Annotated in this window: 200 protein-coding genes, 10 tRNA genes, 3 rRNA genes, 1 other RNA gene, 3 pseudogenes and 2 riboswitches (2 of these 219 running past the window's edge); of the genes and pseudogenes, 113 read left to right on the top strand and 104 right to left on the bottom strand. The window is 71.2% G+C overall.

From position 1 onward, the window contains the following. Positions 1–413: the 3' portion of a DUF461 domain-containing protein gene (locus AC0VY3_RS01810; RefSeq protein WP_103511805.1), read on the top strand. The gene continues 283 nt to the left of window position 1, outside the view; the window shows 413 of its 696 coding nt (coding positions 284–696); its start codon lies off the left edge, out of view; it ends in the stop codon at positions 411–413. A gap of 115 nt (positions 414–528) precedes the next feature. On the opposite strand, the gene phoP is transcribed toward AC0VY3_RS01810, so the two are convergent. Both phoP and phoR read right to left on the bottom strand, forming a co-directional pair. After that, complete coding sequence (gene phoP, locus AC0VY3_RS01805; protein ID WP_007446453.1) at positions 529–1,200, bottom strand: two-component system response regulator PhoP; 672 nt, start codon at positions 1,198–1,200, stop codon at positions 529–531. Positions 1,201–1,205: 5 nt separating this feature from the next. After that, positions 1,206–2,468: a two-component system sensor histidine kinase PhoR gene (gene phoR, locus AC0VY3_RS01800; RefSeq protein WP_103511806.1), complete on the bottom strand. Its 1,263-nt coding sequence runs from the start codon at positions 2,466–2,468 to the stop codon at positions 1,206–1,208. A 198-nt stretch (positions 2,469–2,666) separates the two neighbouring features. Here phoR and phoU point away from each other — a divergent pair, with 198 nt between their 5' ends. Then, entirely contained in the window at positions 2,667–3,344 is a 678-nt protein-coding gene (gene phoU, locus AC0VY3_RS01795; protein ID WP_006125649.1) for a phosphate signaling complex protein PhoU, read from the top strand. Between the two features lie 183 nt (positions 3,345–3,527). After that, the gene (locus AC0VY3_RS01790) at positions 3,528–3,677 is read left to right on the top strand and encodes a hypothetical protein (protein ID WP_170994697.1); all 150 of its coding nucleotides are present in this window, start codon (positions 3,528–3,530) and stop codon (positions 3,675–3,677) included. A 110-nt stretch (positions 3,678–3,787) separates the two neighbouring features. Here the strand turns inward: AC0VY3_RS01790 and AC0VY3_RS01785 are convergent, their stop codons facing one another. Further along, entirely contained in the window at positions 3,788–5,074 is a 1,287-nt protein-coding gene (locus tag AC0VY3_RS01785; protein WP_103511807.1) for an MDR family MFS transporter, read from the bottom strand. Between the two features lie 205 nt (positions 5,075–5,279). Between AC0VY3_RS01785 and AC0VY3_RS01780 the strand changes: the two genes are divergently transcribed. Then, entirely contained in the window at positions 5,280–6,041 is a 762-nt protein-coding gene (locus tag AC0VY3_RS01780) for a phosphoglyceromutase (RefSeq protein WP_030078295.1), read from the top strand. 78 nt (positions 6,042–6,119) lie between these two features. Here AC0VY3_RS01780 and AC0VY3_RS01775 read toward each other — a convergent pair whose 3' ends face one another. The 6 genes from AC0VY3_RS01775 to AC0VY3_RS01750 form a co-directional block, all read right to left on the bottom strand. Next, positions 6,120–7,355 carry a tyrosine-type recombinase/integrase gene (locus tag AC0VY3_RS01775; protein ID WP_475548739.1) on the bottom strand — a complete coding sequence of 412 codons (1,236 nt, stop codon included), beginning with the start codon at positions 7,353–7,355 and terminating at the stop codon, positions 6,120–6,122. Between the two features lie 539 nt (positions 7,356–7,894). Next, positions 7,895–8,116 (bottom strand): helix-turn-helix transcriptional regulator, encoded by a 222-nt coding sequence (locus AC0VY3_RS01770; protein WP_097867535.1) that lies wholly within the window; start codon positions 8,114–8,116, stop codon positions 7,895–7,897. Positions 8,117–8,367: 251 nt separating this feature from the next. After that, positions 8,368–10,044 (bottom strand): ATP-binding protein, encoded by a 1,677-nt coding sequence (locus AC0VY3_RS01765; RefSeq protein ID WP_475548738.1) that lies wholly within the window; start codon positions 10,042–10,044, stop codon positions 8,368–8,370. Beyond that, on the bottom strand, positions 10,041–10,622 hold the full coding sequence (locus AC0VY3_RS01760; protein WP_475548737.1) for an HNH endonuclease: 582 nt from the start codon (positions 10,620–10,622) through the stop codon (positions 10,041–10,043). The genes AC0VY3_RS01765 and AC0VY3_RS01760 overlap by 4 nt, the downstream gene beginning before the upstream one ends. Then, on the bottom strand, positions 10,619–11,020 hold the full coding sequence (locus AC0VY3_RS01755) for an XRE family transcriptional regulator (RefSeq protein WP_475548736.1): 402 nt from the start codon (positions 11,018–11,020) through the stop codon (positions 10,619–10,621). The genes AC0VY3_RS01760 and AC0VY3_RS01755 overlap by 4 nt, the downstream gene beginning before the upstream one ends. Then, a complete protein-coding gene (locus tag AC0VY3_RS01750) occupies positions 11,017–11,535 on the bottom strand; it encodes a hypothetical protein (RefSeq protein WP_475548735.1) in 519 nt (172 codons plus the stop codon). Before AC0VY3_RS01750 ends, AC0VY3_RS01755 begins: the two co-directional genes overlap by 4 nt. A gap of 273 nt (positions 11,536–11,808) precedes the next feature. On the opposite strand from AC0VY3_RS01750, the gene AC0VY3_RS01745 reads away from it, so the two are divergent. Then, positions 11,809–12,567, top strand: coding sequence for a GntR family transcriptional regulator (locus tag AC0VY3_RS01745; RefSeq protein ID WP_205086329.1), 759 nt, complete (start codon positions 11,809–11,811; stop codon positions 12,565–12,567). Then, entirely contained in the window at positions 12,564–13,124 is a 561-nt protein-coding gene (locus AC0VY3_RS01740) for a P-loop nucleotide/nucleoside kinase family protein (RefSeq protein WP_475548734.1), read from the top strand. Before AC0VY3_RS01745 ends, AC0VY3_RS01740 begins: the two co-directional genes overlap by 4 nt. A gap of 2,056 nt (positions 13,125–15,180) precedes the next feature. On the opposite strand, the gene AC0VY3_RS01735 is transcribed toward AC0VY3_RS01740, so the two are convergent. Beyond that, positions 15,181–15,402, bottom strand: coding sequence for a YozE family protein (locus tag AC0VY3_RS01735; protein ID WP_475548733.1), 222 nt, complete (start codon positions 15,400–15,402; stop codon positions 15,181–15,183). A gap of 469 nt (positions 15,403–15,871) precedes the next feature. On the opposite strand from AC0VY3_RS01735, the gene AC0VY3_RS01730 reads away from it, so the two are divergent. Beyond that, positions 15,872–16,294, top strand: coding sequence for a hypothetical protein (locus AC0VY3_RS01730; protein WP_103510929.1), 423 nt, complete (start codon positions 15,872–15,874; stop codon positions 16,292–16,294). A gap of 31 nt (positions 16,295–16,325) precedes the next feature. Here the strand turns inward: AC0VY3_RS01730 and AC0VY3_RS01725 are convergent, their stop codons facing one another. After that, positions 16,326–17,069 (bottom strand): class I SAM-dependent DNA methyltransferase, encoded by a 744-nt coding sequence (locus tag AC0VY3_RS01725; RefSeq protein WP_103510930.1) that lies wholly within the window; start codon positions 17,067–17,069, stop codon positions 16,326–16,328. Between the two features lie 369 nt (positions 17,070–17,438). On the opposite strand from AC0VY3_RS01725, the gene AC0VY3_RS01720 reads away from it, so the two are divergent. The 3 genes from AC0VY3_RS01720 to AC0VY3_RS01710 all read left to right on the top strand — a co-directional run bounded on the left by AC0VY3_RS01720 (position 17,439) and on the right by AC0VY3_RS01710 (position 18,460). Further along, a complete protein-coding gene (locus tag AC0VY3_RS01720; protein ID WP_103510931.1) occupies positions 17,439–17,825 on the top strand; it encodes a YunG family protein in 387 nt (128 codons plus the stop codon). A gap of 147 nt (positions 17,826–17,972) precedes the next feature. After that, the gene (locus tag AC0VY3_RS01715; RefSeq protein WP_103510932.1) at positions 17,973–18,221 is read left to right on the top strand and encodes a hypothetical protein; all 249 of its coding nucleotides are present in this window, start codon (positions 17,973–17,975) and stop codon (positions 18,219–18,221) included. Next, positions 18,218–18,460: a hypothetical protein gene (locus AC0VY3_RS01710; protein ID WP_475548732.1), complete on the top strand. Its 243-nt coding sequence runs from the start codon at positions 18,218–18,220 to the stop codon at positions 18,458–18,460. Before AC0VY3_RS01715 ends, AC0VY3_RS01710 begins: the two co-directional genes overlap by 4 nt. Positions 18,461–18,506: 46 nt before the next feature. On the opposite strand, the gene AC0VY3_RS01705 is transcribed toward AC0VY3_RS01710, so the two are convergent. After that, the gene (locus AC0VY3_RS01705; protein ID WP_103510933.1) at positions 18,507–19,316 is read right to left on the bottom strand and encodes a hypothetical protein; all 810 of its coding nucleotides are present in this window, start codon (positions 19,314–19,316) and stop codon (positions 18,507–18,509) included. A gap of 175 nt (positions 19,317–19,491) precedes the next feature. Here AC0VY3_RS01705 and AC0VY3_RS01700 point away from each other — a divergent pair, with 175 nt between their 5' ends. After that, positions 19,492–19,851 carry a hypothetical protein gene (locus AC0VY3_RS01700; protein ID WP_475548731.1) on the top strand — a complete coding sequence of 120 codons (360 nt, stop codon included), beginning with the start codon at positions 19,492–19,494 and terminating at the stop codon, positions 19,849–19,851. On the opposite strand, the gene AC0VY3_RS01695 is transcribed toward AC0VY3_RS01700, so the two are convergent. From AC0VY3_RS01695 to mshA, 3 genes are all read right to left on the bottom strand, one after another. Further along, positions 19,811–21,604: a glycosyl hydrolase family 28-related protein gene (locus tag AC0VY3_RS01695; protein ID WP_475548730.1), complete on the bottom strand. Its 1,794-nt coding sequence runs from the start codon at positions 21,602–21,604 to the stop codon at positions 19,811–19,813. The two genes, AC0VY3_RS01700 and AC0VY3_RS01695, sit on opposite strands and share 41 nt — an antisense overlap. Positions 21,605–21,748: 144 nt before the next feature. After that, positions 21,749–22,261: a type III secretion system chaperone family protein gene (locus AC0VY3_RS01690; RefSeq protein WP_475548729.1), complete on the bottom strand. Its 513-nt coding sequence runs from the start codon at positions 22,259–22,261 to the stop codon at positions 21,749–21,751. 43 nt (positions 22,262–22,304) lie between these two features. Then, positions 22,305–23,657, bottom strand: coding sequence for a D-inositol-3-phosphate glycosyltransferase (mshA, locus tag AC0VY3_RS01685; protein WP_242738672.1), 1,353 nt, complete (start codon positions 23,655–23,657; stop codon positions 22,305–22,307). 246 nt (positions 23,658–23,903) lie between these two features. On the opposite strand from mshA, the gene AC0VY3_RS01680 reads away from it, so the two are divergent. The 3 genes from AC0VY3_RS01680 to AC0VY3_RS01670 all read left to right on the top strand — a co-directional run bounded on the left by AC0VY3_RS01680 (position 23,904) and on the right by AC0VY3_RS01670 (position 27,700). Then, positions 23,904–24,689, top strand: a complete 786-nt coding sequence (locus AC0VY3_RS01680; protein ID WP_475548728.1) for a class I SAM-dependent methyltransferase — start codon at positions 23,904–23,906, stop codon at positions 24,687–24,689. A 277-nt stretch (positions 24,690–24,966) separates the two neighbouring features. Beyond that, on the top strand, positions 24,967–26,055 hold the full coding sequence (locus AC0VY3_RS01675; RefSeq protein ID WP_103510938.1) for a C40 family peptidase: 1,089 nt from the start codon (positions 24,967–24,969) through the stop codon (positions 26,053–26,055). Between the two features lie 277 nt (positions 26,056–26,332). Further along, a complete protein-coding gene (locus AC0VY3_RS01670) occupies positions 26,333–27,700 on the top strand; it encodes a PP2C family protein-serine/threonine phosphatase (RefSeq protein WP_475548727.1) in 1,368 nt (455 codons plus the stop codon). Here AC0VY3_RS01670 and AC0VY3_RS01665 read toward each other — a convergent pair. From AC0VY3_RS01665 to AC0VY3_RS01650, 4 genes are all read right to left on the bottom strand, one after another. Then, the gene (locus AC0VY3_RS01665; protein ID WP_030078320.1) at positions 27,682–28,020 is read right to left on the bottom strand and encodes a DUF2516 family protein; all 339 of its coding nucleotides are present in this window, start codon (positions 28,018–28,020) and stop codon (positions 27,682–27,684) included. The two genes, AC0VY3_RS01670 and AC0VY3_RS01665, sit on opposite strands and share 19 nt — an antisense overlap. A gap of 139 nt (positions 28,021–28,159) precedes the next feature. Then, positions 28,160–28,831 (bottom strand): hypothetical protein, encoded by a 672-nt coding sequence (locus AC0VY3_RS01660; protein WP_475548726.1) that lies wholly within the window; start codon positions 28,829–28,831, stop codon positions 28,160–28,162. A gap of 34 nt (positions 28,832–28,865) precedes the next feature. Next, entirely contained in the window at positions 28,866–29,351 is a 486-nt protein-coding gene (locus tag AC0VY3_RS01655; RefSeq protein ID WP_475548725.1) for a helix-turn-helix domain-containing protein, read from the bottom strand. 349 nt (positions 29,352–29,700) lie between these two features. Continuing rightward, positions 29,701–30,258 (bottom strand): TetR/AcrR family transcriptional regulator, encoded by a 558-nt coding sequence (locus AC0VY3_RS01650; RefSeq protein WP_475548724.1) that lies wholly within the window; start codon positions 30,256–30,258, stop codon positions 29,701–29,703. A gap of 131 nt (positions 30,259–30,389) precedes the next feature. Between AC0VY3_RS01650 and AC0VY3_RS01645 the strand changes: the two genes are divergently transcribed. Further along, complete coding sequence (locus AC0VY3_RS01645) at positions 30,390–31,076, top strand: SDR family oxidoreductase (protein WP_475548723.1); 687 nt, start codon at positions 30,390–30,392, stop codon at positions 31,074–31,076. Positions 31,077–31,554: 478 nt separating this feature from the next. Here AC0VY3_RS01645 and AC0VY3_RS01640 read toward each other — a convergent pair whose 3' ends face one another. Then, on the bottom strand, positions 31,555–32,292 hold the full coding sequence (locus AC0VY3_RS01640) for a VOC family protein (RefSeq protein ID WP_103510943.1): 738 nt from the start codon (positions 32,290–32,292) through the stop codon (positions 31,555–31,557). A gap of 176 nt (positions 32,293–32,468) precedes the next feature. Here AC0VY3_RS01640 and AC0VY3_RS01635 point away from each other — a divergent pair, with 176 nt between their 5' ends. From AC0VY3_RS01635 to AC0VY3_RS01615, 5 genes and pseudogenes are all read left to right on the top strand, one after another. After that, positions 32,469–33,323: an alpha/beta fold hydrolase gene (locus AC0VY3_RS01635; protein ID WP_103510944.1), complete on the top strand. Its 855-nt coding sequence runs from the start codon at positions 32,469–32,471 to the stop codon at positions 33,321–33,323. A 10-nt stretch (positions 33,324–33,333) separates the two neighbouring features. Further along, positions 33,334–33,915 (top strand): annotated as a pseudogene (locus AC0VY3_RS01630) (MFS transporter); the annotation flags it as partial. A gap of 111 nt (positions 33,916–34,026) precedes the next feature. Continuing rightward, a complete protein-coding gene (locus AC0VY3_RS01625) occupies positions 34,027–35,061 on the top strand; it encodes a peptidoglycan-binding protein (RefSeq protein WP_374935511.1) in 1,035 nt (344 codons plus the stop codon). 189 nt (positions 35,062–35,250) lie between these two features. Beyond that, positions 35,251–35,931 carry an HAD-IA family hydrolase gene (locus AC0VY3_RS01620; RefSeq protein ID WP_475548722.1) on the top strand — a complete coding sequence of 227 codons (681 nt, stop codon included), beginning with the start codon at positions 35,251–35,253 and terminating at the stop codon, positions 35,929–35,931. A 37-nt stretch (positions 35,932–35,968) separates the two neighbouring features. Then, on the top strand, positions 35,969–36,727 hold the full coding sequence (locus tag AC0VY3_RS01615; protein WP_475551621.1) for a phosphotransferase: 759 nt from the start codon (positions 35,969–35,971) through the stop codon (positions 36,725–36,727). 41 nt (positions 36,728–36,768) lie between these two features. On the opposite strand, the gene AC0VY3_RS01610 is transcribed toward AC0VY3_RS01615, so the two are convergent. Both AC0VY3_RS01610 and AC0VY3_RS01605 read right to left on the bottom strand, forming a co-directional pair. After that, positions 36,769–37,518 carry a TetR/AcrR family transcriptional regulator gene (locus AC0VY3_RS01610; RefSeq protein WP_181010993.1) on the bottom strand — a complete coding sequence of 250 codons (750 nt, stop codon included), beginning with the start codon at positions 37,516–37,518 and terminating at the stop codon, positions 36,769–36,771. 19 nt (positions 37,519–37,537) lie between these two features. After that, complete coding sequence (locus AC0VY3_RS01605; protein WP_103510988.1) at positions 37,538–38,341, bottom strand: TetR/AcrR family transcriptional regulator; 804 nt, start codon at positions 38,339–38,341, stop codon at positions 37,538–37,540. A 141-nt stretch (positions 38,342–38,482) separates the two neighbouring features. On the opposite strand from AC0VY3_RS01605, the gene AC0VY3_RS01600 reads away from it, so the two are divergent. Together AC0VY3_RS01600 and AC0VY3_RS01595 are read left to right on the top strand one after the other, a co-directional pair. Next, on the top strand, positions 38,483–39,541 hold the full coding sequence (locus AC0VY3_RS01600; protein WP_475548721.1) for an ATP-binding cassette domain-containing protein: 1,059 nt from the start codon (positions 38,483–38,485) through the stop codon (positions 39,539–39,541). Next, positions 39,534–40,370: an ABC transporter permease gene (locus tag AC0VY3_RS01595; protein ID WP_103510946.1), complete on the top strand. Its 837-nt coding sequence runs from the start codon at positions 39,534–39,536 to the stop codon at positions 40,368–40,370. The genes AC0VY3_RS01600 and AC0VY3_RS01595 overlap by 8 nt, the downstream gene beginning before the upstream one ends. A 69-nt stretch (positions 40,371–40,439) precedes the next feature. On the opposite strand, the gene AC0VY3_RS01590 is transcribed toward AC0VY3_RS01595, so the two are convergent. From AC0VY3_RS01590 to AC0VY3_RS01580, 3 genes are read right to left on the bottom strand one after another with little or no spacing between them, the layout of a single operon-like run. After that, on the bottom strand, positions 40,440–41,696 hold the full coding sequence (locus AC0VY3_RS01590) for a GNAT family N-acetyltransferase (RefSeq protein WP_475548720.1): 1,257 nt from the start codon (positions 41,694–41,696) through the stop codon (positions 40,440–40,442). A gap of 24 nt (positions 41,697–41,720) precedes the next feature. After that, complete coding sequence (locus tag AC0VY3_RS01585) at positions 41,721–42,707, bottom strand: asparaginase (RefSeq protein WP_475548719.1); 987 nt, start codon at positions 42,705–42,707, stop codon at positions 41,721–41,723. Between the two features lie 50 nt (positions 42,708–42,757). Then, positions 42,758–43,426, bottom strand: coding sequence for an RsiG family protein (locus AC0VY3_RS01580; RefSeq protein WP_258047288.1), 669 nt, complete (start codon positions 43,424–43,426; stop codon positions 42,758–42,760). A 115-nt stretch (positions 43,427–43,541) separates the two neighbouring features. Here AC0VY3_RS01580 and dtd point away from each other — a divergent pair, with 115 nt between their 5' ends. Continuing rightward, positions 43,542–43,991, top strand: coding sequence for a D-aminoacyl-tRNA deacylase (dtd, locus tag AC0VY3_RS01575; RefSeq protein ID WP_137234858.1), 450 nt, complete (start codon positions 43,542–43,544; stop codon positions 43,989–43,991). A 15-nt stretch (positions 43,992–44,006) separates the two neighbouring features. Here the strand turns inward: dtd and ygfZ are convergent, their stop codons facing one another. The 6 genes from ygfZ to AC0VY3_RS01545 form a co-directional block, all read right to left on the bottom strand. Further along, complete coding sequence (gene ygfZ, locus AC0VY3_RS01570) at positions 44,007–44,972, bottom strand: CAF17-like 4Fe-4S cluster assembly/insertion protein YgfZ (RefSeq protein WP_103510950.1); 966 nt, start codon at positions 44,970–44,972, stop codon at positions 44,007–44,009. A gap of 9 nt (positions 44,973–44,981) precedes the next feature. Continuing rightward, positions 44,982–45,434 (bottom strand): Fur family transcriptional regulator, encoded by a 453-nt coding sequence (locus AC0VY3_RS01565; RefSeq protein WP_103510951.1) that lies wholly within the window; start codon positions 45,432–45,434, stop codon positions 44,982–44,984. Between the two features lie 75 nt (positions 45,435–45,509). Then, positions 45,510–46,082: a heme-binding beta-barrel domain-containing protein gene (locus tag AC0VY3_RS01560; RefSeq protein ID WP_103510952.1), complete on the bottom strand. Its 573-nt coding sequence runs from the start codon at positions 46,080–46,082 to the stop codon at positions 45,510–45,512. Between the two features lie 278 nt (positions 46,083–46,360). After that, positions 46,361–47,296, bottom strand: coding sequence for a hypothetical protein (locus AC0VY3_RS01555; RefSeq protein ID WP_181010994.1), 936 nt, complete (start codon positions 47,294–47,296; stop codon positions 46,361–46,363). Then, positions 47,293–48,111: a hypothetical protein gene (locus AC0VY3_RS01550; protein WP_475548718.1), complete on the bottom strand. Its 819-nt coding sequence runs from the start codon at positions 48,109–48,111 to the stop codon at positions 47,293–47,295. The genes AC0VY3_RS01555 and AC0VY3_RS01550 overlap by 4 nt, the downstream gene beginning before the upstream one ends. Next, positions 48,108–48,905, bottom strand: coding sequence for a hypothetical protein (locus AC0VY3_RS01545; RefSeq protein WP_242738714.1), 798 nt, complete (start codon positions 48,903–48,905; stop codon positions 48,108–48,110). The genes AC0VY3_RS01550 and AC0VY3_RS01545 overlap by 4 nt, the downstream gene beginning before the upstream one ends. Positions 48,906–49,059: 154 nt before the next feature. Between AC0VY3_RS01545 and AC0VY3_RS01540 the strand changes: the two genes are divergently transcribed. Further along, the gene (locus AC0VY3_RS01540) at positions 49,060–49,422 is read left to right on the top strand and encodes a DsrE family protein (RefSeq protein WP_032766303.1); all 363 of its coding nucleotides are present in this window, start codon (positions 49,060–49,062) and stop codon (positions 49,420–49,422) included. A gap of 4 nt (positions 49,423–49,426) precedes the next feature. Here the strand turns inward: AC0VY3_RS01540 and AC0VY3_RS01535 are convergent, their stop codons facing one another. The 8 genes and pseudogenes from AC0VY3_RS01535 to AC0VY3_RS01500 all read right to left on the bottom strand — a co-directional run bounded on the left by AC0VY3_RS01535 (position 49,427) and on the right by AC0VY3_RS01500 (position 54,872). Continuing rightward, on the bottom strand, positions 49,427–49,684 hold the full coding sequence (locus tag AC0VY3_RS01535; protein ID WP_030078377.1) for a DUF3099 domain-containing protein: 258 nt from the start codon (positions 49,682–49,684) through the stop codon (positions 49,427–49,429). A gap of 138 nt (positions 49,685–49,822) precedes the next feature. Continuing rightward, positions 49,823–50,110 (bottom strand): DUF1416 domain-containing protein, encoded by a 288-nt coding sequence (locus AC0VY3_RS01530; protein WP_003968135.1) that lies wholly within the window; start codon positions 50,108–50,110, stop codon positions 49,823–49,825. Positions 50,111–50,149: 39 nt separating this feature from the next. Then, on the bottom strand, positions 50,150–50,989 hold the full coding sequence (locus AC0VY3_RS01525) for a sulfurtransferase (protein ID WP_103510954.1): 840 nt from the start codon (positions 50,987–50,989) through the stop codon (positions 50,150–50,152). A gap of 165 nt (positions 50,990–51,154) precedes the next feature. Beyond that, a complete protein-coding gene (locus AC0VY3_RS01520; RefSeq protein ID WP_350310325.1) occupies positions 51,155–51,235 on the bottom strand; it encodes a putative leader peptide in 81 nt (26 codons plus the stop codon). 197 nt (positions 51,236–51,432) lie between these two features. Continuing rightward, positions 51,433–52,122: an LmeA family phospholipid-binding protein gene (locus AC0VY3_RS01515; RefSeq protein WP_242738716.1), complete on the bottom strand. Its 690-nt coding sequence runs from the start codon at positions 52,120–52,122 to the stop codon at positions 51,433–51,435. Between the two features lie 140 nt (positions 52,123–52,262). Then, positions 52,263–53,669 (bottom strand): hypothetical protein, encoded by a 1,407-nt coding sequence (locus AC0VY3_RS01510; RefSeq protein ID WP_475548717.1) that lies wholly within the window; start codon positions 53,667–53,669, stop codon positions 52,263–52,265. 10 nt (positions 53,670–53,679) lie between these two features. Next, positions 53,680–53,934, bottom strand: a complete 255-nt coding sequence (locus tag AC0VY3_RS01505) for a MoaD/ThiS family protein (protein WP_103510957.1) — start codon at positions 53,932–53,934, stop codon at positions 53,680–53,682. Between the two features lie 58 nt (positions 53,935–53,992). Continuing rightward, positions 53,993–54,872, bottom strand: a pseudogene (locus tag AC0VY3_RS01500) (alpha/beta hydrolase). A gap of 269 nt (positions 54,873–55,141) precedes the next feature. Here AC0VY3_RS01500 and AC0VY3_RS01495 point away from each other — a divergent pair. From AC0VY3_RS01495 to AC0VY3_RS01475, 5 genes are all read left to right on the top strand, one after another. Then, entirely contained in the window at positions 55,142–55,948 is an 807-nt protein-coding gene (locus AC0VY3_RS01495; RefSeq protein ID WP_103510959.1) for a response regulator transcription factor, read from the top strand. A 189-nt stretch (positions 55,949–56,137) separates the two neighbouring features. Beyond that, positions 56,138–57,178, top strand: a complete 1,041-nt coding sequence (locus tag AC0VY3_RS01490; RefSeq protein WP_103510960.1) for a LacI family DNA-binding transcriptional regulator — start codon at positions 56,138–56,140, stop codon at positions 57,176–57,178. An 89-nt stretch (positions 57,179–57,267) separates the two neighbouring features. Beyond that, a complete protein-coding gene (locus AC0VY3_RS01485) occupies positions 57,268–58,362 on the top strand; it encodes a S1C family serine protease (protein WP_475548716.1) in 1,095 nt (364 codons plus the stop codon). A gap of 69 nt (positions 58,363–58,431) precedes the next feature. Then, positions 58,432–59,169 (top strand): response regulator transcription factor, encoded by a 738-nt coding sequence (locus AC0VY3_RS01480; protein WP_103510962.1) that lies wholly within the window; start codon positions 58,432–58,434, stop codon positions 59,167–59,169. Positions 59,170–59,261: 92 nt separating this feature from the next. Further along, positions 59,262–60,635 (top strand): sensor histidine kinase, encoded by a 1,374-nt coding sequence (locus AC0VY3_RS01475; protein ID WP_242738801.1) that lies wholly within the window; start codon positions 59,262–59,264, stop codon positions 60,633–60,635. Between the two features lie 12 nt (positions 60,636–60,647). Here the strand turns inward: AC0VY3_RS01475 and AC0VY3_RS01470 are convergent, their stop codons facing one another. Next, a complete protein-coding gene (locus tag AC0VY3_RS01470) occupies positions 60,648–61,598 on the bottom strand; it encodes a phosphatidylinositol-specific phospholipase C (RefSeq protein ID WP_475548715.1) in 951 nt (316 codons plus the stop codon). 434 nt (positions 61,599–62,032) lie between these two features. Between AC0VY3_RS01470 and AC0VY3_RS01465 the strand changes: the two genes are divergently transcribed. Next, positions 62,033–62,713 carry a fascin domain-containing protein gene (locus AC0VY3_RS01465; RefSeq protein WP_475548714.1) on the top strand — a complete coding sequence of 227 codons (681 nt, stop codon included), beginning with the start codon at positions 62,033–62,035 and terminating at the stop codon, positions 62,711–62,713. Positions 62,714–62,812: 99 nt separating this feature from the next. Here the strand turns inward: AC0VY3_RS01465 and AC0VY3_RS01460 are convergent, their stop codons facing one another. Next, positions 62,813–63,418: a maleylpyruvate isomerase family mycothiol-dependent enzyme gene (locus AC0VY3_RS01460; RefSeq protein WP_475551620.1), complete on the bottom strand. Its 606-nt coding sequence runs from the start codon at positions 63,416–63,418 to the stop codon at positions 62,813–62,815. Between the two features lie 311 nt (positions 63,419–63,729). On the opposite strand from AC0VY3_RS01460, the gene AC0VY3_RS01455 reads away from it, so the two are divergent. Then, on the top strand, positions 63,730–64,182 hold the full coding sequence (locus AC0VY3_RS01455; protein ID WP_475548713.1) for a spore-associated protein A: 453 nt from the start codon (positions 63,730–63,732) through the stop codon (positions 64,180–64,182). 111 nt (positions 64,183–64,293) lie between these two features. On the opposite strand, the gene AC0VY3_RS01450 is transcribed toward AC0VY3_RS01455, so the two are convergent. Beyond that, positions 64,294–64,677 carry a cupin domain-containing protein gene (locus AC0VY3_RS01450; RefSeq protein ID WP_475548712.1) on the bottom strand — a complete coding sequence of 128 codons (384 nt, stop codon included), beginning with the start codon at positions 64,675–64,677 and terminating at the stop codon, positions 64,294–64,296. 71 nt (positions 64,678–64,748) lie between these two features. Between AC0VY3_RS01450 and AC0VY3_RS01445 the strand changes: the two genes are divergently transcribed. Then, complete coding sequence (locus AC0VY3_RS01445) at positions 64,749–65,738, top strand: GlxA family transcriptional regulator (RefSeq protein WP_475548711.1); 990 nt, start codon at positions 64,749–64,751, stop codon at positions 65,736–65,738. Between the two features lie 477 nt (positions 65,739–66,215). Then, positions 66,216–67,532 carry an LAETG motif-containing sortase-dependent surface protein gene (locus AC0VY3_RS01440; protein WP_103510969.1) on the top strand — a complete coding sequence of 439 codons (1,317 nt, stop codon included), beginning with the start codon at positions 66,216–66,218 and terminating at the stop codon, positions 67,530–67,532. 82 nt (positions 67,533–67,614) lie between these two features. Here the strand turns inward: AC0VY3_RS01440 and AC0VY3_RS01435 are convergent, their stop codons facing one another. Beyond that, complete coding sequence (locus AC0VY3_RS01435; protein ID WP_103510970.1) at positions 67,615–68,628, bottom strand: GlxA family transcriptional regulator; 1,014 nt, start codon at positions 68,626–68,628, stop codon at positions 67,615–67,617. A 164-nt stretch (positions 68,629–68,792) separates the two neighbouring features. Here AC0VY3_RS01435 and AC0VY3_RS01430 point away from each other — a divergent pair, with 164 nt between their 5' ends. The 9 genes from AC0VY3_RS01430 (at position 68,793) to AC0VY3_RS01390 (ending at position 77,164) form a co-directional block, all read left to right on the top strand. Continuing rightward, entirely contained in the window at positions 68,793–69,380 is a 588-nt protein-coding gene (locus tag AC0VY3_RS01430) for a cysteine hydrolase family protein (protein ID WP_475548710.1), read from the top strand. Then, the gene (locus AC0VY3_RS01425; protein ID WP_475548709.1) at positions 69,377–70,111 is read left to right on the top strand and encodes an isochorismatase family protein; all 735 of its coding nucleotides are present in this window, start codon (positions 69,377–69,379) and stop codon (positions 70,109–70,111) included. Before AC0VY3_RS01430 ends, AC0VY3_RS01425 begins: the two co-directional genes overlap by 4 nt. A gap of 265 nt (positions 70,112–70,376) precedes the next feature. Beyond that, positions 70,377–71,507, top strand: a complete 1,131-nt coding sequence (locus AC0VY3_RS01420) for a hypothetical protein (protein ID WP_475548708.1) — start codon at positions 70,377–70,379, stop codon at positions 71,505–71,507. 120 nt (positions 71,508–71,627) lie between these two features. After that, positions 71,628–73,391 (top strand): immunity 49 family protein, encoded by a 1,764-nt coding sequence (locus AC0VY3_RS01415; protein ID WP_103510973.1) that lies wholly within the window; start codon positions 71,628–71,630, stop codon positions 73,389–73,391. Positions 73,392–73,757: 366 nt separating this feature from the next. Beyond that, a complete protein-coding gene (locus AC0VY3_RS01410; protein WP_103510974.1) occupies positions 73,758–74,276 on the top strand; it encodes a SigE family RNA polymerase sigma factor in 519 nt (172 codons plus the stop codon). A 10-nt stretch (positions 74,277–74,286) separates the two neighbouring features. Beyond that, the gene (locus AC0VY3_RS01405; protein ID WP_475548707.1) at positions 74,287–74,865 is read left to right on the top strand and encodes a hypothetical protein; all 579 of its coding nucleotides are present in this window, start codon (positions 74,287–74,289) and stop codon (positions 74,863–74,865) included. A gap of 143 nt (positions 74,866–75,008) precedes the next feature. Beyond that, positions 75,009–75,533 carry a hypothetical protein gene (locus tag AC0VY3_RS01400; protein WP_103510976.1) on the top strand — a complete coding sequence of 175 codons (525 nt, stop codon included), beginning with the start codon at positions 75,009–75,011 and terminating at the stop codon, positions 75,531–75,533. A 45-nt stretch (positions 75,534–75,578) separates the two neighbouring features. Next, positions 75,579–76,175: a hypothetical protein gene (locus AC0VY3_RS01395; RefSeq protein ID WP_103510977.1), complete on the top strand. Its 597-nt coding sequence runs from the start codon at positions 75,579–75,581 to the stop codon at positions 76,173–76,175. A 263-nt stretch (positions 76,176–76,438) separates the two neighbouring features. After that, entirely contained in the window at positions 76,439–77,164 is a 726-nt protein-coding gene (locus AC0VY3_RS01390; RefSeq protein WP_103510978.1) for a hypothetical protein, read from the top strand. Positions 77,165–77,370: 206 nt separating this feature from the next. On the opposite strand, the gene AC0VY3_RS01385 is transcribed toward AC0VY3_RS01390, so the two are convergent. The 3 genes from AC0VY3_RS01385 to AC0VY3_RS01375 all read right to left on the bottom strand — a co-directional run bounded on the left by AC0VY3_RS01385 (position 77,371) and on the right by AC0VY3_RS01375 (position 80,525). Continuing rightward, positions 77,371–77,769 (bottom strand): MFS transporter, encoded by a 399-nt coding sequence (locus tag AC0VY3_RS01385; RefSeq protein WP_258047290.1) that lies wholly within the window; start codon positions 77,767–77,769, stop codon positions 77,371–77,373. 78 nt (positions 77,770–77,847) lie between these two features. Further along, positions 77,848–78,525: a hypothetical protein gene (locus AC0VY3_RS01380; protein WP_475548706.1), complete on the bottom strand. Its 678-nt coding sequence runs from the start codon at positions 78,523–78,525 to the stop codon at positions 77,848–77,850. 188 nt (positions 78,526–78,713) lie between these two features. After that, entirely contained in the window at positions 78,714–80,525 is a 1,812-nt protein-coding gene (locus AC0VY3_RS01375) for a bifunctional metallophosphatase/5'-nucleotidase (protein WP_103510979.1), read from the bottom strand. Positions 80,526–80,756: 231 nt separating this feature from the next. On the opposite strand from AC0VY3_RS01375, the gene mshD reads away from it, so the two are divergent. The 12 genes from mshD to pstB all read left to right on the top strand — a co-directional run bounded on the left by mshD (position 80,757) and on the right by pstB (position 93,629). Continuing rightward, positions 80,757–81,680 carry a mycothiol synthase gene (mshD, locus tag AC0VY3_RS01370; RefSeq protein WP_103510980.1) on the top strand — a complete coding sequence of 308 codons (924 nt, stop codon included), beginning with the start codon at positions 80,757–80,759 and terminating at the stop codon, positions 81,678–81,680. A gap of 621 nt (positions 81,681–82,301) precedes the next feature. Beyond that, on the top strand, positions 82,302–82,640 hold the full coding sequence (locus AC0VY3_RS01365) for a MerR family transcriptional regulator (RefSeq protein WP_242738758.1): 339 nt from the start codon (positions 82,302–82,304) through the stop codon (positions 82,638–82,640). Between the two features lie 100 nt (positions 82,641–82,740). Further along, positions 82,741–83,160 carry a GntR family transcriptional regulator gene (locus AC0VY3_RS01360; RefSeq protein ID WP_103510997.1) on the top strand — a complete coding sequence of 140 codons (420 nt, stop codon included), beginning with the start codon at positions 82,741–82,743 and terminating at the stop codon, positions 83,158–83,160. Next, positions 83,157–84,065: an ABC transporter ATP-binding protein gene (locus AC0VY3_RS01355; RefSeq protein ID WP_103510982.1), complete on the top strand. Its 909-nt coding sequence runs from the start codon at positions 83,157–83,159 to the stop codon at positions 84,063–84,065. Before AC0VY3_RS01360 ends, AC0VY3_RS01355 begins: the two co-directional genes overlap by 4 nt. Next, positions 84,062–85,069, top strand: a complete 1,008-nt coding sequence (locus AC0VY3_RS01350; protein WP_475548705.1) for an ABC transporter permease — start codon at positions 84,062–84,064, stop codon at positions 85,067–85,069. Before AC0VY3_RS01355 ends, AC0VY3_RS01350 begins: the two co-directional genes overlap by 4 nt. A 385-nt stretch (positions 85,070–85,454) precedes the next feature. Continuing rightward, the gene (locus AC0VY3_RS01345; RefSeq protein WP_103510984.1) at positions 85,455–87,704 is read left to right on the top strand and encodes an RNA degradosome polyphosphate kinase; all 2,250 of its coding nucleotides are present in this window, start codon (positions 85,455–85,457) and stop codon (positions 87,702–87,704) included. Beyond that, positions 87,691–88,821, top strand: a complete 1,131-nt coding sequence (locus tag AC0VY3_RS01340) for a CHAD domain-containing protein (protein ID WP_475548704.1) — start codon at positions 87,691–87,693, stop codon at positions 88,819–88,821. The genes AC0VY3_RS01345 and AC0VY3_RS01340 overlap by 14 nt, the downstream gene beginning before the upstream one ends. Then, positions 88,818–89,279: an NUDIX hydrolase gene (locus AC0VY3_RS01335; protein WP_475548703.1), complete on the top strand. Its 462-nt coding sequence runs from the start codon at positions 88,818–88,820 to the stop codon at positions 89,277–89,279. The genes AC0VY3_RS01340 and AC0VY3_RS01335 overlap by 4 nt, the downstream gene beginning before the upstream one ends. A 232-nt stretch (positions 89,280–89,511) precedes the next feature. After that, a complete protein-coding gene (pstS, locus tag AC0VY3_RS01330; RefSeq protein WP_103512616.1) occupies positions 89,512–90,654 on the top strand; it encodes a phosphate ABC transporter substrate-binding protein PstS in 1,143 nt (380 codons plus the stop codon). 96 nt (positions 90,655–90,750) lie between these two features. Beyond that, on the top strand, positions 90,751–91,743 hold the full coding sequence (gene pstC, locus AC0VY3_RS01325) for a phosphate ABC transporter permease subunit PstC (protein ID WP_475548702.1): 993 nt from the start codon (positions 90,751–90,753) through the stop codon (positions 91,741–91,743). Beyond that, positions 91,740–92,813, top strand: coding sequence for a phosphate ABC transporter permease PstA (gene pstA, locus AC0VY3_RS01320; protein WP_103512614.1), 1,074 nt, complete (start codon positions 91,740–91,742; stop codon positions 92,811–92,813). Before pstC ends, pstA begins: the two co-directional genes overlap by 4 nt. Positions 92,814–92,852: 39 nt before the next feature. Next, positions 92,853–93,629: a phosphate ABC transporter ATP-binding protein PstB gene (pstB, locus tag AC0VY3_RS01315; protein WP_103512613.1), complete on the top strand. Its 777-nt coding sequence runs from the start codon at positions 92,853–92,855 to the stop codon at positions 93,627–93,629. 151 nt (positions 93,630–93,780) lie between these two features. On the opposite strand, the gene AC0VY3_RS01310 is transcribed toward pstB, so the two are convergent. Next, positions 93,781–94,779, bottom strand: coding sequence for an inorganic phosphate transporter (locus AC0VY3_RS01310; protein WP_475548701.1), 999 nt, complete (start codon positions 94,777–94,779; stop codon positions 93,781–93,783). 5 nt (positions 94,780–94,784) lie between these two features. Beyond that, complete coding sequence (locus AC0VY3_RS01305; RefSeq protein ID WP_007449359.1) at positions 94,785–95,405, bottom strand: DUF47 domain-containing protein; 621 nt, start codon at positions 95,403–95,405, stop codon at positions 94,785–94,787. A 222-nt stretch (positions 95,406–95,627) separates the two neighbouring features. Between AC0VY3_RS01305 and AC0VY3_RS01300 the strand changes: the two genes are divergently transcribed. Further along, positions 95,628–96,011: a metal-sensitive transcriptional regulator gene (locus tag AC0VY3_RS01300; protein WP_030088765.1), complete on the top strand. Its 384-nt coding sequence runs from the start codon at positions 95,628–95,630 to the stop codon at positions 96,009–96,011. A 45-nt stretch (positions 96,012–96,056) separates the two neighbouring features. Here the strand turns inward: AC0VY3_RS01300 and AC0VY3_RS01295 are convergent, their stop codons facing one another. Both AC0VY3_RS01295 and AC0VY3_RS01290 read right to left on the bottom strand, forming a co-directional pair. After that, positions 96,057–96,260, bottom strand: a complete 204-nt coding sequence (locus AC0VY3_RS01295; RefSeq protein WP_030088763.1) for a hypothetical protein — start codon at positions 96,258–96,260, stop codon at positions 96,057–96,059. 205 nt (positions 96,261–96,465) lie between these two features. Continuing rightward, positions 96,466–97,347 (bottom strand): SCO4651 family lipoprotein, encoded by an 882-nt coding sequence (locus AC0VY3_RS01290; RefSeq protein WP_475548700.1) that lies wholly within the window; start codon positions 97,345–97,347, stop codon positions 96,466–96,468. A gap of 113 nt (positions 97,348–97,460) precedes the next feature. Here AC0VY3_RS01290 and AC0VY3_RS01285 point away from each other — a divergent pair, with 113 nt between their 5' ends. Beyond that, the gene (locus AC0VY3_RS01285; protein WP_242738772.1) at positions 97,461–97,709 is read left to right on the top strand and encodes a hypothetical protein; all 249 of its coding nucleotides are present in this window, start codon (positions 97,461–97,463) and stop codon (positions 97,707–97,709) included. 99 nt (positions 97,710–97,808) lie between these two features. Here AC0VY3_RS01285 and AC0VY3_RS01280 read toward each other — a convergent pair whose 3' ends face one another. From AC0VY3_RS01280 to AC0VY3_RS01250, 7 genes are all read right to left on the bottom strand, one after another. Then, positions 97,809–98,540 (bottom strand): phosphatase PAP2 family protein, encoded by a 732-nt coding sequence (locus AC0VY3_RS01280; protein ID WP_242738774.1) that lies wholly within the window; start codon positions 98,538–98,540, stop codon positions 97,809–97,811. A 394-nt stretch (positions 98,541–98,934) separates the two neighbouring features. Then, on the bottom strand, positions 98,935–99,930 hold the full coding sequence (locus tag AC0VY3_RS01275) for a C40 family peptidase (RefSeq protein ID WP_103512608.1): 996 nt from the start codon (positions 99,928–99,930) through the stop codon (positions 98,935–98,937). Positions 99,931–100,081: 151 nt separating this feature from the next. Further along, positions 100,082–100,672, bottom strand: coding sequence for a hypothetical protein (locus AC0VY3_RS01270; protein ID WP_475548699.1), 591 nt, complete (start codon positions 100,670–100,672; stop codon positions 100,082–100,084). Continuing rightward, positions 100,669–103,113, bottom strand: a complete 2,445-nt coding sequence (locus AC0VY3_RS01265; protein ID WP_475548698.1) for an alpha/beta hydrolase — start codon at positions 103,111–103,113, stop codon at positions 100,669–100,671. Before AC0VY3_RS01265 ends, AC0VY3_RS01270 begins: the two co-directional genes overlap by 4 nt. 233 nt (positions 103,114–103,346) lie before the next feature. Continuing rightward, complete coding sequence (locus AC0VY3_RS01260; RefSeq protein ID WP_475548697.1) at positions 103,347–103,826, bottom strand: hypothetical protein; 480 nt, start codon at positions 103,824–103,826, stop codon at positions 103,347–103,349. 80 nt (positions 103,827–103,906) lie between these two features. Further along, positions 103,907–105,727, bottom strand: coding sequence for an alpha/beta hydrolase (locus AC0VY3_RS01255; RefSeq protein WP_475548696.1), 1,821 nt, complete (start codon positions 105,725–105,727; stop codon positions 103,907–103,909). After that, positions 105,724–106,149, bottom strand: coding sequence for a hypothetical protein (locus AC0VY3_RS01250; protein ID WP_258047419.1), 426 nt, complete (start codon positions 106,147–106,149; stop codon positions 105,724–105,726). The genes AC0VY3_RS01255 and AC0VY3_RS01250 overlap by 4 nt, the downstream gene beginning before the upstream one ends. A 354-nt stretch (positions 106,150–106,503) precedes the next feature. On the opposite strand from AC0VY3_RS01250, the gene AC0VY3_RS01245 reads away from it, so the two are divergent. From AC0VY3_RS01245 to AC0VY3_RS01215, 7 genes are all read left to right on the top strand, one after another. After that, positions 106,504–107,049, top strand: a complete 546-nt coding sequence (locus AC0VY3_RS01245) for a hypothetical protein (protein ID WP_103512603.1) — start codon at positions 106,504–106,506, stop codon at positions 107,047–107,049. A 332-nt stretch (positions 107,050–107,381) separates the two neighbouring features. Further along, positions 107,382–107,690: a hypothetical protein gene (locus AC0VY3_RS01240; RefSeq protein ID WP_003968086.1), complete on the top strand. Its 309-nt coding sequence runs from the start codon at positions 107,382–107,384 to the stop codon at positions 107,688–107,690. Positions 107,691–107,871: 181 nt separating this feature from the next. After that, a complete protein-coding gene (locus AC0VY3_RS01235; RefSeq protein ID WP_475548695.1) occupies positions 107,872–108,741 on the top strand; it encodes a DUF8175 domain-containg protein in 870 nt (289 codons plus the stop codon). Further along, on the top strand, positions 108,731–110,101 hold the full coding sequence (locus AC0VY3_RS01230) for a hypothetical protein (RefSeq protein ID WP_475548694.1): 1,371 nt from the start codon (positions 108,731–108,733) through the stop codon (positions 110,099–110,101). The genes AC0VY3_RS01235 and AC0VY3_RS01230 overlap by 11 nt, the downstream gene beginning before the upstream one ends. Further along, positions 110,098–111,648, top strand: a complete 1,551-nt coding sequence (locus tag AC0VY3_RS01225; protein WP_103512600.1) for an SCO6880 family protein — start codon at positions 110,098–110,100, stop codon at positions 111,646–111,648. Before AC0VY3_RS01230 ends, AC0VY3_RS01225 begins: the two co-directional genes overlap by 4 nt. Before the next feature lie 76 nt (positions 111,649–111,724). Beyond that, a complete protein-coding gene (locus AC0VY3_RS01220) occupies positions 111,725–113,143 on the top strand; it encodes an ATP-binding protein (protein ID WP_103512599.1) in 1,419 nt (472 codons plus the stop codon). A 1-nt stretch (position 113,144) separates the two neighbouring features. Further along, positions 113,145–114,686 (top strand): type IV secretory system conjugative DNA transfer family protein, encoded by a 1,542-nt coding sequence (locus AC0VY3_RS01215; protein ID WP_103512598.1) that lies wholly within the window; start codon positions 113,145–113,147, stop codon positions 114,684–114,686. Positions 114,687–114,777: 91 nt separating this feature from the next. Here AC0VY3_RS01215 and AC0VY3_RS01210 read toward each other — a convergent pair whose 3' ends face one another. Beyond that, positions 114,778–115,338 (bottom strand): GNAT family N-acetyltransferase, encoded by a 561-nt coding sequence (locus AC0VY3_RS01210; protein ID WP_475548693.1) that lies wholly within the window; start codon positions 115,336–115,338, stop codon positions 114,778–114,780. Between the two features lie 142 nt (positions 115,339–115,480). On the opposite strand from AC0VY3_RS01210, the gene AC0VY3_RS01205 reads away from it, so the two are divergent. From AC0VY3_RS01205 to AC0VY3_RS01190, 4 genes are read left to right on the top strand one after another with little or no spacing between them, the layout of a single operon-like run. After that, positions 115,481–116,428 (top strand): ABC transporter ATP-binding protein, encoded by a 948-nt coding sequence (locus AC0VY3_RS01205; RefSeq protein ID WP_475548692.1) that lies wholly within the window; start codon positions 115,481–115,483, stop codon positions 116,426–116,428. Further along, on the top strand, positions 116,425–117,231 hold the full coding sequence (locus AC0VY3_RS01200; RefSeq protein WP_475548691.1) for an ABC transporter permease: 807 nt from the start codon (positions 116,425–116,427) through the stop codon (positions 117,229–117,231). Before AC0VY3_RS01205 ends, AC0VY3_RS01200 begins: the two co-directional genes overlap by 4 nt. 21 nt (positions 117,232–117,252) lie before the next feature. Beyond that, positions 117,253–118,539, top strand: coding sequence for a sensor histidine kinase (locus tag AC0VY3_RS01195; protein ID WP_475548690.1), 1,287 nt, complete (start codon positions 117,253–117,255; stop codon positions 118,537–118,539). Then, entirely contained in the window at positions 118,536–119,201 is a 666-nt protein-coding gene (locus AC0VY3_RS01190) for a response regulator (protein ID WP_103512593.1), read from the top strand. Before AC0VY3_RS01195 ends, AC0VY3_RS01190 begins: the two co-directional genes overlap by 4 nt. Positions 119,202–119,270: 69 nt before the next feature. On the opposite strand, the gene rrf is transcribed toward AC0VY3_RS01190, so the two are convergent. The 4 genes from rrf to AC0VY3_RS01170 all read right to left on the bottom strand — a co-directional run bounded on the left by rrf (position 119,271) and on the right by AC0VY3_RS01170 (position 125,657). Further along, a 5S ribosomal RNA gene (gene rrf / locus AC0VY3_RS01185) occupies positions 119,271–119,387 on the bottom strand. Between the two features lie 78 nt (positions 119,388–119,465). Continuing rightward, positions 119,466–122,590 (bottom strand): 23S ribosomal RNA (locus AC0VY3_RS01180). Positions 122,591–122,892: 302 nt separating this feature from the next. Further along, a 16S ribosomal RNA gene (locus tag AC0VY3_RS01175) occupies positions 122,893–124,418 on the bottom strand. Together the 16S, 23S and 5S rRNA genes form the textbook arrangement of a ribosomal RNA operon. Positions 124,419–125,099: 681 nt before the next feature. Further along, the gene (locus tag AC0VY3_RS01170) at positions 125,100–125,657 is read right to left on the bottom strand and encodes a MarR family winged helix-turn-helix transcriptional regulator (protein WP_103511785.1); all 558 of its coding nucleotides are present in this window, start codon (positions 125,655–125,657) and stop codon (positions 125,100–125,102) included. A gap of 132 nt (positions 125,658–125,789) precedes the next feature. Between AC0VY3_RS01170 and AC0VY3_RS01165 the strand changes: the two genes are divergently transcribed. After that, positions 125,790–127,124, top strand: a complete 1,335-nt coding sequence (locus AC0VY3_RS01165; RefSeq protein ID WP_475551619.1) for an MFS transporter — start codon at positions 125,790–125,792, stop codon at positions 127,122–127,124. A gap of 38 nt (positions 127,125–127,162) precedes the next feature. Here the strand turns inward: AC0VY3_RS01165 and AC0VY3_RS01160 are convergent, their stop codons facing one another. Next, positions 127,163–128,896: an ATP-binding SpoIIE family protein phosphatase gene (locus tag AC0VY3_RS01160; RefSeq protein ID WP_103511783.1), complete on the bottom strand. Its 1,734-nt coding sequence runs from the start codon at positions 128,894–128,896 to the stop codon at positions 127,163–127,165. A 276-nt stretch (positions 128,897–129,172) separates the two neighbouring features. Continuing rightward, positions 129,173–130,621: an NAD(P)/FAD-dependent oxidoreductase gene (locus AC0VY3_RS01155; RefSeq protein WP_258047359.1), complete on the bottom strand. Its 1,449-nt coding sequence runs from the start codon at positions 130,619–130,621 to the stop codon at positions 129,173–129,175. Positions 130,622–130,964: 343 nt separating this feature from the next. Here AC0VY3_RS01155 and AC0VY3_RS01150 point away from each other — a divergent pair, with 343 nt between their 5' ends. Next, the gene (locus AC0VY3_RS01150) at positions 130,965–131,900 is read left to right on the top strand and encodes a TetR/AcrR family transcriptional regulator (protein ID WP_103511781.1); all 936 of its coding nucleotides are present in this window, start codon (positions 130,965–130,967) and stop codon (positions 131,898–131,900) included. Between the two features lie 236 nt (positions 131,901–132,136). Next, positions 132,137–134,110 (top strand): sigma-70 family RNA polymerase sigma factor, encoded by a 1,974-nt coding sequence (locus AC0VY3_RS01145; RefSeq protein ID WP_475548689.1) that lies wholly within the window; start codon positions 132,137–132,139, stop codon positions 134,108–134,110. Between the two features lie 78 nt (positions 134,111–134,188). On the opposite strand, the gene AC0VY3_RS01140 is transcribed toward AC0VY3_RS01145, so the two are convergent. Continuing rightward, on the bottom strand, positions 134,189–136,300 hold the full coding sequence (locus AC0VY3_RS01140; RefSeq protein ID WP_107500166.1) for an asparagine synthase-related protein: 2,112 nt from the start codon (positions 136,298–136,300) through the stop codon (positions 134,189–134,191). An 852-nt stretch (positions 136,301–137,152) separates the two neighbouring features. Between AC0VY3_RS01140 and AC0VY3_RS01135 the strand changes: the two genes are divergently transcribed. The 4 genes from AC0VY3_RS01135 (at position 137,153) to AC0VY3_RS01120 (ending at position 142,525) form a co-directional block, all read left to right on the top strand. Then, complete coding sequence (locus AC0VY3_RS01135; RefSeq protein ID WP_475548688.1) at positions 137,153–138,721, top strand: sporulation protein; 1,569 nt, start codon at positions 137,153–137,155, stop codon at positions 138,719–138,721. A 123-nt stretch (positions 138,722–138,844) separates the two neighbouring features. Continuing rightward, positions 138,845–140,101, top strand: coding sequence for an L-2-hydroxyglutarate oxidase (gene lhgO, locus AC0VY3_RS01130; RefSeq protein ID WP_103510117.1), 1,257 nt, complete (start codon positions 138,845–138,847; stop codon positions 140,099–140,101). Further along, positions 140,094–140,993: a tRNA (guanosine(46)-N7)-methyltransferase TrmB gene (gene trmB, locus AC0VY3_RS01125; protein ID WP_103510116.1), complete on the top strand. Its 900-nt coding sequence runs from the start codon at positions 140,094–140,096 to the stop codon at positions 140,991–140,993. Before lhgO ends, trmB begins: the two co-directional genes overlap by 8 nt. Before the next feature lie 86 nt (positions 140,994–141,079). After that, entirely contained in the window at positions 141,080–142,525 is a 1,446-nt protein-coding gene (locus AC0VY3_RS01120; RefSeq protein ID WP_103510115.1) for a PrsW family intramembrane metalloprotease, read from the top strand. A gap of 8 nt (positions 142,526–142,533) precedes the next feature. Here AC0VY3_RS01120 and AC0VY3_RS01115 read toward each other — a convergent pair whose 3' ends face one another. From AC0VY3_RS01115 to AC0VY3_RS01095, 5 genes are all read right to left on the bottom strand, one after another. Continuing rightward, complete coding sequence (locus AC0VY3_RS01115; RefSeq protein WP_475548687.1) at positions 142,534–143,478, bottom strand: aldo/keto reductase; 945 nt, start codon at positions 143,476–143,478, stop codon at positions 142,534–142,536. A gap of 253 nt (positions 143,479–143,731) precedes the next feature. Next, positions 143,732–144,766 carry a M23 family metallopeptidase gene (locus AC0VY3_RS01110; protein ID WP_242735207.1) on the bottom strand — a complete coding sequence of 345 codons (1,035 nt, stop codon included), beginning with the start codon at positions 144,764–144,766 and terminating at the stop codon, positions 143,732–143,734. 11 nt (positions 144,767–144,777) lie between these two features. Further along, a riboswitch (cyclic di-AMP (ydaO/yuaA leader) is annotated at positions 144,778–144,930 on the bottom strand. A gap of 210 nt (positions 144,931–145,140) precedes the next feature. Next, positions 145,141–146,364, bottom strand: a complete 1,224-nt coding sequence (locus tag AC0VY3_RS01105) for a PP2C family protein-serine/threonine phosphatase (protein WP_103510112.1) — start codon at positions 146,362–146,364, stop codon at positions 145,141–145,143. Positions 146,365–146,505: 141 nt separating this feature from the next. Continuing rightward, positions 146,506–147,252, bottom strand: coding sequence for a MerR family transcriptional regulator (locus tag AC0VY3_RS01100; RefSeq protein ID WP_475548686.1), 747 nt, complete (start codon positions 147,250–147,252; stop codon positions 146,506–146,508). Positions 147,253–147,359: 107 nt separating this feature from the next. Continuing rightward, positions 147,360–147,433, bottom strand: a tRNA-Met gene (locus tag AC0VY3_RS01095). 176 nt (positions 147,434–147,609) lie between these two features. Here AC0VY3_RS01095 and AC0VY3_RS01090 point away from each other — a divergent pair. The 3 genes from AC0VY3_RS01090 to AC0VY3_RS01080 are packed head-to-tail and all read left to right on the top strand — an operon-like array spanning position 147,610 to position 148,266. Further along, complete coding sequence (locus tag AC0VY3_RS01090; protein WP_103510110.1) at positions 147,610–147,819, top strand: hypothetical protein; 210 nt, start codon at positions 147,610–147,612, stop codon at positions 147,817–147,819. Between the two features lie 39 nt (positions 147,820–147,858). Continuing rightward, the gene (locus tag AC0VY3_RS01085) at positions 147,859–148,071 is read left to right on the top strand and encodes a hypothetical protein (RefSeq protein WP_103510109.1); all 213 of its coding nucleotides are present in this window, start codon (positions 147,859–147,861) and stop codon (positions 148,069–148,071) included. 18 nt (positions 148,072–148,089) lie between these two features. Then, on the top strand, positions 148,090–148,266 hold the full coding sequence (locus tag AC0VY3_RS01080; RefSeq protein WP_181010936.1) for a hypothetical protein: 177 nt from the start codon (positions 148,090–148,092) through the stop codon (positions 148,264–148,266). A gap of 94 nt (positions 148,267–148,360) precedes the next feature. Here AC0VY3_RS01080 and AC0VY3_RS01075 read toward each other — a convergent pair. The 4 genes from AC0VY3_RS01075 to AC0VY3_RS01060 all read right to left on the bottom strand — a co-directional run bounded on the left by AC0VY3_RS01075 (position 148,361) and on the right by AC0VY3_RS01060 (position 152,316). Further along, a tRNA-Lys gene (locus tag AC0VY3_RS01075) sits at positions 148,361–148,434 on the bottom strand. A gap of 207 nt (positions 148,435–148,641) precedes the next feature. Beyond that, positions 148,642–150,927, bottom strand: coding sequence for a DEAD/DEAH box helicase (locus AC0VY3_RS01070; protein ID WP_103510108.1), 2,286 nt, complete (start codon positions 150,925–150,927; stop codon positions 148,642–148,644). A 239-nt stretch (positions 150,928–151,166) separates the two neighbouring features. Beyond that, positions 151,167–151,742, bottom strand: coding sequence for a hypothetical protein (locus AC0VY3_RS01065; RefSeq protein ID WP_103510107.1), 576 nt, complete (start codon positions 151,740–151,742; stop codon positions 151,167–151,169). A gap of 223 nt (positions 151,743–151,965) precedes the next feature. Continuing rightward, entirely contained in the window at positions 151,966–152,316 is a 351-nt protein-coding gene (locus AC0VY3_RS01060; RefSeq protein WP_181010935.1) for a metallopeptidase family protein, read from the bottom strand. A 112-nt stretch (positions 152,317–152,428) separates the two neighbouring features. Between AC0VY3_RS01060 and AC0VY3_RS01055 the strand changes: the two genes are divergently transcribed. From AC0VY3_RS01055 to AC0VY3_RS01040, 4 genes are all read left to right on the top strand, one after another. Next, positions 152,429–154,096: a metallophosphoesterase family protein gene (locus tag AC0VY3_RS01055; RefSeq protein WP_103510106.1), complete on the top strand. Its 1,668-nt coding sequence runs from the start codon at positions 152,429–152,431 to the stop codon at positions 154,094–154,096. A gap of 80 nt (positions 154,097–154,176) precedes the next feature. After that, a tRNA-Glu gene (locus AC0VY3_RS01050) sits at positions 154,177–154,249 on the top strand. Between the two features lie 38 nt (positions 154,250–154,287). Next, positions 154,288–154,362 (top strand) — tRNA-Asp (locus AC0VY3_RS01045). Between the two features lie 27 nt (positions 154,363–154,389). Then, positions 154,390–154,466 (top strand) — tRNA-Phe (locus AC0VY3_RS01040). 38 nt (positions 154,467–154,504) lie between these two features. Here the strand turns inward: AC0VY3_RS01040 and AC0VY3_RS01035 are convergent. The 3 genes from AC0VY3_RS01035 to AC0VY3_RS01025 form a co-directional block, all read right to left on the bottom strand. Further along, on the bottom strand, positions 154,505–155,374 hold the full coding sequence (locus AC0VY3_RS01035; RefSeq protein WP_475548685.1) for a cytochrome c biogenesis CcdA family protein: 870 nt from the start codon (positions 155,372–155,374) through the stop codon (positions 154,505–154,507). Further along, the gene (locus AC0VY3_RS01030) at positions 155,371–156,183 is read right to left on the bottom strand and encodes a DsbA family protein (RefSeq protein WP_103510104.1); all 813 of its coding nucleotides are present in this window, start codon (positions 156,181–156,183) and stop codon (positions 155,371–155,373) included. The genes AC0VY3_RS01035 and AC0VY3_RS01030 overlap by 4 nt, the downstream gene beginning before the upstream one ends. Before the next feature lie 62 nt (positions 156,184–156,245). Beyond that, on the bottom strand, positions 156,246–156,707 hold the full coding sequence (locus tag AC0VY3_RS01025; RefSeq protein WP_475548684.1) for a hypothetical protein: 462 nt from the start codon (positions 156,705–156,707) through the stop codon (positions 156,246–156,248). A gap of 130 nt (positions 156,708–156,837) precedes the next feature. Here AC0VY3_RS01025 and hrpA point away from each other — a divergent pair, with 130 nt between their 5' ends. The 3 genes from hrpA (at position 156,838) to AC0VY3_RS01010 (ending at position 161,469) form a co-directional block, all read left to right on the top strand. After that, positions 156,838–160,785 carry an ATP-dependent RNA helicase HrpA gene (hrpA, locus tag AC0VY3_RS01020; RefSeq protein WP_475548683.1) on the top strand — a complete coding sequence of 1,316 codons (3,948 nt, stop codon included), beginning with the start codon at positions 156,838–156,840 and terminating at the stop codon, positions 160,783–160,785. Between the two features lie 127 nt (positions 160,786–160,912). Beyond that, positions 160,913–160,987, top strand: a tRNA-Asp gene (locus AC0VY3_RS01015). Positions 160,988–161,205: 218 nt separating this feature from the next. Next, positions 161,206–161,469: a DUF6274 family protein gene (locus AC0VY3_RS01010; protein ID WP_475548682.1), complete on the top strand. Its 264-nt coding sequence runs from the start codon at positions 161,206–161,208 to the stop codon at positions 161,467–161,469. 598 nt (positions 161,470–162,067) lie between these two features. Here the strand turns inward: AC0VY3_RS01010 and bldC are convergent. Further along, on the bottom strand, positions 162,068–162,274 hold the full coding sequence (bldC, locus tag AC0VY3_RS01005; protein ID WP_003949541.1) for a developmental transcriptional regulator BldC: 207 nt from the start codon (positions 162,272–162,274) through the stop codon (positions 162,068–162,070). Positions 162,275–162,910: 636 nt separating this feature from the next. After that, a complete protein-coding gene (locus AC0VY3_RS01000; RefSeq protein ID WP_475548681.1) occupies positions 162,911–163,756 on the bottom strand; it encodes a DUF8083 family protein in 846 nt (281 codons plus the stop codon). Between the two features lie 254 nt (positions 163,757–164,010). Between AC0VY3_RS01000 and AC0VY3_RS00995 the strand changes: the two genes are divergently transcribed. Continuing rightward, positions 164,011–165,102 carry a Leu/Phe/Val dehydrogenase gene (locus tag AC0VY3_RS00995; protein WP_103508880.1) on the top strand — a complete coding sequence of 364 codons (1,092 nt, stop codon included), beginning with the start codon at positions 164,011–164,013 and terminating at the stop codon, positions 165,100–165,102. A gap of 282 nt (positions 165,103–165,384) precedes the next feature. Beyond that, positions 165,385–165,642: a DUF3073 domain-containing protein gene (locus AC0VY3_RS00990; protein ID WP_007447468.1), complete on the top strand. Its 258-nt coding sequence runs from the start codon at positions 165,385–165,387 to the stop codon at positions 165,640–165,642. A 142-nt stretch (positions 165,643–165,784) separates the two neighbouring features. Here the strand turns inward: AC0VY3_RS00990 and purM are convergent, their stop codons facing one another. The 9 genes from purM to purS form a co-directional block, all read right to left on the bottom strand. Continuing rightward, positions 165,785–166,858 (bottom strand): phosphoribosylformylglycinamidine cyclo-ligase, encoded by a 1,074-nt coding sequence (gene purM, locus AC0VY3_RS00985; RefSeq protein WP_030633463.1) that lies wholly within the window; start codon positions 166,856–166,858, stop codon positions 165,785–165,787. A gap of 60 nt (positions 166,859–166,918) precedes the next feature. Continuing rightward, entirely contained in the window at positions 166,919–168,445 is a 1,527-nt protein-coding gene (gene purF, locus AC0VY3_RS00980; protein WP_030806758.1) for an amidophosphoribosyltransferase, read from the bottom strand. A 331-nt stretch (positions 168,446–168,776) separates the two neighbouring features. Then, positions 168,777–169,631 (bottom strand): META domain-containing protein, encoded by an 855-nt coding sequence (locus AC0VY3_RS00975; protein WP_103508879.1) that lies wholly within the window; start codon positions 169,629–169,631, stop codon positions 168,777–168,779. A gap of 96 nt (positions 169,632–169,727) precedes the next feature. Next, positions 169,728–170,525: a maleylpyruvate isomerase family mycothiol-dependent enzyme gene (locus AC0VY3_RS00970; RefSeq protein WP_475548680.1), complete on the bottom strand. Its 798-nt coding sequence runs from the start codon at positions 170,523–170,525 to the stop codon at positions 169,728–169,730. Between the two features lie 37 nt (positions 170,526–170,562). Beyond that, complete coding sequence (locus tag AC0VY3_RS00965; RefSeq protein WP_103508877.1) at positions 170,563–171,411, bottom strand: M23 family metallopeptidase; 849 nt, start codon at positions 171,409–171,411, stop codon at positions 170,563–170,565. A gap of 38 nt (positions 171,412–171,449) precedes the next feature. Next, on the bottom strand, positions 171,450–171,956 hold the full coding sequence (locus AC0VY3_RS00960; RefSeq protein ID WP_103508876.1) for an ArsR/SmtB family transcription factor: 507 nt from the start codon (positions 171,954–171,956) through the stop codon (positions 171,450–171,452). A gap of 126 nt (positions 171,957–172,082) precedes the next feature. Then, the gene (purL, locus tag AC0VY3_RS00955) at positions 172,083–174,332 is read right to left on the bottom strand and encodes a phosphoribosylformylglycinamidine synthase subunit PurL (RefSeq protein WP_103508875.1); all 2,250 of its coding nucleotides are present in this window, start codon (positions 174,330–174,332) and stop codon (positions 172,083–172,085) included. Then, positions 174,329–175,009, bottom strand: coding sequence for a phosphoribosylformylglycinamidine synthase subunit PurQ (gene purQ / locus AC0VY3_RS00950; RefSeq protein ID WP_097868702.1), 681 nt, complete (start codon positions 175,007–175,009; stop codon positions 174,329–174,331). Before purQ ends, purL begins: the two co-directional genes overlap by 4 nt. Beyond that, positions 175,006–175,257 (bottom strand): phosphoribosylformylglycinamidine synthase subunit PurS, encoded by a 252-nt coding sequence (purS, locus tag AC0VY3_RS00945; RefSeq protein WP_030076812.1) that lies wholly within the window; start codon positions 175,255–175,257, stop codon positions 175,006–175,008. Before purS ends, purQ begins: the two co-directional genes overlap by 4 nt. A 419-nt stretch (positions 175,258–175,676) precedes the next feature. Here purS and AC0VY3_RS00940 point away from each other — a divergent pair, with 419 nt between their 5' ends. From AC0VY3_RS00940 to AC0VY3_RS00905, 8 genes are all read left to right on the top strand, one after another. Next, entirely contained in the window at positions 175,677–176,012 is a 336-nt protein-coding gene (locus AC0VY3_RS00940; RefSeq protein WP_030633450.1) for a histone-like nucleoid-structuring protein Lsr2, read from the top strand. A 214-nt stretch (positions 176,013–176,226) separates the two neighbouring features. Next, positions 176,227–176,298: transfer RNA gene (locus tag AC0VY3_RS00935), tRNA-Gly, on the top strand. A 79-nt stretch (positions 176,299–176,377) separates the two neighbouring features. Continuing rightward, positions 176,378–176,450 (top strand) — tRNA-Gly (locus AC0VY3_RS00930). Between the two features lie 129 nt (positions 176,451–176,579). Continuing rightward, complete coding sequence (locus AC0VY3_RS00925; protein ID WP_103508873.1) at positions 176,580–177,659, top strand: ABC transporter ATP-binding protein; 1,080 nt, start codon at positions 176,580–176,582, stop codon at positions 177,657–177,659. Next, positions 177,656–178,486, top strand: coding sequence for an ABC transporter permease (locus tag AC0VY3_RS00920; RefSeq protein WP_103508872.1), 831 nt, complete (start codon positions 177,656–177,658; stop codon positions 178,484–178,486). Before AC0VY3_RS00925 ends, AC0VY3_RS00920 begins: the two co-directional genes overlap by 4 nt. A gap of 1 nt (position 178,487) precedes the next feature. Then, a complete protein-coding gene (locus tag AC0VY3_RS00915) occupies positions 178,488–179,858 on the top strand; it encodes a sensor histidine kinase (protein WP_475548679.1) in 1,371 nt (456 codons plus the stop codon). Continuing rightward, positions 179,855–180,475, top strand: coding sequence for a response regulator transcription factor (locus AC0VY3_RS00910; RefSeq protein ID WP_003968028.1), 621 nt, complete (start codon positions 179,855–179,857; stop codon positions 180,473–180,475). Before AC0VY3_RS00915 ends, AC0VY3_RS00910 begins: the two co-directional genes overlap by 4 nt. A gap of 23 nt (positions 180,476–180,498) precedes the next feature. Then, positions 180,499–180,571, top strand: a tRNA-Gly gene (locus tag AC0VY3_RS00905). Between the two features lie 57 nt (positions 180,572–180,628). On the opposite strand, the gene AC0VY3_RS00900 is transcribed toward AC0VY3_RS00905, so the two are convergent. The 6 genes from AC0VY3_RS00900 to ffs form a co-directional block, all read right to left on the bottom strand. Continuing rightward, positions 180,629–181,543, bottom strand: coding sequence for a phosphoribosylaminoimidazolesuccinocarboxamide synthase (locus tag AC0VY3_RS00900; protein WP_103508870.1), 915 nt, complete (start codon positions 181,541–181,543; stop codon positions 180,629–180,631). A gap of 97 nt (positions 181,544–181,640) precedes the next feature. Beyond that, entirely contained in the window at positions 181,641–183,095 is a 1,455-nt protein-coding gene (locus AC0VY3_RS00895; RefSeq protein WP_103508869.1) for a N,N-dimethylformamidase beta subunit family domain-containing protein, read from the bottom strand. 226 nt (positions 183,096–183,321) lie between these two features. Then, positions 183,322–185,025 (bottom strand): hypothetical protein, encoded by a 1,704-nt coding sequence (locus AC0VY3_RS00890; RefSeq protein WP_475548678.1) that lies wholly within the window; start codon positions 185,023–185,025, stop codon positions 183,322–183,324. A 324-nt stretch (positions 185,026–185,349) separates the two neighbouring features. Continuing rightward, on the bottom strand, positions 185,350–186,600 hold the full coding sequence (gene purD, locus AC0VY3_RS00885; protein ID WP_103508867.1) for a phosphoribosylamine--glycine ligase: 1,251 nt from the start codon (positions 186,598–186,600) through the stop codon (positions 185,350–185,352). Between the two features lie 108 nt (positions 186,601–186,708). After that, positions 186,709–188,979 (bottom strand): DNA polymerase III subunit gamma and tau, encoded by a 2,271-nt coding sequence (locus AC0VY3_RS00880; RefSeq protein ID WP_475548677.1) that lies wholly within the window; start codon positions 188,977–188,979, stop codon positions 186,709–186,711. A gap of 79 nt (positions 188,980–189,058) precedes the next feature. Next, an RNA gene (ffs, locus tag AC0VY3_RS00875) (signal recognition particle sRNA small type) lies at positions 189,059–189,153 on the bottom strand. Positions 189,154–189,286: 133 nt separating this feature from the next. Here ffs and AC0VY3_RS00870 point away from each other — a divergent pair. The 5 genes from AC0VY3_RS00870 to AC0VY3_RS00850 all read left to right on the top strand — a co-directional run bounded on the left by AC0VY3_RS00870 (position 189,287) and on the right by AC0VY3_RS00850 (position 193,858). Then, positions 189,287–189,374 (top strand) — tRNA-Ser (locus AC0VY3_RS00870). Positions 189,375–189,652: 278 nt separating this feature from the next. Next, entirely contained in the window at positions 189,653–192,103 is a 2,451-nt protein-coding gene (locus AC0VY3_RS00865) for a helicase-associated domain-containing protein (protein WP_475551618.1), read from the top strand. Positions 192,104–192,197: 94 nt separating this feature from the next. Continuing rightward, positions 192,198–193,091: a phosphorothioated DNA-binding restriction endonuclease gene (locus tag AC0VY3_RS00860; protein WP_475548676.1), complete on the top strand. Its 894-nt coding sequence runs from the start codon at positions 192,198–192,200 to the stop codon at positions 193,089–193,091. A gap of 66 nt (positions 193,092–193,157) precedes the next feature. Next, positions 193,158–193,436 (top strand): replication initiation and membrane attachment family protein, encoded by a 279-nt coding sequence (locus AC0VY3_RS00855; protein ID WP_147960661.1) that lies wholly within the window; start codon positions 193,158–193,160, stop codon positions 193,434–193,436. Continuing rightward, positions 193,433–193,858: a PIN domain-containing protein gene (locus AC0VY3_RS00850; protein WP_475548675.1), complete on the top strand. Its 426-nt coding sequence runs from the start codon at positions 193,433–193,435 to the stop codon at positions 193,856–193,858. Before AC0VY3_RS00855 ends, AC0VY3_RS00850 begins: the two co-directional genes overlap by 4 nt. A gap of 732 nt (positions 193,859–194,590) precedes the next feature. Here AC0VY3_RS00850 and AC0VY3_RS00845 read toward each other — a convergent pair. From AC0VY3_RS00845 to AC0VY3_RS00835, 3 genes are all read right to left on the bottom strand, one after another. After that, complete coding sequence (locus tag AC0VY3_RS00845; RefSeq protein WP_242736242.1) at positions 194,591–195,124, bottom strand: hypothetical protein; 534 nt, start codon at positions 195,122–195,124, stop codon at positions 194,591–194,593. A 1,063-nt stretch (positions 195,125–196,187) separates the two neighbouring features. Beyond that, entirely contained in the window at positions 196,188–197,354 is a 1,167-nt protein-coding gene (locus AC0VY3_RS00840; protein ID WP_475548674.1) for a serine hydrolase domain-containing protein, read from the bottom strand. 52 nt (positions 197,355–197,406) lie between these two features. Continuing rightward, complete coding sequence (locus tag AC0VY3_RS00835; RefSeq protein WP_475548673.1) at positions 197,407–198,597, bottom strand: serine hydrolase domain-containing protein; 1,191 nt, start codon at positions 198,595–198,597, stop codon at positions 197,407–197,409. A gap of 140 nt (positions 198,598–198,737) precedes the next feature. On the opposite strand from AC0VY3_RS00835, the gene AC0VY3_RS00830 reads away from it, so the two are divergent. From AC0VY3_RS00830 to AC0VY3_RS00820, 3 genes are all read left to right on the top strand, one after another. Next, the gene (locus AC0VY3_RS00830) at positions 198,738–199,979 is read left to right on the top strand and encodes a sensor histidine kinase (protein WP_475548672.1); all 1,242 of its coding nucleotides are present in this window, start codon (positions 198,738–198,740) and stop codon (positions 199,977–199,979) included. A 23-nt stretch (positions 199,980–200,002) separates the two neighbouring features. Continuing rightward, on the top strand, positions 200,003–200,680 hold the full coding sequence (locus tag AC0VY3_RS00825; RefSeq protein WP_475548671.1) for a response regulator transcription factor: 678 nt from the start codon (positions 200,003–200,005) through the stop codon (positions 200,678–200,680). A gap of 660 nt (positions 200,681–201,340) precedes the next feature. Beyond that, the gene (locus tag AC0VY3_RS00820; protein ID WP_475548670.1) at positions 201,341–203,260 is read left to right on the top strand and encodes a lysyl oxidase family protein; all 1,920 of its coding nucleotides are present in this window, start codon (positions 201,341–201,343) and stop codon (positions 203,258–203,260) included. Between the two features lie 112 nt (positions 203,261–203,372). Here the strand turns inward: AC0VY3_RS00820 and AC0VY3_RS00815 are convergent. Both AC0VY3_RS00815 and cobN read right to left on the bottom strand, forming a co-directional pair. Next, positions 203,373–203,654: pseudogene (locus AC0VY3_RS00815) on the bottom strand (DUF4037 domain-containing protein); the annotation flags it as partial. Between the two features lie 69 nt (positions 203,655–203,723). Further along, positions 203,724–207,329, bottom strand: a complete 3,606-nt coding sequence (gene cobN / locus AC0VY3_RS00810; protein ID WP_103513295.1) for a cobaltochelatase subunit CobN — start codon at positions 207,327–207,329, stop codon at positions 203,724–203,726. 117 nt (positions 207,330–207,446) lie between these two features. Beyond that, positions 207,447–207,526, bottom strand: a riboswitch (cobalamin riboswitch). Between the two features lie 338 nt (positions 207,527–207,864). Between cobN and AC0VY3_RS00805 the strand changes: the two genes are divergently transcribed. The 3 genes from AC0VY3_RS00805 to AC0VY3_RS00795 are packed head-to-tail and all read left to right on the top strand — an operon-like array spanning position 207,865 to position 211,374. Further along, entirely contained in the window at positions 207,865–209,175 is a 1,311-nt protein-coding gene (locus AC0VY3_RS00805; protein ID WP_475548669.1) for a cobalamin biosynthesis protein CobG, read from the top strand. A gap of 46 nt (positions 209,176–209,221) precedes the next feature. Beyond that, on the top strand, positions 209,222–209,848 hold the full coding sequence (locus AC0VY3_RS00800; RefSeq protein WP_010056569.1) for a precorrin-8X methylmutase: 627 nt from the start codon (positions 209,222–209,224) through the stop codon (positions 209,846–209,848). A gap of 14 nt (positions 209,849–209,862) precedes the next feature. Next, positions 209,863–211,374, top strand: coding sequence for a precorrin-2 C(20)-methyltransferase (locus tag AC0VY3_RS00795; protein ID WP_242743319.1), 1,512 nt, complete (start codon positions 209,863–209,865; stop codon positions 211,372–211,374). Here the strand turns inward: AC0VY3_RS00795 and AC0VY3_RS00790 are convergent. Next, complete coding sequence (locus tag AC0VY3_RS00790) at positions 211,359–212,126, bottom strand: cobalt-precorrin-6A reductase (protein WP_475548668.1); 768 nt, start codon at positions 212,124–212,126, stop codon at positions 211,359–211,361. The two genes, AC0VY3_RS00795 and AC0VY3_RS00790, sit on opposite strands and share 16 nt — an antisense overlap. Positions 212,127–212,143: 17 nt before the next feature. Between AC0VY3_RS00790 and AC0VY3_RS00785 the strand changes: the two genes are divergently transcribed. After that, complete coding sequence (locus AC0VY3_RS00785) at positions 212,144–213,256, top strand: cobalt-precorrin-5B (C(1))-methyltransferase (RefSeq protein WP_475548667.1); 1,113 nt, start codon at positions 212,144–212,146, stop codon at positions 213,254–213,256. Positions 213,257–213,460: 204 nt separating this feature from the next. On the opposite strand, the gene AC0VY3_RS00780 is transcribed toward AC0VY3_RS00785, so the two are convergent. Both AC0VY3_RS00780 and AC0VY3_RS00775 read right to left on the bottom strand, forming a co-directional pair. Beyond that, entirely contained in the window at positions 213,461–213,940 is a 480-nt protein-coding gene (locus tag AC0VY3_RS00780; RefSeq protein ID WP_103513300.1) for a hypothetical protein, read from the bottom strand. 206 nt (positions 213,941–214,146) lie between these two features. Next, positions 214,147–214,791, bottom strand: coding sequence for a dihydrofolate reductase family protein (locus AC0VY3_RS00775; RefSeq protein WP_242743176.1), 645 nt, complete (start codon positions 214,789–214,791; stop codon positions 214,147–214,149). A 168-nt stretch (positions 214,792–214,959) separates the two neighbouring features. Between AC0VY3_RS00775 and AC0VY3_RS00770 the strand changes: the two genes are divergently transcribed. From AC0VY3_RS00770 to AC0VY3_RS00760, 3 genes are all read left to right on the top strand, one after another. Further along, entirely contained in the window at positions 214,960–215,502 is a 543-nt protein-coding gene (locus tag AC0VY3_RS00770; RefSeq protein ID WP_242743177.1) for a flavoprotein, read from the top strand. 140 nt (positions 215,503–215,642) lie between these two features. Next, a complete protein-coding gene (locus AC0VY3_RS00765; RefSeq protein WP_073768394.1) occupies positions 215,643–216,113 on the top strand; it encodes a cation:proton antiporter regulatory subunit in 471 nt (156 codons plus the stop codon). Positions 216,114–216,115: 2 nt separating this feature from the next. Continuing rightward, a complete protein-coding gene (locus tag AC0VY3_RS00760; RefSeq protein ID WP_103513303.1) occupies positions 216,116–217,390 on the top strand; it encodes a cation:proton antiporter in 1,275 nt (424 codons plus the stop codon). Positions 217,391–217,487: 97 nt separating this feature from the next. Here the strand turns inward: AC0VY3_RS00760 and hemC are convergent, their stop codons facing one another. Next, positions 217,488–218,420, bottom strand: coding sequence for a hydroxymethylbilane synthase (hemC, locus tag AC0VY3_RS00755; RefSeq protein WP_103513320.1), 933 nt, complete (start codon positions 218,418–218,420; stop codon positions 217,488–217,490). Positions 218,421–218,635: 215 nt separating this feature from the next. Between hemC and AC0VY3_RS00750 the strand changes: the two genes are divergently transcribed. Beyond that, positions 218,636–219,091, top strand: coding sequence for a tellurite resistance TerB family protein (locus AC0VY3_RS00750; RefSeq protein WP_475548666.1), 456 nt, complete (start codon positions 218,636–218,638; stop codon positions 219,089–219,091). 30 nt (positions 219,092–219,121) lie between these two features. On the opposite strand, the gene AC0VY3_RS00745 is transcribed toward AC0VY3_RS00750, so the two are convergent. Continuing rightward, a complete protein-coding gene (locus AC0VY3_RS00745; RefSeq protein ID WP_475548665.1) occupies positions 219,122–220,195 on the bottom strand; it encodes a PucR family transcriptional regulator in 1,074 nt (357 codons plus the stop codon). A 430-nt stretch (positions 220,196–220,625) separates the two neighbouring features. On the opposite strand from AC0VY3_RS00745, the gene AC0VY3_RS00740 reads away from it, so the two are divergent. The 3 genes from AC0VY3_RS00740 to AC0VY3_RS00730 all read left to right on the top strand — a co-directional run. Then, the gene (locus AC0VY3_RS00740; RefSeq protein WP_475548664.1) at positions 220,626–221,300 is read left to right on the top strand and encodes a hypothetical protein; all 675 of its coding nucleotides are present in this window, start codon (positions 220,626–220,628) and stop codon (positions 221,298–221,300) included. A 183-nt stretch (positions 221,301–221,483) separates the two neighbouring features. Next, complete coding sequence (locus AC0VY3_RS00735) at positions 221,484–223,595, top strand: hypothetical protein (RefSeq protein ID WP_103513307.1); 2,112 nt, start codon at positions 221,484–221,486, stop codon at positions 223,593–223,595. 464 nt (positions 223,596–224,059) lie between these two features. Next, a protein-coding gene (locus AC0VY3_RS00730) for a DNA repair ATPase (protein WP_475548663.1) crosses the window boundary here: on the top strand, positions 224,060–224,750 show its 5' end (the start). Its footprint extends 4,391 nt past the window's final position; the window shows 691 of its 5,082 coding nt (coding positions 1–691); it begins with the start codon at positions 224,060–224,062; its stop codon lies off the right edge, out of view.

Genomic DNA, 224,750 nt, shown 5'->3' with positions numbered 1-224,750 from the left:
TGAAACTCCAGGCCGCCAAGGGCAAGGGCCCCATCGTGGTCCCGGCCGGCGGCCAGGTCATCATCGGCGGCAAGGGCAACGCCGCCGCCGTGATCGAGAACAGCGGCGAGGCCGCGCGCAACGGCGACGTCCAGCAGGTCGTCTTCAAGCTCAGCCGGACCGGCGACGTCGGCCTCGGAGCCAGCGTCTTCCCGGCCGAGGGCTTCTTCAAGGACTTCGGCCCCAGCCCGAAGGCGGAGGCCCCCGCGCCGAAGCCGAGCCCGACGCCCTCGGGCGACGCGACCGGCAACGGCGAGACCCCCGCCGCGACCGAGGGCGCGACGGGCGGTACGCCGGCGAACGGCGCCGACACCGAGGGCGCGCAGGGCGACGCGGCCGCGCAGGGCACGGGCGACGTACCCGCGGCCAACTGACACGGCGGCTCCGGCCCCGTAACGCGGACCGCGCGGCAGCAGCACACACCACGCACGTCGAGGGGGCGCTTCCCGGCCGGGAAGCGCCCCCTCGACGTGTACGGGCCCCCGCGGTTTACGGCTCGAACTTGTAGCCCAGGCCGCGCACGGTGACGAGGTAGCGCGGCGCGCCCGGGTCGGGCTCGATCTTGGCGCGCAGACGCTTCACGTGGACGTCGAGGGTCTTGGTGTCGCCGACGTAGTCCGCGCCCCAGACCCGGTCGATGAGCTGCATCCGGGTCAGCACCCGGCCCGCGTTGCGCAGGAGCATCTCCAGCAGGTCGAACTCCTTGAGCGGGAGATCGACCTTGCCGCCGGAGACGGTGACCACGTGCCGGTCCACGTCCATCCGGACCGGGCCCGCCTCCAGGGCCGCCGGGGTGACCTCCTCCGGCTCGCCGCGGCGGCGCAGGACGGCCCGGATGCGGGCGACGAGCTCACGGGAGGAGAAGGGCTTGGTGACGTAGTCGTCGGCTCCTATTTCCAGCCCGACGACCTTGTCGATCTCGCTGTCCTTGGCGGTGACCATGATCACCGGCACGTTGGAGCGACTGCGGAGCTGGCGGCACACCTCGGTGCCGGGCAGGCCGGGCAGCATCAGGTCGAGCAGGACCAGGTCGGCGCCGTTGCGCTCGAACTCGTCCAGCCCGTCGGGGCCGGTCGCCGCGATGGCGACCTCGAAACCTTCCTTGCGCAGCATGTAGGACAGGGCGTCGCTGAAGGATTCCTCATCCTCGACGACAAGCACTCGGGTCACGGAAGAGCCTCCGGGGCAGGGAAGGGGTCAAAGGTGTCGGTCTCGTACGGCCCCTCGTCGTCGCCGTTGACGATAAGCGGTCCGCCGGTGGTGCGCTCCCTCGTGACGCCCGATTCGGGCAGCCGGAGGGTGAAGGTGGAGCCCTGTCCCTCGGAGCTCCAGACGGCGACCTCCCCGCCGTGCGAGGCGGCCACGTGCTTGACGATGGCGAGGCCGAGACCGGTGCCACCGGTGGCCCGGGAGCGGGCCGGATCGACGCGGTAGAACCGCTCGAAGACCCGTTCGCGGTCCTTCTCGGAGATGCCGATCCCCTGGTCGGTGACGGCTATCTCGATGAGGTCCCCGCCGGGCGACGCCATCCGGCGTGCGGCGATGCCGACGCGGGTGTGGGCGGGGCTGTAGTTGACGGCGTTCTCGACGAGATTGCCGAGCGCGCCGACGAGCTGGCCGCGGTTGCCCCAGACCGTGAGGCCCTCGGCTCCCGCGGAGGCCATGGTGATCTGCTTGGAGCCGGCCTGCTGGCGGCAGCGGTCGATCGCCTCGGCGACCAGCGTCTCCACCTTGACCGGCTCGGCGTCCTCCAGCGGGTCGTCGTTCTGCACCCGGGAGAGGTCGATGAGCTCCTGGACGAGGTTGGTCAGCCGGGTCGCCTCGATCTGCATCCGCCCGGCGAACCGCTCCACCGCCTCCGGGTCGTCGGAGGCGTCCATCACCGCCTCGGAGAGCAGCGAGAGCGCTCCGGTCGGCGTCTTGAGCTCATGGCTGACGTTGGCGACGAAGTCGCGCCGTACCGCTTCTATCCGGCGGGCCTCGGTGAGGTCCTCCACGAGCAGCAGCACCAGCCGCGAGCCCAGCGGGGCGACCCGGGCGGAGACGGCGAGGGTGTCGCCCCGGCCCGTGCCGCGCCGGGGCAGATCCAGCTCGACCTGTCGTATCTCCCCGTCCCGCCGGGTGTCCCGCGCCATGTTGAGCATGGGCTCGACGGCCAGCCGGCCGCCTCTGACCAGGCCCAGGGCGTACGCCGCCGAGCTGGCCTTGACCACGCCGTCGCTCTCGTCGAGGACGACGGCGGAGGAGCTGAGTACGGAGAGGACGGTGTCCACTCCGGGGGGAAGAGCTGCGTTGCTGTCCGGCCGCAGCGACGTACGCGTGGGCCGTTTCAGGTCGCGCTCGCTCCAGCGGAACGCCAGCATGGCGATCACACCGGTCAGGAGACCGGCAATCGCCGCAGCTGCGGCGACTGCCGCGTTCACGTCCATGCTTCAAGGTTATGCGGGTGCGACGACTCCCTCCCAGCCGTCCGAGTGCCATCTCGAACACTCGTCGCCCAGAGTTCACCGAGGGGTAGGAGCCGGTTCACTTAGGGGGTCGGATCCGGACGCGTTGTGCCCCCACCGTGTAACCGTGGGGGTCGGTCCGAGACCCCGGCCTCAGTTTGGAACTGGAGAGGGACTTCCATGCGCGACGCTTACCACGAGGAACTCGATTCGATCGGAGAAGGCCTGGTCGAGATGGCCCGGCTGGTCGGCTCGGCGATCGGGCGGGCGACCACGTCCATGCTCGACGCCGACCTGACGCTGGCGGAGAACGTGATCGCCGGCGACCAGAAGGTCGACGACCTCCAGCACGACCTGGAGGCCCGCGCCATCGCGCTCCTGGCCCGCCAGCAGCCGGTGGCGACCGACCTGCGCATCGTGGTGACCTCGCTGCGGATGAGCGCCGACCTGGAGCGCTCGGGCGACCTCGCCCAGCACGTGGCGAAGCTGGCCCGGCTGCGCTTCCCGCAGTCGGCGGTCCCGCACGACCTGCACGCCACCATCCTGGAGATGGGCCAGCTCGCCCAGCGCCTGATGGCCAAGGCGGCCGAGGTCATCATCACCAAGGACGTCGATCTGGCGCTCCAGCTGGAGCAGGACGACGACGAGATGGACCTGCTGCACCGCACGCTGTTCCAGCACCTGATGGACGACCGCTGGAAGCACGGCATCGAGACGGCCGTCGACGTGACGCTGCTGGGCCGCTACTACGAGCGCTTCGCCGACCACGCGGTGTCGGTCGCCAAGCGCGTGGTCTACCTGGTGACGGGCGAGCACGCGGACGAGATCCAGGCGGCGGCCCCGGTCGAGGGCGCGTAGCGGCCGCTCCGGTACGGCGGGGCGGCGCGTCGTCGTACCGGAGCTCCACCGGCGTACACGAGTCGCACATACGTTCCTGCGCGTGTGCGCCGTTGATGCGCCTGCCGGGATGGGCATGCAATGGGGCGGGGGCGGTGCACCATGCCGACGGCCGCCCCAGCCGTACGCCCCCGAGGAGGGACCATGGCCGATTCCCCCATGACCGACCCCCAGCAGGAGACCCCGACCGAAGTGGTGCACCGAGGCGTGCTCGGCGCCTGCGGCTGCGGCTCGGGCTGCGGGTGCGGCTGCCAGTCCGGCGCCCCGTGCCAGTGCGGCGGCTGCTCCGGCTGAGCCGCGCAGTACGCGTACGAGACGGACGGCGCCCGCCCGGATCATCCTCCGGGCGGGCGCCTTCCGCGTACGGGTTCCGGACCCCGGGCGGGCAGCCGTACGCGTACCGCTCAGCAGGCCCGCTCCACCGCCTCGGCCGGCACGGGCGCGGGCTCCGGCAGGGCCTCCACCGCGACCTGCTCCTCGCGCGGCAGGTTGCGCATCAGCAGCCAGTAGCCGAAGCCGGCGACGGTGCCGATCACGGCGCAGAGGGCCCAGAGCCAGGACGCGCCGTAGTGGTCGATCACGAAGCCGGACATCAGCGGCGCGACGAGCGCGGCCACCGACCAGGACATGGTGTACATGCCCTGGTAGCGGCCCCGGCCCCGGGCGGGCGACAGCTGCACGACCAGGCCCGTCTGGGTGGGCGCGTTCACGATCTCGGCCAGCGTCCAGACGCACACCGTCAGGGCGTACGCGGCGACCGACCCGGCGAAGGCGGTGAGCCCGTAGCCGTACCCGGCGAGCAGCGAGGAGAGGATCAGCAGCCGGCGCGGGTCGCGGTGCTGGATGAAGCGGGTGACGGGGATCTGGAGGACCACGATCAGCACGCCGTTGACGGCGATGGCGGTGCCGAAGTCGGAGCTGGACAGCCCGTCCGTGCCCATCGCCACCGGCAACGCCACGTAACCCTGCTGGAAGATCAGCGCCACCAGGAACGACAATCCCACGACGCCCATGAAGCGCCCGTCGCGCAGGACGGTGGTCAGCCGCACCTCGTCCTCGGGCCGCTTGCCGTCGGCGGTCTTCGCGCGTGCTTCCGCGGGACGTGACTCCGGCACCTTCAGGAACACGAGGACGGCGCAGACGAGCGTCATCAGGGCCTCGCCGAGGAAGCCGGCGAGGTAGCTGTACTCGGCGATGAACCCGGCGGCGGTGGCGGAGATCGCGAAGCCGAGGTTGATGGCCCAGTAGTTGAGCGAGAAGGCCCGGATCCGGTCCTTCGGGGGCACGATGTCCGCCATCATCGCCTGCACGGCGGGGCGTGAGGCGTTGCTCGCCATGCCGACGAGGAACGCCACGGCGGCGATGGCGAACGGGTGCTGCATGAAGCCGAGCACCGCCACCGACACGGCGGTGGACGTCTGGGCGATCAGCATGGTGGGCCGCCGCCCGAGCCGGTCGGTCATCACGCCCGCGCCGAGCGAGGAGATGACCCCGCCCAGCCCGTGGAGGGCGGCGACGAGCCCGGCGTACGAGGCGGAGTAGCCCCGGTCCAGGGTCAGATACAGGGCCATGAAGGTGGCGACGAACGCGCCGAGACGGTTGACCAGGGTGCTGGTCCACAGCCACCAGAACTCGCGGGGCATCCCCGAGACGGTCTCGCGGGCAGCTGTTCGCAGACCTGCGACGGACATAAGGGTTCCCCCCACGGGACGTACGGAACAAGGCCTCGGGTAATACCCCCGACGACGATGGAGACATTACGAAGCCCGGCTCCCCGACCGCCACCGGATTGACGCCCGCCGTCAATCCACCGGCCGGCGGGCCCGTCCGGCCCGCCCCTGTCCGCGTTCCGGGCGGGCGCGCGGAGGCCGCACGGGTTCGATTACGCTCGGACTCATGGCCGACGCACCGTACAAGCTGATCCTCCTCCGCCACGGCGAGAGCGAATGGAACGCGAAGAACCTGTTCACCGGTTGGGTGGACGTCAACCTCACCGAAAAGGGCGAGAAGGAAGCAGTCCGTGGCGGTGAGCTGCTCAAGGACGCCGGTCTGCTCCCCGACGTCCTGCACACCTCCCTCCAGCGCCGCGCGATCCGGACCGCCCAGCTGGCCCTGGAGTCCGCCGACCGCCTCTGGATCCCGGTCCGCCGCTCCTGGCGCCTGAACGAGCGCCACTACGGCGCGCTCCAGGGCAAGGACAAGGCGCAGACGCTCGCCGAGTTCGGCGAGGAGCAGTTCATGCTGTGGCGCCGCTCGTACGACACCCCGCCGCCGCCGCTGGCCCGCGACGACGAGTACAGCCAGTTCGACGACCCGCGCTACGCGACCCTCCCCCCGGAGCTGCGCCCGGACACGGAGTGCCTGAAGGACGTCGTCGTCCGCATGCTCCCGTACTGGTTCGACAGCATCGTCCCGGACCTCCTCACGGGCCGCACGGTCCTGGTCGCCGCGCACGGCAACAGCCTCCGCGGCCTGGTGAAGCACCTGGACGGCATCTCGGACGAGGACATCTCGGGCCTCAACATCCCGACCGGCATCCCGCTCTCGTACGAGCTGGACGCCGACTTCAAGCCGCTGAAGCCGGGCGGCACGTACCTCGACCCGGACGCGGCGAAGGCGGCCATCGAGGCTGTGAAGAACCAGGGCAAGAAGAAGTAGCGAAAGCGATCAGGCCCCTCACCTGCGTTTTTCGGGCAGGTGAGGGGCCGTTTCATTTCCCGGGCCGTCCGTGGGCCGTCAGCACGGAGGCTCGGGCGGCTGGAGCGCCGCGCTGATCGCCTTCCGCGCTCGGTCTCGGCTGCTCGGCATGAGGTGGGCGTACACCTTCAGCGTGAGGCCCGGGTCCGAGTGCCCCAAGTACTCGCTGACGGCCTTGATGCTCTCCCCCGCGTCCAGCAGCACCGACGCGTAGAAGTGCCGTAGAGCGTGCATCCCGTGCTCTCGGGCTGCGGCATGCTCCCGGCTCTTCGCCTTCGGGATGACGCCCACGGCTGCAAGAGCGGGCTTCCAGTGGTCCTCATTCAGCGACGTGCGCCAGACGTGCCCGCCAAGAGGGCCGGTGAAGATCAGACGCTTCGTCACGGGCGGTCCGCCGGCGCGCATCCACGGCAGCGTGATCTCAACCGGCGGGAAGTGCTTCATGTGCCGCTTGAGCGCGTCGGCCACGGGGGCGGGCAGGGGCACGTCCCGCAGCTTGCCCCCCTTGGGCGGTGCGAAGACGGGCTGACTCAAGCTCAGCTTGAGCTGCTGGACAACGTGAAGCGTCTCGTTGTCGAAGTCCAGTCCCTCCACCGAGAGGCCGAGAATCTCACCCTGCCTCAGTCCGCACCCGGCCCCTGCGTCGACCATGGGACGGAAGCGCTCGTTCAGGGCCTCCCGTACAGCGAAAACCCGCCCGGGCAGCCAGGGGACGACCCGTCGGGCCCCCATCTCCGGAAGCGACACCGTGCGCGAATGGCAGGGGTTCCGCGAGAGGTACCCGTCCTCGACAGCCGCACTCAGGATCGCCCGCACGTTGGAGAAGATGACGCGGGCGTACGAGCCGGACATGCTCGACGCTTCGAGCTGGGTGACGAACTCCCGGATATGGCTCGGCTGGAACGCTCCCAGAGGCCGCGACCCGATGCGCGGGAAGGCGTGCAGCTTGAGCTGGGAGCCGATGGAGGCCCGCGTGTTTGGATCCCCGCTCTGGCTGGCCAACCACTTCTCCCCGAACTCCTGGAACGTCATACGGGCCGCGCGCGGGTCGATGTACTGGCCGCGCGACATGTCGGCTTCGATGCCGGTCAGCCAGTGCTCGGCCTTGCGCTTCTGTCCGTCAGGGAAGGACTTTGACTTCTCCGTTCCGTCGGGGCTGATGTAGCGGGCGCGGTAGCGCATGCCGGTGCCGTGGCGGTCGGTCTTGAGGCGTGCGGGCTTGCCGGTGGGGCCGGGCTCGGTCTTGTACCAGCGGTCTTGGATGTGGCCAGCCATGGGGGCTGACTCCTCTCGGTGTGGTGGTTCAGGGAGAGAGACAGGGGGTGGCGGGAGCCGTGGTTTCCGGGGGTTTCCGGGGTGTTCGGGGGGTGCCTCCCTGCCTCCCTGAGTGGTGTTGTTGCAGGTCAGGTTGGGGAGGTTGGGTCAGGGAGGCGGGTAGGGAGTTCTCCCTGCCTCCCTGACCCGGCGGGGTGCGCCTCCCTGGCCTGTGCGGGGTGGCGGGGAGGCCGGGGCAGGGGGTCCGGGGTGGCTGCTGAGGCAGGTTTCGGGGTGGGTTCCGGCGGTGCCTCCCCGCCTCCCCGACCGGTGAGGGTCCGCCTCCCCCGGCTCGGCGGAGGGTGCCGGGCGGGGCACTGGCCCCCTCTACCGTCCTTACCTCGCAGGTGGGACGCCCTTACCTGCCCCTCTACCGAGGTAGAGGGCCCCCGGCTACCGTCGGGCCCCGGTGAAGGGGCCCAACGGCGGCCGGTCCACGGGCGCTCACGCATCCCGGGTAGAGCGGGAGGGCTCTACCTCCCTCTCGTGCGGGTGGCGGGTCAGGCTGCGTCGCGGGCGGCTTGTTCGGTGATCCAGTCGCGGACAGCTGCGGGGTCGTAGCGGATGTGCCGGCCGATGCGGAAGCCGGGCGGTCCGGTGCGGCGCTTGCGCCAGTGGTAGACGGTCTCGATCGGGACGGACAGCAGTGCGGCCAGGTCTTCGGGGGTGAGGTAGCGGTCGGGGAGTCCGGCGCGGAGGGTGGCGCGGGGGTCGGTGGGCATGGTGGTGGTGACTCCTCGTGTCCGGGGTGCGGTGCGCGGAGGGTGTAGCGGGGTACCGTCCTAGAGAGTTGGTGTAAGCCAGCGTCCAGAGCGATCCAGCGTCCGCACTCTCGGGTTTGCGCAGGTCAGTTGAGGTGAGATGGGCGGACGCTGGGGCGGACGCTGCGGACACTGGACGGCTTCAGCGTCCGCAGCGGATGACACGTCCGGGCCGCTGTGGGGCGGCCCGGCCCGGAAGGGTTCCGGTCGTGTCAGTGCAGGTCGGGCGGGAAGTCGTCCGGGTCCGGCAGGGGTTCCTCCGGCCAGAAAGAACCTTGGTCGGGCTCGGAGGGTGTGGACGCTGACGTGTCCTCCGGCGCGGTCCGGGTGAGGATCAGGAGGCGACGCCGGTCCGGGTCCTTACTACGCTGCGTGTCGTCCACGGTGATCCCGATGGACCGCAGGAGCGGGGCCAGCCGCTTGACCCTCCCTGAGGTCCGGGTCGGGTCCTTGGGCCAGTCAGGAGGCCGTACTCCGTTGGCGGGTTGGAGCTGTTCGAGGAGCTGGGCGGCGGTTCCAGTCCACGTCCCGGCCCGTGTCACCAGAGCGGCGAGAGCAGTGCCGAACAGGTCGCCTTCCAACGCGTCGCTGGCGACGTTCGAGGACGCGGCCAGGTAGTCGGGGAGGGTCTGCCAGCCGGTGACCTGGTCGACGGCGGCCAGGACGCGGGCGAAGTCCGCCATACGCGGCATCGTGTCGAGCCGAACCGAGGGCAGCACTTCCAGGACCCCGGCCAGCAGGTCCAGCAGCGCACCGAGTACCGCGGGGCGGGCTTCCGCGAACGCCGCGTCCAACTCCTCCTCCGAGCGGCGGCGGGCTCCGTCGATGAGTTGCAGTTCCACCATCAGGATCCGCTCGGCCAGGTCTCCGGCCAGGGCTCCGGCGTCGATGGTCGTCATGGCGAGCACGCGGCGGTAGGAGAGAACGACCACGTCGTCATCGGTGAACAGGGCCCGGTCGACGACACCGTCTCCGGTGACGGCCTTGCACAGGGTGTCCGACAGCCACCGGGGGATCGTGCTGATGTTGTCCAGGCACAACGCCCACGAGGTGAACGCCTGCCGGGACCATGCCTTCTCGTCGCGCGGCTGGCTGCGCCTGGCGGCCGGGGACGGGTCGATGAGGTTGATAGCCATCTGAGCCGTCATGGACTTGCCGGTGCCCTGCTCGCCCTTGCACGTCAGGATCGGGTGGGGGATGTCGGGCAGCCAGGCCGCCGCCATCCACGCGGCCATCTGACGGAACGCGCTCTCGTCCATGTTCAGCATGGAGTGGAACCGGTCCAGGCCGTCCGGGGTGCGGACGGGCACGGGCATGGGCGCCATCGCCCCGGAGCGGCGGAAGAGAACCGGAGCCCGGTCGACGACTTCCCAGTGGCCGGCCGACACCACGACCGCGCGGCCGTCGGCGGTGCCGAGATCGACCACAATCCGCCCCTCAGGGGTGGAGCCGACCCGCAGATGCACGGGGAGGGGGTCGTTGTCCTCCGCGATCCCTTCCAGCACCGTCATGGCGTCCGCAAGGGCCGACTGCGAGGCGACGTCACCGTCGAACGTGTCGGCGTACAGGCGGGCCAGACGCTGCCGAACTCCGGTCTTGCCCCGCAGGGGGAGCGCGAGGTTCGGGCCGTCGATGGCGACCGCGTAGGGGCGGGCGTCGGTCGACATGACGAACGTGTACCGCTCCCGCGCCAACGCGACCAGGCGGGTTGCGGCCGACGGCTTCTTGCCCCCGTCCTCCCCCGACTTCCCACCCGACCGGCGGACGTTCACGGTCGGGCGGCCGGTGTTCACGCCGGACCGATCGATGTTCACGGGCGGCGGCCCGGTCGGGTTGGCGGGGTCGATCGGTCGGGGGTGACCGTTCACGTGCTGGACATCGGTGTTCATGCGCTCACCCCTCGATCGGTCGGCTGTTCACAGGTGTTCAGTCGGGCGGTCCGCCGGGGGTGCGCGAGTCGGCCGACCCGCACCGCACGACGATCCTGTTTGCGGTGTTTTGCCTGGTCAGGAGTCGACCGTTCACGGGCCGTGCGGGCGTGAACGAGTCGGGCCAGCAGCAGCCAGTTCACTTCCCCCGGACCGAGCATGGTCGGGGCCGGTCGGGTCGATCGGTCGGACGCGGTGAACACCGACTCGTCGGTCGTGAACACGTTGCCCGGGTCGGTGTGACGGGGGGTGTGACGCGGGTCGTCACGCTGGTCGGGGCGGTGGGCCCAGACCAGCAGCAGGGCGATGGAGAGCGGGAAGCGATCGGCCTTGGCGTGGTTGCAGGGGCGGCAGGCGAGCACGAGCGCACCGGCCGACCACGTCCGCAGCAGCGACACCGGCACGACGTGATCGAGGGTCGCTTCCCTCAGTGAGACGAACGGCACGGCGCAGTAGGCGCACCGCTGGCCGTCGCGGACGGCGAGCTGGTGCTTGCGCGCGCGTCGGCGGGTGGAGTTGAGCGGGTGGCCGTTCCTCATGCCGACACCCCGTGCACAGCTCCCGCACCCGCCAGGTGCTCAACCAGGCGCTCCAGGTCGTTGATCCGCTCCCGGAGGGTCTTCACGGTCGCGGACCGGTCACCCAGGTCGAACCCCAACTCCTCCGCCGTGGCCCGGTAGACCGCGCACAGCAGGAAACGGTAGGTCTCGTTCGGTCGCCTCCGGCCATGCTCCCAGCCGGAGAGCTGGACCTTCAGCGACGGTTCCGAAGCCACCTGCCACCCCCGGGACCGGGCCAGCAGGACCAGGGCGCGGACCGCCTTCTCCTGCGACCAGCCCCGGGCGACCCGGGCCCGTCCCAGCGGGGTGTCCGCAGCCTGAAGCTGATAGGGCTGCTCCGGCCCGGCAGCGGTCGCGGTGTCGAGAGTGGTCGTCACGCCCGGCCCCCCGGGAGCTCCTGCCGGTTGCCCTCACGCTGGGCCCGGATCGACGCCTGAGCGTGGACCGGACACAGCATGGCGAGCTGGTCCTGACCCTCTCCGTAGACGGCCCGGATCTGCCGGGTGCCACGGCACGGGCAATCACCGTCGACCACAGCGGTCAGGTTGCGCCGCCGCGTCTGCTCGCTCATCCCGAACCACAGGACGTTGTTCGCGGACTGCTGATCGGCAACGGCCAGACGGCGCGCGGCGGGGAACCGCTGCTCGTGCCGCTGAGCGATCTGCGCCGTGACGAGACCGCTCATCTCCAGCAGCCGGTAGCCGTAGCGGAACGCGGCCCGACGGCCGATCTCCTCCAGCCCCAGCCGCTCAACGCCCTGCACGATCCAGTCCCGAACCTGCTCGGGCGACTGGCGGCGACGGTTGGCAGGCATGTCCGACGCGTACAGGGCCACGGCCCGCTCCGCGCCGGTCAGGTCCTGCACCCACACCGCACCGGACTGAACCGGCACACGGGGAAGCGGCGTCGCTAAGGTTCCAGGCATCATGGTCTTACCCCTTCGAGGGTCGGGGAGCGGCGTTCTGCTTGGCGGTAGGGAGCCGCTCCCTGTGAGAGCCCTGGCCCTTTGGCCAGGGCTTTCTTTCGGTCAGCACCAGGCGCACAGCGCTGCCGTGCCTCCCCGACCAGAGCGACCGGTGGGCACACCCCTAAGGTTCCCTAGGGCACCCTAGGGTGTCAAGCGGTACGCTAGGGAACGCATCAACAGAGAGAAGGAGCTGACGAAATGCCGGACCAGGTCGGGCAGCGGGCGCCGTACGCACGAATCGCCGCTCACTACACGGAGCTGATCACCTCAGGGCAGCTTCGGCCGGGCGAACTTCTGCCCAGCATCAAGACCCTGGCACAGGAGTGGGGTGTCAGTACCGCCACGGCTGAGAAGGCGTTGCGGCAGCTTCGCGGCGAAGGGCTCGTGCGAGGCATTCACGGCATCGGTACCGAGGTGATCGACCGCCCCACGCCGATGTCCTCAGGCTCCCAGCGGCAGGACCGGGGCCACCGCAGCGGTTCAAGCTGGGGAGCGGGTGAGCGGTCCGACTCACATGAGGCATCGGTGGTCTCAGCGCCGGCCGATGTGGCAGCGGCTTTGGACATCACGCCGGACTCGGACGTCATCCGCCGACGCCGGGTATACCGCGATCGCCTTGGCATCGTCGCGCACTCAACCTCGTGGATCCCCGCTGAGTACGGACATCTGGTGCCCCAACTCGCCAAGAGTGCGCGCCTCACCGGTGGCACGTCGTTGCAGCTCATCGCCCAGGCCACCGGACGGCCGATCACTCGCCGGATCGACACCGCTTCAGCCCGCTCGCTGAGGCCCGCAGACGCGAAGCTTCTAGAGCTAGACCCGTCGAACCTCCCGATGGAGCCGGTGGTCGTCATGACCGCGAAGTTCATCGACAGCTCGGGCCAGGTCGTGGAGTACGGCGTGGACCTCGGCGGTCCGGGCCGGACATGGCTCACAGAGTCGGAGGTAGCGCAGTGACGGCGGCTTCGGCTTCAGAGCCGTTCTGCGTCCTGATGGCGGGGCTTCCCGGGTCTGGTAAGACGACGCTCTCGCGCGCTCTCACGGCCCGTGGATTCGTCCGTCTATGCCCGGACGAAGAGATGTTCCGTCGCCACGGCGTGTATGGAGTCGACTTCCCACGAGGCATCTTCCCGAAGCTGGAACGCCCGGTGCTGGAGGAGACCGCCGTGGACCTTGGCGAGCAGCTTCGGGCAGGACACAACGTCGTGGTGGATCACGGGTTCTGGACTCCAGAAGACCGCACGCACTGGAGTGCGGTGGTCGCTAACGCCGGAGGCCGGTCAGTGCTCGTCTACTTGGAGGCAAGCCACGAGGAACTTTGGACGCGGGTCAGCGAGCGAAACGCTCGGCACCAGGCCGACGCAAACTCAATCTTCTTCTCGGAAAGCGACCTGGCCAGGTATCGGACGAGATTCATCCCGCCTCAGCCCGATGAGCCCCACATCGTCTACGGCGGTGACCCGGATTCCGTGCTGAAAGCGCTCGAAACAGCAGGGCTCAAACTTGGGCGCTAGGTGCTAGTTCGCAGCTCAGAAGCGCTTTCGGGTGCTAGCGCCCCTGCTAGACCTAGCAAGGGTCCTTGCTAGGTCTAGCAGGGGCGCTCACTCTGCCCACGGGCCAATAGGCCCGGAGGCGTCTGGCTCGACACGGCCTCCCCGCGCGGACGCGTGCACGCGGAGTAGCGGAGTTTCCGGTTTCCTGGTTTCCGACAGGGGCCCCCACGCGTGCGCGCGCGAGACGGGAAACTTCCGTCACCCAGCGTCGCTACGGGGGCTTTGGCGGCCGAACGGGGTTCGGGGGTCTCCGACCTACCCGGAAGGGGGTCCAGCGCGCCCGTGGGGCGCTGGTGGGCTTGGCCTACCGGTTCCGGAGAAGGGATAGAGCGAGCGGCAAGCCGCACGACCCTGGGCAGCTCGCTCCGCGAGCGCGCACCCCGCCGGCCAACTCGGGCAGCTTGACGAGGTGCGGGCCCGGCAGTACGGGACCTGTCCGAGGGCCGGAGTTCTGCGTCACCGCGTCATCAACGTCACCCGAACCCCCTGATCTGCGGTTTTAGGGTGACGCAGGCATCCGGGAGTGCGTCATCGGTGACGCAGGGCCGCGTCATCGGGTGACGCAGGTGACGCACGATGACGCAGGATTCTGGCTCTGCGTCACCCCCTCTTTCCGCAGGTCAAAGCCCCCTTTGCCCTGCCGTGGTGACGCGGTGACGCAGACCTTTCCTACTTAGGAAAAAAAGAGGGGAGGTTTTTGTAGTGCTACAAGGGGTGGTGACTGTGCCAGCAAGAGGAGCACCCCGCGCCACTCCGCCAGGGGTGCTCCTCTCGCTTGTGAGCGGGAAGCGGAATCCTCACGGCCGGAGAGCGCCCCGCGCCGGAGGAGAGGTCAGCGTCCGCAGCGTCCGCACCCCTCCACCTTAAGAGCCGTCTTGACCTGCGGTGATGCTCTTAAGAGGAGCGAGGGGTGCGGACGCTGCGGACGCTAGCGGACGCTAAACAGTTTGTTTAGCGTCCGCGCCATTCCCGCAGGTCAGACCCGCTTCCCGACCCCTTGCGGACGCTGCGGACGCTGTCTTACACCAAATCTCTAGGATGGGTTAAAGGGAGAGGGAACCGGCACCGCTCTTCCGGATGCCGCGCAAGCCGGGGAGGGAGGCAGACCCACCCCCGGAAAACCGCTTCTCCAGGGGCTCCGGAGAGGTCACCTCCCCTGCCTCCCCATCCTCCCTAAAAGCCGATCTGTGCAGGTCAGCCCCGGGGAGGCACGTCGGGGAAGCGGTTGGGGAGAACTCCCCGCCTCCCCGACGCCTCCCCTATCGCCTCCCCAGCGCGCGCCCCTCCTGAAGAGCCTTCCAAGGACGCCACGCAGGAGGGGGCCCCGGCTAGTTGCGGCATCAGCAGCGGTTGAACCCTGCAACCGCGCCTGACCTGCGAAGTTGAGAGTTGACCCGCTGAGGGGGAGAGGGCCCCTACGCGCACGCGCGCGTAGGGCGGCCAAGAATTAGGCCGTGCAACCCTCTGGCGGGCCCCCGAGGGGCCTCCCAGCCACCCGGAGGGCAAACCCCCTTCCGCAAGGAGCGCAGACGCTCCACGGGGCACCACTGCCCCTCGCCCCAGAAATGGCCACTCAGGGAAGAGGCCCGGGAGCTCTCACCCCCCCTGCGTAGCCTCTTGGAAGGCTCTTCAGTGACAGTTGCCCGCGTCTGACGGAAGAGACCACGCCCCAGGCCCCTGGGTGGTCTCTTCACCCCCCGGACCCGCACCGCGCCACGCCGCGCCAGTCGGCCGGCGGAGTGCGCGCGCTCGCGGAGCGAGCTGCCAAGAGGTTGCGCGGCTCGCCGCTCGCTCTATCCCCTCCCTCACAACGCCGCTGGGGCCGCAACCAGTGGCGGCCTCAGCTTGTCGCTTGTCTTGTCGCTTGTCGCCTCCTGTCAGCCGCACCCACCGCAGACCGCAGACACCCATCTGACCTGCACCACGACAAGTGACAAGACAAGCGACAACCCGCTCCCCCGGCCTTACGTCGGATTTCGCGTGGGAAGAGACCTTGGCCCTGCGTCTGGCGGTCTCCTCATCGCTCCTGCTGGGCCTCATAGAGTTCCCATGCACGTTCCAGAGTCGCCACCGCCGCAGGGATCGCCCCCCGCTCTTCCAGGTACTCCCGCTGGCCGCTGAGCTGACGCCGACTCGGCCAGTCGGGATCCGCGGCGACATCACGGGCCAGGTCTCCGATGGCGTTCTGGTCCTTCTTGTGAGTCTTCAACCATGCTGTGAAACTCGGGTTCTGGGCCATCTGTTCATCGTGCCATCGCCTTCCTCGCGCCGTACGGGAATCGCGGGCAGGCCACCTGTCGCGCGACCAAGGTGCATCGACCAGCCGGGCCGTCTGTGGGCCGTCAGACACCAGCCAACGATGACCAACAACAACCAACGACCACCGCTCGACCGCAGGTCAGCGGCCATGCGTGGGCCCCTGAGCAGGGGTCAAAACCGGGCCGGTCAGACCCAGGGCAAGAAGAAGTAGCAGAGAACGCGATCGGGCCCCTCACCTGCGTTGTTCGGGCAGGTGAGGGGCCTTCGCGTTTCCCGGGCCGCCTACGGGCCCGGGTGGGCGCAGGTCGCCGGGTGCGACGGGCCGATGACCTCGGAGGTAATTGATGCCCTCCGTGGGGGCCGCCTACCTTCGGCACGGTTCGGCGGCCCCGCGGAGGAGCCGCTTCCGTACCCGGGCGACTCCCCGGTGCACGAGAGGAACGACGACCATGGCATCGACGCAGTACGACGGTGTCGCCTCAGACGCGGGGGCGACGGGATCCGACGGTTTCGCGAGGCTGGCGCTCAAGCTGGACGCGGTGGCCACCGGCCTCAACGGCATCGCGTACCTGGCGCTCGCCACGGTCCTCGACTCCTTCTTCGGCGTCACGACGGCAGTCCAGTACCCGGTCGGGGCGTTCCTGCTGCTCTACTCGGTGGGCGTGCTGGTCATCGGGACGCGGAAGGAGATCGACCGCACGGGACTGACGGCGGTCATCGTGGCGAACCTGCTGTGGGTTGTGCTCAGCCTGGTGGCAGTGGTCTCCGGTGTGCTGTCTCCGACCGGCGTCGGTGCGGTCTGGATCGTGCTGCAGAGCCTGACGGTCGGCGGCTTCGCAGCCCTCCAGTACGTCGGGCTCAAGCGGATGTGAGCTCGTCCGGGTCGGGTCGGGGCGGGTGACCTCAGGCCACCGGCTTGCGCCACACCGAGATGTGCTTGCCGGAGTCATCGGTGAACGGCGACCCGTCCCAGTCCGCGACCCGGCGTTCCGGCTCCAGCCCCGCGATGCGGGCCATCAGGTCCAGCTCGGCCGGCCAGGCGTAGCGCTGGCGGCAGGTTCCTCGGCGGTAGCGGCCGTCGTCGCCGTCGCGGGTGAAGTGGTGCGAGACGAGGGTCTGCTCGACCAGGTCGAAGGTGTCGAAGCCGATGTGCCGCTCGGACACGTCGAACGGCACCGCGGTCTGGCCGGGCGGCAGGAACCGCAGCGGCGGCACGACCAGTTCGATGACGAACCGGCCGCCGGGTGCCAGATGGCGGGCCGCGTTCTCGAAGCACGCGACCTGGTCGTCCTGGGTGAGCAAGTTCCCGATGGTGTTGTAGACGAGGTAGACCAGGGTGAACTCGCCGGGGACGGCCGTCGTGGCCATGTCCCCGATGACCACCGGGAGCGTCTCCTCGTCGGCCTTGCGGCGGAGCACCGCCGCCATCGGCTCGGAGAGTTCGATGCCCGTCACCGGTACGCCGCGTTGCCGCAGCGGCACGCCCACGCGGCCGGTGCCGATGGCGAACTCCAGGACCCGGCCGTCACCGGCGAGTTCGGCCAGGAAGTCGAGGGTCGGTCCGAGGACGGCGGGCGAGGAGTTCTCCGCCTCCTCGGCGTCGTAGCGGTCGGCGGTCTCTCGGGTCCACAGTTCGCTGCTGGTCACGGGCGACCACTCTGCCGGGCGGCGGCGACGTCTGTCGACGCAATTCCCGGGGGCCATGGGGGCCATGGGCGCCGCTGGACAGCAGGATGAAGGAGCGGGGTGGACAGTGGCCGAGATGCGGTCGTGTCCGAACACACCGGGCTACTCGGCGTTCCTGGCCGTCGTGGCGTTCTGGCGGCGGCGAGCTCCGGAAGCCCGCTCTGCGTAGAGGTGTTGGCCGGTATCTCACCGGCCTTCACGGCAGTGCACCTTGCCGTCCTCCTGGTCAGGCGGCGGCACGACCGCCGTACGGTCGCCGACGACAGCTGATACGCCACGGCGGACGACGGCGCGGGCGCGTTGTCAGTGCCCCCTGCCACGATCGTCACCATGACCGTCCACCTGCTCTCCGCCATCGAGCAGGCCCTCCGCGACAGTTGGAGCGCCGAGACCTGCACCCCGGAGTACCGCGACCGCTGGACTCCGGACAATCCGGCGCGCGATCAGTGCGGGGTCACCGCCATGGTGCTCAACGACCTGCTCGGCGGGGAGCTGGTCCGGGGCGAGGTGCGTGTCGGCGGGGTGCGCACCGACTTCCACTGGTGGAACCGGCTGGGCCTGGGCGTCGAGGTCGATCTGACCCGGGAGCAGTTCGGGCCCGAGGAGGTCGTCGTGGGCGGTGAGGTCATGGCCCGGCCGCCCGGTGAGCTGCCGCGGCTCCAGGAGGAGTACGCGCTTCTGCGCGACCGGGTCGTGGCGAAGCTCGGGCGGAGCTGAGCGGGAAGTGCCGCGTCCCATCTGATCCGTGGCTGATCCGTGGCCGATCCGTGCCCGCCCGGGTCGGCCGAAATGCCCCTCGCACGCACTACGGTGGGCCCGGACCGTCCGTCTGCTTCCAGGGCAAGGAGATCGAGGAGAGCGATCATGGGTGAGTCTCTGAAGACCTTCGTCGGCGGTACCGAGGTCGACGTGCCCAACAGCATCCCGGACATCCGGGCCGCGCTGCCCGAGGAGAGACGCGAGGAGTTCGATCTCGCGATCAACGAGGCCGGGGTGCACGAGATCCAGGCCGTCATGCGGCACTGGATGCTGGAGGCCGTGCCCGATCCCGAGGCCGAGAAGATCCTGGACCGGCTCGCGCAGGACGAGGCCGAGAGGCGGAGCGTCGCTTGAGCTTCCGCATCTCCTACGCACCGCCCGCCGACGACACCCTGGCCAAGATGCGCGGCGGCGAGTCCTTCCGGGACGAGATGACCCGCACCCTCGGTGAGGAGCCGTACGGCCATGCCTCGACCGCCGTCAAGAGCGAACGGGACCGGCGTGAGGCGACCGTCTCCGGGGCCATCGTCCTCTACTACGTCTCCCGGTCCGTGCTGACCGTCACCGTCGTCCGGCTCGTGCCCCTGCCCTGAGCGAGCGGCGCAGGGCCGCACAGGGCAGGGGCATCACGTCCGTACGTCAGGCGAGCTTCTTGTCCTGCGCCGCCACGACCTCCGCCGGCACCTCGAACTTCACGCCGCCGCCCGCCGCCGCCAGGTTGAAGGCGAAGAACGTCGCCACGGAGCCCTCCTTGCGCAGCGCCACCAGCTTGAACGGGGCCTGGTCGCCGCCGTCGTCGGAGGTGACCGTCCAGGCCGCGGACTCGTCGCCGCCGGTGACCTTCTCCTCGGTGACCGAGGCGAACTTCGTCGTCGTGCCGGCGACCGTGGCGGTGAAGCCGCCCGCGCAGTCCGCCGCGGCCTTCTTCAGCGCGGCGAAGGCGTCCGGGCCAGCCGTCCCCTCGTACGAGTTCAGCGCGACGAACGTGGACGTCAGGTTGAAGGCGTCCTTGAACGCGTCCTCCGCCCCGCCGTCCTTCAGGTCCTCCAGCGACTTCTTGCCGCCGGCCTTCGGCTCGTCGATCACCTTGCGCTTCGTGGTGGCCACCGAACCCTTCTGCGCCACGCCGTACATGGCGTGGGCGACCGGCAGGCACTCCTTCTTGTCGACGGTCACACCGTCGGCCGGAACCTCGTCGTCCGGACCCGCCTCGGTGACCTTGCGGCCCTCCACATCGCCCTGGGCGAGCGTGGCCTTCTCCAGCTCGGCGGCGGTGAGCGCCTTGGCCGGGGTCTTCGGGGCCGAGCTGCCGCCGCCCGCGGTGCCCTTGTCGCCCTTCCCGCCCTTGGCATCGGCGTCCGACGAGCCGCCGCCGCAGGCGGTGACCAGCAGGGCGAGAGCGGCCGCGGAGGCGGCGAGGGCGGTACGGCGTACGGCAGTGGCGCGCATGGTTCTTCTCTCCGGTTCGGGGAGCGACCGCCCTTCCCCCGCGCGGCACTTCGACGCCGTCTGGGACGGACCGTCGCAGTGATCCACACTTTACGATCGAACCTGTGAGCGATGAGCGGTCCGGCGACCCCCTCCCGCGATCGTGATTCTGCTGTGATCATCCTGTGAACGCACTGTGGGGAACCGCTGTACAACCCTCCGGTCCGCCCCCGTCGAACCCGGATTCGGACCCGGGCCCGGGTTCGGCGGGTCCGCCCCCGTCGAACCTGAATTCGGACCCGGCCCCGGGTTCGGCTGTCCCGCCGAGCCGTTCGGGCCGCTCGCCCTCACCTGGCGTACCGCGTTCACCGCGATGACCGGGGCCGTGCTCGCCGACGCCGAGACCTTCCGGGCCCGGCTGCCGTACCCCGTCGGCCACATCCGTGCCGACGAGACCCGGGAGTTGGTCGCTCCTCACCTCGTCGACGCCCTGGACGTGGCCTCCCGGAAGAACCTCAGCACCGGCGCACGGCCCGCTGGGCCTCGTACAGGTTGACCGGGCGGACCGCCTCCGGGCTCCCGTACGCCTCCAGGCGGGTGTGCAGGTCGCCGGTGAAGTCGGGGACGTCGATCTGGCCGAACTCCCGTACCTCGTTGATGCCCACGGTCGCGCTGTACGGGGCGAGGCCGTCGATCCTCATCAGCCCGGCCCGTTCGTTGGTGACCCGGATGTTCCAGTGCGTGAAGCGCGCCCCGAAGAGCGGGCCCGCGCTCGCGTCGCCGCCGTGGACGCCGTTGTTGTTCACCGTGATGTCGGTGCGCACATTGGCGAACGGCATCCCCCGGTGCGAGTCGAACGTGCCCATCTCCATCCGGCCGCGCGACCAGACGTTGTAGCTGGACAGGCCCTCGACGTTGATGCCGTGGAGCTGGGTGCCGGAGGGCGCGGGGGTGGTGCGCGCCGCGATGGTGAAGTCCTCGATCAGATTGTCGTGCGAGCCCTCGCGGCAGTAGTACGGGTGGTGCGCGCCGCGCCCCTCCACCTTCGTACGGCGCAGGGTGCAGGCGGACGCGCCGATCAGACCGAAGCCGTTGTCGACGTGCCGCACGGTGACGTCGTCGGCCCAGCAGTCGTACGCGCACTGGAACGCGAGGCCGTTGTACCCCTGGTCCAGCAGATGCGGGGCCTGCGGCTTCTCGACCGCCTCCAGGGTGAGGCCCTCGACGCCGGACCCGGTGAGCGGAGTGACGAGGGTCGTCAGCCGGGGGTCCCACTCGGGGCGCACATCGAGCGGAAGCGGGCGTTCCAGGGTGATCCGGCGGCCCTGGACTGCGGTGACGCGGACCGGCCATTCGTAGGGCACGTACGAGGTCAGCTTGGTCCTGTCGGCCCAGGCGTACGCCCGCGCGCCCTCGCCGTCGCCCGCCATGTGCTGGAGCAGCGTGTGTCCGGGGTCGTCGGCGAGGCGGAGCAGGACGAGCTGTCCGGGCCGCAGATTCCGGGCGTCGGCGGCGGGGACGGTGATCGTGCGGTCGCCCCGGCGGGCGGGGGCCGGGGTGGCGAGGGTGCGCCAGGCGTCGCGGCGGTTGCCGGTCCAGCCCTCGAAGGGCCAGTCCCGGGCGCGGACCGCGTCGGTCAGCGAGGCCCAACGGTCCTTCGGGCAGAGCCAGATCAGCCCACCCGCCCAGGACCAGCTGGACTTGTCGCCGCCGTAGCGGCTGCCGTACGCGCCGATCAACTCGGTGAGGCTGCGGGTCGCGTACAGCGTCGTCGCACCGCTGCCGGCGCCACGCACCACGACGTCGCTGTGGCCGATGCGGATGATGTCGTCGATGCGGTACGTACCGGCCGGGACGGTCACCGTGCCGCCGCCGCGCTCTCCGGCGGCGGCGATGGCGCGGTTGATCGCGGGCGCGGCGTCGGCCGATCCGTCGGGGCGGGCCCCGTGGTCGCGTACGACGTCGATGACGAGGCCGCGGGGGCGCTCGCCGGCGGAGCGGCGGCGCGGAAGAGGGGACCCGGCGCGGTAGCCCGCGCGGCCGACGAAGGGGATCTGGGGGTGGGTGAAGGGGGCGGCGGCGAACTCCCTCCAGAGGGCGGCATCACGGGCCGGGCGGGAGGCCACGGGCGCTCGGGCCGCCCGGACCGCCGATGCCCGGGCCGTCCCCGTGGCGGCGGCTGTTCCGGTCGCGGTTCCGGTCACGGCGGCCGCCGCGACGGCCACGGCGCTGCCGAGGACCGCGCGTCTGCCGACGACGCCCCGGCCGCCGCTCTCCCGCACCTGCCCACTCCCCCGATGCGTCGCCATACCCGAGCCGCCTTTCATGTATGTGAATGACGTTCATGTGTGCGTTGGCGGCGAGCATGGCACGACTCGGCGGCACAGGGAAAGACCCCTGCGCCGCCGAGAGAAAACCGAAGGGAAACCGGGAGAGAGCCGGGGAGGCGAGCGTCAGTCGTCGGACGCGCGCCGGGTCAGGTGGCTGAACGCGTCCAGGTTCCGGGTGGATTCGCCGCGCGACACCCGCCACGCGTACTCCTTGCGGATCGAGCTCGCGAAACCGAGCTCCAGGAGGGTGTTGAACGCCCCGTCGGCCGCTTCGAGCACCACGCCGAACAGCCGGTCCAGTTCCTCGGCGGTGACCACCGACAGCGGCAGCTTGCCGACCAGATAGACGTCGCCGAGCGAGTCGATCGCGTAACTCACCCCGAACAGGCGGAGGTTGCGCTCCAGCAGCCAGCGGTGCACCTCTGCGTCGTTCTCGTCGGGGTGCCGGACGACGAACGCGTTGAGGGAGAGCGAGTGTTTGCCGACGATCAGCGAACACGTCGTCGACAGCTTGCGGGTGCCGGGCAGCGTCACGACGTAGTTGCCGGGCCCCGGGCTCTCCCATACGAGCCCGGCGTCGTTCAGCGTCGCCTCGATGACCTGGGCCGCTGCTGTCTCGTCGGGTACGTCAGCCATGCAGCGAGCGTACGACAGCCCGGTGCGGGCGGCAGGAGCGGCCTCAGCCGTGGTGCGCCGTGGCCCGGCGGCGGTGGTCGGCGAGCGCGGCGGTGTACACGTCGGCGGTCGCCGACGCGGCCGTGTCCCAGCCGAAGGACTGGGCGTGCGCCGCGGCGGCCGCCCCCATCCGCTCGACCAGCTCCGGCGTGTCCGCGAACCGCCCGAGCGCGCGGGCGTACGCCTCCGGCTCGTGCCCCTGCACGAGGAAGCCGCCGGCCCCGTCGCGCACCGCCACCGGCAGCCCGCCCACGGCCGCCGCGACCACCGGCGTACCGGTGGCCTGGGCCTCTATGGCGACCAGGCCGAAGGACTCGCTGTACGACGGCATGACCAGCACCGACGCGGCCCGGAACCAGTCGGCGAGCCGGTCCTGGCCCACCGGCGGACAGAACCGGACGACGTCGGCGATGCCGAGGCGGGCGGCCAGCTTCTGCAGACCCTCCGGCTTGGCGAGCCCGCTGCCGCTCGGGCCGCCGACCACCGGCACGACGATGCGGGACCGCAGCGACGGATCCCGCTCCAGGAGCACGGCCACCGCGCGCAGCAGCACGTCAGGGGCCTTCAGCGGCTGGATGCGGCCCGCGAAGAGCGGGATCAGCGCGTCCTGCGGCAGACCGAGCCGGGCCCGTGCGGCGGCGCGGCCGTCGGCGGGGCGGAAGCGGTCCAGATTGACGCCGGGGTGCACGACGGCGACGGCCGAGGGATCGGCGTCGTAGAAGCGGACGAGTTCGTCGGCCTCCTCGGCGGTGTTGGCGATCAGCCGGTCGGAGGCGTTCACGATCTGGGTCTCGCCGATGACGCGGGCGGCCGGCTCCGGGGTGTCGCCATCGGCGAGCGCGGCGTTCTTGACCTTGGCCATGGTGTGCATGGCGTGCACGAGCGGAACGCCCCAGCGCTGGGCGGCGAGCCAGCCGACCTGGCCGGAGAGCCAGTAGTGGGAGTGCACGAGGTCGTAGTAGCCGGGGCGCTGACCGGCCCAGGCCTGCATCACGCCGTGCGTGAACGCGCAGAGCTGGGCGGGCAGGTCCTCCTTGGCCAGCCCCTCGTACGGACCGGCGTCGACGTGCCGGACCAGGACGCCGGGGGCCAGCTCGACCTCGGGAGGCAGGGAGCCGGTGGTCGCCCGGGTGAAGATCTCGACCTCGATGTCGATCGCGGCGAGTCGCTTGGCCAGTTCGACGATGTAGACGTTCATCCCGCCCGCGTCGCCCGTGCCGGGCTGGTGGAGCGGGGACGTGTGCACGGAGAGCATCGCGATGCGGCGCGGCTTGCGGGAAACCCCGGAGAAGCCTCCGGGGAACCTGAGGCGCGCGGCCGTCCGGGTGGAGCCGAGCCGGGAGACGTACTGGCTCACCTGGTCGGTCCTCCTCGCTCGGGGCATGCCGTGGAGAGGGCACGCTGACCCTCCGTTGGGCGAGAACAGCGGAATCCCACCTTTCATTTCCGGCTTTGCCAAATCATTACGTTGCCCGGCGGCGCGCCGTCACGTTGCCGGGCGGCGCGTCGTCCGGCACGGGCCGGACCGCCACCCCGGACCTCCACGTAGGGACCGGACCGCCGCCCCGGACCCCGTACCGCCCCCGTCGCATACGCTCGACCCATGCGCCAGCGCCCCATCGGCACCGCCACCCGCGGGACCACCAACCCGAACCGGCTGCGCCGCATGGACCGCTGGATCGCCGACGCGCACGGCCCCGCCCTGCGCCGCGCCGGGACGCCCGTGGCCGTCGATCTCGGGTACGGGGCGGCCCCCTGGACCGCCGTCGAGCTGCTGGACCGGCTGCGCACCGCCGAGCCGCGCACCGTGGTGGCGGGCATCGAGATCGACCCGGAGCGGGTCGCGGCGGCGAAACCGTACGAGCGCGAGGGCCTCACCTTCGTGCACGGCGGCTTCGAGGTCCCGCTGGAGGTGCGGCCCCTGCTCATCCGGGCGGCGAACGTGCTGCGCCAGTACGACGAGGACCGGGTCGCCGAGGTCTGGGCGCGGCTGTGTTCCCGCCTCGCCCCGGACGGACTCCTGGTCGAGGGCACCTGCGACGAGATCGGCCGCCGGCACGTCTGGGTGGCCCTGGGGCCCGAGGGTCCGCGCACGGTCACCTTCGCGACCCGGCTCGGCTCGCTGGAGCGCCCCTCCGACCTCGCGGAACGGCTGCCGAAGGCGCTGATCCACCGCAATGTGCCGGGCGAGCCGGTCCACGCGTTCCTGCGGGACTTCGACCGGGCCTGGGCGACGGCCTCCCCGTACGCCTCGCTCGGCGCACGGCAGCGCTGGATCGCGGCCGTGCGGGCGGTGGCGGCCGACTGGCCGGTGACGGACGGGGTACGGCGGTGGCGCCAGGGCGAGATCACCGTGGAGTGGGACGCCCTGCGGCCCAACAGTCGCTGAACAACTGCCCGGAAGGGCAGAGTTCGCCCGCCCCGGGAACATCGAGGAACATCCTGGACCGTCCGGGAACGTCACGGGGGCATCATTCGTCCCAGTGAGGGGGACCTCGCGGGACGTCGTGCGAGCCGGGGCTGACGGCGAAGTGGCCCCGCACGGGCGATATGTGACGTGTCAGGTGCCGTCTGCCTCTGTTGCTTTGGAGGGCGGCATGGCACGATCGCGACGTCACCCAGAAGTTACTGACGGTAAGTCAGGTACGTGCCCGGAGGGGGAGCCCGTGAACCGACGCCACTGCGCCACTGCCGCCATCACGCTGGTCTGTGCGCTGGCCCTGCTGACGTCCACGGGCCAGGCGATGGCCGCCCCCGTCCCGGACCCCTCGCCCTCCCCTTCCGCTTCCTCCTCCGCCGGCTCGACGCCCCGCTACTCCAACGCGGAACTCGAAAAGGTCCGCGAGCAGATCGAGACGCTGTACCGGAAGGCGGGCGCGGCGACGGACGCGTACAACCTCGCCGAGGAGCAGACGAAGAAGCAGTCCGGCGAGATCGTGAAGCTGGCCAAGGCGATCGTCGACGGCCAGGCGCGGATCGCCGCGCTGAAGGACCGGGCCGGCGCCCAGGCCCGCGAGCAGTACCGCAACGGCGGTCTGCCGCCCGGCGCGCAGCTGGCCCTGAGCAACGACCCGAAGCTCTTCCTGGACGGGATCAACAAGGTCCGCCAGAGCCAGCAGGCCTCCAAGTCGCTCCTGACGGACCTGAACCAGACGCAGCAGGACCTGGAGACGTACACCCAGGACGCCAGCGCCAACTGGGAGAAGCTGGAGACCAACCGGGTCAAGCAGGCCAAGGCCAAGAAGAAGATCAACGCCCAGATCAAGGCGGCGGAGAAGCTCGAATCGCAGCTGGAGAAGAAGGAGCGCGACCGGCTCCTGCAGCTGGAGCGGGACGCCGCGGACAAGGCGCAGACGGCCTGGCTCTCCTCCGGCGCGGTCAAGGACGTCAGCGGCGAGGCGAGCGAGGCCGGGGCGGCGGCGGTGGCCTTCGCGACGTCCCAGATCGGCAAGCCGTACGTCTGGGGAGCGGAGGGGCCGGGTTCGTACGACTGCTCCGGTCTGACCTCCCAGGCCTGGCTGGCGGCGAAGCGGCCGATCCCGCGCACCTCGCAGGAGCAGTGGCGGCTGCTGCCGCGCATCGACATCCAGGACATGCGCCCCGGCGACCTGATCATCTACCACGCCGACGCCAGCCATGTCGGGATGTACGTCGGCGACGGCGCGATCGTCCACGCCCCGCGCCCCGGCCGCAACGTCACGCTGGCGGGCGCGGGCTCGATGAAGATCCTCGGCGTGGTCCGCCCGGACAAGTAGGAGCACCGGCAGGAGTTCCGGAGGCGCGGCGCCATGTGAGCGGGGCCACGCCGCCGTTCGTGGGCGCGTGATGTTTGTCATGGGCGCTTCCCCGCCCGTACGGCGGCCCATCGCGCCGGATCCGTGTCGGGACGCGGCTTATGACGGCGCATATGACAGGGGCCGGTTCCCGTGCGCCATTCCGTTCCCCCACCGCGTACCGCTATCGTCCCCGACTGGCGGATCGTCGATCGTCGACCCGCCGCGCCCTCGGGGGGAGGGAAGGAAACTCGAACCGATGCCCGTACCCGTACCGCAGCAGCGATCCGTTCCCGCTGCGGAGACCTCGCACGGCGACCTCACCCTGCTGGTGATCGAGGACGACCCGGCGGGCACCACCATCACCGTCCCCGAGCTCTCGGCAGCGGCCGGCACCCGGGTCCGTATCCGTACCGCCCGCAACCTCACCGAGGCCGCCCGGCTGCTCACCGACGACGTCGACTGCATCCTGCTGGACCTCGCACTGCCGGTCACCGGCTCCGGGGCCGAGCCGGCCGAGCCCGGCTCCGAGCGGGCCGAGCCGCTCTCCGAGCGCGCCGACGAGCTGGCGGCCCTCACCCACGTACTGCGCATCGCACCGCTGCACGCGGTCCTCGCGCTGACCGCCGAGGACGACACGGAGCTGGCGGCCGAGGCGGTACGCGTCGGGGCGCAGGACTACCTCTTCCGGGGCGAGCTGGACGCGCGCGTCCTGAGCCGCGCCATCCGCTACGCCGTGGAGCGCAAGCGCGCCGACATCGCCCAGCACCAGCTCACCGAGTCCCGGCTGCGCGCCCAGGAGAACGCCCGCCTGGAACGCGGCCTGCTGCCCACCCCGCTGCTGGACGGCTCCGACCTGAGCTTCGCCGCCCGCTACCGCCCCGGCCGCAGCCGCGCCCTGCTCGGCGGCGACTTCTACGACGTCGTCCGCACCCCGGACGGCACGGTGCACGCGATGATCGGCGATGTCTGCGGTCACGGCCCGGACGAGGCGGCGCTCGGCGTCGAGCTGCGGATCGCCTGGCGGGCGCTGACCCTGGCCGGGCTGTGCGGGGACGACCTGCTCTCCACGCTCCAGCAGGTGCTGGAGCACGAACGGCAGAGCGAGGAGATCTTCGCGACGCTCTGCACCGTCGACATCACGCCCGACGGGCGACGCGCCGGACTCTGCCTGGCCGGCCACCCCGCACCACTGCTCGCCCGCCACGGCCGGCCGGCCCGGCTGCTCCCGTACGAGGACGGCGGCCCGGCGCTGGGGCTGCTGCCGCGGGCCCGCTGGCCGCGCCGGCAGGTGGAGCTGGGCGGCGCGTGGAGCCTGATGATGTACACCGACGGGCTCATCGAGGGGCGCGTGGGGACCGGCGGCAGCGAGCGGCTCGGCCAGGACGGCATGGTCGCGATGGTCAACGGCCGGCTGGAGCAGGGCCTGGCGGGCGAGGAGCTGCTGGAGGCGGCCGTCGCCGAGGTGCGGGAGCTGAACGGCGGCGAGCTGACCGACGATGTGGCGGTCCTGCTGCTGGGCCGCGATCCGGAGCGGATACGACGATGGGGTGGCAGCGCACCGCGCTCCCACCCCGCGTCATCCGTGGCCGGACGCCCCCTGGGCGTTCAGCGCCCGCCGTTGTAGGGACCGTACGGGCCGTCGCTGCTGGAGCCGCCCCTGCGGCCACCGCCGCCACCGGAGACCTCCTTGAGCGCGGGGCGCACGTCGACCATGAACACGATCGACGCGACGACACCCGCGAGCTGCAGGAAGAGCATCGGGATGAGCAGGTTCACCGCTACGGCGATGCCGAGGATGATCAGCCAGAACGACTTCTTCTTCTTGTCGGCGGCACGGTAGGCGTCCTCACGGGCGGTCGCCGCGAAGACGAACGCGACCACGGCCAGCACCAGCATCGCCAGATAGAGCAGCTGGAGAATCGTGCCGAATCCTGAGAGCAACATGCTGTGTACCGCCTAGTGAGTGGATGAGCGCCCTGCGGCCGGGAGGGCCAAGGTACCGGGACAACGAACCGGCCACCCGTAAAGGTGCCCGCCCCGCGTCCCGGTCACGCGTACCGCGTCGGGGAAGGACCCGTGAGGGTCACTTGCCGTCAGCCGGCGGGGTCTTCCTGGCCGCGGGCTTGCGCGGTGCGGGCGTCTTCTTGGCCGGCGCGGCCTTGGCCTCGGCGGACTTCACCGGGGCGGCGGGCGCGGCCTTCGTCGCGGCGGGCTCGGCCGGAGCGACGGGCGATGCCTTCGTGGCGGCGGGCTTGGCGGCGGGCGCGGCCTTGGGGCTCGCCTTCGGCCGGCTCTTCGGCTCGGCCTCGACGACGGCGGCGATCTCGACGATCTCCTCCGCGGTCTCCCCGCGCCAGGTCCGTACGGTCTGCTCGCCGTGCTCGGCGACCTTCTCGTACGTCTCCCGGGCCTTGATCGCGTACTCGGCGGCCACGCCCACACTGCGCAGCGCCAGGTCCTGAGCGCTCTCGCCCAGCTTCTTCAGGTCGGCGGCGTCGAACGAACCGAACACCTCGGTGACCTTCGCCTGCACGGTGGCCTGGGCCTCCTTGGCCTGCGTGCTCACCTTCTCCTGCACGGCCTTGGGGTCGGTGTTGCGCACGGCGTCGATCCGCTCGGGCGCCTCGGCCCGCAGCTGCTCGATCAGCGCCGGGACCTTGCGCGCCTGCTGCACGGCCAGGTCGGCCGTACCGGCGGCGAAGTAGAGGGGCGTGGGGTCGGTGAGGGTCTTGCGCAGGTCATCGGTGATGGCCATGACTGTGGTCCTCCCGGATCATCAGGTCCAGCTGCTAGCTGTGAGGGTCTTGGTCTTTGGTGACGTCCGTACCGGCGTCGTCGCCGTTACGGGTCCCGGCATCGCCGTCCGCGTCGCTGTCGGTGTCCGCTTTCACGCCATCGGCGGAGTCGACGTCCTCGTCGGGCCCGGGCGCGAATCCGTTCTCGCGGCGGAAGGAGTCGTAGATCTGCAGCAGAACGTTCTTCTGCCGCTCGTTGATCGACGGATCGGCCAGAATGACCGCCCGCGTCTCCAGCTCCTCCCGCTCCCGCTCGTCGAGGATCCCCGCACGGACGTACAGGGTCTCGGCCGAGATCCGCAGCGCCTTGGCGACCTGCTGGAGCACGTCCGCGCTGGGCTTGCGCAGACCTCGCTCGATCTGGCTGAGATACGGGTTCGACACCCCGGTGGCATCGGCGAGCTGCCGCAGCGAGAGCTGCGCTGCACGGCGCTGTTCCCGCAGGTACTCACCGAGATTGCCGACGTTGAGTGATGCCATGGCTCGATAGTGCATCACTCTTGCTAACTTTTGCAAGCACATGCTTGCAAAAGTGTCGCGCGCCACGGCCGCCCTCGTGAGCGACCGGGCGCGGACACCGACGGCGCCCTCCGCGTGGCCACCAGCAGCCGCATGCCTCCCGGCGCCCGGCCGACCCGGTGGGCCGCGAGACGCCGGCCGGAAGGTTCCCTGGTCCGCGCCGCGGGAGCGGACGGCATCCTCGTACGTTCCGGTCGCGCACCTCTTCGCCGCGTCGACGGACCGGGGGCGTGGCGGCGTACCGGGTCATAGCCCCTGCCGCCGCGCCGGCAGAGGTCAGCGCGCCGGCGGGAGGCAGCAGGGCGGCCGGTCAGCCGGCCGTCACGGCCCGGTGCGCGGCGGCGAGGATCTCCTCGGAGACCGGGGAGCCCGCAGTGGCCCGGGACAGGACGAGCGCACCGAACAGGGTGCAGAGGCGGGCGATGCCGTCCTGGTCGTCGGTGGCGAGGAAACCGGCGAAGTCGGCCACCCCCTCGGTGTAGACGCGACGAGCCTCCTGCCCCCCGCCTTCGCGCGCGATATCGGTGGCGAGCGCGGCAACCGGGCAGCCGTCCGCCGGGTCGTCGCGGTGCCCGACGGAGAGATAGGCGTCGATCAGGGTCCGCTGGGCGGCATCGCGCTGCCCGTCGGAGCTTTCGAGACCGGCCGAACGGCGCTGGGCGAGCTCGGCGAAGGCGTGGGCGACGGCCTCGTCGACGAGCGCCTCCTTGGAGGCGAACTGCTTGTAGAAGGCGCCGTGGGTCAGCCCGGCCGCCTTCATCAGGTCGGCGACGCTCACCTGCGTGCCCTGCTCCCGGAACAGCCGCGAGGCGTTCTCCACCACCCTGCGGCGGTTCTCCTCCGCCTGCGCCTGCGATACGCGGCCCATGGCCACCTCCTCCGTGAACCCCATTTGGATGTCGACTGGCATCTATCGTAGACCCGTGTTTAGATTGGCTGCGTAATCTAATTTGTGCGGGTGGCCTGCGGCGCCCGCCAGGACCGAAAGCAGAGGCGGACATGGAGCTCAAGAACACGGTCGCGGTCGTCACCGGCGCCAATCGAGGGCTCGGGCGGCACCTGGCAGCCCAGCTCGTCGAGCAGGGCGCCAAGGTCTACGCGGCGGCCCGCCGCCCGGAGACGGTCGATCTGCCGGGCGTGACCCCGCTGCGGCTCGACGTCACGGACCAGGAGTCGATCCAGGAGGCCGCCCGCATCGCCTCGGACGCGACACTCCTCATCAACAACGCGGGCGTATCCACCGGCGCGACGCTGGTCGGAGGCGACCTGGGCCAGGTGCGCCGGGAGATGGAGACCAACTTCTTCGGCCCGCTTCTCACGACCCGGGCCTTCGCCCCCGTCATCGAGGGCAACGGCGGCGGCGGCGTCCTCAACGTCCTGTCCGCCCTGTCCTGGTTCCATCCGGCAGGACTCGGCTCCTACGCCGCCGCCAAGGCTGCCGCCTGGGCACTGAGCGACGCGACCCGAGAGGAACTGGCCCCCCGCGGCATCGCCGTCTCCGCGCTGCACGTCGGCTACATGGACACCGACATGGCCGTGGCCGTACCCGCCGACCAGAAGGCCGACCCCGTAGAGGTCGCGGCTCAAGCCCTGCGCGCGATCGAGGAGGGCCTGCCCGAGGTCCTCGCCGACGAGACCAGCCGACTGGTCAAGGCGTCGCTGTCGGGCACGCCGGCGGCGGCCTGAGCCGCACTCGCCTTCCGGCCCATCGCCCACGTCGAAGGACATCGCATGCCGCTCTGTGGCTGACTCCGGAGGACGTCGAGCGCATGCGGTCCGAGATCTTCGAGGTGATCCACCGCCATCGGCACAGTGAGGCCGAAGCGCCGCAAGGGGCCTCCCCCGTATCACTGCAGGTACAGGCACTTCCCGTGCCGGGCACCGTGGATCTCGGCTCCGGTGACGCATGATCTCGTACGACATAGCGGCGCCCGGGCCGCCCGCGTACCGGGACATCGACGTCCTGCGCCGGGCTTGCCGCTCACACCGCCTCGGTGACCGGCGACGTGGTGCACTTCCTCGCCTTCTCCTGGTCCACCACGCGTACGGCGGGCCGTCGCAGGTCGGCTCCAGGAGCCCGAACCCGCGCCGTCGCCGGAGCAGTGACCGAACTCCGTACACCGCCTGCCGATGTCGCGACGGGCCTCGTGCCGACCGGTCGGGTTCAGCGAGGCGCGAGGAGGCAGAACTCGTTGCCTTCCGGGTCGGCCAGGATCGTCCAGGAGATCGCGGACGCATCGAAATCGGGGTCGGTGGCGCCCAGCGCGCGCAGTCGGTCCGCTTCCGCGGCCAGGTCGTCACCCGGGTAGGGGCGGACGTCGAGGTGGACGCGGTTCCACCCGCTCTTGGTGTCGGGGGTACGGACGAACTCCAGGTAGGGCCCGACGCCCTTGGCGGAGCGCAGGGTCGCAAGGTCGTCGGTGACCGCGTGCAGCGTCCAGTCCATCGCCTCGCCCCAGAACCGGGCCATCTCCCGTGGGTCGGCGCAGTCCACCACCACCGCGGCGATCGGCCCGGTGTCCCGGTAGACGGGACGGGGCTCCAGGACACAGAACTCGTTGCCTTCCGGGTCCGCCATGACCGTCCAGGGGACGTCGCCCTGTCCCACATCGGCGAGCGTCGCGCCGAGTCCCTTCAGGCGCTCGACCAACTCCGCCTGATGGGCCGCCGAGGTGGTGGCCAGATCGAGGTGCACGCGGTTCTTGACCGTCTTGGGTTCCGGGCGGGCGATGAGGTCGATGCAGACGGCCGTCGGGCCGGGGTAGGTGAAGCCCACGGGTTCGAGGTTGGTCACGCCGGGGCCCTCGCTGTCGACACCCCAGCCGAGCGCCTCCGCCCAGAACCGGCCGAGCGCGGAGTCGTCATGGGCCTTCATGTTGATCTGCACGAGTCGCGTTGCCATGCCGCAGATCCTAGAAGCCGCGCCGGCTGCTCAGGCCGATGGGGACCGGCGGTCGCGCTCGTGCTCGTGCCCGGCCCTCCCCGAGCCGAGAACCTCGACTCCCGGGCCTCCCCGACCCGAGAACCTCGTCTCCCGGGCCTTGCCTTCGAAGATCATTCCGTTGGAGCCTGGGAGGCATGCCTACTCTTCCGACCTTCGTCCTCGTCCACGGAGCCTTCGCGAACTCGTTCTCCTACGCGCCGCTCCAAGCCGAACTCGGCCTGCTCGGGCATCGTTCGGTCGCGGTCGACCTTCCGGGGCACGGGTTCGGGGCCACGTACCCCGCCGCCTACCAGACGCCCCAGGATCTCGGTGCGCTGGCCGCGGAACCGGGGGCCATCAAGGGCGTCACCCACGCGGACAACGTGGCCCACGTGATCGAGGTCCTGGAACGGGCCAAGCGGAACGGGCCCACCGTCCTCGTCGCCCACAGCCGGGGCGGCGCCACGGCCACCGCCGTCGCCAACGCCCGGCCGGACCTGATCGACCGGATCGTCTACGTCTCCGCCTGGTGCCCCGTCGATCTGGACGTGAACGACTACTACGCCCAGCCGGAGATGGCCGATGTCGACGCGGGAGCCCTGGCCCTCGCGGTCGTCGGGAACCCGGCCGAACTCGGGCTGCTGCGGGTCAACTTCCGTACGGCCGACCCGACGGCGCTCGCCGCGTTCAAGCAGGCGTTCGCCGCCGACCTCACCGATGACGAGTTCCGGACCTTCCTCAACACCTTCCAGCCCGACGAGAACCTCGACGTCGGTACGTCGGCCGACCGGGCCCAGGCCGCGACCTGGGGCCGGGTGCCCCGGACCTATGTGCGCCTGGCCGCCGACACCAGCCTTCCGCCCGCCGTTCAGGACCGCATGATCCGCGAGGCCGACGCGCTGACGCCCGACAACCTCTTCGACGTCCGGACCCTCGAAGGCAGCCATCTGCGCTGGCTCGTCCACCCGAAGCCGGCCGCCGAGCTGCTCGCCGGACTCGCCGCGCTCTGACGCCCGTTCGGGGCGGCCGGCGACCGGCCTCGCCATGCTGCCGGCCGCCGTGGCCATCGGAGCCGTCTCGCTGGGCCTTTCGGCCCGGCTCGCCGCCCGGTTCGGCGAGCGGGCCGTCCTGCTGACCGGGATCGGGCTGCTGATCACCGCCCTCGGACTGCTCGCCAGGCTGCCGGTGCGCGCGGACTACGTCACCGATCCGCTGCCCGTGATGCTCCTCGCGGCCGGGTTCGGGCTCGCGTTCCCGGCGCTGACCTAGCTCGGCATGTCGGGCGCGGGCGACGACGACGCCGGGCTCGCCCCGGGCCTCTTCACCACGACCCAGCAGATCGGCATGGCCCTCGGCGTGGCCGTCCTGTCCGCCTGGCCGCCGGCCGGACCGAGGCGCTCGGCGCCGCCGGACTCTCCTCGGCCGAGGCCCTGACCCGGGGGCTGCCGGCTGGCGTTCACCGTCGGTGCGGGGCTGCTCGCGGCGGTCTTGGCCGTCGCGGACCTGATGCTCCGGCCGGGGCGCACCGGCGGAGCACCCGAGAGCCCAACACCGAGTATCGGTAACGGCGTTGGGCCCCGGCGTGGGCCCGTGGGCCCCTGACAGGACGGCCGGCCGACCCTACCGTCCATGCGAGTGGACCCTCGTACCCCCGCTCGTGCCCCGCTCGCCCCACGCGCCCTGCCGCCGCCCGACCGCTTCGAGGGAGACCTGATGTGCCGATCCTGCGCAACCACCGCCGCACCGGCCGATACGTCCGTGAACGCTCAGGCTCCGGTCCACGGGGCGTCCCGGCGGGGGCTGCTGGCCGGCCTGGGCCTGGGCGCGCTCGCCGTGAACCTGAGCCTGTCGGCCGGGGCGTCCACGGCGGTGGCGGCGGAAGCGGAAGCGGCGGCCGCGGCTGCGACGGAAGCAGCGGCAGCGGCGGCCGCGAAGAACGGGGCGTGGGCCAATCCCGCCCCGGGCCGGTTCCCGTCCGGCGGCCACTACGGCGCACCCAGAGGCGGCGCGTCCCACGCCGGCCAGGACGTCAGCAACTCCACGGGCACCGCCGTCCACGCGGCCGCGGCCGGCAGGGTCGTCCGCCGGTCGTGGGGCGGAGGCCTGCCCGGCCGGACCGGTAACGCCCTGGTCATCGCGCACGGCGGCAACCAGTACACGTACTACGGGCACCTCAGCGCCTACCGGGTCGCCCTCAACGCCACGGTCAGCGCCGGACAGCGGATCGCCGACATGGGGGCGACCGGCAATGTGACCGGGCCGCACCTCCACTTCGAGACGCACGCCGGAAGCCTCGGCAGCACGGTGAACCCGGTCGGATTCCTGGCCGCCCGGGGCGTGGACCTGTCCGGCGGCTGGTCGAGGATCGACCCGGGCGCGAGCGGCGCGACGGTCGTCGTGATCCAGCGCCTGATGACCCGGCGCGGCCACACGTTGGTGGCCGACGGGCAGTACGGTTCCGTGTCGGTCGCCGCCGTCAAGCGGTTCCAGAGCTCCAAGGGGCTGGTGGCCGACGGCCAGGTCGGTCCGGCCACCTGGCCCGTGCTCGTGTACACGCTGCGGCAGGGCAGCAGCGGGGACCACGTCCGGGCCCTGCAGACCGCGCTGAACAAGCGCAGCGCCCGGCTGACCGTCGACGGCGGGTTCGGCTCCGTCACCACGAGCGCCGTCCGCGCCTACCAGAGCGCCAACCGCCTGGTGGCCGACGGCGAGGCGGGCCCGGTGACCTGGCGGGCGCTGACCGGCTGACCCGCCGCCGAGTGTGGGGCACACGGTGACGCGTGCTGTCCCGCAGGCCGCCCGGCAGGGCGGCCGTGGTCGGCCATGAACGGTCCGGCGGCCGGTTATGGTCGACCACACAGACCACTGCACCAACGCACGCCACCGCACCACCACTTCACCTCCCCACCGCGCCGAAGGCCACGCAGGAGACCCGGCATGAGCACGCGATACGCCCCGGGCGACGACCGCACCGCGCTCGCGGTCCCCGCCTTCGACGCCGTGCTCTGCGACCTCGACAACGTCGTCCGCTTCTACGACACCGCCCCGCTCGCCGCCCTGGAGCGGGCCGCCGGACTGCCGGAGGGCGCGACGGCCGAGGTCGCCTACGCGCCCGAGGTCGATCTCCCGCTGCTCCTGGGCCGGATCACCCCGGCCGCCTGGGTGGAGGCCATCGCCGCAGGGCTCACGGAGCGGGTGGGCGCGGACCGGGCCCGCGAACTGGGCCGGGCCCTCGCGGACGCGCCCTTCCGGGCCGACGAGGAAGTGGTGGCGCTGCTGCGGCGGGCCAGGACCCACGTCCCGCTGGTGCTCGTCACCAACGCCACCCTTCAACTGGACGACGAACTGGCCCTGTTGGGCCTGACCGACCTGGCCGACGCGGTCGTGAGCAGTGCGGTGGAGCAGGTGGCCAAGCCCGACCCGGCCATCTACCGCATCGCGGCCGAGCGGGCGGGCGTACCGGCGGCTCGGTGCCTGTTCGTGGACGACCGGCGGGAGAACGTCGACGCGGCCGTCGCCCTCGGCATGACCGGCGTCCTCCACCGCGAACCGGCTGACCTGCGCGCCGCGTTGGGGCCGTACGCGGAGCGGGCTCCGCGGCCCGGCCGGGAGCGGTGACCCCGTGGACCGCGAGCCGGAAGTGCTGTCCGGTGGGATGGCCAGCGCCGGAGCCGTCCTCCGCCGCGGTGACGCAGTCGAACGTCCCGCCCCACCGCACGTGGCCGTCCTGCACGCCCACCTCCGGGCGCTGCGCGGGCAGGGTTTCGACGGTGCGCCCGTGCCCCTGGGCGTCTCCGCCTCCGGCCTCCGCGAGCGACTCTCGTACCTGCCCGGCGAGGTCGCCGTCGCCCCGTACCCTGCCTGGGCCTGGACGGACGAGGCCCTGCGCTCCGTGGGGGCACTGCTCCGGCGGATGCACGACGCGGCGGAGGCCGTACCGTTCGACCGCGCTGCGGACTGGCCCGCCGAGCTGGCCGACCCCCTGGGGGCGGCCGCTCCCGGCGCGGTGATCTGCCACAACGACGGGTGTCTGGAGAACGTCGTGTTCCGGGGCGGTGGCGCGGCCGCCCTCATCGACTTCGACCTGGCCGCGCCGGGCCGCCCGGTGTGGGACGTGGCCATGGCGGCGCGTTACTGGGCGCCGATGCGGGGGCGCGCCGGTCTCGACCCGGCGCACCGGCTGCGGGTGCTGGCCGACGGCTACGGGCTGGGGCGCGCGGACCGGGCGGCCCTGCCCGGGGTGATCGAGCAGGCCACCGCCGTGTGCCGGGCGTTCGTCGAGTCGCGGGTGGCGCGGGGGGACGCGGCGTACGTGGCGGCGTACGCGGAGAGCGGCCGGGCGGCGTGGGACCGGCACCAGAGCCGGCTGGCGGGCCGTCGCCGGGAGCTGGCCGCCGCCCTGCTCGCCGACTGACCAGCGCCTGGCGCAGCCATGCGACTTCGGCCCCGCAGCCGTCAGCCGCGCGGCCTCGGCTCCAGGCCCGTCCGCAGCTGGACGAACGCGTCCTCGGCCGCCTGCACCGCGCCCGCGTAGACCCGGTCCGCGCTCTCCCCCGCGTCGATCCGCCGCCAGTTGTCCAGGGCCAGGATGCGCAGGACGGCGACGATCTGCCCGGCCGCGAGCCGTTCGGACACCCCGCCGCCCAGCGCCCGGGCGAGGGCTGCCTCGGAGCGGCCCTGGTAGGCGTGCATCCGGGCCACCAGCGACGGCGTCCCGTACAACAGGCGGTGGAACGCCAGCACTTCGGGTACGTCGCACAGGCCGGTCACCGGGTCGCGCCGGTCGAGGCCGTCGAGGAAGTGCCGGCGCAGGGCGTCCAGCGGGCTGTCGCCGGAGGTCCGTCCGGCGACCACCCGGGCGGCCTCGTCCTCGTGGTCGGCGAACCGGTGCAGCACCAGGTCCTCCTTGGCGGGGAAGTACCGGAACAGCGTCGGCTTGGAGATGTCCGCCGCTGCCGCCACCTCCGCCACCGACACCTTGTCGAAACCGCGCTCCAGGAACATCGCGATGGCGGCGTCGGAGACCGCCTGGTACGTCAGCTGCTTCTTGCGCTCCCGCAGACCGAGCGGCGCAGGGGGCCGCCGCCGCGCGTGGCCGGACCCGCGGGCGGACCCGCTTCCGGGCTCGTTCCCGGGTCCGCCTCCGGGCTGGTTCCCCGGCCCGCCCACGGGTTCGTTCCCGGCGTTCTCTCCGCTCATGACCATGAAGCGTACGCCCTTGATCTCAAGCGGACTTGACGTCGCCGCCCGGGGCCCGGGAGCCCTCGGCCGTCCTGCGGACCAGCGCCTCCACCCCGTCCAGCAGGCGTTCCATGCCGAAGGTGAACTCGTAGTCCGCCTCGTCCGGCTCGCTCATCACCCCGGTCTCCAGCTGCCGGGTGATCCCGGGGTGCCGCTCGGGGTCGACGAGCCGCTTGAGGGTGCGTTCGTAGGAGGCCATCAGTTCCTCGGGCGTGATCCCGCGCGTGGCGACGGCGGCCGCCAGGTCGCTCACCATCAGCGCCTCGCTGCGGACGAAGTTGGAGATCAGCAGGATCACCGAGGTCTTGTCGCCCTCGGCGAGGCCGGTGCCTCCCAGCGCCTGGAGCCCCTGCTCCCACCACGCGATCGAGTTCGGCGTCGCGGGCGGGCCGCCGATGGGGATCCGGAGCGCCCAGAGGTTCGCGCGGTAGCGGTCGCGCTGCGCCGACGCCCATTCGGTGAGCGCCGCCCGCCAGCCCGCGCCCGTCTCCAGGGCGGTCAGGGGCTCCGGCGGGCCGACGGCCGCCTCCTGCATCAGGACGTACAGCTCGTCCTTGGCGGAGACGTACCGGTACAGGGACATCGTGGACGCGCCGAGTTCCTGGGCGACCCGGCCCATCGACACGGCCCCGAGCCCGTCGGCCGCCGCGACACCCACCGCCGCGGCCACGATCCGCTCCAGGCTCAGGCCGGGCTTCGGGCCCTTGGCCGGGCGGTCCCGCAGCCCCCAGGCCGCCTCCAGGCTGGCCGGCAGGTCGCCGCCGTCGCCGCCGCTCTTCTCCGTCACCGCATCCCCTTCGCCCGGCGTCTCGTCCACGCCGCCGCCGCGTCCCGCGCCCCCGTACGCCTTGACCCCATCCTAGGGATGCGTAATGCTTACGCAATAACGCGTATGTCATACGCAGAAAAATGCGGAAGAGGTCCCGACATGACCGGCCCGAACGACCCGAACCCTCCAGCCGACACCCGTACAGCCACCGGCATCAGCACCGGCGAAGCCCCCACCATCGAGGCGTACGGCCTCACCAAGTCCTACGGAAAGCCCGCCGTCCGGGTCCTCGACGGCATCGACCTCCAGGTCGGGCGCGGCACCGTCTTCGCCCTGCTCGGGCCGAACGGGGCCGGCAAGACCACCACCGTCCGGATCCTCGCGACGCTGACCGAGGCCGACTCCGGCACCGCCCGTGTCGCGGGGTACGACGTCGTCGCCGACCGGAGCGCGGTGCGCCGCTCCATCAGCCTCACCGGCCAGTTCGCCGCCGTGGACGAGACCCAGACCGGCGAGGAGAACCTGCGGATGATGGCCCGGCTCACCGGGCAGTCCCGGGCAGCCGCCCGGCGCCGGGCGGCGGAGCTGCTGGAGCGCTTCGACCTCACCGCGGCGGCCCGCCGCCCCGTCCGCACGTACTCCGGAGGCATGCGCCGCCGCCTCGACCTGGCCGCCGGGCTGGTGGGCTCACCGGAGCCCGGGGTGTTCTTCCTGGACGAGCCGACCACCGGCCTCGACCCACGCAGCCGCCAGGAGCTCTGGGAGGTCGTCCGGGGACTGGCCGCGCGCGGGGCGACCGTCCTGCTCACCACCCAGTACCTGGAGGAGGCCGACCGCCTCGCCGACCGGATCGCCCTGCTGAACCGGGGCCGCATCGCTGCCGAGGGCACTGCCGCCGACCTCAAGTCCCGGGTCGGCGGGCACCGCCTCGATCTGGTCCTCACCAGCCGCGAGGCCTATCTCCACCTGGCCGCCCGGGCCGTCCACCACTCCCCCGAGACCCTCACGCTCGGCCTCCCCACCGACGGCTCGGCGGCCCAGGTGCGCGCCCTGCTCGACGAGATCGATCCGACCGGCAGCACGATCGAGAGCTTCCGTCTGCACAGCGCGACCCTCGACGACGTCTTCCTGGCCCTGACCTCGAACGCGCCCACGGCCCCGAACGCGCCGACTCCCCCGAGCACGCCCACGATCCCGGAGGCATCCAGCCGTGTCTGACACCGCCGTTCAGCAGAGAAGCCCCGCCCGGCACACGGACGCGGCCGTACCGGACCCCGGCCGCGGGCCCGGCCCGCTCACCCACACCGTCGTCATGGCCGCCCGCGCCCTGCGCATCAGCAGCCGCAACATCGACGCGCTGATCACGTCCCTGGCCCTGCCGATCATGCTGATGCTGATCTTCGTCTACTTCTTCGGCGGCGCGATCGACACCGGCACGGACTACGACTCGTACGTCATGTACGTCGTCCCGGGCGTCCTGCTCCTGTCCGCCGGGTTCGGCGCCGCGACCACCGCCACCGCCGTCAGCGAGGACATGAAGGGCGGCATCATCGACCGCTTCCGCTCCCTGGACGTGGGCGGTACGCCGGTGCTCGCCGGGCACGTGGCGGCCAGCACCGTCCGCAATCTCTGCGCCACCACCCTGGTCTTCGGCGTCGCGCTGCTGATCGGCTTCCGCCCGGCCGCCACCTGGAGCGGCTGGCTCCTGGTGGCCGTCGTGCTGGTGGCCTACATCGTGGCCCTGTCCTGGATCTCGGCGGCGATCGGCCTGCTGGCCCGGACCCCGGAGGCGGCGAGCGGCTTCACGTTCTTCATGTCGTTCCTGCCCTACCCGAGCAGCGCGTTCGTCCCGACCGAGAACATGCCGGACTGGCTGCACGGCTTCGCCGACCACCAGCCGATCACCCCGGCGATCGAGTCGCTGCGCGGGCTGCTGCACGGCCAGGACGTGGGCAGCACCCCCTGGATCGCGCTCGCCTGGGCCGCCGGAATGCTCGTCGTGGCGATCAGCGCCTCCGGGACGCTGTTCCGGATCCGGACGCGCTGACCCGCCGGCCCTTCAGCGACCCGCCGGCCGTTCAGCACACGCCGAACGGCTCAGCACACGCCGAACGGCTCAGAACACATCCGGGCACCACGGCCGCCGGCCCGCACGGAACACCGCGTCCGCCGTCGTCGCCGCGCCCGCCCGCAGCTCCTCGGCCCGGCCCAGGTCCACCAGCCGCCGCACGGACTCGTCGCCCAGATACAGCGTGGACAACTCCCCCACTCCCAGGGCCAGATCGGCGCTCCGGGTGGTCGGGGTGCAGCGCGCGCCGGAGGGCGATGCGTCCAGCAGGAAGCGGCCGCCGGCCAGGCCCGCCTCGTCCAGCACCTCCAGGACGAGCGACGCCTCGGTGCCGTAGATCCGGGCCTCCAGGGCACGCGGCACGTCCAGCATCCGCAGCCACAGCCAGTCCGTGGTGGTGACGATCCGGGCCGCGCGCGGGTCGGGGAGGAGCAGCGGGAGCAGGTCGTCGGGTGCGCGGTAGCCCGAGCGGACGGTGGTGATCCAGTCGACCGAGCAGAGGTAGTGCCACAGGGCCCGCTCCGCCGCCGGGTTCGCCGCGATCAGGTCCCGTACGGAGGCGGTGTTCAGCGGCTGCTTGGAGTCGCCCCACTTGTCGTCCACGCCGTACACCAGCAGGCCGTCGACCGTGCCGTCGGCGGCGCGGTGCACCACGTAGAACGGCTCGGTCCAGGTCTCGTGCGCCGCGCGGGGCGCGACGCCCGTACGGGTCCGCCACCACCGCTCGTCGCGGCCGACGACGCCGGGCTGCCGGGCCGCCAGCGCCGCGTGCACCTCGGGGCCGGTCTTGCGGATCTCCGCGCCGTCGACCATCTCGATCCGGCCGCCGCCCGCCGGCTGCCCGGAGCGGCGCGGGTCGAGCCCGGCGCGGGGCACGGAGACCTCCCACTCGGCGGCCCAGGCGGCGGGGCCGAAGCCGTACCGCCCGTAGATCGGGTACTCCGCGGCGATCAGCGAGGCGACCGCCTCGCCGCGCTCCTTGGCCGCCGCCAGGTCCGTCGCCATCATCCGGCTGAGCAGCCCGCGCCGGCGGTGCGTGGGCGTCACCGTCACACCGGTGATCGCGTCGGCCGTCACGGTGGCCCCGCCGACCACGGTCAGCTGCTGGGCGAACGAGCGGAAGGTCGCCACACAGCGCCCGGCGTCGAAAACGCCCTGCATACGGGAGAGGTCCGTATCGCCGAACCGGTCGGCGACCAGCTCCTCGCCCGGCTTCTCGGCGGCGGGGGTCAGAAAGCCGGTGCCCACCGCCTTCATCCAGTCGGCGATCTCGGAAGGGGTGACGGGGCGGACATCGAGGCTCATCCTCCCACGCTAGGCAGGCGCGCCTCAGAATGTCGCGCGAATTTCCCCGACCTCCGCCGCCCCGCCGAGCAGCGGCGAGCGCCCGATCCGGGCGACCACCGGGGCGTCCACGTCCAGCAGTTCCAGGGCCCGGGCCAGCACCGGGCCCAGCGCCCGGGTGGCGCCGTCGTCGATCTTGAAGGCGAGGGCCCGGCCGTCGGCCAGGGCCACTGCCTGGACCGCCTCGGCGCCCATCTTGGAGAGCGTCCCCGGCACCTCGCCCATCAGCCAGGTGTCCGGCCGCCGGGTGCCCGCGACGTACTCCGGATGGGCGCGCATCGCGTCCGCGACCCGGCGCTCGGCGCTGCCGGGCTCCGCCAGCACGAAGGACCGGAAGGCGCGGGCCAGCCCGGTCAGCCCGATCGCCATCAGCGGGGCCCCGCAGCCGTCCGTGCCGACCGCCGCGACGGGCTCGCCCGCCGCATCGGCGACGACCTGGCCCACGAGCTGCTGGAGCGGGTGGGCGGGGTCGAGGTAGGTAGCGGTGTCCCAGCCGTTGCGGACGCAGACAGCGAGCATGGCCGCGTGCTTGCCGGAGCAGTTCATGGTGATCCGCTCGCGTACGTTGCCGCCCGCGAGGTAGGTCTCCGCCTCCACCGGGCCCAGCGGCAGGTCCGGCGGGGTCTGCAGGTCGGCGGTGGTCAGCCCGTGCTCGGCGAGCATCTTCCGTACGAGGTCGAGGTGGAAGGGCTCCCCGGAGTGGCTCGCGGCGGCCAGCGCCAGCCGTTCGCCCGACAGGTCGAGACCGGCCCGCAGGATCGCGGCGGCCTGCATCGGCTTGTTGGAGGACCGAGGGAAGACCGGCGCCGTCGGATCGCCGATCGCCCGCTCCACGCTTCCGTCGGCGGCCAGCAGGACCAGCGACCCCCGGTGGTGGCCCTCCGTGAACCCGGAGCGCACGACCTCGGCCAGGACGGGCGGGGCGGGGGCCGGGGCGGGGGATATGGCGGACGGGGCGTCGGTCGACGTCATGGTGGCCTTCCGGGGACGGGGGTGCGGGACCCGCGCCCGGAAGGATCGCTTCAGGCGAGCAGGTCGTCTACTTGTGCTTCACCGTCACGGTACCTGCGGGCGATCTCCGCGCTGCAATCGTCGGCGGTGCGCTGGAGCTCGTGACGGCGGCGCGAGACCTGCTGTTCGTAGCGGACGAGCCGCCCCATCGCCGTGTGCAGTTCCTCGTCCGTCCGGGCGTCCAGATCGGACAGCTCGACCTCGGCGAGGGTCTCGGCGGCCAGCCGCCGGAACTCGTCGCCGCGCGGCGTCGTCAGCGTGACGTGCCGGGCGGAGGAGCGGTGCCGGGACGGGGTGTCGGCCAGGATCTCCGAGAGCCGGCTCACCACCGCCGCGTCCTCCACCGGCGCCTCCGGGTCCCGGCGGCGGGCCAGTTCGGCGCGCAGGATGTCGATCCGCCCCTGCACGAGCCGGCGTACGTAACCGATGTCGGCCTCGTCGCGCTGGGCGTCCCGGCGCAGCGTCCGCAGCTCCGGCAGCCGCAGCCCGCCGAAGCCCGCGTCGCCGCCGGACTGCTCGGGCACGGTGGCGGGCCCGGACACGGGTGCCTGGGCGGTCGGCGGCAGCGGCACGGGGCCCTGCCCTGGCAGACTGCGCTGTACGGGTGACCGCAGGGTGCTGGTGCGGTGACGTGCGCCCGGTACGGCACCGGGAGATTGTCCGGTTCCATATGTACTCATGCTGTTCCGTCCCCTCGACCGGTGCGTCGGCACACCGACATCGTGCATCGTGCCACTCCGCACGGTGCCGATGCAGGCGCTCTGTACCCGTTCAGCCCAAGATAGGTTGGTCTGTATGCGTGCAGTGGTACAGAGAGTGGACGGCGCGAGCGTCTCCGTCGCCGGTGCGGCGGACGACCCCTCGGCCCGTGGAATCGTCGGGGAGATCGTCGGCGAGGGCCTGTGCGTGCTGGTCGGGGTGACCCATGACGACACCCCCGAGAAGGCGGCGCAGCTGGCCCGCAAGCTCTGGTCGGTGCGCATCCTGGAGGGCGAGAAGTCCTGTTCCGATGTGCATGCGCCCCTCCTGGTGATTTCTCAGTTCACTCTCTACGGGGACGCCCGAAAGGGCCGCCGCCCCACCTGGAACGCCGCCGCGCCCGGCGAGGTCGCCGAGCCGCTGGTGGACGAGGTGGTGGCGCAGCTGCGGGCGCTGGGGGCGCAGGTGGAGACGGGCCGGTTCGGAGCGGACATGCGGGTCTCGCTCACGAACCACGGCCCGTTCACGGTGATCATCGAGGTGTAGCCGTACAGGGAGTGCCTACGGCTCGACGACCGTCTCCTGGGCGGCCGCCGTGTCCCCGGCGATCAGCTCCGCGTCGACGGCCACGTTCCGCTTGACCAGGGCCAGGGCGATCGGACCCAGCTCGTGGTGGCGGGCCGAGGTGGTGATGAAGCCGAGCTGGCGGCCCTCCTGGCCCTCCGCGGCCAGCCGCACCGGCGTCCCGTGTCCGGGCAGGTGCACCTCGCTGCCGTCCAGGTGCAGGAAGACCAGCCGGCGCGGCGGCTTCCCCAGGTTGTGGACGCGGGCCACGGTCTCCTGGCCCCGGTAGCAGCCCTTCTGGAGGTGGACGGCGGTGCCGATCCAGCCCAGCTCGTGCGGAATGGTCCGGTGGTCGGTCTCGAAGCCGACGCGCGGCCGGTGCCCCTCGACGCGCAGCGCCTCGTACGCCAGGATCCCGGCGGCGGGGCCGTGGGCGGCGGCGTACGCCTCCAGCCCCTCACGCGGCAGGAACAGGTCGCGGCCCTGCGGGGTCTCCCGTACGGCCACCGAGTCCGGGACCTCCGCGATGGAACCGGCCGGGAGGTGGACGACCGCGTGGTCGGCGGTGCGGTCGGCGACCTCGACCCGGTAGAAGAACTTCATCGACTCCAGGTAGGCGATCAGGTCGGCCTGGGTGTCGGGTTCGACGTGCATCCACACCGTCGTACCGTCGTCCACCAGATACATCGCGTGCTCGATGTGCCCGTTGGCGGAGAGGATGAGCGCTTCGGTCGCCTGGTGCGGGGCGAGGTCGCTGACGTGCTGGGTGAGCAGCAGGTGCAGCCAGCTCAGCCGGTCGTCGCCGGTGACGGTGACGACGCCCCGGTGGGAGAGGTCGACGAAGCCGTTGCCGTCGGCGAGGGCGCGTTGCTCGCGGAACAGGTCGCCGTAGTGCGCGGCGACACCTTCGTCGCGGCCTTCGGCGGGGACGGCGCCGGGCAGGGACAGCAGGGGGCTCTTCATGCGCCCAGCCTACGACTTGGCGGAGGCTTCCTCCGCTGCCTCCCTGGCGGCCGTGCACGAGGCGCAGCGGCCGAAGATCGCGAAGTGCTTCATATCGGTCTCGAAGCCGAAGTCGCCGCGGAGCTTCTCGGTGAAGTCGGCGACGACGGAGAGATCCGCCTCGATGACGTCCTGGCAGTCCCGGCAGACCAGGTGGATGTGGTGGTGGCGGTCGGCCAGGTGGTACGTGGGGGCGCCGTGCCCCAGATGGGCGTGGCTGACGAGCCCGAGCTCCTCCAGGAGCTCCAGGGTCCGGTACACCGTGGAGATGTTCACGCCGGACGCGGTCCTGCGCACCTCGCACAGGATGTCGTCCGGCGTCGCGTGCTCCAGGGCGTCGACCGCCTCCAGGACGAGCTGACGCTGGGGCGTCAGCCGGTAGCCGCGCTGCCGAAGATCGGTCTTCCAGTCGGTGCTCACCACACGCCCAGTCTAGGCGTGCGGTCAAACACCCGCGGCGGCTCTGTCCAGGCGTGCGGTCGAACACCCGCGGCGGCTCTACTTGAAGAACGCGATGCCGTCGTCCGGCATGTCCTCAAGATTCCGGGCCATCTCGGCGACCTCTTCGGGGGTGACGACCTTCTTCAGGTGCGCCGACATGTACGGGCGCAGCTCGACCTCGGGCGTCGCCTTCTCGCCGACCCACATCAGATCGCTCTTGACGTACCCGTAGAGCCGCTTGCCGCCGCTGTACGGGCCGGAGGCCGCCGTACGGGCCACCGCGTCGGTGACCAGGTCGATCTGCGGCTTCTGGTCGGCCAGCTCGCCGTACCAGATCTCGATGACGCCCTGGTCGCGGACCATGACGACCTCGACCTTGCGGTCCTTGTCGATGCGCCAGTAGCCGGTCTCCGTCTCCAGCGGCCGGACCTGCTTGCCCTCTTCGTCCAGGACCCAGGTGCGGGAGACGTACTCCAGGAAGTCACGGCCGTCGTGGCTGAAGGTGACTTCCTGGCCGAAGTTGCACTTCTCGGCGCCGGGGAAGTCGGACACACCCGCGCCCGCCCAGTTGCCGAGGAGGAAGGCCAGCGGGACGAGGTCCGGGTGGAGGTCGGACGGAATCTCGATCATGAGCGGCTCAGACGATCTGTGAGGGTACGAGGGGTGGGCGGAAACCGTGGGACGGCGAGGATCAGCGCTGGCCCTGGTACAGCTTCTTCACGGTGATCGCGGCGAAGGCGGTGACGCCGACGCAGACCAGGATCAGCAGGGCGGTGAAGAATGCCTCAAGCACAGGGAGCTCCTCGTGACGAGCGGGTGGCGGCGGTGACAGGGCCGGGCCCCCAGCCTAATGGGTGGGGGCCCGGCCTTCTCGTTCAGGTGTCGGCCGCGGGCGCGCGGCACGGGTCTCAGCCGAGCAGCTGATTCTGCAGGATCAGCGTCTGCTGGAAGGGGATGCGGCCCGTCTCCCGCTTTCCGGCACGCTCGTGCACGACGAGGGCGACCGTGTCGCCCGCCAGGGTGTACGCCTGCCGGACGTGCTCGGCGCCGAAGGGCGCCTGCTCGGCGAAGACGTACGTGGAGAGGTTCTCGACGTTGTTGGCCGAGCTCCAGGTGCCGTCGATCTCGGTGGTGTCCGTACGCTCCAGCGGTGTACCGGCCGAAGCGCCCACGTGCAGATCGTCGAGCAGCCGGCTCGCGAACGCCGTGGAGTTGAACCGCACCAGATAGATCCGGGACGTGGTGCCGTCCGGCATGGTCCAGCCGCGGGCCGCGATGTGGCGCGGCGCGGCGTCCTGGAGGAGCTGGGCCACCGACGTCCGGTCCTGCTGCCGGTAGGCGTCGAGGAACGTCTCCGTGGAGATCCAGCCGCCGGTCAGCTTCTTGTCCGGCACCGCTCCGGCGGGGGCCGGCAGCAGCAGGTCCCGCAGGTCGGCGTGGTGGATCTCGGCCGGGTTGCCGGCCGCGAACGGCCGGGGCGAACCGGCCGGGAGCGCGGGCAGCGACAGCTCCGGGTAGTCCCAGCGGCCGTCGCCCTCGGTGGCGAGCCCGGGTACGTCGGTCCGCTCCAGGGAGGCGATCCCGAAGGCCGTACCGGTGCCGAGCACCCCGAACGCCAGCGCGGCGGCCGTCCACCGCGCGACGGCCCGCAGCACCCGCCGGGGCGGCTTCGGCGACGCGTCGGGGCCGGGCGGGGCCTCGGGCGCCAGGGGCGGGGCCTCGGGCATCGCGGGGACCGCGACCGGTGCGGGCGCCTCTGCTGCCTCGGGGGTCACCGCCGTCCCGGGGGTCACCGTGGTCTCGGGGGTCACCGTGGTCTCGGGGGTCACCGTCTGGTCGCTCATATGTACTCCCCCGGGGAGGTGATGTGGTCGAGCTGGTCCTTCACCAGGTCCCGGACGGCGGACGGGCTGAACGGCTTGCTGCCGTTGGCCTCGACGCTCACCGAGACCTCACCGTCGTAGGCGATGCAGCTGACGCCGTCGAGGGTGTTCTTGTCGCCCTTCGGCAGCCGGTAGCAGGTCACCTTCTTGTGGCCGTCGATCGTCGGGCCCTTGCGGAAGTCACCGAAGGAGTCCAGCAGTTTCTTGCGGTCCAGGTACGTCTGGCGCACGGCCCGCTTGTCCCGCATCTTCACGATCTGGACGTTCACGACGAGGTCGTTCTCGGCCGAGGTGTACGAGCGCTGCGCCACGCCCTGGATGCGGAGCCGCTCGACCAGCTTGTTCAGCTCGCGGCGGTCCTTGCCGGCCAGCCCGCGCCCCATCTCCTTCATCGCGGCGGTGGCCTTCGCACCGCTCGTCTCGCTGTCGTTGCCGATCTCGCCGATGTCCGGGCCGAGCCGGTACCCCTGGGGGACCGGCAGCAGAAGCCGGGTCAGCTCGGTGTCGTGGCGGCCCCGGGACGGGTCGCCCGCCGGGTCCTTGCCGGTGGGCGCGTGGTCGTCGTCCCAGACGGCCGTGGTGACCTTGCGGTCGGCGGCGTTCACGGTGGCGTCGGTGTACACGGCCGCGCCGCCGATCGCCGCGAGCACCAGGCCGACCGGCAGCGCGGTCAGCAGCACCCGGCGCACCCGGCGGCCGGGGGCTGGGGCGGGAGCGGTGTCGGGGACGGCGGCCGGGACGGCGGGGTCGGGGGCAGGGTTCTTCTCGTCGTTCACAGCCGCTCCAGCTGTCGCTCGGCCAGCGTCCGGATGTCCTTCTTGCTGATCGGGACGGTGTCGAAGATGTTGATGTCGAGCGTGATGTCACCGCGCACGGCCAGGGCCCTGGCCCGGTAGGAGGGGAGGTAGCCCGCCTCGCGCTCGACCGGGTAGAGGAAGTAGCGGCCCTCGCGGCTGCCCTTGATCGGGTCCCCCACGTCGTCCGCGCCGCCCATGTCGCCGGGCATGTACATCATCTGTTCGCTGAAGTGGTCCGCCGCGCCGAGCGTGTCCCCGGACCGGAACTGGATCAGCTCGACCGTGGTCTCCCGGTACTTCCCCTGCGTCCACGAGGCCGAGGCCACCCGGCGCAGATCCGCCGCGGCCAGCGTCTCGAACATGTAGTGCGGGTCGTCGTAGTAGTTCTCCACGTACTGGTCGATCGGCTCCCAGCCGTCGTCGAGACCCAGCCCGTCGGTGAAGGCCTTCTTCGCGCCCTTGGGCCGGTCGACGAGCAGCTTGCGCAGGTCGCCGTCCGTCCTGACCCGCCGGTCCTGGGCCGCGGGCAGCGGGGCCCGGTCGGCGGCCGCCGGCTTCGCCGGATAGCCGATACCGGGCTGCGACAGGGCGGTCAGCGGCGTCGGCTCCCGCTCCGCCTGGACGCCGTAGCCCACGGCGACTCCGGCGGAGATCCCGAGCAGCGCCGCCGCCGCGATGATCAGCGTCGTACGGCCGCGCGGCCGGCGTCGTACGGGCACGTCGGCCGGGACGGCCGGGGCCGGCGGCTCGGCCTGCGCGGGCGGGGCCGGCACGGGTGCGGGCCCTTCCGGCGCGGCAGGAATGGTGTCGTTCGGTTCCAAAAGGGTCCCCCCAAAAGACCTGAGGCGCGGGTTTCCCTTACCTGCGCGCACAAGTGACCCCCAGGTCAGCGAGGAGGTTGCCTTCCGGACGATTACAGTTCGGCATATGCCGAAGAAGCTTGTGATCAAGGTGACCGCCGGGCCCGAGGCCGCCGAGCGCTGCTCGCAGGCCTTCACCGTGGCGGCCGTGGGCGTCGCCAGCGGTGTCGAGGTCTCGCTCTGGCTGACCGGGGAGTCCTCGTGGTTCGCGCTGCCGGGCCGGGCCGCGGAGTTCGAACTGCCGCACGCCGCCCCGCTGCCCGACCTGCTGGACTCGATCCTGGCGGGCGGCCGGATCACCCTGTGCACCCAATGCGCGGCCCGGCGCGACATCACGGAGAAGGACGTGCTGGAGGGCGTACGCATCGCGGGCGCGCAGGTCTTCGTGCAGGAGGCCATGGCCGACGACGCCCAGGCGCTCGTCTACTGACGGCTCAGCGGCGCTTCTTGCCGTCCAGCTCGTCCCACCACTCGTCGGACTTCGGGTCCCCGGAGGGGTCGTCCCACCAACGGTCCTCCGGACCCCGCCGGTTGGCGATCATCGCGGCGACCGGCGGGATCACCATGGCGACCACGCACATGCCGATGGCGACCGGCATGGACCACAGGCGCACCACGGCCCAGGCGGACACGAAGAGCGCGATGCATCCGCCCATCATGAGGAAGTAGTTCCGCCTGCGTCGGGCGTACATGCTCCCAGCGTAGGACTCCGCGGGCGGGACGGCACGAAGGGCCGCACCCCGCGTCAGGTGGCGTCCAACCCCCTGGGGTGCGGCCCTTCGGCCGTTCTGGGTGCCGTGGAAACGGCGTACCGCGGATCCCGCGAAGGATCAGACGGCGATGGCGACCTCGGAGAGACCGCCGGTCTGCGCGACGACCGTGCGGTCGGCGCTGCCGCCCGGAACCAGGGCGCGGAGCGTCCAGGTGCCCTCGGCCGCGTAGAACCGGAACTGTCCGGTCGCCGAGGTCGGGACCTCGGCGGTGAACTCACCGGTCGAGTCCAGCAGCCGCACGTAACCGGTGACGGGCTCGCCGTCGCGGGTCACGCTGCCCTGGATGGTGGTCTCGCCGGGCTTGATCGTCGAAGCGTCGGGGCCACCGGCCTGTGCTCCACACATGGTTCTGTCCTTCTGGTCGGGTCGTGCGGGTCGGTCGGGTTACTTGGCGGGGCCGAGCTCGATCGGCACGCCGACGAGGGAGCCGTACTCGGTCCAGGAACCGTCGTAGTTCTTGACGTTCTCCTGGCCGAGCAGCTCGTGGAGCACGAACCAGGTGAGCGCGGAGCGCTCACCGATGCGGCAGTAGGCGATGGTGTCCTTCGCCAGGTCGACCTGCTCGTCCTCGTAGAGGGCCTTGAGCTCGTCGTCCGACTTGAAGGTGCCGTCGTCGTTGGCGTTCTTCGACCACGGGATGTTGCGGGCGCTCGGCACGTGGCCGGGGCGCTGCGACTGCTCCTGCGGGAGGTGCGCCGGGGCGAGCAGCTTGCCGCTGAACTCGTCGGGCGAGCGCACGTCGACCAGGTTCTGGCTGCCGATGGCCTTGACGACGTCGTCGCGGTAGGCGCGGATCGACTCGTCCTGCGGCTTGGCCGTGTACTGGGTGGCCGGGCGGGTGGGAACGACGTCGGTCAGGTCGCGGGAGTCGAGCTCCCACTTCTTGCGGCCGCCGTCGAGGAGCTTGACGTTCTCGTGGCCGTACAGCTTGAAGTACCAGTACGCGTAGGAGGCGAACCAGTTGTTGTTGCCGCCGTAGAGGACGACCAGCGTGTCGTTGCCGATGCCCTTCTCGCTGAGCAGCTTCTCGAAGCCGGCCTGGTCGACGAAGTCACGGCGGACCGGGTCCTGGAGGTCCTTGGTCCAGTCGATCCGGATCGCGTTCTTGATGTGGTTCTTCTCGTACGCCGAGGTGTCCTCGTCCACCTCGACGATGGCGACCTGCGGGTCGTCGATGTGGGCCTCGACCCAGTCGGCGTCTACCAGGACGTCGCTGCGGCTCATGTTGTTCTCCTCCGGGGCAGTCTGCGGCGGGGTGGTGCGAAACGCGGAGTTGCGAGGTGCGGGTGTACGCGCGGAGGCACGGAACGCGGCGCGTACGGGGCACGGCGTCGGCCCTGACTACGGTCGAAGGGCCGGGGAGAAGCGGGACGGGTGCGAACGCCCCGCTCAGAAGGTGCGACAGAGCATGGCGGCGACGCGGCACAGGTCTACTGCCCGCCGCTTCGTGAGATCCGCCTGTCGCTTCATGGGTCCGATCGTAGGGAGGTACGGACGGAGATGTCACCGTCGTGTCGCATGATGAGACACGATCATCCGTGATGTGAGACGAAGAAGGGGTCGGCGGACCCTCCGCCCCGCGCCGGGCCCCTCCGAGCCTTCCCCGCATCTGCGGACCGGACGCGGTTGTCTCACCATCCGGATCGATCGGTCAGCCGGTCAGCCGGTCAGCCGGTCAGGGCAACGTCCGAGCCGGTCACCGAGATCTCCAGGCCCTTCTCCGTCACCTTGACCTGGTGGAGCTCCAGGCCCTTCGGCAGCCCGTCGACGTCACCCTCGAAGTCGGTCTTCTTGCGGATCAGTTCCTCGACGCCGGGAAGCCCTTCCCCCGGCACCTTGTCCGCGCGCATTTTGATCGTGTGACCGTCGACGCGGGCCACGGTGGACAGCACGCTGCGCGAGATCGGGCGGCCCAGGACCTCGACCGTGCCGGTGACCTTCGCCTTGCCGTTGCCGCCGTACTCCACGACGACGCCGTCGCTGGCCGCCGCCGTCAGATCCTCGTAACTGACGAGCGCGGTGCCGGTGGCGCGGGCGGCCGTGGCGCTCCGGTAGCCGGACCCGAGCTTCACGTCGTGCAGCTCGGCCCGGACCTCGCTGACCCGCATCGCACGGCCTGCGGCGCTGGTCTCCATGCCGGTGAGGCTGACGTCGACCCGGTCGAGCTGCGAACCGGCGAGCTGGGTGAGGAAGGGGAAGCCCTTGATCGAGATCTCCGTCGTGGCGGGGCCGCCCCCGCTGATCGTGACCCGGTCCTCCGCCTCGGACTCGGCGAACCAGACGGCGGCGCGGTCGACGGCGATGAAGAGGCCGCCGACCACCACCACCAGGACCAGCAGTATTCGCAGTGCGCGCATGTGTCGTTCCCCCACCCTGTGCCGATCGGTCCCCCTGGCGCCCGTGAGCCTACTGCCGCAGGAACAGGAGCGGGCACCCTGGATGATCGACGAGCGACGGCCCCCCATCGGTTCCCGAGGGGCCGTCGCAGGACGGCGCGTCAGAGGACAGCACGGCCGACCAGGTGGACGACCGGGGCCGCCACGGTCAGCGGCAGCGCCACCCCGGCGGTCATGTGCACGAACCGGGACGGGTAGTCGTAGCTCGCCACCCGCAGTCCGATGAGCGCGGCGCCGCCCGCCGCGAGACCGAGCAGCGCGCCCTTCGCGCCGAAGTCCGTCAGCGCGCCGACCGCGATGCCCGCGCCCGCACCCGCGAGCAGGGCCACCACGACGGAGGCCGCGCCGGGCAGCGGGAGGGCCCGGGCGAGCGTGGCCGCCGCGACGGCCACCCCGCCGACCGCCACCGCGTCCGGGAGCGCCGCGAGATGTCCGCCGGCGAGCACCGCGAGGGACGCGGAGACGACGGTGGCCATCAGCCCGTACATCCGCTCGTCGGCCCCCGCGTGGCTGCGGAGCTGGAGCACCACGGTGAGCAGCACCCAGACGCCCAGGGTGCCCAGCAGCGCGGCGGGACCGTGCTCCCGGCCCGCCGCGAGCAGGGCGACATCGGCGACGAGCCCTCCGGCGAAGGCGAGCGCGATGCCCTGGCGGGCCGGCCACATGCCGTTGAGCCGGAACCATCCGGCGGCCGTCACCGCCTGGAGGAGCACCACCGGGACGAGCAGGGCGTACGTCCCGATCGCCGCGCCCCCCGCGAGCAGCAGGCCCAGTACGGCGGTGAGCGCCGCGGGCTGCATCCCCGGCGCGATGATCGGCGAGCGGCCCTCGGCGCGGGCCCGCTGGGCGTCGGTGATCCGGGCGTTGCCCAGCGTCGTGGGCGCGCTGTAGCCCGTGTCACCGGGCCCCGGCTGCCCGGTCGCGCGCTCCGGTGCGGAGGGCGAGCCGGGCGCCGCGGCCGGTGCGGCGGGCGGGACGGGCGGGGCCGGGACCTCGGGCGGCAGCGGGAAGGAGCCCGAGGCGGTCTGAGGCGGCAGATAAGCGGTGTCGGCCGCCGCGGGCCGGTAGGGGGGCTGCTGGTGCTGCTGCCCCTGATGCTGCGGTTCCTGGTACCGGGGTTCCTGGTGCTGCGGTTCCTGGTACCGGGATTCCTGGTACTGCTGCTGGTACGGAGCGTGCGGCTGCGGCTGCGGCTGCGGCGTCCCGTACGTGCCGGGCTGCTGTTGTGCGTACGGATCCGGCTGCGGCGCCCCGTACGCCTCCGGCTGCCCGTAACCCTGCCCCTGCGCCCGGTGCGGTTCGTCCGGGCGGATCGTCGGCTGGTACTGCGTGTCCCAGGTCGGCGCCTGCCACGTCTGCGTCGCGCCCTGGTCGAAGGCGGCCGGATCCTGCGGCGCGGCGGGCCCGCCCGCCGTCCCGTCGGGCCAGTGCGGCGACGACGGCTGCGGCTGCTGCCGCTCGGGGTCGTACGGAGACGGGTACGGGTACTGCTGATCGCTGCTGCTCATGGCCTGCGGTTCACCCTCCTGCGAACGGCGGGAGCACCTCGACCGTGCCGCCCTCGGCAAGGCGTACGGTCTCATGCCCGCGGCTCCCGACGGGGTTCCCGTCGATGAGGAACGAGCACCGCCGCAGCACCTGGCTCAGCTCGCCGGGGTGCCTCTCGCGCACCGCGTCGAGCGCCTCGGCGAGGGTCGCCGCCGCGTACGGTTCCTCCGCGGTGCCCGCGGCGGCCTTCGCCGCAGCCCAGTAGCGGATCGTCCCCGCTGCCATGGCGCCACTCCTTCGGTCGGTTCGTCGGACGCCTCGTGCGTCAGCTCTCCATGATGGGTCACGCGGGCAGTGCGGCCGTCGCCCAGTCGGCGATACGGGCCAGGAGGGCGTCGTCCGCCGCGTTCTCCGCGTGGCCCATCCCCCGCTCCAGCCACAGCTCCGCACCGCCGGGCCCGGCGGCCTCCGCCAGCATCCTCGGGTGGTCCAGCGGGAAGTACGGGTCGCGGTCGCCGTGCACCAGGAGCAGCGGGGCCGGGGCGATGAGCGGGACCGCGGCGACCGGGGAGAGCGGGACGGGGTTCCACTCCTCGGTGGCGATGCGGGTACGGAATCCGTAGCGGCCGACGAGGCGGCCGGTGGGGCGGGTGACCACCCAGTGCAGCCGGCGCGCGCTGCGTGCGCCCCTCGCGCTCCGGTACGCGAACGGGCGTATCCGCGTCCGAAGAATCGTCCAGGGAATCGCCCGTGGGTCCCGCCGTATACAAAGCCCCGTGCCGGAGCACCACGGAGCCGCCCATCGAGAACCCGACCGTAACGATCCGGGTGTGCCCGAGCTCCCGCGCCCAGGCCACAGCGGCGGCCAGGTCCAGCACCTCGCGGTCGCCCACGGTGGAGCGCCCGCCGGACCGTCCGTGGCCCCGGAACGAGAACGTGATCACGGCCGCACGCTGGGCGAACGCCCGCGCGGCCCGACGTACGGCCGGGCGGTCGGCCGAGCCGGTGAAGCCGTGCGCGACGACGATCGCGGGGGTCGTCGCGGGGTGCGCCGCGGAGGTCGCGGCCACCCCGTCGCGCGCCGCCGCGGAACCCGCCGTACACGGTTCGTACACCGCCTCGACCCGTACGCCGTCATCGGTCAGCAAGGTGGCGCAACGGGGCGGAGGCGTGAGCAAGGGAACAGAAGAACTCAGGAATCGACCCTCGGACACGGAACTCATGTGGGCTATTCTGCTGCGAAGAGGATCCGGGCAATGCAGCCCCCGGGTCCTTTTGTGCTTTACCGGCGTTGTTACGACGACGTTTCCACAAGCTCAGCGGTCCCAGGGCGCGGGACCGCACCGTAGAACCCGCATGACGTACGAAGCAGTGCCGCATACTCCCCCGGGTCCGACCCGGGAGTGCCCCTCTCGCAGGGAACGAGGAGGACCGACGTAATGGGCGAGCGAACCGTGCAACACGATCGACCGAACCAGGCAGGTGGGCGGCGATGAGTTCACTGCTGCTTCTCACGAACGCACTCCAGCCGTCGACGGAGGTGCTCCCCGCCCTCGGTCTTCTGCTCCACAGTGTGCGGGTGGCCCCCGCCGAGGGCCCGGCTCTCGTGGACACCCCGGGCGCCGACGCGATCCTCGTCGACGGGCGCCGCGACCTCCCGCAGGTCCGCTCGCTCTGTCAGCTGCTGCGGTCCACCGGACCCGGCTGTCCGCTGATCCTCGTCGTCACCGAGGGCGGTCTCGCGGCCGTCACCGCCGACTGGGGCGTGGACGACGTCCTGCTGGACACGGCGGGACCGGCGGAGGTCGAGGCCCGGCTGCGGCTGGCCATGGGCCGCCAGCAGATCACCTCCGACGACTCCCCGATGGAGATCCGCAACGGCGATCTCTCCGTCGACGAGGCGACGTACAGCGCCAAACTCAAGGGCCGGGTCCTGGACCTGACCTTCAAGGAATTCGAACTGCTGAAATACCTCGCCCAGCACCCGGGCCGGGTGTTCACCCGCGCCCAGCTCCTCCAGGAGGTCTGGGGCTACGACTACTTCGGCGGTACGCGGACGGTCGACGTCCACGTACGGCGGCTGCGCGCCAAGCTCGGCCCCGAGCACGAGTCGCTGATCGGCACCGTGCGCAACGTCGGCTACCGCTTCGTCACGCCGGAGAAGGTCGAGCGCGCGGCGGAGGAGGCGAAGGAGCGCGCGGGCGGGCGGCCGAAGGCCGACGGACCCGTCGCCCGTTCGGAGCAGTCCACTTCGGCCACGGCGGAGGAAGAAGCCCCGGTAGAGGCTGCCAAGAGGTAGGGGGTGCCCGGTGGGTCAGGGCCGGACAGAGCGCGGCGTCCGGTGCGGTGCGTCGCAAGGCGCCGGAGCGTCCTCATCGCGGAGCGATTCGGACGTTTCGGCAACGCCGCGAGGTGCCGTGCCAGACGCCGTGACCCCGGTCCTGATCCACCGGACACCCCCTGGTTCCATCCGCGTAGACTGCGGCGCGTGGCCAAGGTGACGCGGGACGATGTGGCGAGACTGGCGGGGACGTCGACCGCGGTCGTCAGCTACGTCATCAACAACGGACCCCGGCCGGTCGCCCCGGCCACGCGCGAGCGGGTGCTCGCCGCGATCAAGGAGCTGGGTTACCGCCCCGACCGGGTCGCCCAGGCCATGGCCTCGCGCCGCACGGACCTCATAGGAATGATCGTTCCGGACGCCCGGCAGCCGTTCTTCGCGGAGATGGCGCACGCGGTCGAACAGGCCGCGGCCGAGCGCGGCAAGATGGTGCTCGTCGGCAATTCCGACTACCGCGACGAGCGCGAGGTCCACTATCTGCGGGCCTTCCTCGGGATGCGGGTCTCCGGGCTGATCCTGGTCAGCCAGGGCCCCAGCGAGCGCGCCGCCGCCGAGATCGAGGCCTGGGACGCCCGGGTCGTCCTGCTGCACGAGCGCCCCGAGGCGATCGACGACGTCGCCGTCGTCACCGACGACGTGGGCGGCGCCCAGCTCGCCACCCGGCATCTGCTGGAGCACGGCAACGCGTACGTGGCCTGCCTCGGCGGCACGGAGGAAACCCCGTCGGTCGGCGACCCGGTCGCCGACCACGTCGAGGGCTGGCGCCGGGCGATGCACGAGTCGGGCCGCTCCACGGAGGGCCGGCTCTTCCAGGCCCCGTACAACCGTTACGACGCCTATCAGGTGGCCCTCGGGCTGCTGGCAGGACCGGACCGGCCGCCGGCGATCTTCTGCGCCACCGACGACCAGGCCATCGGCGTGCTGCGCGCCGCCCGTGAGCTGCGCATCGACGTGCCGGGCGAGCTGGCGGTGGCCGGCTTCGACGACGTGAAGGAAGCGGGCCTCACCGATCCGCCGCTGACCACGGTCTACTCCGACCGGCCGGCGATGGCGCGGGCGGCGGTGGACCTGGTGCTGGACGACTCGCTCCGGGTCTCCGGATCGCGGCGCGAGCGGCTGAAGCAGTTCCCCTCCGCGCTGGTGGTCCGGCGCTCGTGCGGCTGCGGAGAGCCCTCCGCGTCCGCCTGATCCGCTTCGGCCTTTACAGCGGGCATACGCGGTTCTTCCGGGCTTCTCAGGACGCACTCAGGCCCTTCTCATGTTCGCCGACCAGCCTGATGCACATGACGGAGAACCTTCGCCCGAGCGGCGCGCACTCGACGGACCAGGACCCGACCGCGTACCCGTACGCCTCCTCCTACGGCACGGCGCACGACGGCGCGGCGTACAGCGGCACGGCACAGGGCGGTACGGCGTACGCCGGCGCCGCGGGCGGTTACCCGCCGCCGCCCCCGTACGCCCCCACCAACCGGCGCCGGGCCAAGCGGCCGGTCGCGCTGCTGGCGGCGGTGGCGATCGCGGCGGGCGTGATCGGCGGCGGCACCGCCACCCTGATCGGCCAGCTGAACGGCCAGAACTCCGCCGCCACCGGCTCCGGCGGCGCGGTCAACGGCACCACCGTCTCGCAGAGCAGCAAGGGCACCGTCGCGGGCGTCGCGGAGGCGGTCTCGCCCGCGATCGTGGAGATCGGCGCGACCTCGTCGGCGGGCAAGTCCACCGGGTCGGGCGTGGTGATCACCGAGGACGGCGAGATCGTCACCAACAACCACGTCATCTCGGGCGCGCAGCAGATCCAGGTCACCCTCTCCACCGGAAAGACGTACACCGCCGACGTCGTGGGCACCGACCCCGACAAGGACCTCGCTCTCATCAAGCTCCAGGGCGCGAGCGGGCTGAAGACGGCCACGCTCGGCGACTCCTCGCAGGTCAAGGTGGGTGACGAGGTCGTGGCGATCGGTTCGCCCGAGGGGCTGACCGGCACCGTCACCAGCGGCATCGTCTCCGCGCTCGACCGGGACGTCACCGTCGCCAAGGACGACTCCGGCAGCTCCGGGCAGGACCAGGGCCGGCAGGGCGGCGGCCGGCAGTGGCCGTTCGAGTTCGGCGGCCGGCAGTTCAACGGCGACACGGGCGAGGAGACGACCACGTACAAGGCGCTCCAGACCGACGCCTCGCTCAACCCCGGCAACTCCGGCGGTGCGCTGATCAACATGGACGGGGAGATCATCGGCATCAACTCCGCGATGTACGCGCCCAGTTCCTCGGCCTCGGGCAGCGGTTCCCCGGCGGGCAGCGTGGGCCTCGGCTTCGCGATCCCGGTGAACACGCTCAAGGCCGACCTGGACACCCTGCGCGCCGGGAACGGCTCCTGACCGTGCGAGGCTGAGACCGCCCGCGCAGGGCGACGGACCAGGTCGAGACGAGAAGAGGACGAGACAGCGATGAGCCCCGCCGAAGACGATCCCCAGCGCATCCTGATCGTCGACGACGAACCGGCCGTGCGCGAGGCGCTGCAGCGCAGCCTCGCCTTCGAGGGATACGGGACGCGGGTCGCGGTCGACGGGTACGACGCCCTGGCGATGACCGAGGCCTACGCCCCCGACCTCATCGTCCTGGACATCCAGATGCCCCGGATGGACGGCCTCACCGCCGCCCGCCGCATCCGGGCCACCGGCTCGACCACGCCCATCCTCATGCTCACCGCCCGCGACACCGTCGGCGACCGGGTCACCGGCCTCGACGCGGGCGCGGACGACTATCTGGTCAAGCCGTTCGAGCTGGACGAGCTGTTCGCCCGGATCCGGGCCCTGCTGCGCCGCAGCTCGTACGCGGCGTCGGCGGCGGGCGCGGACGCACCGGACGACGACGTCCTCTCCTTCGCCGATCTGCGCATGGACCTGGCCACCCGCGAGGTCACCCGGGGCGAGCGCCGGGTGGAGCTGACCCGTACCGAGTTCACGCTCCTGGAGATGTTCCTGTCCCACCCGCGCCAGGTGCTGACCCGGGAGCAGATCCTCAAGGCCGTCTGGGGCTTCGACTTCGAGCCGAGCTCCAACTCCCTGGACGTGTACGTGATGTACCTGCGCCGCAAGACGGAGGCGGGCGGCGAGCCGCGCCTCGTCCACACCGTGCGCGGGGTGGGCTACGCACTGCGTACGGGCGGGAGCGGGGAGGCGTGAGCGGTCCGGCGCCCACGACGGGCGGGCGGGAGCGGGGCGGCAGGGGCCCGGTGCGCCGCTTCCGGTCGCTGCCGTTGCGCTCCCGGCTCGCGATGCTGGTGGCCACGGCGGTGGCGGTGGCGGTGGCCGCGGTGGCGGTGGCGTGCTGGTTCGTGACCCGGGAGCAGTTGGAGGACCAGCTCGACGACTCGCTGCGCAACGCGAAGATGGACAACGCGCCGATGCGCGATCTGCTGTCCTCGTGCCTGAGCGGCGGGCAGCTGCCCGCCCAGGAGTTCCCGGGCCAGTACACCGTGCAGATCGTCGCGGCGAACGGCGACTACTGCACGGCCCCGAACACGACGCCCGTCCCCGCCCAGCCCAGCGACATCGCGGTGGCGGCGGGCCGGGAGGCAGACGCCCTGCACACGACGGAGAACGACGCCGGACAGGACATGCGGGTCTACACCCGCAAGCTGCCGCCGGTGGGCATCTCCGGCCAGGCCAACAACGAACTCGCGGTCTCGGTGGCCCGCCCGCTCAGCGAGATCGACGCGCCGCTGTCCACGCTCGCCTGGGTGCTGGCCCTGGTCGGCGGCATCGGCGTCGTCGGCGCGGGCGCGGCCGGGCTGTGGGTGGCGCGGGCCGGGCTGCGGCCGGTGGACGAACTCACCGAGGCGGTCGAGCACGTGGCGCGCACGGAGGACCTGACCGTGCGCATCCCGGTGGACGGCGAGGACGAGATCGCCCGGCTGTCGAACTCCTTCAACTCGATGACGGCCCAGCTCGCCTCCTCCCGCGACCGCCAGGCCCAGCTGATCGCGGACGCGGGCCATGAGCTGCGCACCCCGCTGACCTCGCTGCGGACGAACGTGGAGCTGCTGGCCCGCAGCGACGAGACGGGCCGGGTGATCCCGCCGGAGGACCGCAAGGCGCTGATGGCCTCGGTGAAGGCCCAGATGACGGAGCTGGCCGCGCTGATCGGCGACCTCCAGGAGCTGGCCCGCCCCGACGCGGCCGAGCCCGGCCCGCTCCAGGTGGTGGCCCTGCACGACATCACCCGCACCGCCCTGCAGCGCGCCCGGCTGCGCGGCCCGGAGCTGACGATCACCGACGACCTGGCCCCGTGGTACGTCCGCGCGGAACCGGCCGCCCTGGAGCGGGCGATCGTCAACGTCCTGGACAACGCGGTGAAGTTCAGCCCGCCCGGCGCCACCATCGACGTACGGCTGCACCGGGGCGAGCTGACCGTACGGGACCGGGGCCCCGGCATCCCCGCCGAGGAACTCCCGCACGTCTTCGAACGCTTCTGGCGCTCCCCGTCCGCCCGCCAGCTCCCCGGCTCCGGTCTGGGCCTGTCCATCGTGGCCCGTACGGTGCACCAGGCGGGCGGCGGTATCGCGCTGCGCCCGGCCCCGGACGGCGGCCCCGGGACCGTGGCGGCGCTGACGCTGCCGGGGGCGCCGACGCCGCCGCCGGGGATGTGAGGACGACCGGGCTCAGCCCGTCGGGTTGTGCCGGATCAGCGACTCCACCAGCCCGGACCGCTGGTTCGGGTAGTCCAGCGGCACGATGCCGAGCCCCGTCCACCCGGCGGTCTCGGAGCGCTCCAGGAAGGAGTGCACCTGCGGGTTGAGCCGGTCGGCGTTCCAACGGGGCGGCATCAGGGCGGCGGTGGAGACGTAGTTCATGTAGAGCTTGCCGGGCTGCTGGGCCGCCTTGCGGAACTGGGCCTCGATCTTCGGGTACTTGGCGAACGGCTCCGCCATGTAGTCGTCCTGGATGTCGAAGAGCGCCGGGTCCGCGTACCGCACCCCGGGCAGCCCGCCGTTGTCCGCGAGCAGCACCACCTTGCCCCGGGCCCCGCCGAGGTCAGGAAGGGTGGAGTCGAGGCGGAACAGGGACCGCCAGCCCCGTACGTCCAGGTAGTCGTCGAAGACGGCCCGGAACGCGGCGTCGCTCTCGGAGGAGTACTCCTGCTTGACCCGCATCAGCACGGTCTCGGTCGGCCGCGCGGCCAGGAATTTCCGGCAGAAGACCAGGACGTCGCCGAACATCATGTTCTGGAACGAGGCCCCGTGATGGATCGCGAACGAGCCGTCGGTGATCCGGCACCGTACGTCGAGGAAGCGGATGCCGCTCTCCAGCTGCTGCCCGATCGTGGTGTTCTGGCACTCCGACCAGGGGCCGCCGAACCGGGCCCCCGAGTCGTGCGTGCCCGGGATCGTGAGCCGCTGGAGCGCGGTGGAGTCGGGCAGGGCGGCCATCCAGTCCTGGGTGCCCCGGACCGCCCGGGCGCCCTCGCGGGTGGCGGCGACGGCGGGTGCGGCGCCGACGACGGCGGCGGCGGAGACGGCGAGCGCCCCGGCCAGGAATCCCCTGCGGGTGGGCAAGGAGCCTCTACGGGTGGGCGCGGAGGGGGAGTTGGGCGTGCGCGCGGGATGAGACATGCGGGGCGCCTCCAAGGGCCGTGGGGGGCTGGGCCCTTGGATTCTGTCGGGCACACGTCACCTCCGGAAGAGGGCACACGGCGTTCGGCGTCGGCGCGCTCCACCCGCTTCGGACTCACCGGCAGCGACGGGTTCATGATCAGCGCGCCGCCGCCGACCGCGCCCACCGCCGCACCCTTCACCACCCCGCCGGACGTGGCCGGGACGGAAACGAGGCGAGTCTTCTTTCTTAACGGAAAACCGCGGAAGAATATATTCATCGCGACCGTCGCCGGAATTCAAGGAATGCCGGAAAAGCTTTTGCCGGAGATCGTGAACTGCCCATACCCTGGGGCCCATTCATGGGCGGCAAACGCCCAGCGCATTCATTCCGGACCTGGAGTCCGGACCCTGGAATCCGCCGCGACGAAACGTGAGGAATACCCGTGCGACGCATGACCTCCACCCTCCTTTCCCTGGCCGCCGTGCTGACCGCCTCCGCCCTGGCCGCACCGGCTGCCGGCGCCGCCCCGCGGAACGACCGGCCGGCCCCGGCAGCCGGTATACCGGCAGGCTGGGAGAAGCTGGGCGGGGACGACCTGGCGCACCTCACCGGCGCCACCGGCAGACGGTCAACGCCGTCCGCGGCCGCCTCCGGCGAAGACGCCACGGCCCGGGCGGACGAGACCTCGAACCTGGCCCTCAAGTCGGTGCGCAACGGGAGGTTCACCGCCACCGAGATCAATTACGCCGCGCCGAACACCGGTGTACTGCGGGCCCGTTCAGCCCAAGCCACCGGCGCATGGGAGGGCTTCGCGTTCGAGTGGGACGAGGCCACCCAGACGTTCGCCATGAAGTCCCTCGCGAACAACCGCTACGTGGCGGTCGAGAAGAATTTCACCGGCAACACGAAGAACGCACTGCGGGCCCGCTCGACGACGGCGGGCGGCTGGGAGCGGTTCGAGCTCTACCAGAACGAGGAACTGAACCTGTACGCGCTCCGGTCCACCCTGAACAACCTCTTCGTGGCGATGGAGAACAGCTATACGGGCTCGCTCCAGTACACACTGCGCGCCCGCTCCGCCGAAGTCACCGGCTCCTGGGAGCAGTTCGACCTGTACGGCATCGACGGCTGACCGCACCCCGGCCTCCTCCGGCATCGGACGGAGGAGGCCGGAGGCGCCGTCTGCGCCGGGCGGCCGTCTCCGAGGACGGTCACGGTCACGGCCACGGCCTCAGCCGTTCGCCGCGAGCAGGGTGAGCCCCGGCCCGTCCAGCTCCCCGGCCGCCACCCGCCGCCCGGACACCGCGAGCAGCAGGGACAGCGCGGGTCCGGTCACCTTCGGGCCCGCCCCGATCGACAGGCCGGCGTCCGTGGCCGACAGCCGTACGCGGGCCGTCAGTTCCTTCGCTCCGCCGAAGGACTCCGGTGTACGCGCCTGCAACCGCAGCGCCCGGACCACGGCCTCCCGCGGATAGGAACGAACCAGGCCAACGGCGCGGCGGATGTCCTCACCGTGGACGACCTCCTCGACCAGCCGGGTGTCGAGCGGGGCGGGAGGCCCGGTCCGCCGCGTCGCCACCCGGCGCAGCCGCTCCAGCGTCTCCTGCGGCGTGGCCCCGCGCTCGCGCTCCACACCGCGGGCGTTCTGGCGGTCGAAGTCGAACCGCGCCCGTACGAGGCCGGCCACGAAGCCGATACGCGTCGTCCGGGCGGTGTCCACCAGATGGGCGGCCACATCGTGCACCGTCCACCCCGCACAGAGCGACGGTGTGTCCCATTGCCCGGGATCCAGTCGCGCGAGGTCGTCGGCCAGTGCGGCCCGCTCGGCGTGCACCATCCGCCAGACCCCGCGCTTCACATCGCCCTTAGCATCGCCTCTCACGGCTGCCTCCACTCGACCGGTGACCACGTCCACCGGATGAGACCCCGGACGCCACCGAAACTCATCGCACCCCCGGCCACCGGACATGGATCAGGAAAAGCGATCTTGTCCGACTGTGTCATGACTTCGTGACAGGGATCCCGGAGCACAACTCCACCGCGTCACAGCCTGTCCGACAGAGTCTGACCCACGCCACGTGGACGGGCGGGGATCCGGGCGCCCGACCAGGCGTCGCGCAGTGACCGACCGAGAAACCGGGGAACGACATGACCGACATCCGACGTGCGTCAGCCATCGGCGCCGCTGTCACCGCCACCGCCTGCGCCGCGGTCGCCCTCGCGCCGGCCGCCGTCGCGGCGGAGCCGGAGGCCGCCGCGGCCGCGAAGTACAACGGCGCCTGTGGCGGCGGCTACTCCGTGGTGAACTCCGCGCAGATCGGCGCGCAGGGCACGGTTTTCCTCACCTACAACTCCGCCACCGGCAAGAACTGCGTGGTGACCGTCCGCGCCAAGCCCGGAAAGGCCGTGCACATGACGGCCTCGCTCGGCTTCGCCTCGCCCACCACGACGCTCACGGACACGGGGTACTACACCACGTACGCGGGACCGGCCCACCTCGACGCACGCGGCCTGTGCGTGACGTGGCGCGGCGAGATCGCCGGCGAGGTGGCCGGCAAGAACGGCACCAACTGCGGTTCCCTGGCCGCCGTCCGGCACTGACCCCGCACCGATCCGGAAGCGGCCCGCTGTGTGGTGTGCGCACAGCGGGCCTCGGGCCGCCCGCCCGGTCCCCTGTTCCGGGCGGGCAGCCGAAACGCATCGGCCTCGGCCTCAGGCGGTCATCAGCGAGATGCCGAGCATCCGCGCCCCCGTCTCCGTACGCGGCCGGTGTTCGCTGCCCGGCGCGAACACGACGTACACCCCCGGACCGTGGCGTTCGCCGCCGTCGATGACCTCACCACTCAGCACGAAGTACCGCTCCTCCGTCCGGTGTTCGTCGACCTCGGGCCACTCCGCGCCCGCCGCGAAGTCGATCAGCCAGCCCCGGGCGTACGCCGTGGCCAGCAGCCTGCGGCGCCGGATCCCGGGGGCGACCTCGTGCGCCTCGACGTCGTCGACCTGGACGACGGTCTTCAGAGGGTCCGCGGCATCGGTCCGTGCCGTCACCGTGTCGGTTCGCGTCGTCGCCGCGTCTGTTCGCGTGTCCTCGCTCATGTCTCCACCGTGACGTGGGCCGATCACCCGGGGCGAGTGTCCGGGATGACATCCTCGGGTACTTTCCTGCCATGCCCGTATCCGGAGCCCCGCATCATGTGGTGGCGCTGCTCAACGAGCCGCAGTCGCCCTTCGAACTCGCCTGTGCCGCCGAGGTCTTCGGTGCCGACCGCCCGGATCTGTCCGCGCACTACACCTTCGAGGTCTGCACCCGGCGGCCCGGCCCGCTGCTCACCACCGTCGGGCACGCGCTGCTCGTCGAGAGCGGCCTCGACGCCCTGCGGAGGGCGGACACCGTGATCGTGCCGGGCTGGCAGCCGCCCGGCGGGCCGGTGCCGGACGAGGTCCTGGAGGCCCTGCGGGCGGCGCATCGGCGCGGGGCGCGCATCGTGTCGATCTGCACGGGCACTTTCGTCCTCGCCCGGGCCGGGCTGCTGGCGGGGCGCCGCGCGACCACGCACTGGCGGCGGAGCGAGCTGCTGGCCGACGCCTTCCCCGAGGTGACCGTCGTCGGTGACGTGCTCTACGTCGACCACGGTGATGTGGCGACCAGCGCGGGCAGCGGCGCGGGCATCGACCTCTGCCTCCATCTCGTACGGTCCGACCTGGGCGCCTTCTACGCCGCGCAGGTGGCCCGGAGCATGGTGCTGCCGCCGCACCGGGACGGCAGCCAGCTCCAGTACGCGGCCCCGCCCGCCCCCGCGGGCACGGACGACTCCCTGGCCCCGGTGCTGGAGTGGGCGCTGACCAGGCTGGAGTCGGACCTCTCCGTCGACCGGCTGGCCGCGTACGCCGGACTCTCCCCGCGCACCTTCGCCCGCCGGTTCGTCCGCCAGGTCGGCGTCAGCCCCGGGCAGTGGCTGCTCCAGCAGCGCATCGACGCGGCCCGGTCGCTGCTGGAGCGGACCGATCTGCCCGTCGAGACGGTCGCCGTCCGGGCCGGGCTGTCCTCGGCGGTCAACCTGCGGCGGCGGTTCCGTGCCGCCCTCGGGACGACGCCGGGTGCGTACCGTCGCCTCTTCGGCGAAGCAGCAACAGCAAAGCGCCGGGGCGACCTCTGAGCGAGCGGCCACCATGGGAACGGCCCGTGCCGGCGGCTGCCCCCAGCACACCACCGCCTGGTCGTCCCCTGGACCTCGGTGAAGACCGCCCCCGGCAGCACCTTCGAGGGCTTCGCCGCGGGCTCCTTCGCCCTTCCGTCCGGCACGGTGAAGAGGCCCAAGGCCTCGCACTCCTGACGGAACGATCCGCTCCGCCCGGAGGCGAACCGGACGGCTGCGGGCGGGGCGCATCAGCGCGTGGAGCACGGCCGCATGGCCTTCGTCACACCGAAAAGGCAGAAACCGAGGGCAACTGCGCGCTTTGGCGAAGTCTGTCCGCTCCGCAGGACACCGCCCCGTCCCGGGCCCCGGGATTATTCGGCCGGCTCCTCACAGAATCCTCATACGATCGGCACAGGCCGCCCGCGTGATCCATTCCGCTGCGGCAGCCGACCCTCAGCGTTCATCTGCCGTTCCGGACCCGACCCAAGGGATCATGTGAAGATTCGCCGCGTACTCGCCACGGCTGTCGCCCTCGCCGTGACCACCCCCGCCGTGCTGCTCTCCGTCACGCCCGCGGTCGCCGACACCAAGCCGGCCGCCCCGTCACAGACGCAGAGCAAGCAGAGCAAGCCGAGCATCGAGGAGCTGGAGAAGGCGGCCGCCGAGGCGCAGAAGGCGTACGACAAGGCCGTCAAGGCGAAGGCCGACGCGGAGGCGAAGCTGGAGGAGACCCTGGAGGCCCTCGACAGCACCCACCCGCTCGCGGTCGCCGCCAAGGCCGCCGGGCAGGCCGCGAAGGACGCCGCCACCGCGAAGGCCACCGCCGACCAGGCCGTGACCGATGCGAAGGCCGCCGTCGACGCACTGCCCGAGACGGCCACGGAGGAGGAGCGGACCGCCGCGGCGAACGCGCTCTCCGAGGCCGAGGCGACCGCGAAGACGGCCGCCGCCGCCAAGAGCGCCGCCGACACCAAGTCCGCCGAGGCCACCGAGGCGGTGGACGACGCGCGGGTGGAGGCTTTCCGCGCCTACAACGTGGTCGCCAAGGCCCTCACGGACGCGCTCGCCGCGAAGACCGCCGCCGACCAGGCGCTGGCCAAGGCGATCAAGGAGGCGGAGGAGGGCCAGGCGTGCGAGCCCGAGCTCGACCTCACCGCCGATGTCACCGGCCTGCCGTCCACGCTCGTCGCCGGGACGACCACCGCCTTCTCCATCCGGGTGACCAACGGCAGCGACCGGCACATGGACGAGATCATCACGTACGCCGGTGTCCACGCGACCGACAGGTCCGGGCTCAAGGACACGGGCAAGTTCTTCCAGCTCCAGTGGTCCACCACGTCCTCGCCGAAGTGGCAGAACATCAACAAGTACAACTACATCGACGCGATCGGCGCGTTGAAGCCCGGTGCGCACGCCGACGTCAAGCTGCGGCTGACCGTCGACAAGGCCGCACCGGCCGGCAACGGTGTCGCGTTCATCGCGGCCGAATTCTTCAACGAGGACGGCTCCTGCGGCGGTGCGCCCGGCGCCGACATGTACGAGTTCGACGTCAAGGCCGCCGGCGGCAAGCCCGGCAAGCCCGCGGACGCGAAGCCGGTCAAGACCGAGAAGCCCGGCAAGAGCGATACCGGTCTCAAGCCGCAGGGCACGACGTCGAGCACCCCGGTGAAGACCGACGCCAACGGCAACCTGGCCGCCACGGGTTCGTCCTCCGCCACCACCTCGATCGCTCTCGCGGGCGGTGCGGCCGTGGTGCTCGGCGCGGCGGCGATGTTCGTCGTACGCCGCCGGAAGGCCGGTTCCGACGCCTGACGGTGACGGCGTGAACCTGGAAGCCGCGAAGGCATGAAGGGGTGAGGGGGCGGGGCCTGTCCGGGCCCCGCCCCCTCACTGCTCAGATGGCCACAGGGGACCGGAACCGCTGCCGGTACTCCGTGGGCGTCGTGTTCAGCCGCCGCCGGAACGCCCGTACCAGGGTGTCCGTCGTGCCGAACCCGCAGACGGACGCGATGCGTTCGAGGGTGGCGTCGGAGGACTCCAGCTCGTTGCGGGCCTTCTCGACCCGTACGGACTCGATGTAGGCGTGCGGGGTCATGCCCAGCTCGGTCTTGAAGATCCGGGTCAGGTGGCGGTCGCTGACATGGGCGTACGCGGCCAGGTCCACGACGGTGAGCCGGCGGCCGATGTTGCGCAGGATGTGGTGGCGGAGGTCCTCGATGCGCCGCGTCGTGGAGATCTGCTCCAGCGGAACGCTGAACTGGCTCTGTCCGCTCTGCCGCTTGAGATACATCACGAGCTGCCGGGCGACGCGCAGCGCGATCGCCTCGCCGAGGTCGTCGGCGATCAGGGCCAGCGACAGGTCGAGGCAGGCGCTGATCCCGGCTCCGGTCCAGACGTCGCCCTCGCGGATGAAGATCGGATCGGCGTCGACCTCGATCTCCGGGTGATCGGCGGCGAGTTGCTGCGCGGTCGACCAGTGGGTGGTGGCGCGCTTGCCGTCGAGCAGTCCGGCGGCGGCCAGCAGGTGCGCCCCGACGCACACGGAGGTGACCCGCCGGGTCCGTGCGGCGAGTTCCTTCACCCGTTCCACCAGCTCGGGGTCGACCAGCGCGTGCACCCGCCGCTCGCTGTCGATCTCCACCGAGCCGGGCACGATGAGGGTGTCGATGCTCCGCCCGGCGGCCTGCCCGAAGGTGAGGTCGGGGAGGATGCGGACCCCGGCGCCGGTGGTGACGGGCTCCAAGGAGGCGGCGGCCAGCACGACCTCGTACCCGGCCGCGTCGTCGGTCTCGCGCCGGGCGAGCGAGAACACCTCCGGCGGTCCGGTGACGTCGAGCAGGTCGACGCCCTCGAAGAGAACGATGACGACGAGCCGCGCGACCGCGCCCGTTCGTCCGGCGGTGTCCATGGACGAGCCTCCTGACGTGACACCGACAGCCCGCGCGCATGTCGGTATCTGCATGCTAGACGTCATTGTGGACATCGACACCGGGCCCTAGCGTCTGAGACAGCTCGCCACCCGAGCCGAGCTCACCCTCACCCCGACGCACGACCCCCCGAGGCGGTACACCCATGTCCCGAACCACCCTGCGCGAACTCAACGGCTTCGACGCGGCCCCGGCCACGCTGACCGGCTCGACGCTGATCCTGATCGACCTCCAGAACACCTACACCCGGGGCGTGATGGAACTCGACGGCTGGCAGGCTTCGTTGGACGCCGCCGCGCAGCTGCTGGAGCGGGCCCGCGAGGCGGGCACGAAGGTCGTCCACGTCATCAACGACGGCGGCGAGGGAACTCCGTACGACATCCGGGCCGAGATCGGACGGATCCACCCGGCCGTCGCCCCGGCCGCCGGAGAGACCGTCGTCGTCAAGCAGGTCCCGAACGCCTTCCACGGCACGGACCTCGGCGAGCACGTTCCCGAAGGCCAGGACGTGATCATCGCGGGCTGGATGACCCACATGTGCGTGGCGTTCACCGCGCAGGGCGCGTTCCTGCGCGGCAACCGGCCCACCGTCGTCGCCGACGCCTGCGCGACCCGGTCGCTGCCGGTCGCCGGGACCGACCTCGACGCCTGCCAGGTGCACTACAGCGCCCTGGCCACCATCGGCGACCTGTACGGGGTCGTCGTCGCATCCCAGAAGGAGATCGCCCGATGAAGCTGCTCCGTACCGCCACCGCGATCGGCGTCGCCGCCGTCCTCGCCACCACCGCCACCGCGTGCGGCGGGAGTTCCGAGGCCGCGACCGGCAAGGACGAAGCTCCGAGCGCGCCGGCCCCGTCGAGCCCGCCCGCGAAGAACGTCGCCGAGGACACGACGACCCTGCGGGAACTCAACAAGCTCGACGAGACCCCCGCCACGCTCGCCGACGCGACGCTGATCCTCGTCGACTACCAGAACACCTACACCGAGGGCGTGATGGAACTCGACGGCTGGAAGCCCGCCGTGGAGAACACCGCGGCCCTCCTCAAGCGCGCCCGCGCGGCGAAGACGCCGGTCATCCACATCGTCGACAAGGGCTACGACCTCTCGTCGGAGGCCGGACAGATCGTCCCGGCGCTGAAGCCCGCCAAGGGCGAACCGGTCGTCGAGAAGAGCGTCCCGAACGGCTTCCACGACACGAACCTCGCCGAGGAGGTCAAGAAGGCCGGGCGCGAGAACGTCATCATCGCCGGGTTCATGACCAACATGTGCACGCTGTTCACCACGCAGGGCGCGTTCCTCAACGGCAACCACCCGACCGTCGTCGCCGACGCCTCCGCGACCCGTCCGCTGCCGCTGAACGGCAACCCGAACGGCATCCCGTCCGAGCAGCTGCACGCCTCGGCGCTCGCCACGGTCCAGGACCTCTACGGGGTCGTGGTCCCCACGCAGAAGTCCCTGAAGTAGGGGACCACTTCAGCCCGACCGCCCCTCCGGTGGTGGCCGCGGGAAGCGCGCTCAACAGCGCCCTGCGCCACCACCCCCGTGCCTCGCAAAGCCCATCGAGCCCCACCGGCCCCCAAGCCCGGCTCCCCCACGCACACCCCCACAGCCCCCCACTCCCCCCAACGGAAGTGAACCCCATGAGCACTTTCCCCTCCACCCTCCAGACCCTCCGACTCCCCCCACTCCGCCAGAGATCGCACCACCATCACCTACGGAGAAGACGAAGATGGCTACCCGCAGAGGTTTCATAACCGGCGCTTCCGGCATCGGCACCGCGGCCCTCCTGGGCTACGCGGCGACCCCGCAGGCAGCGGCGGCGACCGCCGACGGCATGACGAGCGCGGCGAAGGTCCCGCCGCAGCAGGCGAAGGACTCGCTCCTCGCCGTCAACGCCGGCATGCGCACCAACTACGCCGTACTCAAAGCAGAACTGGTCAAGCACCTCTCGCCGGTGATCGTCGTGCAGAACGACGCCAAGGGCGGCCGGTTCACCCTGGTGACGGAGAACGGCCAGGAGAGCGCCAACCCCGTCTCGGAGACGTTCGAGCTGGCGAAGTCCATCGCCCACGTACCGCTGGGGATCTTCTCGGTGATCGCCTCCTACCTGGCGGACCACATCCCCAACCTCCCGAACGCCGACCGCATCGACCCGCACGACCTGCTGATGGTGGCGTTCGACGACCACACCTCCACCGCGTGGATCCCGCCCCTCCAGGCCTACGCCGCCACGCTCACGACCGCCCGCCGGAACCTGCCCGACGCCGGGCTTCCGGCCGCGCTGACGACGTCGTGCGGCAACATCCTGGACGCCGCGCTCCGGTTCATCGACGCCTCTGTCACGGCGCGGTCGTTCGACATGAAGACCTTCGAGGACTTCTCCGGCGGCGTCTACCCCGACATCCGCACCAACATGGAGCACGCGGCGCAGGCCCAGATCAAGGGCGTGCAGGACCAGATGAAGACCTGGCGCACGAAGGTCGGCGAGGCCGGCTGGGCCGACCTGTACTGCGTGGTGATCTCGCAGTGGACGACGAGCGTGCTGAACCAGAACACGATCATCATCAAGGACTGCATGAACCCGGCGAAGGTCGCCACGCACCTGATCGACCTGCCCGGCCTGGAGAACCCGGTCGACCCGGTGTTCACCGCCCTCGACAACCTCGCCCGGATCGTGCAGGACAACGTGGCGGCGGAGCTGGTGTTCCCCAAGGACACGAAGGTCGCGGACGCCCTGAAGGGCAAGGAGGACCTGCTCTCCGACGAGATCCTCGTCCAGCTCGGCACCGGCCGCGAGGTGACGAAGTCCGCACCGACGTACAACATGGCGGCGGGCGCGGTGTGCCCGGTCAAGAAGTGACCGGGGTCTGCTTCGCCCGGCAGGCGGCAGTTTGACGACAGGTCCTGGTCCGCGCGCCCTTCTCCCGGAGCCGGCGGCCGCCCGCTCCGGGAGAGGGAGCCCCTCAGTAGGGTTTCCGGGGTGACCCAGGACAACAACAGCAGCAACAGCGGCACCGAAGCCGACACCCATCTGCCCGCGCTGACCGCCGGCCGGGCCGACCACCTGCGCCGCCTGGTGGCCGACGACCTGAGCGCACGGGACGGAGCCCGCCCCCAGGTGGACGGGGCGACGGCCGTACGCGAACGCTCCACGCACGACATCACCGTGCTGGCGCAGCGCTGCGGGGCGGCGGCCCCGGAGGACTGGCCCGCGCTGATAGCCCAGCACTTCACCACCCTCGACACCGTGGCGCAGGGGGGCGAGAGCGCGGAGGAACTGCTGCGCCGGGCCGTCCTGCGCCTGCTGCCCACCGAAGCGCTGCCGGCCGGCGACGGGGCCGGCCACCGCTACGCCTGGCCGGCGGCCGACGGCCTGATGACGGCGCTCGCCCTGGACACCCCCGACGCCGTACGGATGCTGACCGACGCGGACGTCGAACGCGCGGGCCTCGACGCGCTGAAGGCGGCGGGCCGGACGAACCTGCTGGCCGAGCCGGTGGAGCACGAGGAGATCCGTACGCCCTCGGGCGCGCTCCTGCACTCGGTGTACGGCGACTCCCACTTCGTGGCGAGCAAGGCACTCGTCCTGGGCGACCTGGCCCGCACCCTGACGGGCCACGACCTGCCGGAGGCCGGGGCGCTCGTCGTCGTACCGACCCGGCACCTGCTGGCGTTCCACCCGATCGTCGACGCCTCGGTGGTGGACGCGGTCAACGACCTGGGGATGTACGCCATGGGCGCGTACGAGGACGGGCCAGGCCCGATCAACCCGCTGCTGTACTGGTGGCGTCGGGACGGCCTGGTCCGCCTCACCGCCTTCGACGAGCAGACCCGCGCGATGCAGGTCGTGCCGCCGCCGGAGCTGATGGACCTGATGAGGAGCCTGCACGCGAAGGGCCGGCCCGAGCAGGAGCCGCCCACCACCGCGAGCACCACCCCCGGCACCACCCAACCGGCCGCGTCCCCAGCCTCGTTGACATCCAGCCTCGCCCAGGACCCGGCCGCACTCCCCGAGGCCTTCCGGGCGGCGACGGCGCACGCACTCGCCGCCTGCGCCGAGGACCCGGACAGCGGGAAACTGGAGACCTGGGAGGCCTGGGTCACCGCGATGCAGTTGGGCGACGCCCTGTTCGCGACCACGCTGTCGGACGAGGGCTCGGCGGAGTACCGCATCGGCGACCGCATGGTCACCCTGCCCGCCACCGGCCCGTCCCCGCAGGCGAACGGCCGCGCCTGGCTGGACGCCTTCTGGTTCGCCCTCGTCTGCCGCGAGCGGGACCGCCTGTCCCGGCTCGCGCGGGTCCCGCTGGAGGACCTGCGCCGCGCCGATCCGTTGCAGGACGCCTATCTGTTCCACTGGATCGACACGCTCCAGACCTACTGGCGCGGCGCGCCCCTGGACGACATCGCCCAGAAGCTCATCGCGACGATGGAGACCTCCGACCCCAAGGTCGCGACCGGCACCTCACCGGCGCTGCTGAACCAGATCGACTACCAGCCGGCCGCCCTCTTCCACCGCCTCATCACCGGGAACCACGAGGCCTTCGCGGAGACCCTCACCGAGGCCGTGGCCCACCACGACCACTACTGGACCGGCTCGCCGGCCCCCCGCAGCCACGTGGCCCTCGGCCCGCTCGCCCTGGCCTGCCTCGCCCACGACGGCGACTTCCCCGTGGACACGGCGCTGCCGCGCCTGCCCAAGCACCTGATCGGCCGGGAGTGGTGCGGGGAGTTCCCGACCTGACGGGCGGGCAGAACGCGCGCATCCCGCCCTGACTCCGTGAAGACGCGAGTGCGTGAGTACGGCTCCTCATGGGGCGGGGTCCGGCGGAGGCGTCGTTCAGGGTGCCGGCAGATCAGCCACCGCACCGGGCGTACCGGCATTCCAGGAGATCCGGCAAGGACAAGGCCTCTCGTTCGCCGCCCCAGGCCCTCCGCGCAGGACTGCCGGAAGACGTCGCAGGCTGCGAGCGGGCCCTCGGGGGGCCGAACGTGTCGGTACCGGTGACACACTCGATCCTTGCGTCGCACGCGTGCCGGGTGGCAGTGTTCGCACGTCCGAATATGTGTGCCGCCTCAAGTATGTGCGACCTCCGAAGACCGGGTGGGGATGGACGAGCAGGCGTTCGACGCCTTTTACGCCGGAAGCGTGGGGCGGCTCATCGGTCAGCTGTACGCCATGATCGGTGACCGTGCCGAGGCGCAGGACGTCGTCCAGGAAGCCTTCGTACGGGCCTGGGAGCGCCGGGCCGCACTGGACAAGGACGGTGCGCCGGAGGCGTGGGTGCGTACCGTGGCCTACCGGTTGGCGGTCAGCCGGTGGCGTCGGGTGCGCACCTCCCTCACCTTCGCGAAGCGGCAGGGACCGCCCCCGGACGTGCCTCCGCCGGACGACCACCATGTGCTGCTGGTGGCGGCGTTGAAGCAGATCCCCGCAGCGCAGCGCCGCGCCATCGTGCTCCACCACCTGTGCGATCTCGAGGTGAAGCAGGTCGCCGAGGAGACCGGCTCTCCCGTCGGTACGGTCAAGGCGCAGCTGAGCCGGGGCCGTACCGCACTGGCACGCTTGCTGGCCGATACTGAGCTGGATCCGCGCGCGGGCCGGGTTTCGGAGGTGGAACGTGGTTGAGGAGACCGGCTTGGACGAGCGGCTCGCCGGCCTGGCCGCCGACGGGCGGCAGGGTGCCGTGCCGCTGGCCGCCGAGCAGATCCGGGCGCGCGGGGACCGGCGTCGACGGCGCAAGCGGGCGGCTCGGGCCTCGGGCGGCGTGATGCTGGCCGCTGCCGTGGTCGTGGGAGGGCTGTCGTTGGTCCGCCCCGGGCCGGAGCCGGCACCGACCGCCACCGGTCCCGGCCCGTCCGCGAGCGCTCCCCTGTTCGTGGCCCCGACGCCCGCACCGGGGCAGGAGTACGCGGTCGAACTCGGCTATGTGTACGACGCGGTGGCGCTCGACGGGGACCGGGTCCGGGCCACCGTCCAGCAGCTTCGTGACGAGAAGGGCACGGCTGTGCCCACCGGCGTGGTGCACGTGCTGACCCTGCCGGCGGTGACCCCGGTCGAGGTGCGGGACCTGGCCGGGGGGAAGCCGGGAGACATGCGGCTGGGTGATGTCGTGGACCGGCTGCGGGCCGGGCCGCGGTGGGCGTTCGCGCTCGACTACGACGGCGAGGGCCGGGTTCAGTCGCTGCGCGAAGCGCACTGGCTGACCCTGGAATGACCTCCGGGACGTGACGTCCCGGTCGGCCGGGCGGCGTTCGGCCCGGGCCGGAAATTCGTTCCGGCCGGATGCAACCCGGCAGGTGGTGTGGTGCGTAGAGACGGTGTAACCCGACCGCACCGATATCCAGGAGACCGTTGACCATGCACGCCGCACGCCGCCGGGCCACGTTGCGCCTGCTCACCGTTGCCGCCTTCGGCGCCCTTGCCCTCACCGGCTGCGGCGGGACGACCGGGGGCAGCGCAGCGGCTCCCTCACCGGTAGGGGCGCCGGCCACGGCGACCGCATCGGCCTCCGAGAAGCCGTTCGCCGGTACCAAGCAGTTCGTGACGGCCGACAAGGCCTGGACGGAGGGCGGACTGACCAAGCTGTCGGTGCGGTCCGCCGAGAAGAAGGAGAACACCCAGTTCGACACCTGGGAGATCGTCCCCGGCACGGGGAAATACGTCACGGTGACGCTGACGAAGGACGCCCGGGTACTGCTGACCGTGCCGATCCGCGACGACGCCCCGGGGACCAGCGGCGGCGAACCCGTACCTGCCTCGCAGGCCGAATTCGTCACGCTCCTGGCGCAGTTGGACCCCCGGACCCGCGAAGGAGCCGGGTTCGATCTGAGCTTCGACGGAGAAGGGCAGGTCACCAAGGTGCAGTCGCTGTACACGCCGTGATCCGGGCACGCCTGGATCTCCCGAGAACCACAGCGGAGGTGGGACATGGCCGATGGGACCGGCCTGGAGAGCCGGCTCGCCGACCTTGCCGCCTCGGGCCGGCGGCACGCCGTACCGCTGGCCTCGGAGCAGGTCCGAGCGCGCGGGGACAGGCGTCGGCGGCGCAAGCGGGCGGCTCGGGCCTCGGGCGGCGTGGTGACGGCGGCGGCCCTGACGCTGGGGGTCCTGTCGGTGGTCCGGACCGGGCCGGTGCCGGCACCGCCCGCGGCGCTGCCGACGGCAGCGGCGAGCGTCTCTCCGTTCATGATCCCGACGCCGGCACGGGGAGAAGAATACGCCGCCGAACTCGGCTTCGTTTACGACGCGGTGGCACTGGAAGGAAATATGGTTCAGGTCACCGTGGCGCAGGTGCACACCGGAAAGGGTGCCGTCGTTCGCACCGGAGTAGTGCACGAATTGACCCTGAAGCGGGAAACCCCGGTCGAAGTGAAGCATGTGGTCGGCGGCAGCGCGAAGGACGTGCGAGCAAGCGAATTGGTGGAAATCCTGAGCGGAGGTCCGCAGTGGGTATTCGCCGTCGACTATGACGGCGAGGGCCGTGTGCAGTCACTCCGGGAAGCCCACTGGCTGACCGTCGAGTGATCCCCTGAACTGGAAGAACCGACTCCTCCACGGAATATCGACAGAAACCGGAAAGCCCCCGGAACACGCTCGCTCGGGGGCGAATTTCGCGTTCCCGCAGGCCTGCCCCGATCGGCCGGTATCTTCCTGGCTTCTGCGGCAGGACGACCGAAGGAGCCGGAAAAAGAATTCCTGATTCGGGTGCAACCCGGGGGGCGGTGCGGGGCGTAGAGAGTATGTATCCCAACCGCACTGAAACGCATTCACCATAGGAGCAGTTGACGATGAACGCTTTCCGCCGCCACTCCGCCAAAGGCTGGCTCACCGCTGTCGCTCTCGGCGCCCTCGTCCTGACCGGCTGCGGCCAGGAGCCCTCGCATCGCCTGGAGCCCGCCGCGGCCGCAGGAGCGGCCCCGTCCCCCACGGCCGGCGACGCGACGGACGACGGCCGGCCCCACGACGGCAGGAAGTCCGCCGATACCGCCGAGGGAGGCAAGAAGGCCTCTCCTCCCGCTCCTTCCGAGCGGGACGACCGTAGGGGCCTCCGGACGGACACCGACAGGAAGCCCGCCGTCTCCGCCCCGGAAAGCAGAGCGGCCACCCCGACAGCCCCCGAGGACACCTCGGCGTCGACCGGCAACGCCCCCTTCGCCGGCACCGAGCAGTTCGTGACCATCAGCAAGGCATGGGCCGACAACGGCCGCACCTACCTGTCCGTGCGGTCCGCCCAGAAGAAGATCAACACCCGGTTCGACACCTGGGAGATCACCCCGGGCACGGGGCCCTTCACCACGGTGTCCATGGCCGACAACGGCCGGGTGCTGCTGGCGGTCCCGGTCCGCGACGAAGTGGCCGGCACGAGCCGCGCCGAACTGCTCGCATACTCCCCGGACCGGCTCGTCACGCTGATCGCCCGGCTGGACCCCACCCTCTCCGGCGGCATCGGGTACGACCTGGTCTTCGACGGCACGGGCCGGGTGACCGGCCTGACGTCGCTGTACCGGCCCTGAGTACAGCGACGGCCCGGCAGGAAAGGCCGATCGCGAAAGGGCTGCCGCCTTCAGCCTCGATGACCGGGGCACCCCTACGCGATTCGTCTTTCACCGCCGTCCGGCCGGGTCGTGCGCCGGTACGTGCCCGTACCCCGGCCGGATCGCCCGCCACGCCACCCGGTGAGACGCGTCGCCGCCGCCCTGCGCGAGCCGGAAGCCTTCGGCTACCCGCAACGCGTCCGCGACCGGCTGCCCCCGGCGGCGTCCTGCCAAGGCGGGTTCCCCACCCGGTCCTGCTCCCGCACCCGCCGCCTCATGCGTGCGCCGGGGATCGCGAGGGCCAGCAGGACCGGGACCCCGGCGGCGATGCCGACCCAGAGGACGAGTGCGAGATAGCCGTAGGCCGCGTTGCGCGTGTCCTGGTCCGCCCGGACAAGGAAGACGATGCTCACCACGAGCGCCACCGCCATGAGGGCGCCCTGGACGAACGCGGCCCGGGTGAGGATGCTCGCCCGGCGCCGGTATCCGGGGGTGATCTCCCGGTCCTGTGGCTGCACGAACCACTTGGGCGCACCGGGCGTACGGGGCCGGTGCGGGGGTGGTGGCGGCGGCTGGTCGGACATGGGCCCAATTCTCCTGTGCGCCGCCCCGGAACACCACCCTCACCGGGAACGAGGAGGCGGCGACGACGCGGCGCGCCGTCACTTCTTCAGGGCGTCCCAGTGGTGCGAGCCGAAGCTGCGCACCAGCGAGACCAGCGCCGCCCCGAGCCGCCAGTCCAGGCCCGGTGCGTGCAGATGCAGTTTGTCGCCGCCGGACCGGAACTCCAGCGGCATCTGGCCGCCCGCCCGCCACCTGATCCGCCGGGGAGCGCGCGCGGCGCCGCCCACGCCGGGTGAGCTGTCGAAGATGGAGAGGATGAGGAGCAGCACCATCACGGGCAGGCACAGCCACCACACGAACCACCACAGGATCCGGCCCTTGTACCCCACCGCTTCGGCCCCGCCGGCCGGGGTCACCGTCCATCGGGTGCGCAGCCCCCTCCCCCGGAACGCCTTCTCGCGCACGATCGTGCCGATGAGCTCCCCGTGCACGCCGAGCACGTGAAACGTCGAGACACCGCCGGTGGCCGACAGGGTCACCACCGTCGCCACCCGGTCCCGGCGGTGCGCGTCGGTCCACAGGGCGAAGGTACGGGCGCCACTCTTCCGGGCGGCGAGGTAGGCGGGAATGCCGCCGGGCGGCAGTTCGCGCTCCACGTACCCGATGACCTCGGGCAGTCCCGATCCGTCGAGGAGATAGACCAGGTTCTGGACCGAATCCGGCGTGTGGTCCGGAAGCCTTCGCCGGATGCCGTCCATGGTCATGACCTTGCTCACCCGGCATGCTCCTTGGGACTGGGAAGCGGTGCGTCCGACGGTCGGCCGTCGACAGGCTGCCTACTTTAAGGGTCAACAAGGCCTGGCCAGAAGCGTCGGCGAGAAGCACCGGCAAGACACAGGGACAGGACGCGAGAAGGGGCGGCGGGCCCGCAGGCCCACCGCCCCGACTTCACCTCATATGGCGCCTACTGGATGACCGTGATCCGGTCCGTCGCCGGCGGGGCCAGCGGGGCGGCGGCCGTCGAGTGGGCCGCCAGGTAGGCGTTGAACAGGTCCAGGTCGGACGCGCCGACCAGCTTGTTCGTGCCCTCGCCGAGGGCCGCGAAGCCGTCGCCGCCGCCCGCGAGGAACTCGTTCATCGCGACCCGGTAGGTGCGCTCCGGGTCGATCGCCTCGCCGTTCAGCTTGATGGTGTCGGCGACCACGCGGTCCGCGCCGCTCTTCGTCAGGTCGAGCGTGTAGGTGAGGCCCTTGGAGACCTGGAGGATCTTCGGGCTGGCCTCGTTGCCGCCGCTGACCTGCTGCTGGAGGGCGGTGACCAGCTGGGCGCCGGTCAGGTCGACGACGTTCATCATGTTGGTGAACGGCTGCACGGTGAACGCCTCGCCGTACGTGACGACGCCGTCGCCCTCACTGCCGGACGCCTTGTGGACGAGGTCCGAGCGGATGCCGCCCGGGTTCATGAACGCGACTTCCGCGCCGCCCTTGTCGGCCGGGGCGAGCCCTTCGAGCTGGGCGTCGGCGATGACGTTGCCGAGCGGCTTCTCGGGCGCCGTGGAGCCGCGGCCGTTGATGTCGGCGCTGATCCAGCCCTGCGGCTTGTCGGCGATCGGGGCGGCGAGCTTGTTCCAGCGGTCGATCAGGCGCGTCATGTCGGCGGCCTTGGGCTGGTCCCGGGTCACGACGTGGTTCGCGGACTTCACCGACGTACGGACGATGTCGTTGGTGCGACGGTCGTAGGTGAGCGTGGTGTCCGTGTACAGCTTGCCGAACGACGAGGCCGAGGTGACCATGCGCGGCTTGCCGGACGGGTCCGGGACGGTGCACACGTACGCCTGGTGGGTGTGGCCCGTGACCAGGGCGTCCACCTTCGGCGTGATGCCCTTGGCGATGTCGACGATCGGGCCGGAGATGCCGTCGCCCGCGCCGGGGCTGTCGCAGTCGTAGTTGTACGAGGTGGAGGCCGGGGCCCCGCCCTCGTGGATCAGGGCCACGATGGACTTGACGCCCTTGCGGTCCAGCTCCTTGGCGTACTTGTTGATCGTCTCGACCTCGTCGTGGAACTTGAGGCCCTTGACGCCGTTCGCGGTGACGATGTCCGGCGTGCCCTCCAGGGTCACCCCGATGAAGCCGATCTTGACGCCGTTCTTCTTCCAGACCGTGTACGGCTTCAGCAGCGGCTTGCCGGTCTTCTCCTTGGTCACGTTGGCCGCGAGGTAGGGGAAGTCCGCTCCCTTGAACTTCTTGCCCTTCTCGTAGCAGCCCTCGACCGGGTGACAGCCGCCGTTCTGGAGGCGGGCCAGCTCGGTCGCGCCCTCGTCGAACTCGTGGTTGCCGACCGCCGTGACGTCCAGGTCGAGCTTGTTCAGCGCCTCGATCGTCGGCTCGTCGTGGAAGAGACCCGACAGCAGCGGGCTCGCGCCGACCATGTCGCCGCCGGCCGCGGTGACGGAGTACGGGTTCCCCTTGCGCGCGGTGCGCAGCGAGGTCGCCAGGTACTCGACGCCACCGGCCGGGATCGCCTCGACCGTGCCGTCCGCGTGCGTCTTGGTGACCGTACCGGCGGATCCGGCCGGCGGCTCCAGGTTGCCGTGCAGGTCGTTGAACGACAGCAACTGCACGTCGACGGTACGGGGCTTGTGGCCGTGGCCGTGCCCGTGGCCACGGTCATGGGCGTCGGCCGGCATCGCGGCGACGAGCGCGCCCACGGTGGCCAGACCGGCTGCGGCGGCGAGCACCCGCCGTGTCGCACGGTTCTTCTGCGGAGTCGCTGACATCGGTCCCCTTGTGAGTCAGTGCTGTCGGTGGTGTCGGTGCTGTCGGTGGTTCTGTGGTGCCACGACGGGAATGCTGCGTGCCGCAGCCTAGAGTCAACGCGCGTAGCGCAACAGGTGTTCGGGGTTACGGACTGGTTGCCATCCGGCCAAATGGCCCGTCGAAGACACCCGCGCCGCCTACCGAGGACGCATGCCCCCGCCCCTCCTCCCGCTCGCCGTACGCTCGGAGGCATGACGACTGACGCACCCCTCCCCGCTCCCGGACGCGAGATTCAGGCCCTCGACGCACTCGACTCCGAGCAGGCCGACACCGTCCTCGCCCTGCTCGCCGACGCCGCCCGGTCCGACGGCCGGCAGGCGGTGTCCGAGCAGGGCAGACTCCGGATCCGGGGCGGACACCGCGACGGCGTACGGCACTTCCTCCTCACCGTCGACGGAACACTGGCCGGCTACGCCCAGTTGGAGGACACCGACCCGGTCGAGGCCCCGGCCGCCGAGCTGGTCGTCCACCCCGACCTGCGCGGCAGCGGGCACGGCCGGGCGCTCGGCGCGGCCCTCCTCGCCGCGACCGGCAAGCGGCTGCGGGTCTGGGCGCACGGCGGCAGCTCCGCGGCCCGCCACCTGGCCCAGGTCCTCGGCCTCTCCCTCTTCCGCGAGCTGCGCCAGCTGCGGCGGAGCCTGATCCCGCTCGACCTCGCGGAGCCGGCGCTGCCCGAGGGCGTCACCGTACGGACCTTCGAGCCGGGCCGTGACGACGCCGCCTGGCTCGCCGTGAACCGCGCCGCCTTTGCTCACCACCCCGAGCAGGGGTCGCTGACCCAGCAGGACCTGGACGACCGCAAGGCGGAGCCCTGGTTCGACCCGAAGGGCTTCTTCCTGGCCGAGCAGGACGGGGAGATCGTCGGCTTCCACTGGACGAAGGTGCACGCCGAGGAGCAGCTCGGTGAGGTGTACGTGGTCGGCGTCCTGCCCGAGTCCCAGGGCGGCGGCCTCGGCAAGGCGCTGACCTCGATCGGCCTGCACCATCTGGCGGCCCAGGCGCTGCCCACCGCGATGCTCTACGTGGACGCGGACAACACGGCGGCCGTGACGGTGTACGAGCGGATGGGCTTCACCACGCACGAGGTGGATCTGATGTACCGCACGGAGTCCTGAGGCCGGGCGTCCGCCGTTCGACCGGCTGTCCGCCGGTCGCTACAGCTTACGGAGTTTCGGCGTCGCAGAAGTACCGCACCTGACTCCGAAGAAAATCTATCGTGGCGGCGGTAGACATCCGGTGCCCGGTGGGGTTAGCGTTTTCCTCGTAGCCGGAAGACAAGAGGGCACGGCAGACACGAACTGCCGTGCATGCAGGTCAGAGCAGTACAGAGCAGTGAGCGGAACGGCAGTGGAGCGAGGGAGCCGGAAACGGTGGGTTCCCCCACTGACTGCCGGGCCGGGCGGCCCCAGGGGCCGCGTGCAACACCGCAGTACCGCAGTGGCAGTTCCAGCAGTACCCGCAGTACCCGCAGTACCGAAACACTGAACCGCACGAGGTAAGGAGCAGACGCCATCAGGATCGCCTGAGCGAGGAAGTATCCGCTCGGGTACCGCAGGCCCCGGAACGGAAGGTGGTCCCCGGTCAAGAATCCGCGATCCCCGCTTGCCCGCCCTACCGGGCGGACCGGCGGAACAGATGGGCCGGCACAGTCGGCCGGCAGATGGTGTTGAAAGCTCGGGGCCCGAGCGCCGCAAGGCGCTCGGGCCCCCCGACGTGTCCCCGAAAGAAGAGGTGCTATGCCCCCTAGCAGTACCCGCCCCACCAACAAGCTCGACGACGACGACTATCCCGCCTACACCATGGGCCGGGCGGCCGAGATGCTCGGCACCTCCCCCGCCTTCCTCCGCGCGCTCGGCGAGAACCGCCTGATCACCCCGCTGCGCTCCGACGGAGGCCACCGCCGTTACTCCCGCTACCAGCTGCGCATCGCCGCCCGCGCCCGAGAACTGGTCGACCAGGGCACGAAGATCGAGGATGCCTGCCGCATCGTCATCCTCGAGGACCAGCTGGAAGAGGCACAGCGCATCAACGAGGAGCTGCGCGCCGACCGCGCGCCGACTCCGCCGAACACCTGATCGCACCACCCGAACTCCCCCGTGGGGCGGCGTCGTTTGACGCCGCCCCATTTTTGCACCACCCTTTCACTACTCAATTAGTGAAAGGGTGGTGCAGCGCATGACGGCCGAGTCCGCAGCTGTCGAGTTCCGCATCGACCGGCGCAGCGGTGTCGCCACCTACCTCCAGATCGTCCAGCAGACGAAGCAGGCGCTGCGCCTGGGCGTTCTCGAACCGGGCGACCGGCTGCCGACCGCCCGCGAGGTCGTGGAGGCCACCGCGATCAACCCGAACACGGTCCTCAAGGCGTACCGGGAGCTGGAGCGCGAAGGCCTCGTCGAGGCCCGCCGCGGGCTCGGCACCTTCGTCCGCCGGACGCTGGGCGGCGCGTCCGAGGCAACCGCCGCCGACGCGCCGCTGCGCACCGAACTCGCCGACTGGGCCCGCCGGGCCCGGGCGGCCGGGCTGGAGAAGGACGACGTCAGCGCGCTCTTCACGGCCGTACTGGACAGCACGTACAAGGGGGACGAGGAACGATGACCGGCGTCGCGATCGAGGCACACGGCCTCGGAAGGACCTACGGACGCAGGGGCGGCGGCCATCGCGCCCTCCATGACTGCTCGTTCCGGCTGCCCGTAGGACGCGTGTGCGCCCTGGTCGGGCCCAACGGCGCGGGCAAGTCGACCCTGCTGAACCTGGCGGCCGGGCTGGACCGGCCCAGCGCCGGGTCGCTCACCGTTCTCGGCTCCAGCGCCCCCGGCGACGTACGCGACCGCATCGCCTTCGTCTCCCAGGACAAGCCGCTGTACCCGCAGCTCACCGTCGCCGACACGCTGTGGGCCGGGGCCGAGCTGAACCCCGGGCGCTGGGACCGCGCCACCGCCGGTCGGATCGCCGGACCGCTGGAGCGCGGGGCCCGCGTCCGTGCCCTCTCCGGCGGGCAGCGCACCCGGCTCGCGCTGGCGCTCGCGCTCGGCAAGCGGCCCGAACTGATGCTGCTGGACGAGCCGATGGCCGACCTCGACCCGCTCGCCCGGCACGAGCTGATGGGCGTCCTGATGGCGGAGACCGCCGAGCACGGCACCACCATCGTGATGTCCTCGCACATCCTCACCGAGCTGGAGGGCGCCTGCGACTACCTCCTGCTCGTCGACGGCGGGCGCATCCGGCTCGGCGGCGAGGCCGAGGACATCGTCTCCGCCCATGCCCTGCTCACCGGCCGGGCCCAGGACCTTTCCCCGCACACCGTCGTCGAATCCCGTACGACAGGACGTCAGCTCACCGCGCTCGTACGGAAGGAGGGCCCGGTGGACACCGCCGCCTGGTCCGTCACGGAACCGTCCCTGGAGGAGCTGCTCCTCGCCCACCTCCGCGCCCCGGACGCCCCACCGCTGCTGACGCCGAGCGCCTCGGCCGGAACGCGTGCGGAGGTGGTGTCCGCATGAGCACGCTGACGCCCCAGAAGCCCGACGCGGTCACGACCGCACCCGCGCGCGCCACCCTGCGGGGGCCTGTGCGGGTGGTGCTGCGGGTGCACCGCAAGGCCATCTGGGCGGGAGCCGCCCTGTTGGTCCTCGGCATCGGCGTCGTCGTCGCGCTCCGCGTCTGGATGGCCTCCTCGAAGGTGCTGTGCGCCGACGGCGACACGACTCCGTGCGGCGACGACGTCTTCGTCTCCAGCTACGCCCATACGTCCACCGAGGTATTCCTGGCCGACGGCGGCACGGTCATGCTCTTCCTGGCCGCGCTCGTCGGGGCCTTCGTGGCAGGCCCGCTGATCGCCCGCGAACTGGAGAGCGGCACCTTCCGGCTGGCCTGGGCGCAGTCGGTCTCCCCCACCCACTGGCTCGCCGCCCGGCTGGCCGTGCCCGCCGCGCTGACGGTCACCGGCCTGACGGTCCTGGTCGTCGTCTTCCGCTGGGGGCTGTGGTCCCTGCGGGCCGGTCCGAACAGCCCGGGGCTCGGATGGCACGCCAACGGCGTGTTTCCCGGCACCGGGCCCGCGATCCTCGGCTACGCGCTGCTGGCCGTCGCGGTCGGGGCGTTGTGCGCGGTGCTCGTCCGCCGCACCGTGCTGTCCATGTCCCTGAGCGCACTCGTGCTCGCGGCCGTGGGCATCGGCCTCGGCACACGGCGGTACCTGCTGTGGCCGGCCGTCCTCCGTCAGGGGGAGGGCCCCAAGCTGCTGCGTGACAGCGACTGGCACCTGGAAGGCGGCATGCTCACGGCGTCCGGCAGCAAGGTGTACTGGCGGGACTGCTACCACGCCGGCTCGGTGGAGGGCTACGACGCCTGTATGCGCGACCGGGGCGGGGTGACCCCGTTCGCCGAGGTGCACCCCGCCTCCCACTACTGGCCCCTCCAGCTCGTCGAGACCGGCATCCTCCTCGCCCTCGCCGCGCTCGCCGTGTTCGCCGCCTTCCGGCTCCTGCGCCGCCTGCACGGCTGACCGCCCACCCGGCAGAGACCCGTCGTCCGGGCCCCACGAGGGGTGGGCCCGGACGACGAACACGTACGTCGCGCACCCGTGGGCGACCCGGGCGCGACGACCACGCACAGTGACCGCGAGGCCCACCCGCAGGCACACCGCTTCCTGTACGTCATGTCGCCGTTACCGGCCATTCAGACACCCTTGCGACCCTCACGGGATGCAGCCAGCTGTGCCCGCCCCCCGCCGTAACGGGAGAGCCCGGGGAAACGCCTCCACGGGCTCTCCGGGCTCCCCGGGTTCCCCCGCCGGCTCCCCCCGTCGTGACCCGGGGTTTCCCGGGCCTTCCGCGATCTTTCCCGGCTCCGACGCGCCCGCGGAGCCCTCCACGCGGAACAATGGGCCCATGAGCCAGCAGCCCAGCTCCGAGGTCCCGGTCCAGCCCGCCGCCCAGCCGTCCGTCGGCTCGCTCGCCGCGCACCGGCCGCACGCCACCTCCGCCTCGCGCGGGGTCGGCTTCTCCACCGCGGCCGATCTGAATCCCGACCTCGACGCCGACGCGGACGCCTACGAGCCCGACCGGGACGGCGACGAGCTGCCCCAGGGCCGCTTCCTGGACCGCGAGCGCAGCTGGCTCGCGTTCAACGAACGCGTGCTGGAACTGGCCGAGGACCCGGCCACCCCCGTCCTGGAGCGGGCCAATTTCCTCGCCATCTTCGCCTCGAACCTCGACGAGTTCTTCATGGTCCGGGTGGCCGGTCTCAAGCGCCGTATCGCCACCGGTGTCGCCACCCGATCCGCCTCCGGCCTCCAGCCCCGCGAGGTCCTGGACCTCATCTGGACCCGCTCGCGCGAGCTCATGGCCCGGCACGCCGCCTGCTTCCAGCAGGACATCGCCCCGGACCTGTCCGACGAGGGCATCCAGCTGATCCGCTGGCCGGACCTGACCGAGAAGGAGCAGGCCCGCCTGTTCACCTTCTTCCGGCAGCGCGTCTTCCCGGTCCTGACCCCGCTGGCCGTCGACCCCGCGCACCCCTTCCCGTACATCTCCGGGCTCTCGCTCAACCTCGCCGTCGTCGTCCGCAACCCGGTCAGCGGCCACCGCCACTTCGCCCGGGTCAAGGTGCCGCCGCTGCTGACCCGCTTCCTGGAGGCCTCGCCCCAGCGGTACGTCCCCATCGAGGACGTCATCGCGGCCCACCTGGAGGAGCTGTTCCCGGGCATGGAGGTGCTGGCGCACCACATGTTCCGGGTCACCAGGAACGAGGACCTGGAGGTCGAGGAGGACGACGCGGAGAACCTCCTCCAGGCGCTGGAGAAGGAGCTCATGCGGCGCCGCTTCGGTCCGCCGGTGCGGCTGGAGGTCGAGGAGTCCATCGACCCGTACGTGCTGGACCTGCTGGTCCGCGAGCTGAAGGTGTCCGACGCGGAGGTCTACCCGCTGCCCGGCCCCCTCGACCTGACCGGTCTTTTCGCGATCGCCTCGCTGGACCGGCCGGAGCTGAAGTTCCCGAAGTTCATCGCGGGCACCCACCGGGACCTGGCCGAGGTGGAGTCCGCCTCCGCGCCCGACATCTTCGCCGCCCTGCGCGAACGCGACGTGCTGCTCCACCACCCGTACGACTCGTTCTCCACCTCCGTCCAGGCGTTCCTGGAGCAGGCGGCGGGCGATCCGGACGTGCTGGCCATCAAGCAGACGCTGTACCGCACCTCCGGCGACTCCCCCATAGTGGACGCCCTGATCGACGCGGCCGAGTCCGGCAAACAGGTCCTCGTCCTCGTCGAGATCAAGGCCCGCTTCGACGAGCAGGCCAACATCAAGTGGGCCCGCAAGCTGGAGGAGGCGGGCTGCCATGTGGTGTACGGCCTCGTCGGGCTGAAGACCCACTGCAAGCTCTCGCTGGTCGTCCGCCAGGAGGGCGACACCCTGCGCCGCTACTCCCACGTCGGCACCGGCAACTACCACCCCAAGACGGCCCGGCTGTACGAGGACCTCGGCCTGCTCACGGCGGACCCGCAGGTCGGGGCGGACCTCTCCGACCTGTTCAACCGGCTCTCCGGCTACTCCCGCCGCGAGACCTACCGCCGCCTCCTGGTCGCCCCGAAGTCCCTGCGCGACGGGCTGATCGCCCGGATCAACAAGGAGATCGCGCACCACCGCGCGGGCCGCCCCGCCTATGTCCGGTTCAAGGTCAACTCGATGGTCGACGAAGCGATCATCGACGCCTGCTACCGGGCCGCCCAGGCGGGCGTGCCCGTCGACATCTGGGTGCGCGGGATCTGCGCGATCCGCCCCGGGGTCGCCGGGCTCTCCGAGAACATCCGGGTCCGCTCCATACTCGGCCGCTTCCTCGAACACTCCCGGGTCTTCTCCTTCGGCAACGGCGGCGAGCCCGAGGTGTGGTTCGGCAGCGCCGACATGATGCACCGCAACCTCGACCGCCGGATCGAAGCCCTGGTCCGGGTCACCGACCCCGCCCACCGCGCCGCACTCAGCCGACTCCTGGAGACCGGTATGGCCGACACCACCTCCTCCTGGCACCTGGGCCCCGACGGGGACTGGACCCGGCACGCCACGGACGCGGACGGCCAGCCGCTGCGGCACGTCCAGGAAATGCTCATCGACGCCCGGAGGCGCAGGCGTGCGACGCCCTGACCAGCAGACGACGACCCGGCCGACCACGGGTCCCGCCCCGGAGACCGGCGCCGACGCCACGGTGGACCCGCCGGACGGGGGTGCCGAGGGCCACCCCGCCGGACCCGGGCCTTCCGGAACCGGACCCTCCGCCGCCCGCCCCGCCGGGGACCTGACCACGGAGGCGGTCCTCGCGCCCTACCTCCGCGCACAGGCCGCGGACTTCCTGCGCAGCCTGCGCCTGCACCACGAGCACAGCGCCCCCGCCGAATCCGGCGGCCAGGACGCCGCGGCCGCCACCCGCGCCCTGCGCCGCGCGGCCCGCCGGATCAGCGGCTCCCTGCACACCTTCCGGGCCGCGCTCGACCCGCTCTGGGCCGACCAGCTCCGCACCGAGCTGACCTGGCTCTCCGGCATCCTCGCCCGCGAACACGCCTACGCGAACCGCCTCACCCGGCTCGTCGAGGCCCTCCACCAGCTCTCCGGCCCGGCCCTCCCCGCCGCCCGGGGGGCCAGGGCCGCCGGGGAGGCCGCGGCCTCCGACGCCCAGGGCCGCGCCGCCCTCGGGGTCGGCGCCGCACGGGCCGGGGCGCTGCTGGAACGCCGCCTCACCCTCGCCCGGACCCGGTCGCACTCCGCGGCCCTCCAGGCGCTCGGCTCCTCCCGCTTCCACGCGGTCGCCGACGCCGTCGCGCTCCTGGCCTCCGACGTCCCGCTGGCCCCCGGCCCGGCGGGCCTGACCGCCGAGGCCCTCCTGGAGCCCGCCGAACGCGCCGAGCAACGCCTCCTCGCCGCGGTGGCCGCCCTCCCGCCCGAGGACTCCGAGCCGTACAACGAGGCGCAGGACGCGGCGTGGCACCAGGCCCGTCTGCTGCTGCGGCTGCACCGGTACGCCCACGAGGTCGTCCTCGGCGCCGCCGACCCGGCCCTGGCCGCCCCGGGACACGCCCTGGACCTGCACCGGGACGCCGTGGAGGCGGCCGGGGCAGCGGCCGCGGCCGCCCGCACCCCCCGGATCGCCCCGGCCACGGCGTACGCGCTGGGCGTGCTCCACGCGGACCAGCGCCACGAGGTGGAGGCGGCGCGGGCGGTGTTCCGGGAGAGCTGGCCGTACGCCACGGTCCTGAGCGCCCCATGAGCGGGAAGCCCCCGGGCGGCGGGCCCGCGAAGCAGCGCACCGGGACCGGCCCGGTCCTGGCGGCGGGCTGCGTGCTGTGGCGGCGCGCCCCGGGCGGGGACGGGAACGGGGTGGAGGTCTGTCTGGTCCACCGGCCCCGCTACGACGACTGGTCCTTCCCGAAGGGCAAGCTGAAGCGCGGCGAGGACCCGCTGGCCGCCGCCGTACGGGAGGTGCTGGAGGAGACCGGCCACCACTGCGCCCCCGGGGACCGGCTGCCGACCTCCCGCTACCCGGTGGACGGCCGGCCCAAGGAGGTCGCCTACTGGGCGGCCGAGGCGACGGGCGGCTCGTTCACCGCCAACGACGAGGTGGACCGCATCCTGTGGCTGGCCCCCGACGCCGCCCGCGTACGCCTCACCCAGCCCCGCGACGTCCAGCAGCTGACCGCGCTCCTGGACGTCCTCGCCGCGCCCTGAACCGCGTTCCGGTCCGCGCCCTGATCCGCGCCCAGGCCAGCGCACCGGGCCGGCCCGCACCCGCCTGCCGGACACGGTTCACCTGCCGTTCACCCTCCCCCGTAGGCGGCTTCACCTGTTCTGCCTAATTTCGGACGTACAAGGTGCGCGGCGGCAAGCCACAGCACCCCTCCTCATCGCACGCCGTCGTAGAACGAACTGACACGGCGGCTCCTGGAAGGAACACCCGAAAGTGAAGCTTCAGCGCAAGAACCGGCTTCGTGCCACCGCGCTCGGTGCCCTCGCCGTCTCCGGCGCCCTGGTCCTCACGGCGTGCGGTTCGGACGACAACACCGGCGGCGGAACGGCCGGCGCAGGGGAGAAGACGACCGCCGCGTCGGACGTCAAGTGCGACGACGCCAAGGGCCAGATCCTGGCCGCCGGCTCCAGCGCGCAGAAGAACGCCATGGACATCTGGGTCAAGGAGTTCCAGGCCGCCTGCGCCGGCGTGGAGATCAACTACCAGCCCATCGGCTCGGGCGGCGGCATCACCAAGTTCACCCAGGGCCAGGTCGCCTTCGCGGGCTCCGACTCCGCTCTGAAGCCCGAGGAGGTCGCCGCCTCCCAGAAGATCTGCACGGACGGCGGCAAGGGCATCAACCTGCCGATGGTCGGCGGTCCGGTGGCCATCGGATTCAAGCTCGACGGTGTCGACGAACTCGTTCTCGACGCCCCGACCCTCGCCAAGATCTTCGACACGAAGATCACCAAGTGGAACGACAAGGCGATCGCCGACCTCAACCCGGACGCGAAGCTGCCGGACACCGCGATCCAGGCCTTCCACCGCTCCGACGAGTCGGGCACGACCCAGAACCTGAACAAGTACCTCAGCGTCGCCGCCCCCGACGACTGGAAGTACGACGCCTCCTCGAAGTCCTGGGAGGCCAAGGGCGGCCAGGCGGCCAGCGGCTCGGCCGGCGTCGCCTCCGGTGTCAAGGACATCAACGGCGCCATCGGCTACTTCGAACTCTCCTACGCCGCGGCCAGCGACATGACCACCGTCAAGATCGACACCGGTGCCGGCGCCCCGGTCGAGGCCACCTCGGAGAACGCCTCCAAGGCCATCGCCGCCGCCAAGGTCAAGGGCACCGGCAACGACATGGCCCTGGAGCTCGACTACTCGACCAAGGCCGAGGGCGCCTACCCGATCATCCTGGTGACGTACGAGATCGCCTGCGACAAGGGCAACAAGGCCGAGACCCTGCCCTCCGTCAAGGCGTTCCTGAACTACGCGATCAGCGACGAGGGCCAGAAGGTCCTGACCGACGCGCACTACGCGCCGATGCCCGCCGAGATCGCGGCCAAGGTCCGCGAGATCGTCCCCACCCTGTCCTGACCCGGCCGCGGCCGGCCCTCCGACCAGGGCCGGCCGCGCCTTCCGGTGCACCGCCGCCAGGAGCCGTACGTACGGCTCCGCAGACCGGAGAATCAGATGGAAACAGCAACCGCACCCACGCAAGCACCGCCACCGGAGCAGCCGACCGGCGCTCCCCGCGGCAAGGCCCGCCCCGGCGACCGGATCTTCCTCGGTCTGTCCAAAGGGTCCGGCATCACCCTCCTGGTGATCATGGCCGCCATCGCGGCCTTCCTCAGCTACCGCACCGTCCTCGCGATCTCCAAGGACGAGGCGAACTTCCTCACGACCTTCGAGTGGAACCCGGCCGGCGACCCGCCCGTCTTCGGCATCGCGGTCCTCGCCTTCGGCACCGTCGTGAGCTCCGTCATCGCGATGGTGCTGGCCGTGCCGGTCGCCATCGGCATCGCGCTGTTCATCTCGCACTTCGCGCCGCGCCGGCTGGCCGGCCCGATAGCGTATGTGGTGGACCTGCTCGCCGCGGTCCCCAGCATCATCTACGGCCTCTGGGGCGTGGTCTTCCTCGTCCCCTACCTCGACGGCCTGAACAAGTGGCTGGACGAGTACCTCGGCTGGACCTACATCTTCGAGCGGACCAGCGAGGGCGCCGCCCGGAACCTCTTCACCGTCGGCATCCTGCTGGCGATCATGATCCTGCCGATCATCACCAACGTCACCCGTGAGGTCTTCCTCCAGTCGCCGAAGATGCACGAGGAAGCCGCTCTGGCCCTCGGTGCCACCCGCTGGGAAGTCATCCGGATGGCAGTCCTCCCCTTCGGCCGCTCCGGCATCATCAGCGCCTCGATGCTGGGACTGGGCCGTGCGCTCGGCGAGACGATGGCCGTCGCCGTCGTGCTGTCCCCGAACTTCCTGCTCTCCGGACACCTGCTGGATCCGGGCGGCGGCACCTTCGCCCAGAACATCGCCGCGAAGTTCAACGAGGCGGACGAATTCGGCCGTGACGCCCTGATCGCCTCCGGCCTGGTCCTCTTCGTCATCACCCTGCTGGTCAACGGCGCGGCCCGCGCGATCATCGCCCGCCGCAAGGAGTACTCGGGGGCCAACGCATGAGCCACACCGTCCAGGAAAAGCGCCCCGTCGCCGCCCCGTCGAACGTCACTCTCGCCCACGCCAGGATGCCCCGCTGGGCCCCGGCTGCCATCGCCGTCGGCTCGGTGGCCACCGGCTGCCTGATCGGTTTCGTGGCCGGGCTGGAGAGCCGGATCCAGTGGGGCATGATCTCCGCGCTGGTCTTCGTGGCCGCCACGTATCTCATCACCGCGAAGGTGGAAGGCAGCCGACAGGGCAAGAACCGTGTCGCCACGAGCCTGGTCTGGGTCTGTTTCACCCTGGCCATCGTGCCGCTGCTCTCCCTCGCGTGGATCACCGTCACCAAGGGCGTCACCGTCCTCGACGGCTACTTCCTCACGCACTCGATGAGCGGTCTCCTCGACACCGAAGAGGGCGGCGGCGTCTACCACGCCCTGCTCGGCACCATCGAGCAGGTGGCCATCGCCGCGCTCATCGCCACCCCGATCGGCCTGCTGACCGCCGTCTATCTGGTCGAGTACGGGCGGGGAAGGCTGGCCCGGGCCGTCACCTTCTTCGTCGACGTCATGACGGGCATCCCGTCGATCGTGGCCGGGCTCTTCGTCCTCGCCACATGGAACCTCATGCTCGGCTTCGGCCCGTCCGGCTTCGCGGGCTCCCTGGCCCTCGCGATCCTGATGATGCCGGTGATCGTCCGCTCCACCGAGGAGATGCTCAAGCTCGTCCCGAACGAGCTCCGCGAGGCGTCCCTCGCCCTGGGAGTCCCCCAATGGCGCACCATCCTGAAGGTGGTCCTGCCGACATCGATCGGCGGCATCACGACGGGTGTGATGCTGGCAGTGGCACGCATCACCGGCGAGACCGCCCCCGTCCTGCTGCTCGTCTTCGGCACGAAGCTGATCAATCCGAATCCCTTCGAGGGAGCGCAGTCGTCACTGCCGCTGTACGTGTACGAGCAGTACTCCGTCGGCACCACGGCCTCGGTCGACCGGGCCTGGGCAGGCGCCCTGGTCCTGATCGCCTTCGTCATGATCCTCAACCTGGTGGCCCGCGGCATCGCCCGCTGGAAGGCCCCGAAGACCGGTCGCTGACGCGGCCATCAGCGACCTCCCGAAAGTGAAGTGATCCCCATGGCCAAGCGCATCGATGTCAGCGGGCTGACCGCCTTCTACGGCACGCACCGTGCGATCGACGACATCTCGATGACCGTCGAGCCCCGCTCCGTGACAGCCTTCATCGGCCCGTCCGGCTGCGGAAAGTCCACCTTCCTGCGCACCCTGAACCGCATGCACGAGGTGACCCCCGGCGGTCGCGTCGAGGGCAAGGTGCTGCTGGACGACGAGAACCTCTACGCCAGAGACGTCGACCCGGTCGCCGTACGCCGCACCGTCGGCATGGTCTTCCAGCGCCCCAACCCCTTCCCGACCATGTCGATCTTCGACAACGTCGCGGCGGGCCTGCGCCTGAACGGCACGTACCGGAAGAGCGAGCTCGCGGACGTCGTGGAGAAGTCCCTCAAGGGCGCCAACCTCTGGAACGAGGTCAAGGACCGGCTCAACAAGCCCGGATCCGGCCTCTCCGGCGGCCAGCAGCAGCGGCTGTGCATCGCCCGCGCCATCGCGGTCGAGCCGCAGGTCCTGCTGATGGACGAGCCGTGCTCGGCGCTCGACCCGATCTCGACCCTCGCCATCGAGGACCTGATCGGCGAGCTGAAGGAGCGCTTCACGATCGTCATCGTCACGCACAACATGCAGCAGGCGGCCCGCGTCTCGGACCGTACGGCGTTCTTCAACCTGGCGGCCGTGGGTCAGCCCGGCAAGCTTGTCGAGATCGACGAGACCGAGCGCATATTCGCCAACCCGTCGGTCCAGGCCACGGAGGACTACATCTCCGGCCGCTTCGGCTGAGCCACCCCGGCTCCACGCCCCCGATACGGCCTTGCGGTGCTGCATGGCGGTGCCACCACAAGGCGAAAGGGTCCGCCCCCGTCCTCGGTACGAGGACGGGGGCGGACCCACACGTGTAACCAACCGGGCTTCCGCTCGGCCCGGCCGAGGCTCAGCCGAAGAGCAGCAGAACCGCTCCGTAGCTCAGCGCGGCGACCAGCGCCGCGGCCGGCATGGTGATGAACCAGCCCAGGATGATGTTCTTCGCGACGCCCCAGCGCACCGCGTTCACCCGCTTGGTGGCGCCGACGCCCATGATCGCGGAGGTGATGACATGCGTCGTCGAGATCGGGGCGTGGAACAGGAACGCCGACCCGAACATGATCGAGGCGCCGGTCGTCTCCGCCGCGAAGCCCTGCGGCGGGTCCAGCTCGATGATCTTGCGGCCGAGGGTCCGCATGATGCGCCAGCCACCCGCGTACGTACCCAGCGAGAGCATCAGCGCACAGGCGACCTTGACCCAGACGGGGATCTCGTCGTTGGGGCCCTCGATGTCCGCGATGACCAGGGCCATCACGACGATGCCCATCGTCTTCTGCGCGTCCTGGAGGCCGTGGCCGAGCGCCATGCCCGCCGCCGAGACCGTCTGCGCGATCCGGAAGCCGCGCTTGGCCTTGTGCGGGTTGGCGTTCCGGAACATCCACATGATGCCGACCATCACCAGATAGCCGACGATCAGGCCGACGAACGGGGAGATGAACATCGGGATGACGATCTTCTCCAGCACGCCGGACCAGATGACGTCCGTGCCGCCGGCCAGCGCCGCCCCGACCATGCCGCCGAACAGGGCGTGCGAGGACGAGGACGGGAGGCCGTAGTACCAGGTGATGAGGTTCCAGATGATCGCGCCGACCAGCGCCGCGAACAGGATCCCCATCCCCTTCTGTCCCACGGGGGTGGCGATGAGGCCTTCGCTGACGGTCTTGGCGACCCCCTGGCCCAGGAAGGCGCCGGCGAGGTTCATCACCGCCGCCATCGCCAGAGCCGCACGCGGGGTCAGCGCCCGGGTGGAGACCGAGGTGGCGATGGCGTTCGCCGAGTCGTGGAAGCCGTTCGTATACGTGAAGCCGAGCGCGACGCCGATGGTCACGATCAGCGCAAAGGTGTCCACGAGGTTCAGGACTCCTTGACCGCGATGGTCTCCACGGTGTTCGCGACGTGCTCGAACGCGTCAGCCGCCTCTTCCAGCACGTCCACGATCTGCTTGAGCTTGAGCACCTCCATGGCGTCGTACTTGCCGTTGAAGAGCTGTGCCAGCAGCTTGCGGTGGATCTGGTCGGCCTGGTTCTCCAGACGGTTGACCTCGATCCAGTACTCGGTGAGGTTGTCCATGGTCCGCAGCCCCGGCATGGCCTCGGCGGTCAGTTCCGCCGCCCGGGCCAGCACCTCGATCTGCTGCTCGACGCCCTTGGGGAGCTCCTGGACCTGGTAGAGGACGACCAGGTCGACGGCCTCCTCCATGAAGTCCATGATGTCGTCGAGCGAGGACGCCAGTTTGTAGATGTCCTCGCGGTCGAACGGCGTGATGAAGGAGGAGTTCAGCTGGTGGAAGATCGCGTGGGTGGCATCGTCCCCCGCGTGCTCCGCTGCCCGCATACGCTCCGCGATCTCGACTCGGGAGGCAGAATCCGCCCCGAGCAGTTCCATCAGGAGTTTCGAGCCCGTGACAATGTTGTCCGCGGACGCGGAGAACATGTCGTAGAAGCTCGTCTCCCTGGGGGTCAGACGAAAGCGCACGTGGGGTCCTCGGGATGCTTTGGATTCGGTCAGGCTGATGCTAGGCGCATCATCCGGCCACGGCTAACCGGCGTTCTTCAGTGTCGCCCATCGGACAAGGCGATCAGCACGGACCCCCGGTCACGTTTCGGCGGGATTCGTTACGATATACCCGGCAGGGGTATAAGAACGGCACAGTGCGGCGTTGCACAGAGCACATCGAGGACAAGCGGGAGGACGCGGATGACCACGACCGGGACCACAGGAGCGGAATCGGCGGGCGTGGCGGCCCCCGGCACGGAGGCGGCGGCCCCGGTGGAGATCGTCACCGACCACGACCGCGGCATCCACGGTTACCACCACCAGAAGGACGAGCACCTCAAACGGCTGCGCCGGATCGAGGGCCAGATCCGCGGCCTCCAGCGCATGGTCGACGAGGACGTCTACTGCATCGACATACTCACCCAGGTGTCGGCGTCCACCAAGGCGCTGCAGTCCTTCGCCCTCCAGCTGCTGGAGGAGCACCTGCGCCACTGCGTCGCCGACGCGGCCGTCAAGGGCGGCGAGGAGATCGACGCGAAGGTCGAGGAGGCCACGAAGGCCATCGCCCGCCTGCTCCGTACCTGAGGCGCGGCCCCGTGAGCGGCGGCGGTACGGGCGGGCGCCCGGGCGTCACCCCCGGCGAGCGGCCTGCCGGGGGACCGTCGCCCAGGACTCCGCGCCCCGGACGTCGAGCACTTCGTCGATACGGTCGGGGCTGAGGCGCTCCTCGCCCGCGGCCGACGCGGCGATCATCAGCTCGCCGCAGAGCTCGATCTCGGCGAGGGCCACAGAGTCCTGAGCGTTCGGAGCACTGAGCGTCACCACCTGCGTCACCTCTCTCTGCCGTCTCCCGGCCGTCACCGGCCTCCGGTCACAACCGGCCCCGGCACACCGACTCCCCAGCCTAGGGAGCGCGACACCTGCCGCGCATGGCACGGACGGACCATTTGAGCCCCCTCCCAACCGGCCCCACCGCCCGGCCCGTCCCGGCGGGCGCCCCTCACCCCGGGGTCACGACCGGCCGCCACCCCCAGCATGCTCAGCCCTGCCGGATCTCGCCGGTGTAGATGGCGGCCTCGTCCGGCAGGGTCACCGTGACCGGCAGCCCGAACCCGTACAGCAGCAGCGTCGAGACCACCGACACCTCCGGGGCCCGGGAGTCGGCGGAGAAGGTGAACCGGTGCCGGACCTTCCGCAGCCGCCCCTCCTCGTCGAGGTAGGCGTCGAACGGCACGGCGTCCTTGCTGAACCCTTTCGCCGCCGCGCTCAGCGCCCCGCGCGACTGCGGTGACGCGGCCCGGGCCGCCCGGCCGAGGTCCGCGACCCCCCGGTAGTGATGCACCGTCACCCCGGCCAGCTCGGACGTGCCCGCATACGTCACATCGTCGGCCCCGCGCAGCAGTTCGGCGGCGGCCATCGGGTCGGTGACCCCGCCGGTGAGGAGGTTGCCGTCCTTCAGCGTGGTCGTGTCGATCCTGACCCATTTGTCGTCGGGCACTCCGGCGCCCCGGTTCTTCATGTACAGCGCCCCGGGGGCCAGCAGCTCGGTGATCGGCCGGTGGTCGTCCGCGCCCGCAGCGTCCTTGCCCGCCGCGTCCTGGGGCAGCACCACCTTGAGCCGCCCCATCTGCGTACGGAAGTCGTACGTGCCCTGCCCCCGGATCGTCACCCGTGTCCCGCCGGCCGACGTCTCCATCGACGTACGGGTCTCCGCGCCGCCCGCCTCCACGAGGACGTCCGCCGCCTGTCCGAGTGCGCCGAGCGGGCGGCCGGCGGCCACGGAGTGCTGCCCGGAACCGTCGCCGGCGCCGCTGTCCGCCTCCCCGCCCACGCACCCGGCGGTGACCGCGATCACCCCGGCCACGGCGAGGGCGCGGGCAGCACGGGCCCCGCCTCCGTCCCTGTACTGCTGCACCACCATCGCCTGCCAACCCCCAACGACTACCGCCCGGCCGAGCCCTCACCCGCCTCGCATAACGACCGCCGCCGCCCCCCGTCACGCCACCGGGGCGCCGCGGCCAGTACCGTGGACGGGTGCATGAGGATCCCCCCGCCGCGGCCCGCACCACCGCCGCCCCGCGCACCCCCGTCCGGACCTCCCCCACCCTCCCGGAACCGATGCCGGAGGCTCCCCCTCCCGGCCCGCCGGCCGGGCACAGCGCCACGACGATCGAACGCGGCTCGTTCTGCCTGGCCCGCTGCACCTGCGGCTGGTGGGGACCGGCCCGCAGATCCCGGGACCGGGCCCGTACCGACGCCGCCGAGCACCTCGCAACCCCCTGACCCACGACCGCCCCCTGTACAGCACGAACCCCCAGGCGCCGGGAGCACCTGGGGGTTCGGTCGGTCCGGTCGGTCCGGATGCCCGGAAGCCCGGGGTCGTCAGGCGGCGAGGTCCTTCTCGCCCAGGTCGCCCCGCCCGGCGCCGGGCCGCGGCTCGGGAATGCCCCGCGCCGCGCTCTGCTCGTCCGCGGCCACGACGTCCGCGTTCCTCGACCGGACGAACCAGCCGACGCGCGGTGAGCGGGCGATCGCCGCCATCAGCGGGGTCAGCAGCGCCATGGCGAGCGGGGCCAGCAGCAGGGTGACGGCCGTGCCGAGGGCGAACCCGCCGATCACATCGGTCGGATAGTGGACGCCCATGTAGATCCGGCTGAACCCGGCGAAGAGCGCGAGGCCGATCGCGACGAAGCCGAACTTCCGGTTCGCCACGAAGATGCCGACGGCGATGCCCATCGCCAGCGTGGAGTGGTCGCTGACGAACGAGAAGTCCGTCTTGCCGTGGATCAGGACCTCAAGGCCGTCGTGGTCGTTGAACGGGCGCGGCCGCTCCACGAAGCCCCGGATCGGGACGTTGATGAGGATCGCGATGGCGGCGGCGAGCGGCGCCCAGACGATGGCGGCGGCAGCCGTCACCGAATCCTCGGCCGTCCCGCGCTTGCGCATGCTCCACCAGCACCACAGCCCCACCAGGACCAGGCCGAACATGATCCCGTACTCGCCGACGAACTCCATGACCCGGTCGAACCACGTCGGAGCGGCTTTCGCGAGCCCGTTGATGTCGTAGAGCAGACTGACGTCCGGGTTCGACCCGTCGAGTTCGAGTCCAGCCATCTGCTGCGGCCCCTTGCCTTGTCTGCTTCATCTGCCGCGACGCGCGTCCTTGCCCGCCGCCCTGGTCGAACCCCCGTGTCGGTGCGATCCGTTTCCGTACTGCACCGCACCGCATCGCATCACCGTGCCGCGTACCGCCTCACTGCGGTACTGCCTCACCGCGGTACTGCCTTCTGCGACGCGTGGTCAGTGCGCATGCCGTTCCCGTACCACGTCCAGGGAACGGCCCGGCCGTCGTGTGCGTTCCGCTCTCCACCGAATGATCACCATGACGTTATCGAAGAGTGATGGGTCGTCGCAGCTCAGGGCCCAGGCTTCACGGAGAGTTCCGACCGCGGCCGACTGCCCGTCAGCACCCGCCACCGCTCCGGAAACCCCGCACGGGAGACATCCGTCACCCCGTGGGCAGATCCGTCGGCAGGGCGGCGGCGCCGTCCTTGGTGACCCGTGTCGCACCGAAGTAGTCCGGCGTATCGATCTTGTCGAACCGGATGACCGCCCCGGTGAACGGCGCATTGATCATATAGCCGCCGCCGACGTACAACCCGACGTGCCGGATCGCGCGCGAGTTGGTCAGGTCGTCGGAGAAGAACACCAGATCCCCCGGGAGCAGCTCGTCCCGCGAGGGGTGCGGGCCCGCGTTGTACTGGTCGTTGGCGACCCGGGGCAGCTCGATGCCCACCGTCCGGTACGCGGCCTGGGTCAGCCCGGAACAGTCGAACCGCCCCTGCTGCTCGGGCGTACCGTTGCCGCCCCACAGATACGGCGTGCCGAGCTTCTTCTGGGCGAAGTAGATGGCCCCGGCGGCCTGCCGGGAGGGCGCGACCCGGCCGACGGGCCGGGCGAAGCTCTTCTCCAGCGAGCGGATGATCCTGACGTAGTTCTGCGTCTCCTTGTACGGCGGGACGCCGCCGTATCTGATCACAGCGTCGGGTCCGGCGTTGTACGCGGCCAACATGTTGCTCGTCGCATCGCCCGGCACCGTCTTCACATACCCGGCGAGCTCGCAGTCGTACGAGGCGGCCGAGGGGATCGCGTCGGCGGGGTCCCACACGTCCCGCTTGCCGTCGCCGTTGCCGTCGATGCCGTGCGTGGCCCAGGTGCCGGGGATGAACTGGGCGATGCCCTGCGCGGCGGCATGGCTCTGCGCGCTCGGGTTCCAGCCGCTCTCCTGGTACAACTGCGCGGCCAGCAGGGCCGGGTTGATGGCGGGGCAGAGGTTGCCCCACTTCTGCACCAGCGGCTGGAAGCGCGCCGGGACCGCCCCTTTGGCCAGCGCGACGGCACCGCCGCCCCCCGGCCCGGCGAGCCCGGCGGCGGCCGAGTACGTACCGACGACGAGCAGGGCCAGGAAACACATGACCATGCCGACGCCGATGCCACCGAACACCCAGAATTTCCGCACCCCTCAACCATCCCCCATCGGGGCGCGCTTCAGAGGTGTTTTCGACGGTGTGTACGAGTCATCCGCGGCACACCACCGGCGCACCCGAAGCACACGGGGGCGCCGACGGCTCACCACGCACAGCCCTGACGCGGCCTCAGCTGTCCTGATTCGCCAGCCCCGACCAGAAGTCGGAGCGGACGTTGGGCCGGGGCAGCGGATAGACGTCCTTGTACGCGGGCCCGTTCGGCTCGGCGGTCGGGTCGGCGACCTTCGACTCCTTCACGCACGGGCTGTCGGCCTCGAAGAAGGCCTGCCCCTTCCCGCGGAAGGAGACGCTGACACCGAAACCCTTCTTCGTGACCGCGTAGACCGCCGGGAACTTCTCGTCCTTGTTGACCGCCTTGATCCGGTAGTCGTTCTTCCGCCAGAACGTCTCCGCCCGGTCCAGGAAGGTCTGCCGGCGGTCGGCGGAGACGACGGTCATGACGACCCGCCGACGGGTCACCCCGCAGGACCGGGTGGTGGTCGGCCCGTGGGCCCACTGCACATCGGGGTCGATGCCCTTCAGGACGGCGTCCAGCATCGCGTCGGACCGCTCGGCGGCCTCCTGCATATCCATCCGGCTCTCCTTCCCCCTCTCTTCCCCGCTGCCGCCCGTCCCGCTCTCGCTGCCGCACCCGGACACCGCGACCCCCACGGCCAGGATCACCGCGACGAAGGGCAGGGCCCGCTTCGCTCGCCTCACTTCGGTTCCTCCATCTTGAGCCGGTCGGCGTTGCCCGACACGATCAGGGCGATGCTGTCCGCGGACACCGCGTCGCGTTCCGGACTGAAGTAGTTCGAGTGCGAGTCCAGGCTGATACCGCTGCCGCTGACGAGCGGAGGACCGTCGGCCACCGGGAAGCGCCGGGCCCCGAACGCCTTGCTCGCCGGATCCTTCCCGAACCACAGGTCGTCGTCACCCGGATCGGCCAGATCGCCGGCGATGTACGCCCCGCCCGGCCCTCCCAGGGCCAGCCCGATCCCGCCCACCACGACCTGGGTCTTGGAGGGCAGCTTGGTCACCGGGTCATTGGCGGCGGCCCCCACGAAGACATGCTCGCTGCCGACACCGAGGTCCACGGCGTGGTCGACGCCGACCCCCGGACTGCCGACCAGGATGATGTCGTCGACTCCGGGAATCCCACCGGGCTCGGCCGCCGCGGCGCCCACGGTGCGGGAACCGTAGGAGTGCCCGATGGCCGTGAGGTGCGGATCCTTGTTCTGGTTGGTGACGGAGATGCCGTCCATGAAGCCGCGGTAGGCCTCCCCGCCCTTCTCGGCGCGCCCCGTGCCCATGACGGCGAAGTAGCCCGCCACCCCGTCCTTGTCCGGCAGCTGCGGCGCGTCGTACCCGAGCCAGACGATGGACGCCGTGGACTCGTCGTACCCCTGCGCCCCGATCGCGGTGTCCCTGGCCCGCCCGAGGTCGTTCTTGGCGAACTCCTCGTCGAGCGAGGTGTTGAGCCCCGGCACGTAGGCCGACACATGCTGGGACGCGTCCGGATTCCCGAAGGAGACGATGGCCCTCCCGTTGCCCTCGTCCCCGATCCCGATGAGATACATGGGCGGCTTCCCGTTCTCGTTCAACTGCCGCTCGATCTCCCGCAGTCCGGCCAGCTGGTCGCGGGCCTTGTCGGTGTCGACCCCCTCCAGCCTGTCGATCAGCGCCGGAAGATTACGGCGGTTGGCGGCGTCGCGCGCGAGGACCGGGATGCCGTCGAGGTTGCCGATCCGCTCCGGGACCAGCTCGATGTACCGTTCCCGCTCCTCCGGCGAGAGCCCGTCCCACCAGGCCTTGCGCTCGGCGGGCGCGGCGTTCTGCGGGATCCGCTCGCTCAGGTGCGCGCGCTCGGCGTCCCGCACCTCGGCGTCGACCCGCGCCCCGGACCCGGGTATCGCCAGCCCGGCGCCCGCACCGCCGACGGCCTTGTTCCAGTCCCAGGCCGCACCGATGTAGTCGCCCCGCGCCCATTTCTCCCCCGCGCCACGGGTGTCGCGCCCCCACTGGTCGACGATGCGCCGCCCACTGTCACCCGGCCGCAGAACGGCATCGACGACCCCTTGGACGTCGCCCCCCAGCCCGTCCCCGAGAAACCCGCCGAGGAACCCGCCGCCATTGGGCCCCGCGGGTCTACCCGCGTCGACCGGCACGATGACGTCGCCCGGGGGGAAGGCGTCGCCGCCTTGGGGGGAGGGGGAGGAGGTGTTGCCCTGGGGGCGGGTGGTGTCGCCGGGGACGCCGTCGGAGCCGCTGCTTCCGGAGGTACTGCCGGTGGATCCGCTGGTACCGGTGGATCCGGACGTACCGCCGGTGGATCCGCTGGTACCGGTGGATCCGGACGTACCGCCGGCGGATCCGGTGGCCGCGGCTCCTCCGGTGTCACTGCTGGTACCGGTGCTGCCGGTACCACCGGTGAGGCTGGACTCGCCGCCACCGTCTCCGACACCAGAGGCATCACCGCCACCACTACCGCCGGCGCTACCGCTCCCACCGCTACCGCTACTGCCACTGCCACTGCCACTGCCACTGCCGTCGGCGCTCCCGCCACCGGCAACGAGGTCACGCCCCGGCGCCGGGCACGAACTGCCGGTCAGTTCGCAGATCGCGCTACGGATCTCCGCGGTGAGCTGCCTGCCGGTTCCGGTGGCCATCAGCCCGCCGACGAGAGCGACCACCACCAGGACGAGGCCCAGGTACTCCAACGCGGTCTGCCCGCCGTCGCGGCGCAGCTTCATCATCCGGGCGAAGCTGAAAAGCCGTTGCTCGGACCGTTGCTCCAGCTCGCTCCGGAACCATCGACGGCTCTCCGGCCGGCACAGCAGAACGATGACGGCCACCGGTATCACCAGGCGCGCGACACCTTGGACCCCGGACCCGCCGCTCAGCTCGGCGAGGGCGCCGAGGACGATCCACGCCTGCACGGCGAGGAGCCCGTACCGGACCCGGACACCGCCATGACGGACGTACAGCGACAGCACAAAGGCGCCGACACCGGGTAACGACGCGTAGAGCAGCAGCCCGAGGAGATACCCGTCGACCGCGTCCACCGAGGACGCCGTCGAGAGGGCCCGGATCGCGCCCACCAGGGTGGCGACGAAAAGAACGTGAAGGAGGATCAGAACCGCCTGCAACGGCCGGGGCATCAGCCTCCCGCCCGAGCCCGCTACGGCAGCGCTTACATCGACGCCGACAGGAACCGCGCTTCTTCGTATGCCGGACAAGAGCAGTCCCCTACCTCGTGAGTGGGCGGAACGGGCAACAGGTCAGTCACTCCGCGTATGCGACCACACGGGCAGGGGACACGACATGGGCCCCAGGACCCAATGGCGGGCTCAAAATCCTTACGAGCCCGCCGAGTTGAGCCACCTTGCCCCGATCACGACCTGCTTGCCGCCGCCGCACCGGGGGAGTCAGCCGACCAGAAGTCGGAGTGGATGTTGGGGCGGGGGATGGACTGCGCCTCGGGGGCGAGGAACGCGGTGGCCCGACTGGTGGAATCGGCAACCACGGAGTGGCGGACGCAGGGGCTGTCCACGGTGAAGTGCGCCTGCCCCTTGTCGGCAACCGTCAAGCTCATTTGAAACCCGTCCTGAGTTCTCACGAAAATTGCAGGGGCGTCGACATGACTGTTGATCGCAGTGACGCGATAGCCGCTCTTCCGCCAGAACCGGTCCACCAAGCCCAGGAAGCTTCCCCTCCGTTGGGAGGAGACGATGGTCATCACAGTCCGCCGCCGTGTAACCGTGCAGCTTCCCGTCGTGGTCGGGCCATGAACCCAACGCACACGTGGTTCGATCCCCGCAAGAACACTGTCGAGCATCTCATCGGCGTGTTCAGCAGCATCCTGCATATCCATGGTTCCACCCCGCGCCCCAGCGCACCCCGTCAGCAAAGTCCCCACAAGAAGGGCCACGAGCATCTCTCGAAATCGATCCATCAACGCGGCTCTTCCCTTTTGATCCTGTCTGCATGACCCGCGGTGATCAATGCCATGTTCTCGACCGATGTCCTATCGATCTCAGGATCGAAGTACTCCGAATGTGCATCGATGTTGAGCTTTCCCTTCCCGATCAAAGGCGGCCCATCCCCCACCTCGAACCGCCGAGCCCCGAACGCTTCGCTGGCTGGGTCACTGCCGAACCAGACGTCATCGTCTCCTCGGTCGGCCAGATCTCCGAAGAGATACGCAGCCGCAGGCCCGCCGTACAGCATCTCCACCGCCCCGACAGCCGACTCCTTCTTGGAAGGTACTTTTGTCACAACGTCGTTGGCGGCCGCTCCGACGAAAACATGGTCTCGGCCTACACCCAAGTCGTCAGCACTATCAACGCCCACTCCAGGGCTTCCGACGAAGACAATCTCATCGGCACCCGGAATTCCGCCCGACTGCTGCGTGGCAGACCCCACAGTCCGAGAACCATAGGAATGGCCGATGGCCGTAAGGTGCGGGTCCTCGTGGTCATTGGCCGCTTCGATTCCGCCCATGAACTCGCCGAAGGCCAGACCACCTTTCTCCGCTCTGCCGCCCCACGCAACAGCTAGGGTCCCGAGCCCGTCCGGCGACTGCGGCGCGTCATACCCCAGCCAGGTGATGGCAGCAGAGGGCTCCCCGTACTGATTCGCGGCAATAGACAGATCACGCGCCCGCTTCAGATCCCCCTGCGCAAACTCCTCATCCAACGACGTGTTCAACCCCGGCACATAAGCCGCCACATTCCGCGAGGTATCCGGGTTCCCGTACGAAACGATCGCCCGGCCGTTCCCCTGATCGCCGATCCCGAGCAAATACATCGGCGGCTCCCCCGGCTTCGGCACCGCCCGCAGCTGCCGGTCGATCTCCCGCAACGCCGCAAGCTTCGTCGCCGATTCGTCGTCGTCCCGCCCCTCCAGCTTCCCCATCAACAGCTGGAGGTTGTCCCGGTTCGCCGCGTCACGGACCAGGGCCGGAATCCCGTCCAGGTTGCCGATCTGGTCCGGGTACACCGCGAGGTACTCCTCGCGCTGTTCGTCCGTCAGGCCGGCCCACCACTCCTTGCGCTCGGCGGGACTCGCGTCGTGCGGGATCGCGTCCTTCAGGTAGTTGTGCGCCGCCTGCCGCACCGCCGCCGCATCGGCCGCGGCGTCCGTCCACGTCGCGGCCGGAACGGCCAACCCCTCGTGTGCCTTCAGCGACCGCAGGATCCTGGCATACCGCCAGTCCGCATCGGCCGCCGTCCGCACCGCCTGCGCCACGCGGTCCGCGATGTCCTGGGCCTTGCCCGCGTTCGGGTTGGGCGCGACGAGCCCCGAGGGGGTGACCATGCCCGGGTTCGGGACCCCGGACGCCGTCCCGCCCGCCAGCGGCTTCCCGTCGACCAGGCCCTCGCCCGCCGCCGGATACGTCACCGAACCGTCCGCGTGCACCGTGAACTTCAGCGCCTCCGCATCGTCCAGCGCCCCCTGCAACACCCGCTGCTGGGCCTTGATCTCATGGGCCAGGCTGTTCAGCGCGGTCCGCAGCAGCCCGCACTCGGTATAGATGTACTGGAAGTTCACCCCCAGCCGGCGCAGCCGCCCCTCGGCCGCCCCCACCGCCTCCCCCTTCTGCGTATCGCGCAGGCCGGGCAGCATCCGGCCCTCGATACGGTCCCGGGCCGCTTCGGCACGGTTGCTCACCCGGCCCCAGCCGTCCGCGGCCTCCTCCAGCTCGGCGCACTTCACGTCACGTAAGGCGGACCAGGTCAGCACGGAACCCGCCCCGCCGCTCCGTCCGCTCACCGGGCGCCGCCACCGCTCTGCGCCTTCACCCTGTCGAAGTCGTTTCTCACCCCCTCGTTCGTCCGTGTCTGCGCCTGGACGACTCCTCGGAGACTCCCGGCGAGGCTCCCGCACTCGCGGCGCGCCGCTTCGATCCGGCGCTCCCACGAGGCCCGCACGGTGCTCAGCTCGGCCAAGGCGGACAGTGCTCCGGCCCCGGCGATCAAGCCCTGGTGCGCCGCCGCCAGTTCGCTCTTCACCGGGCCGAGGTGTGTGACCAGGTGGTCGGCCCCACCGGCGGCCCGCTGCCATGGACCGCCGCTGTGCAGGAGATCCCCGTCCCCGGCCGCCCCCACCGTTGCCGCAGATCCGACCGGCACCCCCAGCCGCTCCCAGCCGTCGTCCGGCTGCCCGACCACGGTTACTCCGCCCACACCGCTCACCCCGTTCACACAGTTCTCCTGATCGTGGAGCGGCACTGTGCCAAATCCGCGGTGCGCGACATGCCGCCCGTCAACGCACCGGCGCCCCGGCTCCGTACCCACCCGTCCCCGTGATTCCCGGCCGGGCGAAGCGGGGCCCGCCGATCCCGTGGGGCCCTGCGGTTCACCCGAACGAAGGGGAGCCGAGCGCGAGCACAGAAGCAGACAAGGCACAACCACAGGCACAGGCACACCACGGTCGTGCCCTCCTCCGCCGCGCGGCGGAGGCCCAGCCCCCCGGCCTCGTACCGCAGAACAGCGCATGCCGGATCAGAAGCTGACGCCACGCCACACCCTCCGGACCACGATGGACGTATGACGCGATCCCGACAGGAACGCCCCACCGCCGGCACCGACCACTCCGCCCCCACGCCTCCCCCGCCCGCACCCCCCTGGGCGGTCCGCTGCGCGCAGCTGATCACGCTGATCGTGCTGCCGACCGGACTGTGGCGGCTGGCGATGGTCTTCGGGTTCCCGTCCGGGTACACCGCGGCGGGCTTCGTACCGTTCGACACCCCGGGAGCCAAGCTGTGGATGCTGACGCTGAGCGTCGTCTGCGAGCTGCTCGCCCTGCTGTCCCTCGGCCTGGTGCGCCCGTGGGGCGAAACGGTGCCCCGCTGGATACCTCTTGTCGGCGGCCGCCCCGTCCGCCCCCTGGCCGCCGTCGTACCGGCCGCCGCCGGGGCTCTCGCGCTGACCGCGATCTGGGCCGCCATGCCGCTGTGGTGGACGTACCCCCACACGGACATGACCCCCACCGGCCGGCTCCTGGTCGGCGTCATCTACCAGCCGCTCGTCCTCTGGGGTCCGCTCCTCGGCGCCGTCACCGTCTCCTACTACCGCCGCACCAGGCCGGCCTGACGAAACATCGAACATGGTGCCGACCGGCGCACCGACGGCTCTCGAACGGCGCATACGAACACGCCGTGCCCCGCGAACGCTGCAACCGCTTCAGAACCCATGGCCACCGTCGTTGCTCCTGGTCACACCCCGTGATACACAGAGTAACCAGGCATATGCATGGGGAGCCGGACGAGCCGCAGGTCAGGGCGGCCGCCCCGGTCAAACGTGCGAGATCCGGGTAAAGAGACCCGGGAAGGCGTCGTGCGAGCGCGGTTTCATCAGCGAAGATAGAAGGCGACCCGTGCCGCACGGCACGGGCAGCGAACTACCCAACAGGGGCGGTGACTTACATGATCCTGGCAGCAGAGAAGGGCGACATCACCACCATCATCGGCGGAATCGCTCCGGACTGGGGGCCGTTCGGGACGCTGGGCAACGAGGCGCGCATCATGATCGAGGTGGTGATGGCCATCGCCATCCTGCTCTGCCTCGGCATCGCGATCTGGGGCGCGGCGAAGCAGCGCATCGGAGCGACGGCACTGCGCGACACGTTCAGCGCCGAGCAGGGCAAGGGCCTGATCGTGGCAGGGCTGACCGGGGTCTTCATCATCGGCTCCTTGGGCACCCTGTTCACCATCGTGTACGGAATGGCCGTCTGACCCACCGCCGGCCACACCCGTCCGGGCCGTCCCAGCCCGCTCCCCACCATCCGCCCGTCGTGCCCACCGGCTGAGGTTGCGTTTCCCTGATGTCGAGTCACCACACCGCGCTCAAGCGGCAACCAGCACAGCTACCGTCGTCCTGCGCGGATCTGCACACGACCGAGGGAGCGAACGCGGCATGAGTCCCGGTGACGAGCACGACTACCGCGGCAAGGACCAGGGGAGCCGCTCGGACGACCCGTACAGCACCCTCGGCGGCACCCGTCAGACCCGTACCCGTCTCCCCGACGGCGACCCGGGCCACCCCCACGCGCGCCGCCCCGTCCGCAACTCCCGCTCGCTCGTGACGATCACCGCCGTCGTGGTCCTCCTCGTCGCCGCCATCGCCATCGCGAACCGCGGCGGCGGCAGCGGCGATGCCGCGTCCCCGGGCGCCAAGAGCCGTGGAACCGCGGGCAGCGCCCCCACGGCACCCACCGGCACCAAGCCCGTCCAGGGCAAGAACGGCACGATCGCCTCCGGCTTCGCCCACGACGAGCAGGGGGCGCAGAGCGCGGCGGCGAACTATGCGGTGGCGCTGGGGTCGGCGGAGATGTTCACGAAGGAAAGCCGCGACCGGATCCTCGACACCGTCTACTCGCCTGCCACGGCGGACAAGATCAGAGCACCCCAGGACCAGGCCTACTCGACCGAGTTCCTCGCACACCTCGGTCTCGACCCCGAGGGCAACGCCCCGGAGGGCAGCACCTTCATCTCTCGGACCGTCCCCGTGGGCACGAAGGTCCTGGAGTTCGAAGGCGACACCGCAAAGGTAGCTGTCTGGTACACGGGTCTCGTCGGCATGTCCGGGCAGGACTCCACCAAGCCGGTGAGCACCACCTGGAAGACATGGACGGCTCAGTTGTCGTGGTCGGGCGGTGACTGGAAAGTGACCGCCGCATCCGAGACCGACGGCCCGGCGCCCGTCCCCGGCGATCTCGCCGCTTCCAAGTCCGACGTGATCAGCAAGGCTGTCGAGGAGTACGGAGGCTTCACTTATGCCAGGTAGCCCCAAGTACCGCTTCCGTTCGGTGGCCACCGCGCTGTTCGGACTGCACGCAGCCGCTCTGGCGTTCGCCGGACGCGCGGCCGCCGAGCCGACCCCGACTCCTACCCCGACGCCGTCACCGAGCAGCAACGAGGACTGCAGCCTTCTGTTCGGTGAGGTGAAGAAGTACTGCGAGGAGGGCGACGGCGCCGGGGCGTCCGACAGCGTGCCGGGTTCTCCCGACGCTTCGGAATCCCTCGACCCCCTCTCCTCCCTGGCCCGAGGCTGCGCCGACGCCGCCTCCTGGATCGTCGGCAAGCTCAGCGAGGCCGTCGAGTCCACGGCCAACGTCGACTTCACCAACCCCAAGTTCCTCCAGCAGTACGCCGTCATCTTCGCGGCCTCCACCGTCCTCACCCTGGTCCTCTGGCTCCTCGCCGTGGCCAAGCGCGCCATCCGCGGCGTCCCGCTCACCACCGCGATCTCCGAGGCCGTCGGCTTCCTCTGGCTCACCGTCCTCGCCTCGGCCTTCACCCCGCTGATCCTCTACACCATCGTCTCCGCCACCGACGGCGTCACCGAGGTCATCTCCTCCGCCACCGGCGGCCAGACCGACGTCTTCTTCGGCTCGTTCGCCGAGGCCCTCAAGAAGGGCGAGGACATCGGCGGCGGACCGATCATGCTGATCGTCGTCTCGCTCGTCTCGATCCTCGCCGCCGGCATCCTGTGGCTGGAGCTCGTGATCCGCGCCGCCCTGCTCTACGTCGGCGCGCTCCTCGGCATCGTCGTCTACGCCGGCCTCGTCGACAAGAACATGTGGGGCCACGTCCGCCGCTGGGCCGGCATCATGATCGCGGTGATCATGGTCAAGCCGGTCATCGTCATCGTCCTCGGCCTCGCCGGAGCACTCTCCGCGGGTGACGGCCCCGACGCCTTCTCCGCCGTCGTCTCCGGGCTCTCCATCATCCTGCTCGCCATCTTCGCCTCCGCCATGATCTACCGCTTCGTCCCCGGCTTCGGCGACGAGATCCAGGGCGCCCGCACCAACCGCAAGCAGGCCACCGACGGCGCCCAGGCCGCCGCCCTGATCAGCTCCCCGGCCGCCCTCGTCTCCCAGGGCATCAAGACCCACAGCGGCCGCAACGACCAGAACAGCGGCGGAGGCGCCCGCCCCGCCAACCCGGCCAGCGGCGGCGTCGCCGCCCACAGCTCCCGTACCTCCGGCGGAGGCGGAGGCGGCGGATCCGTCCCCTCCGCCGCCCCCTCCCCCCGCAGCGGGTCCGGACCCACCTCCGGGACCCCCCACAGCGGCCGCTCCCCCCGAGGCGGAGGCGGCTTCGGCACCACAGGTAACTCGAGCACAGGAGGTGGCGGGCGTTGACGACCCAGTCCCACACGATGGCGCCCCGCCGCACGTATCTCATCGGCCGCGCCCGGCCGAACGCGATCGTCGGCAAGAACCGCGAGACCGGCGAGATCGCCCTGATCATCGTCGGCGCGTTCCTCGGCATGATGAGCGGGCTCCTCGTCCCGGTCCTCTCCCTGCGCATCGTCTGCCTCGTGGGCTTCCCCCTGCTGGCCCTCGCCATCGTGTACGTCCCGTACAAGGGCCGGACCTTCTACAAGTGGTTCGAGATCAACCGCAGCTTCAAGCGCTCCCTGCGCCGCGGCACCGCCTACCGCTCCGGCGCCATGGAAGCGGGCGTCAGCGCCGACGGCCGTGAGGTCGAGATCGGCCCGCCCCCCGGCATCGGCCGGATCAGCTGGCTCGCCGCCCCCTTCGGCCCCGACGAGATCGCCGTACTCCTCCACGCCGACCGGCGCACCGTCACCGCCGCCATCGAGATCGAGGGCCCCGGCGTCGGCCTCCGCGACAGCGAGGACCAGGAAGCGCTCGTCGACCGCTTCGGCACCCTCCTCAAGCACGTGGCCAACGGCGACGGCTTCGTCACCCGCCTCCAGATGCTCGCCCGCACCCTCCCCGCCGACCCCGACGCCCACGCCAAGGACGTCGCCCAGCGCGGCGACAAGGCCTCCCCGGGCTGGCTCCAGGACTCCTACGACCAGCTCCAGTCCATGGTCTCCACCTCCAGCGAGCAGCACCGCGCCTACCTCGTCGCCTGTATGCACTACAGCCGCGAACTGGCCGCCGAGGCCAACGCCATGGCCCGCGCCGCCCGCCCCCACGGCGGCCGCAAGCTCGACCGCGACGCCGGCCTCGCCGTCGTCATGGCCCGCGAGCTCACCGACATCTGCGCCCGCCTCGCCGAGGCCGACATCCGCGTCCGCCAGCCGCTCGGCCAGAGCCGCCTGGCCTCCCTCGTGCACTCCATGTACGACCCCGACCACCCCATCGACCACATCCAGGCCATGACCAAGCGCAACGCCTGGCCCGCCGAACTGGACGCCGTCGAGCCCACGTTCCTCCAGGCCAAGACCCGCGAGTCCACCACCCGCGCCCCCTGGTGCCACGCCACCGCCTGGGTGAAGGAATGGCCGATGACCCCCGTCGGCGTCAACTTCCTCGCCCCGCTCCTCGTCCACACCCCCGACGTCATCCGTACGGTCGCCGTCTGCATGGACCTCGAACCCACCGAGGTCGCCATCGAACGCATGCTGACCGAGAAGACCAACGACGACGCCGAGGCCAGCCGCCAGGCCAAGATGAACCGCACCGTCGACCCCCGCGACATCGCCGCCCACGGCCGGCTCGACCAGCGGGGTGAAGATCTCGCCAGTGGCGCGGCCGGAGTGAACCTGGTGGGGTACATCACGGTGTCGTCCCGTTCACCCGAGGCCCTCGCCCGCGACAAGCGCACGATCCGCGCCTCGGCCGGCAAGTCGTACCTCAAGCTGGAATGGTGCGACCGCGAGCACCACCGGGCCTTCGTGAACACGCTCCCGTTCGCCACCGGCATCCGCCGCTGACCCGAGCACCCGCACAGAACACCGAACCCAAGCCGCCCAACCCACCCAACCCGCAGGAAGAGAGGGCACCCACGCCATGCGAGACCCCCTGTCCGCATTGTCGGATGCCTTCACCTCCTTCCTCTTCGGCAAGGTGGAGACCACCCGCCTCCCCGTCCGTACGTCCACGGGCCAGGCCCAGGCCGTCTACCTCCCCACCGCCGCCCCCGGCCTCGGCGACAGCGGCGTGATCATCGGCCGCGAGGTCTACAGCGGCAAGGGCTACATCTACGACCCCTTCCAGCTTTACGGACAACAGCTCCCCGCCCCCCACTGGCTCGTCCTCGGCGAATCCGGCAACGGCAAGTCCGCGCTGGAGAAGACGTACGTCCTGCGCCAGCTCCGCTTCCGCGACCGTCAGGTCGTCGTCCTGGACGCCCAGGGCGAGGACGGCGTCGGCGAATGGAACCTCATCGCCCAGGAGCTGGGCATAACCCCCATCCGCCTGGACCCCACCGCAGCCCTCAACGGCGGCATCCGCCTCAACCCCCTCGACCCCTCCATCACCACCACCGGCCAGCTCGCCCTGCTCCGTACGATCATCGAAGTCGCGATGGGCCACGGCCTCGACGAGCGTTCCGGCTTCGCGCTCAAGGTCGCCCACGCCTACGTCACCGCGACCATCACCGACCGCCAGCCGGTCCTGATGGACATCGTGGAGCAGCTGCGCCACCCGGAGCCCGAGTCCGCCGAGGCGATGAACGTCGACATAGACGATGTACGGGCCTGGGGCCTGGACGTCGCGCTCGTCCTGGACCGGCTCGTCGACGGTGACCTGCGCGGCATGTTCGACGGCCCGACCACCGTCGGCATCGACCTCGACGCACCCCTCATCGTCTTCGACCTCTCGCACATCGACCGCAACTCGATCGCGATGCCGATCCTCATGGCCATCGTGGGCGTCTGGCTGGAACACACCTGGATCAGGCCCGACCGCAAGAAGCGCATCTTCCTGGTCGAGGAGGCGTGGCACATCATCAACTCGCCCTTCGTCGCCCAGCTCTTCCAGCGCCTGCTGAAGTTCGGACGCCGCCTCGGCCTCTCCTTCGTCGCCGTCGTCCACCACCTCAGTGACGTGGTGGACGGAGCCGCGGCGAAGGAAGCGGCGGCCATCCTCAAGATGGCCTCCACCCGCACGATCTACGCCCAGAAGTCGGACGAGGCCAGAGCGACCGGCCGGGTCATCGGCCTGCCCCGCTGGGCCGTCGAAATCATCCCGACCCTCACCCCCGGCATCGCCGTCTGGGACGTCAACGGCAACGTCCAGGTCGTCAAACACCTGATCACCGAGGCCGAACGCCCCCTGGTCTTCACCGACCGCGCCATGACCGAGGGTTCGACGGACGACCTGCTCCCCGAGGACATCCGCGCCGCCGAACTGGAGGCGGAGCAACGGGCGGCCCGGATCGAGAACCAGCAACGGATCAACGAGTCGTCAGAGTCAACGGTGGCATGACATGGCACGCCAGGCAGCACGGGGCCGGGGCAGCGGGCCCGCCCACCCCGACGGACACGACGGCCGGCCCCAGGGCGGCGGCATCCCGGACGGCCTGCTGATCGGCCTCCTGGGCCTCCTCCTCGCGGCCACCCTGGTCACCTGGACGGCCACCGGCCTGGCCGGGCTCTTCTCCCACGGGGCCTGGCCGGACGGCGTGACGTTCACCCGCTCCCCGCTCGCCCTGCGCGAACTGGCCACCGCCCCCCAGGACCTCCCCGCCGCCTGGCCGCAGACGCCCCCGGCCCAGCTCTCCGGATACGGGCTGTTCTGGGGTCTGTTCATCGGCGAACTGATGGTGCTGGTGGTTCTCACGGTGTTCACGCTCGGAGTCGTGGCCCGTGGCCGGGCGGTACGGGAACGGCGCCGCGAGGAGGCGTCGTTCACGCCACACAAGCCGACACCGCCCCCGGCACAGACAAAAGCCCCACAAGCACCGGCACCGGCGACACCACCACCAGCGACACCGGTAGCAACACCCCACCCCCCAGCCGCAAACCCGCCCGCGACCGAAGACACCCGTCCTCTCCCCGGAACAGGCGCGGCTCTCCTCCCCTCCCCCCGCACCCCTCTCCTCGTCTACGCCCCCGCCCCCGACCGGCGCCCCACCGTCGTCCAGGCCATCCACGACGCCGAAGGCCCCGCACTCGTCGTCACCTCGGACCCCACGGTGTGGGCCGAGACGAAGGACGCACGCGGCAAGCTCGGCCCGGTCCTCGTCTACGACCCGGGCCACCTCTGCGACACCCCGGCCCGCCTCCACTGGTCGCCCACCGAGGGCTGCGAGCTCCCCGACGTCGCCGCCGCACGCGCGGCCGCCCTGCTCGCCCCGGTACGCCCGCAGGCCCGGATCGACGCGGCGGTGGCCGACACGGCGCAGACGCTCCTCCAGTGCTGGCTGCACGCCGCCGCGGTGGACGGCCGCCCCTTCCGCCAGGTCCTGCGCTGGGCCTCCGGGGCCGGCGCCCACGAACCGGTACGCCTCCTCCGTACGCACCCCAAGGCCGCGTCCGGACTCGCCGGGCTGCTGGAGTCCGCGCTCACCGCCTATCCGGAACGGCGAGAAGTGGCCCAGGAACTGACGGTACGGGCGTTCGCCGCGCTCTCCACGGTGCACATCCGCGAGGCCTGCACGGCGAACCGAGCGGATTCCCTCGCCCTGGAATCTTTTGCGGACGAAGGGGGAACGCTCTACCTGGTGGGCGAACCCATCGAGGATCCCCGTGCCCGCCCCGGCGCGATGCCCCTCCTCACCGCGCTCGCCGCAGACGTGGTCGAGCACGGCCGCCGCATGGCCGCACGGTCATCCGACGGTCGGCTCGACCCACCAATGACACTCGTCCTCGACGACGTCGCGGCCGTGGCCCCGCTGCCCCAGCTCCCGGAACTCCTGGCGACCGGCCAGACCCGGGGCATGCCCGCCCTGGTACTGCTCCGCTCCCGGGAACAGGGCCGCGCCCGCTGGCAGGAAACCCTGCACGCACCGGCCCCGGGCATCGGCTAGGCAACCCTCACAAGCCCCGCCCGGGCGTCGGCCGGGCCACACCCCAGCACACCGCACCGGAACTCCCGCTACGCCCCCGCCACACCCCGCCTTACGCCTCCCGCCCCAGGACGTACTCCACCTCCTGCTCGCCCCGCCCGCCCGGGGCCGGAATCCGCTGCCCGGAGGGGACGAATCCGAACCGCCGGTAGAAGGCGGCGGCCCGAGGGTTCTTCTCGTGCACATAGAGGCGCACCCGCTCCATCCGGGGCGCGGACAGCGACCAGGCCCACGCGACGGCCTCGCGGAACAGCGCGTCCGTCACCCCGGTCCCCCGCGCCCCGGGGCGGACGAACACACCGACCAGGTGCGCCTGATCCACCGCCGAAGCCTCCCCGAAGCGCGTATCGTCCTCCGGGCTCTCGACGAGCACGGTGACCGTGCCCACCCACACCCCGTCCGGCGACTCCGCGACGAACTGCCGGACCCGGCCGCCCCCGTCCTCGGCCGCGGCAGCAGCACGTTCCTGCCAGAAGACGTCCGGCCGTGCCACTGCCTCCTCGTACGACTCCAGGAACGCCACCGGCGCCGCCGGGTCCTTGAGGGCATCCAGCCGCAGCTGCCTTACCCGCGGCCATTCATCGGCCCGCACCGCACGCATCACATAGTCCATGCCCCCGATCCTCACCCCCGCCCGCTCCACACTCAACCGACTGAGCCCACCGACACCCCGTCGTACCCCGGTACTACGCCCCGGCCCACGTCCAACCCCCGGTCGGACGACCGCGCCCCGCCGGCTCCGTAGCGTCGACCGCATGATCACGGCACACGGACTCACCAAAAGGTACGGCGACAGAACCGTCGTCCGTGACCTCGACTTCACCGTCCGCCCCGGCACGGTCACCGGCTTCCTCGGCCCCAACGGAGCCGGAAAGTCCACGACGATGCGCATGCTGCTCGGCCTCGACACCCCGACCCGCGGCCGCTCCACCGTCAACGGCCGCTCCTACGCCACCCACCCCGCGCCCCTCACCCAGGTCGGCGCCCTGCTGGAGGCCCGCTCCGTCCACCCGGGCCGGTCCGCCCTCGACCACCTCATCGCTCTCGCCCACACCCACGGCATCCCGCGCCGCCGCGTCGAGGAGGTCATCGACCTCGCCGGGCTGACCGACGCCGCCCGCCGAAGGGTCAAGGGCTTCTCGCTCGGCATGGGCCAACGGCTCGGCATCGCCGCCGCACTCCTCGGCGACCCCGCGACCGTCATCCTCGACGAACCGGTCAACGGCCTGGACCCCGAAGGCGTCCTGTGGGTCCGCACCCTCCTCACCTCCCTCGCCGCCGAAGGCCGTACGGTCCTCGTCTCCTCCCACCTGATGAGCGAAATGGCCCTCACCGCCGACCACCTGATCGTCATCGGCCGCGGCAGGCTCCTCGCCGACACCACCGTGGCCGAGCTGATCCGCTCGGCGGGCGGCCAGTCCGTCAAGGTCGTCACCCCGCAGCCGGAGGAACTGAGCGCACACCTGGCGGCCCCGGACGTGACCATCACCGCCACCTCCGCCTCCACCACCGGCTCCCCGGCCCAGGAACTCCGCATCCGGGGCGCGGACGCCACGCACATCGGGAGCATCGCCGCCACGCACGCGATCACGCTGCACGAACTGACGCCGCAGACCGTGTCGTTGGAGCAGGCGTTCATGGACCTCACCCAGGAATCGGTGGACCACCGCGCGCACCACCACCGCATCGGAGCAGCAGCATGACCACAACCCACCTCACACCACCACGGCCCTCGACCTCCCCGTACCGCATCACCCCCACCCGCGTCCTGCGCTCGGAATGGCACAAGCTCCGTTCCCTGCGCTCCACCTGGATCACCGTCATCTCGGCGGTCGTCATGGTCCTGGGCGTCGGGATGATCATGGGCGGGACGTACACCTCCGGCGGCGGGGACTCCGACGTCGACACAGTCGTCCTGACGCTGTACGGCAGCGTGCTCGGCCAGCTGTGCCTGATCGTCCTGGGCATCCTGATGACCGCGGGCGAGTACGCGACGGGCATGATCCGCTCCTCGCTGACCGCCGTACCCGCCCGGCTCCCCGTCCTGTGGGCCAAGGCCGCGGTGTTCGCCGCCACCGTCTTCACGGTCATGTTCGCGACGGCCCTGGTCACGTTCGCGGCGGCCCAGGTCTTCCTCCACGACACCGACCAGGCCGCCTCGTTCACCGACCCGGGCATCCTGCGCGCCCTGGCGGGCAACGCCGGCGCCCTCACCCTGATGGGCCTGATCGCACTCGGCCTCGGCGCACTGCTGCGCTCCGTGCCCGGGGCGATCGGCGCGGTCATCGGCGGCGTCATGATCCTGCCGGAGGTCCTCGGGATGCTCCCGTACGACGCCGTCGAGCGCGCCATCATGTACTTTCCCACCCAGGCCACCGGCGCCCTGGGCTCCGCCACCCCCATCCCGGGCACCGTCTCCCCGGGCCCCGCCCTGCTCGCCCTGTCGCTGTGGGCGGGCACGACGCTGGCCGCGGCAGCGCTGGCCCTCAAGCGCCGCGACGTCTGACACACGAGGAGAGGCGACCAGGTGACGTACCACCCCCGAGGCCCCGGCGGTACGACGGCCGCCCCCCTCACCCGGATCATCCGCGACTCCCTGGACCGTCTCCGCGCCTTCGACCGACACCGGCCACGCGTCTGGGACGCCGCGGTGACCGCGTTCTGGGCCGTGGCGGCGGTGCTCGACTACACCTCCGGCGGCTGGCGGACCGTCGCACACGACAACGTGACGGCGCCCGAGTTCCTGGTGCTCCTGATGAGCCTCGGCTTCTCGCTGCCCCTGCTGTGGCGCCGCACGCACCCCTGGGCCGTACTGCTCCTCATGGCACCGGTGTCGGTCGTCAACATCTGGACGGGGGCCGTGGTGCAGGCCGCACTCCTCCAGCTGATCCCGGTCTTCCAGATCGTGCTGCGCTCGTCCCTCCGTACGGTCGGGGCGGCGGCCCTGCTGTTCGTCGTCCCGGTCCTGGCCGGCGGCATCCGCATCCCCGCCGGCTGGGGCCAGGAGGTGGTCTCGTACGTCTGGGGCCTGGTGTTCGTGGTGCTTCTGGGCATCGCGGTACGCACCCGGCGCGAGTACACGGAGGCTCTGGTCGAGCGCGCGCACCGCCTGGAACACGAACGCGACCAGCAGGCCCGGCTCGCCGCCGCCGCCGAACGCACCCGTATCGCACGGGAGATGCACGACATCATCGGCCACAACCTCTCCGTCATCACGGGTCTCGCGGACGGTGGCGCGTACGCGGCCCGGAAGAACCCGGAACGCGCGGGCCAGGCGCTGGAAGCCATCGGCACCACCAGCAGACAGGCCCTCTCCGAACTCCGCCGCCTCCTGGGAGTCCTGCGCGACGACCACCCCGACGGCGAACGCACCCCCCAGCCCACACTCGACGAACTGGCCCCCCTCATCGACCGCGTACGCCGGGCAGGCCTGACCGTCCACCTGGAACTGAACGGCGATCCCCTGCGGGCGGCCCTCACCCCGGGCCGCCAACTCACCGTGTACCGCGTGGTCCAGGAAGCCCTGACCAACACCCTCAAACACGCCACCGGCCCCACGTCCGCGACGGTCGCACTCACCTGCTCACGCACACACCTGGACGCCCACATCACCGATACGGGCACCGGAGCCGCCCCCGGCACGACAGCGGGCACGACCGCAGACACGGAGGAAGCCCCCCTGCCGGCCCAGGGCATCATGGGCATGCGGGAACGCGCCGCACTGTACGACGGCACCCTCGAAGCGGGCCCGCTGCCGGACCACGGCGGTTGGCAGATACGGCTCCGACTTCCCCTGGAGGACACGCACCCGTGACGACCGTACTCATCGCGGACGACCAGCCGATGCAGCGCTTCGGCTTCCGCATGCTGCTGGAGAGCCAGGACGACATGACGGTCGTCGGCGAGGCGGGCAACGGCACCGAGGCCGTCAACCTGGTCGCCCGCCACCACCCGGACGTCGTGCTGATGGACATCCGGATGCCGGGCCTGGACGGCATCGAGGCGACCCGGCGCATCATCGCCTCGGGTGCGGGCACCCGCATCCTGATCGTCACGACCTTCGACCTCGACGCGTACGCCTACGACGGTCTGCGCGCCGGGGCCAGCGGCTTCCTGGTCAAGGACGCCCTGCCCGAGGAACTCCTCGCCGGCATACGTGCGGTGGCCGCCGGCGATGCGGTGGTCGCCCCGACCCTGACGCGCCGTCTTCTCGACGCATACGTCCACCACCTCCCGGCCGTACCCGGCGCACCGACCGCGTCGGACCCACGCATCACCGCACTGACGGAACGGGAACGGGAAATTCTCACCGTCATCGGCCAAGGCTGGTCCAACACGGAAATCGCCACCCGCCTCCACCTCGCCGAGTCCACGGTGAAGACGCACGTGACCCGCATCCTCGCCAAAACAGGCGCAAGGGACCGCGTCCAGGCAGTGATCCTGGCCTACGACACCCGCCTGGTGACCCCCACGTGACAGTGTGTAAGGGCTCCGAAACGCAGAAAAGCCCCGCACCAAAAGGTGCGGGGCTTTCCCGGAAAAATTGTTCGGCGGCGTCCTACTCTCCCACAGGGTCCCCCCTGCAGTACCATCGGCGCTGAAAGGCTTAGCTTCCGGGTTCGGAATGTAACCGGGCGTTTCCCTAACGCAATGACCACCGAAACACTATGAAAATTTGAACACCGGATGTTTACACGGCTGTTCATTATTTCAGAACTAACACAGTGGACGCGAGCAACTGAGGACAAGCCCTCGGCCTATTAGTACCAGTCAGCTCCACCCGTTACCGGGCTTCCACATCTGGCCTATCAACCCAGTCGTCTACTGGGAGCCTTAACCCTTCAAGAGGGTGGGAATACTCATCTCGAAGCAGGCTTCCCGCTTAGATGCTTTCAGCGGTTATCCTTTCCGAACGTAGCCAACCAGCCATGCCCTTGGCAGGACAACTGGCACACCAGAGGTTCGTCCGTCCCGGTCCTCTCGTACTAGGGACAGCCCTTCTCAATATTCCTACGCGCACAGCGGATAGGGACCGAACTGTCTCACGACGTTCTAAACCCAGCTCGCGTACCGCTTTAATGGGCGAACAGCCCAACCCTTGGGACCGACTCCAGCCCCAGGATGCGACGAGCCGACATCGAGGTGCCAAACCATCCCGTCGATATGGACTCTTGGGGAAGATCAGCCTGTTATCCCCGGGGTACCTTTTATCCGTTGAGCGACAGCGCTTCCACAAGCCACTGCCGGATCACTAGTCCCGACTTTCGTCCCTGCTCGACCCGTCGGTCTCACAGTCAAGCTCCCTTGTGCACTTACACTCAACACCTGATTACCAACCAGGCTGAGGGAACCTTTGGGCGCCTCCGTTACTCTTTAGGAGGCAACCGCCCCAGTTAAACTACCCATCAGACACTGTCCCTGATCCGGATCACGGACCCAGGTTAGACATCCAGCACGACCAGAGTGGTATTTCAACGACGACTCCACAACCACTGGCGTGGCCGCTTCAAAGTCTCCCACCTATCCTACACAAGCCGAACCGAACACCAATATCAAACTATAGTAAAGGTCCCGGGGTCTTTCCGTCCTGCTGCGCGAAACGAGCATCTTTACTCGTAGTGCAATTTCACCGGGCCTATGGTTGAGACAGTCGAGAAGTCGTTACGCCATTCGTGCAGGTCGGAACTTACCCGACAAGGAATTTCGCTACCTTAGGATGGTTATAGTTACCACCGCCGTTTACTGGCGCTTAAGTTCTCAGCTTCGCCGACCCGAAAGTCAGCTAACCGGTCCCCTTAACGTTCCAGCACCGGGCAGGCGTCAGTCCGTATACATCGCCTTACGGCTTCGCACGGACCTGTGTTTTTAGTAAACAGTCGCTTCTCGCTGGTCTCTGCGGCCACCCCCAGCTCACCGAGTAAATCGGATCACCAGTGATGGCCCCCCTTCTCCCGAAGTTACGGGGGCATTTTGCCGAGTTCCTTAACCATAGTTCACCCGAACGCCTCGGTATTCTCTACCTGACCACCTGAGTCGGTTTAGGGTACGGGCCGCCATGAAACTCGCTAGAGGCTTTTCTCGACAGCATAGGATCATCCACTTCACCACAATCGGCTCGGCATCAGGTCTCACCCTTAACGTGTGACGGATTTACCTACCACACGGGCTACACCCTTACCCCGGGACAACCACCGCCCGGGCTGGACTACCTTCCTGCGTCACCCCATCGCTTACCTACTACAAGTCTGGTTCATCGGCTCCACCACTACCCTCAACTCCGAAGAGATCGGGCCGGCTTCACGGACTTAGCATCGCCTGATTCAGTACTGGGCGTTTCAAAGCGGGTACCGGAATATCAACCGGTTGTCCATCGACTACGCCTGTCGGCCTCGCCTTAGGTCCCGACTTACCCTGGGCAGATCAGCTTGACCCAGGAACCCTTAGTCAATCGGCGCACACGTTTCTCACGTGTGTATCGCTACTCATGCCTGCATTCTCACTCGTGAACCGTCCACAACTCGCTTCCGCGGCTGCTTCACCCGGCACACGACGCTCCCCTACCCATCCACACAGGCGTTGGCCCTATATGTGTGAATGACACGACTTCGGCGGTACGCTTGAGCCCCGCTACATTGTCGGCGCGGAATCACTTGACCAGTGAGCTATTACGCACTCTTTCAAGGGTGGCTGCTTCTAAGCCAACCTCCTGGTTGTCTCTGCGACTCCACATCCTTTCCCACTTAGCGTACGCTTAGGGGCCTTAGTCGATGCTCTGGGCTGTTTCCCTCTCGACCATGGAGCTTATCCCCCACAGTCTCACTGCCGCGCTCTCACTTACCGGCATTCGGAGTTTGGCTAAGGTCAGTAACCCGGTAGGGCCCATCGCCTATCCAGTGCTCTACCTCCGGCAAGAAACACACGACGCTGCACCTAAATGCATTTCGGGGAGAACCAGCTATCACGGAGTTTGATTGGCCTTTCACCCCTAACCACAGGTCATCCCCCAGGTTTTCAACCCTGGTGGGTTCGGTCCTCCACGAAGTCTTACCTCCGCTTCAACCTGCCCATGGCTAGATCACTCCGCTTCGGGTCTAGAGCGTGCAACTCAAACGCCCTATTCGGACTCGCTTTCGCTACGGCTTCCCCACACGGGTTAACCTCGCTACACACCGCTAACTCGCAGGCTCATTCTTCAAAAGGCACGCAGTCACGACTGACAGCACAAGTACTGCCAGCGACGCTCCCACGGCTTGTAGGCACACGGTTTCAGGTACTATTTCACTCCGCTCCCGCGGTACTTTTCACCATTCCCTCACGGTACTATCCGCTATCGGTCACCAGGGAATATTTAGGCTTAGCGGGTGGTCCCGCCAGATTCACACGGGATTTCTCGGGCCCCGTGCTACTTGGGTGTCTCTCAAACGAGCCGTTAATGTTTCAGCTACGGGGGTCTTACCCTCTACGCCGGACCTTTCGCATGTCCTTCGCCTACATCAACGGTTTCTGACTCGTCTCACAGCCGGCAGACTATGAAAGAGAGATCCCACAACCCCGAATGCGCAACCCCTGCCGGGTATCACACGCATACGGTTTGGCCTCATCCAGTTTCGCTCGCCACTACTCCCGGAATCACGGTTGTTTTCTCTTCCTGAGGGTACTGAGATGTTTCACTTCCCCTCGTTCCCTCCACACTGCCTATGTGTTCAGCAGCGGGTGACAGCCCATGACGACTGCCGGGTTTCCCCATTCGGAAACCCCCGGATCAAAGCTTGGTTGACAGCTCCCCGGGGACTATCGTGGCCTCCCACGTCCTTCATCGGTTCCTGGTGCCAAGGCATCCACCGTGCGCCCTTAAAAACTTGGCCACAGATGCTCGCGTCCACTGTGCAGTTCTCAAACAACGACCAGCCACCCATCACCCCACCCTTCACAGGCGAGTTCACTGGGGCCGGATCAGAAGGACAGCCATTCCGGCCGCACCCTCAGACACCCAACAACGTGCCCGACACGATCAACCCGTTCCCGTTTTCCACGCCGAAGCAGTACTAACGAAACCGTGCTCACCGTGCCGAATAGTCAACGTTCCACCCATGAGCAACCAGCACCGAACATTCGCCGGTGTACTGGCCTCTGACCAAACCGAAGCCTGGTAAGAAGTGCTCCTTAGAAAGGAGGTGATCCAGCCGCACCTTCCGGTACGGCTACCTTGTTACGACTTCGTCCCAATCGCCAGTCCCACCTTCGACAGCTCCCTCCCACAAGGGGTTGGGCCACCGGCTTCGGGTGTTACCGACTTTCGTGACGTGACGGGCGGTGTGTACAAGGCCCGGGAACGTATTCACCGCAGCAATGCTGATCTGCGATTACTAGCAACTCCGACTTCATGGGGTCGAGTTGCAGACCCCAATCCGAACTGAGACCGGCTTTTTGAGATTCGCTCCGCCTCGCGGCATCGCAGCTCATTGTACCGGCCATTGTAGCACGTGTGCAGCCCAAGACATAAGGGGCATGATGACTTGACGTCGTCCCCACCTTCCTCCGAGTTGACCCCGGCAGTCTCCTGTGAGTCCCCATCACCCCGAAGGGCATGCTGGCAACACAGAACAAGGGTTGCGCTCGTTGCGGGACTTAACCCAACATCTCACGACACGAGCTGACGACAGCCATGCACCACCTGTATACCGACCACAAGGGGGGCACCATCTCTGATGCTTTCCGGTATATGTCAAGCCTTGGTAAGGTTCTTCGCGTTGCGTCGAATTAAGCCACATGCTCCGCTGCTTGTGCGGGCCCCCGTCAATTCCTTTGAGTTTTAGCCTTGCGGCCGTACTCCCCAGGCGGGGAACTTAATGCGTTAGCTGCGGCACCGACGACGTGGAATGTCGCCAACACCTAGTTCCCAACGTTTACGGCGTGGACTACCAGGGTATCTAATCCTGTTCGCTCCCCACGCTTTCGCTCCTCAGCGTCAGTAATGGCCCAGAGATCCGCCTTCGCCACCGGTGTTCCTCCTGATATCTGCGCATTTCACCGCTACACCAGGAATTCCGATCTCCCCTACCACACTCTAGCTAGCCCGTATCGAATGCAGACCCGGGGTTAAGCCCCGGGCTTTCACATCCGACGTGACAAGCCGCCTACGAGCTCTTTACGCCCAATAATTCCGGACAACGCTTGCGCCCTACGTATTACCGCGGCTGCTGGCACGTAGTTAGCCGGCGCTTCTTCTGCAGGTACCGTCACTTTCGCTTCTTCCCTGCTGAAAGAGGTTTACAACCCGAAGGCCGTCATCCCTCACGCGGCGTCGCTGCATCAGGCTTTCGCCCATTGTGCAATATTCCCCACTGCTGCCTCCCGTAGGAGTCTGGGCCGTGTCTCAGTCCCAGTGTGGCCGGTCGCCCTCTCAGGCCGGCTACCCGTCGTCGCCTTGGTAGGCCATTACCCCACCAACAAGCTGATAGGCCGCGGGCTCATCCTTCACCGCCGGAGCTTTTAACCCCGTCCCATGCGGGACAGAGTGTTATCCGGTATTAGACCCCGTTTCCAGGGCTTGTCCCAGAGTGAAGGGCAGATTGCCCACGTGTTACTCACCCGTTCGCCACTAATCCACCCCGAAAGGCTTCATCGTTCGACTTGCATGTGTTAAGCACGCCGCCAGCGTTCGTCCTGAGCCAGGATCAAACTCTCCGTGAATGTTTACCCGTAATCGGGTGCACACATCACGAGAGCGGAACAACCGGTCGGAATAAGACCCGTTGTTCACAGCGTCCTCGCTGTGTAATTGCCTACCCGGTCACCGAAGTGAACCCGGTAGGACTTTCAAAGGAACCACCAACCTGCTGAAGCAGGCCGGGGTATCAACATATCTGGCGTTGACTTTTGGCACGCTGTTGAGTTCTCAAGGAACGGACGCTTCCTTCGGTCCCGTTTCACCGGGGCCCTCCGGGCGCTTCCCTTCGTTCTTGCGTTTCCGACTCTATCAGACTCTTTCGTGTCCGATTCCCGGCCGAAGCGGGTCAAGCAGTTCTCGCTTTCCAGGTCCTTCGCTTTCGCGTTTTCCCTTTCCGGCGAGTCCGACTCTATCAGATCCTTTCGGGCCTGATTCCCAGTCAGCGGGGCTTGCCTTCCCGGCCGTTGGGCCGTTCCGACGCTCAAACTCTAGCGGATTCTCCCGGCGGCTCATAATCGGGCCCTCGTCATGAATTCCGGCATGCCGAAATCATCCCGAGTGGGAGATCGTGCTGAAGTTTGGTTGCCGCGTTCGCGGCGGGATCGGCTGCCGCGGAACCGTTCCGGCTCCGTGACAACTCGGAGAACTTTACGGATCCACCAGGGGGTGTGTCAACCCTCCCCCGGTGGCCTCCGGCGTGGCCGTCAGTCCAGGTCGGTGAGGCGGCCGCCGGCGTCCGGCTGGGCGTGTTCCACGCGGCGCAGGAGGCGGACCAGCAGTTCGCCGAGTACGCCGCGTTCGTCGCCGGACAGGTCCTGGAGGAGGTCCTCCTCGAAGTCGCTCGCCATGCGCATCGCCTCGAGCCACTTCGTACGGCCCTCGTCGGTCAGCTCGACGATGACGCGGACCCGGTTGTTCTCGTCGCGGTCCCGGGTGACCAGGCCCTCGCCGGCCATCCGGTCGACGCGGTGGGTCATGGCGGCCGGGGTGAGGCCGAGGCGCTTCGCCAGTTCGCCGGGACCCAGACGGTAGGGGGCGCCCGCCAGGACCAGGGTCTTGAGGACCTCCCACTCGGCGTTGCTGATGCCGAGGGCGGCGACCTGCCTCCCGTACGCGACGTTCATCCGGCGGTTCAGGCGGCCCAGTGCGGAGACCACCTGTTCGACCTGCGGGTCGAGGTCGCGGAACTCGCGCTGGTAGGCGGCGATCTGTTCGTCGAGGCTCGGCTCGCTGGGGCCGGGCTCCTCGGTGCTCTCAGACATGGCGGGCAGTATGGCACGCCCCCACCACCCTTGAAGTCCTTCAGTCTGTAGTTTTCACCTTCTAAGTTTAGTGCTAAAGTCTTCGAGTCTGATTTCTTCGAAACCTTGAGGTAGGTGAGTGTGACCAGGGAGATGGGCGCAGCGCTGCGGCGGATCCAGCTGGGCAGCGCGCTGAGCGCGTTCGGGCTCGGGTTCACCGTTCCGTATCTGTACGTCTACGTGGCGCAGGTACGGGATCTGGGCGCCGGGACGGCGGGGGTCGTCCTGGCGGTCTTCGCGATGGCGGCGCTGGCCGTTCTGCCGTTCACCGGGCGGGCCATCGACCGGCGGGGCCCGTTGCCCGTGCTGGTGGTGGCCTCCGCTCTGGCCTCCGTGGGCGCCGCCGCCCTGGGGTTCGCGAGCAGCGTTCCGGCCGCCGTGCTGGCCGCCGCGGTCCTCGGTGCGGGTACCGCCGTCATGCAGCCTGCCCTCGCCACGATGCTCGTGTGGTGCTCCAGCACCGCGACCCGTACGCGCGCCTTCGCCATGCAGTTCTTCCTGCAGAACCTGGGGCTCGGCCTCGGCGGGCTCGTCGGCGGGCAGCTGGTGGACGTGGACCGTCCCGCGAGCTTCACGATGCTCTTCCTGATCGAGGCCGCGATGTTCGTGGTGCTCGGTGTCGTCGTGACCACCGTGCGCATGCCGCGTACGGCTTCGCTCGGCGGTGCCAGGCCGGCGGACGGGTCCGCCGCGAAGGGCGGCGGGCTGCGGGCGCTGCTGTCGCACCGGGCCATGGTGCAGCTGTGCGTGCTGGGGTTCGTGCTGTTCTTCGCCTGCTACGGGCAGTTCGAGTCCGGGCTCGCCGCGTACGGCACGGAGGCCGCCGGGATCGAGCCCTCCACGCTCGGCTTCGCGCTGGCCGCCAACACCGCGGTCATCGTCGTCGCGCAGTTCGTCGTACTGCGGCTCGTGGAGCGGCGGCGGCGCAGCCGGGTCATCGCCGCGGTCGGCCTGATCTGGGCCTTCGCCTGGATCGTCGCCGGATACGCGGGGCTGGGCCACGGCAGCCAGACCATGGCGACGGCCGCGTTCATCTCGACGTACGCGCTGTTCGGGCTGGGTGAGGCGATGCTGTCGCCGACCGTCGCGCCGCTGGTCGCCGATCTGGCGCCGGAGTCGATGGTCGGGCAGTACAACTCGGCGTTCGCCCTGTGCAAGCAGCTCGCGCTCGCGGTCGGTCCGGCCGTCGGCGGGCCGATGGGGGCGTCGCTGCACGGCCCGTACATCGTGACCTTCGTGCTGTTCTCGCTGGGCATCACGGCGCTCGCGCTGCGGCTGGGCCGTCGGCTCACCCCCGTACAGGACCAGCCGTCGCTGGCAGCCGTCCCCTCGCGGGTGGTGGCGGTGTCACTGCCCGAGGGGCCGGACGGCGCGGTGCCCGCCGGGAACACCGCACCCGCCCCCGCCTCGGCTTCCGCCGGTCACTGACCGGATCTGACGAAGGACGTCCGCCCTGCCGCTCTGTTTCACTGCGGCAGGGCGAACTCGCACCAGACCGCCTTTCCGCCGTCCGGTGTGCGCCGGCTGCCCCATGAGGTGGCGATCGAGGCGATGATCGAGATGCCGCGTCCCGCCTCGTCCGCCGGTTCGGCCTGACGGCGGCGCGGCAGGTGGTCGTCGCCGTCGGTGACCTCGATGATCAGCCGGCGGTCCGTACGGCGCAGCCCCAGGCGCATCGGCGGGGTGCCGTGCTGGAGGGAGTTCGCGACGAGCTCGCTGGTGGCGAGGACGCCCAGGTCGCGGAGCTCGACCGGGAAGCGCCAGGAGGTCAGGACCCCGGTGGCGAAGGCCCGGGCGCGCGGGGCGGCCTCGATGCCGCCGAGGAGATCGAGCGCGGCGTTGTGGAACAGCTCCGCGTTCGGTCCCGTACGGGCGGGGTGCTGGACCACCAGGACCGCCACGTCGTCGTCGTGCTCGGCGGTCACGCCCAGGGAGCGGATCAGCCGGTCGCACACCACCTGCGGTGATCCCTTGGCGCCGGAGAGGGCACGGGCCAGGGAGGCGACGCCCTCGTCGATGTCCTCACTGCGCCGTTCGACCAGGCCGTCCGTATAGAGGACCGCGGTGGAGCCGGGCGGCAGCGCGATGGTGCCCGAGGTGTGGACCCAGCCGCCGGTGCCGAGCGGGGGGCCGGTGGGGTCGGCGGCGCGGTGGACCGTGCCGTCCTCGTCGCAGACGAGGATCGGGAGGTGGCCGGCGGAGGCGTAGACGAGCTGCCCCTCGTTCGGATCGTGGACGGCGTAGACGCAGGTCGCGATCTGGCTGGCGTCGATCTCGGCGGCGAGGATGTCCAGCAGCTGGATCACCTCGTGCGGCGGGAGGTCGAGCCGGGCGTAGGCGCGGACGGCTGTGCGGAGCTGGCCCATCACGGCGGCGGCCCGGACGCCGCGGCCCATCACATCGCCGATGACCAGGGCGGTGCGGCCCGCGCCCAGGGTGATGACGTCGTACCAGTCGCCGCCGACCGCGGCGTCGGTTCCGCCGGGCTGGTAGGTGGCGGCGATGCGGAGGTCGTCGGGCTGTTCCAGCTCCTGCGGGAGGAGGGAGCGCTGGAGGGTGACGGCCGTTTCGCGGTGGCGACGCTCGCTGGTGCGCAGGCGTTCGGCGGCTTCGGCGTGGTCGGTGACGTCTGCCGCGTAGACGAGGACGCCGCCCTCCTTCTTCGCGTCCGCCCTGGCGTCGCCCTTGTCAGGCCCCTTGTCCCCCTTCTCCTCCGCGCTGTCCCAGGCGGCGACCGGGGTGCAGGTAACGGTGTACGAGCCGCCCTCGGTGGTCCTGCGGGACTTGACCGTGCGCGCGGTGCCGCTGCGCAGGACCTGGTCGAGCAGGGGAAGCACGCTCAGCTGGGCGAGCTCGGGCAGGGCCTCGGCCGCGGGGACGCCGGACGGGCGGGGGCCGAACGCGGCCTCGTACGCGTCGTTGACGTAGGCGACGCGGTGGTCCGCGCCGTGCAGCAGGGCGACGGGGGCGGGGAGCCGGCCGAGGATCTCGCGGGCGGAGAGGTCGTCGAGGGCGGGCCCGGGCAGGGCCTCCGTCGGGGCGGGGCCGGAAGGCGCCGGGGAGGCGTCGTCCGGCTGGGCGGGCGGGCCCTCCGGCCGGGCGTACTCGGCTCGGGCCGCCGGCACGGCGCTGCGGTCGTCCCGCGCGGCGGCTCGGCGCTGCGTTCCGGGAAGGCGGGCGCTCCAACGCGTGAAGTTCACGGTATTTCTGGCCTCGTGTGTCGGTCTGGTCCGCTCGGGCGGGCTGCTTCTTCTGCCGTTTCTTCGGGCATGGTCGGGGCTCCGGGGGCCGTACCCCCGGGAAGGCGCAGCCGGGCCTCGTCGTGCTGGTGGTGCGTCGCCGCAGGTCACTGTCGGTCACTGCCCGCCGGGTCACTCTGTGCAGGCGTGGGCCCACCTATGGTCACACGTCCAGTGTGACCGACCGTACTGACAGTCGCCGCCCTGGCCGCCTGTCAGCTGACCGCCGGATGTCCGTCAGCTGTCCGTCCGGCGGTCGTCCGGCGGTTCTTCCGGGCCCTTCGGGCGGCCGGGGCCGGGGATCCCCGGGGTGCCGGAGCCGCCTCCTGCCGCGAGTTCGAACTCGGCGCGGGGGTGTTCCAGCGAACCGAGCGAGACGATCTCGCGTTTGAAGAGTCCGGACAGGGTCCATTCGGCAAGGACGCGCGCCTTCCGGTTGAACGTCGGCACCCGGCTGAGGTGGTACGTACGGTGCATCAGCCAGGCGGGGTAGCCCTTGAGCTTGCGACCGTAGACGTGGGCGACGCCTTTGTGCAGCCCCAGGGAGGCGACCGATCCGGCGTACGCGTGCCGGTACTCCTTGAGCGGGCGGCCGTCGACCGAGGCGAGGACGTTGTCGGCGAGGACCTTCGCCTGGCGCACCGCGTGCTGGGCGTTGGGGGCGGTCTCGCGGCCCGGTTCGGAGGCGGTCAGATCGGGTACGGCGGCGGCGTCGCCGGCGGCCCAGGCGTGCGGGACACCCTCGACGCCGAGGGTGGCGGTGCAGCGGAGCCGGCCGCGTTCGGTGAGGGGCAGGTCGGTGGCGGCCAGCAGCGGGGCCGGTTTGACGCCCGCGGTCCAGACGAGGGTGCGGGTGGGGAAGCGGGAGCCGTCGCTGAGGACGGCGACGCGGTCCTCGCAGGTGTCGAGGCGGGTGTCGAGGCGTACGTCGATGTTCCGGCCGCGCAGCTCGCCGATGGCGTACGTGCCCATGGCCTCGCCGACCTCGGGGAGGATGCGCCCGGAGGCTTCGACCAGGATCCATTTCAGGTCGGCCGGCTTGATGTTGTGGTAGTACCGCGCCGTGTAGCGGGCCATGTCCTCCAGTTCGGCCAGCGCCTCCACGCCCGCGTAGCCGCCGCCGACGAAGACGAAGGTGAGCGCGGCGTCGCGGATCGCAGGATCGCGGGTGGCGGAGGCGATGTCCATCTGTTCGATGACGTGGTTGCGCAGCCCGATGGCCTCCTCGACGGTCTTGAAACCGATGCCGAACTCGGCGAGGCCGGGGACGGGCAGGGTGCGCGACACGGACCCGGGGGCGATGACGATCTCGTCGTACCCGATCTCCAGGGCTCCGGTGCCGTCCTCGCCGGTGGCGAGGGTGGTGACGGTCGCGGTCCGTTTGGTGTGGTCGACGCGCTGCGCCTCGCCGATGACGATCGTGCAGTCCTTCAGGACGCGGCGCAGCGGCACGACGACATGGCGGGGCGAGATCGAGCCCGCGGCCGCTTCGGGGAGGAAGGGCTGGTACGTCATGTACGGCTCGGGCGTGACGACCACGATCTCGGCGTCGCCGCTCCTCAGTCTCTGCTTCAACTTCCGTTGGAGACGCAGCGCTGTGTACATCCCGACGTAGCCGCCGCCGACGACGAGAATGCGCACACCTGGCCGGGTGCCGGGGGTCGTCCCCCGGGAATCTGGAGCCATCACCACCCCATGACGCAACGGAGTCAGTGGTTTGTCCACAGGCCCGGCAAATTGTGTGACTGGCGGATCCTCAACGGCACTCGGGGCCCGCGGGTGGCGGAAAACGACAGCAGTGCAGGTCAGGCGCTACGCACGGGGTAAGCGGAAGGGCGATGTTCCGGCGTCGATCGGATCTTGGTCCGATCGAGGGGCGCCCCATGCGGAACTACCCCCTTCTGAATTGACGCGGGCTCAACTATGTTCGTAACCCGTCGGGGTGCCGGGTGCGGATTTCGTTGTGCTCCGCTCCCCGTCTGAAACGGCGGGAAGTCTCCGGGGGGAGACGTCATAACCGGGGGAAGTTATGCATATTCAGGATACGCATGGCCAGGCTGCGCTCTCGCGCGCGTCCGAGGACCACGGGCGCCTCGGCTCCGTGGGTGCGCTCGGCGTCATGAGCTCGGCGGACGCCGTTCGCTCGGCGGCCGCGGTGAGTGCCGCGGCGCTGAATTCGGCCGGTGCCGGACAGGCCCCGAACGGGGCGACGGCGGCGGGAACGGCGACGACGGGAGCCGTGGGCGCGCCGCGCTCGGCTCCGCTGCGCGTGGACGCACAGCGCAATCTGGAGCACGTGCTGCGCGCGGCGCGCGAGGTGTTCGGAGAGCTGGGTTACGGCGCTCCGATGGAGGATGTGGCACGTCGTGCCCGCGTCGGCGTGGGCACCGTCTACCGACGGTTCCCGAGCAAGGACGTGCTGGTACGGCGGATAGCCGAGGAGGAGACCTCCCGGCTGACCGAGCAGGCGCGTACGGCGCTGGGGCAGGAGGAGAAGCCCTGGTCGGCGCTTTCCCGCTTCCTGCGTACGTCCGTGGCGTCGGGTGCGGGCAGGCTGCTGCCGCCGCAGGTGCTGCGGGTCGGGGTCGACGGGGAGGAGCCGGGCGCACCGGCGGCTTCCGGGGCGGCTTCGGCGTCGGGCGCGGTGGACGAGACGCGGGTTCCGCAGCAGCGGCAGGGAGTGGGCCAGGACGACTTCCGCGTCGTCGGCCGGCGCTCCGGCGGCGGCGACGAGCTCGACGGCCTCGGTGAGGACTCGGGCGTGGTCGAGCTGCTGGAGGTCGTGGGGCAGCTGGTGGACCGGGCACGGGACTCCGGTGAGCTGCGCCGGGATGTGACGGTGGCCGATGTGCTGCTGGTCATCGCGACGGCGGCTCCTTCGCTGCCGGACGCCGCTCAGCAGGCCGCGGCTTCGGCCCGGTTGCTGGACATCCTGCTGGAGGGGCTGCGGTCGCGGCCCGCGTGACGCAGCCGTCTGCCCGGGTCCGCCCGTCTGCCGACGGGCGGACCCGGGCGGGCGGTGATCAGGGGCCGGGAGACGAATCGACGGGGTCTCATTCCCCGAAAGAAGGTTCTCCAGTACTCGTATTCGAGAAAACGCCCCGGATGAGTGGTTGGCAAGACTGAGATGCCAACGCGATTGAGCCATGTGGCAGTCTTGGCCGGTATTCGGGTCCGAGGGTGTATACGGGGGCTTCCGCGATGAGCGGTAACGAGCAGCAGGAAGAGCCGCTCGGCGAGATCGCTGCGACCGACAGGGACACGAAGGCGGACGGGCTGTCCGCCGGGCAGGTGCCGACCCAGGCCGTACGCGGCTCGTCGGACGGTGAGGCCGAGGGCGGCACCGTCCTGCCCGGCCCGTGGCCCGCCGCCGCCGAGGACGCCTCCGGCGGTGTCGGCGCGCCGGCGGTTCCGCAGCAGCGCGCGGGCCGCAGCGGGGCCCCCGAGGCCGGCCTCTCCGACGCCCGGCTGATCGAGGACATGCGGGCGGGCGACGACCAGGCCTACGAGGAGTTGTTCCGGCGGCACTCGGGCGCCGTGCTCCGCTACGCCCGCAGCTGCTGCCGGGACGCGCACACCGCCGACGACCTGACGGCCGAGGTGTTCGCGCGCACACTCCAGGCCGTACGGGGCGGAAAGGGGCCGACGGAAGCGGTCCGGGCCTATCTGATGACCGCCGTCCGCCATGTCGCCGCCGCCTGGACCAAGAGCGCCAAGCGCGAGCATCTGGTCGACGACTTCGCGGTGTTCGCCGCCCAGGCCTCCCGATCGTCCGAGGTCTCCGACGACGACACCCTCGAACTCGGCGCCGACGTCCTGGCGATGCACGAGGCCGAGCAGACGATGGCGATGCAGGCGTTCCGGAGCCTCCCGGAGCGCTGGCAGGCGGTCCTGTGGCACACCACGGTGGAGGAGGAGTCGCCGAGCGAGATCGCCCCGCTCTTCGGCCTCACCGCCAATGCCACCGCCGTCCTGGCCAGCCGCGCCCGCGAAGGGCTCAAGCAGGCGTATCTCCAGGCCCATGTCAGCCAGGCGCTGACCACCGGCGGGGACTGCGCGCAGTACGCCGACCGGCTCGGCGCCCACGCCCGGGGCGGGCTGCGGACCCGGGCCGAACGGGGGCTGCGCAAGCACCTCGACGAGTGCGCCAGGTGCCGGTTGGCCGCGGGCGAGCTGGACCATGTGAACGCCGGGATCCCGGCGCTGCTGCCCGTCGCGGTCATCGGCTGGTTCGCCGCCGGGTATTCGCTCAAGGCCGCGGGCATCGTGGCCGGCGGCGCGGCCGGGGCCGCCGGAGCGGGAGCCGCCGCGGCGGCCACCGGGTCCGGTTCCACCGGTGGCGCCGCCGGAGGCGCCGCTGCCGCCGAGGGGCTCGGTGCGCCCGCCAAGGCCGGGATCGCCGCCGCCGTGGCCGTGGCCGCCGCGGCCGGTCTGGTGTGGGCGCTCGTCGGCGACGACCAGCCGAAGCCGGAGCCCAAGCCGGTCGCGAAGCCGCCGGCCGTGGCGCCCGCGGTGCCGACGCCGGAGCCCCCGCCGCCCCCGAAGCCGGCGCCGAAGCCGCCGGCCGCCCCCGCACCGCCCCCGGCGCCGTCCGAGCCGGCCCCGAAGCCCACACCGCCGCCGCGCCCCACGCCCTCCCCCGAGCCGCCGTCGAAGCCCGCGCCCCCGGCGCCGAGCCCGCCGCCGTCCCCGAAGCCGACGCCCAAGCCGCCGAAGCCCACACCGCCGCCGCCCGCCCCGGAGGTGTACCAGGTCAGCGAGCTGGCCTACTCCGTGTTCGGCGAGCACACCGAGCCGGAAGTGGCCATGGGGCAGAGCAGTTGGGTCTGGCAGCGGTCGAACGTGTCGATCGCCTCCACCCGTTACGCGCACGGGGTGACCGTGCACGCCCGCTCCTCGGTGACCATCGAGCTGAACCGGCCGTGCACGCGCTACGAGGCCATGGTCGGGGTGGACGATCTGACGCCGCTGTTCGGCGCGGTGCGCTTCTCGGTGTTCAACGGGAACGGCGCGCGGCTCTGGCGCTCCCCGGTGATGAAGAGCGGCGAGCCCGCCGTCCCGGTGAGCGTGAACATCGCCGGGCAGTCCTCGATCCGTCTCGTGGTGGAGCCGGAGACGCCGATGGGCGGGGTGGCCCTGGCGGACTGGGCGAATTCCCGGATCAGCTGCGCCTGAGGCTTTCGGGCCCCGAGGTCCTTCCGGTCGGAGGTGCCGCTGCCCCGTCGCCCGACGTCCGGCGGCGGTGTCTTCCGGTCAGGGTTGGAGCGTGCGCCGGGCGGGGATCACGCCGCCCGCGACCGCGCGCTGGCGCGGGGCGGCCGTGCCCGTCCAGCAGGTGCCGCGGCGGGTCACCAGGCGGCGCAGCCACAGTTCGGTGGAGGCCAGGTCCGCCAGGCCGTCCAGCGGCAGCGGCTCGCCCTCGGACGCGGCGCGCAGGGCCTTGCGGACCACCCGGGCTTCGACCAGTCCCGCGTCGGCCAGCAGCGGGGCGTCGAACAGGGCCATCAGCTCGGGCAGCGCGGCACGCAGGCCGGTCCGGGTGACGGCGGTGGAGGTGGCCTGGGAGGGCGCGCCCCAGCCGGGCGGCAGATCGTGGATGCCCGCCCCGCCGAGCACCCGGCGCAGGATCGCGGCCCGTGCGCCGGGCTGGACGCGCAGCGACTCGGGTAGCGCGCGAGCCGCCCTGACCACCTGGTTGTCGAGGAACGGGGCGTGCAGGCGCTGGCTGCGGATCTCCGCGGCCTGCTCCAGGATCCGGTGGTCGGCGGCCCCGCGGGCGAGCGCGGCGCGGGCCCGGGCCTCCCCCGGACGCTGTACGGAGGTGGGCCGGATCGCCGCCTCCTGGAGGCGAACCGATACTTCGGCCAGCGCCTCCCCCGTCAGCCAGCGCGCCGCGGGTCCCGGGCGCGACCAGGCGAGGGCGGCGAGCGAGGCGTCGGCGGGGGTGGCGAGGTCGGGGGCGTAACGGTTGGCGTCGGGGAGGAGCCCGGCGGCGGACTCCAGGCCGGTCCGATAGGACGTACGGGCCAGACGGCGGGCGGCGCGGTAGACCGTGAGCGGGACGAACAGGGAGTGTGCCGTGGGGCCTTCGGCCTTGGTGAGGGCGGCGACGGGGCGCAGGAGGTGGCGTCTGCGCCGGTCCATCAGGAGGTCGGCGAGGCGGGCCGGGTGCGCGTCCAGGACCTGCCGGGCCCCGGCTCCGACGAGGTGGTCGGCGCTGCCCGAGGAGAGCCGGCGGCGGTGCCGGTCGGCCAGGACGAGCGAGGGGGCCGGTTCGTCGGTCAGGGTGACGGTCTCCAACCCGGCGTACGGCAGGGCCTCTTCGCCCGCCGCGACGACCACGTGGTGCAGGCGCGGGTTGGCGGCGATGGCGCGGGCCCGCTCCAGCTCGTCCTCGTTGCCGCGGGTGGTGAGGTCGTTGAAGGTGACGGCGAGCAGCCGCTCGCCGGCGCCGGTGCCGTGGCCGAGGAGGGTGCCGGGCAGTCCGGGCAGCCCGGAGGCGAGCAGGGCGAGGGTGGCCGAGGCGCTGCCGCCCGAGAGGTCGGCGCCGATGCCCGCCACCGGTCCGCCGCGGGCCGCGCGCCGGTCGGCGGGGCCCATGCCGGGGACGGGCCCCGGGTCCTGCGGCAGGTTCTCCGGCGCGTGGCGCGGGGCCGTGAGCCGGGCGCGTACGGCTTCGACGAGCGCGTCCCGTACGCCCTCCACGGCGTGCACCGGGTCGGCCTGGGGCGCGGCGACGGCGAGCGAGGCGACGGCCTCGTACCCGGTGATCTCCCGCGAGCCCTCCCGCAGGATCAGCGCGTGGCCCGGCGGGACGCGCTTCACGCCGACGTAGGGCGTGCCGTCGCCGAGCGCCTCGGGGGTCTCCGGGCAGGCGAGCAGCGCGGCGAGGTGCCCGATGTCGAGCTGGGCCTCGATGAGGTCGGCGAGCGGCAGGGCGGCGGTGGCGTAGGCGGTGCCGTTGGCCCAGGGGGTGTGGAAGACCGGCCGGGCGCCGGCCAGGTCGCCCGCGACGGTGATGCGGCGGCCGATCTGCACGACGGCGGTGTAACTGCCGGGCCAGGCGGTGAGATGGCGCATCGCACCGCCGCGCGCGGCGAGGAGTCCGACGCGCAGCTGCTCGTCGGTGGCGCCGCAGCAGCCGAGGACCGCGAGGCGCGCGGTGGGCGCCCCTTCGGGGGTCGCGACCCCGATGACGCGGATCTCGTCGGGGCGCCAGTCACCGACCGCCCACAGCGGATCCGGGTCTCCCCACAGGAGTTGGGAGCCCACGGGGTGAACCGTGCGCCCCTCTCCGCCGTTTCCGACGGCGCCGACGGTGCCGAAGCTCGCGGCGATACTGCTCCATCCCACCAACCAACGCATCGCCGCCTCCACAGGCTGTGGACAAACGGCGCACCTGAGAGACGAAACGCCGCTGCGGGACATGCTGCCACGACAATGCCGCAGGAGAGGGTGTACGGGCGGCGCACGCCGGAAGTGCATGCGCCCCTGGCAAAGGCCTGACGCGACCTTCACCGCGACGACAGCAACGGAAGTGCGGGTTCCGGGAGTTGCGGAGGCCGGGCCGCCCGGTCTCCGCGCCGCCCCGGCCCGTCCCCGTGACAGGGGAAGGGCCGGCGCCGCCCGGAAACAGCGGCGATATCCGGCCATAGTCGGACCGTTGGCCAGACCCTCACCGGACCGTCGCTATTCGGCCATTCTCTCGAAGCGCCACCACGCGCGCATACCGTGCCGCGCCCCCCTGGCGACCCCTCCACGCACAGTCCGGGAGGTGGGCCTCACCTCCCGGACCGGTCCGCCGCCCGCGGGGAATGGAGCGGCGGTTTCCCCCAGCCCACTGAGTCCAGTGCAGCGGGCCGACCCACGCGGTACCCAGCCAAGCGTCACGGCGACGGCCGGGCCAGAGCGCACGGCCGGGCGCACGGCCACACGCCGGGAGCACGCCGCACCCCGGCCCGCGCACCCGCGCCCGGACGGACCGGACCGCCCGCACGGACAACAATCCCGCCATCCGGACGTCTGCCCCTTAACGGTAGGGATAGGGAGAACTACGCTGTGTTTACTGGTGTTCTCGACAGGGGGCATATTCCTCGGGGCTCGGCCACATGCGTGTGCAGGCGGAGTACGAGGGTTCGAACCTGGGGAGGCATCGGTACGAATGCCGCGCGCCGTCCTCGGTGACGCGGCGGCTGTCTGTGTGTCGAGGGGTGGCGCATGTCCAGGGAGCAACGCGGGCCGAACGAGAAGCTCGGCACAGTTCTCGCCCTCGCGGGAATCAGTAACGCCGGGCTCGCCCGGCGGGTCAACGACCTCGGAGCACAGCGCGGTCTGACACTTCGCTACGACAAGACCTCGGTGGCCCGGTGGGTCGCCAAGGGGATGGTGCCGCAGGGCGCGGCGCCGCATCTCATCGCGGCGGCGATCGGGGCCAAGCTCGGCCGGCCGGTCCCGCTGCACGAGATCGGCCTCGCCGACGCGGACCCGGCCCCGGAGGTCGGCCTCGCCTTCCCCCGGGACGTGGGCGAGGCGGTCCGGTCGGCGACCGAGCTGTACCGGCTGGATCTGGCCGGGCGGCGGGGCGGCGGCGGGATCTGGCAGTCCCTGGCGGGATCGTTCTCGGTGAGCGCGTACGCGACGCCCGCCTCCCGCTGGCTGATAACCCCCGCCGATCCGTCGGTGGCCCGGGACCCGACGGCGGCGCAGGCGGCGATCCTCGGGGCACGCGGCGGCGCACCCGACGGGCCGTCCGGTCCGGCGGCCCGCGGCGCACCGGACGCCCGGGGCGCACAGATCCTCCACACTCCCGGCGCGGCCGGCTCCGTCCCCGTACAGCCGGGGCCGGAGGCGGCGGCGGACGCCTCGCCGCTGCGGGTCGGCCACAGCGATGTGTCGAAGCTGCGCGAGGCGGCCCAGGACGCCCGGCGATGGGACTCCAAGTACGGCGGCGGCGACTGGCGTTCCTCCATGGTTCCCGAGTGCTTACGCGTCGACGCCGCACCTCTGCTCCTCGGCTCGTACACCGACGAGGTCGGCCGGGCCCTGTTCGGCGCGTCCGCCGAACTGACCCGGCTGGCCGGCTGGATGGCCTTCGACACCGGCCAGCAGGAAGCCGCCCAGCGCTACTACATCCAGGCCCTGCGGCTGGCCCGCGCCGCCGCCGACGTACCGCTCGGCGGCTATGTGCTCGCCTCGATGTCCCTCCAGGCGACCTACCGCGGCTTCGCCGACGAAGGCGTCGACCTCGCCCAGGCCGCCGTCGAGCGCAACCGCGGCCTCGCCACCGCCCGCACCATGAGCTTCTTCCGGCTGGTGGAGGCCCGCGCCCATGCGAAGGCCGGCGACGCACCGGCCGCGGGGGCCGCGCTCAAGGGCGCCGAGAGCTGGCTGGAGCGGTCCCGGGCGGGCGACTCCGACCCGCCCTGGCTCGGTTTCTACGGCTACGACCGGTTCGCCGCCGACGCCGCCGAGTGCTACCGGGACCTGAAGGCCCCCCGCCAGGTGCGGCGCTTCACCGAGCAGGCGCTGTCCCGGCCGACCGAGGAGTTCGTCCGCAGCCACGGACTGCGGCTCGTCGTCTCCGCCGTCGCCGAGCTGGAGTCGGGCAATCTGGACGCGGCCTGCGCGGTGGGCACCCGGGCGGTGGAGGTCGCGGGCCGGATCTCCTCGGCCCGCACCACGGAGTACGTGCGCGATCTGCTGCACCGCCTGGAGCCGTACGGGGACGAGCCCCGCGTCGCCGAGCTGCGCGAGCGGGCCCGCCCGCTGCTGGTCACCCAGGCCTGAGAACCGGACGCGGAAGCCGCCCGGCGGGCCCCCGCCGGGCGGAGTGTGCGCCACGCCCTGCCCATCTCGGGTTTGAGCCGGTTGTCAGTGGGTCAGTGCACTATCGGGGTGGGAGGTGGCGTGATGATGACGCACGCGGCGTACGACTGCGATGTGCTGGTGATCGGCGGCGGGATCGTCGGTCTGTCGACCGCGTATGCGCTCACCCGGGCGGCTCCGGGCACCCGGGTGACGGTCCTGGAGAAGGAGCGCGGCCCCGCCCGCCATCAGACCGGCCGCAACAGCGGCGTGATCCACAGCGGCATCTACTACCGCCCCGGCTCCCTCAAGGCCCGGTACGCGCTGCGCGGCTCCGCCGAGCTCGCGGACTTCTGCGCCGAGCACTCCATCGCGCACGCCACCACCGGCAAGCTGATCGTCGCCACCGAGCGCTCCGAGCTGCCCCGGCTGCATGCCCTGGTGCAGCGCGGCCGCGAGCACGGACTGCCCGTGCGGGAGCTGGGCCCGGCCCAGATCGCGGAGTACGAACCGGAGGTGCGGGGCCTGGCGGCGATCCGGGTCGGCACGACGGGCGTCTGCGACTTCACCGCCGTGGCCACCCGCTTCGCGACCGAGGTCACCGCGGCGGGCGGCATCGTGCGGTACGGCGCGGAGGTCACCGCGATAGACCGGCGGCCCTGGGGCGTCGCGGTGCGCACGGCGGACGGCCTGGTCGTCAGGGCCCGGGTGCTGGTCAACTGCGCGGGGCTGCACTGCGACCGGGTGGCCCGCCTCGCCGGGGACGACCCGGGGGTGCGGATCGTGCCGTTCCGGGGCGAGTACTACGCGCTGGCCCGTCCCGAGCTGGTGCGCGGTCTGGTCTACCCGGTGCCGGACCCGGCGTTCCCCTTCCTCGGCGTCCACCTCACCCGGGGCTTCGACGGCTCCGTCCACGTCGGTCCGAACGCGGTGCCCGCCCTGGCCCGCGAGGGATACACCTGGCCACAGGTCCGCCCCGCCGAACTGCTGTCCACGCTGAGCTGGCCGGGCACCTGGCAGATCGCCCGCCGGCACTGGCGGTACGGGGCGGGCGAGGTGCACCGCTCGCTGTCCCGGTCCGCGTTCACCCGGGCCGTCCAGCGGCTGCTGCCCGCCGTCACCGAGGACGATCTGCGCCCGTCGCCCGCCGGGGTCCGGGCCCAGGCGGTGCTGAAGGACGGCACGCTGGTCGACGACTTCCTGATCCGCGAGGCCCCGCACACCGTGCATGTGCTCAACGCCCCGTCGCCCGCCGCGACGGCGTGCCTGCCCATCGGACGTGAGGTGGCGCGGCTCGCGCTGCGCCGGGCTCGGGAGACGGGGTGGAGGCCGCCCGCCGTAGAATCCGGTCATTGTGTCTGAGCAGCCCCTGAACCCCACGCCCGCCACGGCCCCCGACGACGCCGGGACGACCGCCACCGGCTCCACGGCCGCCGACGCCGTGACCGACGAAGCCAAGGCCACCGGCTCCACGCCCGACGAAGCCGCCGCGCTGCGGGCCGCCTCCTTCGAGCGCGCGCGCCGGCTGCGCATGGAGCCCCGCTTCCCCGGCGGCCCCGCCGCCGACCCGGCCGGCTCGCACCACGAGCGCCGGATCCGCAGCTTCCAGCCACGCCGCAGCCGGGTCACCACCGGCCAGCAGGAGTCCCTGGAGCGGCTGTGGCCCACGTGGGGCCTGGACATCGACGGCAAGCGGGTCCTGGACCTGACCGAGCTGTTCGACGGGCTGCCCGTCGTCCTGGAGATCGGCTTCGGCATGGGCGAGGCCACCGCGCAGATGGCCGCCGACGACCCGGGCACCGGCATCCTCGCGGTCGACGTCCACACCCCCGGCCAGGGCAATCTGCTGGGCCTCGCGGACAAGGCGGGCTCGACCAACGTACGGGTGGCCAACGGCGACGCGGTCATCCTGCTGCGCGAGATGCTGGCCCCCGAGTCCCTCGACGGCCTGCGGGTCTACTTCCCCGACCCGTGGCCCAAGGCCCGGCACCACAAGCGGCGCCTCATCCAGCCCGAGTTCCTGGACCTGGTGGCCCCGGTGCTGAAGCCCGGCGCGATCGTCCATTGCGCGACCGACTGGGAACCGTACGCCGAGCAGATGCTGGAGGTGCTCACCGCGCACCCCCGCTTCGCGAACACCGCGGCCGACGGCGGCTACGCCCCGCGCCCCGCGTTCCGGCCGCTCACCCGCTTCGAGGGGCAGGGCCTGGACAAGGGGCACGTCGTCCACGACCTGCTGTTCGCCCGCGTCTGACACACGGCGGGGCAGGACGGCGTACGGCCATGTCCTGGCCGGATGCGCCGTCGCCGGGTGTCGGTGCTCCTCGTTAGGGTCGAGAGGTGTCCGACCCTTCCGTGCAGCATCAGCAGGCGCGGCCCGCCGTCCCGGTCCTCCACGAGCAGCGGCTCGACGAGGTCCTGGGCGCCGCGCCGGAGCGTGGCCAGTGGCGTTACCGGCCGCACCGCGTCGGCATGGTGTGGCGCAGCAAGGTGTTCCGCGCCGGCGCCGTGATCGTGGCGCTCGTGCTGTGCGGGCTGGTGATCCTGGCCCTCGTCCGCGAACAGACCGGACCGGAGGGGTTCCTCGTCGGTCTCGGTCTGGCGGTGCTGCCGGTGCCGCTCCTGATGGCCGCCTTCCGCTGGCTGGACCGGGTCGAGCCGGGCCCCTGGCGGAATCTGATCTTCTCGTTCGCCTGGGGCGCGTGCGCCGCCGCGCTCGTCGCGATCATCGCCAACTCCTTCGCGACGCGCTGGATAGCCACCGCGACGGCCGACCCGGCGGGCGCCGACACCCTGGGGGCGACGGTGATCGCCCCGGTCGTCGAGGAGAGCGCGAAGGCGGCGGCCGTGCTGCTGATCTTCCTGTTCCGCAGACGGGAGTTCGGCGGGGTGGTGGACGGGATCGTCGTCGCCGGGTTCACCGCGACGGGTTTCGCGTTCACCGAGAACATCCTCTATCTGGGCAACGCCTTCGGCGAGGACCAGCAGCTGGGCAGCTCCGGGTTCGCCTCGGTGACGGCGGGGACGTTCTTCGTACGGATCGTGATGTCGCCGTTCGCGCACCCCCTGTTCACGGTCCTCACCGGCCTCGGCTTCGGCTTCGCGGCCGTCAGCGCCCGCCGCCACCGGGTTCGCCGGATCGCCCTGCCGGTGCTGGGCCTGCTGCTGGCGATGGGGCTGCACGCCCTGTGGAACGGCTCGTCGGCCTTCGGCCCGTACGGCTTCTACGCGGTGTACGGCATCGTCATGGTCCCGGCGTTCGGCCTGGTGACCTGGCTGGCGATCTGGTCACGCCAGCGCGAGCTGCGCACCCTGGCGGCCGAGCTGCCCGCGTACGCGGCGGCCGGCTGGCTCACCCCCGCCGAACCGTCGGCGCTCTCCTCCATGCGGGCCCGGGGCATGGCCCGCGATCTGGCCCGCCACTGGCAGCAGGACCGGACCCGGGGCCGGGCGGCGGCCCGCGCGGTCGCGGAGTACGAGTCGTTCGCGGCCTCCCTGGCCGGCCTGCGCCGCCGGGCCCGCCACGGCGCGGTGGGCCCGGACTTCGGCGCCCGCGAGCGGGAGCTGCTGCACCACCTCTGGCAGCGCCGTGACATAGCCGCCCCGGCCCTCACCCACGCGGCCCGCCTCACACACCGCCCGGCCGCCCACCACTACCGCCGCCCGCCGACGCCGTACGGAAACGGGTACGGGCAGGGACCGGGTTACGGATACGGATACAGCGGCCAGGCCCCCCAGCCGTACGACAGCGCACCGCCCACCACCCACCGACGCCCGTCGCAGTAGCGGTTCCGTCAGGCCGACGCCTCCGTGAGCAGCGCGACCTCCCGGTCCGTCAGCCGCAGGTCGGCGACCGCGACGAGGGCGGGGAGCTGTTCGACCGTACGGGCGGAGGCGATCGGGGCGACGACGGTCGGCTGTGCGGCGAGCCAGGCGAGGGCGACCGTCGCGACCTCGGCGTTCCGTTCCCCGGCGACCTGGTCGAGGGCGGCCAGCACCCTGCGGCCCTGCGCCGACTCCAGGTGGCCGCCCGCCTTCGCGGACCGGGCGCTCTCCACGGTCGTACCGGGGCGGTACTTGCCGGTGAGGAAGCCGGAGGCGAGCGCGTAGTACGGGACGGCGGCGAGGCCGGCGGCGGCCGCGGTGTCCTGGAGCTCGCCCTCGTAGGTGTCGCGGGAGACCAGGTTGTAGTGCGGCTGGAGCGCGACGTACCGGGCGAGGCCCTCGCGCTCGGAGAAGTCGAGGGAGGCCCGCAGCCGCTCGGGGCTGATGTTGGAGGCGGCGATGTGGCGCACCTTGCCGTCCTTCACCAGCTGGTCGAGGGCGGTGATGATCTCCTCGACCGGGACGGTCTCGTCGTCGAAGTGCGTGTAGTAGAGGTCGATGTGGTCGGTGCCGAGCCGGCGCAGCGAGGCCTCGGCCGCGCCCTTGACGGCGCCGGCGGACAGGCCCCGGAAGTCGGGGTGGGCGCCGGCCTTGGTGGCGACGACGACGTCGGACCGGTTGGAGCGGGAGGCGAGCCACTTGCCGATGACGGTCTCCGACTCGCCGCCCCGGTTCCCCTCGACCCAGGCGGAGTAGGCGTCGGCGGTGTCGATGAAGTTGCCGCCGGCCGCGACGTACGCGTCCAGGACGGCGAAGGACTGCTTCTCGTCCGCCGTCCAGCCGAAGACGTTGCCGCCGAGGGCGAGGGGGAAGACCTGGAGGTCGGAGGTGCCGAGAGTGCGCGCGGAAGTCATGTGAGGGTTCAACGGGCCGGGGCGGCGGAGGTATTCCACCGGATGGTGTTCCACGGTGGCGTTCCACCGGATGGCGCACCACGGGGTCGTACTCCACCGCCGCGCGGACCCGACCGGGCCGGCTGCCCCCGGACAGACCGGCAGCCCTGACGTCGGGGGGTGTGCGTCAGGGCTGCCGGAGTTTCGGGGAGGGTGGCGACGGGGGACGTACGTCAGCCGGAAGGCCGGGGACAGGGACCGAAAGGCCGGGATCTCAGACCGAGAGGCCCTTGCTGTTCAGCCAGGCCATCGGGTCCATCGCCGAACCGCCCGCCGTGCGGACCTCCATGTGGAGGTGCACACCGGTCACATTGCCGGTGGCGCCCATGCGGCCGATGGTCTCGCCGGTGGTGACCTTCTGGCCGACCGAGACGTCGATCGAGGACTGGTGCGCGTACCAGATCTCCGTGCCGTCATCGAGCTGGAGCACCGTGCGGTAGCCGTACGAACCGGCCCAGCCGGCCGACGTGATCGTGCCGCCGTGCACGGCCTTGATCGGCGTACCGGCCGACCCGGCGAAGTCCAGACCGGTGTGCTGGCCCGAGGACCACAGGGCCCCGGACTGACCGTAGGTCGAGGTGATCGTGTACGAGGAGGTGGGGAGGGAGAAGCTGGCGGCGAGCTTCGCGAGACGCTCGGCCTCCTTCTTCTTCGCGGCCGCTTCCTCCGCGGCCTTCTTCTTCGCGGCGGCCTCGGCCTCGGCCTGGTCCTGCTGCTTCTTGGCCTCCTGCGCCGCCTTCTCGGCCGCGGCCTTCTCGGCGGCGGCCTTGGCCTCGGCGTCGGCGCTGGCCTGCTGCTGCTCGGCCTGCTGGAGGATCCGGGCGCGCAGGGCCTCGCCCGCGTCGGTGGTGCCCTCCTCGGCCTCGGCGGTGGTGAGGCCGGCGGTGGTGAGCGGCGCGGCCGCGGCGACCGGGGCGGGCTCGGCGGCGTCCGACATGAAGGACCCGACGCCGGGAAGGGACTTGGCGTCGGGGAGGTTGTCCGCGATGGAATCGGGAAGGGAGATGGAGACCGGGGCCTTGTCCTGCGCGGTGGCCATGCCACCCGCACCGACGGCCGCTATGACGCCGACCCCGAGGACGGTGGAGCTACGGGCCAGACCACGCTGCTTGGCTACGCGGTGCCTGCCGCGCACGGGCCGGATGGACTCCTCGGTGGGATTCCACTCCTCCCAGGACCGCTCCGCGTCACCGAAGGTGTCGGCACTGAAAGGTGACGGGGCCTCAGGGGCAGGCTTGTTGGACGCCACGTGGGCGCACTCCTTTCCTTCCTTCTCGCCTACCGGGTTAGCTGACGGGTTCGGAGCAGGAAGGTCTCCTACGGGCCCCTCCGTCTCTCACGAGACGCAGGCGTCCGATTCACCCCATGTAGGTGGTTCCCCGGTTCCCTTGCGGAATTCGGCGCTCGCGCGCGGTGCCGTCTCTGACGACGGCTGGGACGACCGCGCTGCGTTATCGAACGTTAATAGACACCCGGGCCCGATTCCAAGCTGTTCCTGTTGATCATTAAGGGGCACGGTAGGGATGTACGGGTCACAAGCGGGCGGAATCGGGCGACTTGACCACGGATCAGCCACACCCCTTTTTCTGATGGTGTGTCAAATGTTATGCGGAGCGGTGCCCTTCAGTTACGCACCGTGTCATCGCCCCGGCCCACGATCTTCACCGTCGTCCGGCGCACCGGCTGCCCCTCCGCCGGCCGGCCGACCGCAAGCAGCGCCATGTCGTCCGTGGTCCGCCCTCCGGTGTGCAGCCGTACGTCGTCGGTCAGCGCCGACAGCAGCTCCTCGGGGCCCGGGAAGATCCGGCCGCGCAGCCGGGCCGCCGGATCGTAGAAGACCCCGTTCGCGTCCCGGGCCTCCGACAGCCCGTCCGTGAACGCGAGGAGCGTCGCCCCGGCGGGCATCTCCCACTCGTCGGCCCGGTCCGGCCACACCCCCAGGTCCATCCCCAGCGGCAGCGCGGGGACCGAGGGCGCCAGCACCTCCAGGGCGCCGTCCGCGTGCAGCAGGATCGGCTCCGGGTGGCCGCGGTTGACGATGCGCAGCGAGGCCGAACCGGGCGGGATCTCGGCCAGTACGGCGGTGATGAACCCCTCCATGACGTCCAGCCCGTACCGCCGCGTCCCCTCCCGGGCCAGCGCCCGCTCCAGCCGCTGCGCCACGCCCTCCAGCGAGCGCTCCTGCTCGGCGGCCTCCCGGAACGACCCGATGATCACCGCCACCGCCTCGACGGCGCCGAGCCCCTTGCCGCGCACGTCGCCGACCACCAGGCGTACGCCGTACGGGGTGTCCGCGACGGCGAACAGGTCGCCGCCGACGAATTCGTCCGCCTGCGCCGCCTCGTACCGCGCGGCCACCTGGAGCCCGCCGATCCGCTCGGCCGGCGTCGGCAGCACAGCACGCATGGCGGTCTCCGCGATCACCCGGGCCGAGGCCAGCTGCTCGTTGCCGCGCCGCACGACGGCGTTGATGACGAGGGCCAGCGCCGAGGCGGTGAGCACGGTGATCGTCTCGATGACCGGGACGACCTGGGTGGACGTCCCGTCGGAGAGCCGCATCGCGATGACGGAGACGACCGCGGCGATGCCCGTGCGGATGGTCCTGGAGAGCGAGAAGAACGGTGCGGCGATCAGCGGGGCCGCGACGAACAGCGGGACGGCGGTGAAGTTGGGCGGGGCCAGCGAGTCGAAGAGCAGCCCGCCGACGATCAGCAGGGCGGGCAGCATCCGGACGAACCGCCGGGATCCCCGGCCGCCCGGCGTCACATCGCCTCCCGGGGATCCGAACACCGCACGGCCCACGGCGTCGATGCTCCCCGCCGTGCCGCCACGCCGTCTCTCGGCCATCCCCACCTGTGCACTCCTGCCCGGTCCACCCACGGCTGCGGACGGTACCGCGCCCCGTCCAGGCTTCCCGGAGCCGCGCCGAGCGGCGACTCCGCATCGGCCGAATAGGGGGAAGCGAACGGAGTCCCGGCCTTTCCGGGGTCAGTCGGAGAGCCGGTGTTCCGCGTAGACCGTCAGTGCGTCCCGTACGAAGGCGGCGGTGCCGTCCCCGTAGCGATCGTAGTTCTTTCCGAAGCGCGGATCGGCGACATACATCTCACCGAGCCCGATCACGTACGCACGGCTGGGCTCCTTGGCCGAGGACAGCCAGGCGCAGTGCCGCCGGGCGATGTCCTGCGCCTCGGCCCCGTCGGCGGCGAGCCCGGCCTCCCTGGCCCGCCCCCAGTCGCGGGCGATGGCCTCGTGCTCGTCCTGGAACGCCTTCTTCTCCCCGTCCCCGAGCGAACGCCACCAGCGGTCGCCCTCCTCGTACGCGTCCCGGCCCCAGCGCTCGGTCACCTCCTGCTCGTGAGCGGTGTGGTCGAAGCCGTCGAACACTTCATCGGCCATGAGTTCCATCCCCTCCTGGGTCTTGTGGAGAGTGGTCCGCACCGAGGCGATCTGCCGCCCGATGCGCTCCTGCTCCTGTTCGAGCAGGCGCAGATGCGCCCGCAGCGCCACGGCCGTGTCCCGCTGCCCCTCCAGCACGTCCTTGATGGCGGGCAGCGAGAGCCCGAGCTCCCGCAGCAGCAGGATGCGCTGCAGCCGGACGAGGGCGTCCTGGTCGTAGTAGCGGTAGCCGTTGCTCCCGATCCGGCTCGGCGCGAGGAGACCGAGGTCCCCATAGTGCCGGAGCGTGCGGCTCGTGGTGCCGGCCCGGCGGGCGATTTCCTGAATGGACCACTCCATGCCGGAAACGCTAGATCTTTACGCTGCGTCAAGGTCAAGCGTGCTCGACCGGGCCCCGGAAACGACTCGGGCCCGGCACGCTGTGCGTGCCGGGCCCGGGCCTTCAGTAGCGGGGACAGGATTTGAACCTGCGACCTCTGGGTTATGAGCCCAGCGAGCTACCGAGCTGCTCCACCCCGCGTCGGTAAACCCAACTCTACGGCATCGGAGCGGCTGCTCCGACCACTTTTCCCCAGGCCACGTGACCCCGGTCGCAGTCGCCGCTGCTGAGGCAACCCCACCCGGGCGACGGAGGCTCCGGTTACGGGGAGGTCAGGGACACCTCCACCAAGCAGCAGATACCGGGCTCGTGCGCTGGTGGCCCTGAAGGACGACACGGCGCCCAGGGAGCACCGCTTCGGGCTCGAACTGCCCGAGGGGTTCGGTCTGCGCCCCGCGAACGACGGCGGCTACGACATCGGCTTCCCGGCCGACGGCATCGAGGTGACGGCCGGGCACATCGACCCGGCGTGGGCCAAGGACGCCGACGGAGAGGACGTCGCCGACCCCAAGGTCACCTGGGGGTGAGGGATCTACGCCAAGTACAACCGCGCCGAGACCAAACGCATGGCCAAGGGCATGACCAAGGCGAAGTACGCCGCCGCACTCTGCGGCTTCCTTCCGGGGGTCGTCGGCGCGGGCTGCGCGCTGACGGTGTACGACTCCCTCGGCAGCATCACCAGCACGTTCAAGAACGCCGACAAGGCCGGCAAGTGCGTGAAGATGAAGTACTCGCTACCGCCGCCCATCCCGCTGCAGTGGAACACCACCAAGTGCTGACGCAGGAGAACCGGTCCGATGAATGAAGTGATCAAGAAACTCGCCGGGTTCGCCGCGCTGGTCTGCGTGGTGTTCGCCGCCTGGGCGCTGATCTGGGGCAAGAGCCCCAGCGAGTACTGGCTGCTGGGCGTCCTGCTCATCGGCGTGCGCGCCCTGGTCCTCGTGATCCCTGTGGCGATCCACCGTAAGAAGTAGGACCGGGAAATGGCAGAGGGCCTCGACCGGCGGAAGCCGGTCGAGGCCCTTCTGACAACCCGCGGGGCAGAGGAACCCTCTGCCCCGCGATCGGTAGGCCGTGTGGGACTCGAACCCACAACCAACGGATTAAAAGTCCGCTGCTCTGACCAATTGAGCTAACGGCCCTCGACTGATCACCCCACGAGCATAGCCCGCCCGGTCCCGGCATCCGATCCGGTATCGGTGTCGGGCCCGTCGCGGCTTCCGGAGGGCGGGCTTCCGGCTGCCCGGGACAGCAACAGGGCCCGTACGCCACCGAGTCGGTTCGGTGGCGTACGGGCCCTGCCGGTCTGTCAGGCGGACCTGCTCGGCCGGGTGTCGGCCGGGCGGGGGTCAGCCGTTGCGCTTCCAGCGCGGCTTGTCGTCGCGGCGGCCGAAGGAACCGGTGTTGGTTCCGGTGTTGGCGCCGCGGTGGTCGTCACGACGGCCGGTCGGGCGGTCGCCGCCGCCGGAGCGGAAACCGCCGGAGGGGCGGTCGTCACGACGGTCACGGTTGAACGGGCGGTCGCTGCCACCGGAGCGGAAACCGCCGGAGGGGCGGTCGTCACGACGGTCGCGGTTGAAGGACGGGCGGTCGTTGTCACGACGCTCGAACGGACGGCCACCACGGTCGTCACGACGGTCGCCACCGGAACGGAAACCACCGGAGGGGCGGTCGTCACGACGGTCGCGGTTGAAGGACGGGCGGTCGTTGTCACGACGCTCGAAGGAACGGCCACCACGGTCGTCACGACGGTCGCCACCGGAACGGAAACCACCGGAGGGGCGGTCGTCACGACGGTCGCGGTTGAAGGACGGGCGGTCGTTGTCACGACGCTCGAAGGAACGGCCACCACGGTCGTCACGACGGTCGCCACCGGAACGGAAACCACCCGACGGACGGTCATCGCGACGGTCGTTGCCGCGGTAGCCGCCACGGTCGCCACCGCGGTTGTCGCGGCGCTCGTAGTTGCCCCGCTCGTCGCGACGCTGCTCGTCACGGGCGGCCGGCTGCTCGGGGACCGAGATGGCGGCCACGAGGGCGGCCTCGGCCTCGGCGGCCACCTCGGCCACCGCGGCCTCGGGGTCGTCGCCCCGCTCGCGGGCGGCACGGGCGACCAGGCGGTCGGCCTCCTCGCGCAGCTCGACGGCGCGGCGCTGGACGCGCTCCAGCTGCTTCGTCAGGTCGGCGGCCTCGCGCTCGGCCTGCTTGGCGGCGTTGTTCGCGGAGTCGGCCTGGACCTCGGTGAGCGAACGGGCGCCGGTGATCTCGGCGACCTCCGGCTCGAAGACACCCGCGCCCTGGACGATGTGGCGCGAGGCGTCGACGCCCGCGTCCTCCATCAGGCGGAAGATCTGGCGGCGCTGGTGCGGAAGCGCCAGCGAGACGACGACACCGGACTTGCCGGCGCGGGCGGTACGGCCCGAGCGGTGCAGGTAGTCCTTGTGGTCACCGGCCGGGTCCACATTCAGGACCAGGTCGATGCCGTCGACGTGGATACCGCGGGCGGCGACGTCGGTCGCGACGAGCGCGTTGACGTAACCCTTCTTGAAGTCCTCCAGGACCCGCGTACGGGCGCCCTGGGTCATGCCGCCGTGCAGCGCGTCGGCCTTCACGCCGGACTCGATGAGCTGCTCGGCGATGCGGTCCGCGCCCAGCTGGGTGCGGACGAAGATGATGGTGCGGCCCTTGCGGGCGGCGATGGCGGCCGTGACCGGCGCCTTGTCCTTCGGCTTCACGACGAGGACGTGGTGCGACATGGTCGTGACGTTGCCCTGGGCGCTGTCGACCTCGTGCGTCACCGGGTTGGAGAGGTAGCGCTTGACCAGCGTGCCGATCTCGTTCTCCATGGTGGCGGAGAAGAGCATCCGCTGACCGCCACCGGGGATCTGGTCGAGCAGCTCGGTGACCTCGGGCAGGAAGCCCAGGTCGGACATCTGGTCGGCCTCGTCGAGGACGGCGACCTGGACGCTCGCCAGGGAGCAGGCGCCGCGGTTGATGATGTCGCGCAGTCGGCCCGGGGTGGCGACGAGGACGTCGACACCGCGCTCCAGCGCGTAGATCTGGTTGCCCATCGACGTACCGCCGCAGACGACCTTCATCTTGAGGCCGAGCACGTCGCCGTACGGCTGCAGCGCGTCCGCGACCTGCATCGCGAGCTCACGGGTCGGGGTGAGGATGATGCCGCGCGGCTTCTTCTTCTCGGTGGTGCCACCGGAGAGCGAGGCCAGCAGCGGCAGGCCGAAGGAGAGCGTCTTGCCGGAGCCCGTACGGCCGCGGCCGAGGATGTCCTTGCCGGCCAGGGCGTCCGGGATGGTCGCCGCCTGGATCGGGAAGGGGGCGGTCACACCGTTCTGCGCGAGCTTGCGGACGATGCCCTCGGGCAGGCCCAGGTCGCCGAAGGTGACGGTCGGCTCGGCGGGGGTCTCGGACGCCTCGGCCTCGGGGGCGTCAGCAGCCTCGGGGGCCTCGGTCTGCGCGTCCGCGTCGGTGATGAAGTCCGCGACGGACTTCTCGGCGACGGCGGGCTCCTCGACGACGGTCTTCTCGGCGGCCGGGGCGGTGGCGCCGGCGGGGGCCTCGGTCACAGCGGCCTCGACGAGCTCGGCGAGCGCGGCGTTGTCGACGTTCTCGGGCATGACGGTGTGGTCAGAACTGGAAATTGACATGCGAAATGCGAAACCTTCCGGAGTCTCGGCACGCGCCCATAACTCCGTGATTCGCAATTTCGACCGCCTCAATGCGGTCCAGCCACGGCAAGGGAGAGTACGCGCCACACGGCGCTCTTCTGTGTCGGCGCCGGGCAATGGGATCAAACGATCTACCACCATACGCACTCTCACCCGCATTGCGCAAACCAGCCGCCGCGACCCCTCGGCTACACCGGCCCCACCTGGGGTGATGCCTCCGGGGTCCGCAGCGGCCCGGCACCCTCCGGTCCGCTCATCGCATGGGCCCGCAGCTGGGCGGCGGGCGAGGCCGAGGGGGGCGGCTCCGGCGGATCGGTGGGCTCCGGCTCGGGCTCCGGGTCCGGGTCGGGCGTCGGCGGTGCCGGCGGCTCCGGGGTGGTGGGCGGCGGCTCCCCCGGCCCCGGCGTCGAGGGTGTCGGCGAGGGCTGCGGGCCGCCCCGGGTGGGAACCGGAGCCCCGGGCTCGGGACGCGAGCCCTCGGGGGTGGCCGACGGCACAGCGCCGGAGGCGTCCGGACTCGGGCTGCTGCTCCCGGGGGCGCCCCGGTCCGAGTGCGGGTGGGCGTCCCCGCCGCGCCCCCCGGCCTGCTCGGATCCGGGAACCGTGTCCCCGGCCGGGTCGGCGGCGGAGCCCTTCGGACCGGCGGAGCGGGAGGGCCCGGGCCCTCCGGCGCCGTCCTCACCGACGCTCATACAGCCGGTGGACGCGGCGATCGTCAGCGCGGTGACGGCGGCCCAGCGGACAGGGGCGGACAACTGGCGCACGAGTGGCACCTCCGGGGCGAGGGGTGGCGGAGCTGGGCGGCGAGCGCGGCGCCGGGGCCGCGCGGGGAGCACGAGCGAGCGGTACGGCGTCGTCGCACCGTGCCCAACTCCCCCGACCCCGCCGGAGACACGCCCGGAACACCACGCGCCCGCGCGACGCCCGGCCGAGCAGGCCGTCAAGCCGCCGGGGCCGCCCGGGATGAAAGCCGCGCCGGAGAGAAGCTCACCCGTAGCCCAGGGCGTGCAGCCGCTCGTCGTCGATGCCGAAGTGGTGGGCGATCTCGTGGACCACGGTGATCTCGGTCTCCGCGACGACGTCCTCGTGCGACTCGCACATCCGCAGCGTCGGCCCCCGGTAGATGGTGATCCGGTCCGGCAGCACCCCGGCGTACCACTCACCGCGATCGGTGAGCGGGGTGCCCTCGTAGAGCCCGAGCAGGTCGGGATCGCCCGGGTCGGGTTCGTCCTCGACGAACACCGCCACGTTGTCCATCAGCCGCGTCAGCTCCGGCGGAATCCGGTCCAGAGCCTGGCTCACCAGCTCCTCGAACTGTTCCCGCGTCATCTCCAGCACCCCGCCATTGTCACGTACGGGGGCCGGGTGCGGGCAGATTGCGGCCGGCCCGGACTCATGACCGCGTCCGCCGCCCGGCATGACGGAGGCCGTAGCGGGGCATACGGGCCCAATGGTCCGCGTCCCGTTCCGTGCCGCAGCCGACCGCGTCCGGCACCGCCTCAGCCAGCTCGTCCGCCCGAAGCCCCGCACCCGCACCGGCACCCCGGCCGGCTCCAGCACCCGCACGCGCACCGGCGCCGCGACCCCCGGCGACCTGACGAGCCCCGCCCGCCGCCCGTACCTCCGCGCCCTCGGCATGCTCGCCGTGGTCGTGCTGGGGGCCTGGCTGGGACTGCTCGCCGTGGGCTCCATCCGTACTCCGGTCGGCCCCATGGACACCAGCATGACCCTGCGCCCCTCCCTCACCGGCGGCAGCAAGATCAACGTGTCTCCGCTCGGGGCCCTGGAGCTGGACTCGCACACCGCGCCGCTCCGGCTGGACGTGGACGTGGACCGCCTCGACCCCGAACGCTCGCAGGCCCTGGTCGACCGGCCGGAACGGTTCTCCCACCTCCAGGACGAGGTCACCCGGGACGTCGCCGCCGGCACCCGGGAGCTGGCCGTACGCTCCTGCGTCGCCGTCGTCTCCGGCGCTACCGCGCTCGGCCTCGTCGTCTACCGCCGCCCCCGCCGCGCCCTGGCCGCCGGCGGGCTCGCCCTCACCCTGCTGGCCGCGTCCGGCGTCAGCGCCTACGCCACCTGGAACCCGAAGTCCGTCCTGGAGCCGAAGTTCTCCGGGCTGCTCTCCAGCGCCCCGTCCCTGGTCGGCGACGCCCGCTCGATCGTCACCGAGTTCGACATCTACCAGCAGGAACTGGCCCGCCTGGTCACCAACGTCACCAAGCTGTACGACGCGACCTCCACGCTTCCCGTCTACCAGCCCGACCCCGGCACCATCCGGGTCCTGCACGTCTCCGACATCCACCTCAACCCGGCTGCCTGGCACATCATCGCCTCGCTCGTCGAGCAGTACGAGATCGATGTCATCGTCGACTCCGGCGACACGATGGACCACGGTTCCGCCGCGGAGAACGGTTTCCTCGACCCGATCCGCGACCTCGGCGCGCCCTATGTGTGGGTGCGCGGCAACCACGACTCGCCCGTCACCCAGGCCTACCTGGAGAAGTTCAAGAACGTCCACGTGCTCGACGACGGCAGGGCGGTGAACGTCGGGGGGCTGCGGATCGCGGGCACCGGCGACGTCTCCTTCACCCCGGACCGGACCGCCCCGGTCGGCGGCAAGGCGGCCGCCCGGCTGGAGGGCGCTCGCCTGGCCTCCGCGCTGCGCGACCAGGAGCAGGCCGGCACCCCCGTCGACATCGCCGTCGCCCATGACCCGAACACCGCCCGGGAGACCGACGGCAGGGTCCCGCTGGTGCTGGCCGGCCACCTCCACCGCCGGATCAACGAACAGCTGAAGCTCGGCACCCGGCTGAAGGTCGAGGGCTCCACGGGCGGCGGCGGGCTGCGCGCCGTGCAGAACGAGAAGCCGGAGAAGGTGCACGCCTCGGTGCTCTACATGGACCGCTCCACCCGCCGGCTCCAGGCCTGGGACGAGATCACGCTGGGCGGTCTCGGACTGACGACCGCCGAGGTCGGCCGCCATCTTCCGGAGGAGAACCTGAAGCCGGACACCCCCACCTCACCCACCCCGTCCCCGACCTCCTCACCGGGCTCCCCACCTGCCTCCTCGCCCTCCCCGACCCGCTCCCCGGCGCGCCCGACGCCCTCGCCGTAAACCGTTTTGGCGATAGCTCCACCCATCCCATATGCTTCTCACGTCCCCGACGCGCTGCAAAGCGAACCGGCGGGCCAATAGCCCTCATCGTCTAGTGGCCCAGGACGCCGCCCTTTCAAGGCGGTAGCACGGGTTCGAATCCCGTTGGGGGCACGTTTCACCGTGTGCGAGACTTGTTTCGCACATTGCTTGGTCCTGTGGAGCAGTTTGGAGTGCTCGCCACCCTGTCAAGGTGGAGGCCGCGGGTTCAAATCCCGTCAGGACCGCTTGCAGATCACTTCGGTGAGCTGCGTGGCTGGGTAGCTCAGTTGGTACGAGCGATCGCCTGAAAAGCGATAGGTCGCCGGTTCGATCCCGGCCCCAGCCACCACTCGAAGGCCCCGTCCGGTGGACGGGGCCTTCGCCGTGTCACACCTTCTCGGTCTCCTCCTCCTGCTGCTCCTTCTGCGGTACGTCGGCACCGCGCCGGCGCCAGGCCCGCACGCCCAGGGCCAGCAGCACCACGAGCACCACCGCGACCAGCGCCACCCCGTCCGACACCCGCTCGCCGAGCTTCTGCGCCCACTGCTCCACCGCGAACGAGTCGTCGACCCCCAGCAGCCCGGGCAGCGCGGTCGTCCCGTCGTAGACGAGGAACAGCGCGCCGAGACCGATGAAGAACAGCCCCGACAGCAGCGATGTGGTGTGCAGCTCGAACCGGCCGACCCGGACGGCCCGGCCGCGCAGCCAGGCCCGGCGGCCGAGGTCGAAGCGTTCCCAGAGCAGGGCGAGCAGGAACAGCGGTACGGCCATGCCGAGCGCGTACACCGCCAGCAGCAGCCCGCCGTAGACCGGGCTGCCGCTGACCGCCGCGACGGTCAGAACGCTGCCCAGGATCGGGCCCGCGCAGAATCCGGCCAGGCCGTAGACCGCGCCCAGCGCGTAGACGGAGAACGCGGTGGTCGGGCGGATCCGGCCGCTGAGGGCCGCGATGCGCCGGGACGCGAAGCCGAGGCCCACGATCTGCGCGACGCCGAGCACGATGATCAGCCAGCCCGCGCCGGTGACGAGCGCGTCGCGGTGGCCGTAGAACAGCCGCCCGGCGTACGAACCGGCCGCGCCGAGCGGCACGAGGGTGGTGGCGAGCCCGGCGTAGAAGATGCCGGTGCGGGCCAGCAGGCGGGAGGTGGAGTCGATGGAGTACGCGAAGAAGGCTGGCAGCAGCAGCGCGCTGCACGGGCTGACCAGGGCGAGCAGCCCGCCGAGGAAGGCCGCGAAGTAGCCGATGTCCGCCGTCACTTGGCGGCGTCCCCGGCGTCCTTGCCCGCATTGCCGGTGGTCTTCGCCTTCGCCTGCTCGGCGGCGGCCTCGATGGCCTGCGTGAACGTCTCGTCCGGCTGGGCGCCCGCGATCGGCCTGCCGTTGATCAGGAACGACGGGGTGGACGTCGCGCCGATCCCGTACCCCTGCTCCTGGTCCTTCGCGACGGCGGCCCGGGCCGGCTCGCCGTCCAGGTCCTTCATGAACCGGCCCAGGTCCTTCACCCCGGCCTCCGCGGCGAGCGCCTTGACCCGGTCCTTGCCGAAGCCCTTCTCCTTCGCCCCCTCGGCGTAGGCGGCGCGGTGGAACTCCCAGAAGCGGTCCTGCTGCCCGGCGGCCCAGGCGGCGCGCGCGGCGTTCTCGGACTCCTCGCCGAAGATCGGGAAGTTGCGCCACTCGATGCGCAGCGTGCCGTCCTTCACGTACTTCTCGATCAGCTTCGGCTCGGTGTCCCGGGCGAACTTTCCGCAGTAGCCGCACTTGAAGTCGGCGTACTCGATCAGGACGACCGGGGCGTCCGCGCGGCCGGTGGCCAGCTTGTCGTCCGCGTCCCGGCGGGCGAGCTTCGCCAGCTCCGGGTAGACGCCCTCGTTCGGGTCGGCGGAGACCTCGGCGGCGGGGCCGGTGGCAGTGGTGTCCTTCGAGGTGTCGTCGGGGGCGGTGGCCTTGTACGAGGCGAAGCCGAGGAGACCGGCGGCGAGGACGACCGCCGCGCCGTAGACGAGGGGCTTCCTGGATCCGGGCGCGGGCTTCTTCGCGGCGGGCGTGGACTTCTTGGGCGTGGGCATGCGGCGCTCCGTGCTGTGGTGCGGGAGGAGAAAGGGACGGGTGCGGGGCGGGCGGGGCCCGCCTACACCCTCAGCACGGAGAGCTCGACCGGGGTCGGTGTGACGGGGACCGGCGCCCTGACCCGTATCCCCGGCGGCGGCTCGGCCGACGGCGCGCCCGTCGCGGTGGGCAGCCCCCACGGGGCGAGGCCCGGCGCGTGGTCGTACGCGGCCCGGGAGCGGGAGGGGACGGCGGGCTCGCCGTCGTGGTCCCGGAGCTTCCCGCAGCCGGGGACCGTGGTGCCCGCGTCGGCGGCTTCGGCGACCGGGACCCGCGCGCGGTTCCGGGCCTCGGCCTGGGTCTGCGCGGCGGAGGCCGGAACCGCGGCGGCCACCGGTGCGGTGGCGGAGGCCGGGGCGGAAGCCGCAGCGCCGCGGGCCCCGGGCACGGCGTCCGAGGACACCGCGCTCGCCGCCGGTCCGCACAGCAGCCCCACGACGACCGCGAGCAGCGCCGTCAGGCTCCACCACTGCGTACGGGACACGGGACCGGGCCTTTCTCGCGTGAGCGGCGGTGACGAGCGTCGACTGCCCGAAATGGTACGTGCCGCGTGACGCAGCCCGCGCGAAATGAGGTCGCCACTCCACGGGCCCGGGTGAGATCCTGGGATCCGTATGTCTACTTCCTTTGCCGATCTCCAGTCCCAGCTCGGACAGCTCTCGCTCCGTGACGCGAACCGGCTCGGCCGGCGTCTCGAAGGAGCGCGCCGCATCCGCAAGCCCGAGGCCCGCCAGTCCGTGCTGGACGAGATCGCGGCCGAGGCGGGCAAGGCGGCCGGACGGCTCGCGGCACGCGCGGCCCGGCTGCCGGCTCTGTCGTACCCGGAAGAGCTGCCGGTCAGCCAGAAGAAGGACGAGATCCTGGAGGCGATACGCGACCACCAGGTCGTGATCGTCGCCGGTGAGACCGGGTCCGGGAAGACCACGCAGATTCCCAAGATCTGTATGGAGCTGGGGCGCGGCGTCCGGGGCATGATCGGGCACACCCAGCCCCGCCGGATCGCCGCCCGTACGGTCGCGGAGCGGGTCGCGGACGAGCTGAAGACGCCGCTGGGCGAGACGGTCGGCTGGAAGGTCCGCTTCACCGACCAGGTGAACCCGGAGTCGACGTATCTGAAGCTGATGACGGACGGCATCCTGCTCGCCGAGATCCAGACGGACCGCGAGCTGCTGGCGTACGACACGATCATCATCGACGAGGCCCACGAGCGGTCCCTCAACATCGACTTCCTGCTCGGCTATCTGGCCCGGCTGCTCCCGAAGCGCCCGGATCTGAAGGTCGTCATCACCTCGGCGACCATCGACCCGGAGCGGTTCGCGCGCCACTTCGGCGAGGCCCCGATCGTGGAGGTCAGCGGGCGTACGTATCCGGTCGAGGTGCGGTACCGGCCCCTGCTGGAGGATGACAGCGAGGACTCCGACCGGGACCAGATCACCGCGATCTGCGACGCCGTCGACGAGCTGGGCCACGAGGCCCCGGGCGACGTCCTGGTCTTCCTCTCCGGGGAGCGCGAGATCCGGGACACGGCGGACGCGCTGAACAAGCGGAACCTCAGACATACGGAGGTGCTCCCGCTCTACGCGCGCCTCTCGCACGCCGAGCAGCACCGCGTCTTCCAGCGCCACACCGGACGCCGTATCGTCCTCGCGACCAACGTGGCCGAGACCTCGCTGACGGTCCCCGGCATCAAGTACGTGATCGACCCGGGCAACGCCCGGATCTCCCGCTACAGCCACCGCACCAAGGTCCAGCGGCTGCCGATCGAGCGGATCTCCCAGGCCAGCGCCAACCAGCGCAAGGGCCGCTGCGGCCGTACGTCGGACGGCATCTGCATCCGGCTGTACTCGGAGGACGACTTCGTCACCCGGCCGGAGTTCACCGACCCGGAGATCCTGCGGACCAACCTGGCCTCCGTCATCCTCCAGATGACCGCCGCCGGGCTCGGCGACATCGAGAAGTTCCCCTTCATCGACCCGCCGGACCACCGCAACATCCGCGACGGCATCCAGCTCCTCCAGGAGCTGGGGGCGCTGGAGCACGGGGAGAAGTCCCCCCAGGAGGGGAAGAAGGGGCAGCGCCTCACCCCGCTCGGCCGCAAGCTCTCCCAGCTGCCCGTCGACCCGCGCCTGGCCCGCATGGTCATCGAGGCCGACAAGAACGGCTGTGCCCGTGAGGTCATGGTCATCGCCGCCGCGCTCTCCATCCAGGACCCGCGCGAGCGGCCCGCGGAGAAGCAGACCCAGGCCGACCAGAACCACGCCCGGTTCAAGGACGAGACGTCCGACTTCCTGGCGTATCTGAACCTCTGGGCCTATGTGCGCGAGCAGCAGAAGGAGCGCGGCTCGTCCTCGTTCCGCCGGATGTGCAAGCAGGAGTACCTGAACTTCCTGCGCATTCGCGAATGGCAGGACATCTACGCGCAGCTGCGTACGGTGGCGAAGCAGATGGGCATCACGGTCGAGGAGCCCAAGGCCGAGGCGTCGGTTCCCGAGCAGGCGGTGCACACCTCGCTGCTGGCCGGGCTGCTGTCGCACATCGGGCTGAAGGACACCGAGAAGAACGAGTACGTGGGCGCGCGCAACGCCAAGTTCGCGATCTTCCCGGGGTCGGCGCTGTTCAAGAAGCAGCCCCGGTTCGTGATGTCGGCGGAGCTGGTGGAGACCTCACGGCTCTGGGCGCGGGTCAACGCCAAGGTCGAGCCCGAGTGGATCGAGCCGCTGGCCCAGCACCTGGTGAAGCGCACCTACAGCGAGCCGCACTGGGAGAAGGACCAGGCGGCGGTGATGGCGTACGAGCGGGTCACCCTTTACGGCGTGCCGATCGTCGCCCAGCGCAAGGTCAATTTCGGACGTATCGACCAGGAGGCCTCGCGGGATCTGTTCATCCGCAACGCCCTGGTCGAGGGCGACTGGCGCACCCACCACCAGTTCTTCCACGACAACCGCAAACTGCTCGGCGAGGTCGAGGAGTTGGAGCACCGCGCTCGCCGCCGCGACATCCTCGTGGACGACGAGACGCTCTTCGACTTCTACGACCAGCGGATTCCCGAACACATCGTGTCCGGGGCGCACTTCGACTCGTGGTGGAAGAACAAGAAGCGCGAGGAGCCGGACGCGCTCGACTTCGAGCGCTCCATGCTGATCAACGAGAAGGCCGGGGCCGTCACCAAGGACGACTACCCGGACTCCTGGCGGCAGGGGAAGCTCAAGTTCAAGGTGACGTACCAGTTCGAGCCCGGCGCGGACGCGGACGGCGTGACCGTGCACGTACCGCTCCAGGTGCTCAACCAGGTGACGTCCGAGGGCTTCGACTGGCAGATCCCGGGGCTGCGCGAGGAGGTCGTCACCGAGCTGATCCGCTCGCTGCCGAAGCCGATCCGCCGGCACTACGTCCCCGCGCCGAACTACGCCGACAAGTTCCTGGACCGGGCGGTCCCGCTCCAGGAGCCGCTGCCGCAGACGCTGGCGCGTGAGCTCCAGCGGATGGTCGGCGTGCCGGTCACCGCGGACGACTTCGACCTCTCCCGCGTCCCGGACCACCTCAAGATCACGTTCCGGATCGTGGACGAGCGGCGGCGCAAGGTCGCCGAGGACAAGGACCTGGAGGCGCTGAAGCTCCAGCTGCGGCCGAAGGCCCGGCAGGCGCTCTCCAAGGCGGCCGCGGCGACCGCGGGGCCGTCCGGCGAGTCCATCGAGCGCTCGGGCCTCACCGACTGGACGATCGGCACGCTGAACAAGGTCTTCGAGACCCGGCGTGCGGGCCAGCCGGTCAAGGCGTACCCGGCCCTCGTCGACCAGGGCGACACCGTCGCCGTACGGCTCTTCGACACCGAGGCCGAGCAGCAGCAGGCGATGTGGCGCGGCACCCGGCGGCTGATCATGCTGAACATCCCGGTGAACCCGGCGAAGTTCGCGTCGGACCGGCTGGGCAATCAGCAGAAGCTGGCCCTGTCCCGTAATCCGCACGGTTCGGTGCAGGCCCTCTTCGAGGACTGCGCCACCGCCGCGGCCGACCGGCTGATCGCCGCGCACGGCGGTCCCGCGTGGGACGAGAAGGCGTTCCGGACGCTGTACGACAAGGTCCGCGCCGATCTCGTGGACCTGACCGTCCGCACGATCGACCAGGTGCAGCAGATCCTGGCCGCCTGGCAGGCGAGCGAGCGCCGGCTGAAGTCGACGAACAGCCTGACGCTGGTGGCCAACGTCACCGACGTGCGCGAGCAGCTGGCCAGACTCGTACCGTCCGGTTTCGTTACGGCCACCGGACTGCGCCGGCTGCCGGACCTGATGCGCTACCTCGTGGCGGTCGACCGGCGGCTCCAGCAGATGCCGACGGCCGTCCAGCGGGACACCACGCGGATGGCGAAGGTCCACGAGATGCAGGACGAGTACGCCTGGCTGCTCGAACAGCTCCCGCAGGGCAGGCCGGTGCCGCAGGAGGTGCTGGACGTCCGCTGGATGATCGAGGAGTTGCGGGTGAGCTACTTCGCTCATGCGCTGGGTACCGCGTTCCCCGTCTCGGACAAGCGGATCGTGAAGGCGATCGACGCGCTGGCGCCCTGACACGGAGGCTCCGGCGGGGCCCGGGGGACGGTGACGGAGTCACCACCAGGAGTGAAGTCGACCTGGGCCTCCCACCTCCTGTACAGTCTGGTTTCGCAGCAAGCCGCAAGGCAAGCGGCGAAAACCTGGTCCTGTGGAGCAGTTTGGAGTGCTCGCCACCCTGTCAAGGTGGAGGCCGCGGGTTCAAATCCCGTCAGGACCGCAGCAGAAGAAAGCCCGGATCGTTTCGATCCGGGCTTTCTCGCGTCCTGCACCGCGTCTTGACGGCGGCATCTGCCGCCGGTACCCCGTAGAAGCAGAGACTGTCCCTGTTTCTCGGCCTCCCCCGGTGCTCCCCGGCGCTTGTCGGTGCTTGTCGGTGCTTGTCGGCGCTCTCACGGCGGGGGGCGGCCGGGCCGGGCCCACCGGGAGGTGGCTCGTATGTCCGCGCCCACAGCACGACACGAGACCCGCGCACTGCTGCGCGCCCATCTGGCGGCCGCTTCCGCCTATCGCCACCTCACCCGGCACTGCGCGGTCTGCCACCGTCTCCTGCGCCTCGCCATGGAGCCCGGAGCGGCCCCGGGAGCGGGAGAAGCGGCCGAGACCACCCCGGACCGCTCCGACGCCTCCCAGGACGCCGCCGGGCGGCCGGACGGGAGCGAGGACGAAAGACCCCCGACGACACGACCATCGGCCGGGTGACTCCGCGTTCCGACAGTGGCAGGCTCGGAGTTGGCAAGCATCGGGCAGTGTGACGGTAGTCACCGAAAGAGTTTTCAGACCGGGGGATTTTACGCCTCCCCTACAACTGGTGAATTTAATATGTGCAATTGCACGGGGGCGGTGAACTCGCGAGGACCGTTCCGTCCGGGGCTGTCCCACCGCGTCCGGGACGCTCACCCACACTCCCTCACAGACCCGCTCACAGACCCACGAAGGCCCCCGCCGGCCCCCTGAAGCCGACCGACCGCCCGGTTCTGGCAACGGCCGCCGGGGAGACCGGCAACGGCCCGAGAAGGCCCGAAGAGGCCCGTCCGACGGCGCGGAACCCGGGGCGCGGAACCCGGGGCGCGGAGCCCAGGCACAAAAAAGATCGCGCTGGACCCGGCGGAGTCCAGCGCGATCGATACGACGACACCCGTAGGACACAGGTATGACGCCCGTTGGGGCAGGCGTCCGTCGAGTGGAGCTATGGGTGGACGGCTGAGGTTGGGGGACCTGGCAGCTGCCCGGTTGGTGATGCTGTGCTGCTGTACTGCGGTGGTGCTGTACTGCTGTGCTGCTGCGTGGCAGGGGTGTGTCAGGCCTCGCTGCGCTGCTGCGGAATACCCGCAAGCAGTGCGCGGACCTCTGCCTCGCGGTACCGGCGATGTCCACCGAGCGTGCGGATGGACGTGAGCTTGCCAGCCTTGGCCCAACGGGTGACCGTCTTCGGGTCCACGCGGAACATCGTGGCAACCTCAGCCGGGGTCAGCAGCGGCTCGGCATCAGGGGTGCGAGCGGTCATGAGCGGCCTCCTCGGGAGAACCGAACCTTCTCGGTTCTTTCCTCTAAATTCTGCACCTTGACCCGCGTTGCCCGAAATGGTGGACGCGGGCCGAGTCGGTTATAGGACGAACGGCTTGTCCTCGGCACTACAACTACACCATCCGTCCAGCCGCGTCGGCCAAACCGATGGAATTGCCCTCCCAGGTGTTCATCAGCGACGGAAGCCGATGGACCATGCCATAGCGGACAGTCACGCCCCAGTGACGATCAGTCACAGAGCGATCAGGAGTCGTCAGACCCCCCATAGAGTGCAATGTCGAGCATTCTGCCCTTACTTGGACAGAAGGAGCCCTCCCCGGACTCCTTGTCCTATTTTGGCATGAGGGGTAGGGATAGGCGCAAGGGCCCCGTTAGTGCTGTCCATCACGCTTGAGGCAAAGGCCCGGTTCGGGACGTAGGTCCCGGGCCCAGCGGCGTACGCTTCCGCCTCACACATCACACGCGCCCCACAGGACGCAGGTTCACGGCCCGTCAACTGATCCTCGAGCCCCCTTCGCCGCCCTCCGCCGAGGCGGCCCGGCTTCCTCCTCCTTCCGGCTCCGAATGAAGGATGCCCCGGTTCCATCACCTTGATGCCACTGTGGGCCTTTTCACGTCAATTGGTGAACTGGAGGTCCCTGACCGCCCGCCAGCGCTCCGCGAGCCGCGCGTAGGCCTCCCCCGCACCCTCGCTGTCGCCGTCCCGCAGCGCGGTGAGCCCCTCCGCCACATCCGCCGCCGACCGGTCCCCGGCGAGCCGTTCCGCCGGCAGCGCGTGAACGAGGCCTCCGTAGTCCAGCTCGACCAGCGAGCGCGGATGGAACTCCTCCAGCCAGCGCCCCACGTCCACCAGGCCCTCGGTCAGCGGGCCTTCGGGAACGCTCTCGCGCAGGGTCCGCAGCGCCCGCGCCAGCCGGCGCCGGGCCTCGACCATCGGGGTGCGGTAGCGCAGGACCGGCGCGGTCCCGTCCTCGTCCGCCGCCGCGTACTCCCGCTCCTCGTCGTGGAAGAGGACGAACCAGCGCACCGGGACCTGCCACACCGTGGTCCGGATCCAGGGCCGGGCGTCCGGGTGGAGCCGCTGCCAGCGCTCGTGGTCCGCCGTCGCCTGGCCGCGCACCACCGCGGGCAGCAGGGCGTCGAGCACATTGGCCGGAAACATGCCCCCCAGCTCCTCCAGCGCCAGCCAGCCCCGCAGCCTGGTCCGCCACGGGCAGACGCACACCACCCCGTCCAGCTCCGCCACGAACGCGTCGCCGCTCTCGTGCACGGGCACCCCGACCGGCGGCGTCGACGCCAAGTCGGCCAGCGAGCGGCGCAGTTCGTCCTGGGCCGTGGGGAGCTCCTCGCGCTGCGCGTAGCGCGCCCAGTGGCTCCGCTCGGGCTCGGCGAATGCGGCGAGCGGCTCGTAGATCCGGAGGTAGGACGTGTAAGGGACGAGCACCGAAGACACCACCGACATGCAGCGCATCGTGTCACGGCTCCACGCCCCCGGGCCTCTCGTTCGGATCAGGTCGGAACAGGGCGCGTGCCGGACCCCGCGAGCCCGACCTGATCCGAACGAGAGGCCCCATGGGGTGATCCTTCGCGCAGGGGCAGATCCGCGCCGCCGGAGGACTTACGCTCTTGCCCATCGGACCGGCCGTGCCGGTCGGTCCGGGGCCCTCCCCACCCCTAGGAGGGCCTCCGCCGCTTCGTTCTTTGGGAGTCACCACAGTGACCGATGTGACTAGCGGGCACGTTGACGTACTGCAGACCCTGTTCCACTCGGATCAGGGGGGCCACGAGCAAGTCGTGATCTGCCAGGACCGTGCCAGCGGCCTCAAGGCCGTCATCGCCCTCCACTCCACCGCCCTGGGCCCGGCCCTCGGCGGTACCCGCTTCTACCCGTACGCCTCCGAGGCCGACGCCGTCGCCGACGCGCTGAACCTGTCGCGCGGGATGTCGTACAAGAACGCCCTCGCGGGCCTCGACCACGGTGGCGGCAAGGCCGTCATCATCGGCGACCCGGAGAAGATCAAGAGCGAGGAACTCCTCCTCGCCTACGGCCGGTTCGTCGCCTCGCTCGGCGGCCGCTACGTCACCGCCTGCGACGTCGGCACCTATGTCGCCGACATGGACGTCGTCGCCCGCGAGTGCCGCTGGACCACCGGCCGCTCCCCCGAGAACGGCGGCGCGGGCGACTCCTCGGTGCTCACCGCGTTCGGCGTCTTCCAGGGCATGCGGGCCTCGGCCCAGCACCTGTGGGGCGACCCGACGCTGCGCGGCCGCAAGGTCGGCGTGGCCGGCGTCGGCAAGGTCGGCCGCCACCTCGTCGAGCATCTGCTCTCCGACGGGGCCGAGGTCGTGATCACCGATGTCCGCGAGGAGTCGCTGCGCGCGATCACCGACCTGCACCCCGAGGTCACCGTGGCGGCGGACACCGACGCGCTGATCCGTACCGAGGGCCTGGACGTCTACGCGCCGTGCGCGCTCGGCGGCGCGCTGAACGACGACACCGTCCCCGCCCTCACCGCGAAGGTGGTGTGCGGCGCCGCCAACAACCAGCTCGCGCACCCGGGCGTGGAGAAGGACCTGGCCGACCGGTCGGTTCTCTACGCACCCGACTACGTGGTCAACGCCGGTGGCGTGATCCAGGTGGCCGACGAGCTGCACGGGTTCGACTTCGACCGGTGCAAGGCGAAGGCGACGAAGATCTTCGACACCACGCTGGAAATATTCGCACGTGCGAAGGCGGACGGGATTCCGCCGGCCGCTGCGGCCGACCGGCTCGCCGAACAGCGGATGGCGGAGGCGCGCTCCCACTGACCGGGCGGCGCCCGACGACCCGCCGGCCGACGAGACAAGACTCACGCCCGTCGGCGGGTCGTACCTCCACAAGAGGTTAAAATCGCAGTTGACCAGCGAGGACGGGGCTCCTCACTGGCCCTGTGCCGGGGACCGGAATGCGGGCGGCGTACCGTATGGCCACGGAAGCAGGTACCGTTAAAGCTCTACGGGCGCGGCCTCTCTGTCGAGAGTCCGTCCCGAAACATGAACGCGTGTCAAGACTCTGGGGCCGTCGAGCCCCGTCACCGAGGGGGTCGAGCCATGGGGCGCGGCCGGGCAAAGGCCAAGCAGACCAAGGTCGCCCGCCAGCTGAAGTACAGCAGCGGCGGGACTGACCTGTCGCGTCTGGCCAATGAGCTGGGCGCATCGCCTTCGAGTCAGCCACCGAACGCAGAGCCGTTCGAGGACGACGACGAGGAAGATGACCCGTACGCACAGTACGCGGATCGCTACAACCAGGACGATGACGAGGATCAGGACGATCAGTCCGGTCCATCGTCGCAGCGCCGCGGCGCTTGACCTCGCCTGACACATCAACCCGGTCCGGGCCTGCCCCGGGCCGGGTTCTGTGTGTCCCGATCCGGCCGTGCCCGGTGCGGCCCGATGCCCGTTCCGTACCCGGTGCGCCGGGCGGTCGGCCCGGCGCACCACGGTGTACGGCTCAGCGTGCGTAGCTTCCGGTCAGCTCGGCGCCCGTGGCGTGGTCGCCGCGGTCGGTGATCTCACCGGCGACCCAGGAGTCGACCCCGCGGTCGGCCAGCGTCGTCAGTGCCGCGTCCACCGAGTCGGCCGGGACGATCGCGATCATGCCGACGCCCATGTTCAGCGTCTTCTCCAGCTCCAGCTGCTCGACCTGACCCGCCTTGCCCACCAGGTCGAAGACCGCGCCGGGCGTCCAGGTGGAGCGGTCCACGGTGGCGTGCAGACCGTCCGGGACGACCCGGGCCAGGTTGTTCGCCAGGCCACCGCCGGTGACGTGGCTGAAGCCGTGCACCTCGGTCGTCCGGGTGAGGGCCAGGCAGTCCAGGGAGTAGATCCGGGTGGGCTCCAGGAGCTCCTCGCCCAGCGTGCGGCCGAACTCCTCGACCTCGCGGTCCAGCGTCCAGCCGGCCCGGTCGAAGACCACGTGGCGGACGAGCGAGTACCCGTTGGAGTGAAGACCGGAGGACGCCATGGCGATGACCGCGTCACCCTTGCGGATACGGTCCGGGCCCAGCAGGCGGTCGGCCTCGACCACGCCCGTACCGGCTCCGGCGACGTCGAAGTCGTCCGGGCCGAGGAGACCCGGGTGCTCGGCGGTCTCGCCGCCGACCAGGGCGCAGCCGGCCAGGACACAGCCTTCGGCGATGCCCTTCACGATGGCCGCGACACGCTCGGGGTGCACCTTGCCGACGCAGATGTAGTCGGTCATGAACAGCGGCTCGGCGCCGCAGACGACGAGGTCGTCCACGACCATGCCGACGAGGTCGTGGCCGATGGTGTCGTACACGCCCATCTGACGCGCCAGGTCCACCTTGGTGCCCACACCGTCGGTGGCGGAGGCGAGGAGCGGACGCTCGTAGCGCTTGAGCGCCGAGGCGTCGAAGAGACCGGCGAAGCCGCCGAGCCCGCCGAGGCCGGCGACCTCGGGGCGCTGGGTCTTCTTCACCCACTCCTTCATCAGCTCGACGGCACGGTCACCGGCTTCGATGTCGACGCCGGCCGCCGCGTAGGAAGCACCTGTTGTCTCAGACATGGCCTGGGATCTTTCGTGTGGAGATACGGGGCTGGTGGGGGATGCGGCGGCGCGTCCGGGTCACGGACGGCGCAGCGCGTCGGCCGCGGCGGTCGCCGCCGGGCCCGCCGCCAGCTCGGTCTCCAGCAGCTGCTTGCCGAGCAGCTCCGGGTCCGGGAGGTCCATGGGGTACTCACCGTCGAAGCAGGCGCGGCAGAGATTCGGCTTGTCGATCGTCGTCGCCTCGATCATCGCGTCGATCGAGATGTACGAGAGCGAGTCGGCACCCATGGAGGTGCAGATCTCGTCGACGGTCATGCCGTTGGCGATCAGCTCGGCGCGGGTCGCGAAGTCGATCCCGAAGAAGCAGGGCCACTTCACCGGCGGCGAGGAGATCCGGATGTGGATCTCGGCCGCTCCGGCCTCGCGGAGCATCCGGACCAGGGCGCGCTGGGTGTTGCCGCGGACGATCGAGTCGTCGACGACCACCAGGCGTTTGCCCTTGATGACTTCCTTCAGCGGATTCAGCTTGAGCCGGATGCCGAGCTGGCGGATGGTCTGCGAGGGCTGGATGAAGGTCCGGCCGACGTAGGCGTTCTTCACCAGTCCGGCGCCGAACGGGATGCCGCTGGCCTCCGCGTACCCGATCGCGGCGGGGGTGCCGGATTCCGGCGTCGCTATGACGAGATCCGCCTCGACGGGGGCCTCGGCGGCCAGCTTTCGGCCCATTTCCACCCGGGAGAGGTAGACGTTCCGGCCGGCGATGTCAGTGTCCGGGCGGGCCAGGTAGACGTACTCGAAGACACAGCCCTTAGGCTTCGCTTCTGCGAATCGCGAGGTGCGCAGACCGTTCTCGTCGATGGCGACGAGCTCGCCCGGCTCGATCTCGCGGACGTAGCTGGCGCCGCAGATGTCGAGCGCGGCGGACTCCGAGGCGACGACCCAGCCGCGCTCCAGACGGCCGAGGACCAGCGGGCGGATGCCCTGCGGGTCACGGGCGGCGTAGAGCGTGTGCTCGTCCATGAAGACCAGCGAGAACGCGCCCTTGACGTCGGGGAGCACCTTGGCGGCGGCTTCCTCGATGGTCAGCGGCTTGTCGTCCTCGTCGCGCTGCCCGGCGAGCAGCGCGGTCACCAGGTCGGTGTCGTTGGTCGCGGCGACCTGGGTGGCGCGGCCGTCCTTGCGCGGGAGGTCGGCGACCATCTCCGCGAGCTGGGCGGTGTTGACCAGGTTCCCGTTGTGGCCGAGGGCGATCGAGCCGTGCGCGGTGGCACGGAACGTCGGCTGCGCGTTCTCCCACACCGAGGCGCCGGTGGTGGAGTAGCGGGCATGACCGACCGCGATATGGCCCTGGAGGGAACCCAGAGACGTTTCGTCGAAGACCTGCGAGACCAGTCCCATGTCCTTGAAGACCAGGATCTGGGACCCGTTGCTCACTGCGATGCCCGCGGATTCCTGTCCGCGGTGCTGCAGGGCATACAGTCCGAAATAGGTGAGCTTGGCGACCTCTTCACCCGGAGCCCAGACACCGAAGACGCCGCAAGCGTCCTGGGGGCCTTTCTCTCCGGGGAGCAGGTCGTGGTTGAGTCGTCCATCACCACGGGGCACGGCACCGAGTGTAGGCGAGATCGACCACTGGTCCGAATTGGGGACCGATGGGCAAACGCGCGGTGGAGCGCGGGGAACGGGCCCACCGGCCGCCCGGAGCGGGCGATTCGCGGGACTTCGGCCGGTGACACTGCGTGACGGCCGCGTCGGTGGCGCGACCTCCGCCGAGGGAACGCGGGGCTCACTTTCGGGCCGAGAGACCGGTTACCGACCGGTAGGGATCATCGGCGGTGGACGGGCGGCCGTGGCGCTCGGTGAGCGCGCCCCATGCCCGGCCCGGCCGCCGGCCGAACGCCCGTTTCGTGGTGAGCCTCACACCGGGGAGCCGGGTTCAGCCGTGCTGGGAGCTGTTCTCGGCCCCGGGAGACGCGGCCGTGGCACCGATCCCCTTGCCGCCCTCCGCGGTGAGGGTGAGCTCGCTGCCCACGATCGTGTAGGCCGTCGAGCCCTTCAGGGCCGCGAGCACCGCCCGCTCCACCTCCATCTCCTGCTCCGGGCACATCTTGCGGGTGCCGGCCACCGGCCCGAACGTGATCGTGCCGTCCTTGACCGTCGCCTTCCCGCGGAAGGAGTTGCAGCCGGAGTGGCCCTGCACGGCGCCGTCCTCGGAGAAGGTCAGATGCGGCGTCCGCTCCTTCGGCAGATCCGCCGGCACCGTGGTGGCCGTCTGCCCGCTGAGCAGCGTGGTCACCGTCCACCGGGTGCCGACCAGGTCGGCGGGCTTCTCCTCGCTGAGGGTCATCGTGTCGCCGCCTTCGGTGGTGAGGGTCAGCCTGTCGCCGGAGAGCTTCGCGGTGTGCTCGCCGCCCATCGCGTCGATGGCGGCCTTCTCGAACTTCTCGATGTCCTCCTCGCACGCCATCTGCGTGGTGACGGGCTTGCCCAGGGTGATCCGGTCGCCCTCCACCCGGGCGTCCACGCTGATGTGGTTGCAGCCGAAGTGGGCCTTGGCCCGGCCCTTCGGGTCGATCTCCAGCCGGGAGCCCTCCGGGGCCTCGGTCTTCTTCCCGCCGACGGTCACGGAGTCGACGCGCCACGCCACCCCGGTGACCGGGACATCGCTCTGCACGGCGTCCCCGCCGTCGCCGGAGCCCTTGGCGGAGCCGGGACCCGACTCCGTACCGCAGGCGGCGAGAGCGAGGAGGGCCAGGACACTGACGCTGAGGGTCGTACGTTGTGTGCGCATGGCGATGTGACGGAACGGGGCCCCGATCCGGTTCCGCCCGCTCCGCTTCGGGGCGTACGGGGCCGGATCACCCGCCCTCGCCGCGCGCGGGCCGGCTCAGCGCAGCAGCGGGAGCAGCGCGGCCAGGTCGGCCCGCTCTCCACTGGCGCTGACCTCGGCTTCCGCCAGGGCCCGCGCCCACTCCGTACGCCCGGTGGCGAGCCGGGTCCAGGTGAGCGGTCCGGTCTCCACGACATGGGGCGGGGTGCCCCGGGTGTGCTTGGGCCCGCCGATGCACTGGACCACCGCGAACGGCGGGACGCGCACCTCGACCGAACCGCCCGGCGCCCGGTCCGCGAGGGTGTCCGCCAGCAGCCGGGTGCAGGCGGCCAGGGCCTGCCGGTCGTACGGGATCTCCGCGCCCAGCGCCTCGTTCAGGTCGTCGGTGTGGACGATCAGCTCGACGGTCCGGGTGACCAGACAGTCGGTCAGCCGCATGGTGCCGACCCGGGTGGGCAGCAGCCGGTCGCCCGTGCCTGAGGCGGGGACGTCCGCGAGGAAGGCCGCCTCCACCTGCTCGTACAGCGCGAGGAGGTCGGGGTGGGCGGCCGCCGGGGCCGGGGCCTCGGGGTCCCTGACGACCGCCGCGACGGCCGGCGGCCACTCCAGCAGGGTGGTCGCGGGCTTGGGTCCCGGCGGCTCCGGCAGGGCCAGGTCCCGGCTGACCGAGCCGAGCCCCTGCGCGATGTGCGCGACCAGATCACGCACCGCCCAGTCGCCGAGCCGGGTCGGCCGGGCGAGCTGGTCGGGTGTCAACGAGCGGACGGCGTCGCGGACATGGGCGTACTGGGCGAGGACCGCCGTCCGGGTCCTGAGGTGGTCGTAGGCGCGCGGGCGCTTCTTGGCCGGTGGCATGGGGCCGAGACTAACCGGCCCCACCGACATCGCCCGGTCAGGCCGGGGCGGCCTGCTCCTCGACCGTGAACGTCTCGCCGTTCGCCGGGACTCCGACGCCCCGCCAGGTGAACGGGATGCCCCGGGCCGAGTCCGGGTCCGGGCCGTCCATCAGGTGGAAGTGGAGGTGCGGTTCGGTGGTGTTGCCGGAGTTCCCCACGCGCCCGAGCCGCTGTCCGGCGCGGACCCGGTCCCCGGGCTTCACCTGGAGCGAGCCGCGCTGGGCGTGGGCGTAGGCGGCGTAGGTGCCGTCGCCGAGGTCGAGGATCACGTGGTTGCCGATGATCCGGTGGGCGCCGGCGAACGAGCGGATGGTGCCCTCGATGAGCAGGTAGACGAGACCCAGCAGCGAGTTGCGGCTCAGGTGGTCGCGCTGGCCGTCGCTCGCCTTCACGACCGTGGCGTCGGCCACCGCGAGCAACGGGACGCCGAAGGCCGGGAAGTCCCGGTTGCGGCGGAGGAGCGGCCAGATCCAGCGGAACGCCGGCCGGGCCGGGGCCTCGCCCTCCCCCGTCTCCGGGTCGGCCACGATGTCGATCGCGTACGTCTGCCCGTATGCGTGAGTCCCGTGGCTCGGCACCTTGTCCGCCGGGCTGTTCAGGGCGGACCAGCGCCCGGTCACCGGCGGGTCGACCTCGACCGGGGGCCTCGGCTCGCCCCGGGGCGCGGCGGCCCGGGCCTGCAGGGCCGTCGTCGCCACCGTGAAAGCGAGAGTGACCATCGCGGGCAGGAAGGTGGTCGCCCATCGCGGTCCGGGCAGATCCGTGACGAACTCGCTGATCATCAGCGCGAACAGGACCAGCCAGGAAACCCGCATGGCGATCGGAACGGCTTTGCGAACAGACATGTCTCCCCCATGGCTTTCGTGTCTTCTCGTCGTCCGGGTCAGGGCCGCGCCGCCGTCAGTACCACCAGCAGGGGTACGACCCGGGCGGGCGGCACCTCGTACCTGCCTCGCCCGGCCGCGTGCAGCCATCCCGCGCCGGTCAGCTGGCGCAGGTGGTGGTAGATCTGGCCGGTGGTGCCCAACTCGTCGAGCGCGGCCAGTTCGGCGGTCGTCCTCAGGCCGCCGAGGATCTCGCGGAGCAGGCGCAGCCGCACCGGGTGGCCCAGCGCGGCGAACGACTCGGCCGTGTCCGCCCAGTCGCCGTCGAACAGGGCCTCGGTGAAGGCGCCGTACTGCCATCCGTACTGCTCACCGGTGGGCAGCCGGACCGAGCCCGTGTAGAGCACCCCTCCGTCGGCCCCGGCCTCCCCGGCGTCGGCGAGCTGCTGTTTCAGCCCTTCCAGCGCCCAGAAGTCGCCGTCGCCCAGGCGGGGGGACTCGGGGTCCCGTCGCTCCAGCGCCGTGAGCCGCCTCTCCAGCTCGGCGACCCGCTGCTCCAGCTCCATGACACCAACCTTACGTAATTACGTAATCTCTGACAAGGGATGTTCGTCAGGGGGACGGGGGGAAGACCGAAGCCCCCGCCCGGAGGACCCGGGCAGGGGCTTCGGAGGCGCCGGTCGGCGCGCGGCTCAGGCGAGCAGCGCGGGGATCGTCGCCTCGTGTGCCGTACGGAGCTCGCTCAGCGGGACGGAGAACTCGCCCTGGAGCTCGATCTCCTCGCCGTCCACGACACCGATCCGGGCGACGGGCAGACCGCGCGCCCCGCACATGTCGGTGAAGCGGAGCTCCTCGCTGCGCGGGATCGAGACGACCGCGCGTCCCGCCGACTCCGAGAAGAGGAACGTGAACGCGTCCAGGCCGTCCGGCACGACCAGCCGGGCGCCCTTCCCGCCGCGCAGGCAGGACTCGGTGACGGCCTGGATCAGACCGCCGTCGCTCAGGTCGTGCGCGGCGTCGATCATGCCGTCGCGCGAGGCCGAGATGAGGATCTCCGCGAGCAGCTTCTCGCGGCCGAGGTCCACCTTGGGCGGCAGGCCGCCGAGGTGGTTGTGGACGACCTCGGACCAGGCCGAGCCGCCGAACTCCTCAGCCGTGTCGCCCAGCAGGTAGAGGAGCTGGCCCTCTTCCGCGAAGGCGACCGGCGTACGCCGGTTGACGTCGTCGATCACGCCGAGCACGGCCACGACCGGCGTCGGGTGGATCGCCGTCTCACCGGTCTGGTTGTAGAGCGAGACATTGCCGCCGGTGACCGGGGTGCCCAGCTCCAGGCAGCCGTCCGCGAGACCGCGAGTGGCCTCGGCGAACTGCCACATGACGTCCGGGTCCTCGGGCGAACCGAAGTTGAGGCAGTCCGAGATGGCCAGCGGCTTGGCGCCGGAGGCGGCGACGTTGCGGTACGACTCCGCCAGCGCGAGCTGCGCGCCGGTGTACGGGTCGAGCTTGGCGTACCGGCCGTTGCCGTCGGTCGCCATCGCCACGCCGAGGTTCGACTCGGCGTCGATGCGGACCATGCCCGCGTCCTCGGGCATCGCGAGGACGGTGTTGCCCTGCACGAAGCGGTCGTACTGGTCGGTGATCCACGCCTTGGAGGCCTGGTTCGGAGATGCGACCAGCTTGAGGACCTGCTCACGCAGCTCGGCAGCGTTCGCCGGGCGGGCGAGCCGGCCGGCGTCGTCCGCCTGGAGCGCGTCCTGCCAGGACGGGCGGGCGAACGGGCGGTGGTAGGTCGGGCCCTCGTGGGCGACCGAGCGCGGCGGCACGTCCACGATCTGCTCGCCGTGCCAGAAGATCTCCAGCTGGGAGCCCTCGGTCACCTCACCGATGACGGTGGCGATGACGTCCCACTTCTCGCAGATCTCCAGGAAGCGGTCCACGTGCTGCGGCTCGACGATCGCGCACATGCGCTCCTGCGACTCGCTCATGAGGATTTCCTCGGGCGAGAGGGAGGAGTCGCGCAGCGGCACGGTGTCCAGCTCGACGCGCATGCCGCCGGAACCTGCGGAGGCCAGCTCGCTGGTGGCGCAGGAGAGCCCGGCGCCGCCGAGGTCCTGGATGCCCGCGACGAGCTTCTCCTTGAAGATCTCCAGGGTGCACTCGATCAGGAGCTTCTCCTGGAACGGGTCGCCGACCTGGACGGCGGGGCGCTTGGCCGGGCCGGTGGACTCGAAGGTCTCGCTCGCCAGCACGGAGACGCCGCCGATGCCGTCGCCGCCGGTGCGGGCGCCGTACAGGATGACCTTGTTGCCGGGTCCTGACGCCTGGGCGAGGTGGATGTCCTCGTGCTTCATCACGCCGATGCAGCCGGCGTTGACCAGCGGGTTGCCCTGGTAGCAGGCGTCGAAGACGACCTCGCCGCCGATGTTGGGCAGACCCAGGCAGTTGCCGTAGCCGCCGATGCCCGCGACGACGCCCGGCAGGACGCGCTTGGTGTCGGGGTGGTCGGCCGCACCGAAGCGCAGCGGGTCGACGACCGCGATCGGGCGGGCGCCCATCGCGAGGATGTCGCGGACGATGCCGCCGATGCCGGTGGCCGCGCCCTGGTAGGGCTCGATGTACGAGGGGTGGTTGTGCGACTCGACCTTGAAGGTGACCGCGTACCCCTGACCGACGTCGACGACGCCGGCGTTCTCGCCGATGCCGACGAGCATCGCGTCGTTGGCGGGGACCTTCTCGCCGAACTGCTTGAGGTGGACCTTGCTGCTCTTGTACGAGCAGTGCTCGGACCACATCACCGAGTACATGGCGAGCTCGGCGCCGGTGGGACGGCGGCCCAGGATCTCGCGGATCCGGGCGTACTCGTCCTCCTTGAGGCCGAGCTCCTTCCAGGGCTGCGCGGCGTCCGGGGTCTCGGCCGCGTGCTTGACCGTATCCAGGCTCATGCGTTGACCAGCTTCTTGATGATCGAGGTGAAGAAACCGAGGCCGTCGGTGCGGCCGGTGCCGATCAGCGGCTCCACGGCGTGCTCCGGGTGCGGCATCAGGCCGACGATGTTGCCCGCGGCGTTGGTGATGCCCGCGATGTCGCGGAGCGAGCCGTTGGGGTTGCCGTCCAGGTAGCGGAAGGCGACGCGGCCCTCGGCCTCCAGCTCGTCGAGCGTGCGCTCGTCGGCGGTGTACCGGCCGTCCATGTTCTTGAGCGGGACGCTGATCTCCTGGCCGCCGCTGTAGTCCGAGGTCCAGGCGGTCTCCGCGTTCTCCACCCGCAGCTTCTGGTCGCGGCAGATGAAGTGGAGGTGGTTGTTGCGCAGCATCGCGCCGGGCAGCAGGTGCGCCTCGGTCAGGATCTGGAAGCCGTTGCAGATGCCGAGGACCGGCATACCGGCCTTCGCCTGCTCGATGAGGGTTTCCATGACCGGCGAGAAGCGGGAGATGGCTCCGGCCCGGAGGTAGTCGCCGTAGGAGAAACCACCGGCCAGGACGACCGCGTCGACCTGGTGCAGGTCCTTGTCGCGGTGCCACAGGGATACGGGCTCGGCGCCCGCGATCCGGACGGCGCGCAGGGCGTCCTGATCGTCGAGGGTGCCGGGAAAAGTGACGACGCCGATACGGGTGGTCACTTCTCCTCCTCCACCTTCACGACGAAGTCCTCGATGACGGTGTTGGCGAGGAACGTCTCGGCCATCTCGTTAATACGGGCGAGGGCGGCCTCGTCGACCGGCCCCTCGACCTCCAGCTCGAAACGCTTTCCCTGACGAACGTCCGCGATTCCCTCGAAGCCGAGACGGGGCAGTGCACGCTGCACCGCCTGTCCCTGCGGGTCGAGGATCTCGGGCTTGAGCATGACGTCGACTACGACGCGTGCCACTGGCACTCCCGGTGTGGTGGTGTGGTGCGGCTGTCTCTCCGGGGGGTTCCCCAGACCCCCGCGGGTCCACTCAGCGTACCTGGCCAAAATTTCTACGCGGGTAGATATCGGGCGGGACGGACACGGCGAGCACCTCGCGCAGATCACGCCGAGATATCGGACGCGACACCGCACGGAAAAGGTCTGGGAAAAACCCACCCGGATTGCACACGGATTGCACACGGACACGCGGATGTAATTGGCTGGGCTTCACAATGCGGTGTCCACCGCTGTACAAATGATTACCGGGGAAAGCACCATTGCCCCGGGGACAACGGAACATCGACATCTCGTCGATCCGCATCCGCCCGCCTGACAGCCGGAAGGCCGGCATCCGCGCACGCGACACGCGCCGGTGCCGTAGGAAAGGACCGATATCCGTGGCTCAGCGCGTAGTGGTGACACTCTCCGACGACATCGACGGGGGAGCAGCGGCGGAAACGGTGACCTTCGCCCTGGACGGGAAGACGTACGAGATCGATCTCAATCCCGCCAACGCGAAGAAACTGCGGAAGACCCTGGCGCCCTACGTGGCCGCCGGCCGTAAGCAGACGAACGCCGGCAAGCACGGCAGGACGCCCACGGCCTACCACCACACCTCCCTCGCCCCGGACCCGGCGGCCGTCCGCGCCTGGGCCCGCTCGCACCGGATGGAGGTGCCGGCCCGGGGGCGCATCCCGAAGAAGGTCTACGAGGCGTTCGCCGCGGCCGGCTGAGCCGGGGCGGCGGCGGGCGGCGGATCGCGCGTCCGCCACGTCCGGACGCTCCGTCAGGCGGCCCCGGACGGCCCGCCGGACGACCTGCCGGCCGGGCCGGCGGGACCGCTCCGCGAGCTCCGCGGGGAGCCGACTTGCGCGACACCCCCGCAGGTCGGCTAGAGTCTGGAGCACGCCGAGGGGCGAGGCCGCAAAGCCGAATCCCACGCAGCGTGCGGGTGTAGTTCAGTAGTAGAACATCCCCCTTCCAGGGGGAAGGCGCAGTGTGCAATTCCTGTCACCCGCTCTGCACGACTCTTCGGACCACTCAAGTGGATCAGGTAGAGTGGTGCTCGCTCCACCGGTGAAAGCCGAGTGGCTGCACTGCGGACGTAGCTCAGTTGGTAGAGCGCAACCTTGCCAAGGTTGAGGTCGCCAGTTCGAACCTGGTCGTCCGCTCAGACGCAAAGGCCCCGATCGTTTTCGATCGGGGCCTTTGGCGTTCTTCCGTCACCCCATGACGTTTGTCATGGACAGTGATGACAGCGCGCACTGCTCGCGGGCCGGTTTCGGCGGAAACCTTGAAGCATGACCAGCGACGACATTCTCAGCGACCGACGCGACGGTGGAACGTTTCCGGTCACGGCCCCCGCGGGAGCCGTGACCGCGGAGACGGTGATCGCGGTGGACGGGGTTCGCCGCAGCTACAAGGACGGCTTCGAGGCCGTCTCCGGCGTCTCCTTCTCCGTCGCCCGCGGCGAACTGTTCGCCCTGCTCGGGACGAACGGCGCGGGCAAGACCTCCACCGTGGAACTCCTCGAAGGACTGGCCCTCCCGACCTCCGGGACCATCAAGGTCCTCGGCCACGACCCGTACCGCGAACGCGCCGCCGTCCGCCCCCGTACCGGCGTCATGCTCCAGGAGGGCGGCTTCCCCTCCGACCTCACCGTGCTGGAGACCGTGCGGATGTGGTCGGCGTGCACCACCGGCGCCCGCCCCGCCGGCGAGGCCCTGGACATGGTCGGCCTCACCAGCCGGGCCGACGTGCGGGTCAAGCAGCTGTCCGGCGGCGAGAAGCGGCGTCTGGACCTGGCGCTGGCTCTCACCTCGCGGCCCGAGGTGCTCTTCCTGGACGAACCGACCACCGGGCTGGACGCCGAGGGGCGGCGCGACACCTGGGATCTGATCCGGGCACTCCGTGAGTCCGGCACGACCGTCCTGCTGACCACGCACTATCTGGAGGAGGCCGAGTCCCTCGCGGACCGGCTGGCCATCATGCACCAGGGACGGATCGTGACAGCCGGGACGACCGCCGAGGTCACCGCCGCGCACCCGGCCCGGATCCGCTTCACCCTGCCCGACGGCGTACCGGCCGGGCGCCTTCCCCTCTCGTTGCGGGCCGGCGCGGAGGGGCAGCGGGTGGAGATCCGTACCTCCACACTCCAGGAGTCCCTGCACGAACTGCTCGGCTGGGCACAGCAGTCGGGCGTGGAACTGCTCGGGCTCGACGCCCGCTCCGCCTCCCTGGAGGAGGCGTTCCTGCAGATCGCGAACACCCAGCTCCGCTCGCGGGCCGACGACCCGCGCAGGGCGGGGCCCCGGCACGGGTCCGCCGCCCCGCACCCGGACGGCAGCACTCCGAACGAGACGAAGAAGGTGACGGCATGACCACGCCCACCGCCCTCGCGGAGGGCCGCACGGCCCCCGGCCCGGGCCCCTCCCCCTCCAGCCGGTCCGCCTCGCTCCGGCGGCTGAACGCTCTCGCCCGCGCCGAACTGATCCTGCTGATCCGCAACCGGTCCGCGATCTTCGTGGCCCTGGTGCTGCCGATCGTGATGATCTTCTCGATCCGGGCCTCGCTCGAACAGATCGACCTCGCCGGCACCGGGCTCTCCGTCGCGGGCGCCGCCCTCACCGGCGGCATCGGCATCGTGCTGGTCCAGGTCGTCTACATGAACCTCGTCACCGGCTACGTCACCCGGCGCGAGGAACTCGTCCTCAAGCGGCTGCGCACGGGCGAGGTCACCGACCGGGAGATCCTGATCTCCACGGCGCTGCCCTCCGTGGCGCTGGCGGTCATCCAGAGCGTGCTGCTCGTGGTGGCGGGCGCGATCGCCTTCGACCTGACCGCGCCGAAGCGGCCGGAGCTGTTCCTGCTGGGCCTGCTCGCGGGCTTCGTGATGATGTCCGCGCTCGCCGCGGCGACCTCCGCGATGACCCGGACGGTCCAGACCTCGCAGATCACCACCCTGCCGCTGTTCTTCGTCTCGCTCTTCGCCTCCGGGATCATCGTCCCGCTGGACGTCTTCCCGGACAGGCTGGCCGCCGTCTTCGAGCTGCTGCCGCTGACCGGGGTGATGACCCTCGTACGGCACGGCTGGCTCGGCGGCGTGGAGACCGGCGACCTGCTCACGGCCGCCGTGGCGGCGCTGGCCTGGACCGCCTTCGCGGTGTTTGCTGTGCGACGGTGGTTCCGCTGGGACCCGCGCGGCTGACGTGAAGGAGCTGAGGGGCGTGATCGGTCGGGTACGGGGCTGGCGGCGCGGCTGGCACGAGCGCAGCAAGCTCCAGCGCATCGACCTCTACACGCGGGTGACGCTCTACTCGATCACCTGGTTCTTCGCGGTGTCCTGGGGCCTGCTGCCGCTCGGCGACGCCCTGGACAGCGGGTCGGTGGCGGTAGCCCTCGCCGCCGCGTTCCTCGTCGCCAACGTCACCCAGTCCGTGCTGAGCAACCGCAATCTCTCGGCCGCCTTCGACCACTACCGGGGGGCCGGCCCGTTCCCTCCCGGGCGGTTGCGGCTGCCCGTCGCGCTCCAGGCGGTGATGACCGGCGCACTGGTGGCGCTCGCGTCGGTGAACGCCGTCAAGGACCAGGGACTGGTTCTGCTGGTCCTGGACCTGCCCGTGGCGTTCGCCATCCCGTACGTCCTGCTCATCCCGGTCCGGAGGTTCCTGGGTCTCAGCGCCGTCTACGCGGCGCTCGTCGTGGCCCTCCTGGCGGCCGTGGGCGTGCCGGGCGGGGCGCTGATCGGGGCGACCACCTCACTGGTCGTCGTCACCCTGCTGGTGCTCGTCTCGACCCGGCCGAGCATCTGGAGCCTGTCCGTGATGTGGCAGGCGGAGGAGGCGCGGGACATGCAGGCGCGCCTCGCGGTGGCGGAGGAGCGGCTGCGGTTCGGCCGGGACATGCACGACGTGCTGGGCCGGAACCTGTCGGTGATCGCCCTGAAGAGCGAGCTGGCGGTGGAGCTGGCCCAGCGCGGGAACGCCGCGGCGGTGGACCAGATGGTCGAGGTGCAGCGGATCGCCCGGGCCTCGCAGCAGGAGGTCCGCGATGTCGTACGCGGCTACCGGGAGGCCGATCTGCCGACCGAACTCATGGGCGCGCGTGGCGTGTTGCAGGCCGCCGGGATCACCGTCACGGTCGAAGGGGCCGACGGCCCGGCGGGTATCGGAGCTCCGGCAGCCGTCCAGGCCGCGCTCGGCTGGGTGGTGCGCGAGACCGCGACGAACGTCCTGCGCCACGGCGACCCGCGCCACTGCTGGATCCGGCTCGCGCGGACGCGGGACGCGGTGGTCCTGGAGGTCGAGAACGACGGGGCCGGCACGACGGATCCGCTCGGCGGTCCGGACGACGGCGGTGGTTCGGGCCTCGCCGGACTCCGTGAACGGCTCGGGGCGCTCGGCGGGACGCTCAGCGCCGGAGCCGCCGGGGAGGACCTCTTCCGGGTGACGGCGACGGTCCCGCTGACGGCCCCCCGCCCGACGCCCTCCACCTCCGCCTCCTCTTCCCTCTCCACCCCCTCCTCTCCCTCCGCCCCCTCCTCTCCCGACACCGCTTCCGCTCCTCCGGAGGAACGATGACCACCGCGCAGCCCCTGCGGGTCCTGCTGGCCGACGACGAGCACCTGATCCGGGGTGCGCTGGCCGCGCTGCTCGCCCTGGAGGAGGACCTCGTCGTGGTCGCGGAGGCGGCGAGCGGGCCCGAGGCGCTGGCGATGGCGCTGGCGCACCGGCCCGATGTCGCCGTCCTGGATCTCCAGATGCCGGGTGCGGACGGTGTGAAGGTCGCCACATCGCTGCGGACCGAACTGCCCCACTGCCGCACCATGATCGTGACCAGCCACGGCCGTCCCGGGCACCTCAAGCGGGCGCTGGCCGCCGGCGTACGGGGGTTCGTCCCGAAGACCGTCAGCGCCCGCCGGCTCGCCGAGATCATCCGTACCGTCCACGCCGGAAACCGTTACGTGGATCCGGAGTTGGCGGCCGACGCCATCTCCGCCGGGGACTCCCCGCTGACCGCCAGGGAGGCCGAGGTGCTCGAACTGGCGGCGGACGGGGCGCCGGTCGCGGAGATCGCGGAACGGGCCTCGCTGTCCCAGGGGACCGTACGCAACTACCTGTCATCGGCCGCCACCAAGATCGGTGCGGAGAACCGGCACACGGCAGTGCGTCTCGCCCGCGAGCGGGGTTGGGTATAGTAGGCCTCGCGCTTCGGCGCACTGCGGACGTAGCTCAGTTGGTAGAGCGCAACCTTGCCAAGGTTGAGGTCGCCAGTTCGAACCTGGTCGTCCGCTCCGGAAGGAGAAGGCCCCGGTCCTCGTGGACCGGGGCCTTCTGCGTATCCCCGTCGGCTACGACCAGTTGGTGCCGGTCAGCACCTCGTACGCCTCGATGTACTTGGCGCGGGTCGCGTCCACGATCTCCTGCGGCAGCGCCGGGGGCGGCTGCTCGCTCTTCCGGTCCCAGCCGGAGGCCGGCGAGGTCAGCCAGTCACGCACGAACTGCTTGTCGTAACTGGGCTGCGCGCGGCCGGGCTGCCAGGTGGCGGCGGGCCAGAAGCGGGAGGAGTCCGGGGTCAGCACCTCGTCGGCGATGATCAGCCGCTCGGTCCCGTCCTCGGTGGTCTCGAAGCCGAACTCGAACTTGGTGTCGGCCAGGATGATGCCGCGCTCGTGCGCGATGTCCCGGGCCCGGCGGTAGACGTCGAGCGTCGTGCGCCGCAGCTCGGCCGCCGTCTCCACACCGACGGAGCGGGCGATGTCCTCGTAACTGACGTTCTCGTCGTGCTCGCCGACGGCCGCCTTGGTGGCCGGGGTGAAGATCGGGCCGGGCAGCTCGGATCCGTTGACCAGGCCCTCGGGAAGACCGATGCCGCAGACCGTACGGGTGGCGTCGTACTCGACCAGCCCGGAGCCGGTCAGATAGCCGCGGGCCACACACTCGACCTCGACCATGCGCAGCGACTTGCAGATGAGGGTGCGGCCCGCCCAGTCGGCCGGGGCGCCCGGGGGCAGCTCGGTGGAGATGACGTGGTTGGGGACCAGGTCGGCGAGCTGGTCGAACCACCAGAGCGAGAGCCGGGTGAGGACGCGGCCCTTGTCGGGGATCTCGGTGGGCAGGACCCAGTCGTACGCGGAGATACGGTCGCTGGCGACCATCACGAGGTCGCCCGCCTCGTTCCGGTACAGGTCACGCACCTTGCCGGTGTGCAGGTGGGTGAGGCCCGGAACCTCGACGGGCTCGGGCTTTTCTACAAAACCGGACACGGTGCCTCCGCGTAGATTGATCCAGGAGCGGTTCCGATTGTCCCGTACGCAGGACGCGGAACGCGCGCCGGGCCCGGCCCCGATGCCGTCGCGCCGGTCAGTCGCGCTTGCAGATCCGGTCGAGGAGGTTGGCCGTGGCCCGCTGGATCCGGGGGTCCGTGTGGCCGGGGCGGTCCAGGGCCGGGGACCAGGCGAAGGTGCCGGAGGCGAAGACGAGTGCGCCGGAGGGGGCCTGGTAGAGCGAGGTCTCCTGGTGGCGGGTGGCGCCCTCGGAGTCCTCGTACGGGGAGTGGGCGAGCAACATCCTGGTGTCGTGCTCGGGCAGGCTGGTGCGCGGGAAGTAGCGGTCGGCCTCACCGGCGACCAGGCCCGGGATCTCGTCGCCCTCGACCGCGCCCGTGGCGTCCCAGAGCCAGTGCTCGGCGTTGCGCACGACCAGCGGGCGGGGCTCGGGCACCCGGCCCGCGTACTGGATGCCCAGGAGCTGCTGCTCGGGCCGGTCCACCTCGCGCCACAGGGCGGACTTTCCGGGCCCCCGGCGTTTGCGGCAGGTCAGCAGCCGGTCCGCCTCGCCGGAGGCGGACGGGGCCAGGCCCACCTGCCAGTACATGGTGTTGGCGGAGAGGAAGACGAGCGAGGTGCCGGAGTCCCGGGCGCGCTCGGCGGCCCGGCGCATCGGCAGCGACCAGTACTCGTCGTGGCCGGGGAAGACCAGGCCCCGGTAGCGGCTGGGGTCGACGCGGCCCGCGTGCAGGTCGCGGGCGTCGGCGTAGGCGAGGTCGTAGCCGTACCGCTCGGCCCAGCGGATGAAGTCGTACGCGTGTCCCACGTGCAGCGGCAGGCCCGATCCGGCGTACGGACGGTCGAAGGAGATCGTGACGGCGGCGTCCTCCTCGCCGAGCAGCCGCCCCCGCTCGTCCCACGCGTGGTAGAGGCTGGCGCCGGTGCGGCCGTCCTCCGGGTAGAGGTTGTACGCCTGCCAGGTGATGTCGGGCAGCAGGAGCAGCAGGTCGGCGGGATGGTCGTGGCGGACGGTGAAGGGGATGTGCGAGCGGTAGCCGTCGGCGGTGGTCAGGACGGCCACATACGCGCCGACCGACCAGTAGCTCGGGATCTGGAGCCGCCAGGACATCCACCAGTGGTGGCAGGAGACGGTCCGGTCGGCGGCGAGCGGCGGGGGCTGGACGATGCCGGAGAGCCGCGGGCTCGTGGTGATCTTCGCCGCGCCGTCGCCGCCGTAATGACCGATCCGGTAGACGTCGACGGAGAACTGCTGGGGCGGGTCCACGGTGATGTGGAAGTCGATGGCCTCGCCGGGGGCCGCGGCGCCGGGCGAGACGAAGCCCTTGATCTGACGGTGCACGTCGTCGGCGGTACGGGTGCCGCCCCCGGTGGAGCGGGCGAGGTCGGCGTACCAGGGGACGACCTGGCCGGTGTCGTCGAAGTAGTTCTCGCTGCCGCGCAGCCAGGGCAGCGGGCCCTGCCCGAAGGGATCGCTCACCGCGTGCGCGAGGGCACCCGACTCCCACCGGCGAATCTGCTCCGCCCCCATGCCGCGCCCCTCCCTCGGATCCCCCGGAGCCGGACGACTCCGTGGACCCTTCGGACAACTCTGGTGCGCCGAGTGTCAGCGCCGATCCCCAGCACATCACATAACGCATGCACCCCGTCACCCTTCGTCGTGAATTGACGGGAACGGAACCTTTCCTTCCGAATTCCGGACTCCGTGTCGCGGGCACCCCCGGTACGGCTCGGACGCTTCGGTACGGCTGCGCGGTTCACACCAGCCGGACCGGTTTGTCGGAACGCACGCCGACCTCGGCGAGCCAGGACAGCAGCGGGTCCGGGTCGCCGTCCTCGACCAGGCTGAGGACCGGGGCCGCGAGGTCCGCCCGGCGTTCGCCGCCGACGAGCAGCGCGGGGCCGTCCAGCCAGTCCAGGCCGGGGGCCGCGCCCGCCGTGTCCACGGCCGCGCAGCAGACCATGGCCGCGACGTGGTCGGCGAGCAGCTCGGTGCCCGTACGCGGCGGCTGGAGCGGGAAGAGGGGCAGCGGTCCCGGCCCCCAGAGGTCGAGAGGGTCCTCGGCCGCGCCGGAGTCGAGGCCGGCCGGACCCGAACCGCCGTTCCCCTGACCACCGTGTCCGGGGCCGCCGTGTCCCGGGCGCTCGGCCTCCTCGCGGGCGACCGCGGCGCCGATGCGCGCCGCGACCTCCTCGCCCGGGCCACCGGGCCCGGACAGATGCTCCATGACCCGGGCCAGGGTGGGGACGTCCGGGTCGCCGGCGGAGGCCCGGGGGACGCCCAGGGTGTCCAGGACCCGGTGCAGCCGGGCCGCTTCCGTACGCCACTTCCGGTCGACGACCTCGTCGGGATACTGCTGCCAGTCCACCGGCGCCCAGTCCGGACCGCTCTCGGCGGGGCCGCCGTGGAAGAGCCGGGCGGCGAGCAGGGACGCCGCCTCGTCGGCCACGCCGGGCTCCTCCAGCAGGTCGCACGCGGGCCGCTCGCCCAGGCGGAGGGCGAAACCGTCGGCCAGCCGGTCCCGGCGGGAGAGCTCGGTGAGCGCGGAGACGACCCCGGCGTCCAGCCGGGAAGGCCAGCGGCCCATCCGCCAGGCGGGCAGCGCCACCCGGGTCAGCAGCCGGTCCCAGCCGGCGTAGGCGAGGCCGACCTGTTCCTGGGCGGCGATGCGCAGCCCGTAGTCGACCGTCTGGGCCCGCATGGACGCGGCGGCGGCCACACAGCGCTCCATCTCGGCGGCATGGTCCCGGCAGGCCCGCAGCAGCAGCCGGGCGACCCAGCCGGCGAAGGCGAGCGGCGCCCCGCGCACCGCGCCCCGGCCGGGGGCGGCGGCATCGGCGATCGCCGCGTCCAGGCCGCGTACGAAACGGCGGGCGGCGGCTATGTCGGGGTGCGCGGACGGGCCGGTGCCCGCCACCACGGGGGCGAGGACCGCGCGGAGCTCGGCGACCCGCATCCACCACAGGAACGGCGAGCCGATGACCAGGACGGGTGCGGTGTCCCCGGCCCCGCCCTCCGCCGGGGTCCGCCGGCCCCGTCGGAGCGCGCGGTGGGTGCGGTCCTCCAGCCAGCTGTCGCAGTCCGGGGTCAGCGCCATGGCCGAGGGGGCGGGCACGTCGAGCCGGTCGGCCAGGTCCCGGACCAGGCGGTAGAGGTCGGGGGCCCCTTCCTCCGGCACGGGGACGGTCGGGCTCATGGCGGGCCGTGCGCGGGCCACGGAGACGGCGACCAGGACGGTCACCAGCAGCACGACGACCGCGACGCCGAGCACCGTCCAGCGCACGGCGTCCCAGACCGGACCTGCCAGGTGGCCCTGCGCGCCCGCCGCGAACAGCACGACGGCGACGGCCGCGGGCAGGATCGCCACGGCCAGTGCCCTGCTGCGGATCCGCAGCAGGGCGAGCGCTCGCGCCTGTGCGGCCCGCGCACCCAGCTCCTCACCCACATCGATACCGGACACGGCCGGACGTCACCCCCTCTGCCCCTCGACGGTGTTGCTCACTCCCCCACTGTGGCACCCGTCACCGACATCGCAATGCCGGTGGGCCAAGTGCCGGAACGCTTGCGCCGCACCCTAGTTGGGGCTCCGGCGACCGTCATCCGGATGGCCCAGTCGTCACCCGATGGAATGGCTTTGGGTAAAGCTGCTGACGTGTTCGCGCCCATGGGCAAGCGGCCGGCCGGGGCGGGCGCGGACAGGGGGCGGCCCCTCGCGCCTGCCGCGTACGCCGGTGGCGTACGGGGGCGGGCGGAGGGGCCGCGAAGACCCTCGTGTGCCGGCGGGTCAGCCCTGGGAGGCCTTGAGGGCGATGTCCGTACGGTGCTGGGAGCCGTCCAGGCGGATCCGGCCGAGCGCGGTGTAGGCGCGCTCCCGCGCCGCCGTGAGGTCCTTGCCGGTCGCGGTCACCGAGAGCACCCGGCCGCCCGCGCTGAGCACCGCGTCGCCCTCGGCGCGGGTCCCGGCGTGCAGGACGTACGCGTCGGGTCCATCCTGCGCCGCGACGTCCGCGAGCCCGTCGATCGGGTCGCCGGTGCGCGGGGTGTCCGGGTAGTTGTGCGAGGCGATGACCACGGTGACGGCCGCGTCGTCGCGCCAGTTCAGCGGCGGGAGGACATCGAGGGTGCCGTTGGCGGAGGCGAGCAGGACACCGGCGAGCGGGGTCTTCAGCCGGGCCAGGACGACCTGGGTCTCCGGGTCGCCGAAGCGGGCGTTGAACTCGATGACCCGCACGCCGCGCGAGGTGATCGCGAGGCCCGCGTAGAGCAGCCCGGAGAAGGGCGTGCCCCGGCGGCGCAGCTCGTCGACGGTCGGCTGGAGGACGGTTTCGAGAACCTCGTCGACCAGCTTGGGGTCGGCCCACGGAAGCGGGGAGTAGGCGCCCATGCCGCCGGTGTTCGGGCCCTCGTCGCCGTCCGATGCGCGCTTGAAGTCCTGGGCGGGCTGGAGCGGCAGCACGGTGGTGCCGTCGGTGATCGCGAAGAGGCTGACCTCGGGGCCGTCGAGGAACTCCTCGATGACCACGCGGTCGCAGGACAGCGCGTGGGCGCGGGCCACGGCCACGTCCTCGGTGACGACGACTCCCTTGCCCGCCGCGAGGCCGTCGTCCTTGACGACGTACGGGGCGCCGAAGGCGTCGAGGGCCTCCTCGATCTCCGCGGGGGTGGTGCAGACGTAGCTGCGGGCGGTGGGGACTCCGGCGCCGGCCATGACGTCCTTGGCGAACGCCTTGGAGCCTTCCAGCTGCGCGGCTTCACCGGACGGACCGAAGCAGGGGATGCCGGCCGCGCGGACGGCGTCGGCGACCCCGGCGACGAGCGGCGCCTCCGGGCCGACGACCACCAGCCCGGCGCCCAGCTCGGTCGCGAGGCGCGCGACGGCGTCACCGTCGAGCGCGTCGACCGGGTGCAGTTCGGCCACCTCTGCGATGCCGGCGTTGCCGGGGGCGCAGTACAGAGCGGTGACATCGGGGTCGAGGGACAGAGAGCGGCACAGGGCGTGTTCGCGGGCGCCGCCGCCGATGACGAGGACCTTCACGGGGTGCAGCCTAGCCGCCGGGCGCGGGGAGCCCCGACGGCCGCCGGTCCGTGGACGGACCACAGCGGCCTCCCGGCCCGTCGTACCCGTCGAGGCCGGGGCGCCGCCTCACTGCTCGTTCGGGAACTCCTCGACCACGGTGGCGCCCAGCTCGCGGACGATCAGCTCGTGGCCGGAGAGGGCGGAGTCGACGAGATCCGGGTCGTCGGCCTCCGGGGTGTCGTCCTCGGGGGCGACGGATCGCGGCGGCTCCGCCCCGTACGCACTGGGGGAGGCCTCGGGGGCGGGCGCGGCCTCCCGGACCTGCGGCGGCGCGGAGGAGGGCGGCGACTGCTGGGCGGACGGGGCGTGCCCCTGCTGCGGGGCGGAGGACTGCTGCGGCGGGGGCGCGTGCTGGGGCCGGGGCTCGTACGCGACCGGGGCCGCCGGTGCGGCCGGGGCGGGCTGGTACTGCGGGGCGGGGCGTCCGCCGCCTCCGCCGGACTGAGGGGGCGTCCCGCCGCCGGAGGGGTCGACGACCGCTTCGATGCGCCACTGGGCGTTGAAGCGCTCGACGAGGGCCTGCTTGAGGATCTCCTCGCTGCCGCTGCTCGCGAAGTTGTCACGGGCACCGGCGTTGAGGAAGCCGAGCTGGAGCGTCGTGCCGTCGAACCCGGCGACCTGGGCGTTCTGGCTGAGCAGGATCCAGGTGAAGCGGCGGCGGCTCTTGACCGCCTCCAGGATGTCCGGCCACATGTTCCGCACCTGGGCGGCGCCCTGCGCCATGCTCTGGCCGCCCTCGGGCGCGGCCGGGGCCGCGGGGGCTGCCGGGGCCTGGGCGACCGGGGCCGCGGGCGGCGGGGTGGCGGCGGGGGCCGGGCCGCTGCCGGGGGCGGACGCGGTGGGCCAGCCGCCGGGGCGACGGGCCTGGTCCCCGGCGCCTGCTCCTGCTCCCGCGGCGGCGGGCCAGGACCCGGGCCGCTGGGCGGGCTCGGGGGCGGGTGGAGCGGGGGCCTGCGGGGCGGGCGGGTAGGCCTGGGCAGGGGCGGGCGGTGCGGAGGCGGCCGGGGCGGGCGCCGCAGGGGCAGGCGCCTCGCCCCGTACGGCGGCACGGGCGACGTCCGGACCGGCGGGGGCCACGGGGGCGTGGGCCTGCGGGGCGTGCGCCTCGGGCCCCGGCACGTACCCCATGGGAGCAGCGCCGGCGGGCGGAGCGGCGAACGAGGCGGCAGCGGCGGCCGAGGCCCCGCGCTCCAGCCGGTCGAGCCGGGCCTGCAGCGACCGCTCGTCGTCGTAGGCGGCGGGCAACAGGACCCGGGCGCAGATCAGCTCCACCTGGAGGCGCGGCGAGGTGGCCCCGCGCATCTCCGTGAGCCCGTCGTTGACCAGGTCGGCGGCGCGGCTCAGCTCGGCGGCTCCGAAGACGGAGGCCTGGGCCTGCATGCGCTCGACGACATCGGCGGGGGCGTCGATGAGCCCCTTCTCCCCCGCGTCCGGCACGGCGGCGAGGATCACCAGATCACGCAGCCGCTCCAACAAGTCCGCCACGAACCGTCGCGGGTCGTTGCCGCCCTCGATGACCCGGTCCACGACCTCGAAGGCGGCGGCCCCGTCACCGGCGGCGAAGGCGTCGATGATCGAGTCGAGCAGCGAGCCGTCGGTGTACCCGAGGAGCGAGGTGGCCATGGCATACGTCACACCGTCGTCGCCCGCACCGGCCAGCAGCTGGTCCATGACGGACATCGAGTCACGCACGGACCCCGCGCCTGCGCGCACGACGAGCGGCAGGACGCCGTCCTCGACGGGGCTGTTCTCCCGCCCGCACACATCGGCGAGATAGCTGCGGAGGGTCCCGGGAGGAACGAGCCGGAACGGATAGTGGTGCGTACGCGACCGGATCGTCCCGATGACCTTCTCGGGCTCGGTCGTCGCGAAGATGAACTTGAGGTGCTCCGGCGGCTCCTCGACCACCTTCAGCAGGGCGTTGAAGCCCGCCGGGGTGACCATGTGCGCCTCGTCGATGATGTAGATCTTGTAACGACTGGAGGCGGGCCCGAAGAACGCCTTCTCGCGCAGGTCACGGGCGTCGTCCACACCACCGTGCGAGGCGGCGTCGATCTCGATCACATCGATGGACCCCGGCCCGTTGCGCGCGAGGTCCCGGCAGGACTGGCACTCCCCGCACGGCGTGGGGGTGGGCCCCTGCTCGCAGTTCAGACAGCGGGCGAGGATGCGCGCGCTGGTCGTCTTTCCACAGCCGCGCGGCCCGCTGAACAGGTACGCGTGATTGACCCGGTTGTTCCGCAGGGCCTGCTGGAGCGGGTCAGTGACATGCTCCTGACCGATGACCTCGGCGAACGACTCGGGGCGGTAGCGGCGGTACAGCGCAAGGGACGACACATCTACGAGGTTATCGGGGCCGACTGACAACCGAACCCACGTCGCCCGGGCATCCGCCCGCTCAAGGCCCCCCGGAAACGCAAGGGCCCCCCACGCACCCGCCAGAGCCGACCTACCCTTGCTGCCTTCCGGCCCTGGGGGAGTTCAGTCAGATAGCGCCACGTGAGGGGCTGACGCCCACCTTAGCGGATCCCCACCCCCTCCGGTCCACCCGCCCGCCCCCACGGACCGACCTGCGGACCCTCTCCGGACGATCTCCGGGGAACGTGTTCGCGAGCACCCTCCAACGTCTTGTATTGTTTGCGGCGGAGGATTCGCCTAGTGGCCTAGGGCGCACGCTTGGAAAGCGTGTTGGGGGCAACCCCTCACGAGTTCGAATCTCGTATCCTCCGCCATTGCTCTCACCGGGCAATACGTTGAAGGGCCCCACCGTTCGCGGTGGGGCCCTTCGGCGTTGGTGGTCTCAGCCCTGGTCTCACTCATTTCCGACACAAGAGACATTTCATTCCTTCTCTTTGCCGTCGAAGGGGCGAGTCACAGGGCATCGCCTTCACTCAGAAGCGGGTTTCTGCCGACTCAGGACGCAGGCGTCCCCCGCGATCCGCCATTCTGGGTCTGTGCAGGGCCGATTCCGGTCGGAGACCACCGGCACTCGTCTTTGTGAGGTGTCCCCATCGGCAAGCCCAGCGGATCGACTCTCGCCACGTGGCTGAGTGATCTGGAAGTCGCCCGGCTTGAGCGGGTCCTGGCGGCTCGCCCGGATGCCGTGTCCCCGCCGGAGCCACGATCGTTCGGCGAACTCGCGGACCGCCTTCAGCGCCCGGCGTCGGTGGCCCGGGTGCTGCCCGGGCTCGCGCTGGCACACCTGCAGGTATCCGAGGCACTGGCGGCATTGGGGCCCGTTCCATGTGCCGCCCTGGCCGATCTTCTGGATGCGACCGGAACGGAGAGCACTCGCGGGCTGGACGCGGCCTTGGAGGCGCTGGCCGACCGCGCACTCGTCTGGCCGGACGGCGAAGGGCTGCTGCGCATGGCAGCGCCGTTGCGGCAGGCGTGGGACGCGCCGCTGGGGCTGGACGCTCCGCTCACCCGGCTCCTGGCGGACACGACCTCCGAGGAACTGCGCCGCATGCTGGTGACCCTGGGCATCCCGTCGCCCGGCACCACCAAGAAGCATCGGCTGACCGCCCTGCTGGAACACCACAGCAATCCGGAGCAGGTGGCCGCGGTGATCGCTTCGGCACCTGCGTCCACCCGGAAGCTGCTTGAGCGGCGAGCCTCTCACCAGGGTGAACAGGCTCAATCACCGACGCGTTTGATCACGTTCACGGCCCCTTCGGCCGACTCCGAGGCGGGTGAGCGCTGGGCACTGGAGCGGGGGCTGCTGGTCCAGGACCGGTACTCGGGGTACGGATCCCCACGCATGCCCGCCGAGGTGGCGCTCGCACTGCGCGGAGTCGGCTGGCACGCCCCCTTCGAGCCCGTCCCGCCCGCCGTGCGGACGGCGTCCGTCACCTCGGCGGAAGTGGACCGGGAGGCGGCGGCAGCCGCCACGGCGTTCGCCGCACATGCCGCGTCGGTTCTGGCGACGTGCTCCGCTGCTCCGCCGGTCCTGCTGAAGTCCGGCGGGGTCGGAGCACGTGAGCTGTCCCGGATCAGCAAGGCGGCGCAGTGCGACGACATCGTCGTACGCCTTGTTCTGGAGACGGCGTACGACGCCGGTCTGCTGGCCCGGGACGGCGACCGGGTCGCGGCAACGGACGGATACGACACCTGGGCGGAACGAGAACCAGCGGAGCAGCTCACCGCGCTTATCCACACCTGGCGGACACTGCCGCTGACTCCGGCCCAGGCCCGCGACGAGGACGGCAAGGTACTGCCCGCGCTCGCCGGAACACCGCCCTGCGGCGGCTGCGTACAGGCCCGAGAGGGGCTCCTCGCCGCCGCAGCGGAGTTCCCGGCGCACCAGGGAGTGCACAGCCCCGCGGAGCTGGGGCCGGTGGTTGCCTGGCACCGCCCGCTCGCCGAACAACTCCCCCAGGACACCACACCCTTCGCCACCGCAATCCGGGAAGCGGAACTGCTCGGGGTCGTCGCCCGCGGCTGCCTGTCCCCCATCGGTGCCGCTCTGCGGGCCGACGACACCGACGCCACCGAAACGCTCGCCGCTGCCTGTGAGCGGCTGCTGCCGGCAGCCACCAGGGCAGCCCGTTTCGGCGCGGACCTCACCGCCGTTGTCACCGGCACACCGTCCGCCCGCCTCGCCGCACTGCTGGACACCGTCGCGGACAAGGAAGCCGGTGGCACGGCATCGGTGTGGAGGTTCAGCCCCACAACCGTTCGGCGTGCCCTGGACACGGGCCGCACGGCGGATGCCATCGCGGCCGACCTGGGCGCCATCGCGGTCGGCGCCCTCCCCCAGCCGCTGTTGTACCTGATCAACGACTCCGCACGCACTCACGGCCGTGTGCGCATCGCCCCCGCTGCCTGTGTGATCCATGGCGAAGAAGCCGCCCTCCTCGCCGAACTCGTCACTCACAGAAAGCTCGCCGCCCTCGGCCTACGCGTGTTGGCACCGACCGTGCTGGTCAGCCGGACCCCACTCGACAAGACGCTGGCCGCGCTCCGGGCCGCCGGCTACGCCCCCGTCGCCGAGAGTGCCGACGGAACCGTACGCGTCGAGAAGACCCGGCGCCGACGTGCCGCCGCCCCGGTCCCGGTCCCGGCACTCCCAGGACAGCGGCAGCGGTCCGTGCCGACGGTGACTCGGATGAATCCGGTGACCGTCGACCTGAGCGCGCTGGCCGCCAGGCTGCGGGCCGCCCCGCCGACACTCCCGGCTCCCGACCCGTTCGGCACCGGGGTCCCCTACGGCACGGACACCGAGGAGATCGTCGCCGCGTACGCGAAGAACCTGGCGTACAGCGATGTCCGCCAGCTCGCCCATGCCGTCGACGTCGGCACAGCCATCACGGTCGAGTACGTCGCCGCCTCGGGCAACCGGACGGTACGCATCCTCAGCGAGCTCGTGCTCGACCCGCCCTACCTGTACGCCTGGTGCCACCTGCGCGACGACGAACGGGTCTTCACCCTCTCCCGCATCCACGGCATCATGCCCGGGTAGCGGGGATCCGCGTCGTGGCTCGGTGTTCGGCCGGTCACTGCGGCCATGCCCCGCCACCAAGCACTGCGACGAGCCGCCACTACGATCGCCGACCATGGACTGGGTCGAGCGCACCGCGCGGTTGAGGCAGTGGACCAGGAGCGGGGCACGGGCTCCGCACAAGCCGTTGCTGTTCCTGTACGCGCTCAGCCGGTTCCAGCAGGACGCCGACGACGAGCTGCGGTACAGCACGGTGGAGCAGGACCTGCGGCGGCTCCTCGCCGAGTACGGTCCTGGGAACAGGACGACGCCCGCCTATCCCTTCCATCATCTGGTGAGTGACGGCGTGTGGGAGGTGCGCACCGAGCGCGGTCCGGGCAGCCCCGGGACCGGGGTCAGGGAGCTACGCGCAACCGGCGCCGCTGGGCGGCTGACGCCGGAGCTACGGGCGGCGCTGCGGCGGGATCCGACCCTGCTCGGCCGAATGACACGCGTACTCCTCGATCTGAACTTCCCGCCCTCGCTCCACGGCGAGCTGTGCGAAGCCGTCGGCCTGGAACTGGAGGAGGCAGAGACCGGACTGGTCTCGGCCAAGCGCAGGCAGCGGGACCGGCGCATGCGGGAGATGGTCCTGACGGCGTACGAGTACCAGTGCGCCTTCTGCGGGTACGACGGCAGGATCGGCACGGCGCCGGTCGGGCTTGAGGCCACCCATGTCCGCTGGTGGGCGTTCGACGGGCCGGACGACCTCGAGAACGGGCTGTGCCTGTGCTCGCTGCACCACAAGCTGTTCGACAAAGGCGTACTCGGTCTCGGCGAGGGCCACCGCATCCTGGTCTCACAGAGCTTCGTCGGCCGCAGCACCGCCGCCCGCGAGCACGTCATCACGCTCGCCGGCCGTCCGGTCATCGGCCCCCAGCCGGGTGTCCGCCCCATCGCCCCCGCCCATCGTTCCTGGCATACCAGTCAGGTCTTCCAAGGCAGCCCACGTCCCGCCACGACCGCCTGAACGCCGACCTGGCGGTCACGCAAGCGCACTGGTACGGAGCGTGATACCAGGAGTATGGTCTCTTGTATGGCCACGAAGAAGGTAACGGTGACGATTCCCGAGGATCTCCTGGACGAGATCCGCGCGGAGGCGGCAGAACGGGGAATGTCGGCGTACGTCGCCGAGGCGTTGCGCTTCAAGCGCGACCGGGACCGGCTGCGGGAACTGTCCGACTGGCTGCAGGAGGAGTACGGCCCCCTCACCGAGGAGGAGCGCACAGCAGCGTTCGAGGAACTGGAGGACCTCGACGCCGAACACGAGCGCCGCCGCGCCGCTGGAAAGCACAACGCCGGAGAGGCCGCGTGAAGAAGCGTGCCACTGAGCACAAGCACCGGCCGTTGCGCGTCTTCGTGCTCGGCTGCGAAGCCCTGTCCCTGGCTGTGCGCGGCGACCGGAAGATGATCGCCTGGCTCGACCTCGCGGCCCGGGGTGAAGCCGAGGTGGTGACGTCTCCGCTGACGCTGGTCGAGGCGTACGACGGCAGAACCACCGAGCAGCGCTGGGACTGGGTGCTCTCCCGGCTCAAGGTCGCCGACATCGGGAAGGACGAGGCCCGCCAGGCCCGCCGCCTCCTGGCCGACGCCAAGCTGCACGGCCACAAGTACGCGATCGACGCGGTGCTCGCCGTCATCGCGCGACAGCAGAAGGGTCAGGTCGCCGTCTTCACCTCGGACGTGGACGACCTGGAGAAGCTGGTCCCGGAGTCGATCATCGTCAAACAGGTGTGACCCGGCTCTCCGGTCTCGGTCTTGGTCTCATTCACCCTCGTCCAGCGCCGTCCTTCACCTACCCGACGCCCCGATCCGCCGCAGGCCAGAACGCTCCTGATCACTTCCGGACCCCCGGGCGAACATCTGGAAAGCGTGTTGGGGGCAACCCCTCACGCGTTCGAATCTCGTATCCTCCGCCATTGCTCTCACCGGGCAATACGTCGAAGGTCCCCGCTGCTTGCAGCGGGGACCTTCGACGTTGGTGATTGCAGTTTTGGTTGCAGTTTCCGGCTACCGCCCGTTGAGGCCGGGCCGGCACACGTTGCGGCCGGGCGACCGCAGTGCCCACGGTGCCCGGACGCCCTGCGACTGCTGCCGCAGGGCGTCACCCGGCGTCGGCCGTAGGGGAGCCCCTGTCGAGGGCCACCATGGCGACGTACGCCGGTCGGCAGGACATCGCGCAGCTGGTCCGGAAAGCCTCGATCCGCCTCATCGGCCGCCCCTGCGATGCCGGTACTGGACGAGCCCGGCAGCCGGTGACGACCGGTCAGCAAGTAGGCCCCGCCGCATGCCACCAGTCCAGCCACCGAGGAGGTCACCGCTCACGCCTTCCTCTCGCCCGCTCGGTCCCTCAGCATCTGGCCGGCATCGATCCGCAGTTCTTGCCCCGCGCCCCCGACGCGCACGCGAGCGTGGCGACCCTCGTCGCCCCCGCAGGGCAACGGCACCGCCCACCTGCGGACGCCCGCATTACTCCCCCGCGAGGAGCAGCAGATACCAGAGGCCGTGGACTGCGGTCATCGCGGGGAAGAAGGCCCAGGACAGCTGTACGCGCCGCTTGATGTCCACACCATCAGGCGCGGGATCCGCGGGAGTCAGTCGGGGCTGCACCGCCCGTCGGAGCTTCTTCGCGGACTGGTAGCCGCTGAGCCTCCCGCTCAACGAGGAGCCGACCGCGGGGCTTTTGAGGATACGGCCGTCCTTGAGCTCCACGCCGAGCCCGTCCGTGGTGAGGATCCGATGGATGAGACCGAACGGCACCCAGATGTCCGTCAGCCTGTTGTGCATCAGCAGCCCGTCCTCGCCCAGGACCACCCGGCATCTGAGGTACAGCCAGGACGGATAGCCCAGTGCCAGGCTCCATGGGAGCCCGTGAAGCGACCGTTGCCAGAGTGGCAGCGTCTCACCAGCCGGCTGGACGGCCGCGAGGAAGAAACCCAGGACAACCGAGAAGGAGAGCAGCACCACCCACGCACCGAACTCGGAGCTGCGCAGGATAGACATGGACTCCGGCTTCGATCTCACAGGTCCCTCCGCCCCCCTCGGCGACTACAGCGTGCCTCCTGCATCACAGGTCGCACCAGACGGGCTTGAAGGTCGAGATGCCGCATCCCTCGACGCCGAACACCGAGGCCAGGCCGTATCCGAGGCCCTGCCCCAACCTGTCGATGCGCAGTGCGTGCCTGCCTGTTGGCCGGGCGTGCTGACCGTTGCCGGCGCTTCGGTATGTCGGCCTTGCGGTCGGGACTCCACGGCCGCCCACAACCTCATAGCCTCCGTGCGGCCTCAACACCGTATGCACAGACAATCACAGTACGTAAGTGAACGGACAAGCTCATGTCGATTACGTACGCGGCAAGTACCGAGGGCTGGCTTGACTCAGTCGAGGATCGTGAAGATCGCCGGCGCGGCAGCGTGATCAGGCGGCATGCTGTTCCGCAGGCCGATTTCGTTGTCGAAGTGTTCGACAATCTCGCCGTTTCCGCCCCGGCGAGAAGGTCCCTCGACCGTGCGGGGAGCACGGGCCAGCAACCCGCGGGGCCGCTGAGGCCGCCCGCTGCCGCATCTCACCCGGCCATGGAGCCGGAGGGCCAGGCGCGGACCGCCGAAGACGGTGAGAGGGCCGGGTACGCAGACGACAGCCACGAGGAAGCCGGTTCCCGCAGCGCCCTCTTGACGGCCGTCATCCTCGCTCCCTGCTGGCGCCCGTCCCAGTGGTTGCAGTTCCGGTTGCCTTCACCTTCGTGCAGGGCCGTTCAGATGCCTCGCGCCCACCCTTCGATTCAGATCAGGACGGTCCTGACTCTGGCGGGACCCCCGGGCGAACATCTGGAAAGCGTGGTGGGGGCGACCCCTCACGCGTTCGAATCTCGTATCCTCCGCCATCGCTCTCACCGGGCAATACGTCGAAGGCCCCGACCGGGAGACCGGTCGGGGCCTTCTGCGTTCCCTGGTCGCAAGTGCCGTGGAGGCAGCCCCGTCGGGGCTGTGGCGCGGCGGCTGCAACGGACGTGTCCGTGGGCCGACGTCGTATCGGGTCCGCAGACACGAAACGTCCTCGGCAGGTTCAGCGGCACAAGGCGGTGTCCACGGCGCGTTCGAGGCTTCTCCGGGCCGCCTCGTCGGTGAGCTGCGTGGTGACCGCGACGTTGGTGGCGCGGCCGTCGTCGGTTGCGCCGCCACGGGTCTCGTACCCCGGAAAGCTGCCGCCATGGCCCCAGGCCAGGCCGCCGCACGGCAGCGGCCTGCTGACGAGTCCCAGTCCGTAGCGGGCGCCCGGGCCGAAGGTCGCTTCGGCCGGGACGGTGGAGCGCATCTGGGCGAGCTGGGCCGCCGGGAGGAGGCGGCCGGCCAGGAGCGCGGTGAAGAAGCGGTTGAGATCGGAGTTGGTGGAGATCATCTGTCCTGCCGCCCAACCCCAGGAAGGGTCGATCTCCGTGATGTCGCGCAGCGGAGTCTCCGCCGATTCCTGGTAGTAGCCGTGGGGGTGAGGCTCTCGGATGCTCGCGTCACCGGGAGCGGGGAAGTAGGTGTGGCGCAGCCCGATGCGCTTGATGACGCGCCGGTCGATCTCCTCGGCGAGAGGACGGCCGGTGACCTTCTGGACGATCAGGCCGGCGAGCACGTAGTTGGTGTTGCTGTACTTCCAGCTCTTCCCGGGGTCGAATTCGGCGGGGTACCGGAGAGCTGTGGCGAGCAGTTCGCGGGGGTCGTAGTACCGGACGTCGTCCCCGAGGTGGTTGCTGTACTCGGGGAGTCCGCTGGTGTGCTGGAGAAGGTGGCGGACGGTGATGCGGTTCCCGTCGATGCCCTCCCCCCGTACGAGGCCGGGCAGGTAGGTGTCGACATCGGCGTCAAGGCTCACCCTCCGCTCCGCGACGAGCTGGAGGACGACGACCGCGACGAAGCTCTTGGTGTTGCTGCCGATCCTCACCTGACCGTCCCTGGGCACCTTCGAGCCGGTGGTCAGGTCGCCGACCCCTGCGGTGTAGGTGCGGGTGCGGCCGGCACGGCCCTTGACGCTCGCCAGCGCGGCGGGCGTCCCGTCATCGCGCACCAGCGTGTTCAGTGCTTGCTGGACGGCGTCCGGCCCGGCCGCCGAGGCAGCGGGCGGGGCCAGGACTCCCAGCGTCATGACCCCGATGGTCACCGCGGCCGCGGCGTGCGAAATCTGTCGCCGCGTGCCGCGCTGCCGGATCGTCGGGGGGAACACTCGCCGCGTCTGTCCACGCATCTCAGCTCCTGAGGAATCGTTGGTTCGTCGGTTCGGATCGCCGGTTGCGCGTTCAGCCGCACAGGGCCTTGTCCACGGCGTCGGTCACGTGCCCTGCGGCCGCCTCGTCCGTCGGGATGCTGGTGACCGCGACGTTGGCGGCGCGGCCGTCGTCGGTGACCCCGCCACGGGTCTCGTATCCCGCGATGTCACCACCGTGGCCCCAGTAGACGCCGCCGCACGACAGTGGCCTGCTGGTGAGTCCCAGCCCGTAGCGGAGGCCGGAGGTCCCGGCGGGGACGGTCTTGCGCATCTCGGTGAGCTGGGCCGCCGGAAGGAGGCGGCCGGCCAGGAGCGCGGTGAAGAAGCGGTTGAGATCGGAGTTGGTGGAGATCAACTGGCCGGCCGCCCAGCCTGCGGAGGGGTCCATCTCCGTGAAGTCGCGCAGCGGTCCGTCCGCCGGGCTGCGGTGGTAGCCACGCGGGTGCCGCTCTCGGATGGTCATGTCGCCGGGAGTGGGGAAGTACGTGTGGCGCAGCCCGATGCGCTTGATGACGCGCCGGTCGATCTCCTCGGCGAGGGGGCGGCCGGTGACCCTCTGGACGATCAGACCGGCCAGGACGTAGTTGGTGTTGCTGTACCCCCAGGTCTTCCCGGGTTCCGCGTCGGCCTTGTGCTCGAGGGCGAGGTCGAGCAGTTCGCGGGGCTCGAAGTACCGGTTCCTGATCCCGGCGTCGTCGAGGTGGATGCCGTACTCCGGGAGTCCGCTGGTGTGCTGGAGGAGGTGGCGGACGGTGATGCGGTTCCCGTCGATGCCCTCCCCGCGTACGAGGCCGGGCAGGTAGGTGTCGACATGGGCGTCGAGGTCGATCTTTCCCTCGCCGACGAGCTGCAGCACCACGACCGCCGTGAACGACTTGGTGTTGCTTCCGACCCTCACCTGACCGTCCCTGGGCACCTTCGAGCCGGTGGTCAGGTCGCCGACTCCTGCGGTGTAGGTGCGGGTGCGGCCGTTCCGGTCCTTGACGCTCGCCAGCGCGGCGGGCATCCCGTCATCGCGCACCAGCGTGTTCAGGGCCTGCTGGACGGCGTTCGGCCTGGCGGCGGCAGCAGAGTCGGCGGAACCGAAGGCGGCGGGCGGGGCGAGGACGCCCAGGGTCATGACGCCGACGGCCACCGCGGCCGCGGCCGACACGGCCCGGCGCCGTCGGCCGCCCTGGTGCCGGATCGAGAAACGAAGGCCCTGCCGTGTCTGAGCACGCATAAGTCACTCCCGGAAATTCGTGTGGTCGAGGCACGAATCCTGTCGCCCGGGGCCTTTCGACCGCATCGCGGGAAGGCGGGAGAAATCGCTCCCCCGATCGGGGGAGGCCGCCGCCGGGCTGCCCGACGATACTGGCGACCATGATCAGGGGAATTCGGCTGCTGCTGCGCGGCTCCACGTACTCAGGTGTGCTGTTCGCCTACTGCGGGGCGTTGGCGAGCCTTCCGCTGCTGCCTGTCGCCCTGCTTCCGGCGCTGTCGTGGCGTTCCGCCCCCGAGAGCGTGCAGGTCGCCGTGGTCCTGCTGGTCTGGGCGGCGCTGGTCGGCGTGGTCGGACTGGCGCGCCCTGTACGGCGAGCGCTGGTCGTGGCCGCCCGCCGACTGCTGCGGGTGCCGCTGCCGAATCCGGTGGCCGGCCGCCGCGCCGCCGGTTCGCTCGGCCTCGACCGCTGGCGGACCCCGCTCTGGCTGGTCCTGCACGTGGCCGTCGGGTGGGTGGGGGCGCTGGCGAGCGGGGTGCTGTTCATCATGGGCCTCTCCCTGCCGTCGAACTGGCTCGGCGGCGAGGTGCGGGCGAGCCTGTTCGGCACGTCGGTCCGGGTGTCGGGCGGGTGGAGCTGGGTGGTGGCCGCGCTGTGCGTCCTGCTGGCGGTCGCCGTCTGCGTACTGGTGACGAAGGCCCTTCGGTGGTCGGCGCCCCGGCTGCTGGGGCCGTCGGCGGCCGAACGGCTCGCGCTGGCCGCCGAGCGGGAACTGCTGCTGGCCGAACGCAACCGGATCGCCCACGAGTTGCACGACTCGATCGGGCACACGCTGACGGCGGCCACCATCCAGGCAGCGGTGGCCGGAGAGGTGCTCTCCGCCGACCCGGCCGCGGCGCGGGCCGCCATGCGCAGCATCGAGGAATCGACGCGGGCCGCGCTGGAGGACCTGGACTACGCGCTCGGAGTACTGCGCGAGGAAGAGCCGGGGACGGCGCCGACCCGGACCCTGGCCGACCTCCCCGAACTGCTGGAACGCCTGCGGCACGCGGGCGCGGTGGTGGAACCGGAGCTGTCGGGTGAACTGGCGCGGGTGCAGGGCACGCTCTCCCGAGCGGCGTACCGGATCCTCCAGGAGGGGCTGACGAACGCGTTGCGCCACGGGGCGGGCGGCCCGATCGAGGTCCGGGTGGCGGCCGGACCGGACGAGCTGGACCTCACGGTGGTCAACCGGACCGGGGCACGGACGGGGCCGGGCTCGGGAGCCTTCTCGACCTCCGGCCACGGTCTGCCCGGACTGGCCGAGCGCGTCCGGCTGCTGCACGGTGAGTTCCGGTCCGGCCCCGACGGGGCGGGGCACTGGCGGCTGGCCGTCCGGCTGCCGGTACGGGCGTCGGCGTGAGTGGATCCGACACGGGCGGAGGTATGTCCCGCACCGCGGAAGGCCCCGCCGTCACCCTCCTGATCGCGGACGACGACGAGGTGACCCGCAGCGGCCTGGGCATGCTGCTCGCCGCACAGCCGGGGATCACGGTGGTCGGCGAGGCCGCCGACGGCGTCGAGGCGGTCGACCGGGCCCGGAGCCTACGGCCGGACGTGGTCCTGATGGACGTCCGGATGCCGCGTCTCAACGGGATCGACGCCACCCGCCGGCTGCTGGCCGAAGCGGCCGACCCGCCGAGGATCGTGGTGATCACCACCTTCGAGAACGACGGCTACGTCACCGCCGCCCTCAGCGCGGGCGCCAGCGGCTTCGTCCTCAAGCGACTGCCGGTCCGCCAGATCGCCGAGGCGGTACGGGTGGTGGCGGCGGGCGAAGCGGTCCTCTTCCCGGCCGCCCTGAGCCGCATGGTCGCCGCCCGCCCGCTGGGCTCCGCAGAGGCCCTGCCGCAAGCTGCCCTGACCGGCCGGGAGGAGGAGGTACTGCGCCTGATGGCCACGGGGCTCTCCAATCCGGAGATCGCGGAGTCCCTCACGGTGAGCCTGGAGACGATCAAGACCCACGTCGGAAACGTGCTGACCAAGCTCGGCGCGCAGAACCGGACCCACGCGGTGGTGATCGCCTACGAGTCCGGCCTGGTGGTCCCGCGCTTCGCCGGCTGACCGGCAGTCGCTGCTTTCACGGCCGCCCGCAGTTGACGCCGCACCCGCCCATGGCCTCCTTGAACGGGTGCGGCTGCCGGCCCTCCGCGCCGAGGATGACCCAGCGCGGCAGGGCGCGGGCCGCGGTCGAGTACGCGTACCCCGGGCAGGGGCGGAGCCGGTCGCGCAGGCGGGCCGCGCGTGCCGGCGTGCGCTCCTGGGCGTCGAGGGAATCCTGCGGGCGCGCGGGGCTTGAGCCGCCGTACCCCGGGCATCGCGTTCTCCGGCCGCGTTCCTACGCGATCGGACACATCGTGACCGGGCGGCGAACGATCGGACGACCGGCGCGGGAGCGCTGTGACCCGGCGACGTACGAAACGAGCCGGTCCATGGCTCGCCCCTCCTGGCCGAAAAACGTGTGGTTGCGGCGTCCGGAAGAGCCGCCACGCTGTGGCCGCGCCGAGGATTCCGGGGACCGCGCGGTGCTTCCGCAGGGGTTTCGGTGGTCCTCCGGGCTCTGTGTATGACATGAGTTTTCGGACAACCCTGCGCCAGTCGGGGGACAGGAGACAACCCGAGCCACCCCGCGCCGCCTCTCACAGGCCGGACACAGCGTCGCCACAGGTGAGTTGGGGCCGTGCTGATCGTCCACGTTCCATCACGCACTCGGAAGTACGAGGAATGATGACCAGATCACAGCAGGGCCGCACACACCGCCTGACCCGCCCGTCGATCGCCATCGCCGCGGCCGTCGCCGTGACGGCGGGCGTCGTCGCCGCCGCGCCCGACGCGAAGACGGCGGAGCCGACGCCGAAGCTCGGCCTCGTCGCCGCGTCCACCTCGGTGACGCTCGACTCGTGGAAGGAGGATCCCGGCGTCTATCTGGACCTCGGGACGTATCTCACCTCCGAGAACGGCGCTTTCGAGCTCAAGGTGACCCGTAAGTCCTACAAGGACCCGGTGGTCGCGAAGCAGATTCTCCGGAACGGGAAGAAGACCACGACCAAGGCGCTTCCCGCCGGACTGGTGAAGGACTTCTCCGGACTGCCGGGCTTCGCGAAGATCGCGATCACCGACGCGGCGGGCAAGACCGTGCTCAGCAAGACCGAGGCCTTCTGCCCGAACAACGCCTCCGGGCGGATCCGGCCGGACGCCCCCGCCAACTCGAAGTATCCGCAGAGCTGTCCGGTGAACCCCTTCACCCTCGGCTCGGTGTGGGGCGTCGAGAACGGCTGGGCCTCCAACACCTATGCCGGGTACTACTCCGACCCGGTCCAGCTGGCCGCCGGTAGCTACTCCGCCAAGATCTCGGTGACGAAGAAGTACCGCGACCTGTTCGGCATCGCCGACAAGCCGCAGACCGTCAAGGTCATCGTGCGCGAGCGCAGTTGGGAGGGCGAGGGCGGCGGCGAAGGCGTGGCCGCCGAGCCCCGCAGCGCGGCCTCGAAGTCCGGCGCCTCCGCGGCCTCCGCCTCCGGGCACGAGGGGCACGCCGGGCACACCGGGCACGAAGGGCACGGGCAGGCCGCCTCCGGGCACGAAGGGCACGGGCAGGCCGCCTCCGGGCACGAAGGGCACGGGCAGGCCGCCTCCGGGCACGAAGGGCACGGGCAGGCCGCCGCCGAGCCCGCCGCGCCCTCCGCCCACGCCGGGCACGGTGCTCCCGCCCGTACCGAGGCGCCCGCCACCCGGACGACCGGCGCCGGCGCCACGTTCAACGTCGGCCACGGCCCCTACCCGCCGGCTCCGCCCGCCCTGCCCTGGTCGCTGAAGAAGGAGTCGCTCCAGCGGCAGGCCTTCTCGGCCGCCAAGGTCGGCGACCGCGCCGGGCAGACCGACGGGTCGCGTCAGGCGCCCGGCGCGAAGCCCAACGCCAAGCGGCCCACCGGCAAGGCGACCGTGCCCGACGTGCCCAAGCCGGACCTGCGCTCGCTGCCCGCGTACGGCATCACCGTCAGCGACGGTTACGAGGACGTGCCCGGCAAGGACTACCTCGCCTTCAGCGCCAACGTGTGGAACGCGGGCCCGGCCAAGCTCGTCGTGGACGGCTTCCGTTCCCCGGGCAAGGAGCTGATGGACGCGTACCAGTACTTCTACGACGCGGACGGCAAGCAGGTCGGCTACACCCCGACCGGCACCATGGAGTGGGACCCGCGCCCCGGCCACGAGCACTGGCACTTCACGGACTTCGCCAGCTACCGGCTGCTGAAGGCCGACCGGAAGGAGACCGTGCGCAGCGGCAAGGAGGCGTTCTGCCTGGCCAACACCGATGCCGTCGACTACACGGTGAAGAACGCCAACTGGCACCCGGACAACACCGATCTGTCCACCGCGTGCGGCCAGGAGAACTCGATCTCCGTCCGCGAGGTGCTCGACGTGGGCTCCGGTGACACCTACACCCAGGACCTGCCCGGCCAGTCCTTCGACATCACGGACCTGCCGAACGGCACGTACTACATCCAGGTCCTCGCCAACCCGGAGAACCGGCTCAAGGAGACCAACCACAACAACAACAGCGCCCTGCGCAAGGTCGTCCTCGGCGGCAAGAAGGGCGCCCGCACGGTGAAGGTTCCGGCCCACCACCTGGTCGACGCCAACTGACTTTCACCGGACGGGCGTTGATCCGCGCATCGACGTACGTTCCGCCGGCCCCGGGAAGGCTGTTCGTCTGCCTCCCCGGGGCCGGTGGCATGTTCGGCCGAGGAGACGGCCCTCAGTCCAGCGCGTCGACCGCGGCCCGCACGGCTGCCCGCCGCGCCAGGAAGTCCGTGCTGTCCGCCCACTGGTCCACGCTCCCGGTCAGCGGCAGGGCCCGCAGTTCCGGGTCGGTGATCGTCCGGGTCAGCGCCCCGGCGAAGCGCTCGGCGTGCAGCACCTGGAACGGGCGGCTGTGGTACGGCCGCCGCCCGGGGTCCACCGGGTCCGCGAGGCCCGTGCGGTTCTGCAGCGCGGCCACGGCCCCGTACGCGTCGCAGAGGTGCCCCTCGCGCGCCGGGGGCCCGTCGCCGTGACGGCTGCTGTACGGCCAGGGATCGGGGCGGCGAAGGGTGTGCCGCGAGGAGTGTCAGTCCTCGCCCTCCAGGTTCCCCTCCGTCTCCAGGTACACCTGGCGCAGCGCGTCCAGCACCGCCGGGTCCGGCTTGGCCCACATGCCGCGCGACTCGGCCTCCAGGAGGCGTTCCGCGATGCCGTGCAGGGCCCAGGGGTTGGCCTCCTGGAGGAACTGCCGGTTCTCCGGGTCGAGTACGTACGTCTGGGTGAGCTTGTCGTACATCCAGTCGGCGACGACCCCGGTCGTGGCGTCGTACCCGAAGAGGTAGTCGACCGTGGCCGCCAGCTCGAACGCGCCCTTGTAGCCGTGGCGGCGCATCGCCTCGATCCACTTCGGGTTGACGACCCGGGCCCGGAAGACACGGGACGTCTCCTCGACCAGCGTCCGCGTGCGGACGGTCTCGGGGCGGGTGGAGTCGCCGATGTACGCCTCCGGGGCCGTGCCCTTGAGCGCACGCACGGTGGCGACCATGCCGCCGTGGTACTGGAAGTAGTCGTCGGAGTCCGCGATGTCGTGCTCGCGGGTGTCGGTGTTCTTCGCGGCGACCTCGATGCGCTGGTAGGCGCTCTCCATCTCCTCGCGGGCCGGGCGGCCGTCGAGCTCGCGGCCGTAGGCGTAACCGCCCCAGACCGTGTAGACCTCGGCGAGGTCGGCGTCGGTGCGCCAGTCACGGGAGTCGATGAGCTGGAGGAGGCCCGCGCCGTACGTACCGGGCCGGGAGCCGAAGATCCTGGTCGTGGCCCGGCGTTCGTCGCCGTGCTCGGCCAGGTCGGCCTGGGTGTGCGCCCGTACGTAGTTCCGCTCGGCCGGCTCGTCAAGCGAGGCGGCCAGCCGTACGGCGTCGTCGAGCAGCCCCACCGTGTGCGGGAACGCGTCACGGAAGAAGCCCGAGATGCGCAGCGTGACGTCGATACGGGGACGTCCCAACTCCTCGTACGGGATGGGCTCCAGGCCCGTCACCCGGCGCGAGGCGTCGTCCCAGACGGGCCGGATGCCGAGCAGGGCGAAGGCTTCGGCGATGTCGTCGCCCGCCGTGCGCATCGCACTGGTGCCCCAGAGGGAGAGGCCGACCGAGGTGGGCCAGTCGCCGTTGTCGGTGCGGTAGCGGGTCAACAAGGAGTCCGCCAGGGCCTGCCCGGTCTCCCAGGCCAGCTTGGAGGGGACGGCCTTCGGGTCCACGGAGTAGAAGTTGCGCCCCGTCGGCAGCACGTTGACCAGACCGCGCAGCGGCGAACCGGACGGACCGGCGGGCACGAACCCACCGTTCAACGCGTGGACGGCGTGCGTGAGTTCGTCGGTCGTGGCCGCCATGCGCGGCACGACCTCGGTGGCGGCGAAGGTGAGGATGTCCGCCACCGCGTCCGGCAGCCCGGCGGCCACGGTCGCCACCGCGGCCGGGTCCCAGTCGGCGTCGTCCATCGCCTGGACCAGTGCGCGGGCCTGTTCCTCGATCTCGTCGGCGGCGGTGCGGGTCGCGGCCGACTCGTCGAGGCCCAGCGCCTCGCGCAGCCCCGGCAGCGATGCCGTGCCGCCCCAGATCTGGCGGGCGCGCAGCACGGCGAGGACCAGGTTGACCCGGTCGTTCCCGGCGGGCGGGTTGCCCAGGACGTGCAGGCCGTCGCGGATCTGGACGTCCTTGATCTCGCAGAGCCAGCCGTCCAGATGCATGATGAAGTCGTCGAAGCCCTCGTCCTCCGGGCGGTCCGCCACCCCGAGGTCGTGGTCGAGCTTCGCGGCCTGGATCAGCGTCCAGATCTGCGCCCGGATCGCGGGCAGCTTCGCCGGGTCCATCGCGGCGATCTGGGCGTGCTCGTCGAGGAGTTGCTCCAGGCGCGCGATGTCGCCGTAGCTGTCGGCGCGGGCCATCGGCGGCACCAGGTGGTCGATCAGCGTGGCATGGACGCGCCGCTTGGCCTGGGTGCCCTCGCCCGGGTCGTTCACGAGGAACGGGTAGACGAGCGGCAGATCACCGAGGGCGGCGTCCGGGCCGCAGGCGGCCGACAGACCGGCGTTCTTGCCCGGCAGCCACTCCAGGTTCCCGTGCTTGCCGAGGTGGACCATCGCGTCCGCGCCGAAGCCGTTGTCGTCGGCGGAGGCGGCGATCCAGCGGTAGGCGGCCAAGTAGTGGTGCGAGGGCGGCAGATCGGGGTCGTGGTAGATCGCGATCGGGTTCTCGCCGAAGCCGCGCGGCGGCTGGATGAGGATGAGGAGGTTGCCGCGCCGCAGGGCCGCGAGGACGATGTCACCCTCCGGGTTGGCGGAGCGGTCCACGAACATCTCGCCGGGCGCCGGCCCCCAGTGCTCCTCCACCGCGCTGCGCAGCTCCTCGGGGAGCGTGGCGAACCAGCGGCGGTAGTCGGCGGCCGGAATCCGGACCGGGTTCTTCGCCAACTGCTCCTCGGTCAGCCACTCCTGGTCGTGGCCGCCCGCCTCGATCAGCGCGTAGATCAGCTCGTCGCCGTCGCCGGAGACCAGACCCGGGATGTCCTCCTCGGGCCCGAAGTCGTACCCCTCGGCGCGCAGCCGGCGCAGCAGCGCCACGGCGCTGGCGGGCGTGTCGAGACCGACCGCGTTGCCGATGCGGGAGTGCTTGGTCGGGTAGGCGGAGAGCACGAGCGCGATGCGCTTCTCCGCGTTGGGGATGGTGCGGAGCTTCGCGTGGCGTACCGCGATGCCGGCGACCCGGGCGGCGCGCTCGGCGTCGGGGACGTACGCCGGGAGGCCGTCCTCGTCGATCTCCTTGAAGGAGAAGGGAACGGTGATCAGGCGGCCGTCGAACTCCGGCACCGCGATCTGGGTGGCCGCGTCGAGCGGGGAGACGCCCTCGTCGTTCTCCTCCCAGGCGCTGCGCGGGCTGGTCAGGCAGAGCGCCTGGAGGATCGGCACGTCGAGCTGGGTCAGCGCGCCCGCGTCCCACGACTCGTCGTCACCGCCTGCCGAGGCCTCGGCAGGCTTGGTGCCGCCCGCCGCGAGAACCGTGGTCACGATGGCGTCGGCGGTGCGGAGCTCGTCGACGAGGTCGCTCTCCGGCGTACGGAGAGACGCGACGTACAGCGGGAGCGGCCGGGCCCCGGCATCCTCCACCGCCGTGCACAGCGCCTCCACGAACGCGGTGTTCCCGCTCATGTGGTGGGCGCGGTAGTAGAGGACGGCGACGGTCGGCGCACCCTCGGGCAGCTCACGGGCCGGGCGCTCCAGCGGGCCCCACGCGGGGGCCGGGGCGGGCGGCTCGAAGCCGTGGCCGGTCAGCAGCACGGTGTCGGAGAGGAACCGGCCCAGCTGCTCCAGGTTGGCGGGCCCGCCGTGCGCGAGGTAGGCGTGCGCCTCGGCGGCGATGCCGATCGGCACGGTGGACGCGGCCATCAGCTGGGCGTCCGGGGCCTGCTCACCGGTCAGCACGACGACCGGCCGCCCGGTGGCCAGCACGGCGTCGAGCCCTTCCTGCCACGCCCGTACGCCGCCGAGGAGGCGTACGACGACGAGGTCGACGCCGTCCAGCAGCTCCGGCAGTCCGTCGAGGTCGACGCGGGAGGGGTTGGCGTAGCGGTAGCTGACGGGCCCCTCGGAAGCGCGGGCGCTCAGGAGGTCGGTGTCGGACGTCGACAGGAGCAGGATCATGCTGCGTCAGGCCTTCCTCGGGGTGTCCACGCCCCGGGCGGTGTCGGAGGGGTCTCCCCGCGTCCGGCGCGAAACCGGGCGCTGCGCCCGGCTCGTGAACCGGGCGCTCGGGGAAGGGAGTTCCTGACTCGCCCGGCCGGTGGTGGCGGCCGTGCTCACAGTGGCGGGACCGCGCCGGAATCTCACCGGGCTTCCTCCCCTGTCGCCGTCTGGCGATGGCGGCCTGAACGGACCACCGCCTGCATCCTAAGCGGCGGAGGAGGGGCGGGGCAGAGGGCGGGGGTGCGGCGGTGATCACTGTTTACGGGCGGGGCCGTGTGCGGGGTGCCTGTCGGCGGGGCGGGCACGGTCCGGCGGGCCGGTGCGGTTCGGCCGTCGGCCGCTGTCCCGCAGGTCAGGGGGCTGGCCGCAGGCCGCTGTCCCGCAGCCAATGCTTCGACCGCAGGCCGCTGTCCCGCAGGCCAATGCTTCGACCGCAGGCCGCTGTCCCGCAGGTCACAGGAGCGACCCCGTCTCCCGGAGCGACCCGGTCGGTATGCTCGCCGCCATGCCCGATTCCGCCCCCTCGCCCCTTTCCGCGGGCGGCGTCTCCCCCCGCAGCGGCGGCGACGCCTGCCCGGGAACGCTGCGGCTGCACCATGCGGACGACGGTGCGCTGGCCCGCGTACGCGTCCCCGGCGGCGTACTGAGCGCGGACCGGGCGGACGCGCTGCTCGCGGTGGCGGACCGGTTCGGGGACGGTGAGCTGCATCTCACCTCGCGGGGCAACGTCCAGCTGCGCGGCCTCGACGCGCGGTGCGGCGGCGAGCTCGCCGGGCTGCTCACGGCTGCCGGGCTCCTGCCCTCCGCCGCGCACGAGCGGGCCCGCAACATCGTGGCCTCGCCGCTCGCCGGACTGGACGGTTCGCCCGCGCTCGGCCCCTGGCTGACCGGGCTGGACGGCCTGGTGTGCGGATCGGCCGCCGCCGCGTCGCTCTCCGGCCGCTTCCTCTTCGCCCTCGACGACGGGCGGGGTGACGTGGACGCGCTGGGCGCGGACGTGACCCTGATCGCGGACGGCGACGGCTGCCTCCTGCGGATCGGGACCGGGGACGAGGTGTTCCGGATACCGGCCGGGGAAGGCCCGCGCGCCGCGCTCCTGGCCGCCGAGGCGTTCCTCCGCGCGGCCCGGCACTCCGGGGCCTGGCGCGTGAAGGATCTGCCCGACGACGTACGGGCGGAGTTCGTCCACGCCATCGCGTCGACGGCCGGCGAGCCCGTGCACCGCCCCCGCCCCCGTACGGCGAAGGTTCCGGAACCGGGCGCCGTCACCGGACCGCACGGCAACGCGGCAGCGACAGCAGCCACGACCGCGACCGCGATCTGTGTCGACGTACCGCTCGGACAGCTCACCCCCGCCCAGTGGCGGCTGCTGACCGACACGGCCCGGCGGTACGGGAACGAGCTGCGGCTGACCCCGTGGCGCGGCATCGTCGTCCCCGGCCCCTTCGACGAGGGTGGCGCGGCGGAGGCGCTGCGCAACCTGGCGGCGGCCGGGCTGATCACCACCCCCGAGTCCCCGTGGACCGGCGTCGGCGCCTGCATCGGCCACCCCGGCTGCGCGAAGTCGCTGTCCGACGTACGGGCCGAAGCGGGGGCCGCTGTCGGACCGGTCGGGCGGCTCCCTGTGTACTGGTCCGGGTGCGAACGCCGCTGCGGCCACCCCCACGGGGAGTGGATCGACGTGGTCGTCACGCCCGGCGGACACCGGATCTCGCATGTACGGGGCGAACGCCGGGACCCCCCGGCGACGGTCCGGAACGACCCGGCGGCACTCGCGGCGACGGTGGCCGCGGCCCGCGCCTGAGCACGTCCCTCCCACCCCCATAACGGCAGAAGAAAGCGACAGCACTGTGCATCAGTACGAGAAGGACGGACCGGCGATCTACCGCCAGTCCTTCGCCACCATCCGCGCGGAGGCGGATCTGGCCGGGCTGCCCGCCGATGTGAGCCAGGTCGCCGTCCGGATGATCCACGCCTGCGGCATGGTCGACCTCGTGACTGACCTCGCCTTCTCGCCGAACGCCGTGGCCGACGCCCGCGCGGCCCTGCGCTCCGGCGCGCCGATCCTCTGCGATGTGGCGATGGTGGCCAGCGGGGTCACCCGCAAGCGGCTGCCCGCGGACAACGACGTGGTGTGCACGCTCTCCGACCCGTCCGTGCCGGAGCTGGCCGCGAAGATGGGCACGACCCGCAGCGCGGCGGCCCTGGAACTGTGGCGGGACCGGATGGAGGGGGCGGTGGTCGCGGTGGGCAACGCCCCGACCGCGCTGTTCCGGCTGCTGGAGATGATCGAGGAGGGTGCCCCGCGCCCGGCCGCCGTGATCGGCGTCCCTGTCGGCTTCGTCGGCGCGATGGAGTCCAAGGAGGCCCTGGCCGAGCACCCGTCGGGCCTGGAGCACCTGATCGTGCGCGGCCGGCGCGGCGGCAGCGCGATAGCGGCGGCGGCGCTCAACGCCATCGCGAGCGAGGAGGAGTAACAGTGACTTCTCCGGTGAAGGACACCCGTACCGGCAAGCTCTACGGCGTCGGACTCGGCCCCGGCGACCCGAACCTGATGACCCTGCGGGCCGTCCAGGCGATCGGCGAGGCGGACGTCGTCGCGTACCACAGCGCCCGCCACGGCCGCTCGATCGCCCGCTCCATCGCGGCGTCGCACCTGCGGCCCGACCACATCGAGGAGGCCCTGGTCTATCCCGTCACGACGGAGACCACGGACCACCCGGGCGGCTATCGGGGCGCGCTGGAGGAGTTCTACGAGAAGGCCGCGGCCCGCCTCGCGGCGCATCTGGACGCGGGCCTGACCGTCGCGGTCCTCGCCGAGGGCGACCCGATGTTCTACGGCTCGTACATGCACATGCACAAGCGCCTGGCCGACCGCTACACCACCGAGGTCATCCCCGGCGTGACGTCCGTCAGCGCGGCGGCGGCCCGCCTCGGCACCCCGCTCGTCGAGGGCGAGGAGATCCTGACGATCCTCCCCGGCACGCTGCCGGAGGAGGAGCTGACGGCCCGTCTCGCCGCCACGGACACCGCGGTGGTGATGAAGCTGGGCCGTACGTTCCCGGCGGTGCGCGGGGCGTTCGAGGCGTCGGGGCGGCTGGCGGAGGCCCGGTACGTGGAGCGGGCGACGATGGCCGGGGAGCGCACGGGCGAGCTGGCGGACATCGACCCGGCGTCGGTGCCGTACTTCTCGGTGGCGGTGCTGCCGAGCCGGGTCGACGCACCGCGCCCCGCGCCTTCGGGCTCCGGAGACGTGGTCGTGGTCGGCACCGGACCGGCGGGCCCGCTGTGGCTGACGCCGGAGACGCGGGGCGCGCTGGCGGCGGCGGACGACGTGGTCGGCTACACCACCTACCTGGACCGGGTGCCGGTCCGCCCGGGCCAGGCGCGGCACGGCTCGGACAACAAGGTGGAGTCCGAGCGCGCGGAGTTCGCGCTGGACCTGGCCCGGCGGGGCCGTCGCGTCGCGGTGGTCTCCGGCGGCGACCCCGGGGTCTTCGCCATGGCGACGGCGGTGCTGGAGGCAGCCTCGCAGGACGCCTACGCGGACATCCCCGTACGCGTGCTGCCCGGCGTCACCGCGGCCAACGCGGCGGCGGCCCGCGCGGGTGCGCCGCTGGGCCACGACTACGCCACGATCTCCCTCTCGGACCGGCTCAAGCCGTGGGAGGTCATCGCGGAGCGGCTGCGCGCCGCGGCCTCGGCGGATCTGGTGCTGGCGCTGTACAACCCGGGCTCCAAGTCCCGTACGTGGCAGGTCGGCAAGGCCCGCGACCTGCTCCTGGAACACCGCTCGCCGGACACCCCGGTGGTGCTGGCGCGGGATGTGGGCGGCCCGGCGGAGTCCGTACGCACGGTGCGGCTGGCCGACGTCGACCCGGCGGAGGTGGACATGCGGACGCTGCTGATCGTGGGCTCGTCGCAGACGCGCTGGGTACGGCGGGGCGACGCCGGAGCGGACCGGTCCATCGTCTGGACGCCGCGCCGCTACCCGGAGGCGTAGAGCTTCCGCACGATCCACTCCACGGCCTCGTCGGGCGTACGGGCCACCGGCACCCCATCCGGCGCCGGTGGCCGCCGCACCACGACGACGGGAATCCCGGCCTCACGGGCGGAGGCGAGCTTGGGGGCGGTGGCGTCCCCGCCGCTGTCCTTGGTGACGAGGACGTCGACGCGATGGCGGCGGATGATCTCGCGCTCCCCCTCCGGCGTGAACGGCCCCCGGTCGAGCAGCACCTCCATCCGGGCCGGGCAGGGCGGCTCGGGTGCGTCGACGGACCGCACGAGGAACCACAGGTCGTCGAGTGCGGCTCCGGCGAAGGCGGCGAGCCCCATCCGCCCGGTGGTGAGGAAGACCCGCTCGCCGAGTGCGGGCAGCAGATCGGCGGCCCCGGCGAGCGATCCGGTGGAGTGCCAGCGGTCACCGTCCTGGGCGACCCAGCCGGGCCGGCGGAGGGCGAGGAGGGGAACATGGGCCTGCGCGGCGGCCTCGGCCGCGTTCCGGCTCATGGTCGCGGCGAAGGGGTGGGTGGCATCGACGAGAACGTCCACACCGTGCTCACGCACCCAGGCGGCGAGCCCGTCGCCGCCCCCGAAGCCACCGATCCGCACCTCACCGGGCGGCAGCCGCGGAGCGGAGACGCGTCCGGCGAGCGAGGTGGTGACCCGGACCCGCCGGTCACCGGCGAGGCTCTCGGCCAGCCGGCGGGCTTCGGTCGTCCCACCCAGAACAAGCACGTGCGCAGGCACAGGCATCGAAACGGACTCTTCTCATGAACGCTGCTGAGGCGCGGGGCGGTCGCAGTGCCCAACTCAAGCACACCGGTCTGCGCCCCGGCTGGACGACCGGCGCCTGTGCGACGGCGGCGACGACGGCCGCGTACACGGCACTGCTGACCGGCGACTTCCCTGACCCGGTGAGCATCACGCTGCCGAAGGGCCAGACCCCGGCGTTCGCGCTGGCGGTGGAGGAACTGGCGGCCGGGCGGGCGAGCGCCGGGGTGGTGAAGGACGCGGGCGACGATCCGGACGTGACGCACGGGGCGCTGGTGAGGTCGACGGTACGGAGGCTGCCGCCCGGCTCCGGCGTGGTGTTCCGGGCCGGCCCGGGCGTCGGTACGGTGACGCTCCCCGGCCTGCCGCTGGACGTCGGGGAGCCCGCGGTGAACCCGGTCCCGCGCCGGCTGATGCGCGAGCACGTCGAGCGGGTGGCGGCGGAGCACGGTGACACGGGGGACGTGGAGATCACGGTCTCGGTGGACCACGGCGAGGAGATCGCCCGCTCCACGTGGAACGGCCGCCTCGGCATCCTGGGCGGCCTGTCGATCCTGGGCACGACGGGCGTGGTCGTCCCCTACTCCTGCTCGGCCTGGATCGACTCGATCCGCCGGGGCGTGGACGTGGCGCGGGCGGCGGGCCTGACCCATGTGGCGGGCTGCACGGGCTCGACGTCGGAGAAGACGGTGGCCGCGGAGTACGGCCTGCCGGACATAGCCCTCCTGGACATGGGCGACTTCGCGGGCGCGGTCCTCAAATACGTACGCCGCCACCCGGTCCCCCGCCTCACGATCTGCGGCGGCTTCGCCAAACTCTCCAAACTCGCGGCCGGCCACCTGGACCTCCACTCGGCCCGCTCCCAGGTGAACAAGCCCTTCCTCGCCGACCTGGCCCGGACGGGCGGCGCGAACGAGGACCTGGCCTCCCGGATCGCCACCGCCAACACGGGCCTGGAGACCCTGCGCCTGTGCGAGGCGGCGGCCATCCCCCTCGGCGACCTGGTGGCGGCCCGCGCCCGCGACGAGGCCCTGGCGGTCCTGCGCGGCGCACCGGTCGCGGTGGACGTGATCTGCATCGACCGGGCGGGGGTGGTGGTGGGGCGGGGGTGACTGCCCCGGGGCATGGCGGCCCGAACTGCTGCGGCTCGGCTATGAGTTGTGCTGGGCCACCACCTGGATGGCGAGGCCGACCGGTGGATCGCCCCGCCCCTCGGCCTCCCCGGACTCCCCTTCGTGGATTTCGGTGACGCCCTGTTCCGGGAACGCCCCGCTGGAAGACCGTGACGTCCAGGCCGGCGGCTCCGCCCCACCCCCTCAGCCCGCCTCCGCCTTCGACAGCGCCTCCGTGATCATGCGGGTCGCGAAGTTCTGGTCGTCCGTCATGCGGTTGATGTGTTCCGCGAGCAGGAACGCCGTCGCCTCCAGCGCGGTCAGTTCCGCTTCCGTCCAGTCGCCGTACTGCTTGCGCCACAGGGTGGGGCTCAGGCCGGTGGCGGCCGCGATGGCCAGGCCGGCCATCGTGGGGACCGCCTCGGGCGAAACGCTTCTCGGCAGCATCTTCAGGGAGGTGACGAGGGTCGGCACCACGTACTCGATGACGTCCTTCTCGTGCGCCTCGTGGGCCTCCCGGAGCCACTTCATGTACAGGTAGACGAGTGTGCACGCCCCGTCCCGCACGTCGTCCAGGCCCTCCGGGCCGAGTGACGTGAGGAGTTGCCGGACCAGCTGCTCCTGTTCGGGATCGGCCCCGCTCCTGCCCTCATGGACGGTCCTGAGCCGGGAGTCGATCAGCATGAGCGCCGCGCCCACATCGCCGGCGGGAGCGTGTCGAGGTTCGAAGGGCGACAAGGCGGAAGTCCTTTTCGGGCCGGCTGCGGTGCGCAGCGCGCGGTGTCCGAGTGCGCTTCGTACCTGTGCGCACTCGGACGACTACGCAATCGACTCTCCCCGATCCGCTGCCGCGGCGCCGGGCGTTTCGCGGATCTGGGCGGCCCTCGCCGTCACTTCCGCCAGAACAGGTGATGTGTCACGCCGCTCGGGCTGGGCACCGCCTCCAGGTGGTAGCGGTCCAGGAGTTCGTCCGGCGACTCCCACAGGCGCAGGCCCGTGTCCAGCTTCACCGGGGAGACCGCCACGTGCAGGGTGTCGATCAGGCCGGCGTCGAGGAACTCGCGGATCGTGGTGACTCCGCCGCCGAGCCGGACGTCCTTGCCGCCCGCCGCTTCCTTCGCCCGGTCCAGCACCGTCGCCGGGTCGGCGTCGACGAAGTGGAACGTGGTGTCGGAGAGCGTGATCGACGGGCGTTCGTGGTGCGTCATGACGAACACCGGGGTGTGGAACGGAGGTTCCTCGCCCCACCAGCCCTGCCACTCGTGGTTCTCCCAAGGGCCGCGCTGCGGGCCGAACTTGTTGCGGCCCATGATCTCCGCGCCGATGTTGTGGGCGAAGTCCCGCGTGAAGTAGTCGTCCAGGCCACGGCTCCCGCCGGGGTCCGTGCGGTTCGGCCAGCTCGCCGTGGCGCCCGCCCAGGAGAAGAGCCGGCCCGGGTCGACGTGGCCGAACGGCCGCTCCAGCGTCTGGTTCTCACCGGCCGCGACCCCATCGCTCGACACGGTGAAGTTCTGGACCTTCAGCAGCTGTGCCACGCCGTCCTCCTGCGTTCTCGGTGTGCTCGGTGTGCTCGGTGTCGGTGGTCAGACCGGATCCGCCGCCGCAACTCATCGGTGCCGGCCGGCCCAGGGCCCTCCCACTATCGCCCCCGGCCCGCCGTACGCTGCTGAGCCGCACCGCCTCAGCGATCAACAGGGGAGCCCATGAGCGATCAGCCGGACCGTAAGCCGTTCCTGTACGTCGTCGTCTGCGCGGCCGGGGCCGCCCGTGAGGCCGACCGGCTGTTCGCCGCCGCGCTGGACGCCGGGTGGGACGTGGGCGTCGTCGCCACCCCGCAGGGGCTCGGGTTCCTCGACGCCGCGGCCGTCGAGGCGCGGACCGGGTATCCGATCCGGTCCGCCTGGCGTTCACCCGGCGACCCGCGGCCCTTTCCGGACCCGGACGCGATCGTCGTCGCGCCCGCCACGTTCAACACGATCAACAAGTGGGCGGCCGGAATCTCGGACACCCTGGCCCTCGGCATCCTGTGCGAGGCGTACGGGCTCGGCGTCCCCACCGCCGTCCTCCCGGCCGTGAACTCCGTCCTCGCCGAGCACCCCGCCTACGCCGAGAGCCTGCGCAGGCTGCGCGACATGGGCGTCCTCGTCGGTTCCCGTACGTCCCAGCCGCCCGCCTCCGACGGTGACCAGGAGCCCTTTCCCTGGGAAGAGGCCCTGGAGCTGCTCGCCCCCACGCTCTCCGTGTGAGCGCCCCGGAGGGCGTCATGCGGCCCCCGTGCGGCTTCCGGCCGCGGGCCCTCGACGGCTGGAAGCCGCCCGATAAGGTAATGGCCGAATAAAGAGGTCGCCACGTGCGCACACGCCGCCGCACGTCTCGGGAGGAAGCCATGGGAACCCGCCGTACATCACTGCCCGGAGTGGGTGCTCAGTACGACTTCACGACCGAGACAGGGCAGCACATCTCGGTCGTCGTCCACCACGACGGACGCCGGTTCATCGGGTTCTACGAACAGGACGACCCTGATGCGTGCCGACTCTCCGTCCCCCTGACGACGACCGAGGCCACCGCGCTCGCGCACCTCATCGATCCGGCGCCCATCGACGCCGTACGGACCGAGGGCATCGACCTCGTCACCGAGCACATCCCACTCGGATCCCGCTCCCCGTACGGCGGGCGGCTGCTGGGGGAGACGCGGGCGCGGACGCGGACCGGGGCGTCCATCGTGGCGGTGCTGCGCACCCACAGCGCGCACCCGTCGCCGGAACCGGATTTTCGACTGGCCATCGGGGACACACTCGTCGCCGTCGGTACGCGTGAGGGCGTCGACGCGCTCTCCGAGATCATTGCGGAGGGCTGACCGTGCATGACACGACCGCGTTGCTGGTGGAGCTGGGCGCCGTCATCCTCGGGCTGGGGCTCCTCGGGCGGTTCGCGGGCCGGATCGGGCTCTCCCCCATCCCGCTCTACCTCCTCGCCGGGCTGGCGTTCGGGCACGGCGGTCTGATCCCGCTCAAGGCCAGCGAGGAATTCACCATGGTGGGCGCCGAGATCGGCGTCATCCTGCTGCTCCTGTTGCTGGGGCTCGAATACAGCGCGTCCGAGCTGGTCACCAGTCTCAAGACGCAGTACCCGTCCGGTGCCGTGGACTTCGCCCTCAACGCGACGCCCGGCGCCGTCGCCGCCCTCGTCCTCGGCTGGGGTCCCGTCGGCGCGGTCGCGCTGGCCGGTGTCACCTGGATCTCCTCCTCCGGCGTGATCGCCAAGGTGATGACCGATCTCGGCCGGCTCGGTAACCGCGAGACACCCGTCGTCCTCGGCGTCCTCGTCATGGAGGACCTGGCGATGGCGGTGTATCTGCCGCTGCTCACCGCCATGCTCGCCGGGGTCAGCCTGGCCGGCGGCAGCCTTGCGCTCGTCATCGCGCTCGGAGCCGTGGGACTCGTCCTCTACCTGGCGCTCCGCCACGGCCGGCTGATCAGCCGCGCGGTCTCCTCCGACAATCCGGAGATGCTGCTCCTGGTCGTCCTCGGCCTCACCGTCCTGGTCGCCGGTGTCGCCCAGCAGCTCCAGGTGTCCGCGGCCGTCGGCGCGTTCCTCGTCGGCATCGCGCTCTCCGGCGAGGTCGCCGAGGGCGCCCGCAAGCTGCTCACGCCGTTGCGGGACCTGTTCGCCGCCGTGTTCTTCGTCTTCTTCGGGCTCTCCACGAACCCGGCCGACATCCCGCCGGTGCTGCTGCCCGCGGCCCTGCTGGCCGTCGTCACCGCCTTCACCAAGATCGCCACCGGCTACTACGCGGCCCGCCGCGCCGGAATCGGCTCGCGCGGCCGCTGGCGGGCGGGCGGCACCCTCGTGGCGCGCGGCGAATTCTCCATCGTCATCGCCGGTCTGGCCGTGGCCACCGAGCCGCGCATCGGCCCCATCGCCACCGCGTACGTCCTGATCCTCGTCATCGTCGGCCCGCTCACCGCCCGGTGGACGCAGCCCATCGCCGCGAAGATCGAGGCCCGGCGCGGTGGCGGCAAGGACACGAGCGACGCCCTGGCGAAGGAGCCCGTCGCGCGGTCCGCGCCCGAGCGCCGGCTGCCCACGCACGACGACCTCACCCCCGAACCGGCGGGCGAGAAGCACGAGTAGGCGCGCGTCCCCCACTGACGCCGACGCTCGTGGAGCGTGGTCGAGCCCCTGGACACCCACCTGGTGTCCGGGGGCTTCGTCGTCCGTACAGCACCGCTCAGTGCGCGATGCCGTCGATCAGTTCCCGCGCCCCCTGCCGCAGCAGCGCGACCGCGACGGACGTGCCCAGGGTGGCCGGGTCCAGCGGCCCCGCCCACTCGTGCGCGTTCAGCACGGTCTTGCCGTCGGGCGTGAACACCTTCGCCCGCAGCGAGAGATCGCCGTTCCGCTCGACCTGCGCGTACCCGGCGATCGGGCTGTTGCAGTGGCCCTGCAGCACATGGAGGAACATCCGCTCGGCGGTCGTCTCGCGGTACGCCGCCGGGTCGCCGAGGCCGCTCACGAGGTCGATCACGGCGTCGTCGCCCTCGCGGCACTGGAGCGCCAGGACGCCCGCGCCGATCGGCGGACACATCACCTCGGGTGACAGGACCTCGGTGATCACGTCCGTACGGCCGATGCGCTCCAGACCGGACACCGCCAGGAGCAGCGCGTCGGCCTCGCCGCCGGCCAGCTTCTCCAGCCGCCGGTTGGCGTTGCCGCGCATCGGTACGCAGTCGAGGTGCGGGTGCGAGGCCGCGAGCTGCGCGGAGCGGCGTACGGACGAGGTGCCGATCCGGGTGCCGGACGGCAGCTCGTCGAGGGTCAGGCCGCCCGGGTGGATCAGCGCGTCGCGGATGTCGTCGCGCCGGAGGAAGGCGGCGAAGACCGTGCCCGCGGGCAGCGGGCGGTCCGCCGGGATGTCCTTGACGCAGTGCACCGCCAGGTCCGCCTCCCCGGCGAGGAGCGCCTGGTCGACCTCCTTGGTGAACGCGCCCTTGCCCTCGACGGCGCTGAGATCGCCCATCCACTTGTCGCCGGTCGTCCGGACCGGGACGACCTCGGTACGGATACCGGGGTGGGATTCGGCCAACTCGGCCCGTACGCGCTCCACCTGGGCGAGCGCCATCGGGGAGTCACGGGACACGATGCGGATCAGATCGGCGGGCATGTCGCCCACGATAGAGGGTCGGACCCGGCTACGCGGATCGAACGCTCCGTCATGTTCGGTTCATGCCACGGCTGTTGAGTGTCGCTCAGCTGTGCGAGACGACCATCGGCCGATGCATGTCCGCGTGCCGTGGAGCGGCTCGTTCTCAGCGCCCGGAGAGACCCCGGCTGCTAATCTCTACACGTTTGTAGAGATGTTCGACGTAGGGAGATGTCATGGCTCTGTGGGATCGCATCAAGGAATCCGCGTCGTCGATGCAGACGCAGTTGGAGGCGAAGAAGAACGAGCTGAAGTCGGGGTCGTTCCGGGACGCGAGCATGGCCATGTGCGCCCTGGTCGCCGCCGCCGACGGCTCCGTCGACCCGTCCGAGCGCCAGCGCGTCGCGGCGCTCATCGCGTCCAACGACGTCCTGCGGAACTTCCCCGCGGACGACCTCCAACGGCGCTTCAACGCGTACGTCGACCAGCTCACCGCCGACTTCGCCCTCGGCAGGGTCAGCGTGGTCCAGGAGATCGCCAAGGCGAAGAAGAAGCCCGCCGAGGCCCGGGCCGTGATCCAGATCGGCATCGTCATCGGCGGCGCCGACGGAGACTTCGACGCCACCGAGCAGGCCGTCGTGCGGGAGGCGTGCTTCGCGCTCGACCTGCCGCCGCACGAGTTCGACCTGTAGAGCGCGTAACACCGGGCCGGCCGGGGCGTGTCACAGCTCCTTGGCCGGCCAGTCCAGCAGCCGGGCCCCGATGACCGCCGTCTGCAGGCTGTAGCGGTGCATCGGGTCCGAGGGGTCGGACCCGGTCAGCTGATGGATGCGCTCCAGGCGGTACGTCAACGCCCGTACGCTCAGCGCCAGTCGGCGGGCGGTCTCGGCGGCCACGCAGCCCGCGTCGAAATAGACCACCAGCGTGTTCAACAGCGGTTCCGCACCACCCCTCGCCTTCTGGAGCGGGCCCAGCTCGCTGCGCACCAGATCGGCCATCGCCTGCCGGTCCCGGGTCAGCACCGGGTAGACCAGCAGCTCCGAGGCGTACAGCACGGGGTCGTCCATCGCCATCCGGTCCGCCAGATCGAGGGCTGCGAGCGCCTCGTCGTACGAATGGACCACCCCGCCCGGGCCCTTGTGCGGGCGGCCGACCGCGACCCGGCCGCCGTCCGTCGCCGCGTGCGCCTGCTTGGCGAAGTAGCGCAGGACGTCGGGCTGGCTGCCCGGGGCGATGCAGACGATCCGGCCGTCCTTGGTCGTCAGCAGGATCTTCCGGCCGCTGAACCGTGTCAGCAGCGCCGTCTCCACACTGCGCGGCACCGCGTCCGTCTCGGTGTACGCCTCCGGTCCCGACGCCACCGCGACCGCGTGCGCCCGGGAAAGCCGCAGGCCGAAGCGGGTCGCGCGCTCCGCGAGCCGGACCAGGTCGCTGCGCCCGTAGAGCAGGTCGTCGATGAACTCCCGGCGTGCCGCCTCCTCCCGCCGTACGGTGAGCCGCTGGGCGCGCTCGAAGCCCTCGGCGAACGCGTCGACCGCCTGCTCCACCGCGGCCAGGACGGCATCGGCCACGGCGGGGGAGTTTCCGGCAGCGGTGCGCGGCCAGGCCTCACGCGTCTGTGCCAGATGCATCGTCACCAGGGCGCGCAGCTGATGCCCGGCGTCCGCCGCCGCACGCCCGAGTGCTCGGCGCACCTCCAGTTCGTTACGCGTCAGACGGCGGCCAGTGAGGGCGACTTCGCCCAGAATATCGGCATAATCGCCCAGAATTTCCGCGGGAATCCTTGGCTCGGCCACGCACTCTCCCTCAGCCTTGCAACAGTCCTGTCATTTCCCCAACGCACACGGGGCGATGCCGGTGCCCGGCATCAGCAAAGCGTAAAGATTGCCGGGATTCGGCAATGCGCCGGGCCTGCCCCGGATGACAGGATCAGGTCAGCAACAACACGGGGGAAGCACACGGGGGAGCACGGGGAACGGGGGAACGGAGCCCTTCGCGGGTCTCGGATCCCGGATCGTCCACGGGGGATCGCGGACGGTTCGAGGTCGGTTCGAGATCCGGCGGAAGGGCCCCACCGGGGCAACAACCCGGCCGCTGCGGCAGGCACCGACATTGCCGCAGCGGCCGGGGCCCCGGCACCCGCCGGCCGCTCGCCGCCCCCGTACCGGCATCAAGGAAGCGCACCGCCCCCAGGGCCCGTGCGCAGGACGCAGGGGGGTGGGACCGATGGAAGAATTCCTGAGCGCGGCACTCGGATTCCCCGCCGTCATCTTCGGCGCCGCTCTGATCGTCGTCGTCTGCTTCTGGCTGCTGGTGCTGGCCGGAGCCGCCGGCCACGACTCCTTCGACGCGGACCTCGACACCGGCGCGGCCGGTCTCGGCGGTGTTCCGGTCTCCGTCTCCGTCTCCCTGCTGGTCGTCTTCGCCTGGTTCGGCAGCCTGACCGGGACCGTTCTGCTGCGCCGGAGCGAGACCGGCACCGCCACCCGCGCCGTGCTCGCGGTAGCCGTGCTCGTCGGTTCGCTGCTCCTCGCCTGGGCGGCCGTCCGCCTCCTCGTCCACCGCTTCCGCCGGTACTTCCCGGCGGAACCTCCGCCATCGAGGCTGGACTTCGTCGGGAGCGTCTGCACGATCCGCACCGGCTCCGTCACCGCGACGTTCGGCCAGGCCGAGGTCGTGTCCCACGACGGATCGACGGCCATCGTGCAGGTCCGCCGGGCCGAGCCGTTCCCGCTCCCCGGACCGGGCGCGGAGGAGGCGCCGCTCGTCCTGGGCGGCTCCGGACTCCTCTACGCGTACGACGAGGACGGCGAGTTCTTCTGGGTCTCGCCCTACGACGCGGCGCTCGACCCCGGTCCGAACACCCGACCACAGCAGTCGCCGGGCGGGGCGGACAGCTGAACCGGCCGGTCCGCCGGTCCGGGTGAACCGGGCGGCCCCGGGCTTCCCGGGTCGGCCGAGACTCCGGGGCCCCCTGCTCCACATCGTCCTGACGTACGTACCCGCCGCCCGTCCCCGCAACGGCCGGCCACCCCGACTTCGCTTGTGCCACTTCCGTACCGACAAGCCGCCAAGGACTCTTCTATGGATGCCATCTCCTTGGGCATCGGCGTGCTCATCGCCGCTGTCCTGCTCATCGTCATCGCCATCGCCTTCGTCATCACCCGGCTGTTCCGCAAGGTCGAGCAGGGCAAGGCGCTGATCATCTCCAAGACCAAGAAGGTCGACGTCACCTTCACCGGAGCCGTCGTCCTGCCCGTGCTCCACAAGGCCGAGACGATGGACATCTCGGTGAAGACCATCGAGATCCGCCGCGCCGGGCGCGAGGGTCTGATCTGCCAGGACAACATCCGCGCCGACATCCAGATCACCTTCTTCGTCCGGGTCAACAAGACCGTCGAGGACGTCATCAAGGTCGCCCAGGCCATCGGTACGGGACGGGCGAGCGACAAGGACGCCATCCAGCAGTTCTTCTCCGCGAAGTTCTCCGAGGCGCTCAAGACCGTCGGCAAGCAGCTCGACTTCGTCGATCTGTACACCAAGCGCGAGGAGTTCCGGGACCGGATCATCCAGGTCATCGGCACCGACCTGAACGGCTACCACCTCGACGACGCCGCGATCGACTTCCTCGAGCAGACGCCGATGGCCCAGCTCGACGGGGCCAACATCCTGGACGCCCAGGGCATCCGGAAGATCACCGAGCTGACCGCGATCGAGCACGTGCGCACCAACGAGTTCCAGCGCACCGAGCAGAAGGAGATCACCCGGCAGGACGTCGACGCCCGCGAGACGATCCTGGAGCTGGAGCGCCGGCAGGCCGAGGCGGAGATCAAGCAGCGCCGCGAGGTCGAGACGCTGCGGGCCCGCGAGGAGGCGGCCACCGCCCGGGTGCAGGAGGAGGAGCGGCTCGGTTCGCAGAGCGCGTTCATCAAGACCGAGGAGCAGCTCGGCATCCAGCGCGAGAACCAGGCGCGGGAGATCGCCGTCGCGCAGAAGAACCGCGAGCGCGTCATCGCCGTCGAGAGCGAGCGCATCGAGAAGGACCGGATGCTGGAGGTGATCGGGCGTGAGCGCGAGACCGAGCTGAACCGGATCGCCGCCACGAAGGAGGTCGAGGCCGAGCGCCGCGAGGTCGCCGACGTCATCCGGGAGCGGATCGCGGTGGACCGCACGGTCGCCGAGCAGGAGGAGTCGATCCTCACCCTGCGCGCCGTCGAGGACGCCGAGAGGGCCCGCAGGTCGGTCATCATCGCGGCCGAGGCGGAGGCCCAGGAGAAGCTGGTCAAGGACATCAAGGCGGCGGAGGCGGCGGAGGCGGCGTCCACGCACCTGGCGGCCGAGCAGCTCACGCTCGCCGAGGCGCGGCTGAAGACCGCGGACCTCGACGCGCAGGCCAAGCTGCGGCTGGCCGAGGGCATCCAGGCCGAGACGGCCGCGCCCGGGCTCGCCGCCGTACAGGTGCGCGACGCGGAGGCGGACGTCACCGAGAAGGCCGGTCTCGCGGAGGCCGAGGCGACGGCGGCCCGGCTCAAGGCCGAGGCGGAGGGCTCGCGGCTCAAGGCGCTCGCCACGGCGGAGGGCACGCAGGCCCAGGCGTCGGCCGACGCGGCGGTCATCGGCGAGAAGCTGAAGGCGGAGGCCGCGGGGCTCACGGAGAAGGCGGCCGCGATGGCGGCGCTGGACGAGGCGTCGCGTACGCACGAGGAGTACCGTCTGCGGCTCGACGCGGAGAAGGAGATCCGGCTGGCCGGCCTGGAGGTGCAGCGGCAGGTCGCCGAGGCACAGGCGACGGTCCTGGCGACGGGTCTGGAGAACGCCGACATCGACATCGTCGGCGGGGAGTCCGTCTTCTTCGACCGGCTCGTGTCGTCGATCTCGCTGGGCAAGGCGGTGGACGGGTTCGTGGACAACTCGCAGACCGCGCAGGCGTTGGCGGGGCCGTGGCTGGACGGTTCGTCGTCCTTCACGGACGACCTGAGCCGGGTGCTGGGGTCGGTCTCCACGGGTGATGTGCAGAACCTGACGGTGTCGGCGCTGCTGATGCGGCTGATGGGGTCGTCGGGTGCGGCGTCGGGGCAGGTGGAGCAGTTGCTGGCGGCGGCGAAGGAGCTGGGGCTCGCAGATCTGCCGGTGTCTTCGGTGGCCGGTACGAAGGTGGCTCCCGCGGCGGTGTCTCTGAACGGGGCCAAGGGGTAGGCCCAGGCAGCGGGCGGGCCGCCGTTCCAGCCCGGGCGGCCCGCTGTCAGCCCGTCCGGCGTTTGAGGACGGAACCCTCGGCCGGGGGCCGGAAGGTCTGCGTGTGCGTCCCACGGGGGTGGGCGCACAGGCCTGGCCCACCCGGTCGGGGGTTCCGTCCTCAAACGCCGGACAGGCTGGAATTCGGGCCTGCCGCAGCACGTCGGGAAGCGGGCCCACCAACCCAGAGGTTCCGTCCTCAAGCGCCGGACGGGCTGGGTGTGCCGGGCCACGCGGGCCCACCAGCCCAGAGGTTCCGTCCTCAAGCGCCGGACGGGCTGGGTGTGCCGGGCCACGCGGGCCCACCAGCCCAAGGGTTCCGCCCTCAAGCGCCGGACGGGCTGGATCTCCGGGTCCGCGCCACACGCCAAGAACGGGCCCACCCGGACGGGCTGAGTCTGAAGATCACGTAGGGAGCCGTACGCATGGACAGCGACATCACCGCCACCGTCACCGCGCCTCAGGGCGGGGAGGCCGATGTGGATGCCGGTGCCTATGAGGTGCTGCGGCGGCGGCTCTCCGCGCAGGCCGGGGAGCTCGTGCGGCGGGCCGAGGCGCTCAACCTCCGGCGGACCGAGGAGTTCGGGTCGACCGGGCTGCGGCTGCTGGCCACCGAGCAGGTCCGCACGGAGCGGGCCTCCGTGCCGCGTGATCTCGTCGCCGTGGGCGGCCGGCTGCTCTTCGGGTTCGAGCGGGGGCCGGGGGCCCGTGGTGAGGCGGGGGTCGAGGACGTCCTCCTCGTACGGGCCGCGGACGTCGACAGCGAGGCGCACGAGGACGGCGGGCCCACGGCGGAGGCCACCCTCCTCGACGACGAGGGCTTCCGGCGCGCGTTCTCCTCCCTCCACCGCTACTTCCGCGACGCCCGCCTCCTGCGGCTGCGCCGCGTCGACGGCAAGCTGCTGGCCGTCTTCCGTACCGGCGAGAACGCCGAGGACATCCGGGTACTGCGCTGGGCGCTCGGGGCGGGCGGGTCGCCGGGGGCGTTCCTGGACGCCCAGGGCGAGCGCGATCATGTCTTTCCGCCGTCGCACGACTTCGAGTGGACCGTCGCGGGACGGGACGCCCACGTTCCGGGACGGCATCCGCACATCGCCGTCGGCAAGGGCGGCGGGC

This window comes from Streptomyces sp. iso_384, from assembly GCF_056172905.1.
This window is presented reverse-complemented; position numbering and strand designations above follow the sequence as displayed.

What these genes read in the sequence shown, in the direction of transcription:
- AC0VY3_RS01085 (WP_103510109.1), top strand. Translation starts at nt 147,859, where the DNA reads ATGGCCAAGGGCATGACCAAGGCGAAGTACGCCGCCGCACTCTGCGGC.
- AC0VY3_RS01145 (WP_475548689.1), top strand. Translation starts at nt 132,137, where the DNA reads ATGAGCGGTAACGAGCAGCAGGAAGAGCCGCTCGGCGAGATCGCTGCG.
- AC0VY3_RS01590 (WP_475548720.1), bottom strand. Translation starts at nt 41,696, where the DNA reads ATGAGCCTCGATGTCCGCCCCGTCACCCCTTCCGAGATCGCCGACTGG.
- AC0VY3_RS01775 (WP_475548739.1), bottom strand. Translation starts at nt 7,355, where the DNA reads ATGGCTGGCCACATCCAAGACCGCTGGTACAAGACCGAGCCCGGCCCC.
- AC0VY3_RS01665 (WP_030078320.1), bottom strand. Translation starts at nt 28,020, where the DNA reads ATGTTGCTCTCAGGATTCGGCACGATTCTCCAGCTGCTCTATCTGGCG.
- purL (WP_103508875.1), bottom strand. Translation starts at nt 174,332, where the DNA reads ATGAGCCTGGATACGGTCAAGCACGCGGCCGAGACCCCGGACGCCGCG.
- AC0VY3_RS01470 (WP_475548715.1), bottom strand. Translation starts at nt 61,598, where the DNA reads ATGTCTCATCCCGCGCGCACGCCCAACTCCCCCTCCGCGCCCACCCGT.
- AC0VY3_RS01670 (WP_475548727.1), top strand. Translation starts at nt 26,333, where the DNA reads ATGCCCGTACCCGTACCGCAGCAGCGATCCGTTCCCGCTGCGGAGACC.
- AC0VY3_RS00975 (WP_103508879.1), bottom strand. Translation starts at nt 169,631, where the DNA reads ATGCGCACACAACGTACGACCCTCAGCGTCAGTGTCCTGGCCCTCCTC.
- AC0VY3_RS01335 (WP_475548703.1), top strand. Translation starts at nt 88,818, where the DNA reads ATGAGCGGGAAGCCCCCGGGCGGCGGGCCCGCGAAGCAGCGCACCGGG.
- AC0VY3_RS01355 (WP_103510982.1), top strand. Translation starts at nt 83,157, where the DNA reads ATGACCGGCGTCGCGATCGAGGCACACGGCCTCGGAAGGACCTACGGA.
- AC0VY3_RS01385 (WP_258047290.1), bottom strand. Translation starts at nt 77,769, where the DNA reads ATGTCCGACCAGCCGCCGCCACCACCCCCGCACCGGCCCCGTACGCCC.
- AC0VY3_RS01480 (WP_103510962.1), top strand. Translation starts at nt 58,432, where the DNA reads ATGAGCCCCGCCGAAGACGATCCCCAGCGCATCCTGATCGTCGACGAC.
- AC0VY3_RS01650 (WP_475548724.1), bottom strand. Translation starts at nt 30,258, where the DNA reads ATGGGCCGCGTATCGCAGGCGCAGGCGGAGGAGAACCGCCGCAGGGTG.
- AC0VY3_RS00740 (WP_475548664.1), top strand. Translation starts at nt 220,626, where the DNA reads ATGGAAGAATTCCTGAGCGCGGCACTCGGATTCCCCGCCGTCATCTTC.
- AC0VY3_RS01475 (WP_242738801.1), top strand. Translation starts at nt 59,262, where the DNA reads ATGCTGGTGGCCACGGCGGTGGCGGTGGCGGTGGCCGCGGTGGCGGTG.
- AC0VY3_RS01400 (WP_103510976.1), top strand. Translation starts at nt 75,009, where the DNA reads ATGCACGCCGCACGCCGCCGGGCCACGTTGCGCCTGCTCACCGTTGCC.
- AC0VY3_RS01245 (WP_103512603.1), top strand. Translation starts at nt 106,504, where the DNA reads ATGACGCGATCCCGACAGGAACGCCCCACCGCCGGCACCGACCACTCC.
- AC0VY3_RS01715 (WP_103510932.1), top strand. Translation starts at nt 17,973, where the DNA reads ATGGGTGAGTCTCTGAAGACCTTCGTCGGCGGTACCGAGGTCGACGTG.
- AC0VY3_RS01220 (WP_103512599.1), top strand. Translation starts at nt 111,725, where the DNA reads ATGCGAGACCCCCTGTCCGCATTGTCGGATGCCTTCACCTCCTTCCTC.
- AC0VY3_RS01420 (WP_475548708.1), top strand. Translation starts at nt 70,377, where the DNA reads ATGGCTACCCGCAGAGGTTTCATAACCGGCGCTTCCGGCATCGGCACC.
- AC0VY3_RS01240 (WP_003968086.1), top strand. Translation starts at nt 107,382, where the DNA reads ATGATCCTGGCAGCAGAGAAGGGCGACATCACCACCATCATCGGCGGA.
- AC0VY3_RS00780 (WP_103513300.1), bottom strand. Translation starts at nt 213,940, where the DNA reads ATGCTGATCGACTCCCGGCTCAGGACCGTCCATGAGGGCAGGAGCGGG.
- AC0VY3_RS01280 (WP_242738774.1), bottom strand. Translation starts at nt 98,540, where the DNA reads ATGGCTGGACTCGAACTCGACGGGTCGAACCCGGACGTCAGTCTGCTC.
- AC0VY3_RS00895 (WP_103508869.1), bottom strand. Translation starts at nt 183,095, where the DNA reads ATGGGGGCGGAGCAGATTCGCCGGTGGGAGTCGGGTGCCCTCGCGCAC.
- AC0VY3_RS00805 (WP_475548669.1), top strand. Translation starts at nt 207,865, where the DNA reads ATGCTCGCCGCCATGCCCGATTCCGCCCCCTCGCCCCTTTCCGCGGGC.
- ygfZ (WP_103510950.1), bottom strand. Translation starts at nt 44,972, where the DNA reads ATGAAGAGCCCCCTGCTGTCCCTGCCCGGCGCCGTCCCCGCCGAAGGC.
- AC0VY3_RS01350 (WP_475548705.1), top strand. Translation starts at nt 84,062, where the DNA reads ATGAGCACGCTGACGCCCCAGAAGCCCGACGCGGTCACGACCGCACCC.
- cobN (WP_103513295.1), bottom strand. Translation starts at nt 207,329, where the DNA reads ATGATCCTGCTCCTGTCGACGTCCGACACCGACCTCCTGAGCGCCCGC.
- AC0VY3_RS00860 (WP_475548676.1), top strand. Translation starts at nt 192,198, where the DNA reads ATGGACTGGGTCGAGCGCACCGCGCGGTTGAGGCAGTGGACCAGGAGC.
- AC0VY3_RS01115 (WP_475548687.1), bottom strand. Translation starts at nt 143,478, where the DNA reads ATGACTTCCGCGCGCACTCTCGGCACCTCCGACCTCCAGGTCTTCCCC.
- AC0VY3_RS01150 (WP_103511781.1), top strand. Translation starts at nt 130,965, where the DNA reads ATGCATATTCAGGATACGCATGGCCAGGCTGCGCTCTCGCGCGCGTCC.
- AC0VY3_RS01200 (WP_475548691.1), top strand. Translation starts at nt 116,425, where the DNA reads ATGACCACAACCCACCTCACACCACCACGGCCCTCGACCTCCCCGTAC.
- AC0VY3_RS01300 (WP_030088765.1), top strand. Translation starts at nt 95,628, where the DNA reads ATGACCACGACCGGGACCACAGGAGCGGAATCGGCGGGCGTGGCGGCC.
- AC0VY3_RS00825 (WP_475548671.1), top strand. Translation starts at nt 200,003, where the DNA reads ATGTCCCGCACCGCGGAAGGCCCCGCCGTCACCCTCCTGATCGCGGAC.
- AC0VY3_RS01375 (WP_103510979.1), bottom strand. Translation starts at nt 80,525, where the DNA reads ATGTCAGCGACTCCGCAGAAGAACCGTGCGACACGGCGGGTGCTCGCC.
- AC0VY3_RS01345 (WP_103510984.1), top strand. Translation starts at nt 85,455, where the DNA reads ATGAGCCAGCAGCCCAGCTCCGAGGTCCCGGTCCAGCCCGCCGCCCAG.
- AC0VY3_RS01210 (WP_475548693.1), bottom strand. Translation starts at nt 115,338, where the DNA reads ATGGACTATGTGATGCGTGCGGTGCGGGCCGATGAATGGCCGCGGGTA.
- AC0VY3_RS01535 (WP_030078377.1), bottom strand. Translation starts at nt 49,684, where the DNA reads ATGTACGCCCGACGCAGGCGGAACTACTTCCTCATGATGGGCGGATGC.
- AC0VY3_RS00970 (WP_475548680.1), bottom strand. Translation starts at nt 170,525, where the DNA reads ATGCCACCGGCCAAGAAGCGCCCGCGCGCCTACGACCACCTCAGGACC.
- AC0VY3_RS01770 (WP_097867535.1), bottom strand. Translation starts at nt 8,116, where the DNA reads ATGCCCACCGACCCCCGCGCCACCCTCCGCGCCGGACTCCCCGACCGC.
- AC0VY3_RS01660 (WP_475548726.1), bottom strand. Translation starts at nt 28,831, where the DNA reads ATGGCCATCACCGATGACCTGCGCAAGACCCTCACCGACCCCACGCCC.
- AC0VY3_RS01080 (WP_181010936.1), top strand. Translation starts at nt 148,090, where the DNA reads ATGAATGAAGTGATCAAGAAACTCGCCGGGTTCGCCGCGCTGGTCTGC.
- dtd (WP_137234858.1), top strand. Translation starts at nt 43,542, where the DNA reads ATGCGTGCAGTGGTACAGAGAGTGGACGGCGCGAGCGTCTCCGTCGCC.
- AC0VY3_RS01165 (WP_475551619.1), top strand. Translation starts at nt 125,790, where the DNA reads ATGGGCGCAGCGCTGCGGCGGATCCAGCTGGGCAGCGCGCTGAGCGCG.
- AC0VY3_RS00750 (WP_475548666.1), top strand. Translation starts at nt 218,636, where the DNA reads ATGGCTCTGTGGGATCGCATCAAGGAATCCGCGTCGTCGATGCAGACG.
- AC0VY3_RS01070 (WP_103510108.1), bottom strand. Translation starts at nt 150,927, where the DNA reads ATGCCCGAGAACGTCGACAACGCCGCGCTCGCCGAGCTCGTCGAGGCC.
- AC0VY3_RS01625 (WP_374935511.1), top strand. Translation starts at nt 34,027, where the DNA reads ATGTGCCGATCCTGCGCAACCACCGCCGCACCGGCCGATACGTCCGTG.
- AC0VY3_RS01485 (WP_475548716.1), top strand. Translation starts at nt 57,268, where the DNA reads ATGCACATGACGGAGAACCTTCGCCCGAGCGGCGCGCACTCGACGGAC.
- pstB (WP_103512613.1), top strand. Translation starts at nt 92,853, where the DNA reads ATGGCCAAGCGCATCGATGTCAGCGGGCTGACCGCCTTCTACGGCACG.
- AC0VY3_RS01745 (WP_205086329.1), top strand. Translation starts at nt 11,809, where the DNA reads ATGCCGGACCAGGTCGGGCAGCGGGCGCCGTACGCACGAATCGCCGCT.
- AC0VY3_RS01705 (WP_103510933.1), bottom strand. Translation starts at nt 19,316, where the DNA reads ATGCGCGCCACTGCCGTACGCCGTACCGCCCTCGCCGCCTCCGCGGCC.
- AC0VY3_RS01720 (WP_103510931.1), top strand. Translation starts at nt 17,439, where the DNA reads ATGACCGTCCACCTGCTCTCCGCCATCGAGCAGGCCCTCCGCGACAGT.
- AC0VY3_RS01170 (WP_103511785.1), bottom strand. Translation starts at nt 125,657, where the DNA reads ATGTCTGAGAGCACCGAGGAGCCCGGCCCCAGCGAGCCGAGCCTCGAC.
- AC0VY3_RS01730 (WP_103510929.1), top strand. Translation starts at nt 15,872, where the DNA reads ATGGCATCGACGCAGTACGACGGTGTCGCCTCAGACGCGGGGGCGACG.
- AC0VY3_RS01785 (WP_103511807.1), bottom strand. Translation starts at nt 5,074, where the DNA reads ATGTCCGTCGCAGGTCTGCGAACAGCTGCCCGCGAGACCGTCTCGGGG.
- AC0VY3_RS01140 (WP_107500166.1), bottom strand. Translation starts at nt 136,300, where the DNA reads ATGCGTTGGTTGGTGGGATGGAGCAGTATCGCCGCGAGCTTCGGCACC.
- AC0VY3_RS01450 (WP_475548712.1), bottom strand. Translation starts at nt 64,677, where the DNA reads ATGAGCGAGGACACGCGAACAGACGCGGCGACGACGCGAACCGACACG.
- AC0VY3_RS01555 (WP_181010994.1), bottom strand. Translation starts at nt 47,296, where the DNA reads ATGAGCGACCAGACGGTGACCCCCGAGACCACGGTGACCCCCGAGACC.
- AC0VY3_RS01265 (WP_475548698.1), bottom strand. Translation starts at nt 103,113, where the DNA reads ATGCCCCGGCCGTTGCAGGCGGTTCTGATCCTCCTTCACGTTCTTTTC.
- AC0VY3_RS00920 (WP_103508872.1), top strand. Translation starts at nt 177,656, where the DNA reads ATGACCACGCCCACCGCCCTCGCGGAGGGCCGCACGGCCCCCGGCCCG.
- AC0VY3_RS01430 (WP_475548710.1), top strand. Translation starts at nt 68,793, where the DNA reads ATGTCCCGAACCACCCTGCGCGAACTCAACGGCTTCGACGCGGCCCCG.
- AC0VY3_RS01155 (WP_258047359.1), bottom strand. Translation starts at nt 130,621, where the DNA reads ATGGCTCCAGATTCCCGGGGGACGACCCCCGGCACCCGGCCAGGTGTG.
- AC0VY3_RS00785 (WP_475548667.1), top strand. Translation starts at nt 212,144, where the DNA reads ATGAACGCTGCTGAGGCGCGGGGCGGTCGCAGTGCCCAACTCAAGCAC.
- AC0VY3_RS01645 (WP_475548723.1), top strand. Translation starts at nt 30,390, where the DNA reads ATGGAGCTCAAGAACACGGTCGCGGTCGTCACCGGCGCCAATCGAGGG.
- AC0VY3_RS00965 (WP_103508877.1), bottom strand. Translation starts at nt 171,411, where the DNA reads ATGTCTGTTCGCAAAGCCGTTCCGATCGCCATGCGGGTTTCCTGGCTG.
- mshD (WP_103510980.1), top strand. Translation starts at nt 80,757, where the DNA reads ATGACGACTGACGCACCCCTCCCCGCTCCCGGACGCGAGATTCAGGCC.
- pstC (WP_475548702.1), top strand. Translation starts at nt 90,751, where the DNA reads ATGGAAACAGCAACCGCACCCACGCAAGCACCGCCACCGGAGCAGCCG.
- hrpA (WP_475548683.1), top strand. Translation starts at nt 156,838, where the DNA reads ATGTCTACTTCCTTTGCCGATCTCCAGTCCCAGCTCGGACAGCTCTCG.
- AC0VY3_RS00770 (WP_242743177.1), top strand. Translation starts at nt 214,960, where the DNA reads ATGAGCGATCAGCCGGACCGTAAGCCGTTCCTGTACGTCGTCGTCTGC.
- AC0VY3_RS00925 (WP_103508873.1), top strand. Translation starts at nt 176,580, where the DNA reads ATGACCAGCGACGACATTCTCAGCGACCGACGCGACGGTGGAACGTTT.
- AC0VY3_RS01530 (WP_003968135.1), bottom strand. Translation starts at nt 50,110, where the DNA reads ATGTGTGGAGCACAGGCCGGTGGCCCCGACGCTTCGACGATCAAGCCC.
- bldC (WP_003949541.1), bottom strand. Translation starts at nt 162,274, where the DNA reads ATGACCGCTCGCACCCCTGATGCCGAGCCGCTGCTGACCCCGGCTGAG.
- AC0VY3_RS01735 (WP_475548733.1), bottom strand. Translation starts at nt 15,402, where the DNA reads ATGGCCCAGAACCCGAGTTTCACAGCATGGTTGAAGACTCACAAGAAG.
- AC0VY3_RS01455 (WP_475548713.1), top strand. Translation starts at nt 63,730, where the DNA reads ATGACCGACATCCGACGTGCGTCAGCCATCGGCGCCGCTGTCACCGCC.
- AC0VY3_RS00790 (WP_475548668.1), bottom strand. Translation starts at nt 212,126, where the DNA reads ATGCCTGTGCCTGCGCACGTGCTTGTTCTGGGTGGGACGACCGAAGCC.
- AC0VY3_RS01435 (WP_103510970.1), bottom strand. Translation starts at nt 68,628, where the DNA reads ATGGACACCGCCGGACGAACGGGCGCGGTCGCGCGGCTCGTCGTCATC.
- AC0VY3_RS01105 (WP_103510112.1), bottom strand. Translation starts at nt 146,364, where the DNA reads ATGGCCGAGAGACGGCGTGGCGGCACGGCGGGGAGCATCGACGCCGTG.
- lhgO (WP_103510117.1), top strand. Translation starts at nt 138,845, where the DNA reads ATGATGACGCACGCGGCGTACGACTGCGATGTGCTGGTGATCGGCGGC.
- AC0VY3_RS01765 (WP_475548738.1), bottom strand. Translation starts at nt 10,044, where the DNA reads ATGAACACCGATGTCCAGCACGTGAACGGTCACCCCCGACCGATCGAC.
- AC0VY3_RS01260 (WP_475548697.1), bottom strand. Translation starts at nt 103,826, where the DNA reads ATGGATATGCAGGATGCTGCTGAACACGCCGATGAGATGCTCGACAGT.
- AC0VY3_RS01515 (WP_242738716.1), bottom strand. Translation starts at nt 52,122, where the DNA reads ATGCGCGCACTGCGAATACTGCTGGTCCTGGTGGTGGTGGTCGGCGGC.
- AC0VY3_RS00960 (WP_103508876.1), bottom strand. Translation starts at nt 171,956, where the DNA reads ATGGAGCTGGAGCAGCGGGTCGCCGAGCTGGAGAGGCGGCTCACGGCG.
- AC0VY3_RS01235 (WP_475548695.1), top strand. Translation starts at nt 107,872, where the DNA reads ATGAGTCCCGGTGACGAGCACGACTACCGCGGCAAGGACCAGGGGAGC.
- AC0VY3_RS00735 (WP_103513307.1), top strand. Translation starts at nt 221,484, where the DNA reads ATGGATGCCATCTCCTTGGGCATCGGCGTGCTCATCGCCGCTGTCCTG.
- AC0VY3_RS01510 (WP_475548717.1), bottom strand. Translation starts at nt 53,669, where the DNA reads ATGAGCAGCAGCGATCAGCAGTACCCGTACCCGTCTCCGTACGACCCC.
- AC0VY3_RS01695 (WP_475548730.1), bottom strand. Translation starts at nt 21,604, where the DNA reads ATGGCGACGCATCGGGGGAGTGGGCAGGTGCGGGAGAGCGGCGGCCGG.
- AC0VY3_RS01585 (WP_475548719.1), bottom strand. Translation starts at nt 42,707, where the DNA reads ATGACGTCGACCGACGCCCCGTCCGCCATATCCCCCGCCCCGGCCCCC.
- AC0VY3_RS01780 (WP_030078295.1), top strand. Translation starts at nt 5,280, where the DNA reads ATGGCCGACGCACCGTACAAGCTGATCCTCCTCCGCCACGGCGAGAGC.
- AC0VY3_RS01580 (WP_258047288.1), bottom strand. Translation starts at nt 43,426, where the DNA reads ATGAGTACATATGGAACCGGACAATCTCCCGGTGCCGTACCGGGCGCA.
- AC0VY3_RS01215 (WP_103512598.1), top strand. Translation starts at nt 113,145, where the DNA reads ATGGCACGCCAGGCAGCACGGGGCCGGGGCAGCGGGCCCGCCCACCCC.
- hemC (WP_103513320.1), bottom strand. Translation starts at nt 218,420, where the DNA reads ATGCCCGCCGATCTGATCCGCATCGTGTCCCGTGACTCCCCGATGGCG.
- AC0VY3_RS00830 (WP_475548672.1), top strand. Translation starts at nt 198,738, where the DNA reads ATGATCAGGGGAATTCGGCTGCTGCTGCGCGGCTCCACGTACTCAGGT.
- phoU (WP_006125649.1), top strand. Translation starts at nt 2,667, where the DNA reads ATGCGCGACGCTTACCACGAGGAACTCGATTCGATCGGAGAAGGCCTG.
- AC0VY3_RS01230 (WP_475548694.1), top strand. Translation starts at nt 108,731, where the DNA reads ATGCCAGGTAGCCCCAAGTACCGCTTCCGTTCGGTGGCCACCGCGCTG.
- phoR (WP_103511806.1), bottom strand. Translation starts at nt 2,468, where the DNA reads ATGGACGTGAACGCGGCAGTCGCCGCAGCTGCGGCGATTGCCGGTCTC.
- AC0VY3_RS01135 (WP_475548688.1), top strand. Translation starts at nt 137,153, where the DNA reads ATGTCCAGGGAGCAACGCGGGCCGAACGAGAAGCTCGGCACAGTTCTC.
- AC0VY3_RS01205 (WP_475548692.1), top strand. Translation starts at nt 115,481, where the DNA reads ATGATCACGGCACACGGACTCACCAAAAGGTACGGCGACAGAACCGTC.
- AC0VY3_RS00910 (WP_003968028.1), top strand. Translation starts at nt 179,855, where the DNA reads ATGACCACCGCGCAGCCCCTGCGGGTCCTGCTGGCCGACGACGAGCAC.
- AC0VY3_RS01620 (WP_475548722.1), top strand. Translation starts at nt 35,251, where the DNA reads ATGAGCACGCGATACGCCCCGGGCGACGACCGCACCGCGCTCGCGGTC.
- AC0VY3_RS01495 (WP_103510959.1), top strand. Translation starts at nt 55,142, where the DNA reads ATGAGTTCACTGCTGCTTCTCACGAACGCACTCCAGCCGTCGACGGAG.
- AC0VY3_RS01365 (WP_242738758.1), top strand. Translation starts at nt 82,302, where the DNA reads ATGCCCCCTAGCAGTACCCGCCCCACCAACAAGCTCGACGACGACGAC.
- AC0VY3_RS00765 (WP_073768394.1), top strand. Translation starts at nt 215,643, where the DNA reads ATGGGAACCCGCCGTACATCACTGCCCGGAGTGGGTGCTCAGTACGAC.
- purM (WP_030633463.1), bottom strand. Translation starts at nt 166,858, where the DNA reads ATGTCTGAGACAACAGGTGCTTCCTACGCGGCGGCCGGCGTCGACATC.
- AC0VY3_RS01600 (WP_475548721.1), top strand. Translation starts at nt 38,483, where the DNA reads ATGACCGGCCCGAACGACCCGAACCCTCCAGCCGACACCCGTACAGCC.
- AC0VY3_RS01395 (WP_103510977.1), top strand. Translation starts at nt 75,579, where the DNA reads ATGGCCGATGGGACCGGCCTGGAGAGCCGGCTCGCCGACCTTGCCGCC.
- AC0VY3_RS01615 (WP_475551621.1), top strand. Translation starts at nt 35,969, where the DNA reads ATGGCCAGCGCCGGAGCCGTCCTCCGCCGCGGTGACGCAGTCGAACGT.
- AC0VY3_RS01030 (WP_103510104.1), bottom strand. Translation starts at nt 156,183, where the DNA reads ATGCCCACGCCCAAGAAGTCCACGCCCGCCGCGAAGAAGCCCGCGCCC.
- AC0VY3_RS01690 (WP_475548729.1), bottom strand. Translation starts at nt 22,261, where the DNA reads ATGGCTGACGTACCCGACGAGACAGCAGCGGCCCAGGTCATCGAGGCG.
- AC0VY3_RS01635 (WP_103510944.1), top strand. Translation starts at nt 32,469, where the DNA reads ATGCCTACTCTTCCGACCTTCGTCCTCGTCCACGGAGCCTTCGCGAAC.
- AC0VY3_RS01425 (WP_475548709.1), top strand. Translation starts at nt 69,377, where the DNA reads ATGAAGCTGCTCCGTACCGCCACCGCGATCGGCGTCGCCGCCGTCCTC.
- AC0VY3_RS01010 (WP_475548682.1), top strand. Translation starts at nt 161,206, where the DNA reads ATGTCCGCGCCCACAGCACGACACGAGACCCGCGCACTGCTGCGCGCC.
- AC0VY3_RS01445 (WP_475548711.1), top strand. Translation starts at nt 64,749, where the DNA reads ATGCCCGTATCCGGAGCCCCGCATCATGTGGTGGCGCTGCTCAACGAG.
- pstA (WP_103512614.1), top strand. Translation starts at nt 91,740, where the DNA reads ATGAGCCACACCGTCCAGGAAAAGCGCCCCGTCGCCGCCCCGTCGAAC.
- AC0VY3_RS00840 (WP_475548674.1), bottom strand. Translation starts at nt 197,354, where the DNA reads ATGCGTGGACAGACGCGGCGAGTGTTCCCCCCGACGATCCGGCAGCGC.
- AC0VY3_RS01540 (WP_032766303.1), top strand. Translation starts at nt 49,060, where the DNA reads ATGCCGAAGAAGCTTGTGATCAAGGTGACCGCCGGGCCCGAGGCCGCC.
- AC0VY3_RS01655 (WP_475548725.1), bottom strand. Translation starts at nt 29,351, where the DNA reads ATGGCATCACTCAACGTCGGCAATCTCGGTGAGTACCTGCGGGAACAG.
- AC0VY3_RS00845 (WP_242736242.1), bottom strand. Translation starts at nt 195,124, where the DNA reads ATGTCTATCCTGCGCAGCTCCGAGTTCGGTGCGTGGGTGGTGCTGCTC.
- AC0VY3_RS01390 (WP_103510978.1), top strand. Translation starts at nt 76,439, where the DNA reads ATGAACGCTTTCCGCCGCCACTCCGCCAAAGGCTGGCTCACCGCTGTC.
- AC0VY3_RS01680 (WP_475548728.1), top strand. Translation starts at nt 23,904, where the DNA reads ATGCGCCAGCGCCCCATCGGCACCGCCACCCGCGGGACCACCAACCCG.
- AC0VY3_RS01610 (WP_181010993.1), bottom strand. Translation starts at nt 37,518, where the DNA reads ATGGTCATGAGCGGAGAGAACGCCGGGAACGAACCCGTGGGCGGGCCG.
- AC0VY3_RS01360 (WP_103510997.1), top strand. Translation starts at nt 82,741, where the DNA reads ATGACGGCCGAGTCCGCAGCTGTCGAGTTCCGCATCGACCGGCGCAGC.
- AC0VY3_RS01000 (WP_475548681.1), bottom strand. Translation starts at nt 163,756, where the DNA reads ATGTCGGTGGTGTCTTCGGTGCTCGTCCCTTACACGTCCTACCTCCGG.
- AC0VY3_RS01520 (WP_350310325.1), bottom strand. Translation starts at nt 51,235, where the DNA reads ATGAAGCGACAGGCGGATCTCACGAAGCGGCGGGCAGTAGACCTGTGC.
- AC0VY3_RS01460 (WP_475551620.1), bottom strand. Translation starts at nt 63,418, where the DNA reads ATGGTGCACGCCGAGCGGGCCGCACTGGCCGACGACCTCGCGCGACTG.
- AC0VY3_RS00990 (WP_007447468.1), top strand. Translation starts at nt 165,385, where the DNA reads ATGGGGCGCGGCCGGGCAAAGGCCAAGCAGACCAAGGTCGCCCGCCAG.
- AC0VY3_RS01640 (WP_103510943.1), bottom strand. Translation starts at nt 32,292, where the DNA reads ATGGCAACGCGACTCGTGCAGATCAACATGAAGGCCCATGACGACTCC.
- AC0VY3_RS00820 (WP_475548670.1), top strand. Translation starts at nt 201,341, where the DNA reads ATGATGACCAGATCACAGCAGGGCCGCACACACCGCCTGACCCGCCCG.
- AC0VY3_RS01760 (WP_475548737.1), bottom strand. Translation starts at nt 10,622, where the DNA reads ATGAGGAACGGCCACCCGCTCAACTCCACCCGCCGACGCGCGCGCAAG.
- AC0VY3_RS01465 (WP_475548714.1), top strand. Translation starts at nt 62,033, where the DNA reads ATGACCTCCACCCTCCTTTCCCTGGCCGCCGTGCTGACCGCCTCCGCC.
- AC0VY3_RS01790 (WP_170994697.1), top strand. Translation starts at nt 3,528, where the DNA reads ATGGCCGATTCCCCCATGACCGACCCCCAGCAGGAGACCCCGACCGAA.
- AC0VY3_RS01055 (WP_103510106.1), top strand. Translation starts at nt 152,429, where the DNA reads ATGGTCCGCGTCCCGTTCCGTGCCGCAGCCGACCGCGTCCGGCACCGC.
- AC0VY3_RS01410 (WP_103510974.1), top strand. Translation starts at nt 73,758, where the DNA reads ATGGACGAGCAGGCGTTCGACGCCTTTTACGCCGGAAGCGTGGGGCGG.
- AC0VY3_RS00855 (WP_147960661.1), top strand. Translation starts at nt 193,158, where the DNA reads ATGGCCACGAAGAAGGTAACGGTGACGATTCCCGAGGATCTCCTGGAC.
- AC0VY3_RS00835 (WP_475548673.1), bottom strand. Translation starts at nt 198,597, where the DNA reads ATGCGTGCTCAGACACGGCAGGGCCTTCGTTTCTCGATCCGGCACCAG.
- AC0VY3_RS01525 (WP_103510954.1), bottom strand. Translation starts at nt 50,989, where the DNA reads ATGAGCCGCAGCGACGTCCTGGTAGACGCCGACTGGGTCGAGGCCCAC.
- AC0VY3_RS01100 (WP_475548686.1), bottom strand. Translation starts at nt 147,252, where the DNA reads ATGGAGTGGTCCATTCAGGAAATCGCCCGCCGGGCCGGCACCACGAGC.
- AC0VY3_RS01560 (WP_103510952.1), bottom strand. Translation starts at nt 46,082, where the DNA reads ATGATCGAGATTCCGTCCGACCTCCACCCGGACCTCGTCCCGCTGGCC.
- AC0VY3_RS01290 (WP_475548700.1), bottom strand. Translation starts at nt 97,347, where the DNA reads ATGGTGGTGCAGCAGTACAGGGACGGAGGCGGGGCCCGTGCTGCCCGC.
- AC0VY3_RS01505 (WP_103510957.1), bottom strand. Translation starts at nt 53,934, where the DNA reads ATGGCAGCGGGGACGATCCGCTACTGGGCTGCGGCGAAGGCCGCCGCG.